Source organism: Spirosoma lituiforme (assembly GCF_054776635.1).
The window spans coordinates 1,629,618-1,860,303 of sequence record NZ_BAAHBO010000001.1; the positions used below are offsets into that span (position 1 = coordinate 1,629,618).

General features: G+C 50.4%; 189 protein-coding genes (1 of these 189 running past the window's edge). 89 read left to right on the forward strand and 100 right to left on the reverse strand.

What is annotated here, in order from left to right:
* Positions 1 to 235 precede the first annotated feature (235 nt).
* The 4 genes from ACYU87_RS06955 to ACYU87_RS06970 form a co-directional block, all read right to left on the reverse strand.
* A complete protein-coding gene (locus tag ACYU87_RS06955) occupies positions 236 to 565 on the reverse strand; it encodes an NHLP leader peptide family RiPP precursor (protein ID WP_461133298.1) in 330 nt (109 codons plus the stop codon).
* A 981-nt stretch (positions 566 to 1,546) separates the two neighbouring features.
* Positions 1,547 to 2,263 carry a DUF3667 domain-containing protein gene (locus tag ACYU87_RS06960; RefSeq protein ID WP_461133299.1) on the reverse strand — a complete coding sequence of 239 codons (717 nt, stop codon included), beginning with the start codon at positions 2,261 to 2,263 and terminating at the stop codon, positions 1,547 to 1,549.
* A 24-nt stretch (positions 2,264 to 2,287) separates the two neighbouring features.
* A complete protein-coding gene (locus ACYU87_RS06965) occupies positions 2,288 to 4,291 on the reverse strand; it encodes an adenylate/guanylate cyclase domain-containing protein (protein WP_461133300.1) in 2,004 nt (667 codons plus the stop codon).
* On the reverse strand, positions 4,291 to 4,581 hold the full coding sequence (locus ACYU87_RS06970; protein ID WP_461133301.1) for a TOMM propeptide domain-containing protein: 291 nt from the start codon (positions 4,579 to 4,581) through the stop codon (positions 4,291 to 4,293). The genes ACYU87_RS06965 and ACYU87_RS06970 overlap by 1 nt, the downstream gene beginning before the upstream one ends.
* A gap of 572 nt (positions 4,582 to 5,153) precedes the next feature.
* Between ACYU87_RS06970 and ACYU87_RS06975 the strand changes: the two genes are divergently transcribed.
* Positions 5,154 to 5,798 carry a helix-turn-helix transcriptional regulator gene (locus tag ACYU87_RS06975; protein ID WP_461133302.1) on the forward strand — a complete coding sequence of 215 codons (645 nt, stop codon included), beginning with the start codon at positions 5,154 to 5,156 and terminating at the stop codon, positions 5,796 to 5,798.
* A gap of 192 nt (positions 5,799 to 5,990) precedes the next feature.
* On the opposite strand, the gene ACYU87_RS06980 is transcribed toward ACYU87_RS06975, so the two are convergent.
* From ACYU87_RS06980 to ACYU87_RS07025, 10 genes are all read right to left on the reverse strand, one after another.
* Positions 5,991 to 9,116 (reverse strand): lantibiotic dehydratase, encoded by a 3,126-nt coding sequence (locus tag ACYU87_RS06980; RefSeq protein WP_461133303.1) that lies wholly within the window; start codon positions 9,114 to 9,116, stop codon positions 5,991 to 5,993.
* Positions 9,117 to 9,345: 229 nt separating this feature from the next.
* Positions 9,346 to 10,062, reverse strand: a complete 717-nt coding sequence (locus ACYU87_RS06985) for a LytR/AlgR family response regulator transcription factor (protein ID WP_461133304.1) — start codon at positions 10,060 to 10,062, stop codon at positions 9,346 to 9,348.
* Positions 10,059 to 11,549, reverse strand: a complete 1,491-nt coding sequence (locus ACYU87_RS06990) for a sensor histidine kinase (RefSeq protein ID WP_461133305.1) — start codon at positions 11,547 to 11,549, stop codon at positions 10,059 to 10,061. Before ACYU87_RS06990 ends, ACYU87_RS06985 begins: the two co-directional genes overlap by 4 nt.
* A gap of 12 nt (positions 11,550 to 11,561) precedes the next feature.
* On the reverse strand, positions 11,562 to 12,620 hold the full coding sequence (locus ACYU87_RS06995; protein ID WP_461133306.1) for a GNAT family N-acetyltransferase: 1,059 nt from the start codon (positions 12,618 to 12,620) through the stop codon (positions 11,562 to 11,564).
* Between the two features lie 106 nt (positions 12,621 to 12,726).
* Positions 12,727 to 13,056: a hypothetical protein gene (locus ACYU87_RS07000; RefSeq protein WP_461133307.1), complete on the reverse strand. Its 330-nt coding sequence runs from the start codon at positions 13,054 to 13,056 to the stop codon at positions 12,727 to 12,729.
* A gap of 344 nt (positions 13,057 to 13,400) precedes the next feature.
* Positions 13,401 to 14,360 (reverse strand): sensor histidine kinase, encoded by a 960-nt coding sequence (locus tag ACYU87_RS07005; protein WP_461133308.1) that lies wholly within the window; start codon positions 14,358 to 14,360, stop codon positions 13,401 to 13,403.
* Positions 14,361 to 14,877: 517 nt separating this feature from the next.
* The gene (locus tag ACYU87_RS07010; protein WP_461133309.1) at positions 14,878 to 15,651 is read right to left on the reverse strand and encodes a LytR/AlgR family response regulator transcription factor; all 774 of its coding nucleotides are present in this window, start codon (positions 15,649 to 15,651) and stop codon (positions 14,878 to 14,880) included.
* A gap of 230 nt (positions 15,652 to 15,881) precedes the next feature.
* Entirely contained in the window at positions 15,882 to 16,499 is a 618-nt protein-coding gene (locus tag ACYU87_RS07015) for a hypothetical protein (RefSeq protein ID WP_461133310.1), read from the reverse strand.
* A 56-nt stretch (positions 16,500 to 16,555) separates the two neighbouring features.
* A complete protein-coding gene (locus tag ACYU87_RS07020; RefSeq protein WP_461133311.1) occupies positions 16,556 to 18,466 on the reverse strand; it encodes a DUF3857 domain-containing transglutaminase family protein in 1,911 nt (636 codons plus the stop codon).
* Positions 18,467 to 18,473: 7 nt separating this feature from the next.
* Positions 18,474 to 20,507: a transglutaminase domain-containing protein gene (locus tag ACYU87_RS07025; RefSeq protein ID WP_461133312.1), complete on the reverse strand. Its 2,034-nt coding sequence runs from the start codon at positions 20,505 to 20,507 to the stop codon at positions 18,474 to 18,476.
* A gap of 201 nt (positions 20,508 to 20,708) precedes the next feature.
* On the opposite strand from ACYU87_RS07025, the gene aat reads away from it, so the two are divergent.
* The 5 genes from aat to ACYU87_RS07050 all read left to right on the forward strand — a co-directional run bounded on the left by aat (position 20,709) and on the right by ACYU87_RS07050 (position 30,572).
* Positions 20,709 to 21,332 (forward strand): leucyl/phenylalanyl-tRNA--protein transferase, encoded by a 624-nt coding sequence (aat, locus tag ACYU87_RS07030; protein WP_461133313.1) that lies wholly within the window; start codon positions 20,709 to 20,711, stop codon positions 21,330 to 21,332.
* Between the two features lie 40 nt (positions 21,333 to 21,372).
* Positions 21,373 to 22,407 carry a glutamate 5-kinase gene (gene proB, locus ACYU87_RS07035; RefSeq protein WP_461133314.1) on the forward strand — a complete coding sequence of 345 codons (1,035 nt, stop codon included), beginning with the start codon at positions 21,373 to 21,375 and terminating at the stop codon, positions 22,405 to 22,407.
* Positions 22,408 to 22,409: 2 nt separating this feature from the next.
* Positions 22,410 to 23,660, forward strand: a complete 1,251-nt coding sequence (locus tag ACYU87_RS07040; protein ID WP_461133315.1) for a glutamate-5-semialdehyde dehydrogenase — start codon at positions 22,410 to 22,412, stop codon at positions 23,658 to 23,660.
* 93 nt (positions 23,661 to 23,753) lie between these two features.
* Entirely contained in the window at positions 23,754 to 27,896 is a 4,143-nt protein-coding gene (locus tag ACYU87_RS07045; protein WP_461133316.1) for a hybrid sensor histidine kinase/response regulator transcription factor, read from the forward strand.
* A gap of 381 nt (positions 27,897 to 28,277) precedes the next feature.
* Positions 28,278 to 30,572 (forward strand): RICIN domain-containing protein, encoded by a 2,295-nt coding sequence (locus ACYU87_RS07050; protein ID WP_461133317.1) that lies wholly within the window; start codon positions 28,278 to 28,280, stop codon positions 30,570 to 30,572.
* A gap of 128 nt (positions 30,573 to 30,700) precedes the next feature.
* Here ACYU87_RS07050 and ACYU87_RS07055 read toward each other — a convergent pair whose 3' ends face one another.
* Both ACYU87_RS07055 and ACYU87_RS07060 read right to left on the reverse strand, forming a co-directional pair.
* Complete coding sequence (locus ACYU87_RS07055; protein WP_461133318.1) at positions 30,701 to 31,153, reverse strand: nuclear transport factor 2 family protein; 453 nt, start codon at positions 31,151 to 31,153, stop codon at positions 30,701 to 30,703.
* 73 nt (positions 31,154 to 31,226) lie between these two features.
* Complete coding sequence (locus ACYU87_RS07060) at positions 31,227 to 31,817, reverse strand: Crp/Fnr family transcriptional regulator (RefSeq protein WP_461133319.1); 591 nt, start codon at positions 31,815 to 31,817, stop codon at positions 31,227 to 31,229.
* 85 nt (positions 31,818 to 31,902) lie between these two features.
* Between ACYU87_RS07060 and ACYU87_RS07065 the strand changes: the two genes are divergently transcribed.
* Entirely contained in the window at positions 31,903 to 32,433 is a 531-nt protein-coding gene (locus ACYU87_RS07065; protein WP_461133320.1) for a hypothetical protein, read from the forward strand.
* 231 nt (positions 32,434 to 32,664) lie between these two features.
* Positions 32,665 to 33,456 (forward strand): hypothetical protein, encoded by a 792-nt coding sequence (locus tag ACYU87_RS07070; RefSeq protein WP_461133321.1) that lies wholly within the window; start codon positions 32,665 to 32,667, stop codon positions 33,454 to 33,456.
* Positions 33,457 to 33,468: 12 nt separating this feature from the next.
* On the opposite strand, the gene ACYU87_RS07075 is transcribed toward ACYU87_RS07070, so the two are convergent.
* The 4 genes from ACYU87_RS07075 to ACYU87_RS07090 form a co-directional block, all read right to left on the reverse strand.
* A complete protein-coding gene (locus tag ACYU87_RS07075) occupies positions 33,469 to 34,740 on the reverse strand; it encodes a replication-associated recombination protein A (RefSeq protein ID WP_461133322.1) in 1,272 nt (423 codons plus the stop codon).
* A gap of 190 nt (positions 34,741 to 34,930) precedes the next feature.
* Positions 34,931 to 35,530, reverse strand: coding sequence for an RNA polymerase sigma factor (locus ACYU87_RS07080; protein ID WP_461133323.1), 600 nt, complete (start codon positions 35,528 to 35,530; stop codon positions 34,931 to 34,933).
* Between the two features lie 96 nt (positions 35,531 to 35,626).
* On the reverse strand, positions 35,627 to 37,297 hold the full coding sequence (ade, locus tag ACYU87_RS07085; RefSeq protein ID WP_461133324.1) for an adenine deaminase: 1,671 nt from the start codon (positions 37,295 to 37,297) through the stop codon (positions 35,627 to 35,629).
* 4 nt (positions 37,298 to 37,301) lie between these two features.
* On the reverse strand, positions 37,302 to 38,450 hold the full coding sequence (locus ACYU87_RS07090; RefSeq protein ID WP_461133637.1) for an acyltransferase family protein: 1,149 nt from the start codon (positions 38,448 to 38,450) through the stop codon (positions 37,302 to 37,304).
* A gap of 222 nt (positions 38,451 to 38,672) precedes the next feature.
* On the opposite strand from ACYU87_RS07090, the gene ACYU87_RS07095 reads away from it, so the two are divergent.
* The 5 genes from ACYU87_RS07095 (at position 38,673) to ACYU87_RS07115 (ending at position 44,738) form a co-directional block, all read left to right on the forward strand.
* Positions 38,673 to 40,352, forward strand: coding sequence for a UxaA family hydrolase (locus ACYU87_RS07095; RefSeq protein ID WP_461133325.1), 1,680 nt, complete (start codon positions 38,673 to 38,675; stop codon positions 40,350 to 40,352).
* Positions 40,353 to 40,509: 157 nt separating this feature from the next.
* Positions 40,510 to 41,283 (forward strand): SDR family NAD(P)-dependent oxidoreductase, encoded by a 774-nt coding sequence (locus tag ACYU87_RS07100; protein WP_461133326.1) that lies wholly within the window; start codon positions 40,510 to 40,512, stop codon positions 41,281 to 41,283.
* Between the two features lie 176 nt (positions 41,284 to 41,459).
* Positions 41,460 to 42,314, forward strand: coding sequence for a fumarylacetoacetate hydrolase family protein (locus tag ACYU87_RS07105; RefSeq protein WP_461133327.1), 855 nt, complete (start codon positions 41,460 to 41,462; stop codon positions 42,312 to 42,314).
* An 8-nt stretch (positions 42,315 to 42,322) separates the two neighbouring features.
* The gene (locus ACYU87_RS07110) at positions 42,323 to 43,156 is read left to right on the forward strand and encodes an amidohydrolase family protein (protein ID WP_461133328.1); all 834 of its coding nucleotides are present in this window, start codon (positions 42,323 to 42,325) and stop codon (positions 43,154 to 43,156) included.
* A 118-nt stretch (positions 43,157 to 43,274) separates the two neighbouring features.
* Positions 43,275 to 44,738, forward strand: coding sequence for a gluconokinase (locus tag ACYU87_RS07115; RefSeq protein ID WP_461133329.1), 1,464 nt, complete (start codon positions 43,275 to 43,277; stop codon positions 44,736 to 44,738).
* Here the strand turns inward: ACYU87_RS07115 and ACYU87_RS07120 are convergent.
* The gene (locus ACYU87_RS07120; RefSeq protein ID WP_461133330.1) at positions 44,733 to 45,245 is read right to left on the reverse strand and encodes a GNAT family N-acetyltransferase; all 513 of its coding nucleotides are present in this window, start codon (positions 45,243 to 45,245) and stop codon (positions 44,733 to 44,735) included. The genes ACYU87_RS07115 and ACYU87_RS07120 overlap by 6 nt on opposite strands.
* 253 nt (positions 45,246 to 45,498) lie before the next feature.
* Here ACYU87_RS07120 and ACYU87_RS07125 point away from each other — a divergent pair, with 253 nt between their 5' ends.
* The 3 genes from ACYU87_RS07125 to ACYU87_RS07135 all read left to right on the forward strand — a co-directional run bounded on the left by ACYU87_RS07125 (position 45,499) and on the right by ACYU87_RS07135 (position 50,375).
* Positions 45,499 to 46,713, forward strand: coding sequence for a glycosyltransferase family 4 protein (locus tag ACYU87_RS07125; RefSeq protein WP_461133331.1), 1,215 nt, complete (start codon positions 45,499 to 45,501; stop codon positions 46,711 to 46,713).
* Between the two features lie 69 nt (positions 46,714 to 46,782).
* Positions 46,783 to 48,108 carry a thioredoxin family protein gene (locus tag ACYU87_RS07130; RefSeq protein ID WP_461133332.1) on the forward strand — a complete coding sequence of 442 codons (1,326 nt, stop codon included), beginning with the start codon at positions 46,783 to 46,785 and terminating at the stop codon, positions 48,106 to 48,108.
* 239 nt (positions 48,109 to 48,347) lie between these two features.
* Positions 48,348 to 50,375: a PAS domain-containing sensor histidine kinase gene (locus ACYU87_RS07135; protein ID WP_461133333.1), complete on the forward strand. Its 2,028-nt coding sequence runs from the start codon at positions 48,348 to 48,350 to the stop codon at positions 50,373 to 50,375.
* Positions 50,376 to 50,465: 90 nt separating this feature from the next.
* Here the strand turns inward: ACYU87_RS07135 and ACYU87_RS07140 are convergent, their stop codons facing one another.
* Genes ACYU87_RS07140 through ACYU87_RS07150 form a run of 3 tightly spaced genes read right to left on the reverse strand, consistent with a single transcriptional unit; the run spans position 50,466 to position 53,726 of the window.
* The gene (locus tag ACYU87_RS07140) at positions 50,466 to 51,050 is read right to left on the reverse strand and encodes a biliverdin-producing heme oxygenase (RefSeq protein WP_461133334.1); all 585 of its coding nucleotides are present in this window, start codon (positions 51,048 to 51,050) and stop codon (positions 50,466 to 50,468) included.
* Positions 51,047 to 51,478, reverse strand: a complete 432-nt coding sequence (locus tag ACYU87_RS07145) for a response regulator (RefSeq protein WP_461133335.1) — start codon at positions 51,476 to 51,478, stop codon at positions 51,047 to 51,049. Before ACYU87_RS07145 ends, ACYU87_RS07140 begins: the two co-directional genes overlap by 4 nt.
* Before the next feature lie 7 nt (positions 51,479 to 51,485).
* Positions 51,486 to 53,726 carry an ATP-binding protein gene (locus ACYU87_RS07150; protein ID WP_461133336.1) on the reverse strand — a complete coding sequence of 747 codons (2,241 nt, stop codon included), beginning with the start codon at positions 53,724 to 53,726 and terminating at the stop codon, positions 51,486 to 51,488.
* 212 nt (positions 53,727 to 53,938) lie between these two features.
* Here ACYU87_RS07150 and ACYU87_RS07155 point away from each other — a divergent pair, with 212 nt between their 5' ends.
* Positions 53,939 to 55,120 (forward strand): hypothetical protein, encoded by a 1,182-nt coding sequence (locus tag ACYU87_RS07155; RefSeq protein WP_461133337.1) that lies wholly within the window; start codon positions 53,939 to 53,941, stop codon positions 55,118 to 55,120.
* A gap of 175 nt (positions 55,121 to 55,295) precedes the next feature.
* On the opposite strand, the gene ACYU87_RS07160 is transcribed toward ACYU87_RS07155, so the two are convergent.
* Positions 55,296 to 55,970 carry an outer membrane beta-barrel protein gene (locus ACYU87_RS07160; protein ID WP_461133338.1) on the reverse strand — a complete coding sequence of 225 codons (675 nt, stop codon included), beginning with the start codon at positions 55,968 to 55,970 and terminating at the stop codon, positions 55,296 to 55,298.
* Positions 55,971 to 56,272: 302 nt separating this feature from the next.
* Here ACYU87_RS07160 and ACYU87_RS07165 point away from each other — a divergent pair, with 302 nt between their 5' ends.
* The 4 genes from ACYU87_RS07165 to argH all read left to right on the forward strand — a co-directional run bounded on the left by ACYU87_RS07165 (position 56,273) and on the right by argH (position 60,226).
* Complete coding sequence (locus tag ACYU87_RS07165; RefSeq protein WP_461133339.1) at positions 56,273 to 56,716, forward strand: DMT family transporter; 444 nt, start codon at positions 56,273 to 56,275, stop codon at positions 56,714 to 56,716.
* Between the two features lie 77 nt (positions 56,717 to 56,793).
* On the forward strand, positions 56,794 to 57,417 hold the full coding sequence (locus ACYU87_RS07170; RefSeq protein WP_461133340.1) for a hypothetical protein: 624 nt from the start codon (positions 56,794 to 56,796) through the stop codon (positions 57,415 to 57,417).
* 62 nt (positions 57,418 to 57,479) lie between these two features.
* On the forward strand, positions 57,480 to 58,751 hold the full coding sequence (locus ACYU87_RS07175; protein ID WP_461133341.1) for an MDR family MFS transporter: 1,272 nt from the start codon (positions 57,480 to 57,482) through the stop codon (positions 58,749 to 58,751).
* A gap of 140 nt (positions 58,752 to 58,891) precedes the next feature.
* Entirely contained in the window at positions 58,892 to 60,226 is a 1,335-nt protein-coding gene (argH, locus tag ACYU87_RS07180) for an argininosuccinate lyase (RefSeq protein ID WP_461133342.1), read from the forward strand.
* 116 nt (positions 60,227 to 60,342) lie between these two features.
* On the opposite strand, the gene ACYU87_RS07185 is transcribed toward argH, so the two are convergent.
* The gene (locus ACYU87_RS07185; protein WP_461133343.1) at positions 60,343 to 61,206 is read right to left on the reverse strand and encodes an SMP-30/gluconolactonase/LRE family protein; all 864 of its coding nucleotides are present in this window, start codon (positions 61,204 to 61,206) and stop codon (positions 60,343 to 60,345) included.
* A gap of 198 nt (positions 61,207 to 61,404) precedes the next feature.
* Between ACYU87_RS07185 and ACYU87_RS07190 the strand changes: the two genes are divergently transcribed.
* Positions 61,405 to 61,614, forward strand: a complete 210-nt coding sequence (locus ACYU87_RS07190; RefSeq protein WP_461133344.1) for a hypothetical protein — start codon at positions 61,405 to 61,407, stop codon at positions 61,612 to 61,614.
* A 72-nt stretch (positions 61,615 to 61,686) separates the two neighbouring features.
* Here the strand turns inward: ACYU87_RS07190 and ACYU87_RS07195 are convergent, their stop codons facing one another.
* A complete protein-coding gene (locus ACYU87_RS07195; protein ID WP_461133345.1) occupies positions 61,687 to 62,937 on the reverse strand; it encodes an MFS transporter in 1,251 nt (416 codons plus the stop codon).
* A 57-nt stretch (positions 62,938 to 62,994) separates the two neighbouring features.
* Between ACYU87_RS07195 and ACYU87_RS07200 the strand changes: the two genes are divergently transcribed.
* Positions 62,995 to 63,657 carry a phosphoribosylanthranilate isomerase gene (locus ACYU87_RS07200; protein WP_461133346.1) on the forward strand — a complete coding sequence of 221 codons (663 nt, stop codon included), beginning with the start codon at positions 62,995 to 62,997 and terminating at the stop codon, positions 63,655 to 63,657.
* A gap of 75 nt (positions 63,658 to 63,732) precedes the next feature.
* Here the strand turns inward: ACYU87_RS07200 and ACYU87_RS07205 are convergent, their stop codons facing one another.
* Positions 63,733 to 64,155, reverse strand: coding sequence for an Hsp20/alpha crystallin family protein (locus tag ACYU87_RS07205; RefSeq protein WP_461133347.1), 423 nt, complete (start codon positions 64,153 to 64,155; stop codon positions 63,733 to 63,735).
* Positions 64,156 to 64,435: 280 nt separating this feature from the next.
* Complete coding sequence (locus ACYU87_RS07210) at positions 64,436 to 65,206, reverse strand: AMP nucleosidase (RefSeq protein WP_461133348.1); 771 nt, start codon at positions 65,204 to 65,206, stop codon at positions 64,436 to 64,438.
* Between the two features lie 49 nt (positions 65,207 to 65,255).
* Here ACYU87_RS07210 and ACYU87_RS07215 point away from each other — a divergent pair, with 49 nt between their 5' ends.
* Positions 65,256 to 65,699 (forward strand): type I restriction enzyme HsdR N-terminal domain-containing protein, encoded by a 444-nt coding sequence (locus ACYU87_RS07215; RefSeq protein ID WP_461133349.1) that lies wholly within the window; start codon positions 65,256 to 65,258, stop codon positions 65,697 to 65,699.
* 101 nt (positions 65,700 to 65,800) lie between these two features.
* On the opposite strand, the gene ACYU87_RS07220 is transcribed toward ACYU87_RS07215, so the two are convergent.
* The 4 genes from ACYU87_RS07220 to ACYU87_RS07235 form a co-directional block, all read right to left on the reverse strand.
* Positions 65,801 to 66,370 carry a YceI family protein gene (locus ACYU87_RS07220; RefSeq protein ID WP_461133350.1) on the reverse strand — a complete coding sequence of 190 codons (570 nt, stop codon included), beginning with the start codon at positions 66,368 to 66,370 and terminating at the stop codon, positions 65,801 to 65,803.
* 60 nt (positions 66,371 to 66,430) lie between these two features.
* Positions 66,431 to 66,886, reverse strand: coding sequence for a MarR family winged helix-turn-helix transcriptional regulator (locus ACYU87_RS07225; RefSeq protein WP_461133351.1), 456 nt, complete (start codon positions 66,884 to 66,886; stop codon positions 66,431 to 66,433).
* A gap of 54 nt (positions 66,887 to 66,940) precedes the next feature.
* Entirely contained in the window at positions 66,941 to 68,965 is a 2,025-nt protein-coding gene (locus ACYU87_RS07230; RefSeq protein WP_461133352.1) for a hypothetical protein, read from the reverse strand.
* Between the two features lie 131 nt (positions 68,966 to 69,096).
* A complete protein-coding gene (locus ACYU87_RS07235) occupies positions 69,097 to 69,618 on the reverse strand; it encodes a GNAT family N-acetyltransferase (protein WP_461133353.1) in 522 nt (173 codons plus the stop codon).
* A 150-nt stretch (positions 69,619 to 69,768) separates the two neighbouring features.
* Here ACYU87_RS07235 and ACYU87_RS07240 point away from each other — a divergent pair, with 150 nt between their 5' ends.
* From ACYU87_RS07240 to ACYU87_RS07260, 5 genes are all read left to right on the forward strand, one after another.
* Positions 69,769 to 70,374 (forward strand): Maf family protein, encoded by a 606-nt coding sequence (locus ACYU87_RS07240; RefSeq protein ID WP_461133354.1) that lies wholly within the window; start codon positions 69,769 to 69,771, stop codon positions 70,372 to 70,374.
* Positions 70,375 to 70,479: 105 nt separating this feature from the next.
* Complete coding sequence (locus ACYU87_RS07245) at positions 70,480 to 72,081, forward strand: alpha-amylase family glycosyl hydrolase (protein ID WP_461133355.1); 1,602 nt, start codon at positions 70,480 to 70,482, stop codon at positions 72,079 to 72,081.
* Between the two features lie 163 nt (positions 72,082 to 72,244).
* A complete protein-coding gene (locus ACYU87_RS07250) occupies positions 72,245 to 72,856 on the forward strand; it encodes a hypothetical protein (RefSeq protein ID WP_461133356.1) in 612 nt (203 codons plus the stop codon).
* Positions 72,857 to 73,033: 177 nt separating this feature from the next.
* Complete coding sequence (locus ACYU87_RS07255) at positions 73,034 to 74,458, forward strand: arylsulfatase (RefSeq protein WP_461133357.1); 1,425 nt, start codon at positions 73,034 to 73,036, stop codon at positions 74,456 to 74,458.
* 177 nt (positions 74,459 to 74,635) lie between these two features.
* On the forward strand, positions 74,636 to 75,574 hold the full coding sequence (locus ACYU87_RS07260) for an aspartate carbamoyltransferase catalytic subunit (protein WP_461133358.1): 939 nt from the start codon (positions 74,636 to 74,638) through the stop codon (positions 75,572 to 75,574).
* A gap of 2 nt (positions 75,575 to 75,576) precedes the next feature.
* Here the strand turns inward: ACYU87_RS07260 and ACYU87_RS07265 are convergent, their stop codons facing one another.
* Complete coding sequence (locus ACYU87_RS07265; protein ID WP_461133359.1) at positions 75,577 to 76,128, reverse strand: DinB family protein; 552 nt, start codon at positions 76,126 to 76,128, stop codon at positions 75,577 to 75,579.
* Between the two features lie 131 nt (positions 76,129 to 76,259).
* Positions 76,260 to 76,709: a DUF2141 domain-containing protein gene (locus tag ACYU87_RS07270; protein ID WP_461133360.1), complete on the reverse strand. Its 450-nt coding sequence runs from the start codon at positions 76,707 to 76,709 to the stop codon at positions 76,260 to 76,262.
* A gap of 253 nt (positions 76,710 to 76,962) precedes the next feature.
* On the opposite strand from ACYU87_RS07270, the gene ACYU87_RS07275 reads away from it, so the two are divergent.
* The 3 genes from ACYU87_RS07275 to ACYU87_RS07285 all read left to right on the forward strand — a co-directional run bounded on the left by ACYU87_RS07275 (position 76,963) and on the right by ACYU87_RS07285 (position 79,460).
* Complete coding sequence (locus tag ACYU87_RS07275) at positions 76,963 to 77,541, forward strand: Uma2 family endonuclease (protein ID WP_461133361.1); 579 nt, start codon at positions 76,963 to 76,965, stop codon at positions 77,539 to 77,541.
* Positions 77,542 to 77,622: 81 nt separating this feature from the next.
* On the forward strand, positions 77,623 to 78,726 hold the full coding sequence (locus ACYU87_RS07280) for a vWA domain-containing protein (protein WP_461133362.1): 1,104 nt from the start codon (positions 77,623 to 77,625) through the stop codon (positions 78,724 to 78,726).
* A 20-nt stretch (positions 78,727 to 78,746) separates the two neighbouring features.
* Positions 78,747 to 79,460 (forward strand): uracil-DNA glycosylase family protein, encoded by a 714-nt coding sequence (locus ACYU87_RS07285; protein ID WP_461133363.1) that lies wholly within the window; start codon positions 78,747 to 78,749, stop codon positions 79,458 to 79,460.
* A gap of 52 nt (positions 79,461 to 79,512) precedes the next feature.
* Here ACYU87_RS07285 and ACYU87_RS07290 read toward each other — a convergent pair whose 3' ends face one another.
* Together ACYU87_RS07290 and ACYU87_RS07295 are read right to left on the reverse strand one after the other, a co-directional pair.
* On the reverse strand, positions 79,513 to 80,046 hold the full coding sequence (locus ACYU87_RS07290) for a lipocalin-like domain-containing protein (protein ID WP_461133364.1): 534 nt from the start codon (positions 80,044 to 80,046) through the stop codon (positions 79,513 to 79,515).
* 200 nt (positions 80,047 to 80,246) lie between these two features.
* On the reverse strand, positions 80,247 to 80,756 hold the full coding sequence (locus ACYU87_RS07295) for a lipocalin family protein (RefSeq protein WP_461133365.1): 510 nt from the start codon (positions 80,754 to 80,756) through the stop codon (positions 80,247 to 80,249).
* Between the two features lie 254 nt (positions 80,757 to 81,010).
* Between ACYU87_RS07295 and ACYU87_RS07300 the strand changes: the two genes are divergently transcribed.
* On the forward strand, positions 81,011 to 81,331 hold the full coding sequence (locus tag ACYU87_RS07300; protein ID WP_461133366.1) for a heavy metal-binding domain-containing protein: 321 nt from the start codon (positions 81,011 to 81,013) through the stop codon (positions 81,329 to 81,331).
* 65 nt (positions 81,332 to 81,396) lie between these two features.
* Here ACYU87_RS07300 and ACYU87_RS07305 read toward each other — a convergent pair whose 3' ends face one another.
* Complete coding sequence (locus ACYU87_RS07305; protein WP_461133367.1) at positions 81,397 to 82,218, reverse strand: metallophosphoesterase family protein; 822 nt, start codon at positions 82,216 to 82,218, stop codon at positions 81,397 to 81,399.
* A gap of 168 nt (positions 82,219 to 82,386) precedes the next feature.
* Entirely contained in the window at positions 82,387 to 83,925 is a 1,539-nt protein-coding gene (locus ACYU87_RS07310; protein WP_461133368.1) for a P-loop NTPase family protein, read from the reverse strand.
* A gap of 161 nt (positions 83,926 to 84,086) precedes the next feature.
* Between ACYU87_RS07310 and ACYU87_RS07315 the strand changes: the two genes are divergently transcribed.
* Positions 84,087 to 85,880: an IPT/TIG domain-containing protein gene (locus ACYU87_RS07315; protein ID WP_461133369.1), complete on the forward strand. Its 1,794-nt coding sequence runs from the start codon at positions 84,087 to 84,089 to the stop codon at positions 85,878 to 85,880.
* A gap of 192 nt (positions 85,881 to 86,072) precedes the next feature.
* Here the strand turns inward: ACYU87_RS07315 and ACYU87_RS07320 are convergent, their stop codons facing one another.
* Positions 86,073 to 87,011, reverse strand: a complete 939-nt coding sequence (locus ACYU87_RS07320; RefSeq protein WP_461133370.1) for a 2-hydroxyacid dehydrogenase — start codon at positions 87,009 to 87,011, stop codon at positions 86,073 to 86,075.
* Positions 87,012 to 87,168: 157 nt separating this feature from the next.
* Between ACYU87_RS07320 and pdxA the strand changes: the two genes are divergently transcribed.
* The 3 genes from pdxA to ACYU87_RS07335 all read left to right on the forward strand — a co-directional run bounded on the left by pdxA (position 87,169) and on the right by ACYU87_RS07335 (position 90,642).
* A complete protein-coding gene (pdxA, locus tag ACYU87_RS07325) occupies positions 87,169 to 89,022 on the forward strand; it encodes a 4-hydroxythreonine-4-phosphate dehydrogenase PdxA (protein WP_461133371.1) in 1,854 nt (617 codons plus the stop codon).
* Between the two features lie 94 nt (positions 89,023 to 89,116).
* Entirely contained in the window at positions 89,117 to 90,004 is an 888-nt protein-coding gene (locus tag ACYU87_RS07330; RefSeq protein WP_461133372.1) for a YicC/YloC family endoribonuclease, read from the forward strand.
* On the forward strand, positions 90,004 to 90,642 hold the full coding sequence (locus ACYU87_RS07335) for a DNA-3-methyladenine glycosylase (RefSeq protein ID WP_461133373.1): 639 nt from the start codon (positions 90,004 to 90,006) through the stop codon (positions 90,640 to 90,642). Before ACYU87_RS07330 ends, ACYU87_RS07335 begins: the two co-directional genes overlap by 1 nt.
* Here the strand turns inward: ACYU87_RS07335 and ACYU87_RS07340 are convergent, their stop codons facing one another.
* Both ACYU87_RS07340 and ACYU87_RS07345 read right to left on the reverse strand, forming a co-directional pair.
* Positions 90,643 to 91,206 carry a pentapeptide repeat-containing protein gene (locus ACYU87_RS07340; RefSeq protein WP_461133374.1) on the reverse strand — a complete coding sequence of 188 codons (564 nt, stop codon included), beginning with the start codon at positions 91,204 to 91,206 and terminating at the stop codon, positions 90,643 to 90,645.
* Between the two features lie 108 nt (positions 91,207 to 91,314).
* The gene (locus ACYU87_RS07345) at positions 91,315 to 92,187 is read right to left on the reverse strand and encodes a hypothetical protein (protein WP_461133375.1); all 873 of its coding nucleotides are present in this window, start codon (positions 92,185 to 92,187) and stop codon (positions 91,315 to 91,317) included.
* Positions 92,188 to 92,520: 333 nt separating this feature from the next.
* On the opposite strand from ACYU87_RS07345, the gene ACYU87_RS07350 reads away from it, so the two are divergent.
* The 24 genes from ACYU87_RS07350 to ACYU87_RS07465 all read left to right on the forward strand — a co-directional run bounded on the left by ACYU87_RS07350 (position 92,521) and on the right by ACYU87_RS07465 (position 123,931).
* A complete protein-coding gene (locus ACYU87_RS07350) occupies positions 92,521 to 92,895 on the forward strand; it encodes a LytR/AlgR family response regulator transcription factor (protein WP_461133376.1) in 375 nt (124 codons plus the stop codon).
* 701 nt (positions 92,896 to 93,596) lie between these two features.
* Positions 93,597 to 94,493, forward strand: a complete 897-nt coding sequence (locus tag ACYU87_RS07355) for a glycosyltransferase (RefSeq protein ID WP_461133377.1) — start codon at positions 93,597 to 93,599, stop codon at positions 94,491 to 94,493.
* 75 nt (positions 94,494 to 94,568) lie between these two features.
* Positions 94,569 to 96,035, forward strand: a complete 1,467-nt coding sequence (locus ACYU87_RS07360; protein WP_461133378.1) for a right-handed parallel beta-helix repeat-containing protein — start codon at positions 94,569 to 94,571, stop codon at positions 96,033 to 96,035.
* Between the two features lie 783 nt (positions 96,036 to 96,818).
* Positions 96,819 to 97,622 carry a polysaccharide biosynthesis/export family protein gene (locus ACYU87_RS07365; RefSeq protein ID WP_461133379.1) on the forward strand — a complete coding sequence of 268 codons (804 nt, stop codon included), beginning with the start codon at positions 96,819 to 96,821 and terminating at the stop codon, positions 97,620 to 97,622.
* Between the two features lie 41 nt (positions 97,623 to 97,663).
* Positions 97,664 to 99,961: a GumC family protein gene (locus ACYU87_RS07370; RefSeq protein WP_461133380.1), complete on the forward strand. Its 2,298-nt coding sequence runs from the start codon at positions 97,664 to 97,666 to the stop codon at positions 99,959 to 99,961.
* Positions 99,962 to 100,042: 81 nt separating this feature from the next.
* A complete protein-coding gene (locus tag ACYU87_RS07375) occupies positions 100,043 to 100,720 on the forward strand; it encodes a sugar transferase (RefSeq protein WP_461133381.1) in 678 nt (225 codons plus the stop codon).
* Positions 100,721 to 100,756: 36 nt separating this feature from the next.
* Positions 100,757 to 101,539 (forward strand): WecB/TagA/CpsF family glycosyltransferase, encoded by a 783-nt coding sequence (locus ACYU87_RS07380; protein ID WP_461133382.1) that lies wholly within the window; start codon positions 100,757 to 100,759, stop codon positions 101,537 to 101,539.
* Positions 101,536 to 102,519 carry an NAD-dependent epimerase/dehydratase family protein gene (locus tag ACYU87_RS07385; protein WP_461133383.1) on the forward strand — a complete coding sequence of 328 codons (984 nt, stop codon included), beginning with the start codon at positions 101,536 to 101,538 and terminating at the stop codon, positions 102,517 to 102,519. Before ACYU87_RS07380 ends, ACYU87_RS07385 begins: the two co-directional genes overlap by 4 nt.
* The gene (locus ACYU87_RS07390) at positions 102,519 to 102,863 is read left to right on the forward strand and encodes a cupin domain-containing protein (protein WP_461133384.1); all 345 of its coding nucleotides are present in this window, start codon (positions 102,519 to 102,521) and stop codon (positions 102,861 to 102,863) included. Before ACYU87_RS07385 ends, ACYU87_RS07390 begins: the two co-directional genes overlap by 1 nt.
* A 23-nt stretch (positions 102,864 to 102,886) precedes the next feature.
* Positions 102,887 to 104,335, forward strand: a complete 1,449-nt coding sequence (locus ACYU87_RS07395; protein WP_461133385.1) for a flippase — start codon at positions 102,887 to 102,889, stop codon at positions 104,333 to 104,335.
* 3 nt (positions 104,336 to 104,338) lie between these two features.
* Positions 104,339 to 105,247 (forward strand): glycosyltransferase family 2 protein, encoded by a 909-nt coding sequence (locus tag ACYU87_RS07400; protein WP_461133386.1) that lies wholly within the window; start codon positions 104,339 to 104,341, stop codon positions 105,245 to 105,247.
* Positions 105,248 to 105,255: 8 nt separating this feature from the next.
* The gene (locus ACYU87_RS07405; RefSeq protein WP_461133387.1) at positions 105,256 to 106,434 is read left to right on the forward strand and encodes a glycosyltransferase family 4 protein; all 1,179 of its coding nucleotides are present in this window, start codon (positions 105,256 to 105,258) and stop codon (positions 106,432 to 106,434) included.
* Entirely contained in the window at positions 106,431 to 107,702 is a 1,272-nt protein-coding gene (locus ACYU87_RS07410) for an O-antigen ligase family protein (protein ID WP_461133388.1), read from the forward strand. The genes ACYU87_RS07405 and ACYU87_RS07410 overlap by 4 nt, the downstream gene beginning before the upstream one ends.
* Positions 107,699 to 108,583: a glycosyltransferase family 2 protein gene (locus ACYU87_RS07415; protein WP_461133389.1), complete on the forward strand. Its 885-nt coding sequence runs from the start codon at positions 107,699 to 107,701 to the stop codon at positions 108,581 to 108,583. Before ACYU87_RS07410 ends, ACYU87_RS07415 begins: the two co-directional genes overlap by 4 nt.
* A 9-nt stretch (positions 108,584 to 108,592) precedes the next feature.
* Positions 108,593 to 109,861 carry a glycosyltransferase family 4 protein gene (locus ACYU87_RS07420; protein WP_461133390.1) on the forward strand — a complete coding sequence of 423 codons (1,269 nt, stop codon included), beginning with the start codon at positions 108,593 to 108,595 and terminating at the stop codon, positions 109,859 to 109,861.
* Positions 109,862 to 109,915: 54 nt separating this feature from the next.
* The gene (locus tag ACYU87_RS07425) at positions 109,916 to 110,803 is read left to right on the forward strand and encodes an aldo/keto reductase (protein WP_461133391.1); all 888 of its coding nucleotides are present in this window, start codon (positions 109,916 to 109,918) and stop codon (positions 110,801 to 110,803) included.
* Positions 110,800 to 112,464: a GMC oxidoreductase gene (locus ACYU87_RS07430; RefSeq protein WP_461133392.1), complete on the forward strand. Its 1,665-nt coding sequence runs from the start codon at positions 110,800 to 110,802 to the stop codon at positions 112,462 to 112,464. The genes ACYU87_RS07425 and ACYU87_RS07430 overlap by 4 nt, the downstream gene beginning before the upstream one ends.
* Before the next feature lie 89 nt (positions 112,465 to 112,553).
* Positions 112,554 to 113,822 carry a glycosyltransferase family 4 protein gene (locus ACYU87_RS07435; protein WP_461133393.1) on the forward strand — a complete coding sequence of 423 codons (1,269 nt, stop codon included), beginning with the start codon at positions 112,554 to 112,556 and terminating at the stop codon, positions 113,820 to 113,822.
* A 79-nt stretch (positions 113,823 to 113,901) separates the two neighbouring features.
* Complete coding sequence (locus tag ACYU87_RS07440; protein ID WP_461133394.1) at positions 113,902 to 115,152, forward strand: glycosyltransferase family 4 protein; 1,251 nt, start codon at positions 113,902 to 113,904, stop codon at positions 115,150 to 115,152.
* 45 nt (positions 115,153 to 115,197) lie between these two features.
* Positions 115,198 to 116,781: a hypothetical protein gene (locus ACYU87_RS07445; RefSeq protein WP_461133395.1), complete on the forward strand. Its 1,584-nt coding sequence runs from the start codon at positions 115,198 to 115,200 to the stop codon at positions 116,779 to 116,781.
* A 49-nt stretch (positions 116,782 to 116,830) separates the two neighbouring features.
* Positions 116,831 to 118,519, forward strand: a complete 1,689-nt coding sequence (locus ACYU87_RS07450) for an IPT/TIG domain-containing protein (RefSeq protein ID WP_461133396.1) — start codon at positions 116,831 to 116,833, stop codon at positions 118,517 to 118,519.
* A gap of 232 nt (positions 118,520 to 118,751) precedes the next feature.
* Entirely contained in the window at positions 118,752 to 119,591 is an 840-nt protein-coding gene (locus ACYU87_RS07455) for a LytTR family transcriptional regulator DNA-binding domain-containing protein (protein ID WP_461133397.1), read from the forward strand.
* A 307-nt stretch (positions 119,592 to 119,898) separates the two neighbouring features.
* Positions 119,899 to 120,366, forward strand: coding sequence for a response regulator (locus ACYU87_RS07460; protein WP_461133398.1), 468 nt, complete (start codon positions 119,899 to 119,901; stop codon positions 120,364 to 120,366).
* A gap of 445 nt (positions 120,367 to 120,811) precedes the next feature.
* Positions 120,812 to 123,931: a right-handed parallel beta-helix repeat-containing protein gene (locus ACYU87_RS07465; protein WP_461133399.1), complete on the forward strand. Its 3,120-nt coding sequence runs from the start codon at positions 120,812 to 120,814 to the stop codon at positions 123,929 to 123,931.
* Between the two features lie 132 nt (positions 123,932 to 124,063).
* Here the strand turns inward: ACYU87_RS07465 and ACYU87_RS07470 are convergent, their stop codons facing one another.
* The 6 genes from ACYU87_RS07470 to ACYU87_RS07495 form a co-directional block, all read right to left on the reverse strand.
* Positions 124,064 to 124,780, reverse strand: coding sequence for an outer membrane lipoprotein-sorting protein (locus ACYU87_RS07470; protein WP_461133400.1), 717 nt, complete (start codon positions 124,778 to 124,780; stop codon positions 124,064 to 124,066).
* A 103-nt stretch (positions 124,781 to 124,883) separates the two neighbouring features.
* Positions 124,884 to 127,454, reverse strand: a complete 2,571-nt coding sequence (locus ACYU87_RS07475; protein WP_461133401.1) for a TonB-dependent receptor — start codon at positions 127,452 to 127,454, stop codon at positions 124,884 to 124,886.
* A 301-nt stretch (positions 127,455 to 127,755) separates the two neighbouring features.
* The gene (locus tag ACYU87_RS07480) at positions 127,756 to 128,667 is read right to left on the reverse strand and encodes a tetratricopeptide repeat protein (RefSeq protein ID WP_461133402.1); all 912 of its coding nucleotides are present in this window, start codon (positions 128,665 to 128,667) and stop codon (positions 127,756 to 127,758) included.
* Positions 128,624 to 129,439, reverse strand: a complete 816-nt coding sequence (locus tag ACYU87_RS07485) for a hypothetical protein (protein ID WP_461133403.1) — start codon at positions 129,437 to 129,439, stop codon at positions 128,624 to 128,626. Before ACYU87_RS07485 ends, ACYU87_RS07480 begins: the two co-directional genes overlap by 44 nt.
* Positions 129,440 to 129,849: 410 nt before the next feature.
* A complete protein-coding gene (locus ACYU87_RS07490) occupies positions 129,850 to 131,286 on the reverse strand; it encodes a DUF1501 domain-containing protein (protein WP_461133404.1) in 1,437 nt (478 codons plus the stop codon).
* Positions 131,287 to 131,511: 225 nt separating this feature from the next.
* Entirely contained in the window at positions 131,512 to 133,875 is a 2,364-nt protein-coding gene (locus ACYU87_RS07495; RefSeq protein WP_461133405.1) for a DUF1549 domain-containing protein, read from the reverse strand.
* Positions 133,876 to 134,199: 324 nt separating this feature from the next.
* On the opposite strand from ACYU87_RS07495, the gene ACYU87_RS07500 reads away from it, so the two are divergent.
* Positions 134,200 to 135,462, forward strand: a complete 1,263-nt coding sequence (locus ACYU87_RS07500; protein WP_461133406.1) for a hypothetical protein — start codon at positions 134,200 to 134,202, stop codon at positions 135,460 to 135,462.
* A 106-nt stretch (positions 135,463 to 135,568) separates the two neighbouring features.
* Here the strand turns inward: ACYU87_RS07500 and ACYU87_RS07505 are convergent, their stop codons facing one another.
* Entirely contained in the window at positions 135,569 to 136,651 is a 1,083-nt protein-coding gene (locus ACYU87_RS07505) for an endonuclease/exonuclease/phosphatase family protein (RefSeq protein WP_461133407.1), read from the reverse strand.
* A gap of 243 nt (positions 136,652 to 136,894) precedes the next feature.
* Here ACYU87_RS07505 and ACYU87_RS07510 point away from each other — a divergent pair, with 243 nt between their 5' ends.
* A complete protein-coding gene (locus ACYU87_RS07510) occupies positions 136,895 to 138,817 on the forward strand; it encodes a hypothetical protein (RefSeq protein ID WP_461133408.1) in 1,923 nt (640 codons plus the stop codon).
* A gap of 24 nt (positions 138,818 to 138,841) precedes the next feature.
* Here the strand turns inward: ACYU87_RS07510 and ACYU87_RS07515 are convergent, their stop codons facing one another.
* The 4 genes from ACYU87_RS07515 to ACYU87_RS07530 all read right to left on the reverse strand — a co-directional run bounded on the left by ACYU87_RS07515 (position 138,842) and on the right by ACYU87_RS07530 (position 146,036).
* Positions 138,842 to 140,350 (reverse strand): DUF1593 domain-containing protein, encoded by a 1,509-nt coding sequence (locus ACYU87_RS07515; RefSeq protein ID WP_461133409.1) that lies wholly within the window; start codon positions 140,348 to 140,350, stop codon positions 138,842 to 138,844.
* A gap of 413 nt (positions 140,351 to 140,763) precedes the next feature.
* Positions 140,764 to 142,176 (reverse strand): SusD/RagB family nutrient-binding outer membrane lipoprotein, encoded by a 1,413-nt coding sequence (locus ACYU87_RS07520; RefSeq protein ID WP_461133410.1) that lies wholly within the window; start codon positions 142,174 to 142,176, stop codon positions 140,764 to 140,766.
* Between the two features lie 38 nt (positions 142,177 to 142,214).
* A complete protein-coding gene (locus ACYU87_RS07525; protein ID WP_461133411.1) occupies positions 142,215 to 145,382 on the reverse strand; it encodes a SusC/RagA family TonB-linked outer membrane protein in 3,168 nt (1,055 codons plus the stop codon).
* 51 nt (positions 145,383 to 145,433) lie between these two features.
* A complete protein-coding gene (locus ACYU87_RS07530) occupies positions 145,434 to 146,036 on the reverse strand; it encodes a peptidylprolyl isomerase (protein WP_461133412.1) in 603 nt (200 codons plus the stop codon).
* A gap of 579 nt (positions 146,037 to 146,615) precedes the next feature.
* On the opposite strand from ACYU87_RS07530, the gene ACYU87_RS07535 reads away from it, so the two are divergent.
* Together ACYU87_RS07535 and ACYU87_RS07540 are read left to right on the forward strand one after the other, a co-directional pair.
* Positions 146,616 to 147,062 (forward strand): YsnF/AvaK domain-containing protein, encoded by a 447-nt coding sequence (locus tag ACYU87_RS07535; RefSeq protein ID WP_461133413.1) that lies wholly within the window; start codon positions 146,616 to 146,618, stop codon positions 147,060 to 147,062.
* Between the two features lie 78 nt (positions 147,063 to 147,140).
* Positions 147,141 to 148,100: a DUF2382 domain-containing protein gene (locus ACYU87_RS07540; protein WP_461133414.1), complete on the forward strand. Its 960-nt coding sequence runs from the start codon at positions 147,141 to 147,143 to the stop codon at positions 148,098 to 148,100.
* Between the two features lie 105 nt (positions 148,101 to 148,205).
* Here ACYU87_RS07540 and ACYU87_RS07545 read toward each other — a convergent pair whose 3' ends face one another.
* From ACYU87_RS07545 to lysM, 18 genes are all read right to left on the reverse strand, one after another.
* Positions 148,206 to 149,078: an alpha/beta hydrolase gene (locus ACYU87_RS07545; RefSeq protein WP_461133638.1), complete on the reverse strand. Its 873-nt coding sequence runs from the start codon at positions 149,076 to 149,078 to the stop codon at positions 148,206 to 148,208.
* A 166-nt stretch (positions 149,079 to 149,244) separates the two neighbouring features.
* The gene (locus ACYU87_RS07550; protein ID WP_461133415.1) at positions 149,245 to 150,819 is read right to left on the reverse strand and encodes an ABC transporter permease/substrate-binding protein; all 1,575 of its coding nucleotides are present in this window, start codon (positions 150,817 to 150,819) and stop codon (positions 149,245 to 149,247) included.
* Positions 150,812 to 151,546 (reverse strand): ABC transporter ATP-binding protein, encoded by a 735-nt coding sequence (locus ACYU87_RS07555; RefSeq protein ID WP_461133416.1) that lies wholly within the window; start codon positions 151,544 to 151,546, stop codon positions 150,812 to 150,814. The genes ACYU87_RS07550 and ACYU87_RS07555 overlap by 8 nt, the downstream gene beginning before the upstream one ends.
* Positions 151,543 to 151,824, reverse strand: coding sequence for a DUF427 domain-containing protein (locus tag ACYU87_RS07560; protein WP_461133417.1), 282 nt, complete (start codon positions 151,822 to 151,824; stop codon positions 151,543 to 151,545). Before ACYU87_RS07560 ends, ACYU87_RS07555 begins: the two co-directional genes overlap by 4 nt.
* 59 nt (positions 151,825 to 151,883) lie before the next feature.
* On the reverse strand, positions 151,884 to 153,812 hold the full coding sequence (locus ACYU87_RS07565; protein WP_461133418.1) for a CocE/NonD family hydrolase: 1,929 nt from the start codon (positions 153,810 to 153,812) through the stop codon (positions 151,884 to 151,886).
* Between the two features lie 127 nt (positions 153,813 to 153,939).
* Positions 153,940 to 154,101 carry a hypothetical protein gene (locus ACYU87_RS07570; RefSeq protein WP_461133419.1) on the reverse strand — a complete coding sequence of 54 codons (162 nt, stop codon included), beginning with the start codon at positions 154,099 to 154,101 and terminating at the stop codon, positions 153,940 to 153,942.
* The gene (locus tag ACYU87_RS07575) at positions 154,067 to 154,579 is read right to left on the reverse strand and encodes a zeta toxin family protein (protein ID WP_461133639.1); all 513 of its coding nucleotides are present in this window, start codon (positions 154,577 to 154,579) and stop codon (positions 154,067 to 154,069) included. The genes ACYU87_RS07570 and ACYU87_RS07575 overlap by 35 nt, the downstream gene beginning before the upstream one ends.
* Positions 154,576 to 154,776, reverse strand: coding sequence for a helix-turn-helix transcriptional regulator (locus ACYU87_RS07580; protein ID WP_461133420.1), 201 nt, complete (start codon positions 154,774 to 154,776; stop codon positions 154,576 to 154,578). Before ACYU87_RS07580 ends, ACYU87_RS07575 begins: the two co-directional genes overlap by 4 nt.
* Positions 154,773 to 155,231, reverse strand: coding sequence for a hypothetical protein (locus ACYU87_RS07585; RefSeq protein ID WP_461133421.1), 459 nt, complete (start codon positions 155,229 to 155,231; stop codon positions 154,773 to 154,775). Before ACYU87_RS07585 ends, ACYU87_RS07580 begins: the two co-directional genes overlap by 4 nt.
* A 271-nt stretch (positions 155,232 to 155,502) precedes the next feature.
* Positions 155,503 to 155,829: an L-rhamnose mutarotase gene (locus ACYU87_RS07590; RefSeq protein ID WP_461133422.1), complete on the reverse strand. Its 327-nt coding sequence runs from the start codon at positions 155,827 to 155,829 to the stop codon at positions 155,503 to 155,505.
* A 4-nt stretch (positions 155,830 to 155,833) separates the two neighbouring features.
* A complete protein-coding gene (gene fucP, locus ACYU87_RS07595; RefSeq protein WP_461133423.1) occupies positions 155,834 to 157,225 on the reverse strand; it encodes an L-fucose:H+ symporter permease in 1,392 nt (463 codons plus the stop codon).
* 32 nt (positions 157,226 to 157,257) lie between these two features.
* Positions 157,258 to 158,043, reverse strand: coding sequence for an L-fucose dehydrogenase (locus ACYU87_RS07600; RefSeq protein WP_461133424.1), 786 nt, complete (start codon positions 158,041 to 158,043; stop codon positions 157,258 to 157,260).
* 100 nt (positions 158,044 to 158,143) lie between these two features.
* Complete coding sequence (locus tag ACYU87_RS07605) at positions 158,144 to 159,124, reverse strand: type I phosphomannose isomerase catalytic subunit (RefSeq protein WP_461133425.1); 981 nt, start codon at positions 159,122 to 159,124, stop codon at positions 158,144 to 158,146.
* A gap of 46 nt (positions 159,125 to 159,170) precedes the next feature.
* A complete protein-coding gene (locus ACYU87_RS07610) occupies positions 159,171 to 160,532 on the reverse strand; it encodes an alpha-L-fucosidase (RefSeq protein WP_461133426.1) in 1,362 nt (453 codons plus the stop codon).
* A gap of 56 nt (positions 160,533 to 160,588) precedes the next feature.
* The gene (locus ACYU87_RS07615; RefSeq protein ID WP_461133427.1) at positions 160,589 to 161,674 is read right to left on the reverse strand and encodes a M20 family metallo-hydrolase; all 1,086 of its coding nucleotides are present in this window, start codon (positions 161,672 to 161,674) and stop codon (positions 160,589 to 160,591) included.
* A 212-nt stretch (positions 161,675 to 161,886) separates the two neighbouring features.
* A complete protein-coding gene (locus ACYU87_RS07620) occupies positions 161,887 to 162,771 on the reverse strand; it encodes a S1 family peptidase (protein ID WP_461133428.1) in 885 nt (294 codons plus the stop codon).
* Positions 162,772 to 162,889: 118 nt separating this feature from the next.
* Positions 162,890 to 163,801: a DUF937 domain-containing protein gene (locus ACYU87_RS07625; RefSeq protein WP_461133429.1), complete on the reverse strand. Its 912-nt coding sequence runs from the start codon at positions 163,799 to 163,801 to the stop codon at positions 162,890 to 162,892.
* A 162-nt stretch (positions 163,802 to 163,963) separates the two neighbouring features.
* Complete coding sequence (gene lysM, locus ACYU87_RS07630) at positions 163,964 to 164,431, reverse strand: peptidoglycan-binding protein LysM (RefSeq protein WP_461133430.1); 468 nt, start codon at positions 164,429 to 164,431, stop codon at positions 163,964 to 163,966.
* A gap of 224 nt (positions 164,432 to 164,655) precedes the next feature.
* Here lysM and ACYU87_RS07635 point away from each other — a divergent pair, with 224 nt between their 5' ends.
* Complete coding sequence (locus tag ACYU87_RS07635) at positions 164,656 to 166,002, forward strand: SGNH/GDSL hydrolase family protein (protein ID WP_461133431.1); 1,347 nt, start codon at positions 164,656 to 164,658, stop codon at positions 166,000 to 166,002.
* Positions 166,003 to 166,012: 10 nt separating this feature from the next.
* Complete coding sequence (locus ACYU87_RS07640; protein ID WP_461133432.1) at positions 166,013 to 166,804, forward strand: outer membrane beta-barrel protein; 792 nt, start codon at positions 166,013 to 166,015, stop codon at positions 166,802 to 166,804.
* A 64-nt stretch (positions 166,805 to 166,868) separates the two neighbouring features.
* On the opposite strand, the gene ACYU87_RS07645 is transcribed toward ACYU87_RS07640, so the two are convergent.
* Positions 166,869 to 167,432, reverse strand: coding sequence for a hypothetical protein (locus ACYU87_RS07645; protein WP_461133433.1), 564 nt, complete (start codon positions 167,430 to 167,432; stop codon positions 166,869 to 166,871).
* A 94-nt stretch (positions 167,433 to 167,526) separates the two neighbouring features.
* Positions 167,527 to 167,865: a winged helix-turn-helix transcriptional regulator gene (locus ACYU87_RS07650; RefSeq protein ID WP_461133434.1), complete on the reverse strand. Its 339-nt coding sequence runs from the start codon at positions 167,863 to 167,865 to the stop codon at positions 167,527 to 167,529.
* Positions 167,866 to 168,270: 405 nt separating this feature from the next.
* Here ACYU87_RS07650 and miaA point away from each other — a divergent pair, with 405 nt between their 5' ends.
* Complete coding sequence (gene miaA, locus ACYU87_RS07655; RefSeq protein WP_461133435.1) at positions 168,271 to 169,158, forward strand: tRNA (adenosine(37)-N6)-dimethylallyltransferase MiaA; 888 nt, start codon at positions 168,271 to 168,273, stop codon at positions 169,156 to 169,158.
* A 54-nt stretch (positions 169,159 to 169,212) separates the two neighbouring features.
* Here the strand turns inward: miaA and ACYU87_RS07660 are convergent, their stop codons facing one another.
* The 8 genes from ACYU87_RS07660 to ACYU87_RS07695 form a co-directional block, all read right to left on the reverse strand.
* The gene (locus ACYU87_RS07660) at positions 169,213 to 169,506 is read right to left on the reverse strand and encodes a rhodanese-like domain-containing protein (protein ID WP_461133436.1); all 294 of its coding nucleotides are present in this window, start codon (positions 169,504 to 169,506) and stop codon (positions 169,213 to 169,215) included.
* Positions 169,507 to 169,566: 60 nt separating this feature from the next.
* Positions 169,567 to 171,432 carry a T9SS type A sorting domain-containing protein gene (locus tag ACYU87_RS07665; protein ID WP_461133437.1) on the reverse strand — a complete coding sequence of 622 codons (1,866 nt, stop codon included), beginning with the start codon at positions 171,430 to 171,432 and terminating at the stop codon, positions 169,567 to 169,569.
* A 24-nt stretch (positions 171,433 to 171,456) separates the two neighbouring features.
* Complete coding sequence (locus tag ACYU87_RS07670; RefSeq protein ID WP_461133438.1) at positions 171,457 to 172,233, reverse strand: PASTA domain-containing protein; 777 nt, start codon at positions 172,231 to 172,233, stop codon at positions 171,457 to 171,459.
* A gap of 88 nt (positions 172,234 to 172,321) precedes the next feature.
* A complete protein-coding gene (locus tag ACYU87_RS07675) occupies positions 172,322 to 172,924 on the reverse strand; it encodes a riboflavin synthase (RefSeq protein ID WP_461133439.1) in 603 nt (200 codons plus the stop codon).
* Positions 172,925 to 172,990: 66 nt separating this feature from the next.
* Entirely contained in the window at positions 172,991 to 173,755 is a 765-nt protein-coding gene (locus ACYU87_RS07680; RefSeq protein ID WP_461133440.1) for a class I SAM-dependent DNA methyltransferase, read from the reverse strand.
* A 138-nt stretch (positions 173,756 to 173,893) separates the two neighbouring features.
* On the reverse strand, positions 173,894 to 174,817 hold the full coding sequence (locus ACYU87_RS07685) for a glycosyltransferase family 2 protein (protein WP_461133441.1): 924 nt from the start codon (positions 174,815 to 174,817) through the stop codon (positions 173,894 to 173,896).
* A 60-nt stretch (positions 174,818 to 174,877) separates the two neighbouring features.
* Entirely contained in the window at positions 174,878 to 176,002 is a 1,125-nt protein-coding gene (locus tag ACYU87_RS07690; protein WP_461133442.1) for a DegT/DnrJ/EryC1/StrS family aminotransferase, read from the reverse strand.
* The gene (locus ACYU87_RS07695) at positions 175,999 to 176,406 is read right to left on the reverse strand and encodes a sugar 3,4-ketoisomerase (RefSeq protein ID WP_461133443.1); all 408 of its coding nucleotides are present in this window, start codon (positions 176,404 to 176,406) and stop codon (positions 175,999 to 176,001) included. Before ACYU87_RS07695 ends, ACYU87_RS07690 begins: the two co-directional genes overlap by 4 nt.
* Before the next feature lie 183 nt (positions 176,407 to 176,589).
* On the opposite strand from ACYU87_RS07695, the gene ACYU87_RS07700 reads away from it, so the two are divergent.
* The 8 genes from ACYU87_RS07700 to ACYU87_RS07735 all read left to right on the forward strand — a co-directional run bounded on the left by ACYU87_RS07700 (position 176,590) and on the right by ACYU87_RS07735 (position 186,581).
* Positions 176,590 to 177,234, forward strand: a complete 645-nt coding sequence (locus tag ACYU87_RS07700) for a DUF1684 domain-containing protein (protein ID WP_461133444.1) — start codon at positions 176,590 to 176,592, stop codon at positions 177,232 to 177,234.
* 98 nt (positions 177,235 to 177,332) lie between these two features.
* Positions 177,333 to 179,762, forward strand: coding sequence for a phenylalanine--tRNA ligase subunit beta (pheT, locus tag ACYU87_RS07705; protein WP_461133445.1), 2,430 nt, complete (start codon positions 177,333 to 177,335; stop codon positions 179,760 to 179,762).
* 113 nt (positions 179,763 to 179,875) lie between these two features.
* Positions 179,876 to 180,214 (forward strand): hypothetical protein, encoded by a 339-nt coding sequence (locus ACYU87_RS07710; RefSeq protein WP_461133446.1) that lies wholly within the window; start codon positions 179,876 to 179,878, stop codon positions 180,212 to 180,214.
* A 7-nt stretch (positions 180,215 to 180,221) separates the two neighbouring features.
* Positions 180,222 to 180,509, forward strand: coding sequence for a cell division protein ZapA (locus tag ACYU87_RS07715; protein WP_461133447.1), 288 nt, complete (start codon positions 180,222 to 180,224; stop codon positions 180,507 to 180,509).
* A gap of 103 nt (positions 180,510 to 180,612) precedes the next feature.
* Positions 180,613 to 182,223 (forward strand): ribonuclease Y, encoded by a 1,611-nt coding sequence (gene rny, locus ACYU87_RS07720; RefSeq protein WP_461133448.1) that lies wholly within the window; start codon positions 180,613 to 180,615, stop codon positions 182,221 to 182,223.
* Positions 182,224 to 182,345: 122 nt separating this feature from the next.
* The gene (locus ACYU87_RS07725) at positions 182,346 to 183,011 is read left to right on the forward strand and encodes a DUF4230 domain-containing protein (RefSeq protein WP_461133449.1); all 666 of its coding nucleotides are present in this window, start codon (positions 182,346 to 182,348) and stop codon (positions 183,009 to 183,011) included.
* Positions 183,012 to 183,167: 156 nt separating this feature from the next.
* A complete protein-coding gene (locus ACYU87_RS07730; protein ID WP_461133450.1) occupies positions 183,168 to 185,189 on the forward strand; it encodes a M1 family aminopeptidase in 2,022 nt (673 codons plus the stop codon).
* Between the two features lie 177 nt (positions 185,190 to 185,366).
* Positions 185,367 to 186,581 carry a glycosyltransferase family 1 protein gene (locus ACYU87_RS07735; RefSeq protein ID WP_461133451.1) on the forward strand — a complete coding sequence of 405 codons (1,215 nt, stop codon included), beginning with the start codon at positions 185,367 to 185,369 and terminating at the stop codon, positions 186,579 to 186,581.
* 65 nt (positions 186,582 to 186,646) lie between these two features.
* On the opposite strand, the gene ACYU87_RS07740 is transcribed toward ACYU87_RS07735, so the two are convergent.
* Positions 186,647 to 188,206, reverse strand: coding sequence for an NFACT RNA binding domain-containing protein (locus tag ACYU87_RS07740; RefSeq protein WP_461133452.1), 1,560 nt, complete (start codon positions 188,204 to 188,206; stop codon positions 186,647 to 186,649).
* A gap of 406 nt (positions 188,207 to 188,612) precedes the next feature.
* On the opposite strand from ACYU87_RS07740, the gene ACYU87_RS07745 reads away from it, so the two are divergent.
* From ACYU87_RS07745 to ACYU87_RS07770, 6 genes are all read left to right on the forward strand, one after another.
* Entirely contained in the window at positions 188,613 to 191,897 is a 3,285-nt protein-coding gene (locus ACYU87_RS07745) for a SusC/RagA family TonB-linked outer membrane protein (RefSeq protein ID WP_461133453.1), read from the forward strand.
* 96 nt (positions 191,898 to 191,993) lie between these two features.
* Positions 191,994 to 193,736: a RagB/SusD family nutrient uptake outer membrane protein gene (locus ACYU87_RS07750; protein ID WP_461133454.1), complete on the forward strand. Its 1,743-nt coding sequence runs from the start codon at positions 191,994 to 191,996 to the stop codon at positions 193,734 to 193,736.
* A gap of 286 nt (positions 193,737 to 194,022) precedes the next feature.
* A complete protein-coding gene (locus tag ACYU87_RS07755; RefSeq protein WP_461133455.1) occupies positions 194,023 to 196,440 on the forward strand; it encodes an endonuclease MutS2 in 2,418 nt (805 codons plus the stop codon).
* 72 nt (positions 196,441 to 196,512) lie between these two features.
* Positions 196,513 to 197,175, forward strand: coding sequence for an HAD family hydrolase (locus ACYU87_RS07760; protein WP_461133456.1), 663 nt, complete (start codon positions 196,513 to 196,515; stop codon positions 197,173 to 197,175).
* An 81-nt stretch (positions 197,176 to 197,256) separates the two neighbouring features.
* Positions 197,257 to 198,039, forward strand: coding sequence for a hypothetical protein (locus ACYU87_RS07765; RefSeq protein WP_461133457.1), 783 nt, complete (start codon positions 197,257 to 197,259; stop codon positions 198,037 to 198,039).
* 220 nt (positions 198,040 to 198,259) lie between these two features.
* Entirely contained in the window at positions 198,260 to 199,198 is a 939-nt protein-coding gene (locus tag ACYU87_RS07770) for a DUF535 family protein (protein ID WP_461133458.1), read from the forward strand.
* On the opposite strand, the gene ACYU87_RS07775 is transcribed toward ACYU87_RS07770, so the two are convergent.
* The 3 genes from ACYU87_RS07775 to ACYU87_RS07785 form a co-directional block, all read right to left on the reverse strand.
* Entirely contained in the window at positions 199,155 to 199,667 is a 513-nt protein-coding gene (locus tag ACYU87_RS07775; protein WP_461133459.1) for an MOSC domain-containing protein, read from the reverse strand. The two genes, ACYU87_RS07770 and ACYU87_RS07775, sit on opposite strands and share 44 nt — an antisense overlap.
* Positions 199,668 to 199,747: 80 nt before the next feature.
* Positions 199,748 to 200,668: a metallophosphoesterase family protein gene (locus ACYU87_RS07780; protein ID WP_461133460.1), complete on the reverse strand. Its 921-nt coding sequence runs from the start codon at positions 200,666 to 200,668 to the stop codon at positions 199,748 to 199,750.
* Between the two features lie 127 nt (positions 200,669 to 200,795).
* Positions 200,796 to 203,531 carry a DUF5686 and carboxypeptidase regulatory-like domain-containing protein gene (locus ACYU87_RS07785; RefSeq protein ID WP_461133461.1) on the reverse strand — a complete coding sequence of 912 codons (2,736 nt, stop codon included), beginning with the start codon at positions 203,529 to 203,531 and terminating at the stop codon, positions 200,796 to 200,798.
* 252 nt (positions 203,532 to 203,783) lie between these two features.
* Between ACYU87_RS07785 and ACYU87_RS07790 the strand changes: the two genes are divergently transcribed.
* Positions 203,784 to 205,145, forward strand: a complete 1,362-nt coding sequence (locus ACYU87_RS07790) for a M24 family metallopeptidase (RefSeq protein ID WP_461133462.1) — start codon at positions 203,784 to 203,786, stop codon at positions 205,143 to 205,145.
* Between the two features lie 126 nt (positions 205,146 to 205,271).
* Here the strand turns inward: ACYU87_RS07790 and ACYU87_RS07795 are convergent, their stop codons facing one another.
* Both ACYU87_RS07795 and ACYU87_RS07800 read right to left on the reverse strand, forming a co-directional pair.
* Positions 205,272 to 206,408 carry an efflux RND transporter periplasmic adaptor subunit gene (locus ACYU87_RS07795; protein WP_461133463.1) on the reverse strand — a complete coding sequence of 379 codons (1,137 nt, stop codon included), beginning with the start codon at positions 206,406 to 206,408 and terminating at the stop codon, positions 205,272 to 205,274.
* A complete protein-coding gene (locus ACYU87_RS07800; protein WP_461133464.1) occupies positions 206,392 to 209,703 on the reverse strand; it encodes an efflux RND transporter permease subunit in 3,312 nt (1,103 codons plus the stop codon). The genes ACYU87_RS07795 and ACYU87_RS07800 overlap by 17 nt, the downstream gene beginning before the upstream one ends.
* A gap of 591 nt (positions 209,704 to 210,294) precedes the next feature.
* Here ACYU87_RS07800 and ACYU87_RS07805 point away from each other — a divergent pair.
* Positions 210,295 to 210,864, forward strand: coding sequence for a hypothetical protein (locus tag ACYU87_RS07805; protein WP_461133465.1), 570 nt, complete (start codon positions 210,295 to 210,297; stop codon positions 210,862 to 210,864).
* 73 nt (positions 210,865 to 210,937) lie between these two features.
* On the opposite strand, the gene fbaA is transcribed toward ACYU87_RS07805, so the two are convergent.
* Positions 210,938 to 212,017, reverse strand: coding sequence for a class II fructose-bisphosphate aldolase (gene fbaA, locus ACYU87_RS07810; RefSeq protein ID WP_461133466.1), 1,080 nt, complete (start codon positions 212,015 to 212,017; stop codon positions 210,938 to 210,940).
* Positions 212,018 to 212,205: 188 nt separating this feature from the next.
* Here fbaA and ACYU87_RS07815 point away from each other — a divergent pair, with 188 nt between their 5' ends.
* Positions 212,206 to 213,771, forward strand: coding sequence for a hypothetical protein (locus ACYU87_RS07815; RefSeq protein WP_461133467.1), 1,566 nt, complete (start codon positions 212,206 to 212,208; stop codon positions 213,769 to 213,771).
* Here the strand turns inward: ACYU87_RS07815 and ACYU87_RS07820 are convergent.
* On the reverse strand, positions 213,737 to 213,970 hold the full coding sequence (locus ACYU87_RS07820; protein WP_461133468.1) for a DUF2905 domain-containing protein: 234 nt from the start codon (positions 213,968 to 213,970) through the stop codon (positions 213,737 to 213,739). The genes ACYU87_RS07815 and ACYU87_RS07820 overlap by 35 nt on opposite strands.
* Before the next feature lie 523 nt (positions 213,971 to 214,493).
* On the opposite strand from ACYU87_RS07820, the gene ACYU87_RS07825 reads away from it, so the two are divergent.
* The gene (locus tag ACYU87_RS07825; protein ID WP_461133469.1) at positions 214,494 to 216,662 is read left to right on the forward strand and encodes a DEAD/DEAH box helicase; all 2,169 of its coding nucleotides are present in this window, start codon (positions 214,494 to 214,496) and stop codon (positions 216,660 to 216,662) included.
* 179 nt (positions 216,663 to 216,841) lie between these two features.
* Here the strand turns inward: ACYU87_RS07825 and ACYU87_RS07830 are convergent, their stop codons facing one another.
* The 3 genes from ACYU87_RS07830 to apaG form a co-directional block, all read right to left on the reverse strand.
* Positions 216,842 to 218,206, reverse strand: coding sequence for a monooxygenase (locus ACYU87_RS07830; protein WP_461133470.1), 1,365 nt, complete (start codon positions 218,204 to 218,206; stop codon positions 216,842 to 216,844).
* Positions 218,207 to 218,268: 62 nt separating this feature from the next.
* Positions 218,269 to 219,078, reverse strand: a complete 810-nt coding sequence (locus ACYU87_RS07835; RefSeq protein ID WP_461133471.1) for an O-methyltransferase — start codon at positions 219,076 to 219,078, stop codon at positions 218,269 to 218,271.
* A gap of 7 nt (positions 219,079 to 219,085) precedes the next feature.
* Positions 219,086 to 219,472 carry a Co2+/Mg2+ efflux protein ApaG gene (gene apaG, locus ACYU87_RS07840; protein ID WP_461133472.1) on the reverse strand — a complete coding sequence of 129 codons (387 nt, stop codon included), beginning with the start codon at positions 219,470 to 219,472 and terminating at the stop codon, positions 219,086 to 219,088.
* A 142-nt stretch (positions 219,473 to 219,614) separates the two neighbouring features.
* Between apaG and ung the strand changes: the two genes are divergently transcribed.
* The gene (ung, locus tag ACYU87_RS07845; RefSeq protein ID WP_461133473.1) at positions 219,615 to 220,280 is read left to right on the forward strand and encodes a uracil-DNA glycosylase; all 666 of its coding nucleotides are present in this window, start codon (positions 219,615 to 219,617) and stop codon (positions 220,278 to 220,280) included.
* A 53-nt stretch (positions 220,281 to 220,333) separates the two neighbouring features.
* On the opposite strand, the gene lepB is transcribed toward ung, so the two are convergent.
* The 8 genes from lepB to ACYU87_RS07885 form a co-directional block, all read right to left on the reverse strand.
* Entirely contained in the window at positions 220,334 to 221,506 is a 1,173-nt protein-coding gene (gene lepB / locus ACYU87_RS07850; protein ID WP_461133474.1) for a signal peptidase I, read from the reverse strand.
* Between the two features lie 104 nt (positions 221,507 to 221,610).
* Positions 221,611 to 222,345, reverse strand: coding sequence for a 4-hydroxy-tetrahydrodipicolinate reductase (dapB, locus tag ACYU87_RS07855; protein ID WP_461133475.1), 735 nt, complete (start codon positions 222,343 to 222,345; stop codon positions 221,611 to 221,613).
* A 44-nt stretch (positions 222,346 to 222,389) separates the two neighbouring features.
* Entirely contained in the window at positions 222,390 to 223,256 is an 867-nt protein-coding gene (locus ACYU87_RS07860; protein WP_461133476.1) for a DUF5683 domain-containing protein, read from the reverse strand.
* A gap of 67 nt (positions 223,257 to 223,323) precedes the next feature.
* On the reverse strand, positions 223,324 to 224,238 hold the full coding sequence (locus ACYU87_RS07865; protein WP_461133477.1) for a ParB/RepB/Spo0J family partition protein: 915 nt from the start codon (positions 224,236 to 224,238) through the stop codon (positions 223,324 to 223,326).
* Between the two features lie 102 nt (positions 224,239 to 224,340).
* The gene (locus ACYU87_RS07870; RefSeq protein WP_041615784.1) at positions 224,341 to 225,123 is read right to left on the reverse strand and encodes a ParA family protein; all 783 of its coding nucleotides are present in this window, start codon (positions 225,121 to 225,123) and stop codon (positions 224,341 to 224,343) included.
* A 179-nt stretch (positions 225,124 to 225,302) separates the two neighbouring features.
* Positions 225,303 to 226,328, reverse strand: coding sequence for an SPASM domain-containing protein (locus tag ACYU87_RS07875; RefSeq protein WP_461133478.1), 1,026 nt, complete (start codon positions 226,326 to 226,328; stop codon positions 225,303 to 225,305).
* 81 nt (positions 226,329 to 226,409) lie between these two features.
* The gene (locus tag ACYU87_RS07880) at positions 226,410 to 228,398 is read right to left on the reverse strand and encodes an alpha-amylase family protein (RefSeq protein WP_461133479.1); all 1,989 of its coding nucleotides are present in this window, start codon (positions 228,396 to 228,398) and stop codon (positions 226,410 to 226,412) included.
* 176 nt (positions 228,399 to 228,574) lie between these two features.
* Complete coding sequence (locus tag ACYU87_RS07885; protein WP_461133480.1) at positions 228,575 to 229,156, reverse strand: hypothetical protein; 582 nt, start codon at positions 229,154 to 229,156, stop codon at positions 228,575 to 228,577.
* Positions 229,157 to 229,264: 108 nt separating this feature from the next.
* On the opposite strand from ACYU87_RS07885, the gene ACYU87_RS07890 reads away from it, so the two are divergent.
* Both ACYU87_RS07890 and ACYU87_RS07895 read left to right on the forward strand, forming a co-directional pair.
* Complete coding sequence (locus ACYU87_RS07890; protein WP_461133481.1) at positions 229,265 to 230,332, forward strand: Ldh family oxidoreductase; 1,068 nt, start codon at positions 229,265 to 229,267, stop codon at positions 230,330 to 230,332.
* Positions 230,333 to 230,440: 108 nt separating this feature from the next.
* Positions 230,441 to 230,686, forward strand: partial view of an aldo/keto reductase gene (locus ACYU87_RS07895; RefSeq protein WP_461133482.1) — the beginning only. 741 nt of this gene lie beyond the right edge of the window; the window shows 246 of its 987 coding nt (coding positions 1-246); the start codon lies at positions 230,441 to 230,443; the stop codon falls past the right edge of the window.

The window sequence follows — 230,686 nt, forward strand, 5'->3', positions numbered from 1 at the left end:
TCATCTTCGTAACATTTGTCGATGATCGTCTGTAGGTTTTTCTCGGCGTTTACTTGTGCTTGATTGAAATCCATTGCCTTATTAGTTTGACTGTTTGTTAGTTAGTTATAGTTATTATGTATGTTAATTCTACTGTCAATAACCGATATAGAGTCATATTCAGATAACACTATTCTTTTCATTTCTATACAGCTTATACACTGTATAATTTCTTTCTATTCGAAGCCTTATTTCATTAAACTATTAAATAATCATTTAACGTAGGAAATAAGCTAATAACTAAATAACCCCATATTTTTTGTCCACCACCAGCTACAGCCTCGAGTTGTTCCTCTGTCAACTCCATACTCTCTATCTCTGGTTCTGCTGGTATATTTACATATATTTTCGACTTATCTGTTTGATCATTAACAATCAAACTTTTCCCTTCCGGCAAAACTACTTTAACTCCGGTTAGTTTTTCTATCGCTTTTACTGGGTCTACTATTAGCTCTTTTCTAAAGTTAATATCTTCCCAGGCTTTAGATATAATTACTTCTATAACTTCCTGTTTTCTCTGTTCCATCTCCAATTACTATGCTACAAAGTTGAACTTATTTTTCTTTATAAATTTGCCAAACAAACTGTCAAAATTGCCACTTTTATTATATCTAATTTACTTCGTAACAAGAGCAAACTATTTTACCTAAGATATAATTTCTGACTTTTGATAAGATAAAGGTATAGGATTTATAACCTATAAAACTGCCAAATAATCCGATAAAGGAGCATTAGTAAATCAATATAAATATGGTATTCGCCTGACGAATGTTTACTCTATATTCAGCGAGCCGTTGCGCCGATGTTTCTGCTACAATTGTGAAAGAAGAAGGTGAAATTAATTTAGATCTTTAGAGAGCCGTAATGCTTGGCCAATGTTGTTGTGGACTCCGTGTTACAAAAGCGGGTTGCCTTTGCCGCTCTTTGAGCATGGCGTAGTTCATTATTCTCTAGGCTTTATACTCTATACAATCATAACGGTTTGAGCTTTGTACTTATACAATAAACCGGGCTATCAGATCAATCATTGAGAGATTTTCTGATAGCCCGGTTCAACTAGGCCAGATCAATATGAAACGGATGAACTTAGGGTGTTAAGGTAAGGAGTAATCGATTTGTCACTTATACTTAGCTACCCGTCGCTCAGGCAGTTTGCTTACCTGTTATATGGCAGCGATGTGGTGATAGTTAATGAACGATGTTCCGGCGGCCTATTTCAGCCTGAACACTCTTAAGCTTTTTTGAATACCTGGAACTGACCAGGTAAGCGAAAAACAACAATATGAAGGTAAATCCCCCCCCTTTGTGTGCAGCCGACCAGATAGCGATGCCAACTAATAAACCGACAATCAGAGCAGTGATCGTTTTTTGCGATTGCACAGTTTTCTCTTCCGTAACTAATTGGTCAAGTGTCATGTTAGAATAGTCCTTGTACAAAATCATAAACTAGCCGTTTTTGAAAAATTATACATTATAGATACTGTTGGGTAAGTAGTAACTAGTATTTTCAATGCTTTGTCATTAGTTCTATTAATGCTCCAAGCATAATTGCTACAGCGGTAAACGTAATCATTCCCAGCATATAAGCTGCAAGCGCTTTAATATAATTGACTATTCTTTTCTTGTCGAAAAATTGTCCTATGGCCCAACTGCAATAACCAATCCCCACAACACTTGCACTTTGCGTTAAGTCTACTTGAGTTAAGCCTTGAATAATGGCAGAAATAGCAAAAATTAGCATTGCTATACCCATTGCAAAACACAAAAGAATTAATATTTCAAAAAAATTATAGGCGTATTTTTTGAAAAAAACTTTTATCCACAAGGCAATGAATATACCCATAATTATATTACCATATCCATAATGATCTTGGACCCATTTAAAAATAAGACCTGTTGCCGACTCTTTCTTTTCATCATAATTTACATACCCCTGCTCTAAATGAAAAAAGTGGGTTATAAGTGAATAAACTAATGAAGTAATGATTATAAAGATGACTGGCTTTACAAGGCGGCTCCTATCTTCCAAAATAAAATATCTAACATTTTCTCCTGGTCTTACCAACAATTCTTTTATTGTGTATAAGATACCTCGCTCAAAGTGCAGAACATGCTCTATTTCATGCATAATATAGTGTCCGTCAATCCGCTTGACATTCACTTGCTGTCCACAATTAACGCAGCTATTTCCACCTACTTTTATTTCGTCAATTTTATACTCCATCACTATGCTGAAATTTAAGTTCCTCTAATTAACGGGTTCGTAAGTAACGGCTTCCGGAACGCTGTTCTTTTCTACGAAGTACATGGCTATTTCACCTTTCCCCTTCGCATGCACATGGCCCCTGTACTCGAATCGGAAGCAGTCCTCGTGCTTGACAAGCTGGTACAGTGTATCACTAATATTAACTTTCCCTACAAGGCTATTGCTCTCCATCCGACTGGCGGTGTTAACTGTATCGCCCCATACGTCGTACTGGAATTTCTTTACGCCCACTATTCCTGCAACAATTGGTCCAGCATGAATGCCCAACCGCATTTCGAAAGCCGGACGCCCTATATTTTGGTTTTCTGTGAATCGCCGAGCCATAAACGCCTGCATTTCCAATCCAGCCAACACTACATTTCTTAATGAATACTCGTCGGCATGAGGAATCCCTCCGGCGGCCATGTAAGCATCGCCTATCGTTTTTATTTTCTCAATCTGATATTTCTCCGTGATCAGGTCAAATGCTCTGAAACACACATTGATCTCCTCCACCAGGCTTTGCGGAGTCATTTTTTCAGCGGTTTGCGTAAAGGACTTGAAATCGGTGAACAGGATGGAAACCAGGTTGTAGTCACGGGCATTTACGCTTCCTTTTTGTTTTAGCTCCTCGGCGATTTCCTCAGGGAGAATATTTAGGAGCAGTGCTTCGGATCGATCTTTTTCGACTTTCAGGGCCGTTCTTGATTTTCTAGTGTAATTCAATCGGTTCCATAACCCAGCGGCAATCAGGAGAATGAAGCCTAACGTGATAATGATAATATTTCGTTGCTTTTCCTGCTGCCGAACTTCAGCCTGGTGCTTGAGTTGAGTAAGGTGTTCCTTGTTTACATGGTCCAGGCTATCGACCAATTGTCGTTTCTGAAACTCCATGCCCATGATCTTGTTGGACGTTTCAGTTAGATTCAGACTGTCGTTAAACTTGTTGGCTTGCTCATAGTAGTGTAGAGCCTGCTGGGTATTGCCTAGTGCTTTGTACGATTGATACAAGCAATCGCAACCACTTTTTTCGACAGATAAAGCACCCAGCTTTTGAGCCAATATGAATCCATTTCGACACTTGGTTAAAGCGATTTGAGGCTTTCCTAATCGATGCATGATATTACCAATGGCAATCATGGTTTCGCTTTGAAATTGCGAAAAATCCGTTTCGTTGGCGTACGTTAAGCAACGATTTAAATAAGGTAGTGCTCTCTTATAATCTGACTGTTTATAAAATAACTCGCCCAAGGCTGATAGTGCTTCCATTTGCAACTCCTTATTATTCAACGAATCAGATAGTTGCAACGATTGATTGAGATACTGAAATGCTTTTTTATAGTTCCCTTTTTCTTTGTATATTTTACCTATTGATTTTAAAATTTTAGAAATTGTTGTTTGCTGACTTAGCTTTTTATTAACGACATAGGATTGATGAAAGTAGTCCATAGCATTGGAATAATCTTTCCCCTGCATGTAAATTAATCCTATGTTGTAAGTGAATGCAGCTAAAGATTTTGTATCTCCTGTTTCTTTTATAACTAGGACAGCTTTTTTAAAATATTCAAGTGCTTTCAGGTAATTTCCCTGACTATTATATACACCTCCTAAGTTATTTAGTGCCGAAGCAAGCCCTTTTTTGTATCCTATCTCTTTAAAAGTTCCAATACCTTTCTTATAATAATCTATAGCTTTTGCATAAGCGCCTTGATAATAATAAGTTATTGCTATATAATTGAAACAATCCCCTACCTTCTGTTTATCGCCGATGAGACTGTAGATATGCAAGCTTGTTTCAAGCGAACTTAATGACTGTTGGTATTTATTACTATCTAGGTAAGTCGATGCTAGATTAAAAAGACTATCTGCAAACTTCTTGTTCTTTAACATAGTCACCTTCTTCAAAGTAGCCGTATTGGTTATAAAAGCGGTTTGACCATGCACTTTCTCTCTGATTTCACTGATCAGAAAGAAAAAGAGCACGAGCAATATTCGCCATGTATTCATTATCTAACTATTATAGATACGTCCGCTCCACCCGCTACAATATCCAGTTGCTCTTCATTTAATTCAACATCTTCTGTGTCACTCTCTGAAGGCAGGTTAATGAAAATAGTTGTGGGATCGGTCTGATCAACTATGGTTATTTTTTTACCCTGTGAAATAATGATACGGCATCCGGCAAAATGCTCAATCGTCTTGAGTGGATTGTCCAACAGATTTTTTTTAAACGTAGCGTCTTCCCGTACTTTTTTCGCAAGACTCTGCAAGAAATTTTGATCGGTCAATAAATCCATGATTTCTACTTGATTTTTGGTTACCTGTACAGCAAAGTTGATCAAACGCGATACGACGTAACTGACAAAAACACTGACAAAAGCTGTTTTCTCCGCCCTCCCTATACTTATATCTTTCTATAACGTCGCCACTTTTCGCTCCTCACGACAAGTGTTTGCATGTGCTGCAAGACTGTTTGGTTGTTCAACAGAGACCCATCAACTATGAATGCACATGCTATCAGCATAGTATATAAGAATGTAAACCATTAATTATCAATCAGTTATTCTAGAAGATTATCATTTTCCTTTCACATCCTTGTTTAATAACTGGTTTCTATCTGGTTATCCAGTATCCGTGTAGCGACCATTGGCCGTACCATGTCGTTATGGATTCGGGCTTATGTGACGTTGAACCCGGTTTTCATTCATCGATCGAATTCGGGCATTTGTCGAAGGCTGGGTATGCACTGGTCTAAGTTAGTTGTACCGACCAGCTCACAATAACTACTTTTAGTATGTCGACCCGCCCAACTCACTGGAGGAGCGTTCAATATACACACTAGCTCTTTTTATCTAATTCTAGTTTTAAAATGGACACTACAAAAAATGTATCGATCAACTGGTCTTCGACCGATGTTCTGGAAGAAATCATTCAAAACATCAAGAAACCATTAGAAAACATATTAGCTGTTAGCAAAGGTGAAGATTCGATTGGCCGAGATGAGATTGTCTTTTCCAGCAGCAAAGAAATAAGTGACATAGTGGAAGAAATGATGGTAAAAGCGAGAGAAAAATCATTAAAAATGACGTTTCACGAGCACCCGGAAATATTTAAAATATACGATTCAACGGCAAATGTCCGAAAAATGTGTTCCAACGAAATAAATCCTCAAAGGATAACGAAGCAGGATCAAAGCTGGCTGTTAAATCTTGAGAAGGAAGTGTATGGTTCTATAAACCAGGAGTACCTTGACCTGTATGAACTATCGTACAGAATGGCCATCAGCGAAAGACAGCTACACAGAAAAATATTAAGCCTAGTTTATCTGACACCTAACAAATACATACGGGTATTACGTCTTCATAAAGCAAAGCAGATTATCGATAATTACATCGACCGGTCTATTTCACAAATTGCCTACACAGTAGGCTACAGCGATGTACACTATTTCTCAAAGTTATTTGCGGATCAATATAATGTCTCCCCTAAAGAATTATTGAAAGCCTGCTGCTGAATTGATGCCTATTAATTGGTCAAATTCAACTTAAGTAATCAAGCAGAATTAGATTGAACTGTTTTCAACCGGCGGTTTGTCATTCCGACGCAGGAGGAATCTTCGGACATAGATAGAAAAGTCGAATTTATCCGAAGGTTACTCCTGCATCGGAATGACAAAAAATAGTATACTCTAGTTTTGCGTAACTACTTACGCACCGGTAGCGGTCCGCCGGGCTCGTATGGAGTCGTAATGCCGGGCCAGGCAGTGATAGAGTACCAGTTCATAAGCCCGCTGTTTGGACGGAAACAGGCGATTGACAAGCATGTGAATAACGCTGCTTAAAATGGCGTAAAGTCGTTGAGAATTTGCCAGTGACCTGACCAGTTTCTGCACCAGTTCGGTCTGACGATTCTCCCAGTCGGTCAGATCGACAGCAATCGAAAAATCGCTGGCCAGCGCCTGGTCCATCAATGGGCGATACGTCCGGTATTTTTCGTTCAGTTGATGACGTAATTCCGATGAACCGCCAAATTCCTGAAAAAAACGCTCCTTCAATTCGCCCGTTATTTTCAGACAGGCATCGGGCGCAAGTCCTGCACCAATCAGCAGTTGGTCAATTTTTCGAATGGCGATGGCAACCCGTAAGTTTTCGTCGAACTCATGGCCGGTATGCGCAATGAACGCTAGTGTAGACAGGCTATCATAATAAAATAAGGTTTCGCAAAGCGCCATGTGTTCTATTCCGTACCGTTCGAGTTCACGCTGGTACGTATCGACCTGTACGCTGTGCACAATGCCCGACTCGATCGCTTCGTGCAACGCCTTTTCCATAACCCGCACAACATGATGATAGAATTCGAGATGCGCATTACCCCGAAATCGAAGTCGTAAATGCGGATCGCTGTCTTTGTAGCGAATAAAGAAGAATTCGTCAATAATCTGTGTCTTTAACAGTTGTTTGACTACGGGGTAGATTGTCTCGATCAGGAGCGGGTCAGATGTTTTTTCGCCGGTATATACTTTCAGATAGAACCACTCGCTGCCAATGGAAAACTTTCGTTGTGGCAATACGCCAGTCGATTGACTCAAGCCGGGAAACGGTTTTGCCGCTGCATTTTGAAACGGAATAATTACTTCATGCGTAAAATGATCACGTTTACTGGCTAAAGGCGAGCGGTCGGGCGTTGACAGAAACTCCACTAACCTGATGTGGCCTGATGAGCCGGCATGGGATAGCCGACGAATTTCCTGTGCCAGTAGTGCCAGCGACGCAGGCGTGTGCATTGAAATAAACAGTTCGTTGTCACCCTGGGCAATGACAAACTGATCGGGCAGTCCGGCAGCCGTTAACTGGGCAACCAGCCGTAATGGATTGTCGGGGGTAAGGTCGGCGCAGGCAAGCTGCCAAGTGGCCCGGCTGATAATGATGTTCCGATAACGAACCCTGGGCAGATACGTTTGGGTACGGAGAACGCCCCAGTTCCAGGCAATATTCAGGTGGGAGTCCTGCGCCTGTAGGTCGCACAGAAACCGGTATATGGGTAATCCCTGCGAGAAATTATGGGCATTGCTCAGGCGGGGAATTATCCGTTTATTCAGTCGTTTGGAGCGCAAAATAATCTGGCCCTGAGTAGTTTGGTCATAATGAACCGATACTCGTAAGTCGGTCAGCGGAATTTGATAAGCTGGCTCTACCGACGATTGTCCCAAGTACGGAATTTCGTACTGGTGGGTAGTTGGTCGGATTAAAATATTACCGACCCGGTTTTCGGGCAGGTGAACGATTTCCGCAATGATCACATCCGGGTGGTAGTTCTCTTCCGTTACGGCACATTCTTTAATCTGCTGAGCCAGCGGTTCGTTGCCCTCTCCGAACCGGCTGAGCAGGTTTATGGCCGACGGTCCCTTGCAGGCCAGCAAATTAAACTGAAAGTCGCCCTCATCGATGGCTTTAGACGAACTGGCCAGCAACGTACCGAACGCATAAAAGCTATCAGGAACGGATGGCGTTTCGGCCTGGCTGTTGATATACGTTAACTCATCTTCGGTCAGGATAATTTCGTGTACGGCGCCAGCGGTTCGATTGGTGCGGAGCGCCTGGGTGTATTTGTCCATTACCAGCGTTTGCCACCAGTCCCAGGTCGTTGTTTGGGTAGCTGGACTGGTCACAAACGTTAAATCGTCGATCAGCGGTGCGTACCCTACCCCGAACGTTGAACCGGAGCCATACCCGATACCCGATTCGGCGTCGATAGCCAACGATAAGGGTACCTCCTCATCTTCGTAGCGATTGTAGAACCGACGTTTAAATTCATCGAGATCAGGCGAATTATTAGGCTGATTCAGGACCAGTAACTTCTCAAGATCCCGTTGAATGATGTGCAAGGCATGTTTACTGAGCTGCAGCGTCGGATTATCGAAAAAAGTATCTACCTGAACGATATCGGCAGAAGGCAACCGGATTCCCCGATCAACAAACCATGCCTGCACCTGACCGTACGCCAGCAGTCGATCCGGCTGTTGCAGCGAGTGTTGTAACTGACGCAGCTGATCCGTTATATCAGTGGTACCCGATAAGGCCGCCATTCGCTCCGTGAGTCGATCCAGGTAATGCAGCCCCGTTATGGTTGGTTCTATTTCGAAGGTTAACAACTGGCCTTCAATAAGTTGTTCGACAAAACTGACGGCTTCGTGAGGATCAATGTTATAGACTGTCAGCTGGTTTGCCAGTTCCTGAATAGTTGCTCCGTTGCGGGCTGCTTCCAGAACGACCGTCAGGTGTTGTTCCGCTTCAGCAACGCTGATAAAATAGTTACGCCGTTTATTATCGACCTGCTGTTCAATGTAGCGCAATGACGAGCCTATCGGGTAGAGTGATGAATTGGGAAACAAACGCAGCTGATCGCGGATAGTAGATTGACTGACAAGCCATTGACAAATGGCCAGCAGGCAATCCATATCGATGCGGGTATGCGTTCGAAGTGTTGCGGTTGTGCCTGCCCGAAACTGGGTTTGCTCATCGAAACACCCTACCGTACAACCAGCAAAGAGTCCGTAGGGCGTTGGGCGACTACATGTACGAATCAGGTATTTGTGAAGCGTTATCAGTAGTTTGTCCTGTTCAGGAATGGTTTCTCCCGATAGCCAACGTTGAAACCGTTCATAAAGAGAAGGCGATGCGATGAAAATAGCCTGCTGCGCGAGCGGGTCCTGATAGTGTTTGCGGAGTAGATCCGTTAATGAGTGGGTCGTAAGTTGCTGATAAAATCGAATCAACAGGTCGATAGCATACGTCGGTTGACGCAGTAAAAAAAAATCTTTTGGCTGAATCATGTAGTGGATACCCGATCATATTCGTGTTTTAATCGGTTAGTTAAGCGATAAAAAGGGAAAACATTATACTACAAAAAAGGCCATAACGGGACTTAAACGCTATGAATAGCGCATGTATGTGATAAAAATGTGACGAATGGTGGTTTTTTGGGCTGAAGTGACGAATGGTTTTCTCCACGCATGGTGTGCATGAATTTGCCTGTCGCTAAGCTTTTTAAGGCACAATTAATTATTGATTAAAGTACCAGCTTTTAACGGCGTCGCGGTAGGTGGCTCCTACCGAAAACAGCTCGCCCGCTACCGTCTCAATAGAATTCGATCGGTAATTGACAATGTAGTTTTTGGCCATAATAATGCTTCGGCTAATCCGGATAAAGTCTGCCTCCGGTAGTTCCGTTAGTATATCCGACATTGTTTTTCGGACAATGCTGGTTTTAGTCGATGTAACGATCCGCAAATAATTTTCTTCTGCCGTAATATACTGAATACCAGCCAATAAAATTTGTTCTTTTTCCAGTCGCCGGTCGGTGCTTTTCGTGATCAGATAGTTTTGCTGAGCGGTTTGTTGGGGACGTGTGGCTAAACGGGCTTCTACTTTGCTGATGGCCTCCGAAAATCGCTCAAATTTTATGGGCTTAAGTAAGTAATCAGCTACCGAAAATTTAAAGCTTTCAACGGCATATTCGAAGTGGGCAGACGTAATGATGATTTCCGGAAGTGGGGCGGGCAATTCCGCTAAAAAATCGAAACCCGATAGTCGGGGCATCTGAATGTCCAGCAATAACAGGTCGGGTTGCGCCTGTTGGTAATGTAGTAAGGCCTGCTGAACATTATAGGCTGTTCCAACCAATGTCAGACCCGGAATTTCACGGATATGTTTAATCAATATGGCTTGCGCATAGGGCTCATCCTCGACAATATAACAACGGATCGGTCGGTTCGTCATAGCACTCCTTGCTGAACAGTCAGGTCGTTTATGCGCAATGATACATGATAAGTTTCGGACGTTTCTGTGATTGTCAGGTCGTATTGAGAAGGTTCGTAGGCGATAGCTAACCGTTCCCGGATATTGGCCAGGCCAAATCCGCTCGCTTTACTGGGCGATGACTGAACCAACTGGCTTACGTGCACAGGACGGCTATTGCTGACATTAACCTCCAGTTGCTGTTTTGCTGAATCGATATTAATCGAAATGTTAACCCATTTGTTGTCGAAATCTGTAGTAAGGCCGTGTTTAAAGGCATTTTCTACCAGTGTAATCAACAGCAGTGGTAGAATGGCATAGCCTTTAACATCTCCCTGGATCGACAGTTGAATGATCGTCTGGTCGACATGGCGAATTCGCTCCATCGCCACGTAATCCCGAATAAATTGAATTTCCCGTTCCAGATACACCGTTTTTTCGTTAGCGTAATACAACGTATACCGGAGCATATCCGACAGGCTGGCTACGGTCAGACCAGCCCGATCGATGGCTTCGGGCGTTCCGACGCTGATCATCCCGTAAATGTTGTTAAGGGCATTGAAGAGAAAATGTGGATTCACCTGCTGCTGCAATAATTGTAATTGCCGCTCGACCAGATGCTTATTCTGCTCCTCCAGGCGCGCCTTTTCCCGCCCCTGATCGAGTTCGTGGTTTTTGGCCGCATCAATGGCATCTTTGATCTCTTCCGCTACCGTAGGAATCACCTTGAACATGTCGAGAGTAATCCCGGCAAAAAAATAAGCGCTCAGAAAGGCGATCAGAATAAAAACAAACCAGGTATTAAAATACCGCGACACGGTAGGCGGGTTCAGGCCATTCGCCCGTAAGGTACGTTGCCGGGAAACAGCCCACGGCTCCTTTTTTTGAAGTGCTTGTTGATACCGGCCCGATTCGGCGGGAGTCAGGAAGTTAAACTGATACTGGTACCCTTTATCGAGGGTTGTGTAAACAAGGACACCGAAAACAATGCATGACCAGATCAGCGCTGCCCATCGGCCAAGTAATATAGCAGCCAGTACGATGAGCGAGTGCCCCAAGGCAAAATCGGTCATCAGCGCATCATTGCTGGGGTTTCCCAGACCAGTCATGTGGCAAACGCTCATCGCCATAATCGATAGCAGGCTGGTCCACCGAATGATGGTATCTACCCGCGTATCCTTGCTGGTAGATGGGGCACGATTGTCTTTCCGGCGAAAAAGTCGGCTGTAATTATGACAGGCCGACACCAGATTAGCCACGCCCACCAATCCATAAATAAACCCCAGAGCAGGATGCGGAACAAAGTGACCGGTTGCCAATTTTTCAGAAATCAGAAAGATTGGTGTAAGTACTAAATAACTGATATTCAGAATAAACAAGAGCCGCCTTCTGGTTCTGGCAAACGGCTTAATCAGCTTTTTCCTCGATTGTTCCAGTAACTCTTTCAGGCTTACAGCAGTGCTCGACATCAGGCAGTGGCATCAGGCAAAATCGAAACAGGATATGTACTGCGGTAAATCGAGCGCCAGTTGACTCTCGTTGATGCCCACGGCCTTTACCAGAACATGCGTGCGAATAGCCTTCTGAAAACCGCTCAGTGGGCCTGACTCAGCCGTAGTCAGCAAGGCCAGGTGAGGGTCTTTCGAGTCGATTTGCCAAAGGGCCGAGTGTAAGCGAAAGTGTGCCAGTACACTTTCTAAAAGTGCATAAAGTCTGTCTTCAGCGCCTTTTTTCAAATAAAGGCCTTCCAGCACCACAAACTGATAATTAGCCGGATTGAAAAAACGCCTTGTCATCGACAAGGCTGGCAGCAGGTGCATCATAACCCAGCCACCCAGACCAGGCATGTCCAGAAATTGCCAGCGAACAGGATTCGCCTGGATACCGGCTATAATCTCACCATTCTCTTCCAGAACAAAGTAATTGTTCTGATAGCCAATATGCGCAAAGTTGGTAAACGTGTAAGCTGCATATGCTTTTTCAAGCAAGCTACGTATGGCATCGAGTTGATGGGAATCTACCTGCCGGAACCGGAAATCGATTTGGTGGGTATACCGTCGAAAGATATAGCTCTTCAGGGTAGCTACAGACTGGAAGCCCTCACCCAGCGATATGGACAGGGAGCGCGCATTTTTTTCTTCAATATACGCGTAGAAGATAGAGGGTGCGGTTGCGTACTGCTCGACATACCGGATGGCTTCCTGTTTCAACAAGCGACCATACCCCTTGCTTTTATGTCGATCATCGACCGCCAGATAGCGCCCGTAGAAGGCGGTTATGTACTCACTGCCTGCCTTAATACAACGTTCATCCAGACAATACAGGCCAATGAGTTCATTATCCTGCCTTAACTGAAAAAATAAAGGCTTGTGTAGCTGGCTAGCTTTCTGCTCCTGACCCGTATGCTGGTAGCGTACGCCATTGGTTCCGTAAATAGTACGTTTGAGCAAGGCAACACCAGCCAGGCCAGCCGTTTCGTCTACCCGGATGTCAAGGCTCCCATTCTGGTAAATCACTCCCTTCATTCCCTGTCTCTGCATCGAATCTACGTCACATATACATACTAAACGGCTATAGGTAAACTAAGTTTACCTATAGCCGCTCCGTGAAGACGTAAAAATAGAGCGAAATGAGTTCATAATCACCTTACTCGAAAAAGGAAACATAGCGATCAAGGCAACTGGCAAACCGCTCGAAAGAATACGGTTCAGTCAGGAAGTCGAGCGGGTTCAGGTTGAGATGGCTGAACAGATGCTGGGGATAAGGCGATGTAATAACCAACGCCGGATGATGGCGCAAGGCATCCAGAAACGGGCCGGGAACGTCGTCGTCCGGGTCGGCAAGCCGCAAAAAAACCAGGGCTTGTTTTGTGGTCTGAATGGCGGTCAGCATATCCTCCGTAAACGCCCCGGTCTGGCCAACGTTAAGCCAGCCGGTGCGCTGGAGATAATGAGCGAGTTGCCGCCGACTCGCCATTGATGAGTTTAGGAGAAGGTAAATAGGCAATAGGGTTAAAGTCCTGTAAAGACTATGGTAATATTGGTTCTGCCGGATGTTTTTGCTACTGGATTAGTTGATAAACAAACAATACGTTGTCTTTTGAAGGTCAAGCGTGCTGTAGTAGTAGTAGGTAGTGTTAGACTTTTCATAGTTATAGGGAGTAAAGAATTACGTAGTTTTTAGAGTTAAGCTTTACAGAATCAAGACTGCGTTTCGTTGACGATTTAAAAATAGCAGATTCCGGTAAAGAGCTTCAACTACTTTCGGCAAACGAGGGTACCTTTTCGACTAATGCCCAGATGGCTTCGACCAATGATTTATCAGGCCAAAGGTTCTACTTGAATCGTGAGTTTAACCGTATAGGTGGTTTCGGTCTTATCCGTAATTAATTCGTATTGGCCGTCGTAGAGAATGCCTAGTCGCCTGCGTACGTTACTCAACCCGATACCTCCCGATTTTTTTTCTGTCGTTTCTACAACGAGACGCTTTGCCGGTACACTGTTTTCTACTCGAAACACCAACTGGTCCGCTGTTATGTCTGCATTAATCTGTACATAAGCTGGTTCAGTGGCTCCTTTAACACCATGCTTGAAGGCGTTTTCCACAAACGTGATCAACAACAAAGGGGCAATCTGATACTGCTTCACTGGTCCACTCTGTTCATAGTCAATCACCAGATATTGATCAGCAAGACGATTGCGCTCCAGATCGAGATAGTTTTGAATATAGGCTAACTCCTTGTCAAGGGTTATTTTAGGCAAATCTGTTTCATAGAGGTTATAACGCATTAACTCAGATAGACGCAGAATCAAATCGGCTGCTTTTTCATTAGTATCAAAAACATCAGCATAAACACTATTGAGTGTATTAAATAAGAAATGAGGACTCACCTGCGCCTTCAAAAAAGTGAGTTCGAGGGCTAGCTTATCCTTTTCGAGCCGTAAAGACCGAAATCTGATTGTTATTATGTCTTTACAAATTTTAGGCAGTAAATACAACAAGGCTACATTAGTGCTATAAACAATATTCAACAGAAAAATTCTAAAGTTTGTAAAACAACCCAACAAGCCAGCTTCTCTAAATCGCTGCCAATTACGATTTACGTACTCATCAACTTCTGTTTTTATTTCACCAAGCTGATGCAAATAAAAAAAAATTAAATAGTTACTAAGATGAATAACAAAGAAGACAATGGCAGACCAAACTATTAATTTAACCGGCCGAAAGTGATACAGATAACGTGGCAGGATGACGTAACCCATAATATAATAATAGGCCATCGTCTGCAATATTGTTGTTACTATGAGTTTGTTTGTTGCGAACGTATACCCTTTCGTAGCTATTGGAATCGTATAGCTAGCTAGTACAATTGTAGTTAACCAGAGTATTGCATGAATAGCAGCACGAAATATAACTCGATATTTTTCGTAGAAAAAATATATATAGTTCCGGTCTGACGAATTATCTACTATACGATCAGCCATAGGTTTAACAAAAACAAAGCTTAGAATTATTGATTAGTTGGCAATAACTGCATTCTTATTTTACTAAGCATAGGTTAGTTGCAGGTTGAGCGTAACTTCATAGGTACTCTCAGTTGCCATTAAAACTAACTCGTATTTATCTTGATAAAGAGCCGCCAATCGCTTGCGGATATTTTCTAAACCAATGCCACCCGACTTTTTGTCCGAATTAGCAGTAACCGGCAATCTGTCTGGAACACTGTTCTCAACCCGGAACAAAAGCTGGTTCGTGTAAGTAGGGTTTGTTAGCCGCCTGGTTTGCCGTTCCGGCTTCTTAAATCATGTTTTTCTTCAACTCCTCCATGACCCGGTCACGGTAAGTAACGCCAATAGCTACTTTCTTTCCATCGAGGGTTGTAATCTGGTTACCGTCAATCTCTTTAATCGCTTGCCGCCGAATAATGTACGAGCGGTTGATTCGTAAAAACTGCGAGGGCGGAAGCATTTCTTCCAGCTTGCTCATCGTCATGTGCGTGACCAGCGCGCGCGTTGTCAGGTGCAATTTGAGGTAGTCTTTCATACCTTCAGCAAAGACGATATCCTCCGGTGCTACACGAATCAGTTTCTTATCTTCTTTGATCAGAAAGTAAGGAATCGTTTCGCGCGGGTCGATTGGGGGTTCGGTTTGTAAACGGGCGGTCGGACGCGTCGGTGCCGGTGCGTTCGGGTCTACAGCAAAGCCAAGCCGTTTGGTTACCCGATTGATGGCTTCCAGGAATTTATCGAACCCGGCCGGTTTGAGAAGATAATGGGTTACCGCTTCGAAGTTATAGGTTTCGGCCGCAAATTGAGGAGAAGCCGTTACCATAATGACCAGGGGGTGCGGTTGCGGCAGCGACTTTAAAAACTCAACACCCGTCATGTACGGCATTTCAACGTCCAGAAACAAGATGTCGGGCTTGAGCTGTTGCACCTGTTCCAATCCCTCGAACGGATCATACGTTTGGCCAAGCAAGGCCAGATAAGGCACGCGACTAATGTATTTTGACATGATGACATGGGCCGGGGATTCGTCATCGACGAGGTAACAAGTAAGTGTGTCTTTCATAACAGTAGCAATATATTCGATAAGCCTGATACAGCAGTGCGTTAATTGAAGGAAAGGCCACATTAGTCGAACGAACTCCCTTATCAGCCTGTAGTCTACCTGGATTGTGCAAAACGCCAGAAGTAACGTTGACTGATTACGTATACCGGTACAAAAAAAGCAGTCCCTGCCTGCGCAGAGACTGCCTGAAATGTGTAACAAACGGTCAGCCTATTTTAACCGTATGTGGCTCAATTTCCCATCAAAATTTTGTTCGTTACGTCCTGATCGATCGTGATATACCCCGGATAATTAACCTGCTTACCCAGCAGATCGAGTGTTGGTTTAATCCGGATCGTTAGTTTTGACGGTTGTGTACCACTGGCCCCCGACAGGTTCTGCACCAGTTGCGTGAAGGCATCACGCGTTTTGCTGTCCGTCAGTAATTGATATGCGTTGGTGTTCAGGCGTACCGGCACACGAGTCCGTCCGCCACCGGGCTGAACTTCAATCCGCTGATTCAAAAACCCATTGAACAACTCCTGTCCGGCGAGCAGAATCCGGTATTCCAACTGGTTGATACCCGCCAGCTTGTTGGTTGGGTTCGTAATGTCGATATTCAATCGGGCATCCAGTGGCACATTGCGCAGGAGCAGTCCGGTGGCTAGCCGTGGGTAACGGGCGGGATTGATGTCTTCCAGCTTCTTGAGCTGCCGGACGTCGATACCAGCCAGGTAGATACTATCGGCTGATGCAATCGTGTAGCGGCAATCGCCGAGGGTTTTTGCCTGTGAAATCTGTTTATTAACACCACACTGGCTGAATAACAACGGAAGCGCTACTACGAGTAAAGCAAGGCTTTTTTTCATGTCTGAGATATAAATCGTTTTCCTATAAACGTTCGACAACCGGCAAAGGGTTTGGTTTAATTTAGTTTGACGAACACCATCTGCGTTCGATCGGCTTTGGCAACCTTCTTCCGAAAGTCTACCCAGTCGGTATAAGCAGCCGGTAAAAAGCGCCCGCCGTGCATCGTTACCTGACGAATGTACGTCATCCGGTCGCCGTTTACCGTTAGTCGGGCCGTGTATCGACCGAACGTTGACTCGATCTCGACCGGTGGTACAATGTATTCAGGTACATACCCTTTCGGAATCTGGTACGTGATCGTATCGCTGTCCTCATAATTATAATTCGCTCCCAGCTCGACAGCCGCCCGGCGGGGTTGTAGCTGTGGGGTTACCGGCGACAGGGAGGACATTAAATTCAGGGGCAGAAAAAGCCTTGTTCCACTAACGGTTGCTAAACGACGCACGGATAGGCCCAGTGTTTCGACAACAGCGGGTACGGAGCCGGTTTGTTCCTGATACGCAAATGTGTTTAGCTCGAAAGCCGGAATACGAATCCGTTTGAGAAGCCAGGTGCGCTGATCATCACGACTCAACCGATGCAGTATGCTGGCGTAGTCGTCCTGCTGAAGCCCCGTGTAGCGCGTTCGCACAGCCGCGGTCGCATCGCCCTGTTCAGTCAATGTAATCGTGATTCGTCGCTGCTGCCGGTTGTTTTCCGGCCGGTAAGCCGTTGTTTTTATCAGTTTGCCGCCATCGGGCTGAACCAGCAGGGCGTGCCGGTCTCCGGTAAAATCGCCAACGTAACCCGCCGGATTGTGCCCGTCAGTACATTCTAGAAAAAGGGTATCGCGCTTGTCGGGAACGCACAGAATAACGTGATTGAACTGAAAACTCGGGAAATCGACCAGCAAATCAGGCTCTTTGTCGCCCGCCCGTACCAGCGCCGGATACGCCGTAATACCGATTGACTTCAGCAATGCCTGGGTATAGTTCGTGAGTGCTTTGCAATCGCCGTATTTACTGGCCGCTACCTTATCCGCTTCAATGGTTTGCCAGCCACCTATGCCAAGCTGAACGCTGACGTACCGTGTCTGATCCTGCACGTACTTATATACTTTTCGCACCTTCTCCAGGGTACTCGTTTCATTCGTTGTCAACGCCAGAACCTGCTGCCGCAGTTCGTCGGGAATACGGTCACGGTCGGTATTCAGGGTGTGGTAAAATTGACCAACGTCTTTCCAGGTCGTTATATGCCCCCTGTAATTCTGAACATCAAAATCGGCAGGAGCCGTGTACACAATCGGTAGCTGTTCTCTGGCCGGGGGCGATAGCGGTTCAAACTCCACAGCCGGCCGAGCGTTGACATTCCAGACATACGTTTTCGTTCCGTCAGCTGCCGAAGTCAACGACACCGGCGTCGATACGTTCATTTCCTTGTACCGCAGGGCCAGACCAGGTGGCACGACAACCGTAAACACGGCCTGCTCCAGGGCCAGATGCTGCTCGTCCTGCGGTATCCAGGTCGGGTAAAACATCAGGTTTCGCTCCGTCGTTTCCACCAGAAAATCAACCGTGTAGGGATACGACGGCTGTTTGGGAAACGACGCAACTTTCACGCGCTGATCATCGAAAAAGTTGTAGTCCGTATAGGTGCTCCTGTCGTCAATATCGGCTTTCCTGAGCTTCTTGATCAACTTACCGCCGGCGTCGTACAAAGCACCTTCCAGATTGGTCACTTTCGAGAGCTTATCATACCCGACTACTTTTCGGGCCTGGTCATCGCCCTGCTCATCCAGCACGGTCACTACGGTATGAATCCGCTGGGTGGCCTCCCCTATCGACTTTATAGTAAACGTTGTCTCATGCCTGCGCACAACCGCGTGGGCATTTTCTTTCAGTTCGGGCGATACCGATTCAGACTGGTATTCGGTCTGCGCCTGCGCAAACCGGGTTAGTATCAGAACGAGTAAACCTATTTTTCTCATCGTGTGGTTATTTTTTCTCCGACAGATCAGCCCGTTTCAACACCACCTGTTCGGCGTGTTTTGCCACAATCCGGCTGAACAATTCCCGTAGTGACCCATACTCATCAGCCGAAAACTGCGTTTTACGCAGTAAAATCCGACTGACCACCTGTACCTGATTATCTGCGTTGACGGCCAGTTGATACATAAAACGACCGCCGTTTTCGGGCAAAACCATAGAAATGGATTTCGGCATTTCTTCCACCTGATACCCTTTTGGCAGGGTATACGTAGCCGTAAAGGTCTCGTCAATCAAGACTCCAAAATCGACCGGGTAGAGCCGTTCCAGTTCTTTAAACGGGCTGTTGCCGTGGGCTTCCGTCAGCATCGGTCGGAAGTAAAGACGGTCGCCGGCTCTGCCACACGCTTCGGGTATCGTGATGGTATAGGCTTCATTGAATGAAGTACTCTTTTGATCAGTTCCCGTAAAGTCAGCTTTATCAATCTGCCAGGCCGTCCGTTTCTTCTGAACACCTTCCAGGTACTTCGTCTTTCCCTCAACCGTAAACGACTTGCGACTCCGCAATGCACTATAGCCACCGTGCGAAAGCACAAGCGTACCAGATATGTCGCCATTGCTGTCGATTGTGTATGAGCCGGTATGCACATCAATATCACGCTCTACCGGCATCAGCGATATAAACCGGGATTTAGTTGGATGCACGAGTCGACCGGTTCCGTTCAGGCAATGGACGGGCAGCATACCCGGGGTCAGATAAGCATCCGTAGCATCGAGCAACATGTCTTTTCCACCAACGTAAACGTGCGCGACAACGTAGTTGAATTTCCTCAGCAGGGCGTATGCTTCATTGATTCGCCCGTGCGAACGGGTACTGAGAATGACCGGGTTGGCCTCAATGTCCATCTCCCGCAGCAGGGCAATCAGCATCAGGTTAATATCGGCCGCATCACCTTTTTTTTCGTCAAATACCTTCTTGATGTTATCTGACCAGAGTGAGGCTACCTGATTCCATTTTATTGTCTGACGGATGAAATCATAAGCGGCTGTAATACGGCCCAGCGTGTCTGGATATTGACTGACCAAGGCTTTTGCCTTGTCGCGGAGGAAAGCTGCCCGTTTAAACTGGCCGCCAAAGCCCGACTCACTCAGTAAGGTTCTGTCCATCGATTCCCAGCCAACAGAAATATTAGTGGTCACGGCACCACTTACCCCCGGCAACTGATAGCTGGCGAGTTCAAACTCGATCTTGGCCAGGTAATCGTCGTCGGTGGTAATGTACGCTTCATCGCGAAAGGCCGGCAGGTTAGTCATCGCAAACCGGTAGGCGGATGCCGATACGGCTCCCTGGCCCGGCAGCAAATCCACCGAGGTCGTTTTACGGGTATTGACGGCCAGGGGTATATACCCATTCTGCAGAATTTTATAGTAGAAATAATCGGGTATGGTAATGCGGTATTCGCTCCATTTTACGGGTATATTTTGCTGAAACCGCCATGTTTTGGGGTTGTAGCTGATATTAAATGGCGTATGCACCGTGTATTGGTAGTCGATGATAGATCCCTCCCGCACATTGGGCAGGGTGTATTTTTCAATCCAGAACTGGTCGGATGCCCGTTCGGTAAAATGCCCCGTCTTACCCAGTTGATCAATCGAAACGTTTCCATCGACAAGATTGTACGTATAGCCCTCGAAGTCGCTGATTGACTCATGCTGACCCGTTTTACCACGACGAGTTGTCAGTTGAATGGTCGCTCGGTCGTAGGCCGACTTCTTTCGTATCTGTAGCCGGACATGATAGCGGGATTCCAGCCACAAACTACCGCTGCCATGGTTGAATGTGACTTCACCATAATCGTATAGCACCACGGCTTCGGCGGTGGAATCTGCCACGGAATACGAGAACTGGTCGTGGGTAATCTGGCCGAATTTAACGACCGGGGCGGGGTCTTTCACTTTTTGGGCGAACCCAGTGGACAGCCTTAACAAGGCAACGATAACCGTCAGCAACAGAATGCGTCGGTTAAGCCAGAACGTGAACATGATGGTGAGTAAATAAACTTTAATCGCGAAGCAATATATTAGTCAAATGACAAATTTTCGCTATTAGCCGAACGTATATACATTTTATGGTAACCAGATTGGCTGACTCAGGCTAATTCATGTGCTCGTTGGCGATCGTCTGCGGCTATCAAAATAGTCCCCGAATGTTTTATCTTTGCTCAGGATACATTCACCGGGTTAATGGATAAGCTAACCGCCGACGATCTCGTTTACGGCTACATCAATGGTATTTTTCCCATGGCCGATGCCGACGGTACGCTCTACTGGTACGCGCCAGATCCTCGTGCCGTTATTCCGCTGGCTACCTACAAACCGGCCAAATCCCTTCGCCCGATTCTTAACCGCAATCAGTTTGAGGTTCGTATCAATACCGCTTTCAACGACGTGATGCGTTGCTGCGCCATCCCCCGCTCCGACGATGATAGTGTCTGGATTTCGGAGGAAATTATCAGCGCCTATACCGAACTGCACCAGATGGGCCTTGCACACAGCGTGGAAACGTATATAGACGACAGGTTGGTGGGTGGCCTTTATGGCGTGTCGCTGGGAAGCGCTTTCTTTGGCGAATCCATGTTCAACCGGGTCAGCAATGCGTCTAAAGTGGCCTTTCATCACCTGATTCTGATTCTGCGCCAGCAACATTTTACGTTACTCGATACGCAGTTCATCAACGACAATGTCCGTCGGTATGGGGCCATTGAAATTCCCAAAGCTGATTACCTGAAGCAACTCAAGGCCGCCCTTCGCCAGAAAGCCCGTTTTGCGGAGCCCCTGACCGCGATTAAACAGAACCCGGCCAGGTAAGGTGCGCGGTGATGCGGCATTGGTCCGTATCTTTGCCGCCATGACTAAGCCCGTTCTTGTCCTTAAATTCGGCACGGCGTCCATCACCAAACCCAATGGCGAGCCGAACGAACCTGTAATGGTTGATATTGCCCGGCAGGTAGCCGCGTTGCACCCCCACTACCGAATCGTGCTGGTGTCATCGGGGGCCGTCGGGGCCGGAAAATCCCTGATTCGGGATTACCGGGGCGACATTACGCAGCGAAAAGCCGCTGCCGCCGTTGGCAACTTGTTGTTGCTCAACCAGTATTCCCGCTTTTTTTCCATCTACGGTATTTCCATTGCCCAAAGCCTGTGCGAACGCCATCACTTTGCCAATCGGGATCAGTTTCTGCAACTGAAACAGACGTATGAAGAACTCTGGGCCAACGATCTGATCCCGATCGCCAACGAAAACGACGTAGTCAGTAACCGGGAGCTCAAATTCTCGGACAACGACGAACTGGCTACCCTCATTGCGGTCGGTTTCGGGGCCGAAGCTTTGATGCTTTGCACATCCGTGGGTGGCCTGCTGGACGCTTCGGGCCACATCATCAGGCAGGTTACCGACTTCGATGAGCGGGTGTTCGGCGTGGTCCGAACGGAGAAATCAGCGCTGGGGCTGGGTGGTATGGCCTCGAAATTAACGTTTGCCAAACTGGCGACCCGGATGGGAATCCGGGTCGTTATTTTCGGCCTGAACGACCCGGATAGCATCAGTCGGGCATTACGCCGTGAAATCGGTACTGAGTTCACGCCCCAGGCCAATACGCTTTCGGCCCGCAACCGGTGGCTTGGTAGTGGCAGTCTGGCCGTAGGCCGTATCCAGATTGACGCGGGAGCCGTACGCGCCCTGCAGCAACGGCGGAGTCTGCTGGCCGTAGGTGTCAGCACCATCACCGGCGAATTTGCCATGGGCGAAATGATCGAAATCACGGACGACGATCAAACGACAGTGGCCGTGGCCCGCGCCCGAATTTCATCCGAACAGCTAATGCAACAGCTTAACCAGCAAAACGTTGAGGTTGCCAATGCCAATGATATTGTACTTTTGTGATCATGACACCCATTACGCCCCTTCTTCAGGCCACTCAACAGGCCTCAGCCATTGTTCGGCGACTTAGTCCGGCCCAGAAAACGGATCTGCTCAATCGGCTGGCGGATGTGCTGACCGAAAATACCGCCGAGATTTTAGCCGAAAACCAGAAAGACCTCGACCGGATGCCTGCATCGGACCCGAAGTATGATCGGTTAAAGCTTACCGCATCCCGCGTGGCCGATCTGTCGTCGAGCCTGCGTCAGGTAGCGGTGTTGCCCGACCCGGCGGGTGAGGTTGTGCTGAACCGGAGCATCGAGCAGGGGTTACAGCTCAAAAAAATTACGGTGCCGCTGGGCGTTGTTGGCGTCATTTATGAAGCGCGCCCGAACGTAACGGTCGATGTGGCATCGGTATGTTTGCGGTCGGGAAATGCCTGCGTCTTGAAAGGAGGCAAAGAGGCTGACTTTTCGAACCGGTATCTGGTCGGCCTCATCCAGGGGGTATTGGCTGAATTTAATGTACCCAAAGCCGCTGTTACGCTGCTCCCGCCCGACCGTGCCGTTGTCAACGAACTACTGACGGCGACCCGCTACGTAGACATTATCATTCCACGCGGTTCAGAGTCTCTGATTCAGTTCGTCCGCAAAAATTCACTGGTGCCAACCATCGAAACGGGGGCCGGTGTCTGCCACACCTACGTTGAAAAAAGCGCCGATCTGGCCAAAGCCGTTGCCATTGTTGTCAACGCCCGCGTGTCCCGGCCATCGGTCTGTAACTCGCTCGACTGTGTTCTGGTCGATGAAACCATAGCAGCCCGGTTTCTGCCCATGCTGACCGCCGATTTTGCCAACTGGAACGTCGAAGTCTTCGCCGACGAAACGGCCTATCCCATTTTTGAGCAGGCGGGGTACACAAACCTACAACACGCCCAACAGGAGGACTTTGGCCGCGAATTTTTAGATTACAAGTGTGCCGTGAAAGTCGTAGCCGGTCTGGACGAAGCGCTGTCTCACCTTCAGGCGTATTCGTCGCGCCATTCGGAAGCCATACTATCGCAGAACCAGGCGCTCATCGATCGGTTTTTATTCGAAGTTGATGCAGCCGCAGTTTACGCGAATGCCTCTACGCGCTTCACCGATGGCGGGGTTTTTGGTCTCGGTGCCGAAATTGGCATCTCAACCCAGAAACTCCACGCCCGCGGGCCGTTCGCCCTCGAAAAGCTGGTCACCGAAAAATGGATTGTTGTCGGCGACGGCCAGGTGCGGTGGTAAAGAGGCTGAGCAAGGAAGTAGCAGAGATTAATGGCTTCTGAAAAATCGAATACATATTCGTTTTCGTAGTTGGGTAGTACAGAAGTACTGGTGATGATACGCAGCCTTTTTTTCTTCATTCTCTTCCCCATTTCCCTACTGGCTCAGTCCAGCTTTCAGGCTGGTAAAGGCTGGCAGGAATTCACAATATCCGAAGGGTTGTCGCAAGGGATGATCTATGACCTTGAACAAGACCAGAAGGGCTTCATATGGGCCGCTACCAAAGATGGATTGAATCGCTACGACGGCTATAACTTCACCGTTTTCACGCAGGACGCCCGCAACGAGTACAGCCTGTCGTCTAACCTTTGTTCAGCCTTACTCGTTGATCATCATGGACGGTTATGGATCGGCACCGTAAACCGGGGGCTCAATGTATATGATGACAGAACCCAGCGATTTCACCATATAGAAATGAGCGATCCGGCTTCAGCCGGTGTCGGCAATACCGAGATTTTTATGTTGGCCGAAGATCCGGCAGGCAATATATGGGTAGGTACCAGCCAGAATAAACTCGTTAAAGTTACTTTACCGGATTCGCTCAAAACCGGTTTTCCCCGGCAGGCCGATGCCACGAACCAGGTTCGGTTCAGCCGGTTTTCATTTCCGCTAGATGGAACCAGCAGTAGCAGTGCACCATCACGCATTACATTTCACGGTAATGGTCAGGCAGTGGTCAGTGTTGCCAAAGACCTATATGCCTTGAACTGGCAGCGCCCGCAACCAGCTCGTTATTCGCCAATCAGGCGGTTTGGTGCTCTGGCCACCTTGTTTCAGGCAACCCCCGACGGCCAACAACCTGATTACTGGTTTGGCTTCAGTGCCGATACGCTCGTCGCCTGGCAGCAGACCAAGCGGAAGAAAATCAAGTTGCCACCCACTAAAAACTTCAATATCTATCTGGACGTACTTGGCCCGGATAAAGTAGCCGTGGCAACGCCCGACTTTATGTGGGTTATGTCGCCTGCGCAACTCTACGCGCAGGATCAACTCTCCGAACGCAATGCGTTTGCGGCTATGCCCCCGAATCTGTTTGGTATCACCAAACTGCTTGTCGATAAGACCGGTAATATCTGGGTAGGTACGGCGGGCTATGGACTGCGTAAATTCAGCCCACGCATCAAACAGTTCCAGTCTTACCTGCCAAATACGTCACTCTCCTATCTGATGCAGGATCGCCGGGGACAGACCTACGTGCGGAATCAGTTTGATTTTGGCAGGCTGGACCGATCAACGAATCGCTGGCTACCGCTCCTGGCCGGGCACCACAACCGGATAACTTACTTTATACAGGATCGGCAGGGATTTTTCTGGGCTTCCGAGGTCAATCCGACGGCTCATCAGTTCGTTAAGTTTTCGGAGAACTGGCAATTGCGCAAGGCCTATCCACTGCCCGCTGGTACAGCCTTTGGTTTTACAGGTAATCAAACTCGGGAAGACAACAGCGGGCACCTCTGGATCGGGGCCACGCGCGGAAAACTCCTCCAGTTCGACCCGATTTCCGAGACCTTTACTAGTTTTTCTTACCAAAATCTGTTGCCCAGGCAAGCGGCCGACGTTGAAACCTATTCGCTCTATTTTGACAAACGTGGTACAGGCTGGGTCGGTACGCAGCATGGCTTAATCAGAATCGATCATCCGCAGCGTACACCCGTTTTTTCGATCTATAAAAACGATACAGCGAAGCCCGGTAGCCTGAGTAACAATTTTGTATCAAGCACCATCGACGATCCGGATCGACCGGACAATTATCTCTGGGTAAGCACCAAAGGGGGCGGGCTGGATCGGCTCGATAAACAGACAGGGCAGTTCCGGCACTTTACCGAAGCGCAGCGATTACCCAACAAAGTAGTTTACGGACTGCTAGCCGATGAGCGTAAAAATCTCTGGATGAGTACCAATCGGGGCCTGGCTCAGCTTAACCCCCGAACGCTCACGTTTCGAAACTACACAAAGGCCGACGGGCTCCAGGACGACGAGTTCAACACAGGTTCGTTTTTTAAAACGGCATCGGGCGAGTTACTCTTTGGAGGGATCAATGGGTTAACGGCCTTCCGGCCCGAAAATATAGTTGCCACGAGCGCCGAACCGGCTCCTCCCGTTCAGCTCATCGGGCTCAAGATCAACAATGAAGCCGTTGCCGTGGGTGCCTCCAACGGCATCCTGCCTGAAAGCATAGAACAGATCCAACGACTCGATTTGTCGCATACGCAAAACCTGGTAACCCTGGAATTTGCCCTGATGGATTATACAAATCCGGCCAAAAATCAGTATCGCTACCGGATGACGGGTATCGACCGAGACTGGGTAGAGGCTGGCACCAATCGCTTTGCTAATTATAACCAGTTGGCTAGTGGCACATATACGTTTGAGCTGGAAGGTTCAGCCAATGGAGAAAGCTGGAGCAAGTCGGCTCCGCTGACTATTCTAATTCATCCGCCCTATTACCGTAGCTGGTGGGCTTATGTACTGTATTTCGTTATCCTGATAGTAGTTGGCTGGCAGTTATACCAGTTTCAGAAACAACGCTGGTTTTTGCAGCAACAGGTGGCTTTTGAGCAGAAAGAAGCCAGGCGACTAGCAGAACTGGATGCCCTGAAAACGCAATTTTTCGCGAATATTTCCCATGAGTTTCGCACCCCACTGACGCTGATTCTGGGGCCACTGACCGCGCTGAGGCAGCAACTTCGAACAAAGCAGGTAGTTACCTTGACAGCTCCGGTAGTGGATTTGATGGAGCAAAACAGTAACAGGCTGCTCAGCCTGATCAACCAGCTCCTGGACCTCAATAAACTGTCGGCGGGGCAACTCCGTCCAATTCTGGAAACCGGCGATATTGGTGCATTCTTCAGAACCTTAGCCAGTTCATTCAGTTCACTGGCCGAAAGTCGGCAGATACAGTTCTCGTTCACGCAGCCATATCCTCACCTGCAGGCTAATTTCGATGCTGACAAAATCGAAAAAATAATCACTAACCTACTCTCGAATGCCTTTAAGTTTACGCCCAGTGGCAAGCAGGTTCATCTGCGGGTCGACTATCCATCCCTACAGTCGACTGGCGAGTTGCTGATTACCGTTGAAGATAGTGGCATCGGCATTGCACCCGCGAATCTGGCCGTTATTTTCGAGCGGTTTTATCAGGTCAACAGTAAATCCAGTCGCCTGTACGAAGGCACGGGTATTGGGCTATCGCTGGTCAGTGAGCTGGTGAAAGTCCTTGGCGGTACGATCACCGTTTCCAGCACGGAAGGAGTAGGCAGCAGTTTCAAGGTTCGCTTACCACTGGTGAGTGCGGAGCGGCAACTGACGGAAACTAACCCCGACCTGCCTGAACCAGCCACCGGGCAGGCAACTCGCCCCGACGATCTGACCGAAACTCCCGCTCGAATTCCCTCTACCGATAACATGCTGCTCATCGTTGAGGACAATGCAGCAATTCGGGCTTATGTGCGAACGGTGTTCGAAGCCGACTACCAGATCATCGAAGCCGAAAATGGCCAGATCGGTCTGGAAAAAGCAACTGCCAGTTTGCCAAATGTGATCATCTGCGATGTGATGATGCCCCGGCTCAATGGATTCGACTTCTGTCGCTTGCTGAAGCAGCAGGAAGTCACCAGTCATATCCCCATTGTGATGCTCACGGCAAAAACAATGGTAGAAGACCGCATCGAAGGGTTTGAACTGGGGGCTGATGATTACCTGACCAAACCTTTCAATCCGGTTGAACTTGAGATTAGGGTACGTAATCTGGTTGAACAGCGCAAGCGTCTAAGTCAGCGATATACCGACGCAGGAACCGAATCGATGGTTGGCGTAGCCAAGGCCGAGCCGGCTAAAGCAAGCCTGCCAGCCGCTGAACAGAAATTCCTGGATCGCCTATCATCAGTAGTGACACAGCATATTGACGACCCGGAGTTTACCGTAGAAATGCTGGCCGAAGCAGTCAATATCAGCCGAACTCAGTTGTTCCGTAAATTGAAAGCACTGATCAACACAACAGCGACGAATTACATTCTGGATATCCGCATGGCGAAAGCTGCCCAGTTGCTGACGGATCGGGAAGAGAGCGTGACGCAGGTTGCGTATGCGGTCGGCTTCAACAGCCCGTCTTACTTTACCAAGCTGTTCAAAGAACGCTACGGTGTATTGCCCTCCCAGTATGGCAAACCTTCTGTTCGCTCAGCGAATCCAGACTAGTTCCGCGCCATCTTTCATGATCACTCAAGATGCCCTTTACAGGGCATTTTTATTGGTAGATACCCTGCTTTAGGGCAACCCGTTTCATATCAGTAATCCTCATCGGGGCTTGCAGGATACCGGTTGCGCCCCCCGTTTCCGTTCCAATCCTGCACAGGCGGGCAGCCTTGTTATGGGTGTAGTTTCCCTCATCAACCCGATGATTTTATCGCAGAAAAAAGCTGATTCTTCATAAAACAGCCGCATTTCAGGCCTTTAATCGGCGAAATGAAACGAGAATGATAAAGTCTGCAACAGAATTGGCGGTAGTTGAGCGCGAAGATCCGGTACTTGCCGCCGTACCGGTTTACCACAATAATCTAACCCATATTTGTTCTATCAATGCATTCAATCTCTACATTCGTTTCGAATCTGTACACCATTGGTTACAGACTCTTTCTCGGCCTTCTCTGCCTGTTGGGGAGCCAAATTACCGTATCAGGAGCAATAGCCAACCCATCGTCGCCGGGTTCGGTCTCAGCGGTAGAAGCCAACAAGTGCTACCGGCTCGTTTCCCGGCTCAGCGGTAAAGTGCTCGCCGTCGGTCCCTCCGCCCAGAACGACGCCGACCCCATCCTCCAGCTAACCGACGCCAATAAGCTCAGCCAGGGTTGGCGAATGACCCCCACCGACGGCGGCTTCGTCAGCATCACCACCCTGGCCACCCAGAAGGCCATCCAGGTGGCGGGTGGCTCGAGTGCCGATGACGCGTTGCTGGAACAGTGGACCTACTGGGGCGGCTCGCATCAGCAGTGGCGGCTGGTACGCAACGGGGAGGGCTACGTCAGCCTGCTCAACCGTAACTCGGGCAAGGCGCTCTCGGTTCGCAACGCCAGTCTGGCGGAGGGGGCCTCCATGAGTCAGATGCCGCTGGGCACCGGATTCCAACAGCAATGGAGCATTGAGGAACGCAGTTGCACTGACACACCTGCTGCGAATCAGGCACCTGTAGCCGTAGCTACGTCGACCTCCTTAACGGGCAGTTCGCCCTTGAGCGTGACCTTTACAGCCAGCAAATCGTACGACCCTGACGGGGATCCGATTACCTACGAATGGAACTTTGGGGATGGCAGTAGCTACTCCAGCGAAGCCAACCCGGTGAAAGTGTTTACCGCCAGGGCTGGTAGTCAGGGCGTCGGGCTAATTCTCAATTATACGGTGCAACTGACGATCATCGACAGCAAGGGACTGCGCAGTCCGGTTCAGACGTTTTACGTCAAACTCAGCAACGGCGGTCCGACGGTCAAAATTATCAATCCGGTCAATAACGCCAAATACCCGCTCGACAAGGCCACCAGTTATACTCTGGGGGCTACGGTCTCCGGTAACACCATCAGCTCCCAGATCTGGCAGGTAAAGCTGCGTCGCAACAACCGCGAACAGCTTATCAAAACTACATCCGGCACCAATCCGGTTGTCGACATTTCGCCCGTGGGCTGCGATGGGGATGACTATTATTATGTAATAACAGTGAAGGTGACCGACTACAACAATCTGTCGGCTCAGGATTCGGTTAAGATTTACCCGGACTGCAGTTCGCCCAGGTTAAATATCGCCAACCTGACGGCTACAGTGCTCAGTAGCAGCAGTGTGCGGCTCAACTGGACCAACCCCACACTCAGTTTCGACAAGGTGCTGGTGGTAGGCAAAGCTGGCTCTGCTCTAACGGACCTGCCTCTGGAGACCAGCTACACCGCCAACGCCAGTTTCACAGGAAATGGCTCTGGTTTGCCCGGGGGCGGCAAGGTACTCTTTCAGGGAACCTCGGCGTCAGTGGTCGTAACAGACCTGACAGCGGGGCAGCCCTATTATTTCCGGGTTTATACGCGTGCAGGTAACGGCTGGTCGGGGGGAGTAGAAGTTAGCACGACGCCGACATCAACCACGTCCTCGTCGCCGGGTTCGGTCTCGGCGGTAGAAGCCAACAAGTGCTACCGGCTCGTTTCCCGGCTCAGCGGTAAAGTGCTCGCCGTCGGTCCCTCCGCCCAGAACGACGCCGACCCCATCCTCCAGCTAACCGACGCCAATAAGCTCAGCCAGGGTTGGCGAATGACCCCCACCGACGGCGGCTTCGTCAGCATCACCACCCTGGCCACCCAGAAGGCCATCCAGGTGGCGGGTGGCTCGAGTGCCGATGACGCGTTGCTGGAACAGTGGACCTACTGGGGCGGCTCGCATCAGCAGTGGCGGCTGGTACGCAACGGGGAGGGCTACGTCAGCCTGCTCAACCGTAACTCGGGCAAGGCGCTCTCGGTTCGCAACGCCAGTCTGGCGGAGGGGGCCTCCATGAGTCAGATGCCGCTGGGCACCGGATTCCAACAGCAATGGAGCATTATCGAGAGGACTTGTTCGAACGGAGCCAGATCAGGTGCTCCGGAAGCGAGTGTCTCTTTCAGGCTATGGCCCAACCCGGCCCGAGACCATGTGTTGATTGACCTCAGCTCCGCCCCTCAACAATCGGTGGATATGTACCTGAACGATCTGCAGGGCCATACGATCTGGCAAACAAAACTGGATGTTGCTCCCCCAGAGCCATATCGTCTTAACACTAGTCAGTTACCTGACGGCCTGTATCTGATTCGGCTTGTGCCGGTCGGGCAATCACCAACTACACTGCGCCTGTTAATTCAGCGGTAGATTCTGTTCAGCGGTAGCTTATGGCGCTGTCTTCTGGTCCAGCCGGAAGACGGCGCTAATCTATTGTGTTAGAAGTCCGGCTCATGGAATAAGTGGCTTGTTGTTATAGCTGATGGCGAATAATGTCATTAGCTAATGATCTGAGGAGCTTTAGCTTCCAGTATCCCGGCTTTATACTGTTTCTCCAACCCGTTAAAAACCGCCAGCGTATCTTCGTACACATCCAGCTCGATAACTTTACCCCATTTTAAAGTAATGAAGTGAACGCCTTTATTCAGGTACGGGTCTCCATTTTCGAGAGTGGCCGTAGCCGTCCAGCGAACGATCGCTAACGTACGGTGCGGCCATCCCTCAACATTGATGTGATTGATGGTGATGTGCAGGTTGGGTGTTACTCGACCCAGCCGTTCCAGCCACGCTTTAACAGCAGCCTGATCGTTGCGGACACCACCCAGGGCGTGGTCACCGGCAAAGCTGTGGCGTACATTGAGTGCCATATCGTTGACCAGTTCCGTAAAGCGCCTTTGATTGACCAACTCAAACGATTTTCTTACTTTTTGTTTAACAATGAAGTGATACATAGCCGTTGCGTTTTAGTGATACACAAAGGTATTCTGGCGACCAGACCCCACGTGTAACCTAGGTTACAAAGCGTCAGAGACCCACTAATTTTCGGCGAATGCGGCTGAGTGAAGGGCGCTCGATACCCAGATAGGAGGACAGGTGCGTGAGAGAAATCCGGTTGAATAAGCTTGGATTCTCCCGAATAAAATCAAGGTAACGCTGCTCTGCCGAATCGAACTGAAAACTTTCGATTCGTTGCTGCTGCTGTTTCAGAATTTCTTCGGCTATCAGGCGCCCATTTCGTTCGAAACCCACAAACTGGGCGTAGCCGCTTTGTATGTGCCCATAAGAAACCCGAACCAATGTTGTTGGCTCAAGGCATTGAAAATTATAACGGCTGGGCTTCCGCATCAGTAAGGACGGATAATCGGTAACCCAGCTATTTTCAGTAACAAAGAAGGTGGTAATTTCTTCGCCAGCCTCATTCACGTAATAGCCCCGAATGAGTCCGCTGGTCACGAAACCCAGCCATTGGTTCGGCTTGTCGGCTTCGATAAAAAAGTCTTTCGCAGCCAGACTATGCCACGTTAATCCTTGTTGAAAGTAGGCCCACTCCTGGTCGGTAACGCCTGGATTAAGATGAAGAATAGCCTGATGAAACGCGTCAAAGTTGTCCGTCATAAAAACTGTTCAGATACACCTATCCATTCTATCTGTTCTCTGTTTACTTTGCAACTGACACCCCGTTCACCTAACAAGAGCATCATTGACTATTAACCATATAGCCGCCAATTCGATTAGTAGGCTTCTCTTTTTTGTTGCGCTTGCTGGCTTCCTCAGTTGTCAGTCCGACGATAAGCTTACGGGTGTAGCTGCCGGAGCCGTGGGCCGGTATGTTGTTACGGCGTACATAGCATCGGGCGATACGCTGTTCTCTGTGCTACCGGGTCCGGCGGGGTACAGGCCCGGCATCAACAAAATCGGGGTGACTAATTTCACGATAACCCTGGAGGCAACGGGTTCGGATCAGCTAACGATAAAAACAGATTACTGGCGTAAGGGCTCACGGTTTACCCTTAGTAAAGAAGTATTTGTCAGACTGACCAACGCTGACTACCAGTTTTCTCTTTTAAAAAATAGGGCCTCTTCTGACTATGAGGGAAGTGTGGGCCGGTTTACCGGATTTTTCTACGAGCGGACAACTGGTAGTATAGCCATACCCCTGGCCGACTCCCCGATCAACCCCAACCCATCGCCCTTGCAGGACGTTGTTATCATCGCTCAACCGGGCCGTTGAACGTCAAATCGCTTACAATTCAGTGAAGCTTTTTAAACTTTCTCTTGAGTAGCGTTTTTAATTTTCGAAGCGTTAAACAGGCTCAACAGAAAAGCGAATGAATGCTAGCTCAATCAAAGAATATATAGCACTTTTTAACGCACTTAAGATTAGTTTATTCTTGGCTTTCTGTAGATTGGGGGTAATAAAACAGCGGCTCTGTTCGTCAGTTACACAGTTAATAAAAATGGTATGCGTTCTATTACCGTCCAGATTCCAAGTCCCTGTCCTGAACGCTGGGACGACATGCAACCCAACCAACAGGGCCGATTTTGTGCTCAATGCCAGAAAACAGTCGTCGATTACACGGCTCTTTCTGATCAGGAATTAGTAAGGCGTCTCAGCAAGACGACCGAAGCAAGCTGCGGACGTTTTCGCGACGAACAGCTAAATCGTCCATTAGCTACGTCAACTGAACAGACGGTTCAGATCTGGCGTCGATGGATCGGAGTACTGACGATGAGTTTAGTAGGCTGGCAAACGGCCAAAGCGCAACCTGGACAAAGCGACCAGTCCGTACAAACAGCTTCGACTCGTCCGACTACCATTCGAACTGACACCAACGCGATATCAGAGCCTGATCAATACGCGTCCGGTTTAGACAAAAAGTGGACGATTAGCGGGCGTGTTATGAGCTTGGATTCGAGCGGAAATCTTGTGCCGGTGCAGAGTGCTGACGTTAGTATTGGACGACTCGCCGATTACGTGAGAACGCAAACCGACAGTGCCGGTCATTTTAAACTAGAGGTTTCCTGTCAACCGTTCACTTCTGATATGACGGCCTACGTTTATAGCCAGGGTTATATTCCAAAAACAAGTTCATTCAGCGCTTCCCCGTCGATCATGACCTATGTTCTCAATGATATTGTTGTGCGTGAACTAATTGAGATGCAAGGAAAAGTCGTCACAATTAGTACAGGAGGTATCTGTACTATCAAGTCACCTTCCCGCTGGCAGAAACTCAAGCGTAAATTATTTCGCTAGTCTCACTCCCGTTTAGTACCCATACCAGTCGCCCCACCATTTCTGCAAACTCCGCCGAATTTCGGCTTCTCTGGCATTACGGCCGGGATCGTACAATTTGCGCCCTTTCAATTCATCGGGCAGGAAGTTCTGGAGGGCAAAATTGCCTTCGTAACCGTGAGCATACTGGTACTCTTTTCCGTAGCCAATCTCTTTCATCAGTTTTGTAGGAGCATTTCGCAGGTGGAGGGGTACGGGCAAATGAGCGGTCTGTTCAGCCAGCGCAATAGCTTCGTCAATAGCCACATAACTGGCGTTGCTCTTGGGCGATGTGGACAGGTATACCGCCACCTGCGATAAAATAATCCGGCCTTCCGGCATCCCGATCGCCCGAATGGCCTGCACGGCTTCGGAAGCCATGATCAGAGCCGTTGGGTTGGCATTGCCAATGTCTTCGGAGGCCATGATCAGCATCCGGCGAGCAATGAAAACCGGGTCTTCACCCGCCACAATCATACGCGCCATCCAGTACAAAGACGCGTTGGGATCGGAGCCCCGCAGGGATTTGATAAAGGCCGAAATAATATCGTAATGCTGTTCGCCAGACTTATCATAGCGGGCGATGTTCTGCTGGGCAACGGAGGTTACGCCCTCGTCGGTGATGGTCAGGGGGTCCGCAGAAACGTGCGCCGAAGCGACCAGTTCCAGCAAATTGAGCAGTTTACGCCCATCCCCGCCCGATAACCGCAGCAAGGCGTCGTACGATTCGACAGTAATCTTTTTTGTTCGGAGGAACGAGTCCTGCGCAATGGCCCGGTCAATCAGCTGGATCAGTTCCTCCCGGTTGAGCCCTTCCAGTACATAAACCTGACAACGCGATAACAAGGCGCTGTTAACTTCGAAAGAAGGATTTTCCGTAGTAGCACCGATCAGGGTAATCTGCCCTTTCTCAACCGCTCCGAGCAGGGCATCCTGCTGGCTTTTATTGAATCGATGAATTTCATCAATGAATACCACCGGGGAGAACAACCCGCTCGGCCGACCCAGTACATCCCGGATTTCCTTGACGCCCGAATTGATGGCGCTTAGGGCAATGAAGGGGCGTTTAACAGCCTCGGCCAGCAGCAACGCCAGTGTTGTTTTACCAACGCCCGGCGGACCCCATAAAATCATGGAAGGCAAACGGCCTGATTCGACGGCCCGGCGCAGTGCACCCGATGGGCCAATGAGTTTGCGCTGGCCAATTACATCATCGAGAACGCGTGGGCGAACCCGCTCAGGCAGGGGCGTTGAGTCTGTATTCATTCAGCGAAGTTACCCGAACAATGGAGTCTTTACAAAATCGAATTGGGTTCTGCACGGGTTAAACCGACCCGATACAGACGAACGCGGATTTCGTAATTGACAGAGAAGCCAAACCCCGGTCAGCGAAACTAAAAATCCCGATAACGGGCGGGCCATTATCGGGACTAGAAAAGTTTAGGGGTATACGACCTCAGAGCGACACAGTCTCGAGCGTAACATACCGCTTGAGGTTACTCATGGCACCAAAGATCAGGTTGTAAACGGATTGGATATTGATTTCCATGAGCGAAGAAATTTCTTCGTTGCTCATGTTTTGGAAATACCGCAGGTGAACGGCTTCACGCTGACGGCGGGGAAGTTTATCGAGAGCCTGGTGCAGGCAATCTGTCATGAACGAATCTTCTTCGTGGGCAATCAACAGGTTTTCGTGGGATGGATCAGCGCCGGGTAACGTGTCGCCAACGCGACGGCCATTGATCATATCGTCCTGACTGACCAGTTTCTGTTCAGCCGTTAAGTGTCGAACCAGTTTGCGTTTGATGGAAGCCATCAGGTAAAAACGCACAGAGGTTGTTGGTCCAATGGTGGTGCGATGTTTCCACAACTCAACAAACAGGTCGTGGATGCAATCTTTAATCAACGCGCGATCAGTAGCAAAGTGAGCGCAGTAGTGGTAGAGGGTTTGAACATAATTTTGGTACAATCGGGCAAACGCATTTTCATCGCCACCGCGAAACTGATTCCAGAGTGTTTCGTCGTCGGGGCCTGTTTGGGAGCGTGAGCGGGCCATAGTCGGTATGTGAGAGGTTAAGGTTAGGAATAGCCTTGAGGAGTGTAAACGTACCCATAAAAAATAGAATTTAAAACAGTCAGCGAATAAAATTTTTTAAAGTGGCTGTTTAACTATTTGAAGAGGGGTAAAACGGAACCTTTGCCCATCAAATAATCCTTTATCGCTTAGCTTCAGCGAAGGAATCACAAGTAAGGCCATGAAGGATAGGGTCATAAAGGGAGCCGCCAGTGTACTGCCTAACACGTGTTTGGCGAACTGATCCAGCGCTGCATACTGACTGGCTACCTCGTAGCCATCCGAATCGGTCATTAAGCCCGCTACCGGTAAAGGCAATTGCATAAACCGGAGTGCTCCATGTCCGTCACTTCCTCCCACGACCGACAAACCACCTTTTGCCTCAATAACCAGATTAATGGCCCGGCATATACTTTCGTCGTCACAGCCAACGGCCGTAATGTTATGCGAATCGTGCCCGACCGACGACGCAATGGCGCCCTGCTTCAACCCCACATTTTTAATAAAGGCTATGGCCGGGGGCGCATCCTGATACCGGTTTACAACTACCAGTTTCAGTATATCCCGACTCGTGTCAGCTACGACCCGGCCATCGTCGACCCTGGCTTCCTGATGAATTTCGTTGGTAATGAGCTGCCCATCGAGCGCTTCGATGACACGGATGAGCGGCACACCGTTCGAAAGATCAGCGTTTACGGCAAAGTCGGTCGGGGTTTTGGGGGAGCAGCCGAACTGGTTGACGTGTTCACTCCGTAAATCCGGAATCATCGACTGACCATTCTGAGCGACAATCTCGCCATTGATCACAGTCTGCTCGACACGCAGTTCGCTCAAATCCGCGACGACAATATAATCGGCGGGGTCGCCCTCGCGCAACAGCCCAACGGGTAATCGGTAATGAAGCACCGGATTCAGGCAAGCTGCCTGTAAGGTCTGCCAAAGCGAATGGCCTTTTTGCAATGCCCGCACGACCAATTGGTTGATGTGCCCTTCCACTAGCGTATCGGGGTGCTTATCGTCCGAACAGAACATGATCTGCGCTGGAAATTCGGCCAGCAGAGGAATCAGGGCATCGAAGTTACGGGCCGCGCTCCCCTCCCGAATCAGAATGTTCATACCGCGCCGGGCTTTGTCCAGTCCTTCTTCATACGTAAAACATTCGTGGTCGGTGCTGATACCAGCATCCATGTACCGTTGTGCCTCGTCGCCAGTCAAACCGGGCGCATGGCCATCGACAGGTTTGTCAAACGCTTTGGCGAGCGCAATTTTAGCCAGCATGTCGGGGTCATTGTGCAACACCCCCGGAAAGTTCATCACCTCGGCTAGGTAGCCAATTTCATCCTGGGCCAGCAAAGCACTGACATCCTGGGCGCTGATGGTTGCCCCGGCGGTTTCGAAGGGGGTAGCGGGAACGCAGGATGGTGCCCCGAACATAAACTTGAACGGTACCCGGCGGGCCTCTTCGACCATGTAGTTGACGCCCGCAACGCCTAACACATTCCCGATCTCGTGCGGGTCCGATACAGTAGCTACGGTGCCATGAACTACCGCCAGACGTGCAAACTGCGGGGGCGTCAGCAATGAGCTTTCAATGTGAACGTGTGCATCCACGAAGCCCGGTAACACATACGGCTCACCGGGGCGTTCGGGACCCAGCCGGTCAATCCGGGCAATGCGGCCCTTATCAACCGAGATAGTACCATACGAAATGGTCTGATCGAACAGATTCAGAATATTGGCTGTAATCATGTACTTAGATGCGAATGAAAAGTTTCCGGCGATACATCCACCAGAGGATAAGGTAAAAAATGCCTAACGTAACAAACCCGACCAGGAACTCTTCGTAAGCGGACCCGAGCCACAAGAACGGCCCTTTCCCCAGGTGCGTATACAGTGACGTAACGATGAACCGATCAATCAAATGAACCAGGCAGTAAATAGCAATGGAGTTCATACCAACAACGATGAGGGGAAAGGCCCAGTCTCGTTTGTTAGCCATATCAATAACACCATAGAAAAAGGCGAGCAGCCAGAAACACCAGCCTCCGCTGAACAACACCCAGGCAGGGGTCCATATGCGCTTCACGATCGGGCAGATTCCCAGTACGTGCAGGAACACACCAGCGGCCAGACCAACGGCTCCGGCGAACAGTAATCGCTTCAGTATTTCCTGTTGGGTTAGTCCCGACCGGAGCCAACGCCCGGCCTGTAAACCCAGCAGCATGGTACCCAGCGTTGGAATAAAGCTGAGCGTGGCATACCCGCCCCCGTTGAACAAAAACGGTTTCTCGCGCGGAAACAGATTGAGAAACCACGTGTCGAAGGCCCAGGCCAGGTTACTGTTTTTGTTAAAGTGAGCCATCAGGCCGCGGTAATGCTCGGGCCAGTTTGCCGGAACGCCAACTGCGGTATAGGAAAAGTCGGTGCCGGGGGCCGGATAAAGTACAAAGGCCAGCCAATACCCAGCCAGAACAACGATCAGGGCCACCCAGACGGCGCGCGTGTTTATTTTACCCAGCAAAAACAGGAACGGATAGCCCAGGCCAATCTGCGTCAGCGTATCTTCAAACGTAAAATTTGTCCGGTCAGCGTGGATCGATCGCAAAAAGATACCCAGCAAAATCAGAATCAGCGACCGGCGCAACGCCCGCCCGAATTGAGCAGTGGCCGATTGCTGCAACTCCGCCCGGCTGGCCATTGAATACGGCAGCGCCACCCCGACCAGAAACGAGAACGACGGTTGAATAAGGTCGTGCAGGGAGCAACCTGCCCACGCTACATGACTCTGGTGATGAGCCAGAAAGGCCCAGAACGCACTACCAGGAAACGCTTCATGCAGATGCTCGAATTGCAGCATTTCGGCGGCCATCAAGATCATCACAAAGCCCCGGTAGGCATCCATGGACATCAGACGACCCGGCCACGCCAGGCCGGGCCTTGCCGGGCTGGCGGCAAGGCCAGTTTGAGAAACAGACAACGGAGAAGGCATGAGTAAGGGAGGAATTCAATTGTCAAAACTTGGCAATGGCGGTCACATTCGCAACAGAGTTGAGCAAAGTTTTTGCCGGAGGTGGTATATTTATGTCCATTTCTACTTACCGATCTATAACTTATTAATTCTCAGATGCCTGCCCGTGTATTAAAAGTTCACCCTGCCGATAACGTCATTGTTGCGTTGCGTAATCTGGCCGCCGGCGAACAAATAGAATTCGATAACACGACGTACGATTTACCCTATGCCGTTGAGGCCAAGCACAAATTTGTGACTGAAGATCGGCAACCCGGCGACCCCATTACTATGTACGGCGTATTGGTTGGCAAAGCCACCCGGCCCATTCGTCGGGGGGAACCCATCACGACGTTTAATCTGAAGCATGATGCCGACCGCTACGGGCTCGACAAAAAACAGCCCTTCACCTGGCAGCCACCCAGCATTTCGGACTGGGCCGATCGGACGTTTATGGGGTACCACCGGGCCGATGGCAGCGTTGGCACCCGCAACTACTGGCTGGTTGTACCATTGGTTTTCTGCGAAAATCGGAACGTTCTCATTCTCAAAGACGCTTTTGAGCGCGAGTTGGGCTATGCACAGCCCGACACCTACCGGACACAGGTACATGAATTACTGAGCCTCTACAGAGCAGGGGAAATGAATATTGCCAGAAAGATGCAGCCGTTCGTTGATGAGCCGGTCCGACGCTCGGCGCAGCAGCAAGCTACTCACTACCAACAAAATCGGCCTTTCAAACACGTTGATGGCATCAAATTTCTGACCCACGAGATGGGTTGCGGGGGCACCCGGCAGGACTCAAATTACCTGTGCTCGCTATTGGCCGGGTTCATCAACAATCCTAATGTAGCCGGGGCAACGGTACTTAGTTTGGGCTGTCAGCATTTGCAGGCCGATATGATTTCGGCAGAAATCAAACGGCAGAACCCGAAATTCAACAAACCGCTGCTGTTGTTTGAGCAACAGGCCGGTACAGAATACGCCCTGATGTCGCAGGCTGTTAAAGAAACGTTTCTGGGGCTGGTAGAGATCGACAAACTCGAACGGAAGCCTGCCCCACTCAGTGCGTTAACGGTTGGCCTTAAATGCGGAGGCTCCGACGGGTTTTCCGGCATTTCGGCGAACCCGGCCCTGGGGCAAATGTCAGATATTCTGGTGGCTCTGGGTGGCAAAACGGTGCTGGCCGAATTCCCCGAACTCAACGGTGTCGAGCAGGAATTGATCAACCGGACCGACGATATTATCAAAGCACAGAAGTTTATTACGCTGATGGGTGATTACTCGGCGCAGGCGCAGGCCGCCGGGTCAGGCTTCGACATGAATCCCTCGCCGGGCAACATTAAGGACGGCCTGATTACGGATGCAATCAAATCGGCGGGGGCAGCCAAAAAAGGTGGCACGGCACCCGTTGCCGATGTACTGGACTACGCCGAACCCGCCAGAACCCCCGGCCTCAACTTGCTCTGTACGCCGGGCAACGATGTTGAAGCCACCACGGGTATGGCCGGATCGGGCACCAACGTCATTGTCTTTACCACGGGACTCGGCACGCCAACCGGTAATCCTGTCTGCCCCGTCGTGAAAGTATCGACCAATACAACCCTCAAGAACCGGATGCCCGATGTGATCGATTTCGACAGCGGCCCCGTTATTGACGGCGAGCAAAGCATCGAGCAAAACGCACATGCTATGCTGGAATACATTATCCGGCTGGCCTCGGGCGACGAGATTACCCAGGCCGAACGATTGGGTCAGGATGATTTCATTCCCTGGAAACGGGGCGTTTCACTATAAATTGACGAAAGAAAGCGTCAAGAGCGAAAGAACGAATGAGTGAATGAGCGGGCTGGCGCATTAGTAAACAACCAGTATCAGGTTTTCTCTGTTGCGCCAGCCCGCTCATTCGCTCATTCGCTCTTTCATTCTTTCGCTCTTTCACTCTTTTCTCTCTATGTTCTCTCTCAAAAACAAAACGGCGCTTGTTACAGGCGGGGCCAGCGGTATTGGGCTGGCTATTTCTCAGGCGTTTGCCCAGGCGGGGGCCAGCGTACACATCCTGGAAATCAATGGTGATCTGGCGCAGCAGGTCGTCAGCGATATTACGTCGGCCGGCGGTCAGGCACAGGCACATACCATTGATGTATCGAACCAGGCGCAGGTAGTCGAACTGATCGGGACGATTGCCCAACAATCACCCATCCATATTCTGGTCAACAATGCGGGTGTTGCCCACATTGGCAAAGCCGACACAACGGAAGAAGCCGATTTCGACCGGATTTTCCGCATCAACATCAAAGGCGTTTACAACTGCCTGTATGCCACGATTCCTCATTTGAAGGCAAACGGTGGTGGTGTAATTCTGAACATGGCATCGGTGGCGGCATCGGTCGGTATTCCCGATCGGTTTGCGTATTCCATGAGTAAGGGGGCTGTACTGACCATGACATTGTCGGTGGCCAAAGATTACCTGCGCGATAACATTCGCTGTAACTGCATCTCGCCCGCGCGGGTTCACACGCCCTTCGTCGATGGATTTCTGGCCAAAACCTATCCTGGTCAGGAAGCTGAAATGTTCGAAAAATTATCAAAAACGCAGCCCATTGGCCGCATGGCCGAACCTAGCGAAGTAGGTGCCCTGGCGCTGTATCTGTGCTCCGACGAAGCGGGCTTCGTTACCGGTTGCGATTACCCGCTGGATGGCGGATTCATTCGGCTTAACAACTGATGTATACATTTACAGAAGCCTGTGCCACGGTTCCTAATAACGCTTACCTAAACCGAACACAGGTTTCTGCGTGTAGTGCTAGCCTCGTTTACTTTTCCTTGCATAGGCCGGGTTTTAGCCAGAATGGTTAAACTTGCGGCTTAATTTGCTTTCCGTTCAACGAATCTCTTTCCTGCATGAAACTCTTCCGCTTCGGCTCGCCCGATCACGAACACCCTGGTGTGGTGCTACCCACCGGCCAGCATATCGACGTAACCCATTTTGGCGAAGATTACGACGAATCGTTTTTTGCGACCAATGGCCCCGAACGACTCACTCACTGGCTGTCGGCCCATGCCCATACGTGTCCTGAAATAGGACCTGAAGAGCGTTTCGGCCCTTGCGTAAAGCGTCCGTCAAAGATCGTTTGCGTTGGTCTGAACTACGCCAAACATGCCGCCGAAACCAATGCCCCTACCCCGGCGGAACCGATTTTGTTCTTCAAGTCGACAACGGCCCTTTGCGGACCTAATGACAATGTTGTGATTCCGAAGCGGTCCGAAAAAACGGACTGGGAAGTCGAGTTGGCCATTATCATCGGCAAGCGCGCCAGCTACGTTGAACTGGATCAGGCTATGGATTACATTGCGGGCTATGCCCTGCACAATGACTATAGCGAACGGGCCTGGCAACTGGAGCGGGGCGGTCAATGGGTGAAGGGCAAAAGCGCCGACACCTTTGCGCCACTGGGACCATACCTGGTTACGAAAGAGGACGTCCCGAACCCAAATGGGCTGAATCTGTGGCTGAAAGTCAACGGAGAAGAGTTGCAGAATTCTAACACCGACGACATGATTTTCGACGTACCAACGCTGGTCAGCTACATCAGTCAGTTTATGACGCTGCTGCCGGGCGATGTTATTTCGACGGGAACACCGGCTGGCGTTGGTTTAGGGCTGAAGCCCCCACGTTACCTCAAACCCGGTGATGTTGTCGAACTAGGCATCGAAGGGCTGGGCGAGCAGAAACAAACTGCCGTGGCATTTACCTAGGGAGTATCATGACAATTGATGCTCACCAACATTTCTGGCATTTCGATCCGGTACGGGACAGTTGGATTACGGATGACATGGCGACCATTCGGCGGGATTTTCTGCCCGCCGATCTGGAACCGGTTCTGAAACAAAACGGCATCGATGGCTGTGTGGCCGTTCAGGCATCGCAGTCGGAAGAAGAAACGATCTTTCTGGTTCGTATGGCGCAAACCTACGACATCATCAAAGGCGTAGTCGGCTGGGTCGATTTGCAGTCAGCGCAGTTACCCGAACGCTTGCAGGATTTGTCGCAGCATAAGGTGATCAAAGGGTATCGTCATGTAGCCCAGGGTGAGCCGGACGACTTTCTGACGCGGCCAGCCGTGGTGGAAGGCATTCGCCGGCTAGCCGATTTTGGCCTGACCTACGACATTCTGATCTATCCGACGCAGTTGAAAGCGGCCCTGCATCTGGTACGCGCCGTTCCCGACGTATCATTCGTGATCGACCACTTGGCGAAACCGTACATCAAGAAGAAAGAGATCAGCCGCTGGTCGAATTTTATGGTCGAGATTGCCAAAAACAAAAACGTTTTCTGCAAACTCTCGGGCATGGTTACCGAAGGCGACTGGCAGGACTGGAGCAAGAAAGATTTCTTTCCGTACATGGATGTCATCTTCGAGAGCTTTGGCCCCGACCGAATCATGTTCGGCTCTGACTGGCCGGTATGCCTGGTAGCCGCCAATTATACGCAGGTAAAAACGCTGGTTGAAGACTACGTCAGCGACTGGGGCGAAGAGACTCGGGCAAAAGTTTTCGGCGCGAATGCCGTATCTTTTTACAATTTGGCTAAATACTAGTTACTACATAGAGATTCGCTGAGAAGGGAATAAATTCACGGGGGCTTTCAACAAACCGGCGTGCGTTTTTCTTCTTCTCAGCGAATCTTTCGTATCTGACTTTTTGATTCCCTACCTTATGAACTGTTTCGTTGGCGTTGATGTCGGCACCACCAATATCAAAGCACTGGCCATGCCATCAGACCTGAGCCAGATTCTGGCCCATGCGTCTACCCCGCTTACGACCATTACTCCCGAGCATGGTTACGCCGAACAGGACCCGGCCGAAATCTGGTCGGCCTTCGTTCAGGTCCTTACCGAAGTAAACAAAGAATTGGCGGAGGGTGGCCACGCCATTACACATATCGCTTTTTGCACGGCCATGCACAGCTTGCTCCCCATGGACGTCGACGGCTCACCACTGGGCAATGCCATCCTGTGGTCCGATAACCGGGCCGAAGAGCAAGCCAACACATTACGAAGCACCGAGGCCGATCTGGGTAAAGCGATTTATGCCGAAACGGGCACGCCCCTTCACCCCATGATTCCGCTTTGCAAACTAGCCTGGATACGCGAAAACGACCCGCGTCTGCTGCGCCGGACATCCCATTTCGGATCGATCAAGGAGTTCCTGTGGCACAAGCTGACGGGTGAATTCGAAATTGACTACTCCATCGCCACCGCCACGGGGCTCTTCAACGAGAGCAAACGTGAGTGGAGTGAACGGGCAATGAAGTTTGCCGGCGTCCGGGCCGATCAGTTATCAACCCCAGTTTCGACAACCCTCCAGCGCCCGTTTCAGCCCCGGCCGGAAACAGCCGATACAGGCTTGAAAGAAGGTGTTTCGCTGATCATTGGCGCGTCAGACGGGTGTCTGGCCAATCTGGGTGCGGGTGCGATCAAGAAAGGAACGGCTACCCTCACCATCGGTACCAGCGGAGCCATTCGCCAGACCGTTCGGAAACCGCTCCGCGACGCCGAAGCCCGTTTGTTTTGCTACTACCTCGATGAAGGCTATTACGTGGTTGGCGGCCCGACCAACAACGGTGGCAACGTACTGGAGTGGGTAACCGAAAAGCTTACCGGGCAGGATACTGACGCTGTTCTGGCCGAAGCGGCCACCATTGCACCCGGCGCTGATGGGCTGTTGTTCCTCCCCTACCTCCAGGGCGAACGGGCACCGCTGTGGGATGCTTCAGTTCGGGGGGCGTACCTACACGTAGACTGGCTGCATACGCGGGCTCATTTCATTCGGGCGTCGCTGGAAGGTGTACTGTTCAATTTACTCAGTATAAATGAGTTGCTAACGAATCATACCGGCCCGGCCCGGGTTATTCACGCCAACGGCGGCTTTGCTCAGTCGGACTTGTGGGTGCAAATGCTGGCTGACATGGCGGGAGTACCTGTTCGGCTCAATGCCAGTAATGAAAGTGGCTCAATGGGCGCTATTCTGCTCACCATGAAAGCGACGGGTGTCGTCAAAACACTGGACGAGGCCGCCGAGCGAGTGGCTTTTGGAAATACGTTTCAACCCGATCTGGACCGGCATACGATCTACCGAAAAGCCTTTACCCAATGGGAGGAAGCCCGGAAAAAGTTATAGTTTACTCACTGGAGAACCAAACAGCCAACTTTCTTTGCCATCGGCCCTGAAACGGACGTTGCCCTCAAAACGAAGGCCTATTTTTTCGAGCAGACGAATCGAATCGTGATTGGTCGGCAACGTAACGCCAATAATGCGCGTCAGCCCCAATGTCTCCCGCGCGTAATTCAGCACAGCCATGGCCGACTCGAATCCGTACCCTTTACCGGCGTAATCAGGGAGAAAAGCAAACCCAATATCCGGATCGTTCAGGGAGTCCCGCTTAAACAAACCACAGAGACCAATGGGCTGCCCGTTGGTCTTTAGTTTGACCAGGTATGGCCCAAAACCATGCTGTTCGTAGCTTCTTAGAGCCCCGGTCAAAATGTACGCTTGTGCATCGGTTAACGTTCGTACACTCCTATCCCCAATAAATTGAATCCAGGAAGGGGTATTGAGCAACGTCAGCATAAATGCGGCATCGTCAACAGAAAATTTATCGATTCGTAATCGTTCTGTTTCGAGCATAGTAACTAAAAATCTACCGTAACTAATAAATATGACACCTATTACAGCATTCAACTACTTTCTATATCCAACAAAAACTATAAAGTAAACAGACCGGATAAAGGGAGAGAAATAAAGCCGCAAGATCAGTAAACAAAAACTGACTAAAGCGAAAGTATACAGTCTAATAGCTAAAACCATCCCGTGTATCAGTTGATTAGCAAACGAACCAGTCTGGTTTTGACATCGGCCTAGTACACAGCTACCCATACGTATGACCACCAAAATAAAAGTTCTTCTCGCCATTCGCCAGGGGCAAATTGGCGGAGGAGAAAGTCACATACTCAATCTGGTACACTTTTTAAACAAGCAACAATTTGAACCGGTCGTCCTGTCTTTCACGCCCGGCCCGATGGTCGACAAACTTAGGGAAAATGGAATAGCCACGTATGTTATTGACGGAAAAAGTCCGGTTAATTTTCGCATGTGGAACCAGGTGAAAGTCTTATTGCAGGAAGAGAAAATTGATCTGGTACACGCCCATGGTACGCGGGCAAACATGAACATTATCTGGGCGGCCAAACAGTGTAACATCCCCGTTATTTATACCGTGCACGGATGGTCATTTCATTCGGATCAGTCGTTTCTGGTCCAAACGGCCCGGATCATAGCCGAGCGAAAATTAACCCGCTGGTCTCAGTTAACCATCACCGTATCGGATTCCAACCACCACACGGGCCAGCAACTGATCAGAGGCTTTCAATCCAGGGTAATTTTTAACGGAATCGACATGACCCGGTTCCGTCGGGATCAATCGTTCAGCGATATTCGGGCGTCCTACAATATACCGGCCAGCCATGTAGTCGTTCTTTTCATGGCACGCATGACCATTCAGAAAGATCCGATCACGATGATTCGGGCGTTTAAACACGTAGCCGATCAACACCAGGATATTACGCTGCTCATGATTGGCCAGGGGGACCTCGACCAGGAAGTGCTGAATACGATTGAGCAGACCGGCCTTCAGAAACGCATCATCCGCGATGGCTTCCGGCTGGATGTTGCCGACATTTTGCACGCCAGCAATATTTATTGTTTACCCTCTCACTGGGAAGGACAGCCTATTGGCCTGATCGAAGCGATGGCGATGGGGAAGGCGGTCATTGCTACGCACGTAGATGGCTCGAAGGAACTGGTGCAGGACGGCGTCAACGGACTTTTGATCGATCCCCAGCAAACAAAACAACTCGCCAATGCCATCGAACGACTCTACAGCGATCATGAGCTGCGGAAGAAAGTAGCTGAGGAGGCTTACCACCTTAGCCGGGAGCGCTACGATGCCGCCTTCATGGCCGATTATGTTGAAGAGGCCTACAGAACGGTACTGACCGAAACCAAACCCGGCTACGCACAGCCTTCATCTTACCCGAATAGCCTGCCTGAAAAAGACGGCATTGTCAATTTGGAAACCAACGAGACCACCGTCTAGCCGGTAAGCATCCACCGGCATTTTGTTCGAAAGGGTTATTTTTCCACCTTCGGGAGATAACTTGCTGGAATGAAATTATCAGGTCCAAGGCTGTTACTGGCCTACATTGTCTTCATCGGTTTGAGCCGGTTTGCTTTAGCGAACCCGACCGATGGGCCAGCCGGTGTCACGTTTTTTAAAGGCTCCTGGAAAGATGCGCTGGCGGAAGCCAAACGCCAGAACAAGCCCATTTTTCTGGATGTATTTACGAGTTGGTGCCCTCCCTGCAAACGAATGGCGAAAGAAGCCTTTCCTGATGCCCGGTTAGGCACCAAATTCAATACCCACTTTATTAATTATCAGGCAGATGCCGAAAAAGGCGAAGGTATCGCCCTGGCCAAGCACTATGCAGTTGCCAGTTACCCGACGGCGCTGTACATAGCACCCGAGGGCGGTCTCGTTCATCGATCGGTGGGTTACGGCGGGGTCAGCGCCATGATTAATCAGGCTGATCTTGTGCTGGCTATTCCTCCGCTGAAAGCAACCCTCGCCAAAGGAGACAAAGAGTATGCGAACGGCAAACGGAATCCGGATTTTCTTAAACGATACCTGAAAACCCGGCAAACACTCAATCGGCCGACGAGTGATGTGCTGGATGCCTACCTCGGTGCTTTGCCCGAGTCGGAACGCACAACGCCGGAAATCATATTGCTTGTGTGCGACGCCATTCAGGCATCGAATACCAGCGCGTTTACATACTTAATCAAAAATCAACCTTCTCCGTCGACATCCGATCTTACAGAGCAGCGTCTGTCGCGGTCTATTTCCGGGGCACTACACCGCGTGCTGAATAACGAGTTCCGGCAAGCCTGCGCCACAAAGGATGAGGCATTGCTGGAAACCGTCATTACCAATAATGAGCGCAGCACGGTTTTAACTAACCCATCTACCAGACAGCAGGAGGATCAGCAACAGGAAACAGCTATTGATTACCGACTCCGGTTTTACAAGGCAACTAAAAACTTTGCCAAATACCGGACCATCGCTAGTTCTGTCGCCGATAACCAGCTAATGAGTCAGACAACCGGTGAGTTGCAGAAAGAGGATTCTGTACGTATTGCCTGGACTAAACGACGTTCGGCTTCATTCCCTGACTCACTCAAAAGAATTGTACCCAAATCAGCAGACGACCACTCATTTACTGGTGCGCTTACGTCCTGGGAAGTAGCGAACTCGCTTCACGAATTTGCCAGTACCTATTCGGACTTGAGCGCATCACCGGCCGATTGGGATCTGGCCCTGACGTGGGTTAAACGGGCCATCGTGCTGTATCGTAGGCCAGAATACCTAATCACAGAAGCGAATCTGCTCAAAAAACTCGGCCGGTCTGCAGATACCATTGAGACAAAAAAATGAAACTGCTTGACGATACGATTGCATCGCCCGCGCTTTTACAAAACATTTTTAGCCCATTCAAGTTTATTCTGGTTGACTAAATAGGCCATCGCAGAGCCCCCTACTTGTTGTATAAAGGCCAGAATCCGGCCATCTGCATCATTCCGGAGAGCGTTATAATTGATCTTATACGACATACAAGCCTCCGCTATTGTGTCGTTAACAGGGCTCTGGCCACCCCTTTTCGCTTGTTTTAACGCATGAACCAGCCCTTAGCTGCTCAATCAAATCCGTTAGTACCCACCGAAGAAACGTTACTCCGACGTTCATACGACCAGTTGCAGACTGCCCTGAGCATTGGTATGATTGCGACCTGGTTCTGGGATATTGGCGCGGATAAAGTAACAGGCGACCGAAACCTCCTGCGCTTTTTCGGCGTCGACGAACAGGACGGCATTGATGGCCTTCCACTGAGTGCGTTTACCGATTCAATTCACCCGGAAGATCAACAGCGGGTAGTGAGCCTTATCAATGAATCCATCCGTTCGGGCAACACCTACGAAGCCGAATACCGGATTAGCCTCCGGGGCCAGACAAAGTGGGTACTCGCCCGGGGCATGGGGGTCTACAACAGCGACAATCAGCCCCTTACGCTATCGGGCGTGCTGGTTGATGTTACAGACCGCAAGCAGATAGAGCTGCATTCGCAAATTGTTGAGGCCAGTTTCCGATTATCCCTCGAAGCCGCCCGGATGGGCACCTGGGAGTATCGCCTACTGACCGATGAATTGATTTGGTCTGACCGGACTAAAGAACTTTTCGGTTTCCCAACGACGGCGTTTGTCACCTACCCTCTTTTTTTGCAGGCGCTGCATCCGGATGATCGGGAAGCCGCCAGCCAGGCCATTGATGCCGTTATCCAGTCGAAGGGGGCAGAGCGTTTTGATTATGAATACCGGGTGACAGGGCCTAATAACGATCAGTTGCGCTGGATCCGGGCCAGCGGACAGGTATTCCTGAATGACCAGGGCGTCGTGCATCAGTTTGTTGGCACCGTTATTGACATCACAGCCGACAAAGAAAATGAAACCTTTCTGCAACAGCGTGTCAATGAGCAAACGCATACGCTGGAGCAAAAGGCTCATCAGCTACGCACCACGCTGGATGCCTCGATCAACAGCATCATTGCCATGACCGCCCTGCGCGATTCGAGCCACAAAATTGTTGATTTCATGATGAACACCGCCAACACAGCGGTCATCAGAAGTAATTTTATGACACCCGACGAGATCATTGGCCGAACCCTGCTGACGGTTTTCCCCGGCAATAAGGAAAACGGCTTCTTTGATTTGTACACGCGCGTGGTCGAGACGGGCGAACCGGAACAAAGCAGCCAGTATTACCGCGATGAGTTTGGCCTCGAAGGCTGGTTTGAAGTGTCAGCGGTTAAGCAGGACCTCAACGGCGTGGTCGTAACCTTCAACAACATTACCGACCGGAAAAAGGTCGAGCTGGCGGCCAAACAGCAGGAAAAGGAGCTTAAAGAAGCCAACGTTGAGCTGCAACGCTCTAACGAAAGTCTTCAGCAGTTTGCCCATATTGCCTCGCATGATTTACAGGAGCCTCTTCGGCGTATTCAGGCGTTCAGCGATATTCTGCGAAACCAGTTTTTAGACAGCCTGTCGGATGGCGAGCGCGACATGGTTCGACGAATTCAGAAATCAGCCCAGCGGATGCAACTGCTGATCAAAGACTTGCTGGAGTATTCGCAGATTAGTACCCAGCGCGATACGTTTGCGGTTATTGCGCTCAACAGCGTGGTACAGGACGTTACCGCCGATCTGGAAATGACCATTGCTGAGAAGAACGCCACAGTCGATGTCTCGGCCCTCCCAGACATTCAGGGCAATGCTTCGCGGTTACGCCAACTCTTTCAGAACCTGATTACCAACGCGCTCAAGTTTGGCCGGTCAGACACACAACCACTGATTCAGATTCGCTCCCGTCCGGCGCGCGTCGACGAGCTTCCCCCACGTCTGGCCGACAAAGCTGAACATCCGTTCTGGCTGATTACGGTCGCCGACAACGGGATTGGCTTCGATGAACGCTACAAAGACCGTATTTTCAGCCCATTCCAGCGACTACACAATCCAGCCACTTATAGTGGTACCGGCATTGGTCTGGCCATTTGCCAGCGGGTAGTCGAAAGCCACGGGGGGGCCATTGACGTGAGCAGCCAGGACGGGCTGGGCTCCACGTTTAAAGTCTTTTTACCAGCTATCATTTAACTGAGTTGCCGGGCTATTTACGTAACGTGGAGCCGGTTACGTATAACCAACTCCACGTTACGTAAACCCTTATCTATTCAACTAGGATTCTCAGCTAAATACCGCTGGCCTGTTAGCCAGAAAAACAGATTGATAGATTATAAACGTTTCGTCAGCCGCAGCCACCACCTCATCGGCGTGGGGTGTACCCTGTTGGGTCAGGAAAGCACCGAACTTCTTCCAGTTGGAGCCCAGTGCTGCACCGTAACCCTGGTAAAATCGACCATGAGCCAGCAAAGGCCGGATAGCGTCATTTTGCTGCAACATGCGCCCGATCACCGTTCCACCCAGCATAGAGCCTTCGCCCACGTAAGCAGCGCCCAACAACGAAACGGGCGACCAGTCGGCGAAAAGATCAGACCGAAACATTGGTAAGGTTTCCCGCAAATACGTCAGATCAGCGGATAGCCAGGGTGTTTTCCGGCGAGCTGCCGGTTCGTATTCGCGGAAGAAATCGCTATTGCGGTCAATTGCGTTTTCCAGCGCCTGATGGAAAACCAGATGGGTTCGTAATAAGTGGCCGTATTCAACAGCCGTGAGCGTCCCGTTTCGCAGCGCTTCTGTGTAAAAAAGGTGCTCGGTCTGCTCATGTTGAGACCGGGTTTCCTGCTTCAGGCGCTCCAGTAGATTCGTCATTTGTGATTTGTTCGAGTCGTGTCGCCCAGCCAGAAATCGCACAGTTTTTTGAGCACTTCGCCCGTTTCCTGGTAGCTTCCCGGCTTGACAACGTACGCATTGATGCCCGCGTCGTAGGCTAGTTTAATATCGGTCGGGTTATCGGATGTGCTGAACGCAATGATAGGAATGTGCCGCGTCCGGGCAAAGGCCCGTGTCTGCTCAATGACTTCAAATCCGCTCATGCCATCCAAATTCAGATCCATCAACACCAGTTTAGGCAAAACAACTTTCTGCTGCTCATGCCGTCCTGTTCCCGTCAGGTATTCAATGGCTTCTGATCCGCTATTGACAACGGCGTAAGTAATCGGGCGATTCAGTTTCCGGATCAGGCGGGCAAATATGTCCGCGTCATTCGAATTATCCTCAACGTACAGTACATCCACCATGAGCTTGTCATTCAGTTGCGTTGACCGGGAAAGAAACAAAAAATGTAGTTCCCTGGTTTGGCTCGCTGTGAAACCAGATTTTTCCCTGATGCCGGTTGATGATTCGCTTCACAATCGCCAGCCCTACACCCGAGCCTTCGAAGGCACGAGCATTTTCCAGGCGTTTGAACAGGTCAAATATTTTGCCGGCATGCTTCATGTCGAACCCGATTCCGTTGTCTTCGATGGAATAAATGACTTCGGTACTGGTTTGCGTACCTTTTATCTGCACCAGTCCTTCGATGGTCTCCTGTGTGTATTTGGCCGCGTTACTGATCAGGTTGGTAAACAGCTGGAGCGCCATTGTCGGGTCGGCCGTAATCGACGGCGTATCAGCAATTTCGATCCGTAACGAACGGTCTTTCGACGTTATCAGTGTCTCCTCCCGGATTCCTTCCAGCAACTGACGCATGTCGATCCGCTGCGTGTCCAGTTCAGAACGCCCCATCCGGGAATAAAACAGAATGTGGCGAATCAGTCGGCGCATTCGGTCGGTAGAGTCGATGACTTTCTGAAATAACGCCTGCGCATCGGGCGAAAAATCATCGCCGTACTCTTCGAGCAGAATTTCGGCATAACACCGGATAGACGATAAAGGCGTCCGTAAATCGTGCGATACGGTGTAGCTGAACGCATCCAGTTCTTCGTAAGCCAGTTGCAGCCGTTGATTGAGCAGGCGAATCTCATTGGCCTGCTTCGTAACGATCTGCAAAATATCTTCCCGCAACTTCACGACAACCGACAGTTCCGCTTCGCTCCAGGGTTCAGATGTATTGCGTACAATTTCCGTCCAGGCGGCAAAACTCTTGCGGGGACTAAGCCGACGGGAACCCGCATCGTCGACCGTGATGGGTTTATCGGGATTTCCAGCCCAGGTAACCTGCTCGATGCGCTCGGGTTTAAACCAGAATACGTACTCGTTCATTTCCCGCGACAGCACAATGGCCAATACCCCAGACCCTACAGCCGCGAAATCCTGGGCGGGCGGATAGAGCGCTGGCAGCTGGCTGGTCTGAAAGAACGACTCGGTACCGGTGGTACCCATCCACTCGGCCAGGGCCTGAATTTGCTTGCTCTCCGGCGTTTTGCCGAGCGGGTGTATCTTATTGTTAAAAATGAGCGCGGCTCCGGCGGCCCCCGTAATATCCAGAGCCGTTATGGGCAGTTTCGTCAGTGCCCGTACAACATCATCGTTGAGAAGCAACTGCTGGTGCAGTTCTCGACCCATTGACTGGTATTGTTGCAGATTCGTCAGGTCCTCTTTATCTTTCCGAAACTCCAGTGCCGCTGATAGCAGTTGACTCACAAACTTGGCGGCCTGCCGTGCCTGATAGTCCACAAAATGAGGAGTGTTGTTGTGGCAGGAGATAAGCCCCCATAATTCGCCCCGGTAAATCAGTGAAATGCTCATGGATGCCTGTACACCCATATTGTTGAGGTATTCAATGTGCACCGGCGATACCGCCCGGAGTACCGAATGAGTTAAGTCGAGCGGCTGATCTTCGGGCCAGCCAGGTCTGGATAGAATAGGCGACGGCGCACTGCCGACATCGGCAATGAGTCGTACCAGGTTGGTTTTGTACAACTCTCTGGCCTGCTTCGGAATGTCCGATGCCGGATAATGCAGCCCCAGAAATGGCTCCAGATGATCTTCTTTTTCTTCAGCCACCACCTGCCCGTGCCAGTCCTCACCGAAGCGATAGACCATTACCCGATCGAAGCCGATAATCGTTTTGACCCGACGGGCCGTATTTTGCAGCAATTCACTAAGCGTACGGCTCGACTGTACCTCGGTCAGCGCCTGCGAAATCAACTGCTGGTTCATGAGCTGGTTCTGGTCGTCACCTCTTGGCTCCCATTCCAGCAACACTACCCCGTTGTGCTGGTGAATGATCAGATTCCAGTCTCTGCCGTTCAGGGTCATACGGTACGGATTCATGTTCTCCCACGAATCGTTCCGCTGGCCTACATTCAGAAGTTCAGTTAATGCCGTAACGGGTAGATTAGTACCAACCAGTACCTTGTCTATTGACTGGCCCAGCAGTCTGGAAACGTCTGTGCCGACGAGATCAGCAATATTGCTGCTGGCGTGGATAATCGAATATGTATCGGGCTCAACAGCGATCAGGTAGCCGTAGGATTGAATAGTACCAAGAATATGGATTGGCTCCTGTTCGCAATTTATAAGATCAATCGTTGATGGAGTCATTGACGTGTAGCCCACTGCTGAAAACGTAATCGATGGGGCAGTCAAACGAAAACGTGGAGATGGTGAGACTAAATTACGACATAATTATACGTGCAATAAGATTTAATTGAATTATAAATCGTATGGGCCGCCAAATCCGCTAATCTACGGTTTCACTACATTTCGTATTCGATCTTTGTCTCCACCAGACGGTACGGTAAACACACAAACGCATGCCGGTTAACATTGCGCTGTTTCTACTGCTGAGTTTACCGGCTTTCGGACAGAAGCTCGTACCGCCCAGCCTGCACACGAACCCAACGGGTGAGTTGAACACCTATCGTCAGCAGCTGGCGTTGCTCAGGCAGGAACACGCTCCCCATCGCGAACTTCCCGACCTGAACTTCTTCCTATTCGGCATGGGCAACCGGCGCAAACTGATTTACCGCCACGGACGACTGTTGAACGCTCTGACCGGCAACATTGAGGAGCAGTGGAATGTGAAACAGGAAGTTATTGTGCCACCCGCGTATCTGGTTCACCTGGTTCTGACCGACGGACAAATAATTCAGATTCAGGAAGATGAAACAGGGGTGTGGGTTCTTCAATCCGACAAGCGACCCAGACTACTACCAGGTACGCGCAGTCGGCTAAGTTTACCGGGCTTTGCCAGTAACCGGTTCGGTTTCGTACTTCGGGTGCTGCATCAGGAAATTCTCCTAAACGTTATTCATGGTCGACCGGTACCCAATTTTCTCGTCTACCCAAAACCCCGGTACCGCGAGGCCGCCCTGATGGCGATGGTACTACGCCAAACGGGTAACCTTCCGTTGATTCACGACTGGGTCATGGCTATTCGAGACCCATTCGACCGAAGCAAACCCGGCGTTACCGAAGCCGACAACTTGGGCGAAGTGCTGTTTCTGGTTTCACTCGTGTCAGATAAGACACACCCAGTTGTACAAACGGCACTGGATTCGCTAAAACGCTTTGAGAAAGAAGACTATGTAGTGGGCGAGTCCGATAAGGCCGAACATCCTGTCTATCAGACAAAATGGCTTAAATATGGGCTCAAGTCACTCAGCTTACCCGATCCGTATCACATTCCCCGGCAATACGACAGCTATTCGTCACTTATCTGGTGGACCTATACCCACGACCACGTACCGGGCAGGAAATTCAACGAAAATTCAGCTGAAAACTACCCATACTTGGCCTGGGCGGAAGATCATTTTTATAACGAGAAACGAGGCCCTGTCAGCAATCTCGATTACCCATTAAGCTGGGAACAGCAGGCCAGCGATGCGCATTATCCGGGACTAACCGTACTGGACAAAGACCTGGTCAAACAGAAGCTGGCACTTCCTCATGCCTGGCACGCGGCCGAACAGTTTTTGCTTCTGGCAGATCAGTAAACTTGCTGCCAGAAACGGCTATGAGTAGTGACAAAATTTTAACCACAGGAGCTTTGCGTTCTCCGGGCCTCTGTGGTTAAAAACTTCACTCGGTTCTTCAGCAGAATGAGGTTCAAAGAAACCTCTCAAGTCCTTTATAAGTAACTGACTCAATACGTCGGCAACACACTGGTCATTAGCGGGAGCCGCCGATGGTGAGGCCTGCTTTAACGCTGAAGTATGAGTTATTGGCCGTTAACGTAAGTCGACTGGCTGCGTTGGTGACGCTTGTATTGCTGATCAGGTTATAGTTCGCTTCTACGTGTACGATGCCGTACTTAACGCCTACTCTGCCCAGACCACCAAAGGCCGCTGTTGTGGGTAAGGGATATGAAACAACGGAACTGGTGCCCGACAGCTGGTAGGTTTGCTGGCTGGATTCAGCATAGTAAAAACCAGCACCGACCCCTACGTAAGGCTTCACGCCTATGCTGGTGTTGATCACATAATTTGCCGTTAGCGACGCAGACAAAATGGATTTTGCTTTAGTAGCCAACGAGATGTTATTGTCAAGAATTTCCGGACGTTGAATAAACGCCTGTTCCAGCCGAACACCGACTTCCAGATTTCGGGTTAGTTCATACTGGGGTTCCAGGCTGTACACAAAGCCAGCCTTGCTAAGATCTTTATCTATATTGGCCGGAACATCGGCCGGTGCCGCGAGTCCTCCGGCAATGCTTACTTTAAAGGGTTTAGCGGGTCTGCTTGACTTAACGGGGGGCTTAATTCTGATCAGTGAATCGGATTGGGTGGTTTGAGCGTTTGTGGCAAACGAGGCCAGTACGAATAGAAGAGCGAATAACGTACGCATAAGGAGTTGAAAAATGGATACTAATTAATTGGTTTTACTACGAGCTGATTTCTTGTGGCGCAAAGATGGCCATTTTATTCATGAGCTGTTCTTTGTGTCAACAGTTGCCTGGGCGGAGGTCTTTTTTCCCGGACAAACATGCTTACCGCTCTGGTCACGCAAGCCAACCCCTACTCTGCCTATACAAGACTTGCCCTGATTCCGTTGCAGCCGATCAGCATTCATCCGGAAAGATGTGCTACAGCATTACGATTTCCGGATCAACAATCGCCAGTACTTCAGTCGTTGGCTACCTTTACCGTATGAATTACATCTACATTCTTTTTGCGTTTCTGATTGGTCTGGCTATTACCGTGCAGGCCGGGGTCAATGCAAACCTGCGGCAGGCAATGGCCAGCCCGATCCTGGCAGCCGCTATTTCATTCGGTTCTGGTTTTATCGTTTTGCTTGTTCTTTTTTTCGCATCTGGCTCGCCAACACCCTCCCTCGACACCGTTAAGCAGGTAAGCTGGTGGAAGTGGCTGGGCGGTGTGATGGGAGCCATCTACATGATCACTGTTATTGTCAGTGTGCAAAAAATTGGCACTGCCAACCTGGTTAGTCTAAGCGTAGCCGGGCAGTTGGTAGCCGCTATCGTCCTCGATCATTATGGTCTGCTTGGTTTCGCTCTGCACCCGGCCAATGGCTGGCGTCTGTTCGGGGTTATGCTGATTATAGCGGGCGTATTGCTGGTGGTGAAAAACTAAGCACCCGATTCACGGTTAATGGCTTGGGGTGGTCCGTCGCTACGGTGGACCCACCACAAACGACAACTCGGCCATCCATGATCAATTACCGGTTTTACCCTTCCCTGCTGAATACATTTGCGCGCTACGTACGTGGTGGAAATCTTTCCGCTCAGGAGTTGATTGACTCAATCAATCGGGTACCTACCCCCACTACCGCAGCACAGGCACGGGGTGTCTCGTTTGAAGATGCCGTTATCAAGGGCACCCACGAAGACCAGTTTGACCCGGAAGTCATCAAGAAAGTTCGTAAGCTGCTTCCCCGCCCCATCGTAGACACGCAGGTGTACTGCCAGTGGGAAATTGACGATGTGCTCTTCTACGGATACGTTGACCTGATTGGCAAGTTCAAGGCGGTCGATATAAAAACGACCGCGTCGTACCAGGCTGGCCGTTTTCTGCACAATCACCAGAACCTGTATCTGCACGCCCTGAAGCGCAAAGGCATCAAACTGATGGAATACGTAATTACAGAATTTAAACCCGGTGGCCCGACAGAAGTGCATGTGGAAAGTTATGCGCTGACCCATCCCATTGACAAGCAGCTGGAAGAGATTCGCCTGCTCAAGGCATTTCTGGAGGAACATCGCCCCCTGATAACGGATAAAAAAATCTTTGTGCTACCCGGCGAAGATACCGATGCCCGCCGAAAATTGCGGTAACGCTCACGGGTTTCGGATCAGCCTATCGCCATTCCGGAGCTTGTTTCGTGTACCTTCGCGCCATGCTTCAGCGCACACTCCACCTGTACCGACGTGCTTACAAGGGCCTTTCGCCCTCCGTCTGGCTATTGGCGGGCGTCATGCTCATCAACCGTTGCGGCACCATGGTGCTGCCATTCATGACACTCTACCTGACGCAGCACTTGCATTATTCGGTTCAGGATGCGGGTATTGTGATGGCCATTTACGGACTGGGAGCTTTCGTGGGTACTTTCCTCGGCGGTCGGCTTACGGATCGGTTTGGCTTCTATTACGTTCAGTTGTTCAGCCTGCTATTTGGTGGTATGGCGTTACTCGGCCTGCAGTTCGTTACTGATTTTACCGCTCTTTGTGCCAGCGTATTTGTCTTTACCCTTTTCGGCGATGCGTTCCGGCCTGCCAACCAGGCAGCCATTGCCCACTACTCAGAGACCGAAACCCGCACGCGTGCTTTCTCCCTCAATCGGTTGGCCATTAATCTGGGGTGGTCTGTGGGGGGTGGTTTGGGTGGCTGGATAGCCGGTGTCAGCTATAACCTTCTTTTCTGGACCGACGGTCTGACCTGCTTACTGGCCGGTATTGTCCTGTGGCTCTGCTTGCCGGCTCCGGCCCGCGTTCCGGTACATATCAATGACCAGCCTGAAACCACCGCCGATCCGATAAAAAGTCAATCCCCCTATCGGGATACCTGGTTTATTGCCTTCGTGAGTTGCTCCTGCCTGTACCTGATGGCCTTTATGCAGTTGTTTTCTATCGTACCCTTGTTTTTTAAGGAAGTCATGCACATGACCGAATCGACGATTGGCAGCCTGATGGCCCTGAACGGTCTGGTAATCGTATGTGTCGAAATGGCGCTGGTGTATAGTCTCGAACAGCGGCAACGCTCAAAAATAAGCCTGATCGTGACGGGGGTCAGTCTGCTCATTCTTGCCTACGGCCTGCTCTCCCTGCACCCGTGGTTACCGGCATCACACATGGCTATCGCGTTGGTTTTCATCCTGATTAGCACATTAAGCGAGATGCTGGCGATTCCATTTATTCAATCATTTACGGTTGGGCGATCCAGTCCCGCTACGCGCGGGCAATACCTGGCGCTGGCCTCCATGAGCGGGGCGTTGGCGCAAACACTGTCACCCGCGCTGGGATCGCAACTTGTGGCTCATTTCGGTTTTTCAGTACACTGGCTGGTCATGGCCGGTATCAGTCTGGCATCGGCCGGTGGATTCTGGTGGTTAGGCGCAGCCGCCCGGAATAATGCCCAAGTGACCATCCCCGCTGCTAATTCAGTACAGTAAGGCGTTGTCTGCCCAACTTTCTTTGCGACCTTTGCCGATGAATTATAAAGAGTGAACGAGCGAATGAATGAAAGAGCGAAACGAGCGCACTCATCCATCTACTCATTCGCTCTTCCACTCTTTTACCTATTTCGTAAGCCTTGAAACTCTGGCAAAAAGAAGGCGTCAGTACCGCCGAACAGATTGAACGCTTCACCGTCGGCCGCGACCGTGAAATGGATTTGTACCTCGCCCCTTTTGATGTTCTGGGCAACCTTGCTCACGCGCAAATGCTCGAAACGATTGGCCTTATTTCCGAAGATGAATTGGGGCTACTGACGGATCAGTTAAGGGCCATATACCAAAAAATTCAGTCCGGACAGTTCATAATTGAAGACGGCGTGGAGGATGTCCACTCGCAGGTTGAGCTACTACTGACACGGGCGCTGGGCGATGTTGGCAAGAAAATCCATTCGGGCCGGTCACGCAATGATCAGGTTCTGGTCGATTTAAAACTCTTCACCCGCGATCGACTCTGGCGCGTTGCGGAAGCCGTTCAGAACGTATTCAATCGCCTGATCAGTCGGTCGGAGCAACACAAGAACGATCTCTTACCCGGTTATACGCACCTGCAAATTGCCATGCCTTCTTCGTTTGGGTTGTGGTTTGGTGCGTACGCCGAAGCGCTGGCCGATGATATGCTGACGCTGCAAACGGCCTACCGGCTGGCTAACCGCAATCCGCTCGGGTCAGGAGCCGGGTACGGATCCTCATTTCCCCTCAACCGTACGCTTACCACCGAGTTACTGGGCTTTGAAGGCATGCACGTCAATGTCGTGTATGCGCAGATGAGTCGCGGAAAAACGGAACAGACAGCCCTCACGGCACTGGCTGCTCTTGCCGCCACCATTTCGCGGATGGCGATGGATATCTGCTTGTATAACAGCCAGAATTTTGGCTTTCTGGTTCTGCCGGACGCGCTCACAACGGGTAGCAGCATTATGCCCCACAAGAAAAACCCGGACGTGGCCGAGCTGTTGCGGGCTAAAACCAACCGGATGAAAGCGCTGCCTATGGAGGTAACGCTGGTTATGAGCAACCTGCCTTCCGGGTATCACCGCGACATGCAATTGCTGAAAGAAATCCTGATGCCTGCGTTCGACGAAATCCTTGATTGTTTGGAAATTACCGACTTTATGCTTGAACATCTTCAGGTAAAACCCAACCTGCTGGACGACCCTGAATACGATTTACTGTTCAGCGTTGAGCGGGTAAACGAGCTAGTCTTACAGGGCGTTCCTTTCCGGGAGGCTTACCGGACTGTCGGCAAAGAAATCGCGGAACATACGTACGAACCACCCCGAGCTCTGAACCACACCCACGAAGGGAGCCTTGGTAATTTGGGTAACGATCTGATTCAAAACGCCATGAAACAGGCGATAGCGGGTTTTGGCGCCGATAAAGCCCAGGCTGCCATCAGGCAATTGGTAGCGTAGAGCCGCAACCCTTTGCGGCTATCACGTGCGTCAGCAATTTGCGCATACGTTAATCCAGCCAGAAATTGCTGACGCACGTGATAGCCGCAAAGGGTTGCGGCTCTACAATACATACATTACTCGACCCGGTAAGCTACCAGCGAATTCTTGTAAAATGTTGGTACGATCAACAGCTTTTTGTTCGCTACGTAATCAATATCGGCGGAGTTAATTTTTTGCTCACGCGTGTCGAGTAACTGCACTTTGGTACCATCGGCACTAACGTGGAATATCTGGCCGCTCCAGTCCGAAACAAAAAAATTTCCTTTTCCCTCGGCAACAATGCCATCTGTGGCGGCCATACCGTCGGCTAGGGTTGTTATCTTTTTCGTTTCGACATCCACGGATTGTAAGGCACCGATTTTGGTACTGCCAATCATCAGCTTGTCTTTTCCAACGGCGAGTACTCCATTGGGTTTATTAAGTTGTTCGCCTTCCAGCCAGACTTCCCATTTCTCATCTTTCAAGCGATAAATTTTGTCGTTCTGGTTATCGGAGACATATACCGTACCATCTTTGGCAATGGTCACGTCGTTCAGAAAACCACCTTTCCCAACGGCATCCCAGGTCTTCTCGGCCTGTCCATTTTCCGTATTGATACACACCAACCGGTAAACGTCGGTCACATAAAGACGTTTTTTGTAGAGCCCCATACCCTTAGGGGCGTTCAGGCCGGATGTCCAGCGCAGGTTTTCAATCTTGCCGTCGAGCGTAACTTTAGAAATAAAGCCGCTCCCATCAAGATCACCGGGCTTCCCGTCAATATTCGCCACATACAAGGTGTTGTCACCATCGTACAGAACTGATTCGGGCGTTCGTAATGTTGTATCCGTTTCCCAGACTTTTACCAATTTCGCTGGCTTTGGTTTGACCGGTGGCGTCAGCGCAATCAAACTGATAGGAACGACTGCCAGTAACATAAACAGGTTGACATGTTTCATCTTGTTATTGATTATCAACTAATTAAAAAAGTTTCGAAAAACAGAGTTGTACCGTGCCGGGTCAAGAACAGCTATCCAGCGTCTTACTAAAAGGAAAAATATAATTATTCTAACCGGTTCGGAAAAGAGACCTTTCCAGTTGAAAACAATCAGATGGGGAGGGTGTTTACAAAACTTGCACATGACGAACACAAGACTATGGGAACTACTCAATTCCGCTCTTATGCCGTGCAGACGCCGGTTGACCAACTCAAGGAGAGCACCCAGGACATGATTCGATTACAACGAGATTATCAACTCCCGGATGAATTATTCTGGGAAGTCTTCAACGCCCGCGTTCTGCTCAATGAGCCGATTGACATTGACGCTTTTATTACAGATTCTAAGCAATCGCCCGCCTACGCCTAATTCCCCCCTGCCGACATTGATATCCGCCCGGTTGCCCATTAACCGATGCCAGTCGGGCGGATACAGAATCGGTCAACTCAGTCGAACGCTGAACAGAGCTTTCGATTTAGCATATACGTAAGTCACCACGATCAGCGTGACCACTCCGCCGAGCATAACCGAAGGCACCGTGCCTAGTAGCCGGGCCAGTAAGCCCGATTCGAAGGCGCCAATTTCATTGGATGAGCTGACAAAGATACCATTCACGGCGGCCACCCGTCCGCGCATGTGATCGGGTGGAAAAATCTGTAGAATCGTCTGGCGAATGATCACGCTGACACTATCAAAAGCCCCTGTCAGGGCAAGCATGATCAGCGACAGGTAAAAATTAGTTGATAGCGAAAAAATAATAGTCGCTATCCCAAACCCCGCCACCGAAAGAAGCATGTTACGCCAGGCGTTGTGGGTTGGTGGATGCTTCGCCATATAGGCCATGGTCAGCAGAGCACCGATTGACGGTGCAGCCCGCAAAAATCCCAGGCCTTCCGCCCCAACTTTAAGAATATCCTCTGCAAAAACGGGCAAGATGGCTACGACACCCCCAAACAGTACCGAAAACAAATCGAGTGAGATCGCGTACAGGACAATCTGGGTCTTGAACACGAACCGAAAACCTTCCTTCAAACTCTCCCGCAGACTCAATACGGGCGTGTTGGAAACGGGAGTAGGCTTCCGTTCAATGAGCGTGATCAACAAAAAACAGACAACCAGAAGGCCAATGACCACAATCAGGCTATTATCGAATCCAACCCAACTGTACAGAAATCCGGCCAGGCCAGGTCCTACAATAGCGCCCGCCTGCCAGAATGAGCTACTCCATGTGGCCGAGTTCGCGTAGAGCTCGCGAGGTACTAAAAATGGCTTTATGGACGAGCTGGCGGGTGAGTAGAATCCTTTCGCCGTACCGATCAGCATTAATACACCGTAAATAGTGGCTAATCGGGCGGTCTGCGTTAACCCGGCGGCAACCGATGGCTGAAAGACCAGATACAGAATAACCGACCCAAGCAAAATGACCAGCAGGCTCCAGAGCAGGATCTGTTTCTTATCGCGTCGGTCGGCGAGGTGTCCACCAAACAACGACAACGCAATAAACGGTATCGCTTCGGCCAGGCCAACCAGACCCAGCATCAAGGGATCATGGGTTATTTTGTACAATTCGTACCCGAGAATGACTTCCTGAATCAGTAAAGTAGCCGTAATTAAAAAGCTATTCATCACGAAATACCGAAATTCAGGAATACGGAGTGATGCGAACGTGTCTACTGGGGGCGGTTGAGTCATTCTCTTGTCGGCGTCTGCTATATTTATCGCCAAAGTTTGATTAATCAACCCAAAACGATGCAATCTCCGTTCCGAACGAGAGTTAAAATTTGCTGCATCAGCAGCCTGGAGGAAGCCCGGCTAGCTACCCGGCTAGGTGCTGATGCGCTGGGTCTGGTAGGTAAAATGCCAAGCGGACCCGGTGTTATCGGCGACGAACAGGCCGCCGACATTGTAGCCAATACGCCCCCACCGCTGGCCACGTTTATGCTGACCAGTGAAACCACGGTCGATGCCATTATCGCCCACCAGCTTCGAGTCGGTGCCAACACGATCCAACTGGTCGATGCGGTTCCTCCCGACACGTATGTTCAGCTTCATGCCGCCTTACCCGCCGTCAAGCTGGTGCAGGTCATTCACGTACTCGACGAACAATCCATCGATGAAGCGTTGCAGGCGGTTCAACTGGGTGCCGATGCGCTCCTGCTCGACTCGGGAAACCCAACGCTGGCTGTCAAAGAACTAGGTGGTACGGGACGAGTACACAACTGGCGGGTGAGCCGTCAGATTGTTGAGCAATCGCCGGTGCCCGTCTTTCTGGCGGGGGGATTACAGGCCGGAAATGTTCGCCAGGCCATCGATACGGTCCATCCCTTTGGCCTCGACATTTGCAGTGGCGTTCGGACCAATGGTCATCTGGATGAGCAAAAACTGGCATCGTTCATGAACCTGGTGCGGTAAGCAGGCGCTAACAACGATCTTAAACAAAAACGCCCGCACCAAATGGTGCGGGCGTTTCAAGGGTGCCGTGTGCCATTACGCAACGACAATTTCTTTCACCAGTTTCTCTTCTTTCAGCTCGACTTTTGGCAATTCAACCGTAAGAATGCCATCGGTATAAGCAGCTTTGATCGCGTCGGCGTTTATCGTTTTCGACAAGCGGAAGCTGCGTTCAAACGAAGTGAAACCAAACTCCTGCCGGGTAAATTTCTCGGCGTTTTCTTCGGCTTTCGCTTCTGGTTGATAGCTGATCGTCAATTTGTTGTTTTCAACATTGATCTTCAACTCCTCTTTTTTCAGACCGGGAGCGGCCAGTTCAAGCAAAAAGGCGGCTTCAGTTTCTTTAACATTCACGGCTGGAACGTTGGGCGTCGTGTTCTGATACCGATTGATAACGGGACGGTTATAAAAAGAATTGAAGAACGTAGGAAAGTTGTTGTATCGAACTAAGGTTGCCATTGTTTTATGAGTTTTAGTAGGTTGTTTTCTGTCAAACACAAACATCCTTACTCAAATGCTGTACCAATTCGATATTTGCTGATTTAAATGACATTATGGCCGATTTCCACAAAACTCAGTTATTTTTTTATGACAAAATGGCAGCAATGGCGACTGATAGGCTGAAATGATGGCTAAATTGTCTGGTGCTTTTAGTCATCACGTTCTGCACAATCCAGTATGTTGACCGATTAAAGCGCAGTATCATCGCAACAATACGCGTATGATTCACCCGGCTTATCTACTCAAATCGCAAATGCTTGACCGAGTCGCCGGAGGATTCGAGTTCGAGTAGAGCATCAATCCCAATATCGAGGTGGACATTAACGAACTGACCCGTTACGCGTTTGTCGCTTTCCTCAGTCTTTACGCCCTCGGGCACCAGCGGATTGTCGGATACCAGCAACAGAGCGCCGTGGGGAATGGAGTTAACAAAGCCAACGGTGAAAATGGTGGCCGTTTCCATGTCGATGGCCATTGTCCGGATTTCGCGCAGGTAATCTTTAAACTGTTCGTCGTGCTCCCAGATACGCCGATTGGTGGTGTATACCGTGCCGGTCCAGTAATCCAGTTCGTACCGTTTGATGGTCGATGATACGGCCCGTTGCAAGCGGAACGAGGGCAACGCCGGAATTTCGGGCCGCATGTAATCGTTGCTGGTTCCTTCACCCCGAATAGCCGCAATCGGAAGAACCAGATCGCCGATCTGTGTCTTCTTCAAACCGCCACATTTTCCCAGAAACAGTACCGCCTTGGGGTTAACCGCCGAGAGCAGATCCATAACCGTAGCAGCCATCGCGCTACCCATCCCGAAATTAATGATCGTGATGTTGTTGGCGGTAGCTGTTTGCATGGCCCGCCCTATACCGAAAATCTCAACGTCGAACTTTTTGGCGAAGAGTTCAACGTAATTGATGAAGTTGGTAAGCAGAATGTATTCGCCAAATTGCTCAATAGGGGTGCCTGTATAGCGAGGCAGCCAGTTCAAAACGATTTCTTCTTTTGTCTTCATTCGTTAGTTTTTCATTCGTTCACCCTTCCACACTTTGTATCTTTACGGTATGGTTGCACTGAACCTCCCTCCTTTCGATTGTAAAATTAAGCAAGTCGAAGGGAAACCCTATATTTTCGATTCATTACGCCGGAAGTACGTTCGGTTATCGCCCGAAGAGTGGGTTCGGCAGCACATTGTTAATCTATTAGTAACACACTACGCTTACCCAAAAGCGCTCATTCGTGCCGAAGGCGGTCTGGTTCTCAACCTAACCCAGAAGCGAACAGATGTGGTTGTTTTTGACCGGCAAGGGTTGCCCTTTCTGGTCGTTGAGTGCAAGGCCCCCCACATTCCCCTGACCCAGTCGGTGTTCGATCAGATTGCCCGCTACAACCACGTACACAAAGCGCCCTACCTGGTCGTTTCTAACGGCATGACCCATTACTGCTGTGGTATTGATCACCTGACGGCAAGTGTCCGGTTTCTGGACGATTTTCCGGCCTTTACCTGATGTAGCGTGGTGGTGCAGCATTCCGATCGCCGGTTCGCTCAGCTCATAAAAAAAATCCCTGCCACCGTTGGGTAGCAGGGATTCGTATAGTTGATAGTAAACTAGTTGGCTTTAACCAGCTCGCCACTAGCCCGGATAGCAATCTCGTCGCTAACAACGGCACCTGGAACGGATCCTAGTGTAAAGTCAGCCCGTTTTACTTCACCCGTTACTTTAAAACCAGCCAGGGTTTTCTTGTTCTGTGGGTTGGTAACCGGACCCGTGATTACGGCATCAAGCGTTACCGGTTTCGTTACACCGTGCATCGTCAGATCGCCCATCAGTTTGTATTTATTGCCTGATACTTTGCTGATCGACTTGCTTTTGAACGCCAGCGTTGGGTATTTGGCCGCATCGAAGAAGTCAGCCCCTTTCAGGTGACCGTCACGTTTCTCCTGGTTCGTGTTGATGCTATTCACATCGGCAGTCAGGTCAATTTGAGCATCGGTGAAATCAGGCTTCGACGAGGTCATCTTAACATCGAAATCCTGGAATTTACCGTCCACTTCCGACAACATCATGTGCGTTACCGAGAAGCCCAGGCTAGAGTGAGCTTTGTCGAGCGTCCAGTTTTGAGCAAAAGCGCCTACCGAAGCAAACAGCAAGGCAGCGATCATTGTAACTTTTTTCATTGGTTTGTAGTAAATAAGTAAGTAGTAAATACAAGTAAAGAAAGAATTCTATTCGATAAGTTAAGCGCGAAGTCGATCCAGCAAGTAGCTAAGTGTGTCAGCTTCATCAACCGTCAGCTTGTCCTGCAACAGCGTGTCCCGATCGCCCTGGCTAACATCCAACTGCTTTAGCAAATCCAGGCCCTTCTCGGTAATCACAACATCTACAGCCCGACGGTCACTCGGGCATTCCGTACGCAGTACCAACTTTTTGGCCACCAGTTTGTCAACCAATCTCGACGCGTTCGACATTTTGTCGAGCATGCGCTCCGTAATGTCGGACACTTTTATCGGGTTAGGGAACTGGCCCCGCAAAATCCGCAGCACGTTGTATTGCTGCAGGGTTATTTTAGATGGCTTCAGCAGTTGCGTCTGGTTACCCGTAAGCCAGTTGGCCGTGTAGATCAGATTCACAATCACCCGATGATGAGATGATTTGAATGGTGCGCTCTGTTTAATGTCTGTTTCTATTGACATGTCACAAAGATACTGTAAATGTATTTAATGTTAATACATTATATGCATTTATTTTTATCGGTAGGGTACAATCTGGGGGGCCGACAGATCAAAGTCGCGCAACCGCAGGGCGGGTACTCCCTCAAACGCCTGCCGGAACGGTATCGTGTTGCCCGGAATGTTGGGGTAATACGTCAGCCTGATTTGAAAGCTATTGAACGTCAGGTTTTCATTCCGCAGCCGAAACCCGATACCATATCCCTGATAGACCGGGCTACTGAATAGGGGCCGCTCGGGGAAACTGGTCAGGCCAAGGTTGACAAACGTGATAAAGGCAATTCGGAAACCAACCAGATTCAGGCGCGAAAACAGGATATTCTCGTAATTAATCAACCACCGTTTCGTTCCCCGCAACGCGTCGCTGTTGATACCGATCCCGTCTGTGTTGATGCCGCTCCCACTGCTTCCCAGCGTTATGTATTCGTTCGTGAACCGATTGATGCCTGTGGTAAAACGGGTGTTGAAAAAATGACGCATGTTACCCCATTTGGTTTTCAGCAACGGGCTGAAATAGTTCGACTCGAACGAAAATATACCCTGCTCGATGTGGCTGTTCCGGATGTAGCCACCCACGTTGACCAGCCCATACAGGTACCCCAGGTGGCGGACGTATTTGCCCTGCGAAAAATTCAACCCCGTATACATTCGTCGGCCCAGTTCGGCATTATCATAGCCAACAATGCCCGCAATGGTTTCTCCAACGGGAACGTCTTCTGTCCGGCCGAAACCATAGATCAGAACGTCGCGCACGTACTTCCGCCGGGAATAACCCACACTCAGCAGATTCGTGCGGCTGTCCTGGTAGATCTGGTTGGTATCAGCGGTTACGTCGGGGCGACGGCTGTAGGTGTAGCGCGTATTCCGCAGGGCCACAATCAGCCGCGAACGGCCCTTTTCTTCCGTTTGGCGTTGTTTGTAAAACAGGCGGAACGAACGGCCTATCCAGACGTCGGAATAATCATAACCGAGCGGCACCAGTATAACGCTGTCATTTCGGGTAACCAGACGATTATTGATCTGGGTACGGTTTATTTCGATGGCTCCGGCATACTTCATGTCGGGCGTCAGAAAAGGGCGGTACAGTTTCACGGCAACCTGTTTCAGATCACGCAGGTACAGTAAACTGGCTTCGGCGGTCAGGAAGGTTTTACCGATGAAAGGAACCGTGTACCGGGACTGGTATTCTAGTTTTTGCCGGGGGTCGGTGCCCGAATACGCTACCTGCGCAAAGAGATGGTGCCCCAACCCCCGGAAGTTCAGTTGATCGAAGCCCACACTAAAATTAGTCAGTCCACCAAAGCCGCCATTGGGCAGCAGTGACCAGACATCCTGCGTAATCACAACCACGTCCACAAACTGTTTGCTGCCCGTACGCGGCAACACCAGAATACGTGCATCGTGGAAGATCGAGGTAGTCCGCAACAGTCGCTCGTTGTCCTTTAGCACAACCGGGTCGAGCACATCGCCCTGTTGAAAAAGCAGATACGAATTACGGATAAGGTGCTCACGGGTGTTGATGTGTACGCGATTTCCCGTTCGCTCAACCCAGTTGGCGGGTCGGCGCAGGGTATCGTAAACGGTCTGCCCGAACACGCCGAGTCGCCGGATGTAAATATCGCCAATAATCTTGCCCTCGAAGACCTTGAACGGGTTGACTTCAATCTGATTTACTTCGCCCGTGGACGCCCGGCTGTTGTAAACATCCTGAAATATAGCGTCGTACAGCTGCCGGGTCAACCGGTGCTTGTACATCTTGGTCTTCAGTCGGCTATAGAAAACGCTGTCACGCAGCATCAGTACACTATCTGCCGTTGCCGAGCGAATGATGGCCAGTGAATCCGGGTAGGCCTGTTGGCGAATCGGTTTACTCTGCAGCGTGTCTACGTTGATCTGACTCGTCGGTACCTGTTTTGACGGCTGGCTGCGCTGACTGCTATCAGGCTGGGCAACAACGCTTATGGAGTAACCGGCCATGCACAGCAGCCACACCAAAGAATGGCGCAGGAGCGATACGTACATAGTCAGATACTGCTTATTCATTGCTCCAGGCTGTTACCAGTAAACCGTTGCCAGCTAATAATGTCGATAAAGTTAATGACTGAACGTATGCTTTATACTTAGAGCCAGGTCGGGATAAATAGTTTAATCAGCCTTGGTGTCGGGTTAATCCGCTACGTATCTAACTGCTTTTGAAGCCATAAGTCCCGTTGCCGCTCGGAGCCAAACTGAAAATAGTGAAAGCCAATCGGTTCGAAGCCCATTTTCTCGTAGAACACTCTCGCCCGACTGTTTCGCTCCCATACTCCCAGCCACACAGCCTTGTACCCCTGCGCTTTCGCCCAGTCAGTACAATACTGCAGCAACATCCGGCCCTGCCCCTGCCCGATCTGCGTCTGTAACAGGTAAATCCGCTGGATCTCTATAGCCTTACGTTGTTTCATGCGTCTTGGTGGCGCATGCTTCCTTAATTTTGCGTAGCCAACCAGTGTTCCATCGGGCGAAACCATGACAAAGAAGGCAGACCTGGCGTCCAGCAATTCTACTTCCAGAATCGGTTCCGTAATGGACGAAGCAATGTATTCGTCCACCAGCTCGTCCGGGTTGTGGGGCGGCCCAAAGGCTTCACGCATGGTTGTGGCCGACAGGTCGGCAAGCCGTGCAGCATCAGAAACGGTAGCAGGTCGAATAATCAAGCGCGCGGGGGTTGATAGTAAAAGACAAATGATGAGTTTTTGACGGAATAGTGTTGATGTACGAATATAGCGTGAAATTTGCCCGGTCCGTTACCGTACCTGGCAACAGGTCAGCCAGTCATTCCTTTCTTAACTAAGCTTTTTTCACTCGTGTTAACATTACGTTATCCTTTAGTATTGGCCTCGGGATCGCCCCGCAGAAAGCAGCTTATGACCGATGCGGGCTTTTCATTTACGGTTGAGACGCGCCCAACCGACGAACTATTTTCCGCCACCATGCCCGTCGATGACGTGGCCGAATACCTGGCCCGGCAAAAAGCGGACCAGTTTCTGCCTGACACAACAGACGAGCAGCTTCCGGTCCGAATCGTCCTCTGCGCCGACACGATCGTTATTCTGGGTGATCGGATTCTGAACAAGCCACAGGATGAGACCGACGCCCGCCAGATGCTGCGCGCCCTGTCGGGAAATACTCACCGCGTCCGTACAGGGGTTGCCATTCTGGCGCCTGACAGCCACGGCCAGCCGCAATTATACTCATTTACGGACGAAACTGTCGTAAAGTTTTCTCCACTCACGGACGAGGAGATCACGTACTACATTCAAACGTGTAAACCCTTCGATAAAGCCGGCTCGTATGGCGCTCAGGACTTCGTTGGCCTGGTGGGTATTGAGCGGCTCGATGGATCTTTTTATACCGTGATGGGTCTGCCAACCCATCGTGTATACCAGGCGCTGAAAGCGTACGCCGTATAACCATCGAGGCTATACGCTCCGATCACCCCGTTTGGAACGCAGGTACGCTTGGCAAACTCATCCGTCCCTTTATCCGTTTGCTAGTGACCAGCAATCTTTCATCGAATGCAACCTGATTTTTCTGACGTACCAACCTCGCCGACCAGCGCATTGGTTAATCCCTCAACCACTAACCAGCCTCATACAGGCCATTCGGGTGTTCATTACGAGATATTTGTTCGCTCTTTTGCCGACTCTAACGGTGATGGGATCGGTGATCTGAACGGCGTTACCAGCAAACTTGACTACCTGAAAGAACTAGGCATCTCGGCCATTTGGCTCATGCCCATAAGTCCATCGCCGACATACCATAAATACGACGTTACGGACTATTGCGGCATCGACCCGGAATACGGCACCATGGATGATTTCAGACGGCTGATTGCCGAAGCCCACCAGCGGGGAATAGCCGTAATCATCGACCTGGTGCTGCACCACACCAGTACACAGCACCCCTGGTTTAAGGAAGCCTCCAAAGGACCCGACAATCCGTACTGGCACTATTACAAGTGGTTACGGCCCGACGAAATCAAACGGCGGAAGCTGGCCACCCGAGATATTACGGCCGATTCGGGCGAGAAAAACCCGTGGCACTCGGTAAAAGGAGCTACCTACCCGGAGCAGTATTACGGCATGTTCTGGAGCGGTATGCCCGATCTTAATTTCGATCATCGTCCATTGCGGGAAGACGTTTTTTCCATTGCCCGTTTCTGGCTCACCGACGTGGGCGTTGATGGTTTCCGGCTCGATGCTGCCCGTCACCTCTACCGGGAATCGGAAGAACCCAAAAACCATGAGTTCTGGCAGGAGTTCGGGCGTGTGGTTGACGAAGCAACCCGTAACGACGGACCGCGTGACAACGGACTGTCTGGTGCCTATACAGTAGGTGAAGTCTGGACCCGCCCCGAACGCATCGCGCCGTATTTTCGGGGATTGAAAGCCAACTTCAATTTTGATCTCCAGCTGATGATCGCTGAAGTCGTTCGGCGGGAAGATGACACGGAAGACCTGGTCGAGTACCTGACATACGTTCACAAGACGTTTAGCAAGGTCAACCCGGCGTTTATTGACGCACTGCTGCTATCGAACCACGATCAGAACCGAATTGGCAGTATGCTGCGAGGCAACATCGCCCACCTGAGCGTGGCGGCCAATCTGCTGCTTACCCTTCCAGGCCTGCCTTATCTTTACTATGGCGAAGAAATTGGTATGCTGGGTATGAAGCCCGACGAAAGCATCCGGGAACCGTTTCTCTGGGACATTCGCGCGAATGACCCGCAACGAACCCGCTGGCGCCGGGGCAAATACAGCACCAGCCAAACCGTGCGACCACTGGCGCAGCAGCAAGCCGACCCCAATTCCCTCTTCTCACACTATAAACGCCTGATTCACTACCGAAATAGCCATCCGGTTTTGACTGATAACCTGAGTCGGCTTCTGCCAACGGGTATTCGCCAGAAGGGTATTGTAGCCTTCATAAGGCAGTCATCCAAAGAGAATGGCCCGCTTGTGCTGGTCGTTCATAACCTGACAAAGAAGCCCATTGAGGTCGTTTTTTCACCAGACGAAGTATGGTGTCAGCAGATCATTTTTGCCACCACACCGGGGAGTTCATTCTCGGGCGATCGGGTGACGGTCCCGGAATACGGGTGCGTAATCCTTGACTAAATCAGGATCATTCCTGGCATACTCAGCGACCAAAACAGCCGATTCACCAGCCCAAATTCGGGCTTCTTCCTGGTTTTCTTTCTCCTTATCTGTCTGCAACGACTTTTGTACCGGAAGCGTAAGCACAGTACAATCGATCAATTCAGCGTAAAAAAACAGGAATATGAAACGGACAAGACTAAGCAACGCCCTGAAAAACTCACTGATCATTCTCGGGTTACTGGCGGGTTCGGGGCTGTACCGAATGGGGTATGCCCAGGTCAGCGTCAATATCAACATCGGCAGCCAACCCATCTGGGGGCCAACCGGTTACGACTATGTGAATTATTATTACCTGCCCGATCTGGACATTTATTATAATGTACCTCAACAGCAGTGGATTTACTTCGACGGTGGTCGCTGGATTACGACGACGGTACTGCCCGCCCGGTATAACAGGTACGACTTGTATAGCCTGCACAAAGTCGTCATAAACGATAACCAGCCGTATTTGCGCAATGCGGTTTACAAAAAGCAGTACGCATCGTTCAGGGGCCGGCACGACCAGCAACCCATCCGCGACAGCCGGGATACCCGGTATTACGTGATTAACAACCACCCGATGCACAATCAGGTAGCTAACCAGGGTGGCAATAACCGTCAGAATGCAAAACCCAATGGCATGAATGGCGCTCAGGTGGGTCGAAACGGTGGGCGTCAGGGTCAGCCGCAACCGAACCCGCGCGGTAACGACCGGGATCGTGCCCGGCAGCCGGAAGGACGCGGGCCACGTTAAGTATTCATACCGATCAGCACGTCTGATTTTTCAGATTTGGCCCTATGGATCAGATGTGTTGGCTTTCAAACATGTATTAATTCATAAAAAGGGATATTACAGACCGTATAACTTCTCCTTTATGAACTTTAGTGTTCAGGAAATGGCGCATTGCGTTTCCGATGCTTCCTCATCAATATGACTAGACTTATTGTATGCTTGCTTTTAATCACTTCTTATCCGTTACGGGCGCAGTCTCCCAAAGCTACCCGTCCCAACATCGTCTTTATCCTGGCCGATGATCTGGGTTTTGGCGATGTGGGTATCAATGGGCAGAATCTGATCAAAACGCCCACCCTGGACCGAATGGCGGCCGAAGGCATGCAGTTCAGGCAGTTCTACGCGGGTACGTCGGTTTGCGCGCCCTCCCGATCATCGCTCATGACTGGTCAGCACACAGGCCACACCTATATTCGAGGCAACAAAAGCGTGCTCCCCGAAGGCCAGCAACCTATAGCCGACTCGGTGGTGACGTTGGCGGAGCTGCTGAAAAAGGCCGGCTACGCAACAGCTGCATTTGGCAAATGGGGGTTGGGCCCTGTCTCTTCGGAAGGTGATCCAACGAAACAGGGTTTCGACCGGTTTTATGGCTACAACTGCCAGTCTCTGGCACACCGCTACTACCCTGATCACCTGTGGGATAATGACAAAAAAGTCGTGCTGGCTGCCAACAAAAACCTGACGCAAACCACTGAGTTTGCGCCTGATATTATCCAGAAAAAAGCCCTGCAATATCTGGATAGTCGAAAAAGCCAGCAACCGTTCTTTCTGTTTTTGCCGTACGTATTGCCCCATGCGGAGCTGGTTCCGCCCACCGATAGCCTGTTTGCCTATTACAAAGGAAAATTTGCCGAAACACCCTACACGGGTGCCAATTACGGCCCGAACGCAAAATCGGGAGGCTATGCTTCGCAGGCCCATCCGCACGCGGCTTATGCGGCTCTGGTTACCCGGCTGGATAGATACGTAGGACAGATTCTGGCCAAACTAAAAGCGAAAGGACTCGACAAGAATACGCTCGTTATCTTTACAAGCGATAACGGCCCGCACAGAGAAGGGGGTGGTGATCCTGCCTTTTTCAACAGCAGTGGGGGCTTTCGTGGAGTCAAGCGCGATCTGTACGAGGGAGGCATCCGGGAGCCTTTTATTGCCCGCTGGCCTGGCGTTATCAAGCCCGCTGCGCAAAGCGATTTTGTCGGTGCTTTCTGGGATTTGCTGCCCACATTTACCGAGTTAGCCGGTGCCAGAACACCCGCCCGCATTGACGGTGTCTCGCTTGTGCCTGCTCTGACAGGTAAAGGCCAGCAGAAAAAGCACGATTATCTCTACTGGGAATTCCACGAGGAAGGCGGTAAACAGGCTGTCCGGCAGGGCAACTGGAAAGCCGTTCGGCTACATGCATTCAGCGATCCCAACGGCCCCATTGAACTGTACGATCTCTCGAAAGACCCCGCCGAAACACACGACATTGCGGGCAAATACCCCGACAAGGTAAGGTACCTGAGCAAACTTATGGCGCAATCGCACACAGAGTCGTCCCTTTTTCCCTTTGCCAAGCGGTAGTCCGGCGCCTTGCCGATCAGCAGAGCTAGTTATCCACTAATTACCAGGTGGTTAGTGGATAACTAGGCTTCTTTTACCCAGCGAGCCATTCAAGAAAGACTATAAAATCTAACGGTATCGGCAACTGACTAGTGCCTATCTTCCTATCTTTGCCCAATTTATAGTTATACTGCTCTCATGGCCCAATCGACCCATCGAACTGCCCTCAGTGTCCGCCATTTGGTGGGTATCAAAGACCTGACCGAGTCTGACATTCAATTAATTCTGGACACAGCCGCGCAATTCAAAGAAGTTATCAACCGCCCCATCAAGAAGGTTCCGTCGCTGCGCGATGTGACCATTGCCAACGTTTTTTTTGAGAACTCGACCCGCACCCGGCTTTCATTCGAGCTGGCGGAAAAGCGCCTGTCGGCCGATGTTGTCAATTTTTCGGCGTCGGGCAGTTCCGTCAAAAAAGGCGAAACGCTGCTGGATACGGTCAATAATATTCTGGCCATGAAGGTCGATATGGTAGTAATGCGCCACAGCAGCCCTGGCGCTCCTCACTACCTCACCAAACACATCAAGGCTAATGTCGTCAATGCGGGCGACGGCACGCATGAGCACCCCACCCAGGCGCTGCTGGACTCGTTTTCCATTCGCGAAAAACTGGGTGATGTGGCCGGCAAGCGGGTAGCCATCATCGGCGATATTACCCACTCCCGCGTAGCGCTATCGAACATTTTCTGCCTGCAAAAGCAGGGAGCGGAGGTAATGGTGTGCGGCCCCAAAACGCTGATTCCTAAATACATCGAAGCCCTAGGTGTCAAAGTAGGACACGACGTGCGTCAGGCACTGGCCTGGTGCGACGTGGCCAACGTTTTGCGGATTCAGCTGGAGCGACAGCAGATCAAATATTTTCCGTCGCTGCGCGAATACTCGCTTTACTTTGGCATCTCCAAGCAGATGCTCGACGATCTCGATCGCCCGATCGTTCTGATGCACCCCGGCCCGATCAATCGGGGCGTTGAATTAACGTCGGATGCCGCTGATTCATCCCATTCCATCATTCTCGATCAGGTCGAGAACGGCGTAGCCGTACGCATGGCGGTGTTGTATCTACTGGCGCAGCAGTAGCACTACCAGCCCAGGTACCCTTCGGGTGTAACGCCTTTCATTCGCAGGTAGACCATGCACTGCCCGCGGTGGTGAATAATATGATTTTCCATCGCGTAGAGATACCGCCAGTTCGGGATTTTTCCACCGATAAAATCCTCCTGCTCAAAAAGCTTCGCGTCTGGTATCGTTGTTATGGTTTGCCGCATGAAGGCGTACAATGCTTTTACTTCGTCCAGCACCTGCTGTTTGGTCACCGCCTTCGACAGGTCACGGCCTGTTTTGTAGGGATTGGCTATCTTCAACCGGTCTGATAAGAGTGTTGTTGTAAACTCACAGCAATGCCGCCACTGTTCGGCGAAGTTCATGGCTTCGGGTGTGTATTTGAATTCGAACCCGTCGGCGGGCATCTGGCTAGCGGTGATGAGGGTCATCTTCTCCGACACAGCCCATGCCTCAAGCAACTCCCGACGCACACGCTGAGCTTCTGTTGCGAGGTCAATGGATCCGGCGAAGGATGCCTCTGGCAACAGACTGGTACCAAGCAGTTTTCTAAGGAAAGTGAGTCGGTTCATTGGATGAATAGTAGATTTTGTAATGAATACTACAGAATGAACGATGAGTAACGAATAATGAAAAGCGCGGTATCAATAAAGCATACTGAGCATTGTCCGTTACTCACTATTTATACTGCATTTCTCATTGATCATTGCCCCAGTAAGCGAATAACAATGGTCTTTGGGCCATTAAGATCGAAGGCTGTCTCCTCGAACGAGGGAGGACCCATCAGCATAGTTACGTTTGAGAAACCGAAAGGCTCCGTTGGCATCTGTCCCGACCTGTCCATTTTCTGATTTCCGTTCAAATCCTGAAATACTTTAACCGCGTATTGCCCGGCGGGTAACTGATCAAACGTGACCTGAAAAGTACCCGTAGCGGGGACCTCTACCTGGGTCTTGCGGTATGAGTCTCCATCAAAACTAGCGGCATTATTGACCAGGCCAACGTAGAGCGTACCGGTACGATTGATGACGTTCGTAAAGTCGATAGTCAGTTTGTGCGTCGCCGAATCGCCGGGCGCGGCAAGCCGCGACGAAGCAATTGCATGGATGAATGAACCAGTAAGCAGGGCGAGCGAAAGCAGTAGCGTTTTCATGGTGTTTCTGTCTTTGGTTTGTGAAGCCGGTCTTTGTTGTCCGACGGGGCAAACCTACACGCTCGCCAGCAGCCTTTGCAATTCGAAGGGACGGACCGCCTTGTTCTGGGGCAAGTGGTAACGTTGGGACGAATGGTGGGGCCAGTGGAACGTTTTGAGATGATCAACCGGAGCGTTCAGGTATCATTTCCGGAATCAGTTGGCCGCGCCAGTACCTATTTTCGTTATATTTGATAAACCAGATTTGCCGCTGATGGAACAGGTACTTCGCACGATACACCCACCCCGCTACCGGGAATTCGACGACGATTTTTTCTTCGCTCTTTGTCAGGCCAACGAAACCATGACACTGGAGCGCGATGCCAATGGAAATATTATTCTTATACCACCCACCGGATCAGAAACAGGACGTTACAATGCCGACATTTCTGGCGAAATCTGGAGTTGGAACCGTCGAACGAAACTCGGTTACGTATTCGACTCATCTACTGGATTTAAGCTACCCAACTCAGCCGTTCGCTCAACCGATGTCGCCTGGATTAGCCGCGAGCGATGGGATACCATCCCGGAAACAGACCGCCAGGGCTTTGCTCCCCTTTGCCCGGATTTTGTCATTGAGATTCGCTCGGATAGTGATGATTTGAAAGAAATGAAAGAGAAGATGGAAGAATACAGGGACAATGGATGTCGACTCGGCTGGCTCATTGACCGGGCTGGCAAGCAGGTTTTCATCTATCGGGAAAACGGCTCGATCGACCTAAAAAAAGAGACAGGCGTTTATTTATCCGGCGAAGAAACGTTGCCGGAACTGAGCATTCAGCTTGCATGGTAAGCGAGCCTGAGCAGACCGAACAAATCCGCGAAACACACTGTTCTGATGGTACGCTGGTGACCCAGGCAAACAACTTTACTTATGAAAGGCTTTCAATTCTCCGATTACGTACCACCCGAACAAAAAGAAGGGAGCAAGTTTGACCAGTTGCTGAATATTTTCCAGCAATTGTTGCTCCTGACTTCCGGCGATGTGGAGCAGGCCATGTCTTGGATGAGCCAGCTCGACCGGCAGTATGGCCTCACCGATGATAAATATGGAATTGGCAATTTCTTCGATGATCTGAAGGAAAAAGGATACCTGACCGAAGATAATCAGGAAGGCAAGATCGTGATGACGCCGAAAAGCGAACAGACGATTCGCCGGAGTGCGCTCGAAGAAATTTTCGGCAAACTGGAGCGGTCCAAGTCAGGGGGCAATCACCAGACGCCTTATACCGGTACCGGTGATGAATTGAGCAGCGACGTGCGGACGTACCAGTTCGGCGACTCACTGGAACAGATTTCCATGACCGAATCCATTCGCAACGCGCAGATCAACAGCGGTGTGGAGGATTTTACGCTGATGGAACGCGACCTGGAAGTAACCCAGAAAGAGCAGAAAACACAGACGTCTACGGTGCTCATGATCGACATCAGCCACTCCATGATTCTGTACGGTGAAGACCGCATTACACCCGCCAAAAAAGTAGCGCTCGCCCTGGTTGAGCTGATCAAAATCAAATACCCGAAAGACACGCTCGATATTGTGGTCTTTGGCAACGATGCCTGGCAGATTCAGGCGAAAGACCTGCCTTATCTCGAAGTTGGCCCCTACCACACAAACACGGTGGCGGGTCTGGAACTGGCGATGGATTTGCTGCGTCGGCGCAAGAACAAGAATAAGCAGATCTTCATGATCACCGACGGGAAACCAACCTGCCTGAAAGAAGGCATCAAATACTACAAGAACTCATTTGGGCTGGATCGGAAGGTTGTCAGTAAAACGTTGACCCTGGCGGCACAGGCCCGTCGGCTGGAGATTCCAATCACGACGTTCATGATTGCCTCGGACCCTTACCTGAAACAGTTTGTGCAGGAGTTCACAAAGGTGAACAACGGAAGGGCCTATTACAGTGGTTTACAGGGCCTGGGCAATATGATGTTCGAAGATTTTCAGCGGAACCGCCGTAAGAATATCAAGTAGCTTCGCCAGCGAAAAAAAACATGACCACCTTCGCCAGCAAAGCTATTGCTTATTATAATGCCCTGACCGAACCTAATAATCTACCGCCAGACATTGGCGTGCTGAATCCGCACCCCCAGCCGGAAGTCCGGGCTATTGTCAGCGAGTTTTACACCAAATTCTATAACGACACTGCCCCACGGGTTTTTGTGTTGGGTATAAATCCAGGCCGGTTCGGGGCGGGCGTGACGGGAATATCGTTCACGACGCCCCAGAACCTGCGCCGGTATTGCGGCATTGCTAACGATCTGCGCGATACGCCGGAATTGTCGAGCCGATTTATTTACCAGGTTGTCGAAGCATTTGGTGGGGCAAAGGCGTTCTACAGCCAGTTTTTTCTAACCTCACTGTTTCCACTGGCCCTGACTAAACATGGTCCTGCTCATAACGGTAAACCAGGTGGCCCCAAAAACTACAACTTCTACGACGACCGCGTAACCACCGAAGTCCTGTGGCCCGCCATCACCGAAACCGTTCGCAAACAGACTAGTTTTGGCTGTAACAGAACCGTAGCCGTATGCCTGGGCCGCAAAAACGAAACGTACCTGCGTCGACTCAACGACCAGCAGGGTTTCTTCGACCGCATTCTCACACTCGATCACCCACGGTACATCCTGCAATACAGGTCGAAGGACATGCCCCTGTATCTTGATCGCTACATTACGGCTCTGCACGAGTGCGTAGAGGGTGCGTAAGCAATGACCAACTATTTGTCGGACTTGCCTACGCGCCCTCTCACTTGTTTTGTTAAACCTTCGTCATTTCCAGGGTAGCGGTATAGGCTTCGTCTTTACCATCGCCATCGAAGTCCTCCATTTCCTGTCCGGACAGTTTCAAGGTATTACCACTGATGGTTGCGTCATAAACGGTCACATCACTCCCGCTGGTGATTGTCAGTTTGTTACCGTCCAGTTTCCAGCTTGCATTATCTTCAATTGGATTATACTCTGCTGAGGACGCACATTTGGAGCCATTCGTTCCGGTAACTTTACCGTTGGCATTAAAGGTGATGGTTGATGTGGTCAGACATTCTACGGCGTCATTGCCCAGCCCGTTAGGTAATGACCGTAAAGCAGCTAGTAAATCAGTACTTTTCTGGCCAGACCCCAGAAAGTCAACACCCGGATTAATGGTGTAACCTGATATTTTCCAACTCCCCTGTACTGATGCAGTTGTTGGGGTTACAGCATCGTCACTACCTTTTTTACAACTCCCAAACCACAGGGGCATGGCTACTACCAGTGCCCAGGCCATAATCCGGGCGATGTTCATCGTTTTCATAAATCTGTCAAATTGGTTTTTTTACGTTGAGACAAATCTATTGGCATCGTTAAGCTGGTTCAGTAAGATACTGTGCGAACGGTCGTACTAGTTATTGAACTGTATCGATTCCGATGAACGGATGCTCAGCGGGGTATAGTCAGCCCACAAAAAAACCGCCCCTGTTAAGAGCGGTTTTCCAAAAGCATCCAGGTAAGCGGCTATTGTTTTTTCAAGTCCATGGTGTACGTATAAACCGTTGAACTGGGCACTGGATAGTTCAAGCTACCCTGCCACTGCAACTTCAGTGTAGAGCCTGTACCCAAAACAGTGTAAACTGTTTTAGTGCCATCCCCTTTTGTCACCGTCAACTGATTGCCATTAAGAATCCATTTACTGCTGGCGTCAATACCGGTAAAAGTGCTCACAGGAACGGGAATGCTGCTGCAAGAAGAAGGATTATCTGTAGTCGCATCACCACCCGTTTTAAAGGTTATTGTAAGATCATTCAAACAGGTCGTATTGCTGAAGAACAATTTAGAACCCGCCAACAAGTCAGTAATGTTCAGTACGGCAGGACTAATCGTTAACGCACTGATTTTATAACTTCCCTCTACCGTTGGGGTATCAACAACAGTCGGGTTATCATCTTTTTTACAACTGCCGAACCAGAGTGGAAGGGCGAGTAATAATGTCCAGGCGATTAAGCGGGATGAATGAAGATGTTTCATTGGTTCTGGCTGTAAACATTAATTAATGGGTTGTGCCACCTATTAGCTTACAAATAAAGATAGTTCTTCGATACAATGGTACGCAATCTATTCAGCGGTGGTCGAGGGTACTCACTAAACCAGTTAACGGCTCAAGCCAGGCGCTAAAAAATAAGTCTCGATGCGAAACCGGTGCTCGGTGTATGTTAAAACGAACAAGTGCCTAACTTTACGTCGCTAACACACAACAGCCTGTTCCTTTCTAGCTTCTTTTTATGCTTATAACGACTACCTCTACCATTGAAGGCAAACGAATCACTAAATACGTGGGTCTGGTAAACGGCGAGGCCATTATTGGGGCCAATCTCGTTAAAGATTTCTTCACCACGATCAAGGATGTAGTCGGTGGTCACTCGGGGGCGTATGTCCAGGCCCTGCGCGAAGCAAAAAGTATAGCTTTGAAAGAAATGATCGAACAGGCCACACGCCTGGGCGCTACGGCCATTATCGGTGTCGATCTGGACTACCAGACCATTGGCGGTAACGGTGCTATGCTGATGGTTAGCGCCAACGGCACGGCGGTCATTTTCGAATAAATTACGGAGCCTCTTTCCGGGGCAACGAGAGACGTTATTCACTCGTACAGCGAGGCCGCAACCGTTCAGAATACCAGACTGTTTATCTGCTTCTGATTGACAAAGTCATACTGGTAGGTACTTAATTGTTTCCCAGCCGATTCAACGATTCGATAACCCCGATAGGGCGTGCCCCAGCTACTGCCAAAATGAGCATCGAACAGCAATGCAGCCCCCTGATAGACAATACTCTGATCTTTCGTATGATCGTGTCCATGAAACACCGCCCGGACGGACGGGAAGTCAGCTAAAACAGCAACAAGGGCATTGCATACATCCGTTCCTGCCAGGTTGTGAATGAAGGGAATGTGCATGAACAGAAAGACAGGCACATCGGTACGGGCCGTTTTTAACGCTTGCCGAAGCCATATATCGTCTCCGCATAACGTGTCGCCCGCTTCGTTGGATGTATCGAGCAACACAAGGGTTGCATTGTCGCGCTCCACAACGTGGTTGGTTCCGTAGCCCCACAGTTGCTGCCAGACGGCAACGCTTACCCGGTCGTGGTTACCCCGCGTTACATAGTAGGGAACCGGTAATGTATCGAGATACGCTTTGGCCTTGGGTAGTAATCCGTCGTTTCCCTGATGAATCAGGTCGCCGTTGATCACGACGAACTGTAACGTATTTTGTTTATGCGCACGGGTGAGGGCCGCCAGCAGGTCGGCATAAAACTGATCCGAATCAGTGGAAGGCTCACCCAGGTGCCCGTCAGACGCCACAGCAAACCGCAGGGGCAACGGCGTTGGCGCTACCGCAGGAGTAGATTCGCTGCACGAGGTCAGCAGCGCCAACGAAACACTACCGAGGGTAGCCTGTAAAAATAACCGCCGATTAAGAGCACTCATTGTCGTAAATGAGTCTGTACAGACCCGTTCATTAAGTCCGATCAAAGGACGCTCTTTCGCTCCCAAATGACATTAACGCCTTGTTAAACTTTTCTTGGCGGTCCGAACGGGCATAAAAAAAGGTGTTCCCTGAACACCTTTTTTACCCTCTCTATTATTGTCTCAGACCTAGAACCGGTCGTTGTCATCGTCGTCCTCTTCTTCCTCTTCACCAAAGCTGGTGCCGGGGTTAAACATTGACCCAAGTAGATCCTTGAACGACAGACCGGTATCCAGCGCTTTTTTACCCACCAAGGAATGTTCGGCTAGTCCGTGCAACGCAAACTCCATCATGAAGAGCTTTTCTGATTTGCTCAGGCGTGGATGGAACTGGTCAACCAAATCATCGAGACCATCAATCGTACGGAGCCGGGCTTCATAATCGCGGTTGGTCATCTCGTTGAGAAACTCCATGACATTGCCATCACCAAACCAATCCGTAATTTTCTTGTACGGGTTACCGCGCTTGTCTTTCTTCGCTTTTTCGGGATTCGGGAAATAACCCAGAAACTGGTTCCGGATGGCTTTGCCGATCAGATTCTGCGCCACAATGACGGGTCCTTCTACCTCCCCTTCATAAACCAATTCGACCTTGCCGCAAATGGCGGGAACAACGCCGTACAGATCAGCAATGCGAACGTACGTTTCTTTCTCGCTATTGATCAGCGCCCGCCGTTCGGCGGAGGAAAGCAGATTCTCGTAAGCCGAAATAGTCATCCGGGCCGATACGCCACTTTTCGAATCGACGTATTCGCTTTCGCGGGCTTCCAGAGCGACCTGCTCGATTAAATCAGCCGTCAGTTCGTTGGTTTTCACCATGCTCTTCTGCTCATCTTTCACGACAGCTTCCTGCATAGTAATCTTCTTCCCGATCTCGATTGATTTCGGATAGTGAGTTACGATCTGGGAATCGATACGGTCTTTGAGGGGCGTTACGATGCTGCCACGGTTGGTGTAATCTTCCGGATTGGCCGTAAAAACGAACTGAATATCGAGCGGCAACCGAAGCTTGAATCCACGAATCTGAATGTCGCCTTCCTGCAAAATGTTAAACAACGATACCTGAATGCGGGCCTGCAAATCGGGTAACTCATTGATTACAAAGATACACCGGTGCGACCGCGGAATCAGACCGTAGTGAATAGTCCGTTCGTCGGAATAAGGCAGTTTGAGCGTGGCGGCCTTGATCGGATCGACATCCCCGATCAAATCGGCTACCGACACATCGGGCGTGGCAAGTTTTTCGGTATACCGATCATTGCGATGCAACCATGTGATGGGCGTCTGATCACCTTTCTCAGCAATCAGATCGACCGCGAAACGAGAAAGGGGCATAAGCGGATCATCGTTCAGCTCCGATCCGGCCACTACCGGGATGTACTCGTCCAGTAAATTAACCATCAAACGGGCAATACGGGTCTTGGCCTGACCACGTAATCCCAGTAAGTTGATGTGGTGCATGGAGAGAATGGCTCGTTCCACGTCCGGAATAACCGTATCTTCATACCCCCATATACCCGGAAAGACCACTTCCTTCGCTTTGATTCGGTCGATTAAGTTATCCCGCAGTTCCTGTTTGATTGAGCGGGTTTCGTACCCAGCGGCTTTAAGTTCGCCAAGCGTAGAGATTGCCAGTACTTTTGATGCTTTTAGGCTGCGGTAGCTCATTTGTTTACTAAAGAATGATATTGATAAATAACGAGTTGTTCTTAATCTGACGCTATTCATCGTACACTATTCTAACAGGCTTTCAAAGGAAATGGTTTTTGGACAGCCAAATTGACTAATTTTACTATTTATGCTCAGGAGTTTACCCTCCCTTGCCGTTTATGAAATCAACTGTCATACTTTTTTTTCTACTCAACACGCTTCTTGGCGTAACCAGTTGTCGAGTCCAGCGCAGTCCGCCAGAGCTAATTAAGTTGTCGGCCACACAAGCTTACGTAGACCAAAATCTTATTCTGACGGGCTACCAATTTGGTAGTGAACCAACGGTTATATTCGGTACGGGAGGGGGTGCCCTGCCGGCTCCCATCAAGAGCAGCGACGAAACATCCATTCAGGTAACAGTACCTCGTGTTGCACCCGGAAAAACGCAGGTTCGGGTGCAAACGCAGGAAGGTACGTCCGATCCATTGCCCTTTTCCGTACTGCAACCAGCCCCCATTGTAACCGCGATTACGCCAGCCAACGGGCTGCAGGGCCAGCTTGTTACCGTAACCGGCGACTACCTTAATCAGCTCAGGCGGGTCCGGTTCAACGACATTGACGCCGTGGTGCAGGACAGTTCCTCCCAAAAAATCACCTTTCTGGTACCCGCTACCGTGCCGCGCGGTCCTCAGCCGCTGGCTATCCAGACCGTTGGGGGCGAAGTTGTGAATCGCTTTATTGTGGCTGGAACACCTCAGATTACCAGCGTAAGTCCTTTGAACACGAAACCCGGTGCTGAACTGATCATTCTGGGAAAAAACTTTACCGATGGCATTGTGAGCATCAATGGCCTGACGACCGACAAAACCCTGACAACGGTCAAGGATACCGAAATTCGCACCATCATTCCGGCAACGGCAACATCGGGGCGGGTAACGGTGCAGGTTTTTGAAACGCTGATGGCCACCAGTACCGATACGGTGAAGATTTTTCAGCCACCGTTCATCACCCACTTGGTAGCGCAGGACGGCATTGCGGGCGATAAGCTTCTGATTGAAGGCCGTAACATGAGCCAGCTGACATCCGTCTCAATCGGAAACGTACCCACGACATTTCGTATCATCAGCGATGTCCAGATCGAGGCCGTTGTTCCGGCCTTACCGGCGTCGGCCCAGGTGGCGGTAACAGCAAGTGGTATTGGTGGAAGTACAACCGCCACCGATCCGTTCTTTTTTTACCTGGCTCCCTCTAGCCTCGTTCTGAACCCGGCGCGGCAGTTCCGGGGGAAAACGCTCACCATTTCGGGTAAAAACCTGTATCGCATCACCGCCGTCAGTATCAGTGGTATTTCCGTACCAATAACCAGCCGAAACGAAGGCTTCGATCTATTGGTTGGCGTACCAACAACGGCGGTCAGTGGTCCGGTTACCGTGACCAGCCGCGCAGGTACAGCGTCGGCTCCCCTGGTCATTATCCAGAAAGCGATTGTTTCGGATATTACCCCGCTTAGTGCCATACCCGGTGAGCGCGTGGTCTTACGGGGTGATTTTTTAAAGGACGCCCAGATCTTTTTCACCGGTGCGGCCACAGCTGCGGCAGATGGTGGCAAAAATGAAGATTCCGAACGCTCGGTACTTGTTCCTGCCGATGCACAAACGGGCCCCTTACGCGTAATCAACCTCACCAATGAAACAACGACTACCCCGGCGTTCACGGTAATTCGGTTGATTGCGAACGGCGATTTCACCCCAAAATCCGGGAAGATTGGCGACGAAATTATCTTCACTGGACAAAATATAACCACCGTTCAGGAAGTTCGGTTTAGCAACAGTGCCTCGGCGGCAGCCAAGTTTGTTGTAGAAGGCTCAACAATTCGGGTTACAGTACCAACCGGAGCAACATCAGGCCAAATCTGCCTGACGAATGCTGCCGGCACCACCTGCACCAGCGCCAGCTTCACCGTAACAAAGTAGAGCCGCAACCCTTTGCGGCTCAGACGCGTCAGCAACGAATTCGCGTCAGCCATTCATGGAGCGGCAAATATGGATCATACGTTAACACCGCACCATGTTAATCATCCCCATCCGGACAGGAGCCGCATTATCACCATTCGGACAGGAGCCGCATTATCACCATCCGGACAGGAGCCGCAAAGGGTTGCGGCTCTACATGTGTTGAATCTGCCTGACCAGCACTTCGTTGATGCGAACGTAACTTTCGTGCGTCCAGCCAGCGATGTGTGGGGTCAGGACAACCCGGTCTGACTGACGCAGGTAGTCAAACGCCTGTTGCTGTTCGGAGGTGAGCTTTGCCAGTTTTTCGTTCTCCAGTACATCTAAGCAGGCCCCCCGAATTTTGCCGTTTTCCAGGCCACGTACCACCGCCGGGAGGGACGCAATTTCTCCCCGCGCAACATTAACCAGGTAGAAGGGTCTGCCAAACTGCTTGACAAATGAATCGTCGATTAGCATCCGGGTTTCGTCGGTGAGCGGAATGTGGAGACTCAGTACATCGGCTTCGGCGCATAAATGTGCCAGCGTCGACTCCTGAGCGAAGGCATCGCCATAATCAGTCCGGTATTTATCGTAGGCCAGCACCCGGCAACCGAAACCACTCAATCGGCGCGCTGTGGCCTGGCCATTGTTTCCATACCCAACAAGACCTACGGTTAGACCACCAAGCTCGTAGCCCCGGTTCCCTTCCCGATCCCAGATACCCTGACGTACCTCCCGGTCGGCTTTCAGAATGTTGGCCAGTAAACCCAGCAACATGCCAACCATATGTTCGGCAACGGCATCGCGGTTTCCTTCGCCCGCGTGAAAAACCCGAATACCCCGGCGTTCGACAGCCGCCAGATCAATTAAATCCAGTCCAGCACCCGCCCGTCCGATAAACTGAAGGCTGGGTGCCTGAGCCAGTACGGCTTCGTCAATAATGGTTTTGCTCCGAATAATAAGCCCTTGGTAGGGTGCAAGCGTGGTTAGCAGGCCGGCCCGCGTAATTTTGGGCTGGTAATCGTATCGAAAGCCAGCCTGATCGAGCATGGCAAAAAGCGACGGGTGCATTTCGTCGGCAATGAGAATAGACAGTTGATTCTGGGACATCCGTGGGGTTTTCGTAACTTGCAGGCAATACTTTACAGAATGTAGTCTGAAGAACGAAGAATAGCCGATTATCCGTTGGACTTCTTCGTTTCATTAGTACCTCTTCATCGCACATTCTTCACTATTTATTAACTCTTGGCGAAACTACAAAAAGTGCATGGAACAACGCCAATCCGAAGAATCGACCTCACCCCGTACGAACGTGTCTGACGAACCTGCTCCAGATAACCGGCCAGTTGCTGACCAAGCGAGTGAGACTAGCCCGGCAAGTCCGCAGCAGGCAGTTACTCCACTAGACAACCGACAGGAAACCCCTCAACGCGAACCACGAACTAGTGAGCAGCGCAGTGGTGAACCACGAAATAAAGAGCAACGAACCAACGAACCGCGGTCTGGCGAGCAACGGAACGGAGGCCAGCGACAGGAACGGAACCGCGATGGCGGACCACGCGATGGCGGACCACGTAACAGTGAGCAGCGCGACGGTGGACAGCGTGAACCACGAAACAGCGAACAACGGGATGGTGGCCAGCGAACAAATGAACCGCGCGACAGCGATTCACGGAACGGTGCCCAAAATCAGCGGGACAATCGCCATGGCGAACCACGCAATGGCGAACCACGAAATGGCGAACCACGAACTAGTGAGCAACGCAACGGCGAGCAGCGTAACCAGAACAACCGCCAAAATCGCGATGCTCAATCAGCTGATTCGGGGGCAGCATCGGCTGATAGCCCGGCACCAACTGACCGGACAGACCGGGGGCAACGGCAAAACAATCAGCGGCCTAAACAGCAGCGCGAGGGTCAGCCAAACACGAGCCCTCGATCTGCCGAGAACCGGCAACGCGATGAGTCTTCGTCCAATCGGAACCGGTCGGCAGCTGATAATCGGAGCGGCCAGCGCGATACAGACCCAACAAACGCTGAACCCCTTGAGAATACGGACCAACCAGGGCAGTTGACCGACAATGCAGGGCGCGATGATCGGTTAGTGATTGGTATCTCGCTCGGCGACTTCAATGGCATTGGTCCGGAAGTGATTTTGAAGGCCTTGCAATACAATCGTTTACAGAAGATCTGCACACCGGTCATTTATGGATCCATGCGGATACTGAACCGGTACCGCAACCTGTTGAACCTGAAAGACTGGAACCTGAATGGTGCCCAGACGATAGGCCAGATCAGCCATAAACTCACGAACGTAATAACCTGTTGGCCCGATCAAAATCAGGAGATTCAGCCCGGTCAGGTGACACCCGAAGCTGGGCAAGCGGCCCTGGCCTGTCTGCAGCGTGCCGTCGATGATCTGAAGGCGGGTAAACTGGATGCACTGGTAACAGCCCCCATCAACAAAAATAATATTCAGTCAGAGGAGTTTAAGTTTCCGGGGCATACCGAATACCTGGCCGAAGAGTTTGGTGTCACTGACAACCTGATGTTTCTGGTAAGCCAGACCCTGCGCGTAGGCGTCGTGACGGGACACGTACCCTTGGGCCGCGTACGGCAAAACGTTACCCGTGAACGGATTAACCAGAAGCTAACCCTGATGATGCAGTCGCTGAAGCAGGATTTTGGCATCGAAAAACCCAAGATTGCCGTATTGGGCTTAAACCCCCACGCGGGCGAAGAAGGACTACTGGGTACGGAAGAAAATGAGATCATCAAACCTCTCATTACCGAGTGGCGCAACAAAGGCCAGTTGGTATTCGGTCCCTACCCCGCTGATGGTTTTTTCGGTACACGGGCTTACTCAAAATTCGACGCGGTACTGGCCATGTACCACGATCAGGGCCTGATTCCTTTCAAAGCCATTGCCTTCGAGGAAGGCGTCAATTTTACGGCCGGAATGCCCGCCGTTCGTACATCGCCCGACCATGGTACCGCCTATGACATTGCAGGAAAAGATCTGGCCGATGAAACCTCTATGTTACAAGCTATTTATACTGCCATTGACGTTGCCCGGAATCGAAAAGAGTTTTTGGAACTGCAAGCCGGGGCATTGAAATAAGCGATTGCGATTGAGGTGGTGCCAATGGCTGACAGCCCCCCAACGGTACAACCTCAATCGCTACCAGTCAACTACATTATAACCATAGCAACGAATGTTAAAATCAATGACCGGCTTCGGCAACGCAACGGTGGAGGCTGGTGGCCTGTCTGTAACAGCGGAAGTTAAAACGCTGAATTCCAAGTTTCTGGACATTTATTGCCGGATGCCCCGCCAGTTTTCCGACAAGGAGATTGAGCTTCGTGCTTTACTGACGCAGCAGCTGGAGCGGGGTAAAGTTGAGCTTTCGCTTAACCTGGCGCGCACCAACGCCGTTCGGCCCGGCGTTACCATTAACCGACCATTGGTGCTGGCTTATGTTTCTGACCTTAAGGAAACCGCCAACACCATGCTGATGAGCATTCCAGACAGCGATGTTCTGCAACTGGCTCTGCAACAACCCAACGCCTACCTCACGGAGTCGAATGATACAACAGCCGACTCATCAGACTGGGAGGCTGTCCTGGCCGCCGTGCAGGAAGCAATCCGTCGATGCGACGGTTTTCGCAAGCAGGACGGGGCCATTCTGGAAAGCAAGTTTCAGGAGTACATTCAGATCATTACCGATCGGCTGGCCGATGTTGAAGAACACGACGTTCGGCGAATTCCGGCGGTGCGCGACCGGATGCGAAACTCGGTACGGGAGTTACTGGACAGTGAATCGTTCGATCAGAACCGCTTTGAGCAGGAACTGGTCTATTACGTAGAGAAATTCGACATTTCAGAAGAGAAAGTGCGGTTAAAAAATCACTTGAGTTACTTTCTGGAAGTGCTGGCAACGGAAGAAGCCAATGGCAAAAAACTTAACTTCATCTCGCAGGAAATCGGCCGTGAAATCAACACCATCGGGTCTAAAGCCAATGACTCTACCATTCAGCGCTTTGTGGTGCAAATGAAAGACGAGCTGGAGAAAATCAAGGAGCAGACCATGAATGTAATCTAATGCCCAAACTTCCAATTGATTTTTACCAAAACCACGATACGATGACTATGGCCCAGCTTTTGCTGGGCTGTGAACTGGTCCATGAATCGACGGAGGAAGGTACCACCGCGGGAATTATCGTTGAAACGGAGGCTTACATAACGGGTGATCCGGCCTGCCATGCTTACCGCCGGCAGACGACCCGCAATGCGGCCATGTTTGGTCCGGCGGGAACGCTCTATGTGTATCAGATCTACAATCATTACAACTGCATCAATATTGTAGCGGGGCCGGAAGGTGTGGGTGAAGCGGTCCTGATTCGCGCGCTCCAGCCAACCGAAGGCATTGAGTTGATGGGTACCCGGCGCAACGAAGCGTTTAAAACGGGGTTTGCCCGTTACCGCAACAACACCATTGACCACACAACGGCCGATGGCGAACGTAACCTCGCCAATGGGCCAGGCAAACTTACCATCGCGCTGGGTATCAGCCGAAGCGAGCATAACTTTTCGTCGCTAACTACCGGAGCGATCTCGATTCGTGGTCCTGTTCTGCATGACTTCGATATGGTGACGACCACCCGTATTGGCCTGACGTATGGTGCCGACCTACCCTATCGCTTTTACGTGAAAGGCAACCGGTATATCAGCAAAAAGTAGTTAACCCAAAACGATATCGTATTTGGTCAGCAAACCCGGCAGGCTGTGAAGCGAAAACTTGGTCTTCTTCAACTTGTTTCCGTCGGGGTCCAGCGTGAGGTTGTATGAAGTCGAGAAATCGACTTGTGTCAACGTATTTCCGGCAAACAGGGTAAGTTCAAGATTGCAGTTTTTGAACAGGGCGCCACCCAGGTCACACTGCATGAAGCGGGCTTCCTTCAGCGAACAATCCACAAACCGGGTCTTTTTAAGATTACGGTTCAGGAAACTGGTGTAGTCCAGCTGGCACTCCTGAAAATCGACGCGGAAGCCAAAACTACTACAGTGCCCGAAATGGAGCGAATTCAGGATGCAGTTACTGAATACAACATCATCGAGTTTGGTCCCTTCCAGCACAGCCATTCCCAGGTTGCACTGGTCGAACCGGCAGTTCGTGAAACTGGCGTTGGCCAATACGGCTTTCGATAAATCGAGATTTTTGAACGTGCACTGTTCAAACTCATGACGGGACCACTGATCCACAATCTCCGAATTTGGGTCAAAAAGCTGCTGGTGAAAATCCATGTATACTCGTTTACAAATCCTTCCTGCACTGGCGACGCTTACGGGCCGAAACGGCACCGTATCAGGTAAGGTACAAAGTTAGCCGTTTGTGCACCTGCCAGCTTATTCCTAAAGCGGTTTATTAAGTGCTTTCTCCAGTTCACTTTCCTCGTTTGTCAGGGCAGGCTTTGTCCGGGTGCGCCCCTCCGACCGATCGGTCGTTCTTTTGACGGTGCCCCGACGACGCCCAGTCGCACGAGTGGTTGCAGGTTGCTCTTCCGACGTACCAGTTGCCTGCTCTGTACCAGACTTATCAGCCGGAAGCGGCTGCCGCAACTGCGTCAACGAGTCGATCACCTGAGTTAAATGTTCCTGCGCTTTTTCCGGACGCCGTTTCACTTTGGATTTCTTTTTCGGTGACGTTGAAGGAATTACTGATTGGTCCGGCAGGGGTGTTGGCGAAACTTTGGTCAGCGTTGGCTTTGGTATTTCGTCCTGACACAAACCAGGAAAGAGCTGGCACTTGTGTGTATACCCAACATACCCCAACCCACTTATACCGGCTAGTATCGCTATGACCAGCCAACCCTTCGATTGGCTGGCCGATTTAGGGGATTCCAGTCTGGGCTGGTTCATATTCGCACTGGCTCCGATTCGGGCGGGCAACCACCCTTTCCGTCTTCCTTCCAGAGAAACCGTTTTGCTTTCGTAAGGGGTCTGGACTGTCAATTGCCCCGTATGCAGGCCTCGCTTATCGGCGGCAAAGCGAACGTGTACATGAAATTTTTGGGCCGGTGAAATCACCGTTAATGTAGGCCCATAGTAGGGCCGGCTATCGCTGGCCAGCTGAAAATACGCGGAGTCGTCATCCATCGTAAACGTAACGGGTGTATCGACAAGTTGCTGCGTAATCGTCAGTAGCAAATAGGCCGGCTTGTCGCTTGCTGTCTGGATAAAGGAGAGCGTCGAGTGACTGATCGTAAGCCCGGATTTTTGTATCATTTTATGGGGTGCCTCAATGGATAAAACCGTCATTTCTGCCGCCAAACGCTAAATCATCCGTACACTACTATCATACCTGAATTGATATGAGTGCTGTGCAGCTATGTCTTTTCAGACCTTTACGTCGATCTAAGTCGGCTGGCGTCGACGCTCTTTTGCTGGGCGCCGAATAGTAAATTAGTTAATAAGGGGCTAAATAAAGTGACTCAAATTGAGTAAAATTCCATCTTGAAATCAGATGAGTGGGGGGCTGCGGTCCGGGTGACTGCTGCGGTTTATTTAAAAACCGAATGTAGGGCCAGCACGTATGTAAACCAACTCAACAAACACTTTATGAAAACTATTCAATTGGTCGGGCACTCACCTGCGGTTTCAGTTCAATCAATTATGTGGCTGGAAGGAGACGCCAATTATACCCGAGTTCATTTTCAGGATGGTTCCGTTAAATTGATTACCCAGTCTCTTCATTGGTTTGAGAAAAATCTAGACTTTATTCGGGTTCACCGCTCGGCAATTATAAACCCCGTTTACGTTCAGGAATTCAGTCAGAAAAAAGGCCGGTCTGGCTGGATACAATTAGCCGACACGACCCGTATACCTGTTTCACGAGATCGGCTTGAGTATACGGCTTTCCGGCTTTCGCGAACAAGTGATCCTCAATCATCCTCCGAGGATTACAAACAAAATGGCATCAACCCCAACAATTAGCAGTTGTTTCGGCGATCGATGTTGTTTTGTTTTACGGGCGTTTAACGAAAAAACATTTATTTGACTTTCATAATGATGGCTTCTTATGGCTACACGAATTTACCCACTCAATTCAGAAAAGATACCGTTTATCTGGACAAATATGAGTTAATTTCTAAGTTGGTATAACTTTGAAAAGTCCTATTTTTAATCGAATCAATTTCACATATATGTTACCTTATTTAAGTAATAGTAAATAAAATATTTACCTTATAAATAAATATTATCTGTTCTCAGTTTTTTTATTTAATTTCTACATCGCCTATCTATCCTTTTGCTCTTTGTTTAAGAAAACTCACTCTTTAGTTTTATAGTAGATACGTACACAAGCGACCTGATAAAGTGTGTCGTTTCCTGACTATCGCTCCTAATACTGGGCAAGCTACCAGTTCCTAACTCAAGTAACTTCTAATCGTTGATATCAACACTCCGTAACGAGAATGATGTCAATGAACCTAATACCTAACCATCAGCGGATTGCCTTTGAAAGTATCCCGAACGGCAATTACCTGGGCCGATATAAGTCCATACACTTGTACACTGTCCGGCTTTTCTGTTCGCAGAGATACCGACGTACGAACAAGCCTTAATTCAATCAGCACTATAAGCCAGTACTGGCCTTATCATATAACTAAAATCTATATACTCAATCGTTTCATTTTATGACTGCACCGGTAATTCTTTTTGCCTACAAGCGCCCCAATGAATTGAAGGCAACCATTCAGGCTCTCGAAGCCAACTACTTAGCTTTGGAAAGTGACCTGTATATCTTTGCCGACGCACCCAAACGCCCTGCCGATGCGCCCAAAGTAGCCGAGGTTCGTCAGCTATTGGATGCCATCTCGGGCTTCAAAAGCATTCATCGGGACTATGCAGAAACCAACATCGGGTGTGCCGATTCGGTCATAAGAGGTATCTCGCAGGTGCTGGCCAAACACCCTACCGCTATTATTGTCGAAGATGATCTGGTGACGTCGCCCAACTTTCTGGATTTCATGAACCAGGGCCTGGAGCAGTACGCACCAAACAAGCGGGTCTACTCGGTAGCGGGCTATACTTTTCCGTTCCAGAAACCAGCAAATCACGGGTCAGATGCTTACTTTATTCCTCGTCATAGCCCCTGGGGTTGGGCTACCTGGTCTGACCGCTGGCAGTCAATCGACTGGGATATGGCCGATTACCCGGCTTTTATTCAGGACAAGGCTGAGCAGCGTTCCTTTATGCAGGGCGGCTCCGACCTGCTGAATATGCTCCGCGATCAGATGGAAGGGCGGGCCGATGCCTGGGATATTCGTTTTTGCTTCAATCGATTCAAGAACAACGGCTTAACGGTTTATCCAACCGTCTCGAAAGTCGAAAACATCGGTTTTGGTGAAGAAGCTACGCACACCAATATTTACAACCGCTACAAAACTCAGCTGGACGACGGCACACAACGCGTGTTTAACCTGCCGAGAATTGTTCAGACGACGGAGTACTACCACAAAGAAACGCTTCGTCGGTACAGCGTTCCGATTCGGATTTTCAACCGATTGAAAACGCTTGCTGGCATGCGTTAAGCCCATTTCACCCGCCCCGTTACGAATAGTCGGGGCGTTTTTTTTATCGTATTTACTTCTTGATCACTCATCGTAATGACATACTCAGGTTTTTTTAAATCCATGATGCTGGTAGCCTCATTTACCGTGCTGGCCTATTGCAAGCCACGTGATCCGGCACCGGATGTATTCGTTGAACGGGAAGATGCCCTGACCATTGCCCAGCTCAGAGCCTTTACAGACAGCTCGGTGCCTACGCGCATCCGAATCACCGACGCCGGGCGGGAAGGCGTATTCAAGCTTGACCAGGCCGACCGAACCACGGACGATAACCTGGGCATAACCCTGGTCACGGTAAAAGGCTACCGCTACAAACGGGAGTTTACGGGGTCGGCAAACGGGTATTGGTTTGGCATCTCAGAATCCGATGATGACATAGGCCCTGAACTGATAACGGCCATCAGAGTAACGAACGATATCACCATCCCGGATGGCACGTATACGCAACTGACGCCGGCTAACCTGAGAAGTAATCTGACGCTGCGGGCGAATCCGGGGAAAGCCATTATTCGCCTGCCTAAATCACACGTCTCGTTGGGCGCTCTTGTGAGTGCAACAGACCTCAATGCCGCGATCAATAATGTTATGATTGACGGATTGACCTGGATCGTATCGTCGTCGGAGCCGGGTAACTACGGCACCATCGCTATCGACGGCCCTTCTGTGGCAGACCTCACCATTCAGAACTGTACTGGCGATGACGCAGCTGCCAAGGATAGTACGAACTGGCTCACGCTGAAAATTCAGGCTGGCCGCACGGCCTCGAACATTATTGTCCGTAATAACAACGTACAGGCCAAGCGCATGGGCTGCGAAATTTTCAACCACGACAACTACAATATATACGCCGGGAAAAACATTGTTGTGAGTGGCAATACATTCTATAACTGCCACTTCGGCATCTCGTTATCCGGGCCGCTTGACCAGCTAACAGTCGACAATAATTACATAAAAAACTGTAGTCTGTTCGGTATCGAGATAGCGGGGGCCGCTCAGAACGTGAGCATTACCAACAACAAATTTGAGGGCGTATTTGATAAATTTCTCGAAGGCTCCAACGATGGGGGCGGCAATGGCTCTATCGTCGGGGGGATGATTATTAGTGGCAACTCAACGGTTGGCCTGTGTACGGGTGGCATGCAACTGTACAACGGAGGCACCGTTAAGTTCACCAAAAACGTGTTCAGAATGACGGGAACCATTGAACTGTTTACGTCGACGGCGGGCGGTACGTTCACGGACAATGTGATCGAGAGCTCGGCCACCAAAGCGATTATTTGCGACAATTCGCCCAACAATACATTTTCCAATAATACCATTTCAAACAAAACGAACGCGGTCAATCAGGCCACATTTTTGGCGTATGGCAGTAAAGCCACCAACAATGTGCTGAGGGGGAATAAACTGATTCAAGGGGTTGGTGGCAAGCCCTACGACGCTGTACTGGGGGCGAGCTGCCAGGCATCTATGAACTACGATGAAGCCGGTAATCTGATCCCTTAATCGTGGTTGTAGGATCGCTGCTATCGGCGTAATCTACCCGATTTTCTTGGTCAGAAATCACTATATACTTATTTACTGCCAACCGCCCGTCAGCCTCAATGCCGCCGGGCGGTTGATCTTTACCAGCCGTCAGCGCACCGAATTTCGGCCAAAATGGACCCTAATGGTGTATCTACATCAAACAGGTCTTAGGTCTGCAAAAAGCGGCTAACACCTTTTCTGATAATAATACAAAAACGTATCCCTAAAGCGCTAAATAAATTTTTGGCTAATTCCCTACGATGATATAACTATTCCGATAAACGGGCCAAATCGTTAGTTAATTTCTTAACAGGTATTACCTTTAATGTTTATACAATAAATATTATTAATACCACACTACTATTACTTTTGGCCTATATATGCCCACTATGTTGTTACTAATAATTACAAAACAATAACAAAATAGACTTTTTTGTTTATAAGGCATTATACAGCATAAATTCCCCAATCCTTTGTCTTCAGAAATCAACATTATACTTTCGAGTTATAATAGTGCAAAGACTAAACGTGATGTTGGTGTCTTTTGCACTCCACCGTGCTCCCATCTTCTTTGTACTCCACCGGTACGCATTTAATGCTCTTCTGAACGAGAGCTGTAGATCAATAACAAGCTGAACGTCAATCAGATTGATTTACCGAAAGTATAGTATGACAGCAGGACATACGAACACGCACCAATTACCAAGTTAGTTTCAGTCCATTTGTTACCCCAGTAGTAGGATTACCAAGCCATACGCAAGAATGAGTAAAAAGAACACAATTCCACACATAGCCCATTGGATAAGCATATTAGCCATCGTTCTTTCAATCGTATCGCTGGAAGGATGCACATCAGCCAAGAAACTGGCTTACTTTCAAGATATCACTAGTAAGGGAGACACCGTAAGCATAGCCGAACCGTTTATACCCACCATTCGGAAAGGAGACGTTTTATCCGTTCAGGTGAGCAGCCTCAACGCGGAAGCATCGGCTTATTTCAACCCTGTTTCCATGGCCGATGCGACCGTAGCCGCTGCGACCGCCAATCCGCTGGCCCGCACGGTTGGTTACGCCGTGGCTGACGACGGAACGATTAAACTACCGCTTATTGGCCAGTTGAGTGTAGTGGGCCTAACGAATACCAAGGCAAGTGAACTCATCACGACCAAGCTTAAAAGTTATCTGAAAGAACCAACCGTTAATGTCAGAAATATGAACTTCCGGATTTCGGTACTTGGCGAAGTATCCCGTCCGTCGCTGTTCACCATTCCAAACGAGCAGATAACCCTGCCGGAGGCTTTGGGACTGGCTGGTGATCTGACTATCTACGGTCGTCGTGACAATGTCCTGGTTATCCGGGAGGAAGGAACGAAACGCGTTTTCGCCCGTCTGGACCTGACTAAGCGGGATGCTTTTCGCTCACCTTACTACTCCCTTCATCCAAACGATGTGATCTACATTGAGCCTGGCAAAGCCCGCGCCACCAGTGTTGACCGAGCTTACCAGCTCACCCCCGTCATCACCGGCATTCTGTCGTTGATCGCCATCATTGCTACCCGACGTTAACCCAAACCAACTCATACTCCTCAACGTACTATTTTTTTATTATGGCTTCACGATCATCTCAATCCTATGTACCTTACCAGGTTGTCGATTCCGGCAGTTCGGTGCTCAGGACGCATATAATGCCCTACCTTCGCTATTGGCCCTGGTTTGTCTTATCGCTGGGTCTGGCGTTTGCTGGCGCTTATGTGTACTTACTGTACAAACAGCCCATCTACAAGATTCAGGCCAGCCTTTTGCTTCAGGATGAGAAAAGAGGCAGCAGCCAGGAAGCCCCGCTGAAAGAGCTGGAGGTGTACTCACCGAAGAAGATGGTCGAGAATGAACTGGAAGTTCTGCATTCGTCTACTCTGATGGACCGGGTCGTTACAAACCTTCACCTGGACAGCCAGTATTTCCGGAAAACTAAGTACGGCAAACGGGAAATTTACGCTGACTCACCGGTTTGGCTGCTTGTTGAAGAAGCGGACCCAAGTTTGTACAAGACTCCTCTGGCGCTATCGTTCGTGAATGCGGAAACGGTACGCATCAATGACAAGACGTATCCGCTCAACCAGCGCCTAAAGACGCCCTACGGCCGGCTTCGGGTTCTGACCCGGAAAGACGTTAGCAGCAAGAATGAACCCATAACCGTTCAGGTAATGCCACAGGCAGCTGCCGTTGGTATGTATCTGGATAAGCTGAAAACCGAACCAACCAGTAAAACCTCGACGGTTATTCACCTGACCCTCGAAGATGCCGTTCCCGAAAAGGGAGAAGCCGTCCTGAACAGCCTGATCAACGAATACAATCTGGCCGCCATTGCCGATAAAAACAAGGTAGCATCCAGCACCCTCAAATTCGTTGAAAACCGGCTGAATATGGTATCGGGTGAGTTGTCTTCGGTTGAGCGAAATGTAGAGCAGTACAAGTCGACGATGGGTATTACCGACCTGGGAGCTCAGGCGCAGTCGTTTCTGCAAACAACGCAACAGAATGATGCCCAGCTCAATCAGGTAAACATCCAGCTGGCGGTGCTCAATGATCTGGAAAACTTCATCAGCACGCAGTCGGACAAACGCGGCAGCACACCCGCCACGGTAGGCATCAGCGATCCGGTTCTGCTGGGTCAGATCGATAAACTCTCACAGCTCGAACTGCAACGCGACGAAATCCGGCAGACCAGCGGAGACGAGAACCCACGGCTGCAATCGCTGGACAACCAGATCAAGAACACAAAGCACAACATTGACCAGAACATTCGGAGCATGAAGTCCATGCTGACCAGTTCGAAAGAACAGTATGTGGCGAAAAACGAGAAGCTGGAAAATGTGATCAAAACCGTTCCCAAACAGGAACGTGCGCTGATGGACATTACCCGCCAGCAAACGATCAAGAACAACCTGTATACATACCTGCTTCAGAAGCGTGAAGAAATGGCCGTGACGTTTGCCGCTGCCATTGCCGACAGTCGGACTATCGACGCAGCCAAAAGCAGCCTGGGTCCAGTAAAACCAGTGGGTATTGTTATCTACGCACTCTTCGGGCTGGTGGGCCTGTTGCTGCCAACAGCCGCCATTGCCGGCAAGGGCGCCCTGAACACCAAAGTGTCCCGCCGGGGTGATGTTGAAGACGTGACGCAGGTGCCTATTCTGGGTGAGATCATGAGCAAACGTCAGCGCGATGTGCTGATCGTTGGGCCAAACAACCGCACCGTTATTGCGGAACAGATTCGGACTATCCGGACCAACCTGTACATTGGCAAAGGCGACGAGGACGAAAGCCAGGTGCTGTTGTTTACCTCCAGCATCAGTGGCGAGGGCAAGTCGTTTATTTCCATGAACCTGGGAGCGAGTATGGCACTGCTCAAACAGCCAACCGTTATTCTGGAGATGGACATGCGTTTGCCACGCCTGCACCAGTTGTTCGACATTGACAATTCTGTCGGTATCAGCACCTACCTGAACGGCGAAGCAACGGTAGCCGACATTCTGAAACCCGTTCCGGGCTATCCGAACTACTTTATCATTCCAAGCGGTCCTCTCCCCCCTGATCCGTCAGAGTTGTTGAGTGGTCCCAGGTTAAAACAGCTGATTGGCGAGTTGCGGGAGAAGTTCCGGTATGTAATCATCGACGCGCCCCCAATTGGTATCGTCACCGACGCGCAGGCGATTGCTCCTTATTCCGACGCTACCCTGTTTGTGGTTCGGCATGGGGTAACGCCCAAAGACAGCCTGAAAATTCTGGACATGCTCCACCGCGAACAGCGCTTCCAGAACATGCGTATCATACTCAACGCCGTAGGAAGTGGTGATGGTTACCATTTCAACAACGGTTACAAGAACAGTTACTCGTACCGGTAAGACCATAGACGCCATGAAGGCGGTTTTACCCAGGATGATACACAAACAATACTTCATCCATACCTGTAAACAGGCACGATCATGCAGGCTTCTACCAACGGAAAAACATTTCATTTATATCTAAGCTACGATGATGAGGCCAGGCCTTATACAACGAAGCGCGTACTAAGGGTTATCAAAAAACGGGGATTTGACCTGTTGATTGCCACTTTGGTCATAGCCTCCATTCTCATTTGGCTGATACCTATCGTTGCCCTATTGATCAAATTGACTTCGCCGGGGCCCGCCATTTTTGTGCAGTCCCGCACGGGGCGGAACGGTCGGGTATTTCCCTGCCTGAAATTCCGGACCATGACTTACGACCGGAACGCGGAATTTCATCAGGCCTCCCGGCACGACATGCGGGTTACGCGCATCGGACGGTTTCTGCGGAAAACGAATCTGGACGAAATGCCCCAGTTTCTGAACGTACTGGCGGGCCACATGAGCATTGTCGGGCCACGGCCTCACCCGATTCCGCTCGATGCCCAGCACTGGCATACGCTACCCGGTTATAAGGAGCGTTACGCCGTTCGGCCAGGCATTACCGGACTCGCCCAGTCCAGGGGTGCCCGTGGCGAAACCGCCGAAGTGTACAAGATGAAAATCAGAGTGCGCTACGACCATCTGTACATCCGTCGCCAGTCGACCCGGCTGGATGCTAAAATTTGCTGGTGGACCGTACAGGCCGCCATCAAAGGCAATAAAAACGCCTGGTAAATCCTATCTTTTTTTACGCGTAAATAGTCCATCACCATGACAAAAGTCCTACAAGTGCAGCTCTATGATGCCGGTCTGCCCTCGGCGGTTCAGGACATCGTTGAGCAGTGCCAGCCTACGGCTACCCGGCAGAACAAGTGCATCAGCGCCACCGGGGCCCACGGTCTGGTAACGGCGTTCAAAGAGCCTGAATTTAAGTCGGTACTCGATTCTTTTTACTGGAATCTGCCCGATGGCATGCCGGGAGTTTGGGTTGGCAAACTCAAAGGAGCCAAACAAATGACCCGCTGCTACGGCCCCGATTTTTTCAAATATGTGTTTGAAAGCAGCGCTGACAAGTCAATCAAGCATTTTCTGTGTGGCGGTCAGGAAGGTGTTGCCGAAGAACTGAAACAGGCCGTTGGCAAAAAGTTCGGCAACTACCAGGTGGCCGGTACCTTTTGCCCCCCTTTCCGGGACATGTCGGATCAGGAATTTCAGGCATTGGGCGAACAGATCAATCAGTCGGGTGCCAACATCGTCTGGATCGGTCTAAGTACCCCCAAGCAGGAACGCTTCGCCCGTCGATTGGCCCAGTGGGTCGATGTCAACTTCATCGTTACGGTTGGGGCGGCTTTCGACTTCCACACGGATCGGGTAAAGCAGGCCCCCAGCTGGATGCAGCGCCTATCGCTGGAGTGGCTTTTCCGGCTTATGTCGGAGCCCAAACGACTCTATAAGAGGTATTTAGAAATAGTTCCTCTTTTTATCATCCTTAATGTAAAAGAATTTTTCTCACCCGTTAAACAATCAACCGCTTCGGCGAATCAACAAGTATGAAAAAAGCTCTCGTCTGTGGTGCTGGTGGCTTCATTGGTGGTCACCTTGTAAATCGACTCAAATCTGAAGGATACTGGGTTCGTGGTGTCGATGTAAAAGAAAACGAATACGGCAACACCAACGCCGATGAGTTCGTTATCGGCGATTTAAGAAATCCGGAAGTAGCCGACGAGGTAATCACGTCAGATCTGGACGAAATTTACCAGTTGGCAGCGGATATGGGCGGTGCAGGTTTTGTCTTTACGGGAACAAACGATGCCGCTATCATGCACAACTCGGTACTTTGTAACCTGAACGTTCTTGAGGCAGCCAAAAACAAAGGCGTGAAACGGATTTTCTATTCGTCGTCGGCCTGTATGTATCCTGAGCACAACCAAATGGATCCCAACAACCCGAAATGTTCGGAAGAGTCGGCTTATCCGGCTAATCCAGACAGCGAATACGGTTGGGAAAAACTCTTCTCGGAGCGGCTGTTCCTGGCCTACCAGAAGAACCACGGTATCGAAGCGCGCATTGCTCGTTTTCACAACATCTTCGGACCAATGGGTACCTGGGATGGTGGTCGCGAAAAAGCACCCGCTGCCGTTTGCCGCAAAGTGGCTATGGCCGAAGACGGTGGCTCGATCGAGATTTGGGGGGATGGCAAACAAACCCGCTCGTTCCTGATCGTTGACGAGTGCGTTGAAGGCATCCGCCGGTTAATGGCGTCTGATTTTTCGGGTCCGGTAAATATCGGTTCGGAAGAGATGATCTCGCTTAATGATTTCGCCAAAATGGTAATCGATATTTCGGGCAAAAATTTGTCGATCAACAACATTCCTGGTCCGTTGGGCGTGCGTGGTCGTAACTCCGACAACCACCTGATCACCGAAAAACTGGGCTGGGCTCCATCGACCCCCCTGCGGAAAGGTGTTGAGAAAACCTTCGACTGGATTTCGGAACAGATCCAGAAAAAAGAACTCGAACCAGTAGAAGCCTAATGGAACGGATTACAGCCTCCCTTATGCACCTTGAGCGCGAGCTTACCGCTCATGCCCAGGGTGCAAAGCAGGTTTTCCTCCGGAACAGCGATACACCGACGAATGTAACCCAGGTAGCGTATGGCACCTTTACAAAGTCGGATTACTGCGACCTGCACGCGCACGCAACCATGGAAGAGTGCTTTTTTTTCCTGAAAGGACAGGGCGTTTATACAGTTGCTGATCAGCAGATTCCGTTAGAACACGGTGTTTTTGTCAGAATCCCGGCGGGTGTACTCCACCGCCTGGAAGCGACCAGCGAGGAACCCCTGGAATACGTTTATTTTGGAATAGCTACGAATTGAGTTCTTTAGCCGACAAAAAGAGTATGGTAAGTAAGCAGGCTGCAACGGCTGACATGAACGCAATGGACTCGCTGGCCGTGGACACGGCCGTGGCCGCTGAAACCGTCCCTAATCCGGTGGATACAGAGGCCGATGGCAAGAAGCCAAAGGCACTGTCGAAGTCTGTTATGAAACGGTTTGCGATCAATGTCGCATCGCTGTTCAGCGTTCATGCGGCCAACATGCTGTTGCCTCTGCTGACGGTACCTTACGTCGTACGAATTATTGGGCCGGAGCGCCTGGGATTACTTAACTTCTCGCAGGCCTACGTTGCTTATTTTACCCTGTTGATCAATTATGGTTTCGATACGGCGGCTGTGCGATCTATTGCTGCCGACCGGACCAACAAGGCATTGATCAACCGTATTTTTAGTGAAGTAATCGTCGGAAAGGCGTTACTGTGGGTACTTTCTACCCTGATTTTCAGTGTCGTTTCGTTCTCGGTGCCCGAGTTCAGAGAGCACCTGGTTCTGCACATCTGTACGTATTTGAGTTGTGTCGGGGTGGTATTGTTTCCGGTATGGCTATACCAGGCCATGGAAGATCTGGGCCGGGTGGCCGTATTCAACCTGGTTGTAAAGATTCTGTTTACGCTGACCGTGTTTGTGATCATCAAACAACCCAACGATTATGTGTATCAGAATTTGTCGCTGAGTCTGGCGCAGGTACTGATCAGTGTTGTTGCCTTCCGGACAGCTATCCGCCGGTTCGACCTTACGCTTAGCTGGCCTGCCTTCAGCGCCCTGGTCGAGCGGTTTCGCGATAACCGGATTCTGTTTTTTACGTCGGTGGTGGCAACGATCTACGCCGGATCAAACATCTTTTTGCTTGGCCTGTTTTCCACTCCTTTCAGCGTTGGTATTTTTTCGGCGGGTACCCGCATTGTCGGTATCGTGCAGGCCTTCGTTTCATTAGCCTTGAATCAGGCCTTTTTTCCCATTGTTGCCAGTGCGTTTGGGCAGGGTCGCGAGAAGGGATTGCGGGTGGTACAAACCGTTTTCTTCCCGGTTACGCTGCTTATGCTGCTGCTGTCGGCCGCTATTTGGCTGATTGCCCCCTACTTTATCCAGTTGTTCTACGGCGACAAGTTTCAGGAGGCCATCCTAGTTCTCCGGATCGTTGCCTTGCTGCCCATTACGCTGGGACTCAACAATTTGCTGGGTGTTCACACCATGCTCAGCCTGAAAATGGACAAACCATTCTTCAGAATAACGGCGGCTGGTTCTGTCATTAGTCTCAGCCTGAATGCCTTGCTTATACAACGCTATAGTCATGTGGGTGTGGCCTGTTCATGGGTCATTACCGAAGCATTCGTAACGCTTGGATTCTACTTCTATCTACGCTATAAAGGAGTTCAGATTATCCAACTAAAGTACATACAGGAAGCTGTTTCGTTCACCAAAAACCGAATGGCAACGCTGTTTAAACGCTAAAGAATGCAAACAGTAGCCGCCGTTGTAGTAACCTACAACCGACTCAACGACTTAAAATTGTGCCTTGACAGCCTGCGTAACCAAACTCGCCCGCTCGACGCCATCATTGTGATCAACAATGGCAGCACCGACGGAACTAACGAGTGGCTGGCTGAACAAACCGGACTAAGCGTAACGACGCAGTCCAACCTGGGCGGTGCTGGTGGTTTTGCCACGGGCATTGAAACCGCCTACCAGACCGGCTTCGACTGGCTATGGTGCATGGATGATGATTGCCTGGCCGCGCCTGATGCCCTTGAGGTACTGCTGAACTCGCCCAACATTGGTCCCTGTATTAAAAACTGCATGTCAGTTAGTAATCAGGACAGCAACGAACTGGCTTTTTTCGTAGAGCGGCCGAATCAGACTTATCGGAAAGTTACCGATATGACCTCTTTTGATATGATTTATGGCGTGGCGTCACTTTTCAACGGCACGCTCATCAGTTCAGATGTGATCAAAGCCATTGGCATTCCCGATCAGAAATTATTTATCTGGGGTGATGAAGTTGAATACATGACCCGGGCTCAGAAAATGGGCTTTCCGGTCGTAACGGTGCCGAACTCCGTGTTCTATCATCCACCAGCCGTAGACCGGGGCGGTATTCCCTGGCCTGGTGCCTGGAAACAGTACTACGCCGTTCGGAATCAGCGTCGGGTTTTTCAAAACATCCACGGCAATAAATACGGCATGTTCGTGTATATCTCCTGGTCGATGCGGGTAACGATGGATCAGATTAAGGCGAAACACGGAAACCGGATTTACAATTTTCTGCTCTTCTGCGAAGCGGCCACAGATAGCATGCTGAACAATTTCAAGAAGCGCCCGAATACTATCCATACCGTGCGCCTGTACCAGTACCTTAACAAATAGCTGTCCTTATGAACGTGCTGATTGCCACCTACCTGGCTCCTACTTCACCTTCGGGCGTCGTTACCTCTACCCATGCACTCGTCAATGATTTGACCCGTGCCGGTGTCGATGTACATATGGTCGATGCAACGTCTACTCCCGTTATCTGGCGGAAGTGTCTGGGGGTGTTGAAACGGCTTATGCGGCCCCTGGGTGGTGCGTTCTATGTAGCTTATGATGAGTTCGCTTATTTCACGGGGGTCTATCTGTCTGTCCGCAACGTACGCCATCTCCACTACGACCTCATCCATGCCCAAGATGTCCGCTCGGGCGCAGCAGCCTGGCTGGCGCTGGGCAAACGGACACCAGTTGTGCTGACCTGTCATTTCAACGACGACCCCGTTTGTGAACTGGTTGGTACGCATGCCCTCAAACCAGGATTTACGAAGCAGCTCACCAGTTGGTACCGGTTTTTGTTCTCGTACGTAAAGAACTACCTGTTTGGGTCTGAGTACGCGTATATCAAATCGAAACACCTGCTGCCCGCCGACATCAATAAGCAGATTTTGCGGAACACGGTCCGGCTGGATTTACCAAGTAAATTAACTCAACCGCAACCCGACAAACCGGCTTCCGATAAGCTGATTATCTGCAACGTAGGGTATATTGACGAACGCAAGAATCAGCAACTTCTGCTGCACATTGGCTCTGAACTTCTACAGCGAGGCATCACCAATTTTGCGATCTGGCTGGTTGGTGACGGACCGAAACGAGCCGACTATACCCAGCTTAGTCAACAGCTGGGACTCACAGAGTATGTTACCTTTTACGGTCAGCAGAAAGCACCCTGGCAGTTGGTAGCCCAGAGCGATCTGTACATTCACACATCCCTGAATGACAATTGCCCCTACTCCCTCATTGAAGCGTTTGCGGTGGGTACCCCGGTGCTAGCGTTACCTGTCGGCGGTATACCGGAAATGGTTCCCGAGGGGGCGGGTCTGCTTCAGGAAACGAAAGTACCTGAATTGACCACCGAAATTCTTCGCTATTTCGATCCGGAGCAACGGCAGAAACTTGCCCATGTGCAGGCTGCCTATGCCGCCGTTGCCTTTAACCCACAGGCAAATCTGGAAAAATTGCTTTCTTTTTATCGGCACTTGATTGAGGAGCCAGCTCCTGCCGCTACACAACTAGCCCCCGTATCATGAAAATCTGGATCTATCGGATTGCCCTGTTCATGCTACTCTTCGGGCTGAGCGCACTGATCTACGGAGGTAATTCACTCAACCCTCTGTTCGACAAGGCAATTAGTGGCATTACCATGCTGAGTATCCTTTCGCTGCCCATTTTTTACTTCCGGCAACCACCTGTTTTTAAACTGGCGGCCTGGCTGGTGGGGCTCGGCGTTATTGGCCTGGTGCTGGAATCAAAATACGAATACGGGCAGTTTGTGTACTCTTATTTTGTTATTAAACGCTTTGCGTATTGTGGTCTGGCCCTGCTGGCCTATGCCGTAGCCGTGCAGGCAGGCCCACTGAAAATCCAGTGGCTTGTCTACATAATTTTCGTGTTCTACATCATCAACCAATTGGTGCTGGGGCAGATCTTCAGTTACAACCTCACCTCCGAAAGCCGCACGGTAATGTCGAACGAAGCGTTGTACCTGGTCATTCCATGCCTGTATTATTTGATGACGTTCATGAAGGGTCACCGGACTGTTTATCTGATACTCGTTTTGTTCACCTTCGCGCTCATCGTTTTCCTGCTGCACCGGTCCGTCATTTCAGCCGCTATCATAGGCATTGGCGCTGTGGCGGGGCTGTCAATGGTGGGAAAACTACCCGCGAGCAGTTTCCCTATGGGCCGCACAATGGGTACGTTTGCGATTCTGCTCATTCTACTGGCCCCGGCGCTGGCCATGATGCCGGGTAATAAAGTCAACGCGTTTCTGGAAAACATCGGGGGTATTCTCGATCCCAAAGAAGACAATACCGGAAGCTGGCGCCTTGAGCAGTCGGAATATTACCTGGGCCAGATTCCAGACAAACCAATGCTGGGCTGGCGCTACGAAGGCTACGACCGGGGCGAAATTATGGTAAATGAAGATTTCCCCGAGAAAGGCACCATCATTCACTCGCAGTACATCGACATGTTGTACAACTACGGCGCGGTTGGCCTGGCCATCAACCTGCTGATTATCCTCGGCACATTAACAGCAATGTACGTCCGAAACAGGACCTTCACGCTGGAGCAGACTGTTTTGTTCGGTTTCCTCTTCAGTGGATTGGTTTATGCCGTTTCGTATCAGTTGCCCGTATTCTTCTGGGGTTTTGTTGGACTGGGTATGTATTACGCCCGCAAACTTCCGGATGAAGATGAAGAAGAGCCCGATGAGTATACAACCCTAGACATCACCGAATCATCAGACACATCGCTGCACCCTTTCGTATCGATTAAAACTCAGAAAATAATATGATCAGCATCGTTATCCCTGTCCACAACCGCTTAGAATTTACCCGGCAATGCCTGGCGTGCCTGTCTGTACAGACGTACAAAAACTTTCAGATCATCGTGGTCGATGATGGCTCGACCGACGGAACCGACGTCATGATCAACCAGGAGTTTCCGGAGGTCATTGTGTTGAAAGGAGATGGTAACCTGTGGTGGACAGAAGCGACCAACTGGGGCATTCGGTACGCTCAGCGAAATCAGGACAAACGGCAGGATGATTTCGTCCTGACCCTAAACGACGATACCCGAGTGGCACCCGATTACCTGCAAACCATGCTGGATGCCTACCGGAAACACAAGCCCTGCCTGATTGGCTCGGTTAGTGTTGATAGCGATAACCCCGAAAAACTGGAATACGCCGGCGCTTCGTTTGAACTGTACACGGCTGGTGGCCGACACTTATCGGAAGACTACAACAGCAGCTACCGCGAGTTATCATCACGGACCTCGTACGTAGAGTCGCACTCGTTACCGGGCCGGGGAACGCTGATTCCAATGGAAGTTTTTGACAAGATCGGGCTGTTTGATTCGAAGAAATACATCCACTACATGTCTGACATCGAGTTTTCGGTGCGGGCACGGAAAGCGGGCTATCGACTCATTGTCAACGTACCCAGCGTAGTCTATGAATTTGTAAAAGCAACGGGTATTCAGGTTGAGCGTAAAGTGACGCTGAAGGAGTTCATCAACGGCTTCACATCAATCAAATCACCCACCAACCTGCGCGTTCGTTACAACTTCGCCATTGATCATTCCAAGACGAAAGCACTCTATTTCTGTTTCGACGTTGGTCGGATCTGCACGGGCTTTTTACTACGTAAAGTTCGGATTATGAAATCATTATAAGCTAAGGTTATGAAAAAAGTGCTGCTATCTGCCTACGCCTGTCTGCCCAACCACGGCTCCGAAGAGGGGACGGGATGGACGTATGCAACGACACTGAGCAGGAATGACCTGGCAGTGCATTGCCTGACCAAAAAGGATGGCGAAGCCGCAATCGATGCAATCCTAGACGACGGACAATTCCCGAATCTGACGGTGCACTACGTGCGGCTACCGGCCTGGGTCGATAAGTTCTGCGACTCCAACCTGATCGGTATGTATTTCCATTATATCCACTGGCAGTGGAGCGCCATGAAACTGGCGCGCAAACTAGATCGGCAGCACAACTTCGATATTGTACACCACGTTACCTACGGCAGCATTCAGTTGGGTAGTTTTCTGTACAAACTTCGCAAACCGTTCATTTTTGGGCCGGTTGGTGGCGGGCAGCGGGCACCCGAAAATATGAAACGGTATTTCGGCGCCTACTGGACGCGGGAATGGCTACGCGACTGGGTCGGCACGGTACTTCAGTATACCAACCCCGGCTTTTTTAAATCCGTACAAACGGCCGATCGGTTGGTGGTAACGAATCTGGATACGCACACACTGGCCAAAAAACTACGGCCTCATTTACCCATCGACCGGATATGGGATGCAGGTCTGAACTCAACGTTTTTGCCGGAGCAAGCCATTGACCATTATCCCGATGGTACCCTGAAGCTACTGTGGACCGGCCGGTTGCTACCCCGCAAAGCCCTCGAATTAACCATCCAGGCGCTGGGCCAGGTAGATCCCACTATCCCGGTTTCGCTGACTGTTGTTGGCGGAAAAGGCGAAATGGCTGAATTTGTGCCGCAGTATATTAAGCAATACGGCGTTAGCGACCGGGTCAACTGGGTGGGCCACGTGTCCTTTCAGGAAGTGAAGAATTACTACGAGCAGTCGGATGTCTTTTTCTTCACGAGCCTGCGCGATTCCTGTCCGCACCAATTGCTGGAAGCCATGGCGTACTCGCTACCCGTGGTTACGCTGGATCTGCACGGACAGGCCGAACTCGTTAACGACAGTACTGGCCTGCGTGTGCCCGTCATCAACGAAGAACAGGTTGTATCGGACCTAGCCCGCGCCATCGAATGGATGCACGCGCACCCCACCGAACGGATGGCGATGGGACAGGCCGGTTATTCGTTTGCTCAGTCGCAGTTATGGGAAACGAAGATTCGTACGTTCATTGATGAACTGTATCCGGCCGTACTGGCGAAGCCGGTTGTCGATTCGCCCGCTCTCAAAAGAGGGTAGCGAACACTATTGCGCCTTAGTTACTCAACGATTAATCTGTAAAAACTTCTCAACATGATTACCCTGGATAAACTGTCATCCTTCGGGATTGGAACAAGTCGGGCAGCATCGCTGGGAAGTCGGCTTACCCCAGACTTTTTTGCCAGTCTCCTTCGTCTGGCCTCCGAACAAGACGTCAATCTGATTGACACGGCTGATTTTTACGGATCGGGCGATTCGGAACGGCTGATTTCTAAAACACTACGCACCACGGGGCTTCCTTTCTTCGTTATGACAAAGGCCGGTCTTCCGCGGGTACACGCTCCCGGCTGGCTCTCTCCGCTTAACCAGATCGGCAAAAAGATCATCCAGCGGGCGGGTGCCAAAAACAACTACACTGCAGCGTATCTGATTGACAGTGTTCAGAAAAGCAACAGGCGTTTGCAGGTCGAGGCCGCCGACGCTTTGTTGCTCCACGAACCCAACTGGAGCGACATTGCCGATGCCGACTCCTGGGATGGTCTGGCCAAAATAAGACAGCAGGGGTTGGCCCGATACACCGGCGTATCCTCGAATGACTACAAAGTTGTCGAAGAAGGCATTCGCAGCGGGCAGGTTCAACTGGTGCAAACGGCTACGGCCTGGCAGGCCGATGGCACGTACTCCATTTCCGATCTCTGCCGAAGACACAATATTCCGGTGGTGGGCAACCAGGCGTTAAGTCCGTTAAAAACGCTCAGGGAAAAGTTTGCGCAGCACACAGCGGCTATTCATCAACTGGATGGGCTGGCCGATATGTCTTTGCCTCAATTCTTGCTGGCCTCTTTACTGGCCGACAAGAAAGCCAATTCCGTGCTGTTCGGCACCAGCGACCTAACGCACCTGGCGCACAATATTGCGTCGCAACGCTATGTTGCTGCGTTGCCACCCTCCTTACCGAGGCTAACCCAACTCCTGTCATGATCGTCACTAAAAACACGTTTCAGCCAGGGCAAATACTCGACGCTGACCTTTGCATAATCGGTAGTGGCCCGGCCGCCATATCCATGGCCCTGAGCCTGGATGGCCTGCCTCTTTCCGTCATGTTACTGACGGGCGGCAGCTGGACCGAAACCATTGCCAATCAGGATTTATACCGGGGCGGTGTTTTTCCGGCGGGCTCACACGAGCCATTGGAAGAAAACCGTCGTCGCCAGTTTGGGGGCACTTCGTCGGCCTGGGGCGGACGCTGCATTCCTTTCGAACCTATTGATTTCAAAACCCGCTCGTGGGTGCCCGATAGCGGCTGGCCCATTACCTACGACGACCTGCTGCCTTATTACGAGAAAGCTGCCGAACTGTGTGAAATCGGTCGGTTTGAATACAATGCCCAGAAAGCGTTTCCCGAAAACAGGCAGGAAATTCTGGAAGGTATGGATTCCGAAGAGCTTGTTTCGTATGCGCTGGAGCGGTGGAGTCCGCCCGTTCATTTTGGCAAAACCTACCAGGCAACCCTGGAAAACAGCACTAACATTCAGGTGTTGATGGATGCCCACGTGCTGAGTCTGCAAACCCAGGATAGTACCGATCAGGTTAGCCATGCCGATGTATCGATAAATGGCATGCGCCTGTCCGTTCGGGCCCGGCGCTTTGTGCTGGCGGCTGGCGGTATCGAAAACGCCCGGCTGTTGCTGAACTCAACGAGCGAGCAGGCACCGACGGGTCTGGGCAATCAGAACGACAATGTCGGCCGTTACTACATGGTTCACCTGAGTGGCGTCTTCGCCGAGGTGAAACTCCACGACAAACAGAAGCTGATGGCCGATTTCGAGCGGGATGCCGGTGGCGTTTACTGCCGTCGGCGCTGGTGGTTTCCGGAACCCGTTCAGAAGGCCAGCAAGCTGCTGAACAGCATTTTCTTTCTGTATCATCCCAACACCACAAATGGGCACCGGGATGTACTGTTTTCGTCCCGGTTTGTAGCGAGATCGGTTATGTCGATCCTGAGTGAAAAATCGGTAGGCGGCTCCATGCGGAAGGCGAAACAACTCATGCCGGCTTTGCGGGAACATACGACGAACATCGCAAAAAATGGCTTGTCAGAAGTACCCGATCTGATTCAACTCAGCATCAAGCGGATGGCTAAACGTCGGCTACCATACCTGTTGCCCTCAAAGCGTAACGACTACTGGGGGCTATACTTCCAGGCGGAGCAGGCGCCGAACCGGGAAAGCCGGGTGTCTTTATCCAGCACCCAACTCGACGCCTTTGGCGTGCCCCGGGCAGAGGTAAGGCTGGCTTTTCTGGACGCGGACATCGACTCGATTGTTAACGCACATACGTTGTTCATTAACCGGTTTAAAAGCCAAGATCTGGGCGAAGTGCGCTACAGTGAACTGGGCCTGCGGAATTACCTGCGCGACTTAGCCAAAACGTTCAATTCTGCATCGCACCAGATCGGAACCACCCGCATGTCGGACGATCCGAAAACTGGTGTTGTGGATAGAAACGCCAAAGTGTATGGGCTGGACAACCTGTATGTAGCGGGCTCCTCGGTATTTCCGACGGGCGGCCATGCTAACCCAACCCTAACCATTATTGCCCACGCACTTTTATTAGCCAACTACTTAAAAAACAACCCTTGATTATACTACACCGGTAACCTGAGCTGGTCATTCAGCATATGCCCGGACTGATGGTGCCGATTGTCTTTCTTATCCCTTTTGACCCAGTTATGAAAAAAGTATTGGTTTCCGCTTATGCCTGTATTCCGGACCTCGGTTCTGAAGAGGGGAATGGGTGGTTTTATTCATCCTTAATCAGCCAACAGGGCTACCAAGTTCTGTGCCTGACCCGCGATGTTGGCAAACGCCAGATCGAACAGAAACTAGCCCAAAACCAATACCCGAACCTGACCTTTGCGTACGTCACCTTACCCCGCTGGATTGACAAACCCTATTCGTTCGGCCTTCTGGGCATGTATTTTCATTACATCCTGTGGCAATGGGCGGCCATGCGGATGGCGCAGAAATTACACAAGGAGAACCCGTTCGATTTGGTACACCACGTCAGCTATACGAGTCTTCAGTTGGGGAGTTTTATGTATAAACTCAAGATTCCATTTATATACGGACCCGTTGGTGGCGGGCAGGAAGCGCCCAAATCAATGCGCCATTATTTCAAGGATAACTGGGTGAAAGAACGGATGCGATCGTGGGTTAGTAATGGTATGCTTCGCTTCAATCCCGGTTGTTACCAGTCGGTCCGGTATGCCGATTATGTACTGGCCTGGAATGAGGATACCCGGCGAATGATTCAGTCATTGGGACGAACTAAACAGGTTGAAAAGGAATTCGGCGGGGTTGGCAAGCATTTTATTCCCTCGGAGCCCATTCACCGACCTGCGCACGATTCGCTGGAACTGGTCTGGGTAGGTCGCCTGATGCCGCGCAAAGCGCTCGAACTGTCTTTGCACGGATTCAGCCAGGTAGACGCGCAGCTGCCTATTCGATTAACGATTGTGGGTGATGGCGAAATGGGTCAATACGTACCCGAATACATTGCCAAGTACAAGCTGGAAAACCGGGTGAACTGGGTTGGTAAAGTAAACTACGAGCAGGTGAAGGAGTATTACCGAAAAGCAGATGTTTTTCTGTTCACCAGCCTGCGCGACACGGGGCCCGCTCAGTTGATGGAAGCCATGGGCTACTCGCTCCCGGTGGTTACCCTCGACTTACACGGGCAAGCCGAGTTAGTAAGCGATCACACGGGTATCCGGGTGCCCGTTACGGAGCCGGAAGCCGTTGCCGCTGGCCTGGGAAAAGCCATTACCTGGATGTACCACAATGAATCAAAACGAATCGAGATGGGCCTGAACGCCTTCCGGTTCGCGCAGCAGCAGCGGTGGGAACTGAAGATTGATCACATAACCCAAAAATACTACAGTCCGCTCCTCGAACAGGGTGTCGGGCTGGCAGTTGCGATGAGCAACTTTATTGATTGATTACCTCAAGCTCGGATAACTCATGGCATTCGGGTGATCGAATACGGATCTATCGACCCAACTAAACGAAATTAATCCAATGTATATCAGCATTTTAGGCTCCATTGCCACCGACGATCTGCTGTCAGAAAGTGCCCGACAAAAACTGGGTGTCTATCCTAAAGGGCAGGCTGGCGCTCCCCTGATCAGTAATCTCATCAAGGAATACTTGGTACGCGATCATAAAGTACTGGCCGTTACGCAGGACGATAAACTGGCTGACGATGAACCGCCTTTCGTGTACGAAGATCAGCAACTGACGTACGTCATTGTTCCCCGAAGGAAACACACGTTTCGGCCCAATGGCAAACGGCCCGGTCGGACCGCCGATTTTTTTAGCTTTGAGCGGGCTCAGTTACTGGCCGTTCTTCGGCAATACAAACCAGACGTGGTGCATGCCCACTGGACCTATGAATACGCTATGGCGGCCCTGTCGTATACGCCCGATGCGGTGATTACGGTACATGACAACGCCCGCATTATTTTCAACTATGTCCGTACCCTGAATCGTTTTTTCCACCTGCTGCTGGCCCGCTATGTTTTCCAGAAAGGCCGGCGGTTTACAGCTGTGTCGCCCTACATGGCGGCAACGGTGCAAAAGTGGACATCTGCCCCGGTTGCGGTAGTACCCAACCCCGTGCCAATGCCCGCCAAACAGACTACGTCTTCCAGGCCGAAAACACCGATCATCAGCATGGTGGTCAACGGGTGGGATGACCGGAAAAACAGTAAAAATGCGTTGCTGGCGTTCAAGGGTATCCAGCAGGTGCACCGGAACGCTGTGCTCTGGGCTTTTGGAACAGCCTTCGAACCGGGAGCCGAAGCCGAGGCTTTTTGCCGGGAGCATCAGATTCCGAACGTGGTACTTCACGGCATGACACCTTACGTCGACGTGCTGAAAAAAGTATCGCAAAGCTCGTTGCTGCTGCATGCTTCCCTCGAAGAATCCTTTGGCATGGTACTCGCCGAAGCCATGAGTTATGGGGTGCCGGTCGTAGCCGGAAAAGATAGTGGAGCGGTTGCCTGGGTAGTGGAAGATGGCGGCTTGCTGGTAGACGTGACTAAGGTAGAAGAGATGGTTGGCGCCGTCGATACCCTCTTGTCTGACTCCACTCTTTACGAACAATGTTCAGCGAATGCCATTCGGGTGGTTGAAACCCGCTTTCCCGTTGAGCGCATTGCCGAACAGTTTCTGGTGCTATACCCGGCTCAACAGGCCAACCCGGCAACTACCGAACACGCCAAGTCGGCGCCCAATCAGTTGAGTCTCGATTCAGCTTACAAAAATTAGGTTATAGCGAAAAAGCAAGTTGGTTATCGTTTACCCGTAACGCCTATGAATCAGCAAAAACAAAACACCCGATTACTAAGCGTTGCTTTGCTGCTTATTCTTTCAGTCAGTCTGATCACCTCGTTATTTTTCAAGGACAAGTGGCTGTGGATGGATGAAGTATTAAGCTACTTATTGGTTTCTGATCCATCGATTGTTCACATGAACGATGCGGTAGTGAGTGGTATGGATGCCAATCCGCCCCTCTTCGCAAACGTTTACTGGCTCATCGGGCACACGATCAGTTTAGATCCGCAATTTTTACGGGCGGTGTCGGTTGTTCTTTTTGCCCTTACCTGTGCGCTGTTTTACCGGTACATGACCACCCTGATTGGTACAGCCATCACGAACTTCGTTCTCATCACGTTGATTCTCAGCCTGACCTATCTAAACTTCACGCTGGCCACTCAAATCCGTACCTACTCGCTTTTCCTGCTTATTGGCTTCGGGTATTTTGTGGTACTTCAACGGTTGGTCAGTTCACCGAATCAGCTCAGGCTGTTAGTACCCTTCTGTCTGCTGGGCCTGCTACTGCTGTTCACGCACAGTTTTGGTCTGTTCTACGCAACGGCGTCGGGCGCTTTCTTCGCGGGCCTGTTTCTCTGGTCGAAAGACCGGCGTTACCTGCTTGTACTGGGTGCGCACGCCCTGGTTCTGGCCGTCTGGCTGTTGATCTGGTACCCTAGTTTTGCCATTCAGAGCGAAGCCGGGAAGCCTCACTCCTGGATTCCCTTACCAACGTTTTCTTCGTTTTTCACCATTGTTGGTGAGTTGGTTCCAACGGTATCCTCCAGTCTGGAGCGTCGTTCGTTTTTCCAATGGTTGCCCATTTTTCGGTTCCTGCTCATTGCCGGGCTGTGGCTTTACATTGCCCTGCCCCGCCTGCGAAACAATCGCTTTCAGGAGCTTGTCCGCGACCAGGCGTTTATGTTTTACCTGATGGCTGGCTTTGTGTATCTGGCAACCATAGGCATTACGGTAGTGATATCGCTCAGCTTCCGTTCAGTGTTTATCAGTCGCTATTTGTGGCCGAGCCACCTGTTGTTGATTTACCAACTCGTATACGCCTTCTATTTCTTCCGCAGTCGGTGGTCGATTCGGTTAAGCGGCATGGCCCTATCAGTAAGGCTTTTACCGGTTTACATGGGGTTGGTAGCCGCGTTTATTTTTTACCAGAACCGCAAAGTAGTCCTTTTTCCCAGCGGAGTTATGAGCTACCTGCCCCAGTTGGATAAGCACTATCCGGTTTTCGTAGAAACCGCCGATTACTTCCTGCCTATCTGGTTCCACGACAAAACGACCAAAGTTCGCTACTTGCTGGACTGGGACACCGCTGCTCGGGAAACGAACATACTAAGCGCAACGGTAGAGCATAACATCCTGAAATCAGTACGGGAGAAATACCACGTCAACGATATCCTGACGAAGCAGGATTTTAACCTGGCCAACGTGCCTCACTTCTACGTCGTTGACGAAAGCAGCATTTATCAGATCGAAGATTTTATCAAAAATGGTAAAGTTCAGGTCATTCGTGAATTACCCATTGATATTGCCGGGCATCGTCTTTTAGAGTGTAAACTCCGCTCCTGACCGCTGTTCTTTTCTCAGTAACTACAGTTTAACCAAATGACAACGTGCTATGAAATATGTAAAACAATTCTCGACCGGCCTGCTCTTACTGGTTGCGCTGATGGTGATTATCGCTTCCTGTAAAAAAGCGCCTGTCGATGATCCAACACCGCAGCCCGCTACCACGGCAATAACCACCATTAGCCCGGCCACGGCGCCCGTGGGCAGTACCATCGTTATTACGGGGACAAATTTCAGCACAGACCCGGCCAGCAACACGGTTACCATCGGGGGTGTAACAGCCACTGTCGTATCGGCATCATCGACCCAACTCGTGGTTGTCGTACCAACGGGTGCGGCCAGTGGTCCGGTTTCGGTAACGGCCGGTGGACAAACGGCGCAGAGTCAGGCAACATTCACGGTGGCGATTCCATCGCTCAAGCCGGTAAAAGAAGTACAGGGAACCATCTTCGCGAATGTGACCTGGAGTAAAGACACCGTTTATCAGCTCCGGGGAATGGTTTATATCCCGCAAAACTATACCCTGACCATTGGCGCGGGCACTGTCATTAAAGGCTCAGGCCCCGAACTGGATCCGCAGGGTACCAGCATGGCGGGTACGCTTGTCATTGAACGTCGCGGAGCCATCCGGGCACAGGGCACAGCCGCAGCTCCTATCGTATTTACATCGGCAAAAGCCGCTGGTCAACGGGCACCCGGCGACTGGGGAGGATTGGTTCTGGTCGGTAAATCACCAATTAATAAAGCAGGAACGACGGCTAATCCAAATGGCGTTCGCGGCACGGTAGAAACGTATGGCGAGCCCGCCGACAACTCCGGTACGCTGCAGTACGTGCGTATCGAGTACGCCGGGGCCGTTCAGCCAACTTCTCCGGCTACCCGGCTGGCTGGCCTGACGCTCATTGGCGTTGGTACAGGTACCACCATCGATCATATTCAGGTTTCGTATAGTGGCAGCGATGCGTTCTCGTGGTTTGGCGGCACGGCCAGAGCCAAAAACCTGTTCGCCTACCGCACTACCGACGATGACTGGAGTATCGACTGGGGGTTTGTCGGTAATACTCAGTTCGGTGTATCGCTACGCGATCCGGCGGTGGGTAGCTCAACGGGCTCGAACGGGTTTGAAGTTGAAAGCTACCAGGCGGCCGAGACAGCAGACATTACGCCTGTCGTTGCCATCAACGGGTATACCCAGACCGCGCCAACGTTTGCCAACATAAGCAACTTTGCCTTTAATACCACGCCAACCACAGGGCTCTATCAGGCTGGTATGTACTTGCAGCGTAACACCGCGATCAACATTTACAACTCCCTGTTCTATGGCTACCCGGAAGGTTTGCATCTCGCCGGATCAACGGTGGGCTCAACGGCTAACCTAACCAGCGGTACACTGGATCTAAAAGGTATCGTACTGGCCAACGTACTGACGCCGATAGTAGGCGCGGGAGCTATTACAACCGATCTGGCTACGGCGTACTTCACGACCAGTACGCGGTCTAACCAGATTGTTCAGTCATCGGATCTGGCATCGCTGTTGCTGCGGGGCGAAACCTTTAGCCTGAGTGCTCCTAACTTCCTGCCACAAACGGGTTCTCCCCTACTATCCGGTGCGGTAAAAACGGATAAAGTGGCGCACTCTTTCTTCACCGCAGTAGACTACCGGGGTGCTTTCGGTACGGATAACTGGACGAATGGCTGGACAGATACCAACCCACAGGCTAAGGACTACGACCGTTAGCTCACTAAATAACACGCAATAAATCCTGGCCGGTTGTCTTCAGAGGCACCGTGCCGTATGAATAGGAAGAACAAAATTCCTCCTATTCATACGGAGCCAGGGTTCGCTGAATGCCAGATACCATACAGTGAGCATGAGCAATAAAGAATTTATTGTCTAGTAAACCTATATGATTACATATTCATATTAAAAGCACCTTGAAGCGACTACCTATCTCAACGTATTTATTGTTATGAGCGTCATTAAACCTGCCTTACAGTACCCGGAACTGATAACCCATCTGTCGGGGGCGAACAATTATTGTTGGCTTCACTTTCGGAATGGCGAAAAAAAATTGCTGGCCAAACCGATCAGTTACCTGGAGTGCGAACTACCCGGCTTTATCCGGGCTCACAAAACTGTCCTTATCAATCCGGAGTATGTAAAAAGTTTACATCAGCCGCCCCGCCAGAAAATGGCCGGCGAAATTCAGTTGAACAACGGGCTCTCTTTTCCTGTTAGCCGCCGACGCTGGAATCAGGTAGTGGATGCACTGGCGTATCGCATCTCGCCGATTTCCAGTAAAAATGTTGCTGACTTTCCGGGCAGCGCTGGCTCATCCACAACTCCAGGCCCGGATGCAGCCATGCCGGAGAAATCTATTTTGCTCGTTACCGACGACGAAGCCAGCGCGTTGTCGGTGGGGCAGACTATTGAAAAAAAATGGCCGATTTACCGATTCCATAGTACCAGTCAGGCCAATCACCTGCCTGATTTGCTAATGGGTGTTTCGGAAGAAGAGTACCCGGCTCTGTTGATTCTGGATGCCCGCACCACCACGCTTGAGCGTCTGCATACCTTACAGAAGCTCAAGCAACATCCTCAATTATGCCGGTTACCTATCATTCTACTGGTTTCCCCAACGGATAGTCTGGTCACGGATGGCTATCGTCGGCAGGCAAACTCCGTCATTTCGCTCCAGGATGGATACATTACGTTTGCGCAAACGATTGAGCGGGTTTGCCAGTTCTGGCTATTGACGGCCGCTTTGCCGGGCGTTACTAAACCGGCGGCCACTGATGAAGTGAAGTAAGTTCGTTCTGCCCGAAGATGGCGCACCTCACCTGAACCAAAAGGGCATGGAAAGGAGCACATTCCACCGGCGTTACTAAAAATTCCAGTATTTACAGATTCGCCTTACAGCGGCCTAAAAAACGGACTATTGTTTGCTGACCGTGCCGCTATAGACAATGTCGGTAATTTGTCGCTCGGAGAAACGAATTCGTACGATAAGTATCTGGTGAATAGGATACGAAATCATTCCGGGTACGTAGGTAGGCGCTCTCTTTGTGAGTATATTTGATAAAAGTAAACTAGTTGAGTTTTTTATTTTGGCCTGTATGACAAAGTTACCCGCTACGAAACGTCGAAAATTACCCAGAATTCCGATTCTAGTCGTTGAGGATAACGCTGATCAGTGGCTTATTATCCGTTCTGCCCTCGCCCAGTGTTTTCCGGAGGTAGAACCTATATGGATGAATAACAATACGCAGGTAGTACATTATCTGGAAAGCTGTTTATCCGACGATAAACAATTACCCCGATTGGTAATCAGTGATTTGTATTTACCGCGTAGGGAAGACGGTTTTTCTCTACTGGAATTCATTAAAGGACACGACGTTTTCCGGCAATTACCCGTTGTGATATTGAGTAATTCGGAAGATCACAAGGACATTGAAAAATCGTACGCGCTTAGTATTGCCTCCTATATTGTTAAGCCGGTTACGTATCATCAATGGCTTAATTGTTTTTATACATTCAGACGTTACTGGCTGGAAGCCGTTAGTTTACCGGCCTACGTGGCTTGAGTTTTTCTGTGCGTTTCAGGTATTATTTTCGGTGAAAAGAGCGTAGATAAAAACGTGAGTGACCAACCTGAACGGCTCAGTTTTTCACGGATAAATGAATAAAAAAATAGGCACCAATACCCGGTTTGCACCGGCTGTTGGTGCCTATTTTTCACATACGACTACTTTGACTGTAAAGCCGCTAAATTTTAATCTATTAAACGGCAAAGTATTTATAATAAAAGAAACAATAAATAGAACATCTACGTACATTTATTTCTTCTCACAAGTTAATCAACCAACAGACTAACGGTTGATTTTGTGAAACGGGCCAGACCGTAATAGTCGCACACATCTACCTTCCTGCTAATTCCGGGGCATTAATCCATATTCCTTTAAGCGAATGGGATAAAGTCAATTATTCTATTCATAAGTCAATACCATGTACTCAACAATAAAGAAACTTTTGTCCTATTGTTTAACCCTTGCTGCCTTTTCCAATCCATTCGTTGACAGCCTAGCGCAGACCACTTATTATGTAGCTAATTTGGGTAACGATACCAACAGTGGTCGCTCGAATGCGGCTCCGTTGCGGAGTTTGGCACGGGTCAGCCAGTTAACTTTGCAGGCAGGCGATTCCGTTCTGTTTCGGCGGGGCGATACGTTCAGCGGTACGTTATCAATTCGTCAATCAGGAACGGCAGCCAAGCCTATTTTTATTGGCGCTTATGGCTACGGAACCAAACCAACGCTTACGGGGGGCGTGCCGGTTAAAAAATGGTCCAATGTGGGTAATAATCGGTGGCAGGCTTCCTGTCCCGACTGCGGAGACCGGATAACGGGCGTTTACAAAAATGGTCTTTCCCTGCCGCTGGGCCGGTATCCGAATCCAGACGCGCCAAACCGAGGTTTTCTCACCGTTCAGACCCATACGGGAGCAACTCAATTGACCAGCCAGCAAACCTTAACAACGGACTGGACCGGCGCTGAAGTCGTACTTTTTCCAACCTACTGGATCATTGATCGGGCTACCATAACGAAGCAGACTGGCAATACGCTAACGGTCAACAATGCATCGACCTATACCCTTACCGACAATTGGGGCTTTCTGATCCAGAACCATCCGGCTACACTCGATCAACCCGGCGAGTGGTATTATAATCCGGCTAATCAGACCATACTGCTCTATTCGGATAACGGTAACCCAAACAGTCAGGCGATTACCGCAACGGCTTACGACCGCAGCATTGATATTGCCAATTCGGCGTTCATAACCATCAAAAACCTGGCTATTGCCGAAGCCAAACACGAGAACTTATTGGCCAATAACGTCTCCAATCTAGTCTTGACAGATAACACGTTTACCCGAGCGGGCGAGAACGGGATCGTCCTCAATGGGTCTGGTACTAATATTCTGGTTGAGAACAACAGCCTTTCACACATCAACAATAACGGGGTGTACGTTGGCAGTTACCAGAACGTTACCTTCCGGAAAAATACCATTCGGGATGTTGGTGTTCTGCCCAATCGCGGAAAAAGCGGGGATGGGCAGTTTACCGCTTTTCAATCCTTTGCCACCCAGAACACCCTCATTGAGAACAATGTGATTGATAGCGTCGGTTACATTGGTCTGTCGGTGTTCAGCAACAGCACAATCCGGCAAAATCTGATCAGTAATTTTTGCATGGCAAAGAGTGATGGCGGTGGTATTTACCTCTGGAACGGCGCCCAGTTACCGTTACGCAACATTCAGATTCAGTCGAATATCATCCAGAAAGGCATTGGTACGCTAGGGCCGCTATCGGCCACAGACTACAGTGGTGCGCATGGGGTCTTCCTGGACGATTGCGTTGAGTCAGTCACGATGACCGACAATACTATTACCGATTGTCATGGGCTGGGCATTTACCTGCACGCGGTCAACCACGTGAACCTGACCCGAAATACGTCCTTCAACAATGTGGTTGGTCAACTTATTCTGTATAATTACGATGCTCCCTGCCTGCCGCGCAACAACATCCTGAAGCAGAATAGCCTGGTTGCCAAAACGGCGAACCAGGCGGTAGTGGGCTACATATCTGGTGCAAACGATTTAAGTAGCTTTGGCCAGATGACGCAGAATTACTACGCCCGCCCGTTTAATGACGCCTTCACAATACGGGCCGTTTATAACCGGAACGTTGTCGGCGATTTGAATCTAAAGCAGTGGCAAGCGCAGGTTGGTCAGGATATCACCTCAAAAAGTAGCCCGATAACCTATAAAGATTACCGGGTGAAGAGCTTGACAAACATAAATCTCCTGGCCAACTCGTTTACCACAACGAACGAAGGCTGGACAACCTGGAGCCCATACAACAACGGGCAGGCTAAATGGACGAGCACAGGCGCTCTCGAAGGGGGTAGCCTGCAATTGGGCTTTTCTGCCTCCTCCGGTCATGCCGACTCGTATGTGCTGGCCTACAGGAATATCAAAGCCATCACCAAATCAAAAACGTATCTGCTCCGATTTGAGGCCAGGTCACCGGCCCTGAAGAAAATCGTCGTTTTTATCCGGCAGCAGAACAGTCCCTATCAGGATTTGAGCCGTCGGTATGAGTTGCTGGTGGAACCAACCAGGAAGAGTTACGAATTTGCGTTGACGGCACTCGCCAATGAACCCAACGCGCTGCTGACGGTTCAGCTACAGGAAGACAATCAGTCGGTTTGGCTGGATAATGTTTCGCTACAGGAGGCAAGCATTGAGTCGGTTGATCCCAATGAGTTAATCAAACTTGTTTATAATCCAACGCTAAGAGACAGCGTAGTTACAGTCAGCAGCCCCTACCGGGATGTCAAAAATCGCTATTACGCCAGACAGATTCTCTTAAAACCCTTCTCGTCGGCGGTTTTACTACGCGACTCCTTACCACCGGTTGACGTCAGTCTGACGCTGAAGGCAGACCGTACATCGGTTAAACCAGGCGATGTAGTATCGTTCTCGCTTTCCCTGCACAATGAATCCACATCGCGCGGCAAAACACCCAGTCAGGTGCAGTGGTCCTGCCAACTACCGACCTCGTTGACAATGGTAAACCCGCTCGCGTTGGCTCCTGGTGACAGTCTGCTGCGAGGAACCGTCCAGCAATTACTGACGGACACTACCATCGTATTTCGTATGAGAGCAACCGCTACCGGCAGCTTTACTCTGAGGGCCCAGGTAACGGCCTCAACCTATGCCGATCCTGATAGTACGCCGGACTCTGGCACCGACGACGGCGAAGACGACAGAGCCACCGTTAGTCTGGTAGTTCGCCAACTGACCGATACGAACGTGGTTACGGCTGTTGACTCCCCACCCGACGGAGTGAAGCACCTGGTTTATCCTAACCCAAGCAATCATGAGTTTTCGTTCGTTGCGGAAGCGGATATAACCTCCGTTCGGTTATCAGATATGCTGGGCCGCGAATGTTTTCGTTTGGACGCCATCCGACGGGACCAGCTCATTCAGTTTGGGCAAAACGTATCCGCTGGTTATTACCTGCTGTCTATTCAGTACAGAACGGGTGAACAACGAACGGTCAAACTGGTGAAGCTGGCTAGCCTATAACTCCAGCTATTTCCGTGGCCCGTGAGGACACGGGCCACGGAAACGGCACAAACCATAAGAGTAAGCCTGAAAAGCCGAAAGCCACCCTGCTCGGAGTGGCTTTCGGCTATGAACTACCATACAGATAATTCCTTATTTCGCGGGCTTTTTAAAGATCGACTCGTCCACTTTAGGATTGACCGTAATCTTGGTCGTAACCATCGTCAGTGTACCCATTTGTGGGTTAACGATTTCCATCGTGTTGGGAAACTTGATACCATCTACAGCCTTATAATCGGAAAAGCCCATTTCACCCTCCTGCCCGTTCATAACCATTTTCATTTTGCTGACCAGGTACGTGTTGGCATCAATATACTCATCAACCGCCTGGCCATCCTTCGTCGTTACTTTCAGGTGGTAGGCCTCTTTACCGTCTACTTTCTCTTTCCCCACCAGATCAATTTTGTTTCCTTTCTCTTTGTAGTTGACCAATGGGCCGAAGGGATCAAGCTGGCCGAGCTGCTGCTTGATCTGATCGGCGGGCATATCTTCAGGCTCACCTGTTCCCTGCATCATCGTTGGACGCAGCATCCAGCCGGTTGTTCCATTCACTACCTGAATCATGGAATTGCCCATTACCGACGATTCGGACCGCAAGGACTTGCCCACCACAATTGTTGTTTTACTAGGTATCTCCATGCCCTGAACCGAAAGTGACCGTTCGGTAATCAGCGTCGAAACACCTTTCAGTTTGTCCATGCCCCCCAGGGCCGCAACGTGTTTGTCAACAATTTCGTCGACTGTTTGGGCGTAAGCGCCAGCGGATACAAAAGCGGCCATAGCAACGGCCAGGAATCGGGAAGTTTTCATTCGATAAATTGAACTATGTGTTCGTTTGCTTTTCGGAAATGTAGTTACTTAACGGCTGATTCGGTATGTCAATCAGAAAAAAGTAGCTGATTTAATCGGCTCATTACTGCCGGGGCGTACCACTGCCCGAGGATGTTCCACCAGCCGGAGCCTGCCCGCCACCGTCACTTTTCACGTCGTCGTTGTTGACCGATTTGGCTTTTTTACGGGGCGCATCCATCGTCATCTTGCCAATTTTGTAAGTAAACGTCAGGCGAATTCCGCGGTTGTACAGATAGACGTCGTTTACCTGATTGAACTGCGCTGAATTCAGGACCGTATGGATATTGAACCGATTGGAAAGGAAGTTCTCAGCCGCGATACCCACGCTGCCCTTTTTACTTTTGAACTCTTTCTTCACACCAAGCGTGTAGAATCCGAAACCACCCTGCGTACCCTGCAACTGTACCTGTGAGCCCTGCAGAAATCCAAAAGCCTGAGCCCCCCAGCCATTGCCGAACTGCGCCGAAGCAAACGTGCCACCACCTACGTTGAATCCCGTATTGGTCAGACTTTCCGAAACCCCATCGGCGTTGGTTGCCTGCCCGGTTAAGCTGGTGTAAAAGGCGTTCAGAAATATGCCGACGTTAATTTTCGAGGTCACAGCCACATTGGCAAACGTATTGGTGCCATACGTATACTGACGGCCGATGTTCTGATAAGTCGTCACAATGGCTCCGGCCAGCGTATCGGACGGTTGCCGAACCTGCGTAATCGCGTTGTTGGTGGCACGCCCAAAGAAGGTTGCATTGATGAACGTCTTCTTGATCGTTTTGCTCACGCCCAATTCAAAGTTGTTGGTTAATTCAGGACGCAAAGACGGGTTACCAATCGTGATGTTCTGGGGATTGGCCGCGTTGAAGTTAGGGTTCAGCTGTTGCAGGCCCGGCCGTTGGATCCGGCGGTTGTAGCCCAGTTTCAGGGTAGTCCCTTTAAACGTTTTCGATGCGTTGACGCTGGGCACTAATACCCCGTAGTTACCAATGCCAAGCGTTCCATCTTCTTCGGTGCTGGCATCAATAAAAGTGTGCTCATAGCGTAACCCTCCTTTCAGCGTGTACCGGCTTTTGGTCGTGTACGTATAGGAACTGTAGGCAGCCGCAATGTTCTGGTGATACAGCAAGGCGCCCTGAGTACCATTCTTTTCGGTCGTAAACTCACCCGTTGGGCCGGCCAGCAAATAGCGGTAATCGCTGTTGACTTCCCGGAGAATACCTTTCGCACCAAACTCGATGAGCTGATTCTTTTTGATAGGCGTCTGGTAATCGGTTTGCAGCGTAAATTCCTGGTTGACGTTCTTGTTCAGGTTGCGCTGGCGACCGGTTAGTGTGCCCGTACTATTCAGCAGATCGGCATCGAAGTTGTTTGTCAGGTCGTTCCGGCTGTAGAGCGTCGAGATGCTCCACTCCTGCTGGGGCTTGAACGTGTGGAGATAGTCGACATTGGCATCGACCGTTCCCGAAAGATTTTTGCTATCTACGTTGCGGTTCGAGCTTGATCCTGGTGTGCCGTTTGTAAATAGTTGGGTAACCAGATCCTGCTGGCTGAGCATGTTCCGGACACCGTATCGCACACCAGCCGTTAAGCTCTGGTTCTTGGCCAGATCGTAATCAAAGCCCAGGTTATACTGCCCGAATAGTCCATTGCTCGTGCCATCGCCCGATTGGCGGGTCAAGGTTTCTACGCCGTTTACTCTACTAGTCTGATCGAGGTTGGTTTTCGTGATCGTGTTATACATCGCCCGGCCGAAACCACCGAGGGTAAAACCGGCCTTTCCTTTCCGGTAGCCGCCATTCAGCGACAGCATCGAACCCCGGTTCCCTACGCCCGAATCTATGTTCAGGTTCAGCCCCTGCAGGCTGTTCTTTTTCGTGATAATGTTGATGATCCCCCCCGACCCTTCGGCGTCGTACTTGGCGGATGGGCTGGTAATCACCTCAACCGTTTTGATCTGATCGGCGGGAATCTGCTTTAGCGCGTCGGCAACGCTACTAGCCACAATGGTACTGGGCTTGTTGTTGATCAGCACCCGAATATTGGAACTACCCCGCAGCGAAACATTCCCGTCAAGATCCACCGTCAGCAGCGGCACTTTACGCAGAATGTCGGTGGCGTCTCCGCCCTTCGCCGTAATGTCTTTATCGGCATTATAGACCAGGCGATCCACTTTTTCTTCAATCAGGGCGGCCTGTCCGGTTACGGTTACTTCCTCCAGCGTTTTCACCCCCGAGCTAAGTTTGATTACCCCCAAATCCAGCGTTTGCCCGTTGGCCAGCACTACATTGTCAATCGTTTTATTCCGGAAACCAACGAACGTGATGAGCATCCGGTATTCACCCGCTACCAGTTTCGACAGAACGAACTTGCCTTTTTCGTCGGCCACTGTTCCATCGACCGTTTTTCCTGTGGCTTTGTTATACAGGGCAACACTGGCAAATTCAACGGCCTTGGCCTGCGTGGAGTCAATGATAGATCCCGTTAGTTTGGCATTTCCTTTCGGACTTTGGTCTCCTGCGGTGCCGGGTAACGCTTTTGGTTGCGGGGTGCCCCCCATGCCGGGAAATTGAGCAAAGGCGGGGGTTAGCAAACTGGCAGCAAGTAGAGTTGTAGCAATAAGTAGCGTGTTCGGTTTCATGAGGTTGCTTGGACTGGGACAAAGGTGTATACACCAAGGGGAACCCGAAACCAAAAGCGGACAAAGGGCGGAATAAACTGGATGGACATCGGTTTATTCCTGACGAATGAATTGTACTGAATGGTGATTATCTGAGCAACGAAGCCGAAGAAGCCGTTAACGGTTTATTTTTGCTGCCAGTCGACCGGCTTTCATGCCTATCTGGTGGAACACCACCTTTGCCTCCTTACGAGACTAATTACGCTAATGAACACGCATCTACAGGCTATAACTACGCTATGGCAGCGTTCCAGGTACTTTTTTAATCGTCGAATTTTCTAATTTTCAGCGTCATGTAAGCCGTAGAGTTTCCGTTTTCGGCGGCTTTTGTATAGTATTGAAACGCTTTCTGTTTATCGATAGAACGGCTCAGTAAGCCAAAATAGTAGACTTCCGCCAGCTCATACATAGCCGATACATTATTCTGAGCCGCAGCACGGGTCAGGTAATTGTATCCGTTTGCGGAGTCGGACAGATCATAATAGTAAATCCGAAAGGCACGATAGGAAGCTTCTGAAAGGCCCTGATCGGCCGCGGCCCTGTACCATTTTAAAGCCTCTCTCGGGTTCTTTTCAACGCCATTGCCTGTCTCATATAAACCACCCAGGTAATACATAGCATCTACACAGCCTTTTTCGGCGGCTAGCTGGTAATAGCCGCACGCTTTAACGCTGTTTTGGGGCACCCCTAACCCAAATTGATACAGGTAGCCTACGGAGGTGAGCGCGGTTATGTTGCCCGCTTTAGCAGCTAGCTGGTACCAATTTTCAGCACTGGCATAATTTTTTTCAACCCCTAATCCGTACTGGTACATCATGCCCAGGGTCGTTTGAGCTTCCTGATTTCCCTGGGCTGCGGCCAGCCGCATCAGCCTGGCGGCTTCCGTTAAATTTTTCGGAACACCCCTGCCGTGAAAATAGCAGAGTGCAAGGTTGTGCTGACCCCAGCTATACTGGTGGTGAGCGGCATTTTTAAAGCACTTTACGGCATTGGCGTAATCGCCCTCTTTCCAATAGGTTAAGCCAGCTTCGTTCTGGGCACGCGGGTAGGATACAGCTACCGAATCTACCGCCAGGGCGCGTTTATGTCGATAGGCAACTACGTCCGTTGATGTAGCAAAACTGATCAATTCAATCGTTAACAGTATGACCAGAAACTTTAGCGTGTAAGTCATTTGAGTAGATTGATTTATCCATAAAGTTGAGAAGCCGAGTTTCAGCCTGTGCCTTTTCGTCTGAGGTATTATCGTTACGCCCTGCTTTACCATCCTTCCGTTCAACGGTACCCGAAACATCAACAAGGGTTTTTCCTTCGTCGAATGGATGCGGACGGAGGGTAATTTTATACAACCCTTGCATCTGAACAGTCGATTTAAAGAAGAGAAACGCCGGACGTTTCACGTCGAAAGTCTCACTGATTATGACTTCCTGGCTGGTACTATTTTTAGGCTCGTAAGGCGATTTTTCCTGCCTGAAATTTCTGGTCAGTACATCTGAAACTTTTGAAGCCGGCAGCGAGTATTCCCGTTTGGCCAGTGGAGCGGCATCGAAATAATGCTTAATCAGATCGAGATCGCGTCTCACCGTTTTCAGATCGGCTAATGAATCATGCAGCGCGTGCAGTTCACCCGCCATACCCTGAATACGGGTTTCGTAGGATTTGACGAGTTGCTGGTTCGTTTGTTGCGCATCCTGTATCATCTTGTATAACTGAAGACTGTCGCGCCGTAACTCTTCCACTTTAAAGACCAGCATCTTATTTTTTCCATCCAGCTTTGACAACCTTCTCGATAACGATTTGGACTGTTTGGTCAAGTAAGCGGACTTCTTTTGATAATACGTTAACTCCTTCGTAAGCGACTGAACTATAGGATCTTCGTTATCTTGTGCCCAAGCGGAATGGGTCATTACAACTAAAAGAGCGATACTCAGTACAATTTTTTTCATGAGATAGATTGACTAAAATGAATTATCAAAAGGGAGTACATAAACCGAAAGACACGTTCCTGCGAAGCATCGGTTTTATGTAAATCACTGTCATAAACGAATGTCAGATGGGTTGATCCGTAAGAATAGGGAGTAGCTAACGAACCCCTAACCTATTGTTACGGTTTTGCAAAACTATAAGTTTTAAGTTAAAATTGTTAATAAAATATACTTTTAGGTACACTAATAGATAGTATAAGTAATTACAATAGGTTAATTACATGATGTTTTTAGGCAAATAGAATACTATACCTGGTTTCAGGGCCAGCTAGAATAGCGATAACAGACTGAGCCAGCGACTCATAGCTGGTATAAGTCGCTCGCATCAGAACCGTATGAAAGATGCTCGATTAGAAAAGGGCGTGCTTTTCTTACGCCAGTAAGGCCAGTACGGGTTTGCCCGTGCCGTCGGGGGTTGAATAAAACGGGCGTTTTTCCACGTCGTAGTGCGTGTCGGGTGCAATGCCGAGCGCGTGGTAAATCGTTTGGTGGATTCCCTCGATATGCACTGGATTCTCGATGGTTTTGCAGGGGCGTTCGTCGGCGGTTTTGCCATACACAAAACCTTTCTTGATGCCCCCGCCGAACATCAGGATCGAGCAGCCATCGGTAAAGTGGCGGTGCATACCGTAGAACTTGAGATCAGAAAGCTTTTCCGGCTGTTCAACCTGCTCCTGTACTTTAGCATCCGGCCGCCCTTCAACCATCATATCCCGGCTGAATTCGCTGGCCAGAATAACGATTGTACGCGCTAGATGGCCCGATTTATCCAGATCTTTGATCAGTTGCGCCACCGGACCATCAACCTGTTTTTTCATATCCTCCAGACGCGTATGGCCGTTTTCGTGCGTGTCCCAGCCCTTGAACGGCTCGTACTCGGTTGTGACGCTGATAAAGCGGGCACCCTGTTCGGTTAACCGGCGAGCCAGTAAGCAGCCAAGACCAAATTTGCCCGTATTGTAGATATCATAACTGGCTTTCGGTTCTTTACTCAGGTCAAATGCCTTGGCTTCCGGTGAGTTGAGCAATCGGTAAGCCTGCTCCATCGACCGTTTGAGCGACTCTTTCTGGTAATCGCTACCATATTCACCCATCGGCCCCTTGCTGATTAGGTCGTTGTAAAGCTGGTTTCGCCGTTCAAATCGCCGGGCATCCATGCCAACGGGTGGTCGAACACTGTCCAACCCCTGACTCGGGTCAGGAATGAAGAACGGTCCGTACTCATTCCCCAGGAAACCAGCCGTGTGAAACGCCTTCAGCTCTTCGGCTTCACCCACGGTGAATCGCTGGCCAATATCGACGAAAGCAGGAATGACCGGATTTTTGGGACCTAACTCTTTGGCGATCCAGGAACCCAGGTGCGGAGCGGCCACCGTCTGGGGCGGTTCGTAGCACGTATGCCAGTGATACTGATGGCGCGAATGCAGGATATGCCCCATATCGGCGGCTACATACGACCGAATGAGCGTTCCTTTATCCATCACGCTACCAATGGATTGAAGCCCTTCCGAAAAGTTAATTCCGTCCAGTACCGTGGGCACTGGCTTGAACGTGCTCAGCACACGGTTACCATCCATCCCCTTCTCGAAAGGTGTATAGCGCTTGGGATCAAACGTTTCGGTATGCGCCATCCCTCCCGCCATCCAGAGCAGAATAACGGTATCGGCGGTGCTGGTCAGCTGGCCCGATTTCAGCGGCCGGTTACAGCCCGACAGCAAACTCGACATGGGAGCCCCTGACGCAAAAGCGGCCATAGTAGCCGCACTTGTTTTCCGCAAAAACTCCCGCCTGTTCCAGTTAGCTCCCATATTGTTATAGCCCGAATACACCTAAAGGTAATCATGTGTATCAGGTAGTTATAAGATACCAGGTGTCGTTTCTTACTGTACTTTCGTGAGCCTTCCGGCTCTGTAGTGTCGGTTATGAGTAGCTGACACCATAATGATTTCTTGCAACCTTTTGCATTTGTTTGGTTTCGAGAAACCTCCCCGCGTCAGATTATAGCATCTGACACCACTCCTACGGTGACTTTTCTAATAAATCAATTGAAATTCGGGATGCAGGCTAATGGCCCATACCAGATCCTGAATGCCTTCTGTGCTAGGGTTGTTACCCACAATTTTTCGGGCTATGGCCAGTTCCTTTGGTTCAGGATTACGCCCCAGGGCTCGCCAGTAGAGATTTTTCACCAATATATCCGACGTTGGGTACATGACTTTCCATTGCTGGGCTCCCCGTTTGAGGGCGTCGTTAAATTGCTCGCCATTGGTCAGCTCCAATGCCTGCAACAGATTCGCCTGCGATGACCGGCTAGTGCTGACCGTTTCGCGGTTTGGGCGTCCCAGAGCCGTCAGGAATGGATCGTTCTTAACCAACGATGCCCGCGCGAAGGGCACCTCTTTCTTGATTTTTTTGGGAAACAGCTTCTCCACGATGGAAGTGTCGATGTATACGGGACTAAAGGCCAGACTGACCGCATCGGCAAACTGTTCGGCCGTGAGTCGACGGCGAACCATACCCTGAAAGACAAACTTGGGCGACGTAATCAGGTCAGCATCTTTTAGTCCAACAGACGGAAGCTGATACGTTCTGGAAGTCAGAATAGTAGCCATCAGCTTCTTTATGTCATACCCATTGGCGACAAAATCCGAGGCCAGCCAGTCCAGTAAATCCTGACTCCAGGGGTCGTTATCCATCACATCAACGGGTTCGATAATGCCCCGCCCCATCACCTGCGCCCAAATCCGGTTGACAACCGTGCGGTACAAGCGACCGTCTTTGGGTTGCACCATAAAATCGGCCAGTTCCCGCAGCCGTTCTTCGGTCGTCGCTTTGCCGTTGATCGTTCCCAGTTGTTCGAAGATAATCCGGGTCCCGGCCATTTTGCCCGTCGGCTTATCACAACGATTAATTTCCAGGGTTGTGTCGGCAAACACATTAGCAAATGCATAGGCATCGGCCAGTTTCCAGTCGCTGATAAAGCTATCGTGGCACGACGCACATTTCAGATTCAGGCCCAAGAGCACCTGCGATACGTTTTGTGCGGCCTGCATCTCCGTTCGCTGGCTTGAGTTGATGGTGCCCCGCCACTTAATGCCTTTGATGAACCCCGCCGATTCTTTGGTTGGACTGACAAGTTCCCGGACAAACTGATTGTAGGGTTTATTGGCTTTCAGCGAAGTGTACAGCCAACGCGTAATGTCGTAACGGCCACCCGTTATGTACCCGGTTCCGGTGTAGTCATTCCGAAGCACATCGTTCCAGAACGTTAGCCAGTGCTGGGCGTAGTCAGCGTTCCGACTGAGCAACTCATTAACCAGCTTCTCGCGTTTATTCGGCCGGGTGTCGGCTTCGGAGGTTTGAATCTGCCGGGGCGTCGGCAGCAGGCCTACCACATCCAGGTACACCCGGCGCAGGTACGTCCGATCGTCGACTCGGTTTTTCCAGGCAAGTTTATGCTGTTGGAAATAAACGTTAACGAAACGGTCAATAGGATTTGTCAGACCATTGGTCGATTCGGGTAAGACGGGCAGTCGGGGTTCCAGAGCCGCTATCTGATAAATACTTTTTTCGGCTCCGCTCGGCCAGGGGGCGCCTTGCTGAATCCAGTATTCGAGCAGGGCCACATCGTGTTCCGTCAGGCGCTTGCCTTTGGTGGGCATGGCGTCTTCGTGACCGGCGGGTAGTTTGACACGCCGAATCAGGTCACTTTTTTCGGGATGACCAGCGACCAGAACAGGCCCATTTTCTCCTCCCTTCAGCACAAACTCTTTCTGGTCCAGCCGTAACCCACCCTTGATTTTGGTGGCACTATGGCAACTGTAACAGTTATGCGCCAGAATGGAGCGGACTTCCAGATTCAGTTCACCGATCTGCTTTTCGTCCAGAGGCTTACCCCTAGTGGCTGTAGCGAAGGTTACCTTCAACTCTTCGGTAGCTGGTATAGTCGGTTTCGGGCTGGAAGGCAACACGCTGCTCAGGTAGTCGTCGCCATGGGTAAGCATGGCCCCGTAGTGCCCCGCCAGACTAACCCCAAGAACCGTAACGGCTAATAAACTTCGGTAGAGTGCCATCCGCCCGGCCCGAAGGGCAACAACGGTCGCGATGGCCAGAAACATGGTTGCCAGCCCCGACCATTGGTGAATGGCGACGGTATCTCCGCCGTAGTCGTCCTGGTTCACGAGAAGCAGGCCCAACGAAGCCGCCACCATTGAACTAATGGCCCCAATCCAGACCATTGCCCTGATGCCCGGCTGCCATTCCGTTGACATTCGAAGCCAACCGATGACTTCGAGTAGCAAGGCGATGCACAACAAGCTCACCGGAAAGTGAACCATCAGTGGGTGCAGCCTACCCAGAAACTGCCAAAGCCAAAATGATTCTGCTACTACAGTCATTACACGGGGGAATGAATTAACGGAATTTACGAATCGATCGGGATAAGAACCTGACCATTTTAAAAGTCTGGAGTACAGGCTTTTTTACTGCTTATTCACATCCATACTGTCGACGCAATTTGTTGTTGAACTCCGATTAAACAGGTTTTGAAAATAGATTTTGGCGTGGAAACTTCTCACCTACGAATCCGCGTTGTTTTAATATACAGCAGCGTTTTGGCAACCTCCCGAAAAACCGTTAATTTAGCCTGTGGATAATAAGTTTATCGAGCGGCTGGGTTACCAAAGCGCCATTTTACCACTCTTTATACCGTACCGTAATCAATGAATAAAACCGCTGGGGCATTCTTTGATCCCATCACCAAGTTAAGAGTTCATCAGACAAACTACACCATTGATCAGGCCGAAGCGGCCAATCATGGTTTCGATCTGGCCGTTAAGCAATTTCTGCGCGACTGGATCGAACACGGTACGGTATCGACCAAGAGCCTGGAGGGCGAAGGAGATGTCGAAGAATTTGTGGAGCAGGGTGCCCTGCGCAGTTTCTTTAAACACCGGGAAGATGCTTTCGAGCGCCTGCTTGAACAAGAGCATATAGCCCGCCACCTGCTTCGACCCATCGACGAGGTTTACTTTCAAAATGACGCTTATGAGCCGCTACTGGCTCAGTTTGAAAAGCGTATCTATAATATAGCCGCCCAGCGCGAGCACCTGGAGGTGCCGTTTCGCTACAGCCCGCTTAGCCGGCAGGGTACTTATGGCGACACCATTCAGTTGACCGAAACGAACGGTGAGCCACCCCGGGAAGATATTGGTGTTTATTTCGGCACCCGCCGTACCGATAGCACAGCCCTGACCATTCTGGCGCATCAGCTTCGCTGGGAAGCGATGGTGCCTTCTGACTTTGAACTACCCGTTCATGTCATTACGGAAGGCTACATGGACGATTCGCTACGGTACGTTAAAGCCATGACCGAGCAGTTGAATGACGAAGGGGTTACGCAACCCCATTGCTTCGTTATTCAGCGACGTCACGCGGCCGACGACCGCCATTTGGGGGCTGCTCTACTGGTTATGGACCCTGCGTTGCCTACACTGCCCCAGCGAATTATCTTCTGCGACACCCTCAATCCGGGTCAGCGCCCCCCCTGGTGGGATAAATTCAAGCAGAAGATCGATGCTGTTTTTCCGCAACCCGCCGACGAGGCCCCTGCTTCAGACAGGCTCGAAGATGGTGGCGTCAAACTTCAGCGTTTGCACGATGGCGTACCGGTTCGGCATCAGGACATCGACTGTGCGTTCTATACCGCATCCATGTGCCGTGCCCTGATTCAACTGGTAAAAGCCGATGCCGATCTGATCCTGAATGGCTCTATTGAAGCCATTGTCAGCCACATGACAGCCCGGATGCCCGAGTACTACGAACAGCCTAACCAACCGAAAGAACCGGAGGAAGTACGAAAGGTGAATGTAATTCGTCGGTGGAACACGGGCTGGCAGGCGCTGAAAAACATGATGCAAAACCGGATCACGGACCTGGCGGTCCAGTTGTCGGTTTCCAGCGAACAGCCCCTTGGCTTCTCCTGATAAATTGATTAGTTCAGTTGATTAATTGCTTCGGCCAGCGCTATCCGGTGTTGGCCGAATCCATATACGCACGAACTTACGTATATGGAACATCGTTCAAATCTGACTACTCTTCCTTAGCTTCGGCTATTTTTTCGTGGGCTTCTTCCAGATCGTCTTTTTCGGGCTGCGGCACTTCCTCAACCACCCGCTCTGGCTCAGATACATACGTTAGCGCGATAAACATCGGGAAGTGGTCAGATCCGCCATTGGGCAGCCGGAGAATTTTCTGTAACTGAAAGTGAGTCGAAACAAATACGTGATCCAGCGGCCAGCGCAGGAAGAAATACCACGCATGAAATGTATTGTACATCCCTCGTCCAATACGTGGATCGAGCAAACCACTTACCCGCTGAAATAAACGGGTTGTGTGCGACCACGCTACGTCATTCAGATCACCGGCAACAATGGTAGCCCCCCCCCGCTCACGAGCCTCTTTCCCTACAATTAACAGTTCGGCATCCCGCTCCGTTGAGCGATAATGCTCTGTAGGACTGGGCGGCATAGGATGGACCCCATAAAAGTTTATGATTTGGGAGGAAGGCAATTCCAACTGCGCATAGACTGACGGAATATCATCCTGAATCAGAAATCGTAATTCGTGGTGGCGAATTGGCAAGCGCGAGTAGAGCAGCATACCATACGTATTCTCCAGTGGATGCAGTACTTGGTGGGGATAGTTGGCCTCTATCGGTGCCATGGCATCCTGCCACCTTTTATTGGTCTCCAGCAACAGAATTACGTCGGGCTCGTGCTTATCAACCAGGTTCCGGACGTGATCCATTTGGGTATTATCCATCAGCACGTTGGCTACCAGCAGCCGAATCGTGTTATCAGTTGACTCATCGTTGCCGGTTTGGTTGGCTAATCGGGCAACCTGTTTCGGGTGCAGGGGCGTAAACGGGTAAATTAGCCATCCCTGGTAGCCAAGCGTCGCCAGCAGACCAAGGGGCACAAGGCTGTAATACCCCGTAAAGCTGTGATTAATAACAACCCAGCAGACGAGCCCAATAGCTGCCAGCACAGTAAGCTGTAGATGTGGAAAATCCCAGATCCGAATCCACCAGTAATCCAGGCGAATAAAATTGAGAAACGAAGCTACTGTTACGACAATGGCATAGACAATCAGAATATACTCGGCAGTGTGCATGATGGTATTCAGAATGGCAGTTGATACCTACAACCTGAAATACCTGGCATCGGTTTTTAAGTAAAAGATAAATTACTCATTATCAACTATTTGAATCATTAAAAAAGCATTAATCAGTGATAAGACGAAAGAGTACATACTTGAGGAAAGTTCCGTTGACTGCGGCTAAAACGATATGCATTCGATTGTCCCTTAATTGATATATTAAGTTATATTCGTTGCCACAACCTATCGTTTAACTTGATGCAAAAATTCTACGCTACGCTTACTATACCCAGTCAGTCTCCTCCGTTACTAGCCAGCCGTAAAGTTGGCATCGGTCTTTTTGCCCTGCTTACACTACTGTACGGCGTCTTTTTCATCCGTAATTTTTCGGGACCTCTGACTGAGGTGCTACCCGGCGATACAGATCAGTGGGAGTATATGGGTTATTACCTGATTGAGAACCTTTCGTTCACTCCTCTGCCCCATCTTAATCTGGTCAGCGATCAAACCTTCTTCCCGTATGGTACCAACCACGCTTTTCAGGGCTGGGCTTTTGAGTCTAACAGCTGGTATGCCCTAGGCTACCTTCTTTTCGGTATGGGTCCCTGGCTCAATGTGTATTACCTGCTAAGTCTGTTGATAACCAGCGCAGGAACGTATCTTCTGTTGCGAACGGATTATGGAGATACCCGCGCGTGGCTGGCGGGTTTTATCGTCACGTTCCTTAATTTTTACGCACTCAACAAATACCCTGGCCATTTTGCCTATAGCCTTATTCACTGGGCGGTTTTAAGTCTACTTACGGATTTTCTCCTGGTTCGGCGGGTCGTTCTTGAGGAGCAAATCCCGTTGAAGCTGGTGCTGCTAAAATTACTGCTGCTCACCTTGTGCCTAGGTCTTGACCTGGGCTATGTGATGGGGTACGCGTTGAGTTCGTTTACCCTCAGTGCCTTGTTTATAGCCGGCATACTACTTTACAGAGCTTTTCGACAGCCAGACAAAGTATCGGACTTATTGCATCGAACCCTGGCAGACTGGCGGACCAGCTGGCATCCCGTATCATCAACCGCCCTGTTACTGGCCTCCTGCTGCCTAGCTCTTTTTTATATTCCTCTGCTGTTGGATGTGCTGCGCCAGGCATCCGTATTTACTTTTTCCGACCCGTTTGGGGGTGATCATGGCTGGATGCACCCCCTGCGCCTGCTTCAACCTTACTTCCCCGGTATCCATCTGGCCGACTACGCCATCCATAATCCCTATCATGACATGCCGGAAGGCTACGGGGCCGGAAGTCCGGGCTGGCTGCTGCTGGGGCTGGCCTGCCTTGGCTTCTGGTACACACCGCGAGCCGTTCGATGGGCGTATCTGCCCCTGGCTGTTTTCTTCATTCTGCACTTCATTTACCATCCTATTCGCATCCCATCGTTACAGATTTTTCCCTGGTGCCGGTTCAACCGTCATCCCTCACGCGTTACGCTCCTCTATCCGGTCATCGTCGCCCTTCTGGCGCTGTACCTGCCAACCCGATTGCCTGCTTCTCTCTGGATTCCACTGCTGCTCATTGGTCTGGTTGAACTAGGTACGGTGTTCCAGTATCGATACAGCTGGGAGCCCTACTATTTTCCGGCGTCATTCGGTCCCTACATGAAGCGTATCCAGCAACAACCGGGCGAAGCTATTTTAGACTGGCCATTTTGTGTGGTCGGGGGTAATGGCGTGGGGGGAGCGAATGGCTTGTGCCCGCTGTACAGCACAACGACGATGCTCTATTCCTACAAACGGTTTCATGGCAAAAAGACAATCGGGCAATACTTTGGGCGCCTTCACGATGTGCAGATTCAACCGTTTCTGCAGGCTGGCTGGCCGCAGTTACTGAGCCATACCAATGTTCCTGATTTCATGTACGCCAATCACCTTACCACCTGCTTCACCGAAGCGCAGTGGCAATTTTTCGATCGCTTTTACACGTTGAATGATTTTGCGGGTATAAACTTGTGCGTCGATCGGTTGCCGAAAACATGTGTACAAGCCTTCTACGCCCGATACGGGCAACCGGTTGCAACAACAACAATACCATCAACAGGAACGATCGCGTTCATTCCCAAATCGGCCGGTGCCAGGGCCAGGGTGAACAAGCCGCTGGGCAAGCTTGTCCGTTTTCCCTGCCATTGCGACAAGTAGTGCTGCGAGCGTGGCCTGGCAAGTTTATTTAGCTCTTACGGTAACAATAACCCGCTGGTATCGGGTAAGCGCGGGCGTTCCATTATCCGTTGCTTCGAGAACGAGATGAATGGTCTGCCCGCCCACGGCATCGCTGGGAATGAGCATCTCGGCCTGTGGGGAATTAGCCTTTAAAATAGTTACCTTATTAGGGTAAGTACCCACCTGAAACGGCCACCAGCGGATGCTAACCGCATTTCCGTCCGGATCCGAAACGGCCCCGTTGAGTCGAATTTTCTCGCCGGCAAACGCCAGTACCGTTAACGGTCCTTCAATCTTTACAACCGGTTCGTGATTGGCATTGGCGTATTGGGGAGTTACTGACCATTTGAGCCGAGCGGCAAAATCGCGCTGTGCCTGCGGGAAGAAATCAGGGTAGGCCATCGCCTGTGCCCCTTTAGCCAGTTGGTCTGTTAATGTGCTCAGGGAACTGGCCATGGCACTGGCACTGGTATCCTGAGCGGCCGCCAGAGAAAACATAGTCGCTGCGTCCTTTTTACCTACCTCGCGCCCGCCCCAGCCCCCATACGAACCTGCTTCGTGGGCGCGCAATCCATTTCCCAGCATATTCATGAAGGTATGGTCGTCACCTTCCCCCAGCCAGGACCCTTTCGGCTGGACAGGCATCCATACGGCATAGCCCTTCTTTTTGAGTTCATCACTGGTATAGCCGGAGAGGCCAAAATAATCCATAATGTCGCCTTTTACCATCTGTTTACCATCACCCCAAACCCGGTACAGGGCTCCCAACGGTCCGCGATCCGTTACATTTTCCTTCATCCAGGCGGCAGTCAGGTAAACAGAATTCTCGGGCTTGGCGCCCAGTTGCGCCCCGTACCCGTAATTAGGGCCACCCTTGAACTGACGGTACTCAATATCGGGCCAGTTCGGTCTGATGTAGGTTGCGTACGTATCGTCCTGATCGCCGGAAGGCAACAGCACTACTTTCCGGGCTATTTTCTTCCGGATGGCCTCCCACTCCATGGTGTATTCATACTGTTCCTGAATGGATTTGAGCGCCCGGGCAATTGTACTCTGACCTCCCCAGGCGGTAATGAATAGCAGACCAGGCTTCTCATCCAGCATCAGGGCTTTAATCAGGTCCGAGCCTGGCGTATTCTTCGATATATCCCCGTCGAAGTCAATATTTCCATACCTGATTTTTAGCTGAAGCTCACGCGGATCGGGGTAGTCAGGGTTGTGGACTTTCAGGTTCGGGTATACGTTCGCGTAGGCTTCGACAGCGTCATGAATGAATCGTTCATCGTTGGCCCACCGCCACGACTCACACGGACACAGGTTCAACCCGAAGCGGTTATACTCCCTTCCGGGAACGAACCATTTTGTTCCTTTGCCATCCCCCGCCCAGTGGTACCCACTGCTCGCATAGATGAGCCCTTCGATCTGTAGATCGCTACTGTACAGCAAAAAACGGATCAGGGAGTTATTGTCATCGAGTTCCGGATCAGCCGTAATAACGATGCGGGGTCGCACCGGTTCAGGTGACTGTGCCCCCGCCCCAGTAGTAAAAAGACATATCATCAACAGACCAATAGCATACAGGCGCGCATACGGCAGGCGCATCAGGCAAGGGAGTGTACTGGTTTTGCCCATTGGTCGGCAGGTTGGGGTTCTTTATTCGACTTAGTCGTGCCAGGGTCAGCCCATCGGTCCTTCCCGTGTCTCTATAAAAGGTTACCGGGCTGTTGGTATACTTATTCGTTGATTGCGAGCAGGGTAGTTATGGCGTGTGTTTGTGAAGAAACCAGCGCCAGTCTATACGCTCCCCCAAACAACAAAGCGGTACCGGAAACCCCGGTACCGCTTTACTGAATCTGACTGATTTCTGCCCATGTACTGCCGGAAGTCTTCTCAACAAGGCCTTTCGGGGAACAGTGTTTTGGTCGTTATTTATCAAACCACAGAGGGGAGTCAATAGCTAAACCCGTGGGCGTGTTCGGATTGGAATTTATCTCTTCGCTGCGGTAGAGCAGTCGCCGGACCAGACCCGCCACGGGGGCACCTGCCGGAGTGGTCATCGCCGGAATTTCCTGACCCATTACACCCGACCGGCGATTTTGTATCCAGCCTTCCACGGGCCGCATAAACAAATCGAGGTATTGCTGTTGCGCCAGTACAACCCGATAGTTAGCCGACGTCAAGGCAGGCAGCTGGTTTGCATACGTATCCGCCTGGGCAGTTGATACGCCAAACGACACCAGCGACGCGCGGACACCCGCCCGCATCCGTTGCGTCGCCAGATCGAACCCACCAGTGGCGAATCCGCGCGCAAGGGCTTCGGCCTCCAGCAGCAGTTGTTCCGAGTATGAAAAAGATACTTCCGGCAGATCGGCCCGGAGCAGGTTCATATTCACCAGCGACGACTTGGGCGTATAATTCTCAACCGTGTTGAGGGCTACGTATTCATTGGCTGCCGCTCCGGGTCCGGGCTGAAAAAAATACGGGATACGGGGATCATTGAGCGATGTCAGCAGGTTGTATACGACGTTCGAGCAGTACCAGTCCGATTGGACCCCGCCCCGGAAAATAGCCGTGAACGAGTAACGTGGATTCTGCCGACCAGGCTGGTTGTAATACTGAAACTGCATGGCATCGGTCGTTGCGCCAATCATGTTGCCCGCTGCGACCAACTGCCCAATCGAGGTTCCTTTTGTTGGATCGGCATCAACCATCGAAAACAGAATACGTAGTTTGAGCGAGTTGGCAAATTTGCGCCACTTCGTCATGTCGCCCCCGTAATACAGATCATTGGGGGCAATGATCCCCTTGCTGGACGGGTCAATCTGCGCAATAGCCTCATCGAGTAACGCTACAGTGCCATTCAGTACGTCAGCCTGCTTATCAAATCTGGGTAGATCGACTGTGCCGGTAGCGGCATCGGTAAACGGGATGTCCCCCCAGAGCAGTGACGTCTGCGAATAGGCATACGCTTTCATGATCTTGCATTGCGCCACGGCATTTTGGTTGACCGGCTGCCTGCTTTGAGCGACTTTAATCGCTACCTCAAGGTTTTTCAGTACATCCGTGTATGTACGTCCCCAGGCCGATCGGATACGGGTCTGGTCGTACTTTGCCTGCTCCAGTCCCCAGCGGCCACCAGATGCCCACATCTGGCTCATCAGCGCTACGGGCCAGGTAAGTTCGGCCACGCGCAACAGTGAAAACTGGGTGCTGGCCCCCGAAAACAGCAGTGAAGGGTCGACGGTCGTCGAGCGATTGGGGTCGATATTGAGGTTACTGTTTTTAAAACAGCCGGTGGCCGTCAGTGCCAATAGCCCGATGTACAGTATTTTTTTCATGATGATATAAGACGGTGTATGCGTTAACGGATGGCTGATCAAAACGTAAAACGAAGGTTGGCGCCAATGCTCCGGCTGCTGGGAATACTGCCCCGTTCCAGCCCTTCGCCAATCAGGCCGGTGCCGAGTACGTTGGCTTCGGGGTCGATGTGCGGTACGTTCGATTTGATAATCCAGAGATTACGCCCTTCCACGCCGAAGGCAATGCTGCCGAATGGTGTCCGGCTAACCAGCGTACGGGGCAAATTGTAGGCAATCCGTACTTCGCGCAGTTTGGTATATGACCCATCAAACGTATTGGTTTCCGGACTAACCGAGTTGTCCAGCTGATTCCAGTACTGCTGCACGCTGGCCACTGGTACGTCGTTTGGCCGGTAGGTTCCGTCGGCGTTACGAAGGACACCGGGATCGATAAACGGTGTCCGGTCGTTCACTGCCGTCTCGACGGCCATGCCGCCACTTCGCACAATACCGACTGTTTGGGAATTGATGACGCCCCCTTTGCGCATATCGATCAGGAAATTGACGTCGAATCCCTTGAACGAGAAGCTGTTATTAATACCCAGTGTCCAGTCGGGATAAATGTTACCAAGCAGTCGACGTGGTCCTGGGGTACGAAGGCCGGTAGTTGGGTTGATTACAAGGTTGCCCTGCGGATCGCGTAGCCAGCCAACCCCCTGAATATTAAAGGTTTCGCCGGGGCGGGCTACGACGAAGATACCAAAACCATCGCCCGATGTTGTCACAAATTCGGTCAGACCGTCGGCCAGCGATTCGACCCGATTGCGGTTGCGGTTAAAGTTAAAAGCGGCATCCCAGCGAAAGCCCGAGTGGGTTTTCAACGGCGTTACGGTCAGCATGGCTTCAACGCCCGTGTTGGAGATTTCACCCACGTTGAGCCGCCGGGCCGAGTAACCGGTCGATTGCGGCACGGCGATCGAGATGATCTGGTCGTAGTTCAGGTTGCGGTAGTAGGTCAGGTCCAGACCCAAGCGTCCGCCAAAGAATTTCAGCTCCGTACCCACCTCATACGAGGTCTGTTGCTGGGGTCGCAGGTTCGTTGGCGGCAGCACGTTGGTGGCCCCGAAGGCCGATGCCCCCCCGATTGGGTACAGGATGTTGAACGTATAAATGTCGTTGGCCTGGGTAAGCGGATTATAGGTAAAGGCCAGTTGGTACGGGTCTTCGTCGGAGCCCACGTTGGCGTAGTTGGCGCGCAGTTTGGCGTAGCTCAGCACGTTGTTCTTCACGATGCCCAGATTTGGAAACGCTTCCGTAAGGATGAACGATGCACTGACCGACGGGTAGAAATAGGAGTTGTTGTTGACGGGCAACGTACTGGACCAGTCATTACGACCCGTTACGTTCAGAAACAGGAAATTACGGTAGTCGAAACTAAAATCCCCGTAGGCGCCAAAAATTTCCCGACGGCTATAGAAATTGGAGGCCACGTTCGATTGCGCATTGGCAAAGGTGTACAGTTGGTCAATGTTCAGCCCATCTGACAACACCCGTGACCGGCGAACGGTCCGTTGGTTGAACTGATGCCCCACAATTCCCTTGAACGTCCAGTCGGTCGACAGTTTCCGGGTAATGGTTCCGATCAGGTCACTTTGTAGTTCACGCTCGTAGATTTCGTTGGTATCGAATTGCCCGTTCAGGCGTCCGCGGGTACCCCGACGCGTGGTCGACCGGCGGGTTTCGGAGAAGAAATCCGTACCTACGCGACCCGTTACGTTAAACCAGGGCGTTACGTCGTAACCCAGGCTAGTCCCGCCGTAGACCCGGTCAACAGAGTTGGAAAACTTGTTGAACGCCGTAATAAAATAGGGGTTGTTCTGAATACCGTCGAGGTCAATGGCCCGCGCCAGATCCCCTGTCCAACCCGTTGGGACAGTCTGCGTTGATGGCGCAAACAGGTTGTTTCGTAACTCATTGATGTCGATCGTCGGATTAATGCCCCCCAGAATCGTCGCCAGAATATTGGTCGTGTTCGATCCCTGCTGCGGACGACCGTCGCTAGTCGTCCGAACGTAGTTGAGCCACACCCGCGATGTCAGCTTGTCCGTAATCTTACGACCCGCGTTGATGGCAAACGTATTACGGCCCAGTTTCGAACCGGGTACGGTACCCGTCTGATTCAGGTTGGTAAAGCCAATCCGGTAGTCACCCTGGTCACTGGCCCCATCCAGCGACACGCTGTTGATGACCGTATGCCCCGTTACAAAGAAGTTTTTCCAGTTATCGGGGTGGGCCGTTAGTCCCTGCACGGTAGCACCCGTGTAGTCGAGAACCGGTCCGGTGATACTCGATATGGCGGGGCCCCAGCCATTTCCCAGCCGCGGGTTATATACGCCAAGGTTACCCTGCGCATACAGCGTCTGCGTGTCGGGAACGCGCAGCACATTATCGGTGCGATAGGAAGAGTTAACCGATATGTTCATTTTCTTCGACCCCACTTTGCCCCGCTTGGTGGTAATGACAATCACACCGTTTCGGGCGCGCGACCCGTACAGTGCCGATGCAGCCGCCCCTTTCAGCACGTTCATCGATTCGATATCGTCGGGATTTAGGTCGCCAGCGCGGTTTCCCACATCGACGCCCCCCGTTACGATGTCGGTTTCGGACCCATTGAAAGACGAGTTAGAGATCGGTACACCATCCACAACGAACAGAGGTTCGCTGGAGCTTGACAGGGAATTCGCCCCACGAATCATCACCTTCGTTGAGCCCCCGACCGCCCCCGACTGTTGCGAGATACGTACCCCAGCCACACGACCCGCCATCGAGTTGAGTACGTTAGGGTCACGGGCTTTAAGGAGTTCGGAACCACCCACCGTCGAAACGGCGTAGCCCAGCTCCTTTTTTTCCCGGACAATGGCATTAGCCGTCACGACGACTTCATCGAGGTTGGTCAGATCGGCCACCAGTTTTACGTCGATCGTCGTTTGATCGCCGGGCGTAATTTCCGCGTTTTTATAGCCGATAAACGAAAAAACCAACGTGCTTTTGGGGGGAACCGCCAGTTTATAGGTGCCATCAGCGGCCGTAACGGTACCGGTAGTCGTGCCTTTTATAACCACACTAACACCGGGCAGCGCTTCATTTTCGGGCGACGACACCAGGCCCGTTATTGTTCGATTCTGGGCCTGTACACGGAGCATCAGGCCAATAAGCAGCAGAAAAATCAGTACTGTTTTTTTCATATATGAAGTTGGTTTGGTCAACAAAAAGGAAGAGATGATGAACTGATTCAGTTAGGGAAGTTGCCTGACGGTACGAATGAGGACTGGTTTGCGCAGGAGTTGCATTGGGTTGGCATACGCGTTGGTCGGACCGGGCTGGCCGGTTTCGCCCGCCTGAATTTTGCGAACCACGTCCATGCCGGAGATGACTTTTCCGAAGGCAGCAAAGCCCTGCCCGTCAGGATTGCGTTTACCGCCAAAATCCAGTTCAGGCTGGGGATTTATGCAGATGAAAAATTCGGAAGCTCCGCTGTTGGGTAGCCCCCGCGCCATCGACAACGTGCCATCGAGGTGTTTGAGACCCGTTTTCTGGGTCGTTTCCTGCGCAATGGGTGGAAACATGCGCGTCGAGTCGGTACCCAGCCCACCCTGTATCACCTCAATTTTGACGGGGCTGGTCGCCTGATTATCCAGCCGGACAACCCGGTAGAACTTGGCGCCATCGTAGCGTTTATCAGAAACGTAGCGTAAGAAATTGGCGACCGTTCCAGGGGCCTTATCGGGATATAATTCGACGACAATAGGCCCGGCCTCTGTTTCGATTTTGACCTGTTGAGCCATAGCCAACGACCCTAATTTGACGAATAGGATGGCCCATACTACAAGGTATCTCATGTGATTGATTGGTAAATGATGAACGGTAATAACAGATAGCCTATGGCTACAGGAAGAGTAGTTATATATACTCAGCTGTCAACCGGCGCAATATGGCCAATAATCTTTTTATCAAATAATTTTAATATCTATTTTTTATAATTTCTCGGAATATAAACTACTTTTTATCAGAAAAATTAGAATTATATTATGCATTTTTCGTAATTAATTCAATTTCCTATTCAGATGTAACTAATTGCTAACTTAACTAATTATACTTAATAGACACGGTTGCGATCTTTCGCTTTTACTTTTATTAAACAGTAGTAGCCTGCCTGCCGTGAGTTGAGTTGTCTTTAGCTGGTAGTTACAGACCTATAGATAACCTTGTTATGATCCATACGCCCCCATTCACAAGCTAACCGAATTATATAAGTCATTCTTTCATATAAACTCACAACGCCAATAAATCACAATCCTCTTATTATCAGATAATTAAAGCTACTACAAAAAGAAATTCTATTGGTAAATAATAAATTCCATAAAACATATAGGGTAAATATTTTAAACATAATTCGCCTTTCCGGTCTTTAGAAATGCATGAACCACGAAGCGGATCCCAATTCATTACCAACCCCACCTCTGCCTGCATCGACAGCGATATGGTCTGAGCAAACTCATCGGTTCGACGTTATCCACGAGCAGGTGCAGATCGACAAGAAGGTGGTCGAAACGAGCGTGGTTCAACTAACAAAAAAGGTAAGCGAAGACCGTCAGGTTATTGATCTGCCGAGCAGTCGGGAAGAGATTACGGTTGAACGGGTTGCGCGGAATCAGTACGTAGACACGCCCCCGAGTGTTCGTTACGAAGGCGATACGATGATTATTCCGGTCTTGCAGGAAGTGATTGTTACGCAGAAGAAAATTTTGTTGGTCGAGGAAGTGTACGTGACAAAACACCGGGTACATGAGCATCGATCGGAGGAAGTTGTTTTACGAAAAGAAACCGTTGTCGTCGAACGAAAATCAATTACGCCGGATGAATAACCGGACAAACAGCAGTACCTAGTCTTGCATTACCCTTACTTACAATACATACATTAAACTCAACAAAATCACAGAAAAATGGCACAACAAACAGTAATCGGCGTATTCGACAATGCATCAGATGCGCAGGACGCCGTAGACAAATTGATCAGCAACGGTTTTTCCCGTGACAGCATTGACCTGTCGACTCAGGCAGCATCGGACTTTACCGATACTGACACAACTCGTGCTGATCGCGACGATGCGCATGACAGCGGAATTGGTGGCTTTTTTAGCTCCCTGTTTGGTAGTGATTCGGACGATTCAAAAAAATACTCGCACGCTGCCAGCCGTAGCTCAATTGTAACGGTGCACGCTCAGTCATCGGACGAAGCTGAACAAGCAGCCGATCTGCTCGATGAATACGGCGCCGTTGATGTTGACGAGCGGGCAGCCGAATATGGCTATACCAATCAGAACCTGACCAGCGATGCACCAAACAGCGTAGACCAATATAATGCCGCCAGTGTGGGTGTACCAGCTACCGGTGTAGGCGCTACCGGCACCGGCTATGGCGTAACAGACGACCTGACCAATACAACCGATCGCCTATCGTCAACGGAACCTGATCAGACGATCAAGGTTATCGAAGAAAATCTGGAGGTAGGCAAACGGGAAGTGGAACGCGGTGGTGTACGGGTTCGTAGCCGCATTATCGAACGTCCGGTGGAGGAAAGTGTTCGTCTGCGCGAAGAGCGTGTGCACGTACAACGTACGCCCGTTAACCGCCCGGCTACAGCCGCTGACCTGAACGCGTTTCAGGAGGGCAGCATTGAGCTGGTCGAGCATGCCGAAGTACCCGTTGTTTCAAAAACGGCCAACGTTGTTGAAGAAATTTCGGTTGGCAAAGAAGTCAACGAACGCGTTGAAACCGTACGGGATACGGTTCGCAGTACGGATGTCGAGGTGGAAAACCTGACACCTGCCGATCAGGCGACACAAACGAACCGCTCTATTGATCTGGACGACGACGCTAACACGGCCTACACCAATCGGTAGTCCTTCGTATACTAATAAAAGAGCCCGGTCATACACATATGACTGGGCTCTTTTATGGGTGATAAGGGCAACAGTTGCTTTTTAATCCAACCCGGGTCAACCACTTTATTTGTTAAGTAAAGACCCGTTTGCCTGAAGAATCCTGCTAAAAAACAGTACTTGATAAGGCAGCGCGTTGCTCCAGTAATCCCAGGTGTGAGCGCCAGGGCGCTCTGTGTAGTCGTGTGGGGTTTTGTTCTCCGTTAGTTGGCGATGTAAATCGCGGTTGGTTTCAATCAGGAAATCATCTACCCCAATGTCCAAGATCAGTGGCAGGTTATTAGCCTTGAGTTTGTCGGCCAGGGTTACCATCGTATAACCCGGATAAGGCGCATCACCTTCTTTCGGTGGACCAATCAGTTTTGCGAAATTCTCGGCACGCGACCTGGCGAAATCGGCGGGTACTTTCCAGGTGGCCGTGTTGATGTTCATAACACCACTCATACTACCAGCAGCAGCATACAGTTCGGGATGACGGCTTGCGATAAACATAGCCCCGTGTCCGCCCATCGACAGGCCCGCAATCAGTCGCCCTTTTTTATCCCGGATGGTACGGTATGTGTTATCAATTTTATCGATCAACTCGTTCGAGATAAACGTTTCGAACTGACTCGTTTTGACCAATGGGCTGTCGAAGTAGTAGCTGGTTGGATCACCGTCCGGCGTTACAATGATCAAATTATATTGATCCGCCAATCGCTGGATCAGTGTTTTGTCCGGTGTTTTTGTGAGCCAGTCCCGAAAGCTGCCTCCTCCGCCATGAAGCAGGTAAAGCACCGGTAGTGGCTGCTTGATTTTCTTGTAGCGTTGGGGCAATACAACGGCCGCCCGAAGCGTTCGGCTCATGGCTGCACTGGGTACATCGAGGGTATCAACTTTAGCGTAGAGAGCCGATACGGGCATTGTCAACAGAATACTGCAAACCAACAAACGGAACATGGTCATAAATAAGGAGGGAATTTAAGGACGAGAACGAAGCGGGAGAGTGCTTTTCTGGCGCGTCCTGACGAACTAGAACGAACAACAGCTTCGATGGAGAGTAAGGCGCAGAACGCAAAGTTCTACCGCTCAATTACTACTCAACGAACTACGGTCACGTATCCCGTTACTTGGCTCCCAGGTACCTAACCAGATCATCGATCGATTGAATGCCATCCAGACGAGCCTGATTTCGACGCATCATCAGGCAATAACTGTTGCTGAATCCCAGCGGCTTCAACCAGTCAAGCTGGTACTTCGCCCGAAATTGCTGTTGGCAGAACTGATAGACCGAATCCGACTGCATCGTCAGTTTGGTCAGCGCTGCTGCCGGGGGCTGCAGCACAACCAGCAAACCCGTACCCGTGTATTCCGGATAGAAATCAATGGCCCCCGTCCGTAAGGCATCAAAACAGATTTGCGTACCACCCAGGCCCGTTTTGGTGATAACCCGCAAGTTCGTCTGGCCCTCAATAAGCTGCCGATAAATTTCGGCCAGAATATATTGCTCCGTAAATACCTTCGACCCCAGCACTACCGTTTCCGTGCGGCTGTCGGGCGAGTCAGCAACGGGTTTAGGGTCTTTGTACAGACCCGTTCGTTTCAGAAAAGCACGAGCTACCAATTCCGGCGATTCTTTTTTGTAATCGACCTGGTAATTCAGGGCTGTCATGGCCGAATCCGTCAGTTTTCCCGCCAGTAAATTCAGTACTGGGCCAAGCTCGGGATGCCGTTTGAGCGTTACCTGACGGACAACCGGCGCGGCTTCGTAGGGCGGAAAAGCATGCCGGTTATCGGCCAGAACCAGCAAATCAAACGCTTTGATACGGCCATCAGTCGAGTACCCACTAATGATATCGACTTGTTCCCGCCGAATGGCTTCGTACATCAGGTTCTGGTCGATGAGCCGGGGCCGCAGGTGCAGACCATACGTTTTCTGCAAGCCCGGATAGCCATCGGCACGACCGTAAAATTCATGCGCAAAGCCCGCAATCAGCTTATCCTGCCGACCCGGCAACAGATAGAATGCCGACAGAAACGGCACCAGAAACACAAACGCCAGCGCCCCAACGCGAAGTTTTTTGGCAGACAGGTGTTGCAGGCGAGCCAGCCCAAAATCGAAACCAACGGCCAGCAGAGCAGCCGGAATAGCGCCCGCCAGCATCATGTTAACATTACTGAGCGCTATGCCACTGAAAATAAACTCGCCTAGTCCGCCCGCTGCCACATAGGCGGCCAGGGTTGCTACCCCCACATTAATGACCGTTGCCGTTCGTACGCCGGCAAAAATAACGGGCAGTGCCAGCGGCAGTTCTACTTTGGTCAGTATCTGGTTTCGGGTCATGCCTACTCCCGTGGCGGCTTCTTTTATTAACGGACTCACTTCCGTGATACCAACGTAGGTATTTCGAATGATCGGCAGCAACGCATAAAGAAACAGCGCCACCAGTGCCGGGCCAACCCCAATACCCAACACAGGAATAAGAAACCCCAGCAGGGCTACACTCGGTACCGTTTGCAACACCCCCGCCACGCCCAGCACACCGCTTGCCAGCCGGGTTTGGCGGGCAATAAGAATACCCAACGGCACTCCGATCAGCAAGGCAACCAGCAATGACACAAACGTTAAGCCGATGTGCGTCAGCGTCTGTTCCAGTAACTTATCGGCATGATCCCGAACAAAAGCGAAGAAGTCAGTCATTCAGCCGATGGGGTTTGTCATCCAGGAAATCACGAACAAAATCAGTTGCCGGGTTGGTCAGTAATTCATCGGGTGGGCCTATCTGTACAAGACGTCCCTTGTCCATAAGCGCAATGCGATCGGCCAGTTCGAGGGCTTCGCTCACGTCGTGCGTAACTAACACGACCGTTGTTTCGCGCAGTTCGTGCAGGCCGAATAACTCCCGCCGAACGTGTTTCCGGGTGAACGGATCCAAAGCACCAAACGGCTCATCCATCAGCACCACGGGTGGACTGACCGCCAGCGCTCGGGCCAGTCCGACGCGTTGCCGTTGCCCACCACTTAGCTCAGCCGGGTAGCGCCCGAGCAGGGTTTCGGGCAATTGAAGCGTGTCCATCAATTCGCGGATTCGTTCCTGAATCCGGGCGGGTTCCCAGCCGAGTAGCTTTGGAACAGTCGCGACGGCATCGGCAACCGTGTAGTGCGGAAATAGACCACCATCCTGAATTACGTAACCGATGCGTCGGCGCAGTTCGGGGCCGGGCTGCTGACGCACATCCAGACCATCGACCTGAATTGAGCCCGCGGTGGGCTCAATCAGTCGATTGATCATTTTAAGCGTCGTGGTTTTGCCGCACCCACTCGTGCCCAGCAATACCAGCGTTTCACCCCGCCCAACCGTAAAGGATACCTCATCAACGGCCGTATGGGAATCAAAGCGTTTTGTCAGATTGCGAACCTCGATCATTCGACGACCTGTACGCCCTTCCAGAAGGCTACCCGATTTTTGATTTCGCTGGCGGCTGGTTTCGGTTCGGGGTAGTACCAGGCAGCGTCGGTGTTGGTTTTGCCATCGACCGTTATGGAATAATAAGAAGCCAGACCTTTCCAGGGGCAGGTCGAATGCGTTGCGCTATCGGCCAAAAATTTCGCCTTAACCGAGTCTTTCGGGAAGTAATGATTATTTTCGACAACAACTGTGTCGTTACTTTCGGCGATGGTTTCGCCGTTCCAGATAGCTTTCATGATTATAGTTCATTAAGAGTTTGTCAGTCTCAATACAACCGTATGTTTAGATAACTGGTTTAGTTTACTACCTGAATCTCGATAACGGAATTATCGTACACCCGATGCGTTGCTTTCTGAAAATCAGCGGCATCGGCTTTATAGATGTTCTCTACGTATTTCTGCGGATTCCGGTCAATCAACGGAAACCACGTACTCTGCACCTGAATCATGACCCGGTGCCCTTTTTTGAACGTGTGCAGGATATCCTGCAACCGAAAATTCACATCCGTAATTTCTCCCGCTTTGAAGGGTTCCGGCTTCTCGAATGAGTTACGGAACCGCCCCCGCATCGCTTCCGAACGCACCATCTGCTGATAGTTACCCAACGTGATGTTTTTGTTGGGCATGTACGGGTGGTTTGGTTCGTTGGGCGGATACACGTCGATGAGCTTGACGATCCAGTCGGCATCGGTACCGGTTGTGCTTACTTTCAGCCTGGCCATTATTTCGCCACCCAGCGTCATGTCTTCGGTCAGAACGTCGGTCTGAAACGTAAGCACATCGGGGCGACGTCCGGCAAAGCGCTGATCTTCCGACATGTAATTAAACGGCGTAAAGCCCTGTGTCGTCGTAATGTCTTCGGTATACGGTACGGGCTTCATGGGGTCGCTAATGAACTCCGAAAACAGGGTACTCGTGGTATTCATTGTCCGGTTGCTGGCCAGCGTTCCATCCGACATCAGGAAAAACTGCTTTTTGGGCGAATCAGCAACCGGCCACTTATCGAACGTTTTCCATTCGTTACGACCCGTATTGAACAGGTAAGCCTCAGGTAAACCCGTTTTCCCATCGCCAGCCCCCTTCAGAAAATGAGTAAAGAATTTAGCTTCGATATTCTGTTGGTAAAACGTAGCGATGCTATCGCCAAAATAAAGGTTACTATGCAGCGTATGACCCGTTTCGCGCGACCAGCGACCGTGCCCGAACGGCCCCATTACCAGCGTATTGTAGGTACCAGGGTTGTTCTTCTCAACCGTCTTGTAAATGTTCAGCGGGCCATATAGGTCCTCAGCATCAAACCAGCCACCTACCGTCATCACAGCGGGCCGGACATTTTTGAGATGCGGAATGATGCTCCGCTTCTGCCAGAACTCATCGTAATTGGGGTGATTGACCGTTTCCTGCCAGTAAAAATTATCCTTATAGTATTTGTCGGCATTCTTGAGCGGACCCAGATCATACTGCCATTGAAAGCCATCTTTCGAGCCTGTGTTGATCATCTGATCGTTGTACCAGGGCTTTGTCGTCGGCTCGGGATGCTGCACACCAAACACCGGAAACGTGAACAGGTAAGCCTGAATGAAAGCGCCGTTGTGGTGAAAATCATCGAAGAAAAAATCGGATACCGGTGCCTGTGGCGAAGCGGCTTTCAGAGCCGGATGCGCGTTAGGCAACGACGCGGCCGTGTAAAAACCCGGATAACTGATCCCCCACTGCCCTACCCGACCATTGTTGTTGGGTACATTTTTCAGCAGCCACTCAATGGTATCATAGGTATCCGAACGTTCATCAACTGCCGTAGTATTCACCGGCTTCGTTACCTTCTTTTTTCCCTTCGCTGCTGTTATGGGTTCCTGATCCGTTACGGTTGGCGTCATGTTGGTCCACGTCCCTTCCGACGCCCAACGGCCCCGTACATCCTGATACACGAAGATAAACTTGTCGCGCATGAGCGTTCCCGACGGGCCAACCTGCGCCGGATATGCATCCGCTCCGTACGGGGCGACGCTGTAGCAGGTACGCTGCATCATGAACGGATATTTGATCGTTGCCGACGCATCTTTCGGAACGTAGACAGCCGTGTGCAGCTTTGTCCCATCGCGCATGGGAATCTTGTATTCGAATTTCTGGTAATTATCGCGAACGAAATTGCTGGGTGAAGTCTGTTGAGCTTGCGCGGTGAAGGTCGACGCAACGATGAGCAAAGCGTAAAGCCAGTGGTGCATACAGGAAGGATTGACGACGTTGTTTGCCGTAAATATAGCGATATGCGCAACACAGGTTACCAACAAAAAACGCCTGACCGAATCAGGCGTTTAACATCACTTTGGGTTGACTGCGTAAGCCGGATACTTACAAATCACGGGCTCTGACACGAACAGGTTTTCCATCGCGAGCAATAACCAGTTCCTGATCGTTATGCTTGGCCTGTTCAACAACTTTCTGCACAGCCCGACGTACGCCTGCCAGTACGTCTTCACTACTCGGTATCGGCTTCGATGTGCTTGCTTTCATAACTCACAATAATTTTCCAAATATCTTCCTTAAACACTGTAAACTCACTATCAATTCCGCCAGCAACTACCAGTTCCGGAACAATTCCGGCGTTATTAAAGATGGTAACGTATTCACAAACAAGCATATATAGATTTACTAGATTACTTATAATTCGCTTGTACCGTCGCTCTATAACATCAGGTGGAATGTTATGCCCTCCCCGAGATACACGAACAGCAACCCGTTCCTTTGATACTTCAGCTGACGGTATCCAGAAATGATATAGACTTACGGCATAACCCATTTTTTGTGCCCGACGAATTGTCTGTACATAGGAACGGGTTGAGAGCGTTGTTTCTATAGCAAAATCGACACCTTGTGTCATAAGATGTTCAATACGCTGCAACATAATCCGTCCGGCAGCAATGTATAAGCAGCGGTAGTTTTCCCGGCCCCGTTTGGACCAGCCATGATATATAAATTCAGCATTTCTCAGTCGGTCTCTTCGAGCATAAAGATATGCTCTACTGCCTTACCAAAAACCTGCGCCAGTTTCAGGGCCAGAATCGTCGAGGGAACATAACGTCCCGTTTCAATTGAGTTAATCGTCTGCCGGCTGACACCGATGCGGTCGGCCAGCTCAGCCTGCGACAGGTTGTATTCCGCCCGCTCTACTTTCAGTCGGTTTTTCATAGAGCCAGCAAGGTGTTGTTATTTCGGTGAATGAGCCATCGAAACCGGATGATGAAGACTAGCAATACCGTGAACATGTTGTAGATCATGACGTTGAGAAAAGCACTATCGTAGATTGTTAGAATAGCAATGGCCAGGATAAGGTAGTTTGCGTAAACGCTCCATTGCAGGGCTTCCAGTCGCAACTGACCAATCATTTCATCTTCCACTTTTTCTCGTGAGAAGGCAATCAAGAGCAAGCCGGCAATAGCGCAAATAGCCGCTACTTCGTCAGTCAATGCGTTGCTGTAAAGATCATCTATTACCTGACTGTTGCGCACGAGCATCTGCCGGAGAGCTTGACCGTCAATCATAAAAGCTATGGTTGTATAGGGAAGCCCGATGATGGCGGAGGGTATAAATAATAACCAGCCAAAGAACCGGAAGCGATTCGGAAAAAGCCATTTCGTTTTCATGTGAATGTAAAGTTTATTTGACACGTCAAACGTAAAGCAAATTTATTAATATGTCAAGTTAACTTTACAAAATTAACTTAAAAAAATAGCAGGCTTCAGATCAAGCCTGCTATTTTTCTATTGAACGTAAAAATTCCGTGTGGAGTCCGTTTCTTAAAACCTGACACGTGCAACTGATTCGCCGGGGCGGGCGAACCAGTTGCGATTCTCAAAACCGCGTGCTGCTGATTGACCGGCAGGTTCTAAGAAACGGACTCCACATCCTAAGATGTCACAACTTGAAGAACCGCTCCATCAGCACCCACTTCTCACCCGGTTTTGCGGTGGGGAGGGCTTGCTGGTAACTCCACATAAGGGCTTCCCATTTCTGCACAATCGGGCTGGCGGCATCGGCGGCCGATTTGGCCTCGAATGAAAAGCTTTCGTCGGTTTCCATGATCATGAATAGCCGGTTACCCGTGCGAAAAAGCTGCATATCGGTAATACCGGATTCGCGGATACTGGTCTCAATTTCGGGCCAGATGCGCAGGTGGTGACGCTCGTATTCGGCAATGGATGCCGGGTCGTCTTTGAGGTCGAGGGCGAAACAGTAACGCATTGACTTAAGGAGTAATTTCGGGGGGAATGGTTGGTGAATGCAGGTCGTCGGCGGTGATCTGATACCCCTGGGTTGCGTAGTATAAGATGTAAGCGAAGCAAACCAGCGGCACCAGTAAGGCATACACAGCCCCTTTGGCGAATAGTGCCCCGGCAACAAGTGGCAACAAAGCGCCACCCACAATGCTCATAATAACCAGCGACGACGCAATTTTCGATTCTATGCCCAACCCTTTGGTTGCCAGCGCAAAAATGGTCGGAAACTGAATCGACTGAAAGAAATACGTAAAGCTTAAGGCAATAACAGCCGTTAACCCACCCGTCATCATCGCCAGAATAACCATCGCGACAGCACCCGCGGCATAAATGGCTAGTACGGTGTTAGGCCGGATACGGGTCATCAGCGAGGTACCGACGAAACGGCCAAGCATGAACAGCACCAGCGCAAACGAAGCATGGAAACCCGCAATCTGCGTCGGCGACATGTCTGTTGACGAACCCGTTACCGAATTGATAAAATTCATATATACTTCAGCTAATGCCCAGTGACCCTCGCGGGAAAAATCAAGTTTAAGGTCAACGAAATACCCCCACAAGGTAGCCTGCGCGCCAACGTTCACAAACTGGGCAATAATGCCCAGCGTCAGGTGCCGGTGCCGGAACAGACTCGTGATGGGAATATTTCCGGCTGACTGTTCTTCTTCTTCGCCTACTTCCGGCATTTTGGTAACGAAGAACAAGACCGTCATCAGAGCAATAATGGTCCCGATAACCAGATATGGTCCCTGCACCGAGAGGGCTTCCTGCACCCGAATGGCCTGCGCCTGTACGGGAGCCATCGCCTTCAGCATATCGGGGGTGTATTCGGTTTTGGAGAAGATAAACAAGGCGCCAATGATGGGACCCAGAATGGTACTGATGCCGTTGAATGACTGAGAGAAGTTAAGCCGCCACTCGGCTTTTTTCGGATCGCCAAGCACTGTCACGTAGAGGTTAGCGGCCGTTTCCAGAAAGGCAATGCCGCACGCCATCGTGAACAGCGCGAGCAGGAAGAAACTATATACCCGTACTTCAGCCGCCGGATAAAACAGGAAAGCTCCCCCACCATACAGCAGAAGGCCAAACAAAATACCGCGCTTGTAGCCATACTTCCGCATGACATAACCGGCGGGTAGGGCCATAAAAAAGTAACCGAGGTAGAACGCAAAATCAACGATGCCTGCCTGAAAGCGGTTGAGATCCAGCGCGATCTGAAATTGTTTGATCAGCGACCCGTTCAGGCTGTTGGCCAGGCCCCACAGAAAAAATAAACTTGTAACAAGCGCAAAGGCGATCCCGTAATTTCCGGTCGAGCCGGGTTTAAGTTTGGGCGACGTTGTCGAAGTAGGTAAGGGCATTCTGATGATCAGGTTTAGGAGAGGGAGGGAACTTACTCGGTAATTGAACGATCCAGATGCGTGTAACCGCCGTCTACGTGGATCAATTGGCCAGTGGTGTGGCTCGATTTATCGGACAATAGAAACGCAACCGCATTGGCTAGTTCCTCGGGGGTGGTCATGCGGTGTTCGAGCGGGATTTTCGAGACAATCTGTTTCAACTTTTCATCTGGATTCGGCAACGTTTTAATCCAGTTGGCGTACAGGGGCGTCCAGCTCTCGGCCACCACCACGCAGTTAACACGAATGCCGTAGGGCAGCAATTCGACGGCCCATTCGCGGGTCAGAGCATTCCGACCACCGTTGGCCGCTGCGTAGGCGGAGGTGTTCCCCTGCCCCGTTTCGGCTACTTTCGAGCCAATGTTGACAATAGCACCTTTAGCGGCTTTCAGGGCGGGCAACGCATGGTGCGCCATCAGGTAATAGTGTACCAGATTTTTGTGCAATGATGCGATGAATCCTTCATACGACCCGTTTTCGAGTCCTACCCCGTCATTGACGCCGGCATTGTTGACCAGACCGTCGATGCGCCCAAACTGAGCCAATGTCTGTTCCACGGCCCGCCTGCAATCGTCGGGTTCGGTTAATTCGGCAACGAACTGATGCGCTTGGCCACCGGTAGCCCGAATGGCGTCAACTGTTTTCAGATTATCAGCCTCACTACGGCCAATAATAACAGGAATGGCTCCTTCGGCTGCCAGCACCGTTGAGATGCCTTCGCCAATACCTTTTGCACCACCCGTAACGATGATGACTTTACCGTCTAAATTCAGGTTCATAAACAAACAATCATTGACTGTCATTAAGTAGTTAACGCACCGAAACTACTTAATGACGGCCTAATGACCATTCTGAGAGCCGCAAAGAGGCTGATTAATTTTAAGGGACGTACGTTTCCAGTACCGTCATATCGCCATCGGGAACGAGCGTTACGTTGTCGACCGATGCCGGGATCAGCGCGCACTGCCCCATTTTGAGCGGTACACTGTAACCACCCGGCGCTTCGATCGTGAGCGCTCCGGCAACGCAGATCAGGATCACAAACGAATCAATATGAGTGTAATCATGTTCAACTTCTTCGTTGAAATTGAGCACGTTAGTCACGAAATAATCGCTCGTTACGGCATTAACACTCTCGTTCAGTTTCTTCTCGTACTGGGTTTTATAGTCGTCGTAGTGGTGGTAGTTGATGGCATCGACGGCCAGCTCGGTATGCAGTTCACGCTTCTGGCCCGTCGTGGCATCAACCCGGTCGAAATCATAAATCCGGTACGTGGTGTCCGACGTCTGCTGAATTTCGGCGAGCAGTAGTCCTTTACCAATGTAATGGACCCGACCAGCGGGCAGGAAAAATACATCGCCGGGCTGGGCCGTCTCCATATTCAGCAAGTCCTGAATTGTGTTGTCAGCAACGGCTTTCACGTACTCGTCCTTGGTCACCTCCCGATTAAAACCGGAATTAAGCTTGGCGTCTTTATCGGCCTGCATGATGTACCACATCTCGGTTTTGCCAAAGCCGCTTTTGCGTTCCGCAGCCAGCTTATCGTCGGGGTGAACCTGAATCGAAAGGTCGTCGTTAGCGTCGATAAATTTCACCAGCAACGGAAAGCGGTTGCCGTATTTTTCGTAGACGTGGTTGCCAACCAGTTCGCCTTTGTACTGCTCCACCAACTCGTGCAATGACTTTCCTTTAAGACTGCCTTCGTCAACGACCGAAAGATTCCCGTCTACATCAGACACTTCCCAGGTTTCACCACAGTTGGGTAAAGGCGAAAAATCTTTTCCCAGAATGGTATTGATTTTCTGGCCACCCCAGATTTTATCTTTAAAAATGGTCTCGAATGTAAGCGGGTACAGCATAAGTTGATTGACAGTAAATGATTGAGTTAACGATTAATTCTGATTACTATTCGCGGGCAGATGCCTTGAACACACCAATCTCGGCGAGTTGCACGGACCCGTTGGCATTGGTAATAAACAGGCGCAGCTTGGAAGATGTTACAGCCGGGAAGCGCAGCAGTCGCTTGTACCCTACGGTTGTGAAGGATTGAAGCGACTTCCAGTTGCTGCCGTCCCAATAGTCTACCCGGCCGCTGGCCACCCGTTGTCCATTGGCAATGTTTTCCTGAATGGCAATCCGGTCAAACGATTGATCGCCACCCAGCTCGATCGTTAGGGGTTGATGAGCCGATAACGTCGTGAATGTATTTAATTTCTTATCCGTCAGAAGTGGCTGCTTGACCACCAGATTTTGCCGGAATGTTTCGTTCAGAATGCTCCGAAACTCGTTCAGGCTGGCGATATCCGGTTCCGAAAACAGGCCATCCCGATTCGGGGGTACATTGAGCAACAGCAAACTATTTCGCCCAACGGATTGATAATACAGATCTACCAGATTCTTTCCCGACCGCACTTTCGAATCTTCGGCAGCGTGATAAAACCAGCCCGGACGAATGGACACATCCGTCTCGGCGGGCACCCATTGTTTGCCCGTCGGGTCACCGCGATTCAGGTATTTAGAGTCAGCTTTGCCGGGAGCCAAGCCCTCGGTATTAATCGTCGACCAGCAGGTTTCGCCCGCATTGCCCGACTCATTACCAACCCAGCGAACATCAGGACCCGCATCCGAGAACATAACCGCATTGGGTTGCAATTCACGAACCAATGCCCAGTAGCCTGCGAAATCATAGGTCATGTCTTTGGCATTATCCCCCTTGGCACCATCGAACCAGACTTCAGAAACCGGGCCGTAATTGGTGAGCAACTCCCGAAGCTGGCTTTTGTAATAGTCATTGTACGAAGCCGTTCCGTACCGGGGTTCGTGGCGATCCCAGGGAGATAAGTATACCCCGAATTTTAACCCGAATTCGCGGCAGGCATCGGCCACTTCTTTCACCACATCACCCTTGCCGTTCTTCCACGGACTACTCTTGACGGAATGGTCGGTCATTTTGGACGGCCACAAACAAAACCCGTCGTGGTGTTTGGCGGTAATGATCGCCATCTTGAAACCGGCTTCTTTCAACGCTTTGATCCACTGTCGGGCGTCGAGTTTGGTGGGGTTGAAGATCGCGGGGCTTTCCGTGCCGTCACCCCATTCCTTGTCGGTATACGTGTTGACCGTGAAGTGCAGAAAAGCAGTGGTCTCCAGGGGTTGCCAGGCCAGCTGGCGGGGGGTTGGTTTTGGCAAAGTACCCGACTGGGCGTATCCCAGCAGCGAACTCAGCAAACCGATAATGACCAGGCTCTTATGGCGAAAATACTTCATAGCTGTGCGATGGATGTCATGTTGGGTACAGTTTACAACGATTTAGTCAGGATCAACTACACAATTTGTTCCAGCATCTGGATATACCCCTGTATGCCCTCCCCGATTTCGTGCAGGTAGATGAACTCATCGGCCGAATGAGATCGACCGGAGTGGCCAGGCCCGCACTTGAGCGACGAACAGTTCAATACTGCCTGGTCGGATGTAGTGGGCGATCCATAGGTGTGGCGACCCAGGGCGATACCCGCCTGTACAATCGGGTGTTCGGCCGGAATCGACGACGGCTTGAGCCGGATCGAGCGGGGCTTTACCTCCGACTGAATGTTTGCCCGGATCGTTTCTATTACCTCTTCGAGCGTGTACTGCTCCGTTACGCGCACATCAATTGTAAAGGTGCACGTGTCCGGTACGACATTGTGCTGGGTACCGGCGTTGATGATCGTAACCGACAGCTTGATGGGGCCCAGCGTTGGCGAGACCTTCGGAAACTGATAGGTCGTAAGCCAGTTAATGTCCTGAATCGCTTTATAAATGGCGTTATCCCCTTCGTTGCGGGCAGCGTGACCACTGATGCCTTTGGACGTACAGTCGAGTACCAGCAACCCTTTTTCGGCGATGGCCAATTGCATGTCGGTCGGTTCACCTACAATAGCAAAGCTGAAATCGGGGAGTTCGGGCAGCAGCAGCTCAAGCCCGTCGCGTCCCGAAACCTCCTCTTCGGCCGTAGCCGCCATCACGATGTTATAGGCCATATCGGGCCGGGCATAAAAATGGGCGAAAGTAGCCAGCAGCGACACCAGGCACCCCCCGGCATCGTTACTGCCCAGCCCAAACAACTTACCATCACGCTCCAGCGGCTCAAACGGGTCGAGCGTCCATGATTTATTTGGTTTGACCGTATCATGGTGCGAGTTAAGTAGCAAGGTGGGTTTGGCCGGATCGAAGTAGCGGTTCTGCGCCCATACATTATTCTTCAGTCGCTGACATGGAATCTGCTTCTGCTGGAAAAATGCGTCAATTACCGCAGCCGTCTGCTCTTCCTCCCGACTAAATGACTGAATGACAATCAGGCGTTTAAGTAAAGCAAGTGCTTCTTCGACGAGCTTCCTTTGCGCCAGGTATGTATCTGTAGATTGGGTCATAAAATAAAGCGTTGGCGGCTCAAAGATACAGCCAACGCCCATAAAGTTGGCTTGGAGTCAGTTTCTTAACACTGGCACATTAAGACGGTTTTAAGAAACCGGTCTTGTTCGTTTTAAGAATCGCACTGGCAGCCCGGCTGACAAGATCGAAAACACTGACTCCACGCTGACAACCCCACGGGCCGCTCATCCGGATGGTTTTGCTGACGCTCCTACCCTTCGTAAAACTTCACTTTCTTTTCCCGCAAAAAGGCCTTGATCACATCGACATGGACGCACTGACCGACGTTAAGAAAGGGATAATTCGATACCCGGCTTTTGCGTCCATTGACGAGTACTTCCTGATCTTCTATGTCGAAACCCAAATGCAGATGGCGCGTTGCCGACTGCATGCCGTAGATCAGGCCGTTGGTATCGAACAAAGGTCCGCCACTCTGGCCCCGCAGGCCGGGCGTGCTCAGTTCAATTCCGGTAGCTACGTTGTTATCGCCCGACAGTCGGGTAACAATTCCATCAATCGGAAAGCTGGGCGAAACAATGCGTCCCGTGGTGGTCCACTCAATATCATCGACGGCCGGATTATACCGAAAATTAGTAAATTCAGGAAAGGGGTAGCCTAACCGGCACAGACTCCGACCTGGCTTTATACGGCTGGTATCGCCCAGGAAAACAGCGTGAGATCGATACAGGGGTCGACTGTATCCGTCGAATCGTAACAGCGCCAGATCTTGGGTAGGATGATGGTCGATGTTAAGCTTTTCGAACTGGTCAACACAGTTAATGAAGTTGTTGCGCACCCGAATAATGGTATCGGCGCTAAGCTTGAACTTGGTTTCCAGCTGGCTAATTAACTGAGCGGCATTCTTTTCCCGAAGGGCCTCCCGGCGGGCACCCTGAAACTCCCGGTAATTGTGATAGATGGAGTCGCTCTTCCTGATCAGTTCGGCAACGTGCTTGCAGGTAATGGCACACCCGTCTTCGTTAATAAAAAACAGCGTGGCCGTTCCGGGTACAATCTCATTGTGGCCGTACAGCCGAACAATGGAGTGCATGGGTTGGGTAAATAAATTAACGCGTTCAATGGCGTCAACAAACATAAACGAGTAGCAGTAAGTAAACCGCCGGGCGGTAAGTGAGCATGCAAGTTAACACATCGCAGCTCACTTACCGTGCCAGACAAACGGCGCTACAGGTTACTTTTAACGAAAGACTACTTTATTTCTTGATGTCAGATGAATCGCGGATGCCCAGTGGACCGGACGCTGTCGAGTCGCTTACCTGACCATGGGCGTCCTGCACACTTTGTTTCGTAGCCGCCGACGTATCTTCGACTGCGTTGGGTTCAGCCCGAGCGGTAGAGTCGGTACTGATGCCATCCGTACTGTTCTGGTTTTCACTACACTTTTGAATAAGCAATGCCAAAACTAGTACCGCAATGGCGATGAATGCCCAACGGAGCCAGCGCACATTTTCTTTTTGCCGGTCCCCGTCCGTACTTTTCGGAATGTTAGGATTGACCGGTGTACCACTGAAGTTATCAGTACCCTGCACTTCGGTTTGCGGACCGGCAGGCGTCACTAACTCATCAAACCCAAGTAAGCTACTAACTCCATCCAGGCCCTTCGGCAATGCCTGCCGAAACTCGCTTGCCTGGCCCAGCAACAATGTTTTAAGACTGTCGGCAGTGAGTCCTTTTTCCTGCTCCTGCCGTCCAAGAATACCCATTAGTATTGACCCGGCTAAACTCAGTATCGTCTGGGCCGACTGTGGCTTTGCGCCACTGTATACGCTAAGCAGTTCGATTGTACGGGTCAGTTTGTCACCAAGCACGTGATCCATAAATCCGGCATCGGCCGTAGTGGTCTCCGTAATCGACTGCGTTGAGTCGAGCACCTGGCTCACATCAAAAGGCGTCTTTGCGTAGTCTCCTTTGTCCAGAAAATTAACAATCGATGATCCACCACCAGAACCCTGTACCCGGCGGGTCAATCCACCCAGCAGGATCGGTATCGATCCGTTGATGGCTTTTAGTGTAGTAGCCGATGATTCACTCAGTACGCCACTCAGCTGATCAACTACAGCGGGCGTGAACTGGTCTTTTATATACGGTAATAAGCGAACGGCCATGCGTTTTTCGTTGAGTTCAAGGTAGTAAAACCGGCCATTCGCCCGAATGTTCGGTTTTGCGTACAGGAGTTATAAAAAGACCGGGTTACAAGGTTGTGAGATACCTTAACGGCGTTGCTCAACAACTCTGTAACCCGGTTTGAATGGGATTATCTACAGCCTCTACAACTGCGGAATACGCAGCACCTGATCCGGATAGATCAGATCCGGATCTTTCAGCATTGGTTTGTTTGCTTCGAAGATAACGCCGTATTTCATTGGATCACCATATACTTCTTTTGCAATTTTCGACAGCGAGTCACCTGACTTTACCGTATAAAATTTACCTTCTGGAGTTGGTTGATCAACATCGAGTTGGTTGTCTACTGCCGACACACCTTCTACGTTACCTACTGCCAGAGCGATTTTCTCGGCATCTTCCTGCGATTTTACCGAGCCCGTGATGGTAACCGTATCTCCTTTCGTTTTTATCGTCAAGCTGTTGTAAGCCAAACCCAGTTGCTTAACGTGGTCGAGCAATGCCTGAGCGCGTACTGGCTCAACGGCCTCCGCTTGTGCTGGCGCTGGTGTTGTTTCGTCTTTGTGAAAGATTTTCTCACCTACCCCTTTGAAGAATGATAAAAGACCCATCTGTTTAATATAGTTTTAATGGAACATGTAATGAATGGTCAGCCATTACGCCAACTCGTTCGTGACAAACAACTGCCGAACATCCGCCTTTGTTTAAAAATTAAATGTGCTTAATCTCAATCATTTCAGGCGAAAAGGGGTCTTTGTGTATGCAGAAACTAATTATTTTTGCGTTACTTTTTTACAAGTTTATCTCATTTTTTTACAATCAACAACGTATTCGGATGCACTTAAAGAACAGGTTTCGGTGGGGGCTGATGCTGTCGGTATTCGTCGGCATAAATGCCTGCACAAATAACGACATTGACCCCAACGCTGGCAGCAGCACAACACCAACCAAGGGGAGCGCGGACTTCACCAAGTATGTAGCCGTGGGTAACTCGCTAACGGCTGGCTATGCCGATGGCGGCCTTTACCGGAACAGTCAGCTCAACTCCTACCCCAGCATTTTGGCGACTCAGTTTGCCACGGTGGGTGGCGGCAGCTTCGTACAACCGTTGTTTACGGAAGCGCAGGCAAATGGTTCGGGCTATTTAAAACTTATTAAAGTACCTAATGCCGCCAACCCACTTTCGCTCATCACATCTATTGCTACAGTAGCACCCGGAGCGGCACGAGGTGGCACTACAGCCAGCGGGGCCCCTTTGTTAACCAAATTTACCGATGCTAATCAGAATTTGGGTGTTCCAGGCATTCGCATTTCTGATATTCTGACAGCAGGGTATGGCTCTACTCAAGGAAATCAATATTTTGAACGGTTGGTAGCTAATCCTACCACGACGTATCTCCAGTACATGAGCGATAACCTAAACGGCGCTACGTTTTTCTCCTGCTGGCTGGGGAATAATGATGCTCTTGGTTATGCACTCACGGGGGGAGCAACACCCTTAACGTCTACAACCTTATTTACGACAAATTTCACGGCTGCCATGAATAAGCTAACCGAAGGTAATCGTAAAGGAGTTGTAATTGGTATTCCTAATATCACAACGTCACCTTTTTATACAACCATCACGGTACCGCTTGTTCTAGTAAACATTAACGCTCTCCTAAATCCATCTACACCAGTAACAGCCTTGTTTATCCAAACAGCCAATGGTGTTCGAGCGACGCAGTCAGGAGATCTCTTAATGCTTGACAACGCAACCGATTACGCCAATATTGGTAGCTTGACGGTCGGTACTAAAGCAGGACCTTATGGGTTAAGCCAGGCTAATCCTCTAACCGATAGGGTTGTACTGGATGCTACAGAAGTGACTACGCTAAATACCAGCATCAGTGCTTACAATGGCATTATGAAAGCGCAGGCCGATGCTAAAGGAATTGCCTACGTTGATCCGAACGCTGTTTTAAGTCAGGTTGCTGCTACCGGTGGGCTTACCCAGAATGGTATCAACTACACGGCCAGCTTTATTCAGGGTGGCGTGTTCAGCCTGGATGGTATTCACCTGACGCCAGCCGGTTATGCCCTGATGGCCAATGAGATCATTAAACAAATCAATGCAAAGTATACGGCAACCATACCAACGGTTAACCCGGCAAACTATCGTCGCGTATTACTGCAACAATAATCATTCATTCATGAAAATAAGTCAACTATCACTTGCTGCGCTGCTTCTACTAAGCCTATCGACAGCCATAGCCCAGACTCGCCCGTTTGAGTTCGGCATTAAAGGCGGAGCCACGTTCACGCATGGTTTCACCAAGGTTCCCGCCCAGACGATCGGGAGCGTGCAGGTGCCTTCCCTGGAGAACCAGAACAACGGGATCGGGTACGGCTACTCGGGTGGATTATGGGCGCGGAAAAACTTCCATACTTTTTTCATTCAGGCCGAAGTAACCTACAACCGGTTTGTCCTGAAACAGAAAACCGCCGTTACTCTCGACGTGAACGCGAACGCAACCCTGGCCAATGCGCTACCCATTAGCATACAACCCGGTTTGCTCAACGCCAGTCTGAACGCAACCTCAGAGTCGATTCTGGAAGCCATCGACGTACCTGTTTTGTTTGGTAAGCGCTGGATGGGCGGAAAACTGCGTGGCTACGCTGGCCCTAATTTCATTTTTGTGCAGAAAGCAACCCTTGATCGAACAACAGCCGGGGTTATCAACGCCAATTCAACCGTAAATTTCCCGCAAACAACCATTCCGTCTTCGAGTGCTAGCACGAATCTGCTTAATAAATACGAAGCGCAGAACCTGGAGGTCAAAGATTTTACGTACGCGCTCGAACTCGGGGTCGGTTATTCACCCATTCCCCTGTTGGATGTCGATCTCCGCTACGCAGTTCCCGTTGGCGGTGTGTACAAAGACTCCAACATTACGGGCTTTCTGGGAATCGCTACGGTAACCCTGGGATTCAGGGTATTTTAAACATCATCCATCGGCACAAAGTAGCTGACGTCAGTATATAGACGTTAGACACTTTGTGCTTCTTTTAGTCTATCGTTAAGGCAAACGCGGCACCTGCCGGACGTAACTTGTAGCGTATTAGTTGATAGCCGCCAGAGGGCTCAACGTTGGCATCGCCGGGCTGATATATCGGAAACCTGCGGCAGAGACGATTCCGATATACCCATAAACTGTCATGCCCCATGTAGCCCTGGGGCCTTATTTCGCGCCAGTTGGCCGATACAATATCCGCTTTACGTTCCGGAAAAAACTGCCAGCCATAGACACGGCCAAACGAACCGCTCCCATCACTAGTGGTGTATATGTACAATTCGGGAAAGCGGTTTGTATCCAGATCAGCTACCTCCGCCCCCGTTACTGCCCCATCAACACGAACCTGGAAATTAGTCAACAGAAGTGCACCACGGTAAGCCCTGACTTGTACATCGCGCACACGTCCGGTATCCGCAGCGGTTACCACGAATCGGTACACATTGAACCGTAACTCTCTGTTAAACTGACTTTTGAGGGGCACTAACTGCTGATTGACGGGTGGCGTTGTGCAAATACATTGTCGGTTGCCTTGCGCCATTTCGACAAGCCATATCATGCCTACAAACAGACAACATACCTTCCCAACCATTGACTCCGTTTACTTGGTACACGACCAATTAACGACCCGAAGTCAAAAATAGTTGAACGGTCTACGGTTCCAGAAATAATTCTCCGATGGACGTCAGATTCAGCAAAGTGGGCAGCACCTGTATCCCCCTGGTCGTCAGTTTGTATTCTACACGGGGTGGCACTTCGCGGTATGATCTTTTCTCGATAACTCCCAGATTCACCAAGACCTTAAGTTCCTGAATTAAAACCTTCTCACTTATTTCAGGAATCATTCGTCGCAACTCACCATAACGTCGGGTTTCTGCACCTACCTGATAAATTATGTACAGCCTCCATTTTCCGCATATGATATCCAGTGTTTTCTGAAGAGCTATGTGACTTGGGTAAATAGGTTTTCGATTTTCAATAGGGTCGCTCATGGGAAGACAGCTACTAACCTTTTGGTTCGTAACCCACTGACTGAAAGAGAGTTATATCAATAATGACAAATATATAAATTTGTCATAGATCTAGCACATAACCTTTTTTTTGTGTTTTGTTTTAAAAAAAATATTTACGTTAACTCGCTATTAATCAACAAAAAATATTTTCCAAAAACTTAATTAATAAGGCAGATTTTTATCTTCCAAAATTCACTAATAGCCAAAAACAGATTTAACTTGGTATAAGGTGAATTTCTACCCTCCACTTTGCAGTAAAAACTCATACAAATGATGATTGATCGTTTTCACGCAAGCCATTGTTAGGAAACGGCCAAATAGTTGTTACCCTGAGAGAAGGTCATCATTTGGCTTCTTTATCTTTACTGCCTCATTGATCTAGTCTTGAAAACGTTACTTGTTATAGCCGGACCAACAGCGGTGGGTAAAACTGCCCTGTGCGTTCAACTGGCCAAAGCCCTGGAAACCGATGTAGTCTCTGCTGACTCCCGGCAGCTTTACCGTGAATTGAGTATTGGTACGGCTAAGCCAACGCCGGAGGAAATGGACGGGGTTCGGCATCACTTCATTAATTCGCATTCAATCATGGACCCGGTAAACGCCGGACGCTATGAGCGCGAATGCCTCGCTGTATTGAATAACCTGTTTGAAACCAGAGAAATCGTGATTTTATCTGGCGGAACGGGGCTTTATATCAATGCGGTATGTTTCGGTCTGGACGATATGCCCGCCGTTGACCCTTCGTTACGGGAACGATTGCTTACCCGGCTTCAGCAGGAAGGATTGGAAAAACTACAGCAGGAACTGCGCTTGCTGGACCCGATCTATGCCCAAACGGCCGATCTACAGAATCCGGTTCGCGTAACCCGGGCTTTGGAAGTGTGTCTGTCTACGGGAGAACCTTACTCGTCGTTTCGTCGGCGGCATACGATCGAGCGGTCATTTCAGTCAGTAATGATCGCCCTCGAACGGCCACGCGAAGAGTTGTATGCGCGCATCGACATGCGCATGGATGCCATGCTACAGGCAGGCTTGCTCGACGAAGTTCGTTCGTTGCTGCCCCACCGTCAACTAGCAGCTTTACAAACGGTTGGCTATCAGGAGATTTTCCCCTATCTGGATGGCGTATATGGATACGAGGAGATGGTCCGGTTACTGAAGCGTAACTCCAGACGATATGCCAAGCGGCAACTCACCTGGTTCAGAAACCAGGGCAACTATACGTGGGTGGGCCCGGAAGACAAGGAAGCTGTGTTACGATGTATGGTGTAGGATGTATGCTATATTAACGAGGTAACGCAACATAGTATACATCCTATATCCCTCTTACTGCGCCCGATAGGCCAACATGCCCCCAACAACGTTCCGTACGTTATTAAAACCGTTTTCTTCCAGAATTTGCTGTGCCATGCCACTGCGTTTGCCTGACCGGCAGTGAACAATGACTTCCTCATCCTGCAATCCGTCGAGTTCGTCCAGACGATACGATAGATCGCCAAGAGGAATCAGCGTAGCGCCAATGTTATCGGCCTCATATTCATCGGGTTCGCGCACATCGACTAGGTTCAGTTTTTCGCCCTTGTCGAGTCGCTCTTTCAATTCCTGTACGGTAATATCCATGGTTATTGTGTGATTGTCGTGAAGCAACAGGTAGCTACAGCTAGCTGATCCATTCCTCCGTTAATGTTGAATAATTAGTTTTTGTACGGCCGATCGCTTGTCGGCGAAAAGGCGAATTAAATATAAGCCATCAGGCAGATAACTCAAATCTAACGTTTGCTGCCCGCGACTTGGTTCAAGGGTGAGGAGCACCCGGCCGGCATTGTTCATAACGTCCAGGCGGGTGAGACCGGGTTCATCCCACCGGACTAAACCCGTTGTTGGGTTCGGGTAGGTACGTAACGGAGCCAGCGGTTCGGGCTCCGGAACAGCCGTCACAATGGTATCGGGTTTGGCCCCCATTACGGGCCGAAGCATGAAGGCTCCCTGTACATTCAGCGAAGCCGAGGCTAAATTCTGATCCCAGTTGCTGCCTGCATTGTAAAAAATCTGTGAGCCAAACGGGCTGTTTTTGTCAAACCCTAATCGCAGGTATGTCGTATCGCTGCTACTAATTTGCTGATAGCCAATATAAAACGTATCCCTTACCGAAACACTCTTTGAAAATTTAAACTCAACAAATCCGTTCCGATAGGTTGGGTATTGGGTTGTAAATGCCTGCTGATAAATTGCGGTCCCCGGCCGACCAGACCGGTTACTGTATACGTTGATGACAAAAGACTGGCCCGTCTGGTTGGTCGTGAAAGGCACGATACACGCCCGGACGCCCCCAATGGCATCGGGCTTGTTGAGAATAAACCGGACCGCAATTTGCTCCCGCTGCCGGATTTGCTGCGCGTACTCCCAGGTACCATCATCGTACGCATAATAGTCATCGAGAGCGGCTACGGCCGAAATAGTGTCGTTTCGCCGGAGGTTTACACCGGGGATGGACGGGTTCTGATCGTCGGTGGTGAGCAGGTCAATTTTGTACCGCAGCAAGGCTCTGGTAGCCGAGTCCAGACCAGAGACCGGGGCCGGCTTAGCGGCTTTCCGTTGCGAACTAAGCGAGGCTATCAACATCGAGCTGGTCTGCGGATCATCCTGAACAACACGCCCTGACACCTCATCCCGTATGGTAAAGTCGAAGGTCGTAAAGTTGAAATTGTTGAATAGGTTGTTGATATCCGTTCTGACCGAGTCAGCCATTTCGTTGGCCGGATTGACCAGGTATTGGGCGAGCGGCATGGCTGTGTAGCGTTTTAACAGCGGACTAAGCGCCTGCCTAACAGCCACATCTTTTACAAACCGATCGTTAACCGAACGCCCCCGGTTCAGGTAAATATAATCGACATGCCAGGTATCGAACGGACCGGACTCGTTTCCAAACGAACGGAACCGGAAAGTGAATCCCGCATGGAAATAGGCCGCACTGCGGATCGGAACAAAGACCTGAAAAAAGTTATTGTTGACAACACCTCCCACTTTAGCCCATACCGTTTGCCAGGCACCATTGCGATCCAGAAACTGAACCGTGAGAGAATCCCCGGCCTGCCGACTCAATGAATCGCCCCGATCGGGCAGTTCGCCCAGGCCTTTAGCCTGCCAGTAAAAACTAAGGTAGACGGAGTCCGCAGCCGATAAACCCGCCAGATTGATGGGTAAAGATGTTAACGTATCGGTATAACCCTGGAGTGACGTTGAATTTTGAACATAAGGACGTCCGTTGGCCGCCAATCCATCGAAAGAAGCAACATTGACTGTGGGCTGACCAATGGCCATGGTATTGTTGATGTACACCCCGCTGCCTGACTGCCAGAGAGCCGGATCAGGCTTGTCGAGGCCGGGGCGACCGCTGGCCGTCGAGAAATCCTCGAAAAACGGGAGCGCCAGAGGGGTCTGGGCGCTCACGATGGAATACGATAAGCTAACTAATATCAGCAACAAGCCACGCAAACAACGTCCGAAGAACGGATTGACTGGCTGACAGATTAAAGCTGTTCTCATCGGGTATGTGGGCCGAAAACGGGTTTATTGGTCGGGTTCAATGGGTCCCACGATCCACAAATCCATTGTTTCGCCAACGCGGATGCGTTCGCCAGACCGGGCTTCGGGTCGCTGCCGGACCACTGTGCCGACTTCCTTTTCAGGATCTTCAACGGAAATTTTCGTGCCAACTTTCAGGTTCGATCCACGGATGGCGGCTTCGGCTTCATCGAGGGGTAATCCTACAACGTTGGGAATCTCAAACATCGTACTTCCCAGGCCATCCCCCACTTCAAGATCGATCTGAGCCCCTTTCGGAATAGGTGTTCCGGCGGCAATTTCCTTGCCGTTGTACAACTGCCGAAGCACCGAATTTTTCGCAACGTCCGGAACATAAATGGGCGGTCCACTCACTAGATCCAGTGATTTCAGGTTAAGTTGCGCACTCCGCAGCGTCAGGCTGACCAGGTTGGGCATCTGCACCATCGGAGCCACCCGTTTCGTAATGGTCAGGTAGATCTTGCGCCCTTCTTTCACTTTCGCATTAGCCCTTGGATACTGCTGAATAACCGTCAGCGGCTGAGCACCAGAGACAAACGTACAGTCACTTACTTCGTAACGCAGATCGCGGTCGTCCAGCAGATTCTGCATTTCATCCAGGCTCAGACGCGTCACGTCGGGCACCGTAATGGTTTGCCCGTGGTTTGTTGTGTAGGGCAGGTAAACAAAGAAAAACGCCAGAAAGAAGGCCGCCAGCAGGGCTGTGATAATGCCAATATGGATCAGCAGGTCAAAAAAGGAGCGGGTGCTGATTTTAGCCATTCGGGAGTGGTGATTGGTGGTGTTTTTCGGAGGCCACCCGGTTCAGTTAGTTTACACGTTTCACAAAAGTAGCAGAATCCGCAACGGGCTACCGATAGCCCGCGAACATTTTTTTCAGGTATTTCCCCACAATATCAAACTCAAGATTGACAATATCGCCAGCCTTCAGGTTTCGAAAATTGGTGTGTTCGTAGGTGTATGGTATAATGGCCACCCGAAAACGGTCTACTTCTGAGTTGAAAACGGTTAAACTAACTCCATTGATACAAATAGACCCTTTTTCGACCGTAACGTTCTGACTGGCTGGTTCAGAACCTGGTTCGTACTGAAAATCAAATAACCAGCTGCCGTCTACGTCCTGAACACTGGTACAAATACCCGTCTGGTCGACGTGCCCCTGTACGATATGTCCATCGAAACGGCCATTGGCGGGCATACAGCGCTCCAGGTTGACCCAGCTACCCGTGGTCAGCTTTCCCAGATTCGTTTTTTTCAGGGTTTCATCAATGGCCGTCACGGTATAGCTTCCGTCGGCAATGCTGGTAACGGTCAGGCAAACACCGTTATGGCTGACGCTCTGGTCAATTTTGAGTTCAGGAGCCAGTGCCGACTCAATACGAAAGGTTAAATTAGTGCCCTCTGCTTCAATGTCCGATACAACACCGGCGGATTCAACAATACCTGTAAACATAAAACGTATAAATCGTGAGTTAATGAGCCGCAAGCATCGGACCGGCAAACGCTGCGGAGTCGATGCTTACAACTTCCTGCTTATGATGAACAGCGAACTGCCAAAGGGGGTTCGGCGCAGGAGTACCTGTTCGGTCCGGGCAATACGATAAAGTGTTTCATTGATCCAGCGACTCGGCAAATACACATCCGATTGAGCCGCGTCGGGTGAGCGCCAGCCCATGGCAAACTGCAACCGTTGCCACTGCCGAATGGCCAGAATCAGGGGTGATAGAGCGAAACTCCAGTAAGTAGCCGCTTGGATGGACAGGCCGTGTTGAGGTAACCATTGATCAAAATCAGCCTGAACGAACCGCCGAATGATGCCAACGGCCACATCGTGCTCTCCGCGAAAGAGGTCGAACGCGTTGTTGTTGGTCACCAGAACGCCACCGGGTTTCAGCCGGTCGGAGAGTGCGCCTAGCAAAGGGTGCAGGTCAACGTCCATAAAATAGCAGAACACATCATTGCAGATAATCGCATCGTATGTTTCCAATGGCTCCGTATGAGCGAGGTCGTTTAGGTTGACCAGCCTGACGGAGAGTTCGCGCTGCTGACAGAAAGCCACGGCATCCGCCGACCCGTCAATACCGTGCAGATTCGTGTACCCCTGCCGACGTAAAAAATCCAGCAAACCACCCGTACCGCATCCGGCATCCAGAATAGCTACCTCCCGACGCTGACCAAACCTCTGTTGCAGGCTCCTGGCCACACGCTCGTGCAAACTACGGTACCACCACAGTTGCCCCTCCAGCCGAAACATCTTTTCGTATTCTTCCGTACGACCGATCATAAAAGCGAAAGAGTGAAGGAGTGAAAGAGCGAAGGAGTGAGAGGGTACATGATGGAAGGAATGGAAAAGAATAAATGAGGAAAGAACAAGTAAGAAAATAGGCAAGAGAGTGAGAAGGTGTCCCGCTGAGCCACTCTTTCACTCTTTCACTCTTTCACTCTTTTTTACTACATACGCCGGCAACCCGCTGTGTGCCATGAATAACTTGCCCAGATACTCACCCAGTACACCCAGAAAAAGCAGTTGAAGACCCAACCCCGTTAAAACAACCCAGACAACAATGCCCCAGCCCACCAGGTGTACGCCGTTGAGTAGCCAGCTGATGCCGAAAAGCAGACCGCTCAGCAAGCCGAGTCCAAATAAAGTCGCACCCAGTACCGTAAACACCCGAATAGGCCACAGCGAGTAACCGATAAACACGTTCAGGAACAGGGAAACCAGCTTGCGAACCGTGTAATTCGAACGGCCATCCAGACGAGGATTGTGTGGTACTTCCACGCTACCCACATTACGCGTCGACCGAAAAATCAATCCATCAATGTACGGATAAGGCCCCTGATACCGGACAATTTCCTGCACAACCTCCCGCCGAATCAGCTTGAAACTCGATAGGTAAAGGTCACGCGGTTTGTCTAGTGAGTAAGTCGTTAAGGTATTGACCAGCCAACTGCCCAGGTTCCGAAACCAGTGATGCTGCTTCTGGGCGTAACAACTATAGACAACATCATACTGCCCCGCTTCGGCCGTTTCGACAAGTGTCAGGATAGACTCGGGCGGATTCTGGAAATCATCGTCGATAATGACCACATACCTTCCTTCCGAATGAGCAAGCCCGCACAGGACCGCATTAAATTCACCAAAATTCCGGCGTAGCGAGATAAACTGAACGTTACCAAAACGATCGTCAAGTAACTGACAGATAGCCTCCGAACGATCCTTACTACCATCGTTAATGAGTATAATTTCCGCGCGTCTCCCGGCCAAACAATCCTGCAATCGGTCGACCAACGGCGCTATTGTACGTTCGCTGTTATAAACGGGAATAACTACAGACAGATACATTGTTGATAAGTGAATGGCGAAGGAGCGAAAGAAGGAATAAGTGAATAACAGGACACTCGTTCACTCATTTACGCTTCCGTTCAGGCTATTGATTGTGCTGATAATGTAATCTACTTCATCGTCTGTCATGGCCGGATTGAGCGGCAAACTGACTACTTCCCGATGTAATTGTTCAGCCATCGGAAACGACAACTGCGCATAAGCCGGGTAGGCCCGTTGCTGATGAGGTGGAACCGGATAATGTATATCGGTGACGATTCCCCGCTCGCGGAGACAGGTGCGAAAATCATCGCGGTTCGGATGCCGAACAACAAACAAGTGCCAGACATCCTGCGCTGCCTGATTGGCCGGGGGGAGCCCTACATCGGGATTATGGATACCGGTCAGATACCGGTTAGCAATCGTACGTCGGCGGGCATTGGCCTGGTCGAGCAACGGTAATTTCGCCGATAAAATGGCGGCCTGGAGTTCATCCAACCGGCTGTTCAGCCCTGCGTAGTCGTTGATGTACTTCTGGCTGGAGCCGTAGTTCCGCAGGGCTCGTACCCGTTTCGCCAGTGCATCGTCATTGGTTGTGATAGCCCCCGCATCGCCCAGCGCACCCAGATTTTTACTGGGATAAAAGCTCCAGCCTGCCGCATCGCCCAAATTACCCGCCCGACGGGTGGTTTCGGCCAACTCTCCAGCGGAACACGTGGCACCATGCGCCTGAGCGGCATCTTCCAGTACCTTCAGGCCATATTGCTTCGCCAGCGCATTGATAGATACCATGTCGCAGCAACGGCCGTATAAATGAACGGGTAAAATCGCTTTTGTCCCGGGAGTAATGGCGGCCTCAATTTTAGTCGGGTCAAGCAGATATGTCTGCGGATCGGGCTCAACGAAAACAGGAGTCAGGCCAGCGTGTGTGATGCTCAGTACCGATGCAATGTAAGCGTTTGCGGCAACGATCACATCGCTGTTGGCCGGAAAATCCCAGGCCTTCAGCACTAACGTCAGGGCATCCAGGCCGTTAGCCACACCAATACAGTGGCGCGTTTGGCAATAAGCCGCAAACTGCTGCTCAAACGCTTCGACCTCCCTTCCCAGAATGTACCAGCCAGACGCTGTAACCCGCTCAATAGCCTCCGCGATGACGGCCTGGTAGGGCTCGTTGATCCGCCTTAAATCCAGAAATGGAATCATTCCGAATCAGCCATGAGTAGCTGAACTACACCTTTTCCATTCGGGTAAGGCTCGTATATGTAGTCATCTTTGTCGTACAATTCATTCGCAATAACCAGCAGAATAGCATCGTCAGAGAATGAGTCCATGGTATGCCAGTCTTCAGGCTTTAGGATTAAGCACTGGCGGGGAGTCGTCAACAGAAAAGTATCTTCCTGCGTTCCGTTATTCGTGTATACGCGGCAACGGCCACTCAAGCAAACGAGCGCTTGCCAGGTGCGGTGGTGTCGATGACCCGCACGAGTGATGTGGCCAGCCTCATAAATATAATAGACCCTCTGAATGACCCCCGGAATAATTCCTTCAAAAACCGTTAGATTTCCCCTATCAGATTCAACTGTTTTCAACTCGCAGAGTTTGGCCATTACACGGGTAAATTTTAGTTTTGATGAGTGAATGATGGAAAAGGCCTTAAATATATTAAAAACTACTTAAAGCTCGTGTAGCTAAAAATCAGCATTTGAGTAAAAATGCCCAACGCGGTTGCACAACAGTTCCGTAAGTAGTTAGGCTCGTCTTTTTACAAGAATATATAGGATCATTTGGTTATGTTACGAAATAAATTTTTTCTTACTGGTTTATTTGTAGTGGCTTTAGCGGTATTGTATTTCACGTTTTTCGATGGCGGTAACATGACATCTGGCAGTGGCTTGGAGGCCGTCGTTAAGCCCGAAACGTACCGCCAGGAGTTAGCCACAAAGCGCACGGAGAAAGACCAGTTCATGCGAACAAACGGCGAGTCACCAATTCAGGACAAGGCATCCTTTAATGGCTTACGTTATTTCTCGCCCGACCCCGCTTATCGCGTTGTTGCCCGGCTCGAACCTTTTGCGGATAAGACGCAGAAACTGGTTGTTCGGATGAGCGACGGTGGTGAAGAGGTCTACGAAAAATTTGCCCACGCCGTCTTTAGCCTGGATGGGGAAGCGCATCGGCTGTTAATTGTCAAACTCGCAAACACGTACTCCATTCTGTTTCGCGATGCAACGTCGGGCAACGAAACGTACGGCGGTGGTCGCTACCTTGAACTCGACCCGGCACAACTTTCAGAAAGCCAGGCAGTCATTGACTTCAATACGGCCTATAATCCCTACTGCGCCTACAACCCCAAATATGCCTGCCCGCTACCGCCTGCCGAAAATAAGCTACCCATTGCGGTAAAGGCTGGGGAGAAATATACCGCTCATGAATAGCTGATTTGATTGTTCATATAGTTTTTTTGCCATCAATTAACTGCGTGCACAACCAAGCAATTGGCTAACTTTGCGGTAATAATTTGCTTTGCCGCTGTATGGAAGTCTCCTATAAATGGTTACAAGAGTTCATTGAATTGCCCGAATCACCCGAAGAAGTTGGTAAACTACTGACCGCAACGGGCCTGGAAGTTGAAGGAATTGAGAAAATAGACGCGGTGCCGGGTGGGCTGGAAGGCGTCGTTATTGGTCAGGTACTTACGTGTACCAAACACCCCGATGCGGATAAATTAAGCCTGACCACGGTTGACGTTGGTACGGATCAACCGCTGCCCATTGTTTGTGGTGCTCCTAACGTGGCGGCTGGCCAAAAGGTCGTGGTAGCGCTCGTTGGCGCAACCCTCCACCCCGCTTCGGGCGAGCCGTTTCAAATCAAGAAAGCCAAAATTCGTGGATCAGCATCCGAAGGAATGATCTGCGCAGAAGATGAGATAGGCTTAGGAACATCGCACGCGGGCATACTGGTACTAACTACGGATCTGCCAAACGGTACCCCGGCCGCCCGCTACTTCAAGCTTGAAGCCGACTACCAGATCGCCATTGGCCTGACTCCTAACCGCATTGACGCGGCCTCTCATCTGGGCACCGCCCGCGACCTGAAAGCCGTGCTAAACCGGCCGCTTCGGTTGCCTTCCGTTGAGGCCTTTACGGTTACTACTACCGACCTGACGCTCGATGTAGCAGTTGATGACACGGCAGCCTGTCCCCGGTACGCTGGTCTTACCCTAGAGGGACTGACGGTTAGCGAATCGCCGGACTGGCTGAAGCAACGGTTGCTGAGTATTGGTCTGAACCCGATCAACAACATCGTGGATGTAACGAATTTCGTTTGCCACGATCTGGGCCAGCCATTACACGCCTTCGATGCGGCCAAGATTTCGGGGAATAAAGTCATTGTTAAAACACTGCCCGAAGGCACGCCGTTTGTCACCCTCGATGGCGTAGAGCGTAAGCTTACCGCTACTGACCTGATGATCTGTGATGCGGAGAAACCAATGTGCATTGCGGGGGTGTTCGGGGGACAAAACTCGGGGGTATCGGCGCAGACGACCCGCATTTTTCTGGAATCGGCCTATTTCTCGCCAACGTCAATCCGCAAAACCGCGCAACAGCACAGCCTGAAAACAGATGCATCGTTTCGTTTCGAGCGGGGTATCGATCCCAACATTACCATCTTTGCGCTCAAACGGGCAGCCCTGCTTATTCAGAAGGTGGCCGGGGGCACGGTCAGTTCAGCAATAACAGACATTTACCCTACACCTATTGATGCGTTCCGGGTACCTGTCCGCTACCGCAACATTGACCGGTTGATCGGGGTTGCCATTGACCACGCTGAAATTCACCGCATTCTGGAAGCCCTGGATATTCAGGCAGAATCGGTGCAGGAAGATGGCTTCATCGCCATTGTGCCTCCCTACCGCGTTGACGTGACGCGGGAAGCCGATGTGATCGAAGAAATTCTCCGCATTTACGGCCTGGACAATATTCCGCTCTCGGCCAACCTTGCCGCCGATTCGCTTTCTGAGTTTCCCAAAACGGACCCCGATCAATGGCAAAGCCGAGTTGGTCAATTGATGGCGGCCAATGGCTTTTACGAGATTCTGACGCTCTCATTGACCCGCCCCGCCTACAACGATGCCATCCGCTCGTCGTTGACCGGCGACGATGTTACGCTCCTCAATCCGCTGAGCGACGAGTTGTCTGTTATGCGGCAAACGCTGTTGTTTTCGGCGCTGGAAACGCTGGTTTACAACCTGAATCGGCGGCAGAAAGATGTGAAAACGTTTGAGTTTGGCAAGGTTTATCATAAAGTAAAACTTGAGGACGGCACTACGAAGTACGTTGAGCGTATGCGAATGAGTCTGGCGATCATTGGAAATCAGAATTCCGAAAGTTGGCTTCAGAAAGGTCAGCCCGTGGCTTATCACGATCTGGCCACGGCTGTTCAACGGATTTTAAATTTGTTCCGCATCAAGTCGTTCGAAACACAACCCGCCGATCCAGCTCTTTTTCAGTATGGCCTGACGTACATTGTCAATAAAAAACCAGTAGTTAGCCTGGGATTGGTTAATCCCAAGTTAACGAAACTAGTTGATCTAAAACAGCCGGTATTCTACGCTGATTTCGATTGGCAAACGTTGCTTAAACTAGCATCCGGTAAAATTCGTTACGAAGAAGTAGCCAAATTCCCTGAAGTTCGGCGCGATCTGTCGCTTGTCATAGACAAAGCTGTTTCGTTCGAACAAATTAGTAAACTGGCTCGTCAAACGGAACGTAAATTATTGCGTGCGATTAATGTATTTGATGTGTACGAAGGCGAAAATATCGGTGAAGGAAAAAAAGCCTATTCGGTCAACTTCATGTTGCAGGATGCCACTCAAACCCTCACCGATGTAGCTATTGATAAAACGATGCAGCGACTCATGACAGCTTTCGAGCAGGAACTGGGCGCAGTGATCAGGAAATAAAATGAGCGAATGAGTACAAGAGCGAAAAAACGAAATACCAGATCAACTTATTGATAAGGAGGTATTCCGTTGAGGTCGCTCTTCACTCGTTCACTCTTTCACTCGGTAAAACTGTGGTAAGCGAACATCAAATTATTGCCCTCGTTGAGCGCTTTGAGCACAAACTCAAACAGCTTACGAGAGTATATACGGATGCGCAGAAACAGGTTGAACAACTGGAACTGGAAAACGCTGCCCTGCAGGAGAATTTGAGGAAAGAGCAGGAGTTGGTTAGACAACTACGGAAAAAACCAGTTATTCCAGAAAAAAACACACCAAAGTCGAAAGATGTTGGTATAATTGTAAAAGACAATCTGTCTGAGACAGATACGAATGCTGAATTAAAACAACAACTCGACGAGTATATCCGGGAATTGGAACGGTGCATTGCTCACTTGAGTAGTTTGTCATAAGCCCAAAATGGAAGAATTGCCAATTCGCGTCAAAATTGCCGACCGGGTCTACAAATTAGCTGTGGAGCCGGAATCAGAGGCTATTGTGCGCGAAGCTGCCAAATTGATTCAGGATGAACTGAAGCAATACCGGGAAAGGGGAATGTCTGATACACAGGAGGCCCTGGCAATGATAGCCTTCGACTGCTTGGTTACCAAGCTCAGAGGAGAACGACAGATGCAACGATTACAACAGATGGTGTTTGACAAAATAACTCAATTAGATCAGGTCGTCACGCCGGTCATTTCGACATAAAAACGGCGAATTTCTACCCTCAAAATACTCAGAGTTGACGTTCGGAGCACTCGTATTGCAGCAGGTTGATGATTTATTTTTTCAACCCTAACGATATAGTCCGATGGACATTCCAGTTTGGTTAACGATTCTTGCTGCCCTGGTTGGGGGTGGTATTGGCATATTAATTGGCCGTCAGACCATGGCGGGCGTTCGCGCAAAGCACGAGAAAGAAGCCGAAGACAAAGCAGCGGCCATTTTAAAAAACGCTGAATTACAGGCAGAGACGATTAAAAAAGACCGGATATTAGAAGCGAAAGAAAAGTATCTGAAACTGAAAACCGAATTTGAAGAAACGACGAATCAGAAACGAAACATACTTCTTCAGAACGAAACGAAACTCAAGCAACGCGAACAACAGCTAGCCCAGCAGGCCGACCAGCAACGAAACCGCGAAAATGAGCTGAATCAGCAACGGAACGACCTGGGTCAGCAAAAAAATAGCCTGTCGCAGCAGATCGACGCCCTCAACAAGCGTCGGGACGATGTGGATAAACGGCAACAGGAAGCCGATCGCATGCTGGCCGACCAGGTAGCCCAACTCGAAAAAATTGCGGGTCTTTCAGCCGATCAGGCACGGGAGCAGCTTGTCGAAAACCTCAAGGCCGAAGCTGAAACGCGGGCCTCTTCGTACATCAAGAACATTGTTGAAGAAGCTAAACTAACGGCGACCAAAGAAGCTAAAAAGGTGGTTATCGAAACCATTCAGCGGACGGCTACCGAACACGCCATTGAGAACTGTGTATCGGTTTTCAACATCGAGTCGGATGACGTTAAGGGTAAGGTGATTGGGCGGGAAGGTCGTAATATCCGGGCACTCGAAGCCGCCACGGGTGTTGAAATTATCGTTGATGATACCCCCGAAGCAATCATCATTTCAGGTTTTGACCCGGTTCGTCGGGAAATTGCCCGCCTGTCGTTGCACCGCCTGGTTCAGGATGGTCGTATTCACCCCGCCCGTATTGAAGAGATTGTTGCCAAGACCCGCAAAAATATTGAAGACGAAATCGTCGAGATTGGTGAGCGTACAGTTATCGACCTGGGCATTCACGGTCTTCACCCCGAACTGATCAAGATGGTAGGCCGGATGCGTTTCCGCTCCAGTTACGGTCAGAATCTCCTGCAACACTCCCGCGAAGTAGCCAAACTGTGTGCTACCATGGCGGCCGAGTTAGGCTTGAATGCCAAGCTGGCTAAACGGGCTGGTTTGCTGCACGACATCGGCAAGGTCTGGCCTGAGGAAGCAGAACTACCCCACGCCATTCTGGGTATGGAGCTGGCGAAAAAGTACAAAGAGAATCCTGAAGTTATCAACGCCATTGGTGCTCACCACGATGAAATCGAGATGACAAGCATGATCTCGCCAATCGTTCAGGTGTGCGATGCGGTGTCTGGTTCCCGGCCGGGTGCCCGTCGCGAAATGATGGAGTCATACATTAAACGGCTCAAAGAGCTGGAAGAACTGGCGGGCAACTTCCCCGGTGTAACCAAATGTTACGCCATTCAGGCCGGTCGTGAGTTACGCATCATGGTCGACGCTGACCACGTTTCGGATGAACGGGCAGGGGTTTTATCGTACGAGATTTCGCAAAAAATAGAAAAAGAAATGCAGTATCCCGGCCAGATAAAAGTGACGGTTATTCGGGAGATGCGCGCAGTAGCTTACGCTAAATAAACGATCAAACAGAGCGCGGAGAAGGCGGGTCGGATGAGTTGAAACGGATAACTAATTGGTAAAAAATCTGTTTCAGTTCGTCCGTTCCGCCTTCTCCGCGTTTCGGCTAAATGCTGACTGATATGGATTTTTTTACCACTCTTTTACTTTTACTCGTCGGCGCAGGCGGGGGCGTGGCACTGGCGGGTACCCTACGAAAACGAGCGGGTGTTTCGAACGTCCGGCGAGATTCGGTTCTGCTGCTGGAGCGTATCGAGAAGGTATTTAAGGTGGTCATGGCAGAAGGCTACTTTTCGGAAATCTACAACTATCAGGATCAGAAGAAAATCCTGTATGTGCTCAATGACCCCAAAAAGGCGATGGTCATTGCCAAGTCAAAGGTATTGGTGGGCTTTGACTTCGCTAAAGTACAGTTCAGAACATCGGACAATGGCGACAAGAAACTGATCATTGAGTCGTTTCCGGCACCCGAGGTTTTATCCATTGATACAGATTATACGTTCTACGATATTCAGGCCGGTATTCTCAATCACTTCAGTGGAGACGACTACACTCAGATCCTGGACGAGGCCAAACGGGCCATGAATGAGCGGGCCATGCAGAGCGATCTGCCCAAAATTGCCAATAATCAAATCCAGTACATGATGTATCAATTGGCTAGTTCGATGGGCTGGCAACTCCAGTTGCCGGAGGCTGAACAACAAAAATTAGAAGCACTAAAAGCGCAGGCAGAAACCCGGACGCAAGGGGCCAAGCGACTGAACGCTGGCCATGCTGAAGCGAACTGAACGGTATATCAGCTCAGCAACTGATCTTTAGGCTAATAGCCGGTGAACACGATAGCCGTGCCGTCTTAACAGCGCATTGTGGTTTAGTTGCTATACAGGAGCTTTCATTCGGCTTATTATTTTGCTAAAGTTTCGGTCAATAAAAACCCGTCAGATATGCGGATTCGCTATTTTCTTCTGCTTCTCTTCCCCCTGTTCACCAACGCTCAGGCAATTGTCGACGGCGGGCAATTTTGCCAGATGGGTAAAATACGTCACGCAGAACAGTTGGCCTCAAATCCCAAAGCGCGGCTGGCTTACCCCGGTGATGCGAACATTGACGTCACCTACTACGGACTCGACCTCCGCCTGACCACTACACCAGCCAACCTGGTCGGCGCTACGACGATTACTCTGAAAAGTACCGTGTCTGGGTTGAGTGGTTTCTTTCTGGATTTTAATTCATCCACTACAACGACGGGGCTGGGCTTGCGGGTCGATTCAGTAAAAGCGGGTAATCAGGCGCTGCCTTTTCAGCACGCCCAGAACAAACTAACCATTACGCCCGGACAACCCTTGGCGAGTGGACAGGTTCTAACGCTGACTGTCTTTTATAGAGGGGTACCCAATGGTACGGCTAATGGTAGCTTCCTGTTCGGTAGTCACGAATCGACCACCGATCCAGTTATCTGGAGTTTAAGCGAGCCCTATGGGGCGTCAGACTGGTTTCCCTGTCGGGATACGCCTGCCGATAAAGCCGACTCGTCATCAGTTCGCATAACGGCTCCGGCTCCACTCGTATCGGTTTCTAATGGAAAATTGATCAGCACAACCACCAATACCGACGGTACTCGAACGTATTTGTGGCATAACAGCTATCCGATTGCTCAGTATCTGATTTCGATAGCCGTATCGAATTATGCGCAATACGACACGCCGTTCACGTCGGGAAATCAGACGATGCCGGTTACCCACTACATTTATCCGGAAAACCTGGCTCAGGTTCAGAACAGCCTTGCCCTGACGCCCGGTATGCTCCAGCTATTCACCAACCGATTCGGCCTTTATCCGTTTTTGCGGGAGAAATACGGCCATGCCCAGTTTGCCAGAAACAATGGCGGGATGGAACATCAGACAATTTCTTCTATGGGGCTTAGCTCACTGACGCCGAATGTCATTGCGCATGAGTTGGCTCACCAGTGGTTTGGCGATAAAATTACGTGCCGCGACTGGCAAAATATCTGGCTCAACGAAGGTTTTGCCTCCTATGCCGAAGCCGTTTACGCGGAATCGGCCAATGGCCAAACGGGGTACTCATCCACAATGACAAACTTTATGAGTAGTGCTCGAAACGCCCTTGGGTCAATTTATGTACAGAATATTACCAACGTTAATACGATCTTCAACAGTGCCCGTACGTATGCCAAGGGAGCAACCGTTTTACACATGCTTCGCGGTATCGTGGGCGACGATCTGTTTTTTCAGACACTGCGTACCTACACGGCTACCCCAGCGCTGGCCTACAACACAGCCGTGACGGAAGATTTTCAGGCGGTAGCGCAGCAAGTAACCAACCGCTCACTGGACTACTTCTTCAAAGAATGGATTTACGGGGAAGGCTACCCGACTTACAAAGCCACCGTGACGGCGGGTCATACGGCCAATACAATAACAGTCCGGCTTGAGCAACGCAACACCACGGCCAGCAACCCGACCTCTTTTACGATGCCCATTCAGATGAAAGTTCAGTCGGCAATGGGCGATACAACCGTGACAGTGCTTAACGACCAGACCGATCAGACGTTTACGCTACCGGTTCGGGGTACTGTTTCGGGCCTCGTGATTGACCCGAACAACTGGATTCTTAAAACTGTCGAATCAGTTAGTCTGCCCACATCGGCAACAACCACGCCAGTTATCGTAACGGCTGCTGATGAGCCGTCATCAGGCACATTCCGCGTCTACCCCAACCCGACAAGCGAATACGTAGTCATTGATTTCTGGCTATCGACCACAGGGGCAGCTACTATTTCGCTGGTGAACCAACTAGGCCAGCGTATTCAAACGATCCAGGAACCATCTCTCCGACCCGGCAGCTATACCCGGACAATGCGCCTGCGAAACCTCTCTTCGGGACGCTATACAGTAACCGTTGAAACACCTGCGGGTCCACAAAGCCGGGTAATTCTGGTACGCTAATCGCACGGGTAGTAACTGAGTCGTTAGTTTGGTAACACGCTATCGGATGTGGGGCCATTTCCTCATTTAAATGAGACATAAATCAACATTTTTCTTGTGGTTTGGGTTATAAGATGAGAGTAAGTAGTCTGTTCGGCCCATGAACTGTACATACTTATATAATCCCCTCCTATATTTATGAAAGTGCCAGAGACAACGAACGTTACCGGTGATCATGCCGCCCTTACCGCCCAATCTATCGTATCCACATATACTACTAAATCATCCTTCGATGCGAAGGAAACCGAGATTTCTGATCTGATCTGTTTCTCGCATCTACGTTGGAATTTCGTTTACCAGCGCCCTCAACATTTGCTTAGCCGGGCGGCCAAGAACTACAGAATCTGGTTTATTGAAGAACCGATCTGGAGTGATACGCTGCATATGAGTATCAGTCAGCAAACAGACCGTTTGACGGTACTCGTTCCACACCTTCCACACGGCACCAAACCCGACGAAGCCATTCGACTTCAGCGGCAGTTGCTGGATAAATTTATGGCTGATGAGCGCATCAATTCGTTCGTTGCCTGGTATTACACGCCGATGGCCATGCTGTTCAGTGACCACCTGAAGCCTGCCCTGACGGTATACGACTGCATGGACGAATTGTCGGCTTTCTGGGGAGCACCGGTTCAATTACTGGAAAAAGAAAAGCAACTTATTCAACAAGCCGACATCATGTTTACAGGTGGTTATAGCTTGTATGAAGCAAAGCGGAGCCGACATCCGCATGTATTTGCTTTTCCAAGCAGCATCGACTTTGCTCATTTCTCGTCAGCCCGTAAATCGCAACCCGATCCAGCCGACCAGCGTGACATAGCGCACCCACGAATTGGCTTTAGCGGGGTTATCGACGAGCGCTTTGATTACAAATTGTTGACTGAGCTGGCAGAGCGTCGTCCGGAGTGGCAATTCGTTTTACTCGGCCCAATTGTAAAAATTGACCGCGCTTTATTACCTACCAAGCCGAATGTGCATTATCTGGGCATGAAGTCCTACAAAGCACTACCTACCTACTTTAGCAACTGGGATGTAGCGATACTGCCATTCGCCCTGAACGAGTCAACCAAGTTTATCAGCCCGACGAAAACCCCGGAATACCTATCAGCTGGCCTGCCCGTCGTATCAACGCCCATTCGCGATGTGATTCGTATGTACGGGTCGAAGGAGTTCGTTCAGATCGCCGACACGGCGCAGGCTTTTGAGACCGCCATCGCCCAAGCGCTTGCCAACCAGAATTCCGGTGACTGGACGGCTATCGATGCTTTCCTGAACGAAAATTCATGGGATCATACCTGGAACGAAATGAACCGACTATTGATGGCCCAGCGAACCGTTGTTGTCGATCAGTAAGTAATAGATTATCAACGATGAGCGGCCGGTACGAAAACAATGCTTTTGTACCGGCCGCTCATCGTTTATTCCCCTTTCGGAACAACAAGCACAACATCTTCCTTTTCGACCAGCACCTGACCTTCGGCCAATCCTTTTGGCTTGCGAACGTACTTTTTAGGCGTAACAATAACGGGGCACAGGCTATCCGTGCGACGTTTGGAATACCAGGCGGCCAATTCGGCAGCGCGTTCGATTACACTCCTGGGAAATGGTTTACCGGCTTTGTACTTCACCACCACGTGCGAACCCGTGACATCGCGGGCGTGTAGCCACAGGTCATCTTTGTAGGTGTAGCGTTGGGTAAGCAGATCATTGTTCTTCGCATTTCGCCCGATCATAATTCGGAACCCTTCATACATCACCTCCTTGAATAAGGCCGCCACTTCGCCCGTACTGGCCAGTATTGCTTCACTCAACAGACTATGCTGCTTGATGTATTTACGTAACTCTTTCAGATTCTGAAGGGTATCAATAGCTGCTTTTTGCTGATCAATGCGAACCAGTTCGGCTTCCCGAGCCGCTATCTGATCACTTAGATGCTGCTCTTCTATCTTCTCATTTTTGGCCTTTCGATAGAAGTTCTCAGCGTTTTTCTGCGGACTCAGATCAGGCTTGAGTTTAATGTCGATTGGCTGGTCACGATAAAAATCGTATAGGGTCAACCGTTCAGGCGACTTAACACTTGCCGTGGAGGGTATCTCGTGCAGGTTAGCCATCAGAATGTGCCCGATCTCTTCATGGCTGGCCCCTTCGTCCTTGAGCATCAACCGCTGCATGGATATATCAATTTGAGACTTGGCCCGCTTCAGACGCTTGTCAAGCAACCGGAGCATAGCTGCCTTTTCAAATTCAAACGTGGTTAAGCCATTCAGCGCGATAAAAAATCGGTTCGCGGCTTCTAATGGATCGTGAAACTCACGCTGCGGAGGGTCTTCAGCCTGTGCGTCAAAAGGCAGTAAACTAAGCGTTGGTTTGTGATCCAGACGCAGTAAGTAATAATTGGGATGCTCCAGTTGCCGCAAGGCATCCTGAATGACTGGCCACACCCCTTTGCTTCCCGGTTCGATTTCCGCCTGCCTGACTCTATTATCAATCCATTTGTTCACGACTTTCCCGAACGTTGGGAATAGTTTACGATGGTCGAAATGGGCCTGCTCAAAAGCGGCATATGACTGATCAATGGGCCGATCGAACGCATCAAGCAGCAGGTGTTCGTCGGTTGCCAACTGTCGGTTGAACAGATCGATCACCTGGTTACCCTGAAAGGCCAGTAAGTTGGGCCGGTTGCCGAAAAACTTGAAAACTAAGGTAAAGTTATCTTCCAGCAAAATGGCTAGGCAGCGCTCATTCACGAAGGAGCGCACTTCCAGTACGGCTCGTTCCTTGCCTGGCTCACCCGTCACCGAATCAAACAGATCGACGCTGTTTGTACGCGCCCTCTGAACCGTATCGGGAAAAAACAAACCCGAGAAGTCGGGTCGTAAGGTTGCCTTAATATGGAAAGGTTTGTAGTAGTTCGTTTTCCCTTTTGCCTGCGCAAATACCAGGACAACTTCATCCCGATCCTGGCTGAAACACTCCATAAAACGGAGTCCTGTTGCGTGTATAGGTACGTCCGAAACAGCTGTAGTAGAATTACTCAATAAGTGCAATTCGATCGCTGGCGCAAGTTGTTTCAGAAAGTAATAGTTTGTGTGCATAATGTACCAAAAATACGGCTGAAACGGTTTAATGCCCTTTTTTAATCACTTATAAATTAAAGCTAACTATATCTAACTAAAATATAATGCCACCTAGTTTTCAGGCCACAAAAGACAATTAAAACACTGATTATCAATTTACTAATCAATTCACAATGTGACATTATTCTTATTTAATACGATTTTAATAATGTCCTTTTGACATATTTATTACAATTTCTCTTTGAAATATGATTTAATCAGCATAATATTGGTTCGTTTAACTCAATATAAAACCAACCTAATCTTCATGAAAGCATCGCTCTACAGATTTCTGCAGACCGCTTTTCTGGGTACAGTCCTATTACTGTGGAGCCTATCGGCTTCTGCCCAGGACCGTCGCCTGACGGGTAAAATTACTGGCGCCGACGGAGCCGTTCCCGGCGCCAACGTTGTGCTAAAAGGTACACAAACAGGTACGTCAAGTGACGCGGATGGCAATTTTTCCATCAACGTTCGGGGTGCCAATCCAGTGCTGGTCATATCGGCCATTGGTTTCAAAACGCAGGAGTACACAGTTGGCAACCGAACAAACGCTGATGTCACGCTTGAAGACGACGCTACTGCACTAAGTGAAGTCGTAGTAACGGGGTACTCAACCGAGAACCGCCGGGACGTAACCGGAGCTGTATCGACGGTAAAACCCGCTCAGTTGAAAGTTGTTCCTTCAGCGAACGTAGAACAGCAATTACAAGGTCGGGTATCTGGGGTAACTGTCATTACGAACGGTCAACCGGGTACCAGTAGCCAAGTTCGCGTTCGTGGATTCGGATCACTGAATGGCAACCAGCCCCTTTATATAGTTGATGGTGTGCCAACGCAGAATACACAGTGGCTGGCTCCCGACGACATCGAAAGTACAACCGTACTAAAAGATGCGGCATCGGCATCTATTTATGGAGCAAGGGCTGCTTCAGGGGTAATCGTTTACACCACAAAAAAAGGGCAGCGCCGGGCACAGAAACTAAGTGTAAGTTATGATGGCTTATATGGCGTTACAGATCCAGGCAAAAGCTTACCCATTTTGAGTCCACAAGAACAGGCCGACTGGACTTGGCAGGCCCGCAAGAACGACATCTATCAGGGCACTTACCCTACCAATGACTTCAACGGCCTGGCCGGAGGTCAGTATGGTTCAGGGGCAACACCTGTATTGCCAGATTATCTGTTGGTAGGGAGCCGTTCCGGTTTGTCAGCTTCTCAGGTCGACTTGACTTCCGAAGCCGCTAAATACAATGTCAATCCAGCCAATGGAGCAATCTACAACGTAATTCCTGCCAACAAAGAAGGCACGAACTGGTATCAGCAAATTACCCGCACGGCTCCCCTGATGCGTCATCAATTTGGTTTCTCAGGCGGTAGCGAGTCTAGCCGTTTTTATATCGGTTTGGGTATGCAGAAACAATCGGGTATCATCACTTACAATGAATACGCCCGTTACAACTTGCGCATCAATACCGAATTTGATATTACCAAAAAGCTTCGTTTTGGCGAAAACTTTCAGCTCGCTTACATTAAGAACACGGGCGTTCTGGGCGGAGTAGGTAACCAATTTGGTAATGCCGCTAACAATAACTCAAGTTCATCGTCAGACGAAAATGAAGTGTTGTCAGCGTTCCGTATGCCCCCAATTATTCCGGTTTATAACTCGTTTGGCGGTTATGCTGGTACGTCGGCCCCTGGGTTCAACAATCCGCAGAACCCCGTTGCTACCCGTACAGCAAATGCGAACAACGGTAACTTCAACATCATTGGCTTCGGAAACGCTTATCTGGAATACGACATTCTTCCATCCTTGACGGTGAGAAGTAGCCTGGGTGGTAACTACTTCACCAACTATTACAATAGCTACGGGCGGGTGCAGTACGAGAACTCAGAAAACAATACCACTTACACGTACAGTGAAGGGTCGGGCTATGGCCTAGCTTGGACGTTTACTAACACGGCTACATTCAAGCAGAAGTATGGCCGTCATGACGTATTTGCACTGGGCGGTATTGAAGCGTTGAATACAGGAGCAGGCCGTAACATTAATGGCTCGGGTCAGAATCCTTTCACAACGGATCCAAACTACGTTACCATTAGCACAACTACGCCAGGAGCAACCCGGCAGGTAGGTAGCGGATACAGCTTAGGTACCAAATTCTTCTCGCTGTTCGCTCAGGCTCGTTATACGTTCAACGATAAGTACATCTTATCCGGGGTAATTCGTCGGGATGGTTCGTCTGCATTTGCTGCGGCCAATCGTTACGGGGTTTTCCCTGCCGTGTCGGCTGCCTGGCGTATTTCGGGAGAGGAGTTCATGAAAAATTTACCTTGGGTATCTGATCTGAAAATTCGTGGCGGATACGGTATTCTGGGTAACTCGAACGGCCTGAACCCTACCAACCAGTATAACCTCTATGGTGGTAACGCTGGAGTGGGCTATGACATCAATGGTACCAATAACTCCATTGCTTCTGGTTTTTACCGCAGCCAGATCGGTAACGCCGGTGCAAAATGGGAAAGCAGTGTTACAACTAACCTGGGTATAGATGGGGCGTTCTTCAACAATAAATTGGAGGTAGGTCTTGATTTTTACCTCAGAGACACAAAAGACCTGCTTTATCAATTAGCGCTGCCAGGTGTCGTGGGTGTTCGTTCCAATGCTCCGTTCAGTAACGTTGCCAGTATGCGGAACAAGGGGATTGACATTACGGTGACAACCCGTGGAGCCATTGCCGGTGGCCTGACTTATGAAGTTACCGGAATTGGTAGCTTCCTGGATAACAAAATCTTGGCGTTGGCTCCGGGAGTTCCTTACTTCTATGCGGGTGGTACTCGTCTGAATGGTAACGTTGTCCGGAACGAACCGAACCATGATCTATCGTCATTCTATGGCTATAAAGTGATTGGCCTGTTCAACAGCAAGGAAGAAGTAGCATCGGCTCCATCACAGCTTGGAGCAGGTCCTGGGCGTTTCCGCTACCAGGATACCAATGGCGACGGCAAAATTGATGACACTGACCGGACCTATTTGGGTAGCCCAATTCCGAAGTTTACGGGTAGTATCACGCTCACGTTGAAGTACAAAGGTTTTGACCTGAACACAAACCTGTATGCCTCGCTGGGTAACAAAATCTTCAATAACCAACGCTGGTTCACGGACTTCTACCCATCGTTTACGGGAGCTGCCGTTAGCGCTCGGGTGAAAGATTCCTGGTTGCCAACGCACACAAATACGACTGTTCCCATTTTTGAAAGTGCTTCTAACCCAAGCACCAACACGTTGCCAAACTCCTATTACGTAGAGAATGGCTCGTATGGTCGTCTGCAATACCTGAACCTGGGTTATACATTCCCAGCGGTCGTGTTAAGCCGGATTAACCTGAGTCGTCTGCGGGTATCAGTTTCAGCAACGAACCTGTTCACCATTACCAAATACAGTGGCCTGGATCCATCTGTTGGTGGCTCTGCCGATACGAACTTCGGTATTGACGTAGGTAACTACCCAATTACGCGCGCTTACAACGTTGGCTTGAGCTTTGGCTTCTAAATCGCTTTGACTATACGACAGGATATGCATGATAAACGAACATTGTATCCTGTCGCTAAAACTCATATTCACCTCATTTCTTAGGCAAATTGCACTATGAAAAATCTGATTACCAAGGGAACTGTAGCAACCGCGATGATGGTCATGGTTACGTTCGCCTGCCAGGATAAATTTCTTGAAGTACCCGCTACCGGTCAGTTAGCCGGTAACCAATTAACGTCAAAAGCTGGGCTTGACGGTCTCCTGATCGGGACGTACGCACAGCTGAACGCCCGTGGCTTCTCCCAGTCAGCCAGCTCTTTTAACTGGGTGCGGGGCAGTATCTCAGGTGGTGAAGCCAACAAAGGCTCCAACTCTGGTGACTTCAACGCGCTTACACCTTACGAAACATACCAGCTGCAGGCAAGTAGTGGAGAGGTCAATGCTAAGTGGCAAGCAATGTATGAGGGCATAAGCCGGGCTAACTCGGTGATTCGTCTACTGGCTTCAGCAGGGTCCGACGTGACAGCGGCCGGAAAAACGCAACTCACAGCAGAAGCGCGTTTTTTACGGGGTCATTACTACTTCGAATTGAAGCGCGCTTTCAACATGATTCCTTATGTTGATGAAACGGTTGATTACGGTACGGGCATTGATAAGGTGCCAAATAATGTGGATATCTGGTCTAAGATTGAAGCCGACTTCAAGTACGCACAGGACAATCTTCCAGCTACACAGTCGTCGGTTGGGCGCGCTAACAAATGGGCGGCTGCCGCTTATCTGGCAAAAACTTACCTCTATGAGAAAAAGTACAGTGATGCAAAAACACTGTTCGATCAGATAATCTCCAGCGGTGTTACCAGCGGTGGTACTAAATATGCGCTGTTATCCAGCTATTCGGATGTATTCAACGCGGCTAAAGATAACGGTTCAGAAACAGTTTTTGCCATTCAGGCAGCCGCCAACACCGGTAGCTCGGATAATGCTAACCCTGACTTGGTCCTTAACTTTCCTTACAACACCGGTTCGAATGGTCCGGCTGGTTGCTGCGGTTTCTTTGCGCCAAGCTTTGAACTGGCTAACTCATTTCGGGTGAACGCCAACGGTTTGCCTTTGCTGGATGGTTCTTACAATTCGAGCACCAATCAACTGAAGAACGACCAGGGTATTGCATCCAGCGCTTCGTTTACACCCGATGCCGGCCCAGTTGATCCTCGTTTGGACTGGTCGGTAGGTCGCCGGGGTATTCCATATCTTGATTGGCAGAATCACCCAGGTCTGGACTGGATTCGTGACCAGAGTTTTGCCGGTCCTTACTCGCCGAAGAAGTTCGTTTTCTACAAATCGCAGGACAAAACGTTAACGGATGGTAGTTCCTGGACAGATGGGTACTCGGCCATTAACTACAACATTATCCGTTTTGCTGATGTACTGCTGATGGCTGCTGAATGCGAAATTGAAGTTGGTAGCCTCGAAACAGCCCGGTCGTACGTCAATTTGGTTCGGGCACGGGCAGCAAACGCAGCTGGTTTTGTGAAAACCTCCAGTGGCGCCAATGCAGCTAACTATGCCATCAGCTCCTATTCGACAGCTTGGTCCGACAAGGCTACGGCCCGTACGGCGGTACAGTTTGAGCGTAAGCTGGAGCTGTCAGGCGAAGGACACCGGTTCTATGACCTCGTTCGTTGGGGTATTGCCGCTAACACGCTGAATTCATTCGTTGCTTACGAAAGTAAACTACTACCCACTGCCTACAGTGGTGCGAAGTTCACCTCCGGCAGAGATGAATACATGCCAATTCCGCAAACGCAAATTGACTATCAGAGCAGCAGTGTTCTTACCCAGAATCCTGGATACTAAGTCAACGATTAGTCATAAAAAATGCCCTCTCTGATATTCAGGGAGGGCATTTTTTATGACTAACTAATCGCTTGGCAGGTCATTATCTTCCAAATCAGAAAAAGCCATACGAGTGCTGGGCAGAATTGTAACAACACCGTACTTACGCCGTATCTACTTCCGTTCAGCGAACCCACGCCCCTTCCTTGCTGTTATTTATAAAGAGCTATCCCTCTGGTGTAGTTTTACGTATTGTTTACAGACTATTCTTTCCCACAGGCCACTCGGTTTAGAGTAGCCCCGCATAATGCTTTATCCGAACACATTAGAGAGTAAATTAGGGTTCAACACCATCCGCGAACGACTAAAAGAGGCCTGTGTCAGTCCACTGGGGCAGGATTACGTCGAAAAAATTCGCTTTACCGATAATGTACAGCTCATCGACAAACTGCTTCGGCAGACAACGGAATTTGTGCAGATTGTACAATACGAAACGGAGTTTCCCACGAGCAACTACATTGATGTCAGACCCCATCTGGGCCGGGCTCGTGTAGAGGGCATTGCCCTCACAGAAGATGAATTTTTCGACCTTAAACTGGCCCTGCGCACCATTCAGGACTGCCTTCGTTTCCTGTCCAAGCGGGAAGAAACAAACAGTTTTCCTTTTTTGCGTGAGTTGGCCGGTCCCGTAGGGATTGATAAAAAACTGACGGACTCGCTGGAGCGGGTCATCGACGATAGAGGGCATATTCGCGATTCGGCTTCTCCCGAACTAGCCAGTATCCGTCGTCGGATCATTGGCGAACAGGCTAACCTGCGTAAGCGACTCGATAGTATTCTGCGCCAGGCCCGGCAGAATGGCTGGATTCCGGATGATCTTTCGTTGACTGTTCGCGGAGGACGGCTGGTGATTCCGATTGCGGCTGAACATAAACGCAAGATCAAGGGCTTCGTTCACGATGAGTCCCAAACAGGCCAGACGGTTTATCTGGAACCAGCCGAAGTGTTCGATGCCAACAATGAAATTCGGGAACTGGAATATGAAGAACGACGTGAGATTTACCGGATTCTGCTGGCCCTGACCGACCAGATTCGTCCTCACCTGGAGGAGTTGAAACGTGCCGTCAATTTTTTAGCCCAGATCGACTTCATCCGGGCCAAGGCCAAGCTTGCGATTCAGCTGGACGCCATCATGCCAAAACTGCATGAGCGCCCGTTTATAAACTGGACCAACGCCCGGCATCCGCTACTGCATTTGTCTTTCGCCAAGCAGGGAAAAAAGGTCGTTCCGTTGAGCGTAAGGCTTGACGAAAAAGCCCGTATTCTCATTATTTCAGGTCCCAACGCGGGTGGTAAGTCCGTCGCCTTGAAAACCATTGGCCTTATTCAGTACATGATGCAGTGTGGCCTACTGGTACCCATGGCTGACTTTGCAGAGATGGGCGTTTTTCAAAATCTGTTTATCGACATCGGGGACGAACAATCGCTGGAGAACGACCTGAGTACGTATTCGTCGCATTTAACGGCGATGAAGCAATTTTTGGTTGGTGCCAACAAACGGACGCTCTTTCTGATTGATGAATTTGGAACGGGCACAGAGCCAGGGTTGGGGGGCGCCATTGCGGAATCTATTCTGGAAGACCTTAACAAAGCCGGGGCTTACGGCGTCGTGAACACACATTATACAAACCTGAAGGTGGTTGCCGACAAAACGCCAGGCCTGATCAACGGCGCAATGCGGTTTGACGGTGAGCATCTGGAGCCACTTTATCAACTGGAGATTGGTCGGCCGGGCTCTTCGTTTGCGTTCGAGATTGCCCAAAAAATCGGGTTACCCAAAGGCGTTATTGACCGGGCTAAAGAGAAACTTGGCAACCAGCAGGTAAACTTCGAGAAGTTACTGAAAGAGCTGGATATCGAGAAGCGTGTATTTTCGGAGAAGAACATCGAAATCGGTATCAATCAGCGTAAACTTGCCCAACAGCTTGCCGAGTATACTGCGCTGAAAAATCGCCTGGATAACGAACAGAAACAACTCATCAACGACGCGAAACACAAGGCAAAAACGCTGGTTCAGGAAGCCAACCAGCGAATTGAAAACACGATTCGGGAGATTAAGGAAAATAAAGCCGAGCGGGAAGCGACCAAGCAGGTTCGGCAGGAACTGGAGCGCTTTGAGAAAAAAGAGCTTAAACCCGAACCGGTGGTCGTTGAAACGCCCAAACAACCAGAAGAAGAGTTTGAGAACGATAACGGTGCCATTTCGATAGGCAGCTATGTACGCATTTCGGGCCAGAATGCCATCGGCCAAGTGCTGACGCTCCGTGGTAAGGATGCCGAAATTCGCATTGGCGATCTGAAGTCAACGGTAAAGCTTAACCGACTCGAAAAGGTCAGTAAGAAGACGTTCACAGCCGCCACTGAAGTGCGGGACGATCGCCCGCGCAGCCAAGGTGTCGACATGAACGAGAAGATGCAGAATTTTAGCTTCAACCTCGACATTCGTGGAAAACGGGGCGAAGAGGCCATCGGTGAAGTTGATCGCTTCCTCGATGACGCCCTGATGCTTGGCTACCCTGAACTACGCATTGTGCATGGCAAAGGTGACGGAATTCTGCGAACGCTCGTACGCAACCACCTGCGTGGCTACAAACAGGTAGGCAAGATGGAAGACGAACACGCCGACCGGGGCGGGGCGGGTGTAACGATCGTGAAGATGAAGTGATGATTTACGGTTTGTGGTTGACGTGACAGCCAACCACAACTCGCAAACCAACTACCATAAACCTACAAAAACATGAAAGCTGTAATTTTTGACATGGATGGGGTTATTGTTGATACAAACCCGCATCACCGCACCGCCTGGCGTGAATATTACCAACGGTATGGCAAAACACTAAGTGACGCCGACTTCGTGGAGTACGTTTCGGGGAAGCATAACAACGATATTCTTCGTCATCTTTTTGCGGGAAAGACCCTTACCGCCGACGAGTCGAGGCAGTTGGCCCACGAGAAAGAAGCATTGTTTCGGGAGTTATACAGCAAGGATATTACGCCCGTTGTTGGTCTGATTCCGTTTTTGCAATCGCTGAAAAAAGCCGGTATTCTCACGGCGGTGGCAACATCAGCCCCCGTCGAGAATCTGGATTTTGTTATGGATGCGCTTAGCCTGCGCCCTTATTTTGACGTTTTGCTCAATGAGAGCCTGGTTACCCACCCTAAACCTGATCCCGAAATTTATCAGAAAGCAATGGATATGCTGGGTGTTGATCCGGCGGAGAGCGTTATTTTCGAAGATTCAATGACGGGAATCCAGGCGGGCAAAGCATCGGGGGCTTCGGTTGTGGGCTTGGCGACGACACAATCACTCGATGAACTCTATCCCTTTGTGGACGACGCAATTCTTGACTTTAGCCAGATGACACTTGATCGGTTAGAGAAGCTGGTTAAGATTTTTTAACAGGATTAAATGCCATCAACCCGTATTTTTGTAAAACCAGTATCATAAACTGGTTTTACAGTCTGGCTAACTCTCTTTTCTATGCCCATTAAACGCCTTGTCTTTGTTTGCCTAGCCGGTCTCCTCAGCTGGTCGGGTAGCGCGTGGGCACAGGGTAAATATGTGATCGGAACGGTCATTGATCAGTCTACCAGGCAGGGCGTTGACCGGGCCACGGTCATTAATAAACGTAGTCGCCAGCGAGCGCGGACGAATACCACCGGGCGTTTTTTCATGACGCTGTTGCCCGGCGATTCATTGATTTTAACCAGCCAGTTGTACGATCGCATCGGCATTCTGTACGATGGTTCCGATAACCCAATCATTGTTGCTCATGCCCTCCCCCCTATGCCCTACCGGGTCGTTGACCTCGCCGAGGTAACCGTAACAGGTAAACGGTACGAGGAAGTAAAACGAGAAATCCAGCAGGTGCTCGATGAGCCGACGGCCTCCAAAAAAGTAACGGGTGAGCAGGCTTTCGACCGGCTGGCCGATGGCGCAGGCGTTACCCTGTTGTATGAACTCTTTGCCAAACGGCCCAAAACCGACAGGAAAGCTTACTACATCATGCAGCAGGATCGTCGGCACGCGCTTGCGCTGGAGCGTTTCCGGCTTCTGGTGGAACAGTCAACAACGTTGAAACCCGACGAGATCGACCGTTTTTTCGACTTCTGCGATTTAGACGATGATTACCTGCTCAAAGCTGAAGATTACGACCTCATTAATACCCTTCAGCAGTTGCGTAACCGGTACCGGGATGGCTTTAACCGGCCCAGCCGCATTTCGCCTGACCCAGGCCAGTCTACAGTTCCCAAGCAGCCTTAGTTTGGACGTTAGCCGCAAAGCCATTGTTCGCGTGGCGTCAGTTTTAAGAATCGCACTGGCGACCCGGCTGACACCACAGACACAAACTGAGGTGGTAAGAAGGCCCCATTGAACTACCGTTTAGTAAAGTAGATCAGGCAGTTAGCCGCTTATTCGGCTTTAGTGGATAAGTTGTTGTCAAAAGCAATACGCTTCCGACCTCTCCAACTGCAACCACTCAATGAAACTATTTAGCGGGCCCGGTAATCTATCGGCTCATTTGGTAACCTATGCCCATTTTATCAGGTCTACAGCCCTCTATCGGGTAACCAATCAGGTAGTACGCCGGGGAATGATTTATACGTTGGTGACAGGGTTTCGATTCAGACGCATTATTTGGAACGCGCACAAGCATCGTTACCTGACTCAATTGCTCAAAACCAGCCCACAAGTGGCGGCTCTCGCTCAGGCAAATCCACGCCTGATTTACAAATACCTGGGTCAATATCTAGCGCTCGATTTACCCACTAACGATAAGCTGGGTATGCTAACCAGTCATTACAGTTACTTTACCAGGCGCGTACGACCCCAGTTTTTTGAGGATGTCCTTCGCAAGACGTATATCTGGCAGGATGAACAGGGCGATGACTCATTCAGCATTGGCTTGTCTTTTCCCGTTGGTTTAGACTGGGAAGGCGAATTGGCCGTCGTAATGGAGTGCAACACCATTCCTGTCTATACCATCCGATTTACGATTGTTGCCGATCAATTAACAAACTCGTTGTTTAGTGAAAGCATTTTTGTGGGGGGGATACAAGGCGTCAGAAACCCTGACCTTGTCAGGCAAGCCACCAAAACGCTGTTCGACATTACCCCGGCGGCTTTACTAATGGCTGCTCTGCAGGGAATCGCTTTAGCCTGCGGTCTAAAGTACATCTGGGGTGCGGGCAACGAACGGCAACTCGCCAGCGGAGCAGCCTCCTTCAATTATGATGCTTTTTGGGATGCGCTAGGGGGGCAAAAACAACCAAATCAGTTGTACAATTTACCGATTCCTTTCCCGGAAAAGCCAATCACCGACATCAAAGCGAACCACCGCACCCGTACGTTGCGGAAACGAGATTATAAGCACAGACTTACCCAGCAAGTCCGGGATCACCTTGAGTCGCAGCTTGCCTGACAATAACCGTATCACCTACGCTGATCTGCCCACCCTGTATCACTTTGGCCGTCATACCGCCGTGTCCGCGCATGGCGTTATAGCCACCCGGACCAAGTATCGTCTCCATTTTGGAACACGGATGGCATTGCCCGGTAATGGCCAGAATCACGTCGCCAATTTGAACCTGCTTATCTTTTAACGCCAGTAAATTCAACCCCGACACCACAATATTTCGGCGAACCAGGGCCGGGTCAAGCGTATCCCGACCGAGTAAAGCTGCCACAACGGGCAGATGTTCGGCCTGGATCAGGGTTACGTGTCGGTTGCCACTCTGTCCTCTGTAATGGTCGCCAACAAGACCTCCCTTTTCCGATACAGCTACCGAATGAACTTGCTCAACGGCAGTGTTGCGTTCGGGCCGGATACCTATCCACGCCACCCGACCAGACTGGGGAAATACGTCGAACAAATCTTTTATGTTATCCACCCGAATTCGTGTGATTTAGCTAGCCCATGTTTTCTGACCGAAAACAGTTGCAGCCATCAATTAATTCACAACAATACGGACTAATAGTTCACATATGTATTCACGATGGACCCATCGCTGAACAGATCGACCAGGGCGTACCCGGCGGCCGTGTGTTTGTACTTTCCAAACCACCAGGCCCCGCTCACGGCTCCGTTGCAGAAATAGGACACGCTGTTGTAATCGACCCGATCAGTCAGGTGAATGTGTCCACTGAGAGCGGCCTTTACGTTAGGATAACGATGGAATAGATCCGTAATGCGAACGGTATCACTGTGCATCCAGCGCGACGGAACGCTCCAGTTTTCGCCCGCAAAACGCTGTCCGTCAAAAAATACACAAGCCGCCAGAATCGGCACGTGCGACACAACCAGAATGGGCGTTTCAACGGGCGTTCGCTTTAAATCGGCCTCAAGCCAGTTAAACTGCTCGTCATCCAGATGAGCCGTGTACCAGCTTCCATCGGGCTTAGGCTGCACACTATCCAGCACCACAATATGCCAGCCGTTTTGGTCCAGACTATAATACCGGTTGGTTAGTTGAAACTCGTCCATGGCCCATTGCCGGCCAGCCTCAAAGCAGGCTTTGGTTTCCTTAGGGCACCAGATGTCGTGATTGCCGATGCAACTCAGAACGGGCAGGGCATTTTCGCTACGGAGAACGTCTCCATAAAGCCGCCATTGCCGGCTAACACTGTCTTTCTGACGACCGTGGGCTTCCATAATGGCATCACCCCCGTTCACGATCAGATCTGGCTTATCGGTCAGCCCCTGAACATGATGCAGGCACCGTTCAAACCCTTTGGCAGCTCCGATCAGCGGCTGCATGTGGGTATCGGTGAGGTGTGCAATGCGCAACACCCGCTGTCTGGGAAGTGATGCCGCCTGAGCAGATACCAGGTTATTTGCCGAAAGAGCAGCCAGGCCCGCTCCCACCCGTTTAACAAGATCCCGACGGTTCATGCAGCTCTACGTTGGTTTACGCAAAGTAACGTACCGCCCGTGATGTGTTGATTAAATGAAGTTTATGCTTTCATTAGGTAATTAGCTCGAACAGAGGGGATTTATTCATACAACATACGGTTCAGACTTACCGCCCGAACTTGATCGTCGTCCCAATTCTGAATCCAAGGCCCTGGTATCTGGCATCCTGCCACTGCGAAATGATTTCCACCCGGAAGAAGGGTAACACCTGCGGAATCAAACCATCCAGCCCATACCCGACCTCCGTGTAGTTTCTGGACGTAGGTGTGTAGAGGTAATGGACGAAAAGATTCTCTTTCAGGCCCAGTAGCCGAACAACTGTTAACTGCGTGACGAAAAACTTACGAAATTCTGCCAGCACGTGGGCTTCAGCGAAACGCCTGGCGGTGCTGTACTGGTAATACGGCAACAGCCTGTAGGTCGAAACGACATCACCCTGCTGAAAGAAAAACTGATTCCCTTCAAAGTGCTTGAAATCAGGAAAATACACCCGGCTATCGTTCAGAAAAGAGCCCGCACTAAGTTTATAATTTAACCGGCTTCGGATACCCGTCTCGAACGAATGACTGATACTCGCCTGGAGGAAATCGTAATCAACATCGGCCATTCCTTTACGGTAATTCACCGTCAGCAACGGACTTTCATTATCGCGTCGGGCAATGCGTCGGCCGTTGCGAATGGTATACTGGGTGGCCCCTAACCGCGCCGACGCGGTTAAATTGAACAAAAGCGCATTATGGGTTGGAAAGGCGGTTGAGCCAACTTCGGCATTTTCAGGCCGATTGGGCGTAAACGTTCGGTTACCCCAGTTGATCCAGGGTTTCAGGTCTTCCCGGTAATTGGTCAATTCAGTACGTTGGGCGTACTCCAGGCTACCCGTCAATAATACACGCTCGCTGAACGGCGACGCCGTAAGGGTAAGATTCAGGAAATCTTTCTGGTACAGTTTCGCAAAATTCTGCTCAAAGAAAAGCGTTGTCAGCGAGTTCAGAAACGGGCTGATCGGGTTATCAGGATTGTACTGGTACAGATACCGCCCCCCCGACAGCGCTACGCGTGTACTTTTGTGCTGGTAACTCGCCAGCCCATAGCCTACCACCTGTTTTCGCCCGAACTGGTAACGACCTACGCCACCTACATTCCACTCGCCCAGTTGAATTTGCCGGAACCGATTAATCGAATCCACTTTTGCCCGGTACCGGTAATTAAGCGCGCCTTCCGCAGAGTAGCCCTCAACGGTATTGTACTCAATGCGAGCCAGCGGGCTGGTATAAATCAGGGCGCTTCGCTTGGTCAGACCCCAGGTGTGGCCACTCAGCAGTTGGCCAAACGAAAACTTGTTCGCGGCTTTTTTCTTCTTTTGGTCGGCCAGCGCCAGACTGTCACGCTTAAGCGAATCGGCTTTACTGAGCACCTTTATTTCGCGAACCAGACCCAGGCTATCCGCCTTCCGGTAGCTTTTCATTTCGGCATTGGTAAGCGGTACCGAGCGCAACGAATCCCAATACACATTGGACCGTTTACGAGCCAGCGAATCGACCTCCAGCGAGTCATCGCGCACAACGGCCACATCTTCCTTTCGGTTTTTACGCGCCTGCTTCTCCTGCTTTTCGTATTCTTTAACCATCTGACGCAGGTTTTTGGTCGAAAATTCCTTTTGCTTCCTGACCAGTTCATCGAAGTTCTTACCCTTAATCTCACCTTTCGAGAGGGTTTGTGCCGGGGGGCCTTTCTTCTCATCGGCCACCTCAATGTCTTCGACGAAGGCCGGGTTTACGACAAATTCACTGAACGTCAGGTTTCGGATGTAGTAGCCGCTGGCTTTCACACCCAGGTACGTGCCCTTCCCTTCGTACCGCTGGTTACTCGGCATCCAGACACCCTGTATAGGGCTGCATATATGGCGGACCGAAATAGATACACCGATGTTGTTGATGGTTTCCAGTTGCAGGCTATGAATAGCCCAGGTATTTTCGACGATGTAAATCGTTCCCCGAAAAACGCCTTCGCCATACTGCCGGGGTATGACCTGAATTTTACTGATCTCGACCGGTGTACCGCCGGGACCCGCTTCCCGGAACGTGCCTTTGTACTCAAATTTATAGTAAGCAAACGCTTTGGGCGACAAAGGCGACACCGCACTGGCAACGGTGGGACTGTAGAAACTGGCATTATAGAATTGGCTGGGACTCAGAAAGTCGCCCTGCGAGTTGCGGTTGGCAATGATCCGTTGTCGAAACGTATTGGGTTGACTAAACGACACTTCGGCTACAGTTTCGTTCAGCATAGGCACACCTACCTTAAAATTAGCTTCCTTCTCGGCTTCTTTGAGCTGTTTTCGAAACGCCATTTCGGCCAGATTGGGCAAGTCAATAACCGTAAAGGACGACTTGGTATAAACCCGCGCCTTAAATCGCTGCACCTGCAACTGGTGGAACCGGCTTTTGGCAATCGCCCGGCGCATAATCGTGTAGGCAGGATCTTCGTTTCCGGCCTTCGTCTGCACTTCGGCCAGCCGCAGGGCCTGCTCTTCGAGGATAGCATCCAGCGTAACAAAGTCGGTGCCAATCTCAGCCGATTTTTGACTGGACTGAAACCCCAGGTATTGAAAGGTGACATCGTATTTACCGGGTGCCAGCACGATTTCATACCGGCCTTCGGCGTTCGTGATGGTGCCTTTTGTCCGGACATCAGCGGCTGTTCCTTTCACAATAACAGCCGCAAAGGGTAACACGTCTCCCTGCTTATTTTTAACCGTACCCCGCAGGCCGCTACTACCAGTCTGTGCAAAGGCTATTGTTAATGAAGTAAGAGATAGTAAGATCAGTAGTGTAAATTTCATGCAATCAGGTGAATTATCAGTCTGCGAATGTACTGGTAAAACGACGTACAGCGATCATCTTTTCGATAAACGGAAAGTTACAGGTAGGCTTTCACAAACGTGAATACGGATCCCTGTTTCCATCAGCCAGCGAAATGAATTCATTCGTAAAAGCAAGATGCCTCCCGGAATACAAACGTTGCGTGCGGGTATTGTTAAAAATCTATAACGTCTTTACGTATCTTGCTACAAACTGCTCATAACCTGAACGCTATGCACAAACCAGTACAGTTCTTCATTCAATTGTTTATATTTTTAAGCTGTGTATCAACGGCTAGTGCCCAGCTCTCCTCACCGTCTGCGGTGTTAACTGAACGGGATCGGGCGCGGGTTGTCGATGAAATTCTGGACGATCGTTTTACAAATTTTCTTCCTCAACTGATGCGTCGGGAGGGGCTGGATATGTGGGTTATCATTTCCCGCGAATACAATGAAGACCCCGTTTTGCGGACGATGCTGCCGAGTACGTGGCTTTCAGCCCGCCGACGAACCATCATTGTCTTCTTCGATAACGGAAAAGAAGTGGAGAAATTAGCCATCGCGCGCTACGATGTGGGTAACTTGTTGAAAGGTGCCTGGGATATCGACGTTCGGCCGAACCAGTGGGAGGCCTTGGCGAAGATTATCGAAGACCGGAAGCCGAAGAAAATCGGACTCAACATGTCGACCAATTACGGTCACGCCGATGGACTTTCCTTTTCTGAACACGAAGAATTCATCAAAAAACTTCCCGCCGATTACCGGAAACGAATTGTTTCGGCGGAGAAGGTCGCCGTGGGCTGGCTTGAAACCCGTACAGAAAAGGAAATGGCGATCTACCCGCTCATTTGTCGCTTATCGCACCAGATCATTCAGGAAGGGTTCTCGGAACAGGTTATTCAGCCGGGCGTTACCACCACCGATGATGTGGTCTGGTGGTTTCGCCAGCGCATCACCAACCTTGGACTCAGCACCTGGTTTCACCCGACTGTTGATGTGCAACGCGCCGACCAGGAAGATTTCAACCACCTGCGTACATTTTCAAAACGGCCCGACAAACAGGTTATTCAACCCGGCGATTTGCTGCACGTCGATTTTGGCATCACCTATTTGCGCCTGAACACCGATCAGCAGCAACACGCCTACGTATTGCGCCCCGGCGAAGCCGACGTCCCGGAGGCCATTAAAGCTGCCTTTAAGCAGGGTAATCGGTTGCAGGATATTCTGACGGAGCAGTTCAGCGCGGGCAAAACGGGAAACCAGCTATTGCTGGCGGCTCTGGAACAAGCTAAGAAAGAAAGTATTAACGGCACTATTTATTCGCACCCCATCGGCGTACACGGCCATGCGGCTGGCCCAACCATTGGCCTATGGGATCAGCAGAAGGGCGTTCCCGGCCCCGGCGATTATCCGTTGCTGGCCAATACCGCTTATTCCATTGAACTGAACGCAGCCGTCGAAATTCCGGAATGGAAAAAAGTGGTCCGCATCATGCTCGAAGAAGACGGCTTTTTCGATGGTAAGAGCTTCCGTTACATTGACGGTCGCCAAACGGAAATTTATACAATTCCGAGGAAATTGGGGTATGTGAAGTAGAGACGCAACCCTTTGCGTCTCCTCCCCTCCTATGCGCCAGCAACATGGTTCATCAGGTGTTCTGCTCGTCAGGGTGCTACTTGCTGACGCCAGTGTGAGAGACGCAAAGGGTTGCGTCCCTACGCATTATTTTACATTGATCGGCGAACCGTCCCGGATTTCTTCGTTGGCGGCTTTGATCAGTTGATCGCCTTCGTGCAACGGACCAAACAACTCTACTTTATCGTCCGCTTCGAGGCCTCTTTTTATGGGTACCCATTCGGCTTTTCCGTTAACGACCTTAACCACAAAAACACCGGTTGTTGCATTAACGATGGCCGATTTCGGAACAATGAAGGTACTGTTCTTCGTCGGCAACGGAACGGTTACTTCGGCCACCATACCGGGCAACAGTTTTTTGTCATTGTTGATCACATCGACCTCTACCCGCTCCGAGCGGAGTCGTTTGTCCAGTGCCCCCGCCTGGCGCTTCACCTGACCGGTAAATTTCTGGTCCGGAAACGCTTTGACGTTAAACGTAACCTGGTCATTCAGGTCAACATAACCCGTATAGGCTTCAGGAATTGAAATAACCAGACGCAACCTCTTCTGCTCCGTCAAAACAAAAAGCGGGAACTCGGAACCCTTGCCCGATGGTCCGATGTAAGCACCGGTGCTGGCATTTCTGGCGCTGATGATGCCGTTGAACGGAGCCCGTATTTCCAGGTATCTTTTCTGATCGGCTACTTCCCGGTAAGCTGATTTTGCGGCCTCCAGCTGAGCCATGTCGGCATTACGTTTGGCCAATGCCTGATCAACATCGTTTTTCGATACAGCCCCGGAAAATTTACTGGCTTCCAGGATCCGCTCGTAGTTGGCCTTGCTGGCGATAGAGAGGGCTTCCTGCGCTTTGAGTCTTGACTCAGCCGAGGATAGCTGCGCACTTAATTCGGGCGCTTCGGCTAGGGCAAGCAGCTGGCCCTGCTTTACCTCGGTGCCAACGTCGGCATTCAGGGTTTTGATGTAGCCGCTTACTTTGGCATAAATATCGACATCCCGAAAGGCAACCAGTTCGCCCGGTACTTGCAGCGAAGACGATAATTTGCCTCGTTGTAACGGGAATACCTCAACTGTGGCGGGTGCGTCAGCTTTCGTTGCCTCTTCTTTTTCCTTACGCTCCTCTTTGCCTTCCGACGAATGACAACCGACTAGCGAACCGATAAGAAGGACACTACTGAACGCAACGAGCAAGCTATGGATTGACTGATTAATTGGCCGTTTCATACGGGGAGGGAATATAAAATTTACTTTCTTTATCTTCAGGATCAAGCGATACCGACTCCGTGGAGGTGTTACCCTGCACCCAGGCGAATACCAAAGGCAGAATAAATAAAGCCGCGAAGGTCGACGCAATCAGACCACCAATGACGGCGCGTCCCAGCGGAGCCGTTTGCGATCCACCTTCGCCCAGCCCCGAGGCCATCGGAATCATACCGACTACCATGGCTACGCTGGTCATCAGAATGGGGCGCATCCGCAACGAAGCTGCTTCACGGGCCGCCTGCAACGCATTGCCGCTCCGCATCCGCAGCTCTTCTGCGTTGGTTACCATGAGCACCGCATTAGAAATAGACACCCCTACCGACATAATCATACCCATGTAGGATTGCAGGTTAAGCGTTGACCGGGTAAGCATCAGCAACGCCAGTGAACCAACCAGCACGGCGGGTACTGTACACAAAACTACCAGCGAAACCTTGAACGACTGGAAGTTGGCCGACAGCATCAGGAAGATAACAACGATGGCGACCAGCAGGCCATTTTGAAGGCTATCGAGCGTACTAATCAACACTTCGGTTAACCCCTGCATTTTTACCGTTAACCCACGGGGCAGTTCGCCCAGCGAGTTGATGGCTTTCTGAACATCGGTGGCGGCTGTGCCTAAATCCATGTCATTCAGGTTAGCGGTTACCGATAGGACCGGTATGGCACCCACGTTGTCGTTCTCTCCGTAGGTTGTTCCCTTTTGCAGGGAAGCCACATCGCTTAAGACTGGCCGACTGGCGTTGGGTGTAATGGGTATCTCGCCCAAATCACTAACGGTGGTCATCTGGTTCTCAGGCACCTGAATCTGTACACTGTAACTCTGGCTTGATTTCGGATCAATCCAGACGCTCTTCTCCGTGTAGCGCGATGAGGAGGTCGCGGCCACGAGTGAGCGCGAAATGGCTGAAATATCCGTTCCCAACTGAGCCGCCCTCGTCCGGTCAATCGTTACATTGATGGACGGGTACTTGGTAGCCTGCCCGATTTGTACGTCACGCAGATACGGTATCTCGTTTAATTTAGCAATAACTTTGTTCGCATACTCTTCGTTCTGCTTCTTGTTTTTGCCCATAAGCCGGACTTCAATCGGAGTTGGAGATCCCTGGCTCAGGATCTTATCCGTTAACTCAATGGGTTCGAAGGAGAGCTTGACACCGGGCAGCGCTTTTTTCATACTGGCCCGGAAGTCATCCTTCAGCACATCCAGATTTACGTCGTAATCGTCTTTCAGGCTCACCTGCAAAACACCCTCCTGCGGACCCGCCATAAACAGATAGATCGGACTCGTCGAGAATTGCGCCCCGTGCATACCAACCATGGCAGAGGTTATCTCAACATTCTCTTTGCCAACCAGTTTGTTGAGCACATCGATGGTTTTCAGCATCGTGGCTTCCGTTTTTTCGAGTCGGGTTCCGTCGGGATTCCGCAACCGGACCTGGAACTGACCGGCACTCCCCCGCGGCAGAACATCCCGTCCAATAAACGTAATGAGTAGAGCCGCCAGCCCCAAGGCGCCAACCACATAGATCAGCACGATTGGCTTACGGTAGGGTAACGTCCGATCAATGAAGCGCACAAACCGAACACGAATCCGCTCAAAAAAGCTGAGCTTACCGTCATGGTCAAGGTCCTTCTGATGGGCCAGTTTCTGCTTTTCGCCAAGCAAGTCTTCGGTCGATGCTTTACCATTACCCGTACCATTGCTTGAAGCAACCCCGTTCATGGTCGTGGCTTTCCCATTTACAGGATGCGTAGCCTGACCATTATTTACGTGGGTATGCTCTTTCATCATCCAGTTAGCCAGCACCGGCACCAGCGTTTGCGCCATCAGGTACGACGTAATCATGGAAAAACCAATGGCTAAGGCAAGTGGTAAAAATAGAGCACCCGGTATGCCACTCATCGTAAAAGCGGGAGCAAATACGGCTAGAATACAGAACAGAATCAGCAGCTTGGAGAAGGCAATTTCCTTACAGGCATCCCAGATAGCCAGTGCTTTGGGTTTCCCCATATCCATGTGCTGGTGGATGTTTTCAATTGTTACCGTGCTCTCATCAACCAGAATACCAATGGCGAGCGACAGGCCGCTCAGGGTCATGATGTTAATAGTTTGCCCAAACAGCGACAAAAAGAGCACCCCGGAAATGATACAGGTTGGAATGGTGATAATGACAATCAGCGCCCCCCGAACGTCGCCCAGAAACAGAAGTACCATCAGGCCCGTCAGAATGGCACCAATGGCCCCTTCGGTCATCAGACTTTCAACGGCATTGATGACATACACGGATTGGTCGAATGTGTACGTCAGCGTCACATCTTCGGGCAGCAGCGCCTGAAAACGGGGTAAGGCGGCTTTCAGATTTTGGACAACCTCCCAGGTCGATGCGTCAGACGACTTGGTGATGGGCAGATACACCGATCGCTTCCCGTTAACCAGTACGTATCCCTGCGTAATATCGGCTCCGTCTTCAATCGTGGCTACATCTTTGAGATACAGGTTCTGAACCGTTCCGGTAAACAGAGGAATATTACCAAAATCCTTGATGTTCAGAACGGTCGTATTGGCAGGCGTAAAGTAGTTTAGGTCGCCTACCCGTACGTTACCGGCGGGGGTTGCCTGGTTATTGATCCTGAGGGCGGCCACCAGCTGGTCGGGCGTCAGGTTGTGCGAGCGGAGCAAGTCCGGGTCGGCCTTGATCACAATGGAACGCGAATTACCCCCAAATGGAGCGGGCGACACCAGACCGGGAATAGAGGTGAAACCCGACCGGATATAAACGTTGGCTAAATCCTGAAGTTCGTTGTTGCTGCGAATGGGGCTGCTCAGGACCAATTGACCCACCGGCAACGTAGAGGCATCGAAACGTAGAATAAAAGGCGGTTGCGATCCCGGCGGGAACTGCGCCTGTGCCCGGTTTGAGTAGGCCGACACTTCGGCAGCGGCCTGCGCCATGTTGGTGCCCTCGTAGAACGATAGTTTCAGCAGCGTTATCCCCTGAATGTTCTTCGTCTCGATACTTTTTACCCCCGACACGTAGAGTAGCAGGTTTACGTACTGCTTACCAAAGAATGCCTCCATCTGGTTGGGCGTATAACCGCCAAATGGCTGGGAAATATAAATAACGGGTAAATTAAGATTTGGGAATATGTCAATCTTGATGGTACGGACGGCGCTGATTCCGAAAAAAAACAAGCTTGCTACTAACACCAGAACGGTTATGGGCTTGCGTAACGCAGATCGTATTAAATTCATATTCAGTTAAAGTACTGTTAAATTGGCCTGTCAACGTTGAAATTAAATGGGCTATCTGCTGAATGCTTACTCTACTAGAAAATCAATTCAGACAAAACCCAATTTTTTCCACAATACATCATATTGATGGATATATCTACCTGAAAGTTAACGAATTTGACTGGCAATCAGAAGCAGTTACTGGCCTAACGGCCAAAGGCTTCATAACTGATCGGTAATCAAAAACGTCATATGTCTTCTGGTCAGAAAATTGATGATAAGTAGAAATGCTTACCAAAAGATCAGGAACTACATTACCTATAAGTCCTTACTTATTAACTGGTTACAATACATATAGAATCTCTATAATTAATGAAACTATCCAGGATGCGCTTGTCTGACATGACACAACTACCTAAATTAATCAAGCGATCTGAAAACGGCTAGCCAAGCCTAAACACCATTCATTGAAGGATCTCTTAACATCAGAAAAAAGAGATGATTAGGGTAGGCGCCTGCTCGTAATTGTCTCGTACGCAAGAGCAACATTATGAACACTAAAAAGTATAAACTATATTTAAAAGTTTATATAAACCATCCTACTAAAACAACATGAAGCATAAGTACTATCTAGTTTTTGCGGCTCTGTTTACAATGACGCTAGCGGGCTGTTCCAAATCTGGGGACGATGTAACTCCGACAACCAGTACCACCGACTTACTGACGCGTAAATGGGCGTTCTCTGAAATAAACGTTAATACGGATACGAAAACCTACCCAATCCAGAAAAACACAGAAGGCCTGATTAGCGACGACAATACCGTTACGATAAACAAAGGCGGTACTTACACTTATCTAGATAATGGCAAGACTGTAACAGGTCAGTGGAACCAACCAACGGATAAAACGCTGGTGCTAACGGAGGCCCAGGGTGAAAAATCTACCTGGACAATTAATGCACTGACGAGCACAAGTCTTGAATTAGGCAGTGTAAATGTCAACTTAACAAAAGGAAAAGACTTAACTGACAGCAAAGTATACACATCGGAGGAACAGAATGCGGGTGTTGCAGCCCTTTTACTGCTATCATCACTTGACAAACAGAATGGCGGTACTGTTGATTTTACCAAAGAAGCAGCACCCAAAAGTGTTCAGTTAGTACTGAAAGCAAAAGCGATGTAAACGCTGCTATTGCACAAATAAAAGCGCCCACGATGAGTTCATCTTGGGCGCTTTTATTTGTCTACAATACTGACTAAGCCAGGCGGTTGATGCAATTCAAATCTTCGAATGCGATTTTCAACCGTTGAACCATGCTTTCTTCCCCTTTACGAAGCCATACGCGTGGATCGTAGTATTTCTTGTTAGGCGAATCAGCTCCTTCCGGATTACCCAACTGCGATTGCAGGTATCCTTCTTTGGCCTTGTAATAGTTCAGAATCCCTTCCCACATAGCCCATTGCATATCCGTGTCGAGGTTCATTTTAACGGCACCATAGCGGATGGCTTCGCGAATTTCTTCCCGGCTCGAACCCGATCCACCGTGAAATACAAAGTTCACGGGCAATGGACCCGTTGCGTATTGTTCCTGAATGTACTTCTGGGAGTTGTCCAGGATAATCGGCGACAGCTTTACGTTACCGGGTTTGTACACGCCATGTACGTTTCCGAAAGCAGCGGCAATCGTGAAGTTTGGCGAGATTTTGCTCAACTCTTCATACGCGTAGGCTACTTCAGAAGGCTGGGTATAGAGTTTTGAATCGTCAACATCTGTATTGTCGACGCCATCTTCTTCACCACCCGTTACGCCTAATTCAATTTCAAGCGTCATGCCGATTTTGGCCATGCGCTCAAAGTATTTTGCACAGATCTCGATGTTCTCTTCGATTGGCTCCTCCGACAGGTCGAGCATGTGCGACGAGTATAAAGGCTTGCCTGTTTGGTCGAAATGCTTTTCGCCAGCGGCCAGCAGACCATCGATCCAGGGCAGGAGTTTCTTGGCGCAGTGATCGGTATGCAGAATGACCGGAACGCCATACAGTTCAGCAACGTGGTGAACGTGCAGGGCACCCGAAATCGATCCGGCAATGGCCGCTTGCTGTTTGTCGTTCGGCAGGGCCTTACCCGCGTAGAAGATTCCGCCCCCGTTCGAAAACTGAACGATTACCGGTGAGTTAACAGCTTTGGCCGTTTCCAGTACGGCATTAACAGAGTCCGTTCCAACGACATTTACGGCAGGAAGGGCGTAATCATTTTCGTTAGCGTGACGGAAAATTTCGGTGACGCCTTCGCCGGTCACAACGCCGGGGGCAAAACGGGTGGCTACTTCACTCATAGTTAAGACAAATTTTGGATTTGTTCAAGAAATAGTTTACCGAAAAGAAGGACGGTTAATCTATTTAGCTTTGGAAGGTAAAGTTGGGAATATTGTAAAAAAAATACTAATCTTACTGAAATGCTTGTTTAGAAAACGGGTGATTGGCCTTTGTTTATAAGGCATCGCTCCGTCATACATGCCTCTTCATGCTCCGTATTTTTTACATAGTCTGCTTGTCGTTTTTGACCACCGTGTTTTGGCCGGCCTGTGCCCAGCTGGCCCAGTCGTTACGTCTTGAAATTCCATCAGACCCCAACGAAGCCGAAGCATTTGACGTAACTCCGCTGGGTGAACGGGGCGTTCTGATGACCATTCGTACCGGCAGTTTTGTCGACAATACGCCCGTTAAACTGGCCTTCCGAAAATACGACGTTAACCTCAACCTGCTCTGGCAAGCGGAATTTAAGCAGGATGTCAAATACAGACAGGTAGCTACGTACGATTCCGACCAGTACGTGTATCACCTCTTCCGTGAATACGATACGGATGAGTACCAGTTTGTGCGGCTGCACCTCGACGACGGCGTGGTTGACACATTCGAAGGCAGTTTGATCGACCAACTAGATGTTCAGCAATTTAAGGTGCTGGGTAGCCAGGCCTTTGTGAGTGGGTATCATCACGGGCGCCCGGTTGTCATGTCGTTTTCCTTCTTCGATCGCACAGTGAAGGTACTGCCCGGCATGTATGTTAACCGCATGGAAATCAGTAGCCTCGAAATTGATGAGGCCCGGCAGGAAGTGCATGTACTGGTTCATTCGCTCCGGCGTCACTGTAATTTTTCGATACGCACCTACAATTACGACAGTAAACTCCTGCGAACGCTTGATTTTGACGGAGCGTCTAATAGCCTGATTTCGGGAAAGTTAATCCCGGTCAACCAGCAGGAGTCGCTACTGGTAGGAAACTATTCTACAGATTGTACTCCCTATTCGCAGGGAATCTATGTAACCCGCCTTCGCCACGGCGATACGGGTACTGAACCGGCCAGCACCATCCAGTACATTGAGTTTTCGCAGCTTCAAAACTTCTTCAACTACCTGAAACCGCAACGACAACAAAAATTACTGGCCAAAGCACAGAAGAAAAAAGACGAAGGCAAGGACTATAAATTCCGCTACCGGTTGCTGGTACATGACCTGAAACCCACTGCCGATGGCCTAACGCTGGTTGCCGAAGTGTACTACCCCCAATACCGGGGCAATACCCTGGCCTATGGCGGCTATCTACGCGGGAATGATCGATATGAGGGCTTTCGCTACACCCACGCCTTTATTTGCGGGTTCGATAAACAGGGCAAACTGCTGTGGGATAATTGCTTTCCCATTAAGGAGTTGCTCAGCACGGATCTTACGGAGATGGTTCAGGTATCTCAGCAGAAGGATCGGTTCGTGCTCGCTTACCCGAGTGACGGCGAGATTATCACCCAGGTAATTCAGGAAAACAAAATCTTGAAAGAAACCGAAAAATTTAAGTTACAGACTAACGCGGAGAACGAAAAAGTAACGTTTTCGGCACAGGATAACCTGATGGCGTGGTATGGCCAGCATTTTCTGGCTTGCGGCTTCCAGAAGATCGCCCCTTCCAGAACAGCGCAGCGGGATGTGCCACAGCGGGAGGTATTTTACCTGAACAAGCTTACCTACAGCGAAGACAATCCGGTGAAGGATGCGGGCAAATCTACGACCCGAAAAAACGCCGGATCAGAACGATAACCAGGTTTAGAACAAGGCTGACGACGAGACACGTTACGATAGGGAAATAAAATCCACCGCCCCCTTTGCCTTCCACCCGAATATCGCCGGGTAGCCGGCCAAGCCAGCTGAACTTATCCCCAAAAAAGTAGATTGCCATACCAATCAGCACAATGGCGGCTCCGATCAGGATTATGGCTTTGCCGAATGAAGGTGTCATGCGATTACGTCTGCTTGTCTGAAAGCTTAAACAGTACCGGTCTTATAACTAACTTTCAGACACTAAAATTCAAGCGAAAATCCTACCAGGCTGCGCGAGAATGCCCAGCAGCGGGATTGTCTCCCCATTAAATACAATATCTTCAAAGCTACATTTGCTTTTCATTTAATTAATCCGTACTTTTGCACCAGATTTTACAAGCGACATCCGTTCGCGTCTCTGTTTCTCTCCTTTTTTACGCGTTGAGTTAGGTCTGACAGAGCTTATGTACGGATGTACAGGATGGGTTTCTGTGTGGACGTCCCGCCGTGAGCGGGACCTTAGCGCGTGGGCTAATCGTCAATCAGTCGACCGGTAGATCCGGTTCGTTGTCTTTAATTCCCCTTGAAGAGGTTCGGGGAGGTGGTCCTGTTGGGTCGTTGGGCAGCTTGGTTCGTTGGGCAATTCTCGCATTATCGCGCCGTTCACTGGCATATACTCGTCTTCGCTTGGATGATTTACGTATTTAATCATTTCCAAGTTAATGAAAACGAAAACAAACAAATCCGAAGAGCAGGATGCATTCCTGGACATTGAAAAAATAGCCACGGAAATGGCGGCAAGCGCCGTTGCTCCAATCGATGCGGCACCGTCCGAAACTAAAACCGCCAAAGTCCCTAAAAAGAAAGTCGCGAAACCAGCCGCTGAATCGGCTACGGATGTATCATTTGATGATACGGCAACTGAACTGATTGCGGAAGGCGTTGCCGAAAAAGTAGTGATCGTGGCGGATGAGCCGCTGCTAACGGCCGACGAAGCAGCGCCAGCCGTTGCCGACGCAACAGCGCCCAAAGCTGATCCGAATCAACTGTTGTTTGCTGACCTGGATATTTCAGCCGAATTGTTATCAGCTGTTACCGACATGGGCTTTACGAGCCCGTCGCCTATTCAGGCAGAAGCCATTCCCCCCATTCTGGCAGGTCGTGACGTCATTGGACAGGCCCAAACCGGCACCGGTAAAACGGCCGCGTTTGGTATTCCTGCTCTCGATCTGATCGATATTCAGGACCGTTCGGTGCAGACCCTTGTTCTTTGCCCAACCCGTGAACTGGCTTTACAGGTAGCTGAAGAAATCAAGAAGCTTGCCAAATACAAGCGGGGCATCCGGATTGAAGCTATCTACGGTGGCGACTCCATTGAGCGGCAGATTCGGTCCCTCAAAAGTGGTGTGCACATTGTTATTGGTACCCCCGGTCGTGTTATGGACCATATGGAACGGAACACGCTCAAACTCAACAACGTTAAGATGATGATTCTTGACGAGGCTGATGAGATGCTGGACATGGGCTTCCGTGAAGATATTGAGAGCATTCTGGAAGAAATGCCCGAAGAGCGGCAAACGATCCTGTTCTCGGCAACGATGTCGAAACCGATCATGCAGATCACCCAGAAGTTCCAGAAAGATCCTGTTCTGGTGAAAGTCGTCAAGAAAGAATTGACGAACGTAAACATCGAACAGGTTTACTTCGAAGTAAAAGCGAAAGCGAAAGTTGAGGTAATGTGCCGTCTGATCGACATGTACGATCTCAAACTGATGCTGGTATTCTGTAATACGAAACGGAAGGTCGACGAAATCGTTGAAGACCTGCAAATCCGGGGCTATCAGGCTGAAGGATTACACGGTGACCTGCGCCAGGCGCAACGGAATAATGTAATGAGCAAGTTCCGGGCGGGCACAACCAATATTCTGGTTGCTACCGACGTAGCCGCTCGTGGTATTGACGTTGACGACGTTGATGCCGTTATCAACTTTGATATTCCTCTCGATGAAGAGTATTACGTGCACCGTATCGGCCGGACGGGCCGCGCCGGTAAGTCGGGTCGTGCTTTCTCGTTTGTTGGTCGTGATGAGAAATATCGTTTCCGCGAAATCCAGACGTACACGAAAGTTAAGGTAGAGAAAGGAGTAATTCCCTCCTTCGAAGATATCGTTGGCGTTCGTAAGGCTCGTTTCATTGAGCAACTGCAACAAACGATTCAGGATAGTAAAGACCTGAACCTGTACGACGATTTGCTGGTCCAGTTGAACCACGCTGGTTTCTCAACCGAGCAGGTTGTAGCCGCCCTGGTGAAACGCAGCATGGGTCTGGAAAAGAACGAGTTTGCCGACCAGAATCTTAACCTGGAAGATGACCGCCGGAATGGCCGCGACAAGTACGCGGACCGGGGCCGGGGTGACGGTCGTTCGGAAGATCGCCGGGGTGGAGCGTCCCGTTTTGGCGACCGTGATGGCGGATCATCCCGTTTTGGTGATCGCCGGAGCGACGACCGGGGTGGTCGTAACGACGGAGCGTCCCGTTTCGGTGACCGCCGGAGTGCTGGTGGTGATCGTCCCCGTTTCAACGATCGCGCCGAAGGCGGTGAGCGTAAGCCTTATTTCGAACGTGATGACCAACGCGCCCCTCGTGAGCGTGATGCCAACATGACTCGGTTGATGGTGAGCATTGGTCGCAAAGATTTCGTTCGTCCGGGCGACATCGTTGGCGCCATTGCGGGTGAAGCCAACATTCCAGGCAGCAGCATTGGTAGCATCGATATCTTCGATAAGTTCACCTACGTTGACGTACCGAAAGATGTAGCGAACCGCGTTGTCGACGCGATGGAAGGAAATACCATTAAAGGTCGCCGGGTTAATATTGAACTCGCCCGGTAGTCTGATTTAATAGTAAACAATAAAGTGGCTGGCGCGGGAGAATTTCTCTTACGCCAGCCACTTTATTGTTTCTTTGATATGGATGGAGTCAGTTTCTCAAAACCGCACGAGCCAGTTTCAAGAAGCTGGCTCCACCCATATCAGAGAATCTTCGATGGATTGATTTAAACAGATTCACTTTAATTCTCGTAGTAATAGCCGAAGATTATTCCCATTTCGTCTTCGCTGGTTAACCCAAATCCGACCGCTTTGCCAGTGGTATTGTTGTACGTAATCTCCGAAGTAAGCCCCTCCCCTTTCTGCAGGTCAATAGGCGTTTTGAACGTAATAATGTCAGGATGCTCCCAGTCGGTGGAGGTGTAAACAACTTCGCCATTTCGAGCGCCCCCGAGTAGTTTAATTACGAATTTCTCACCCAGCTTATGCATGTGCGAGGTGAGCGTAAGCACCTTACGAGGCTTGTTAAAGGCAAACGACTTTGTTAATGTTACACGACCGTTGGCAGGAATAGTCAGGTTGGTGTTGCTCAGATCCAATGTCTGTACAAGTTGTGTCACCTTCGACTTATCAACGGTGTACAAATTAATCTGGGCTTCTCCCGTCATAACCGCCGTCGTTTTATTGACGAAATGCGAGTTGAGATCCAGTGAAGCACCCGCCGGGATGAGCAATGCAGCTCCTTCCGGAAAAACGTAATCCTGATACTGCGCCTGCGATCCTGCCAGATAGACATGGTTGGACATGGTCAGGGCGGTTAATATATTGAGCGAGTTGTCGGCATTACGCAGATCACGAACATCGTTCAGATTCGGCAAAATCGTTTTGTTACGAAAATCATAGGCAACGAAATGATGGCTTCCACTCCGCATTTTCGTTTCATACCGGTTTACGTAAATGTCCTGTGTGTTACCGACCATCCGCCGGGTAAACAGTTCCCGCTCGAAATTCGGCTGAATATCAAATGCAGGAATAGCCATCTGAAAACCCGTTCCGGTAGCGGGTACAGTCAGTGGCACGTAGGCGGCTGGCGTCACGGTTTTGTCGTCCAGCAACGTAGCATCGGCTATAGTACCGGTTTTTGGCGCTCCGGCATCAATCCATCGTCTTATGTACTCGATTTGTCCATCCGGCAGTAAAGCGCTTCCCAATGGCATCGGATTACCATACTGTTTTCCCGAATGATGGCTGGCCGTTGTTGTCAGTTTGTGATAAAGCAGACTTTCCAGGGAGGCAAATGCTTTTACCCGCTTCAATCCGTCGGCTTTCGCATCGCTGTTTTTCGGATCAATGCCAACCAGATTCTGATACGCGACTCCCTCTGCCAGCACGAGTTCGTGCTGCGAGAAGGTAGCATCTTTTCCCGACAAATGGCAACCTGATGTAGCGCAGGTAGGCGTCAGTATCTTCTGCTGAATCAAATCGAACGATGACGTTGCGGTCGGCACATCCGGTTCAGTACTGCTTTTGGTGCAGGAGGTTATGTTCAGCAGCAGAAACAATGCACTACTAGCTAATACCAATCGCCTGCAAGTCAGGAAGTTCATATGGCTGAATGGGTAAACATCCTTGAAAGATACTGAAATTCACCCTTGTTTCACTGTTTCACTCAGAAGCGGAGGATAAAATCCTGCTTTGGCTGCTCCTGCCGAAAGAACACCAGGCCAACCCAAAACAGATCGACCGTCAGGCTGACAGAGGGATGTTTTTTTATATAAGCCCAGGCCTGTTCCATTCCATCCGACCAGTGAATGTCGTCGAAGACAAATACCGTATCGTTGTGAATATTGGTCAGGCAAGTTTCGAAATAGCGGACTGTGGGCTCATAGCGATGGTTGGCGTCAAAGAAGACGAAATCAACAGGCTTGAGCAAGGCAATCTGAGGGGCCAGCGTTTCGTCCAGGTTACCCACCACGATTTCCACATTCTGAATACCCAGCTGGTCAAAATTCTGACGCGCCACGGCCGCCGTTTCGGGGCATCCTTCAAAAGTCAGCACACGACCGCCATAGGATTTGGTAGCTTCTGCCATGCAGGCCGTTGTCATACCCAGGGAGGTACCCAAATCCACTATTATCCTGGCCTCAAATCGCTGAATGAGTCGAAACAGTAATCGGCCAAAGCGGGCTGGTTTTTGTGAGTTACGCGCAATGTCCCCCACCGTGCGTTGCCGGGACTCGTTTACTTTGGATCCAGCCTGGCGTGGCCCGGCCTGGCGTGGCCCGGCCCCATAGTCAGCAATGGTAATGACTTGTCGACTTTTGCGAAGTTGTTTACGTAGAACTCGTATGGGAATAAACCAGGCTTTGGCACCCGTTTTTACCCGAATGACCCGGGTATATAACGCAAACAGAAATGGAGAATGAAGTGCGTGTTCGTCGCGGGCGCGACTCAGATACCGAAAATAAGCAAGCAGCAAGAATGAATCAATTTAACTTGTAAGGCACAACCATCGTAAATTCAGGAATGCTGACCCGAAGTTGTTTGCCATCAATAATACGCTCGACGAGGTAAGTACCCGCCATTTTTCCGATGCTCGAACGCAGATTACAGCCCGATACATACTCATGCACTTCGCCCGGTTCCAGTACAGGCTGGAGCCCAACAACGCCCTCCCCTTCGACTTCCCGAACGGTGCCATTGGAGTCGAAAATCAACCAGTGACGACGCAGCAACTGAATGGTATGGTCGCTCGCGTTTTCGATTGTTATTCGGTAAGTAAAAACATAGTGCGCCTGGAGTGGACTAGAGTAATCAGCCTGATACTCTGTCTTCACGCTAACTTTCACGCCTTCTGTGACTGACGAAACCATAAATTAGTGTCGTTTTGCAACCTTACAACGAAAATTAGGTTTATTAGTTTTGTTACGCAAGAACCGCTCTCACTTTTTTTTTCGGGAGCCACTTCCGCCGTTCGTAGGCCTATAATGCCTAAACACTTTTATCAGTTCCTTCATGAATGTATCTATTGCCGAATCCTGGCGAAATCGACTCCAATCCGAATTCGACAAACCTTATTTTGGCGAATTAGCCCAATTCCTGCGACACGAGTACAGTACACAACGGGTCTTCCCACCCGGCGCGCTAATGTTCAATGCCTTCAATAAATGTAGCTTCGACGATACCCGTGTTGTCATTCTTGGTCAGGATCCCTATCATGGCGAAGGACAGGCGAATGGGCTGGCCTTTTCGGTGGCCGATGGCATTACAAAGCCACCCTCTCTGGTTAATATTTTCAAGGAGATTCAGGACGACCTGGGCAAGCCCATTCCTAAATCGGGTAACCTCGAACGCTGGGCCAGCCAGGGGGTTATGCTGCTGAACGCCACCCTGACCGTACGAGCCGGTCAGGCGGGTTCGCATCAGGGGAAGGGTTGGGAAACGTTTACGGACGCGGTTATCAAACTCATCTCAGACGAGAAACAACACGTCGTTTTTATGCTTTGGGGGGCTTATGCCCAGAAGAAAGGAGCCATTATAGACGGCAAAAAACACCTGGTTCTGAAAGCAAAACATCCTTCGCCCATGGCGGCCAATTACGGCGGCTGGTTCGGTAACAAACATTTCAGCCAGGCAAATACCTATCTGGAAAGCAAGGGACTGCCACCCGTGGAGTGGTAACGCAGTAAAATAAGACAGGCGGGCCAATCGGCCCGCCTGTCTTATTTCGATCATTAGTCAATTGTTCTGAACAATCGGTTCCAGCGGATTTTATTCCAGGCATTGGCCGGATTCGGGTCCAGCGACATCCAGACAAACACGGCTTTACCCACGATGTGATCCTCGGGGACGAAGCCCCAGAAACGCGAATCGAGGGAGTTGTCACGATTGTCGCCCATCATGAAGTAGTAATCTTGTTTAAAGGTGTACGACGTGATCGGCTGTCCACCAATTTTTATGGCTTCCGGTGCCACCTCTACCTTGTCGTTGCCTTCATATAATTGAATGACCGGACCATACAGGGCAATGGTTTGCGCATTGATCTGTATGGTGGCGCCTTTTTTCGGAATCGTAATCGGTCCGAAATTGTCATGATTCCACTTGAACGTTGGCGTACCATAAATCATCGGCGACATCTCGCCTGGTTTATCAGACATGGGTTCAATGCCTTTCACGAAGTCAAAGGTTTTGAATTTAGCAATCACGTCCTGCGTCGTATTAACGCTATACCCCACCATGGCCGAGGTTTTGGTCGAGTCGTTATACTGCTCCAGCGGTTTCCAATTCTCGGTTGGCTGACTTGGATCACGGTAATCATTTATGATATCGTACTTACGGAAGAATGCCGCGTCGAGCACTTCGGTTGTTTTGATAAAGTATTTCTGCTCTGAACGCGGTGGCGCCGGAAATGGCTTCCCATTGATGAACACCTCACGTTGCCGAACTTCAAGCACGTCGCCGGGAATACCAATACACCGCTTGATGTAGTTTGTTTTTAGATCAACGGGGTAGTCGATGTTGTCGTTGAGGTATTTGGGCGGTACATTAAACACGACCACATCCCCGTTTTTTACGTGGGTGAAGCCCGGTAGCCGGTACGAAGGCAATTGAATGGCCGTGCTGTACGACGGAATATTCGTTCCCCATATTTTCTGATGAGTCAGCGGCACCTGCAACGGCGTACGGGGGGTACGCGTGCCGTAGTGCAGTTTGCTCACAAACAGAAAATCACCCACCATAAGGCTATTTTCCATCGAAGGCGTTGGAATCGTGAAGGCTTCCATAAACAGCCAACGAATAAGCGTGGCCGCTACAACGGCGAACAGAACGGAATCGAACCATTCCCGAATGGGCGATTTCCTAGCTTTAGCCGGTCTGGTTTCGGCCTTCGTTTGAGTTACTGACACGTTTACTGAATTATAAATGATAAATTATGAATGGGTTGTCAGACGGTGCCTGGCTGGCTACGAAATTACGAAGATGAACTGGTTTTTAGCTAACCGCTCATCACTCAATTCCCCAGCAGGTCGTCCATCCCGAATATGCCTTCCCGACCCACGAGCCATTCAGCCGCCACAACAGCACCCAGAGCAAAGCCCTGCCGGCTATGAGCCACGTGCTTGATCTCGATCTGATCAACGTCGGAGTCATAACGAACTTCGTGCGTACCTGGCACGGTTCCTTCCCGCAGCGACTGAATTTCAATAGCATCGTCGCCTACAGGCTGCGGCTCGTGACCCGCTTCGTTACTAACCCAACGACGTTTGCTTTCCAACTGCGCCATAACGCCTTCCGCCAGCGTAATGGCGGTTCCGCTGGGTGCGTCCTTCTTTTCGGTATGATGAATTTCGGTCATCGACACATGATAAGACGGATAATTTCGCATGAACTGCGCCAGTACTTTGTTTAACCGGAAAAACAGATTGACCCCAATACTGTAATTGGATGCGTAAAAGAACGCGCCTTTCCTGGTTTTACAGAGTTCTTCAATAGCAGCCCGGCGGCTTAACCACCCCGTTGTACCACTAACCACTGGCCAGCCGCGCTCAAGACAGCTGGTAATGTTTTCGGCCGCCGACTCAGGCGAACTGAATTCAATGACGACGTCTACAGCGTCGGCGGCAAGATTCGTTAACTCGGCGTGGTTGTGTGCATCAATTCGGCCTGCAATCTGGTGTCCCCGTTCGAGTACAATCTGCTCAATCGTTTTGCCCATTTTGCCGTAGCCCAGCAGAAGAATATTCACTTGGTATTGAGGTTTTTGGTTTACAGCTTGTGGTTGCGGTTCCCCTATTTAAATGTAAAGGCCACCCGGACAGCGGGAACGAAGCCCATTCCGGGGGCAGGTAACACATTGGGTTCGACGGTCATCGAAATGTCGTCAGTTAAATCAAAGGTTTTCAGGTGAGCCGCTACATTGGCTTCGACAATATTAACCGCCCATAAAACACCTGACAAAAGCAGGTTTAGATCCCGGTAGCGCCTGAATGTGTCATACGCGTTTTTGGCATTAGCCGTGGTTCGAAAAACAACCTTGTTATCAGTAAATGGGCTTACCCCAATCAATACCTCATCTACTTTGGTGTACAGGGCTGTACTGGTAACCGCGGCTCCTCTTATATTTTGATATGCGTCAGGAAAACTTGCCGTGAATCCATCGCCGTAGTTAAACAGTGCGTCCGTTACCGGGTCGCCGTAGAGCAGTCGCCGATAGCCTGTTTCGGCCTCTTTGGCCAGGCCCCTATACTTGACGAACAGATAGCCCATCACGCCAAAGCCAACGTAAATAAACGGTATTTTGTAATACTGTCGGTTGTAAGCCTGCCCCAGACCGGGCAGCATCAGCGACCGCAATGTTGCCTTTTTTGGGATGATTTTATGAATTTTGGCTTCCTGTCTGGCCGATACCTGCACGGTATCCGGGTTGTCGAGCGAGGTGGAATCGTCATCGGTCAGCACCGATTTGCCAACCTGAATCTGCACACCGTTACGGCGTATCGTTGATGGGATAGTGTCCGTAGCTGATTCCCCCCGTCGGGTCGAATCAACGGCAGCTGGCGTTGGAGCCGGCCGAATAGCCGGTTGTTGCGCAAACGCAGTAGCGATGGGCAAGCAGAACAGCAGGAGAGTTATCAGTAAAAAAAAAGACTGCTTCATGCCCAAACAACGGCCCGTGACCTCTTTTTCGGGCCGTCAATTCACCGTTTAAGGTAATTTAACAGAGTTACGCTTGTGAGTTCAGCACTTCCAGGATCTTGGTCAATTCTTCCTGGGAGGTAAACGGAATTTTTATTTCGCCCTTATGCTTTTCATCCGCTTTGATGGATACCCGGGTACCGAACATCGACGACAGCTTGAACTGTAGACTACGCATCTCCTGCTTGGGCAATGTAACACTCCGGGTAGGCACTAGCTCATTCGCATCGTCGGACAGGTTACGAACCGCTTCTTCCACCTTTCGCACCGACCACTCTTCATCAACAGCTCGGGTAAAGAGTCGTATCTGCGTTTCCGGGTTTTCGATGTTGATGATGGCGCGGGCATGGCCCATCGAAATACGGTTGTCGCGCAACGACGCCTGGATGACGGGCGGAAGCTTCAGCAACCGGATGTAGTTATTAACGGTTGTCCGGTTTTTACCAACCCGCTCGCCCAGCTCTTCCTGCTTCAGGCTACATTCGGTAATGAGCCGTTGGTAGCTAAGCGCTATTTCTATCGCGTTAAGGTTTTCCCGCTGGATGTTCTCGATCAGCGCCATTTCCAGCATTTGCTGGTCATTCGCCGTTCGAACATACGCCGGGATATGGCTCAGGCCGACAATTTTAGATGCCTGCAAACGTCGTTCACCCGCAATAAGCTGATACCGTTCTTTCCCTAACTGCCGGACTGTTATGGGCTGAATGATTCCTTGGGTCCGGATGGAGTCAGCCAGCTCCAGCAGCGCTTCTTCGTCGAAACGGGTTCGCGGCTGAAACGGGTTTGTTTCGATCAGCGACAAACTGATTTCAGTCATCGTACCGATCGACTCAAACGGCGACGGTTTCGATTGTCGACTGACCGATTCACTGTCGTGCAACAAGGCACCCAAGCCGCGGCCCAATCCTATCATCTTCTTATTCGGTGCTTTGGTGTTGTCCATGAAACAAGTACGTATGATGTATGGTATATGATGTATGATATACAACGAAAGCTCAGAATCAGATCATTCTATATCATACATCATACACCATACATACTTGATTTAAGCTTCCTGCGGCATCATGCCATTCTTGATCAGAATTTCGCGGGCCAGGTTCAGGTAACTGACGGCTCCTTTGCTGTCGGCATCCTGCGCCAGGGCAGGTACGCCAAAGCTGGGCGATTCGCTCAGCCGTATGTTGCGCGGAATGATGGTACTGAAAACCATTTGCTGGAAATGGCTCGTTACCTCACCAACGACCTGGTTAGATAGCCGAACACGCAGGTCGTACATCGTTAGCAGGATACCCTCAATAGCCAGATGCGTATTGAGTCTCGACTGAATGATCTTGATGGTATTCAGCAGTTTCCCCAACCCTTCCAGGGCGAAATATTCACACTGAACCGGAATGATAACCGAATCGGCCGCGGTCAGGCTGTTGATCGTAATCAGACCAAGCGATGGCGAACAGTCGATGATAATGAAATCGTAGTCGTCGCGAATGCTGTCGAGCGTCGTTTTCATTTTATCCTCCCGGTTCTGGAGGTTAATCATCTCTATTTCGGCCCCCACCAGGTCTATATGCGATGGCAGCAAATCCAGATTCGGAAAATCGGTCTGAATAATAGCATCCTGAGGACGCACGCCCTCAACCATACATTCGTAAATACTGTTCTCGATTTCTTTCGGATTGTAGCCGAGCCCTGACGTGGAATTCGCCTGGGGGTCAGCGTCGACAATGAGCGTCTGAAATTCGAGGGCGGCCAAACTGGCGGCCAAGTTGATAGTTGTTGTTGTTTTACCGACGCCCCCTTTCTGGTTGGCGATAGCAATGACTTTACCCATGAGGTCTGTGCGATGCAGGTTCAAAGATGCCGGTTAGTTTCCACGAAAGCAAGCACTGTTTCACGGAATGTTTCACAAAAGATAAAGAGCGGAAGAGCGAATGAGTGAAAGAGCGAAGCCATCCGGTAGTTTTCACCGCATCAGCAACTCACTCTTTCACTCATTCGCTCTTCCGCTCTTTAATCAGCCCACACTTTTGTGCCTTCCGTACAGTTTCGGCACATCTCAATCTCGGAGCGGGACCGGAGTAGCGTTTGGCGAAAATTGGTGTAGGCTGCGCCTTGCCAGAGGTCAGCGAAGGATTCGGTCTGGAGATTACCGAGTCGATGATGGGCATCTTTATCGAAACAACAGGGCACCACCAGACCATCCCAGGTGATGACGCAGGAGTGCCACATTTTCCAGCAATGATCCCCAAAGCCATTTTTGATCCGGTAAGTTCCATCCGCCTGGGGGGCATACCGACTGTATTCATCCAGCGTCGGAATGAGGTCGGAGCCGTGTTCGTACTCGTAAATCTGGGCTGTTTTCAGCCCCACCTCGTCAACCCCTAATTCGCGGGCCAGCTTCCTGACTTCGGCGATCTGGTGTTCATTGGGTTTCACAACCAGGAACTGGAAGACTACATGGGGAGTGCGGGACTTGAGCTCTTTTTTCCAGCGAATGATATTCTTCGTTCCCTCAAGTACTTTCTCCAGCTTTCCGCCTACCCGATACTGCTCATACACCTCCTGCGTAGTGCCATCAATGGAAATGATAAGTCGATCCAGCCCCGACTCCACTGTTTTGCGGGCATTAGCGTCGTTCAGGTAGTGAGCGTTGGTGCTGGTCGCGGTGTAGATGTTCCGATCCGTGGCATACCGTACCAGTTCCAGAAACTGGGGGTGTAGATAGGGTTCGCCCTGAAAGTAAAAAATTAAGTAAAGGAGTGTTTCGTGCAACTCGTCGATGGTGCGTCTGTACAGTTCTTCGCCAAGCATGCCGGTGGGCCGGGTAAATGACCGAAGTCCGCTGGGACATTCCGGGCAACGTAGATTGCAGGAGGTTGTTGGTTCAAACGAGACCGACATGGGCAGACCACGCTGCATGGCCTTACCCGTTCGCCGGGACTCATAGTAACTATAAACTACCTTCAGCGCATTGGCGATGCGTTTGGGGGTTAGCTTGGACGCAAAGTTAAGGCCGTCGAGCAGGTTGCGATTCATTCAGTAAAGGTAACGATCAATAAACTGAATCTATCGCGAAGGCAGGTTCTTAAATCTGCCCCCGCGTAAGTCAACTGTTTATTAAGGTTCCTTATAAATCTGACAACCGGCTTCGTCAAAAACCACCTCTCCAGCCACAAGACCCGATCCTGTTGTTGGCAGATCACCCGTCATGCTGGCCACGAAGATATACCCGGTTGGCTCGGTGTGCGTCCAGGCGATGTAGCTTTTGCCGTCAGCTGGGCCAACCAGCCAGTGCGTTTCTTTCCCGACTATAGCCGACCAGATGCTTTCGGCAAAGGCCCGCATTCGTCCGATAGCGGCAAACTGTTCCGCATTTTGTCCCCAGATAAACGGGCCGTGTGTCACCTTATCGGGCTGGCGATCGTCTTCAATGTGAAAGACATATAACTTCGTGTATTCTTCATTGAGACCCCGTTTTTCGTGCAGATTTCGGACCTCAAAACCCAGCCCAACGTAACTGGGCATATCAGTCAAAAATAACGCGGTGAAGTAACGAAATAGATTACCGGTGCGGTAAAATTCATCGAAACGCGGGTCGTCTTTGTCGGCGGTCATCACCGTAAAGTTGGGGGCAAACCGGCGCGTTTTGAGGTGATCGCTGTAAGTCGCAAACTGACGTCTGAACTCCGTCGAACCAACCACCAGCGATTGCAAATCGCCCAGCGTCGAATCAGCGTCGATGGCTTCCAGATGGTCGAGTTCATCGCCATATCCCATTGTATCGGGTGGCGCCAGAAAGGTTTCGGCGAAGAAAGCGTAATGAGGTACGCCACTAGCCTGTATGTATTTTTTTATGGCCTCCAAAGGGTCATAGAATGCATCAGGATGGGCGGGCACACCCGTTGGGCGAAGCTGTACGTGAGCCATATCGCCCCGCATGAAATCGAAGTTATATTTCTGCTGGCAATCCTTCACATTCCGGCAAATGTAGCTCCAGGCTGGCAGGTTAGGCCGATCGAAGTCAAGTTCCCAGTTCTGATTGTTGTCCTTCGACTCGTAGAAACGGTACCTCGCTAGCGGGCCAAACACCCGCGACATCTGTTGTGGTTTATCGAATGCGTACTGATACCATATTTGTCCGAAATCATCCGTTGTGAAGTCGTCTGCGTCGATGTGTAGACCACGGTATGGAGGAGCCATGGTCATGGGCAATGTTTCCAGCCCCTGCGCAGTGAGGTGACGAATCAGGCCCAGCCGTCGGGTTAGTCGGCCATTATAATCGTTCGGGTAACCAAACAGGATCCGCTGACGCTGGTCATCGGTCAGACCGGGTACGCCAACGGCAGGACTCGTGGCAAAGAAAGCATCTTTCGTGAAAGTCAGGGGGGTTCCGTCGGCGGCTCCCCTGAATTTGAGAAACTGCCAGATCGCTTCTTCAACATAGCGATATACCAGGCTGGAGTGGTCCAGTAATGTAGCCGGGTTACCTCCCTTTTCGTCGCGCTGCACCCACTCAAATAACGATGGCGAGGACAGCACCATTTCCGAAAAGCGATCGGTATGCGGAATTACATCCATGCCAACGGTTCGGCCCATCGCGTGCAGCAGATTGGTCACGACCTTTAATTGTTTTTCAACGGAGTCGAGACCAGGAACGAAACGGGCCAGCTCTACATCAAAAAACTCCGGATTGATCTGCCAACTCACCATCCCGTACAGACTTCCGACTACACCCGGCTCCCAGATGGGTAGCAAATGAATGCTGTCGTGACTGGCGGGCAGCGTCAGCACATACGTAATGACTTTCCAGAAAGAACCCAGGGTACGGACATTTATCCCGACCATGTTGCTTTTTTTCAGCCACGACCCATCGGTGTAAACCGTAGCAGGACTATCCAGCGTTTCGGCGGGGTCCAGTGCCCGGCGAAGCGTTTCATGTCCAAGTCGTTTGTGTAGAATGTCCAGCGTCTGGTACACAGAAAACTGCACGGCAGCCTGCGGTAACAGGTTGGCGATAAACGACTGACGGCCCGACTGATAATCATCGGTATACATGGCATAATGCTGATACCAGTCGGCTTGAAGCGCTTCGATGGAGGTTGACATGCGACAAATTTAAAACGGTTTCGGTAAAACCAAACATGCTCTTTTTCGTGTCAAAATGACACAGAGCAGGCTGTTGCCACTGGTACTCCCAACGGCAGAACAATCTGTAAATACCGCATCACTCTCCGTAGTAGAAAACCAGTAGAAAGGTAATTATTCGTTCAGCCACCAACGCATTAATAGGTGCGTAACACTTTCAACTTGTGGTTTTTATTGATTTTAATGTGGGGGTTACTGATAATGTGAAACAGGGCCCCACTCAGGACCAGCGTTCCTACAACAGGCAATGTATTGCTGTAAAAGCCCCGGTTATTGACAACGTCGGCCAGCAGATACACGCCACCCGCAATAGGAAAAAGGGTCCCGGCTGCCGTAATAAATGGGATCCGACGGTGCAGATACACTTTTTGAACATCATCGAACCGGAAGGTTACCGGCTCATCCCGGTTCATTACCTGATTGGCCATCAGCACACTGAACGTGCTGTCCGTTACATCGTAGAGTTCTTCCCGGTATTTCTCGCCCCCGGATTTAAAATGCAGTTCATCACCTACAAAAAATCGGTATCGCCGGAATCCGCCTATCAAATGGTTTACGTCGAGGGCCAGGTATCGGGATGGCCGCAGTAAGGCTGCGTAGGCTGTTCCCTTGCGCTGTAGCAACTGTTCGGTCGTGAGGGTATCCTGGGGTTGCGCGATGGCGTACTGACCAACGAGAACAAAAGCTAAAACAAGCAGACGTCGTACGAATGACTTCATGGTAAGTGTAAATAAATGGATGTATAGTCAATAACTGTATATTTTAAGGAGTGTGCTCATTTTTCAGAAAAATTTAACCCATTCCCCAATGTTGGCTAATTTGCGACCATGATTACCGCGAACCAACTCCGAACGTTTACCGAACAAATTTTCCTGTCCATTGGCTGCTCCGAAACGGATGCCCGACTGGCCGCGGATGTCCTCGTTAGTGCCGACCTCCGGGGTGTCGACTCGCACGGCGTAGCGCGTCTGCCCGGCTACATACGGCTATACGACAATGGCCGGATCAATCCACAACCCCACATCCGTATCGTTCACGAAACACCCTCAACGGCAGTGGTCGATGGCGATCGTGGCCTGGGTCTTGTCGTAGGTCCCTGGGCTATGCAGGTAGCCATCGAAAAAGCCCGTATAGCCGGAACCGGCTGGGTTGCCGTCCGCAACTCAAACCACTTTGGCATTGCCGGTTATCATGCGCTGCTGGCGGCCGAACACGACATGATCGGACAGGCCATGACCCATGCGGCCCCACTCGTGGCTCCCACCTTTTCGTTAGACAAACTTCTGGGTACTAATCCGATAGCCGTAGCCATTCCGGCGGCTACCGAACCGACTTTTCTGGCCGATTTCGCGTCTACAGCGGTGGCGTATGGCAAACTCGAAATTCTACAGCGCAAGGGGCAGGATGTGCCGCTGGGCTGGGCGCAGGACGCCGAAGGCCAGCCGACAACGGATGCCAATGCGATCCGGAACGGTGGGGCGCTGCTTCCCCTCGGCACCGACCGCGAACATGGTTCTCACAAGGGCTATGGACTGGGCGCCATTGTCGATATTTTTTCGGGCGTGCTGTCGGGCGCCAATTATGGCCCCTGGGTTCCTCCGTTTGCTACAGCCGGTTTTATGCAGGCCAATGAAGGTGTCGGTGCCGGAACCGGGCATTTTTTCGGCGCTATGCGAATTGATGCGTTCCGACCCGCCAATGAGTTTAAAACGCACATGGATACCTGGATTCAACGATTCCGGCAAGCCAAAGCGATTGACGGCAAACGCGTACTGATTCCTGGCGACCCCGAACGCGACATGGAAGCGGAACGGCTTAAAAACGGTATTCCTGTTGTCGAGCCAGTTGTCAAAAGTCTGGAGGAACTCGGCGAACGCTTTGGCATTGCGCTTTAATTCACAGAGAACAGAATGTCGTACCGCGGTTTTTGCCTGATATGGCACGGCATTCTGTTCCTTTTGCCAATGTCCTAATTTAATCAACTCTTCTCTAAACTCAGCGACATGAATTATCGAAAACTCGGCAAAACCGGCTTTACCATCTCCGAAATAAGCCTTGGTACCTGGCAGGTAGGGGGCAAATGGGGCGATTCGTTTAGCCACGACAACGCCGATCAGATTCTCAACGCGGCCGTCGATGCTGGCATTAACTTTATTGATACCGCCGATGTATATGGCGATGGGGAAAGCGAGAAAGCCGTTGGCCGACTCGTCCGGTCACGGTCCGAACGGATTTATGTAGCGACCAAA

Coding starts and splice junctions, on each gene's coding strand:
- ACYU87_RS06955 (WP_461133298.1), bottom strand. CDS start 565: ATGGAACAGAGAAAACAGGAAGTTATAGAAGTAATTATATCTAAAGCC.
- ACYU87_RS06960 (WP_461133299.1), bottom strand. CDS start 2,263: ATGGAGTATAAAATTGACGAAATAAAAGTAGGTGGAAATAGCTGCGTT.
- ACYU87_RS06965 (WP_461133300.1), bottom strand. CDS start 4,291: ATGAATACATGGCGAATATTGCTCGTGCTCTTTTTCTTTCTGATCAGT.
- ACYU87_RS06970 (WP_461133301.1), bottom strand. CDS start 4,581: ATGGATTTATTGACCGATCAAAATTTCTTGCAGAGTCTTGCGAAAAAA.
- ACYU87_RS06975 (WP_461133302.1), top strand. CDS start 5,154: ATGGACACTACAAAAAATGTATCGATCAACTGGTCTTCGACCGATGTT.
- ACYU87_RS06980 (WP_461133303.1), bottom strand. CDS start 9,116: ATGATTCAGCCAAAAGATTTTTTTTTACTGCGTCAACCGACGTATGCT.
- ACYU87_RS06985 (WP_461133304.1), bottom strand. CDS start 10,062: ATGACGAACCGACCGATCCGTTGTTATATTGTCGAGGATGAGCCCTAT.
- ACYU87_RS06990 (WP_461133305.1), bottom strand. CDS start 11,549: ATGTCGAGCACTGCTGTAAGCCTGAAAGAGTTACTGGAACAATCGAGG.
- ACYU87_RS06995 (WP_461133306.1), bottom strand. CDS start 12,620: ATGCAGAGACAGGGAATGAAGGGAGTGATTTACCAGAATGGGAGCCTT.
- ACYU87_RS07000 (WP_461133307.1), bottom strand. CDS start 13,056: ATGGCGAGTCGGCGGCAACTCGCTCATTATCTCCAGCGCACCGGCTGG.
- ACYU87_RS07005 (WP_461133308.1), bottom strand. CDS start 14,360: ATGGCCTATTATTATATTATGGGTTACGTCATCCTGCCACGTTATCTG.
- ACYU87_RS07010 (WP_461133309.1), bottom strand. CDS start 15,651: ATGAAAGACACACTTACTTGTTACCTCGTCGATGACGAATCCCCGGCC.
- ACYU87_RS07015 (WP_461133310.1), bottom strand. CDS start 16,499: ATGAAAAAAAGCCTTGCTTTACTCGTAGTAGCGCTTCCGTTGTTATTC.
- ACYU87_RS07020 (WP_461133311.1), bottom strand. CDS start 18,466: ATGAGAAAAATAGGTTTACTCGTTCTGATACTAACCCGGTTTGCGCAG.
- ACYU87_RS07025 (WP_461133312.1), bottom strand. CDS start 20,507: ATGTTCACGTTCTGGCTTAACCGACGCATTCTGTTGCTGACGGTTATC.
- aat (WP_461133313.1), top strand. CDS start 20,709: ATGGATAAGCTAACCGCCGACGATCTCGTTTACGGCTACATCAATGGT.
- proB (WP_461133314.1), top strand. CDS start 21,373: ATGACTAAGCCCGTTCTTGTCCTTAAATTCGGCACGGCGTCCATCACC.
- ACYU87_RS07040 (WP_461133315.1), top strand. CDS start 22,410: ATGACACCCATTACGCCCCTTCTTCAGGCCACTCAACAGGCCTCAGCC.
- ACYU87_RS07045 (WP_461133316.1), top strand. CDS start 23,754: ATGATACGCAGCCTTTTTTTCTTCATTCTCTTCCCCATTTCCCTACTG.
- ACYU87_RS07050 (WP_461133317.1), top strand. CDS start 28,278: ATGCATTCAATCTCTACATTCGTTTCGAATCTGTACACCATTGGTTAC.
- ACYU87_RS07055 (WP_461133318.1), bottom strand. CDS start 31,153: ATGTATCACTTCATTGTTAAACAAAAAGTAAGAAAATCGTTTGAGTTG.
- ACYU87_RS07060 (WP_461133319.1), bottom strand. CDS start 31,817: ATGACGGACAACTTTGACGCGTTTCATCAGGCTATTCTTCATCTTAAT.
- ACYU87_RS07070 (WP_461133321.1), top strand. CDS start 32,665: ATGCGTTCTATTACCGTCCAGATTCCAAGTCCCTGTCCTGAACGCTGG.
- ACYU87_RS07075 (WP_461133322.1), bottom strand. CDS start 34,740: ATGAATACAGACTCAACGCCCCTGCCTGAGCGGGTTCGCCCACGCGTT.
- ACYU87_RS07080 (WP_461133323.1), bottom strand. CDS start 35,530: ATGGCCCGCTCACGCTCCCAAACAGGCCCCGACGACGAAACACTCTGG.
- ade (WP_461133324.1), bottom strand. CDS start 37,297: ATGATTACAGCCAATATTCTGAATCTGTTCGATCAGACCATTTCGTAT.
- ACYU87_RS07090 (WP_461133637.1), bottom strand. CDS start 38,450: ATGGATGCCTACCGGGGCTTTGTGATGATCTTGATGGCCGCCGAAATG.
- ACYU87_RS07095 (WP_461133325.1), top strand. CDS start 38,673: ATGCCTGCCCGTGTATTAAAAGTTCACCCTGCCGATAACGTCATTGTT.
- ACYU87_RS07100 (WP_461133326.1), top strand. CDS start 40,510: ATGTTCTCTCTCAAAAACAAAACGGCGCTTGTTACAGGCGGGGCCAGC.
- ACYU87_RS07105 (WP_461133327.1), top strand. CDS start 41,460: ATGAAACTCTTCCGCTTCGGCTCGCCCGATCACGAACACCCTGGTGTG.
- ACYU87_RS07110 (WP_461133328.1), top strand. CDS start 42,323: ATGACAATTGATGCTCACCAACATTTCTGGCATTTCGATCCGGTACGG.
- ACYU87_RS07115 (WP_461133329.1), top strand. CDS start 43,275: ATGAACTGTTTCGTTGGCGTTGATGTCGGCACCACCAATATCAAAGCA.
- ACYU87_RS07120 (WP_461133330.1), bottom strand. CDS start 45,245: ATGCTCGAAACAGAACGATTACGAATCGATAAATTTTCTGTTGACGAT.
- ACYU87_RS07125 (WP_461133331.1), top strand. CDS start 45,499: ATGACCACCAAAATAAAAGTTCTTCTCGCCATTCGCCAGGGGCAAATT.
- ACYU87_RS07130 (WP_461133332.1), top strand. CDS start 46,783: ATGAAATTATCAGGTCCAAGGCTGTTACTGGCCTACATTGTCTTCATC.
- ACYU87_RS07135 (WP_461133333.1), top strand. CDS start 48,348: ATGAACCAGCCCTTAGCTGCTCAATCAAATCCGTTAGTACCCACCGAA.
- ACYU87_RS07140 (WP_461133334.1), bottom strand. CDS start 51,050: ATGACGAATCTACTGGAGCGCCTGAAGCAGGAAACCCGGTCTCAACAT.
- ACYU87_RS07145 (WP_461133335.1), bottom strand. CDS start 51,478: ATGGTGGATGTACTGTACGTTGAGGATAATTCGAATGACGCGGACATA.
- ACYU87_RS07150 (WP_461133336.1), bottom strand. CDS start 53,726: ATGACTCCATCAACGATTGATCTTATAAATTGCGAACAGGAGCCAATC.
- ACYU87_RS07155 (WP_461133337.1), top strand. CDS start 53,939: ATGCCGGTTAACATTGCGCTGTTTCTACTGCTGAGTTTACCGGCTTTC.
- ACYU87_RS07160 (WP_461133338.1), bottom strand. CDS start 55,970: ATGCGTACGTTATTCGCTCTTCTATTCGTACTGGCCTCGTTTGCCACA.
- ACYU87_RS07165 (WP_461133339.1), top strand. CDS start 56,273: ATGAATTACATCTACATTCTTTTTGCGTTTCTGATTGGTCTGGCTATT.
- ACYU87_RS07170 (WP_461133340.1), top strand. CDS start 56,794: ATGATCAATTACCGGTTTTACCCTTCCCTGCTGAATACATTTGCGCGC.
- ACYU87_RS07175 (WP_461133341.1), top strand. CDS start 57,480: ATGCTTCAGCGCACACTCCACCTGTACCGACGTGCTTACAAGGGCCTT.
- ACYU87_RS07185 (WP_461133343.1), bottom strand. CDS start 61,206: ATGAAACATGTCAACCTGTTTATGTTACTGGCAGTCGTTCCTATCAGT.
- ACYU87_RS07190 (WP_461133344.1), top strand. CDS start 61,405: ATGGGAACTACTCAATTCCGCTCTTATGCCGTGCAGACGCCGGTTGAC.
- ACYU87_RS07195 (WP_461133345.1), bottom strand. CDS start 62,937: ATGACTCAACCGCCCCCAGTAGACACGTTCGCATCACTCCGTATTCCT.
- ACYU87_RS07200 (WP_461133346.1), top strand. CDS start 62,995: ATGCAATCTCCGTTCCGAACGAGAGTTAAAATTTGCTGCATCAGCAGC.
- ACYU87_RS07205 (WP_461133347.1), bottom strand. CDS start 64,155: ATGGCAACCTTAGTTCGATACAACAACTTTCCTACGTTCTTCAATTCT.
- ACYU87_RS07210 (WP_461133348.1), bottom strand. CDS start 65,206: ATGAAGACAAAAGAAGAAATCGTTTTGAACTGGCTGCCTCGCTATACA.
- ACYU87_RS07215 (WP_461133349.1), top strand. CDS start 65,256: ATGGTTGCACTGAACCTCCCTCCTTTCGATTGTAAAATTAAGCAAGTC.
- ACYU87_RS07220 (WP_461133350.1), bottom strand. CDS start 66,370: ATGAAAAAAGTTACAATGATCGCTGCCTTGCTGTTTGCTTCGGTAGGC.
- ACYU87_RS07225 (WP_461133351.1), bottom strand. CDS start 66,886: ATGTCAATAGAAACAGACATTAAACAGAGCGCACCATTCAAATCATCT.
- ACYU87_RS07230 (WP_461133352.1), bottom strand. CDS start 68,965: ATGAATAAGCAGTATCTGACTATGTACGTATCGCTCCTGCGCCATTCT.
- ACYU87_RS07245 (WP_461133355.1), top strand. CDS start 70,480: ATGCAACCTGATTTTTCTGACGTACCAACCTCGCCGACCAGCGCATTG.
- ACYU87_RS07250 (WP_461133356.1), top strand. CDS start 72,245: ATGAAACGGACAAGACTAAGCAACGCCCTGAAAAACTCACTGATCATT.
- ACYU87_RS07255 (WP_461133357.1), top strand. CDS start 73,034: ATGACTAGACTTATTGTATGCTTGCTTTTAATCACTTCTTATCCGTTA.
- ACYU87_RS07260 (WP_461133358.1), top strand. CDS start 74,636: ATGGCCCAATCGACCCATCGAACTGCCCTCAGTGTCCGCCATTTGGTG.
- ACYU87_RS07265 (WP_461133359.1), bottom strand. CDS start 76,128: ATGAACCGACTCACTTTCCTTAGAAAACTGCTTGGTACCAGTCTGTTG.
- ACYU87_RS07270 (WP_461133360.1), bottom strand. CDS start 76,709: ATGAAAACGCTACTGCTTTCGCTCGCCCTGCTTACTGGTTCATTCATC.
- ACYU87_RS07275 (WP_461133361.1), top strand. CDS start 76,963: ATGGAACAGGTACTTCGCACGATACACCCACCCCGCTACCGGGAATTC.
- ACYU87_RS07280 (WP_461133362.1), top strand. CDS start 77,623: ATGAAAGGCTTTCAATTCTCCGATTACGTACCACCCGAACAAAAAGAA.
- ACYU87_RS07285 (WP_461133363.1), top strand. CDS start 78,747: ATGACCACCTTCGCCAGCAAAGCTATTGCTTATTATAATGCCCTGACC.
- ACYU87_RS07290 (WP_461133364.1), bottom strand. CDS start 80,046: ATGAAAACGATGAACATCGCCCGGATTATGGCCTGGGCACTGGTAGTA.
- ACYU87_RS07295 (WP_461133365.1), bottom strand. CDS start 80,756: ATGAAACATCTTCATTCATCCCGCTTAATCGCCTGGACATTATTACTC.
- ACYU87_RS07300 (WP_461133366.1), top strand. CDS start 81,011: ATGCTTATAACGACTACCTCTACCATTGAAGGCAAACGAATCACTAAA.
- ACYU87_RS07305 (WP_461133367.1), bottom strand. CDS start 82,218: ATGAGTGCTCTTAATCGGCGGTTATTTTTACAGGCTACCCTCGGTAGT.
- ACYU87_RS07310 (WP_461133368.1), bottom strand. CDS start 83,925: ATGAGCTACCGCAGCCTAAAAGCATCAAAAGTACTGGCAATCTCTACG.
- ACYU87_RS07315 (WP_461133369.1), top strand. CDS start 84,087: ATGAAATCAACTGTCATACTTTTTTTTCTACTCAACACGCTTCTTGGC.
- ACYU87_RS07320 (WP_461133370.1), bottom strand. CDS start 87,011: ATGTCCCAGAATCAACTGTCTATTCTCATTGCCGACGAAATGCACCCG.
- pdxA (WP_461133371.1), top strand. CDS start 87,169: ATGGAACAACGCCAATCCGAAGAATCGACCTCACCCCGTACGAACGTG.
- ACYU87_RS07330 (WP_461133372.1), top strand. CDS start 89,117: ATGTTAAAATCAATGACCGGCTTCGGCAACGCAACGGTGGAGGCTGGT.
- ACYU87_RS07335 (WP_461133373.1), top strand. CDS start 90,004: ATGCCCAAACTTCCAATTGATTTTTACCAAAACCACGATACGATGACT.
- ACYU87_RS07340 (WP_461133374.1), bottom strand. CDS start 91,206: ATGGATTTTCACCAGCAGCTTTTTGACCCAAATTCGGAGATTGTGGAT.
- ACYU87_RS07345 (WP_461133375.1), bottom strand. CDS start 92,187: ATGATACAAAAATCCGGGCTTACGATCAGTCACTCGACGCTCTCCTTT.
- ACYU87_RS07350 (WP_461133376.1), top strand. CDS start 92,521: ATGAAAACTATTCAATTGGTCGGGCACTCACCTGCGGTTTCAGTTCAA.
- ACYU87_RS07355 (WP_461133377.1), top strand. CDS start 93,597: ATGACTGCACCGGTAATTCTTTTTGCCTACAAGCGCCCCAATGAATTG.
- ACYU87_RS07360 (WP_461133378.1), top strand. CDS start 94,569: ATGACATACTCAGGTTTTTTTAAATCCATGATGCTGGTAGCCTCATTT.
- ACYU87_RS07365 (WP_461133379.1), top strand. CDS start 96,819: ATGAGTAAAAAGAACACAATTCCACACATAGCCCATTGGATAAGCATA.
- ACYU87_RS07370 (WP_461133380.1), top strand. CDS start 97,664: ATGGCTTCACGATCATCTCAATCCTATGTACCTTACCAGGTTGTCGAT.
- ACYU87_RS07375 (WP_461133381.1), top strand. CDS start 100,043: ATGCAGGCTTCTACCAACGGAAAAACATTTCATTTATATCTAAGCTAC.
- ACYU87_RS07380 (WP_461133382.1), top strand. CDS start 100,757: ATGACAAAAGTCCTACAAGTGCAGCTCTATGATGCCGGTCTGCCCTCG.
- ACYU87_RS07385 (WP_461133383.1), top strand. CDS start 101,536: ATGAAAAAAGCTCTCGTCTGTGGTGCTGGTGGCTTCATTGGTGGTCAC.
- ACYU87_RS07390 (WP_461133384.1), top strand. CDS start 102,519: ATGGAACGGATTACAGCCTCCCTTATGCACCTTGAGCGCGAGCTTACC.
- ACYU87_RS07395 (WP_461133385.1), top strand. CDS start 102,887: ATGGTAAGTAAGCAGGCTGCAACGGCTGACATGAACGCAATGGACTCG.
- ACYU87_RS07400 (WP_461133386.1), top strand. CDS start 104,339: ATGCAAACAGTAGCCGCCGTTGTAGTAACCTACAACCGACTCAACGAC.
- ACYU87_RS07405 (WP_461133387.1), top strand. CDS start 105,256: ATGAACGTGCTGATTGCCACCTACCTGGCTCCTACTTCACCTTCGGGC.
- ACYU87_RS07410 (WP_461133388.1), top strand. CDS start 106,431: ATGAAAATCTGGATCTATCGGATTGCCCTGTTCATGCTACTCTTCGGG.
- ACYU87_RS07415 (WP_461133389.1), top strand. CDS start 107,699: ATGATCAGCATCGTTATCCCTGTCCACAACCGCTTAGAATTTACCCGG.
- ACYU87_RS07420 (WP_461133390.1), top strand. CDS start 108,593: ATGAAAAAAGTGCTGCTATCTGCCTACGCCTGTCTGCCCAACCACGGC.
- ACYU87_RS07425 (WP_461133391.1), top strand. CDS start 109,916: ATGATTACCCTGGATAAACTGTCATCCTTCGGGATTGGAACAAGTCGG.
- ACYU87_RS07430 (WP_461133392.1), top strand. CDS start 110,800: ATGATCGTCACTAAAAACACGTTTCAGCCAGGGCAAATACTCGACGCT.
- ACYU87_RS07435 (WP_461133393.1), top strand. CDS start 112,554: ATGAAAAAAGTATTGGTTTCCGCTTATGCCTGTATTCCGGACCTCGGT.
- ACYU87_RS07440 (WP_461133394.1), top strand. CDS start 113,902: ATGTATATCAGCATTTTAGGCTCCATTGCCACCGACGATCTGCTGTCA.
- ACYU87_RS07445 (WP_461133395.1), top strand. CDS start 115,198: ATGAATCAGCAAAAACAAAACACCCGATTACTAAGCGTTGCTTTGCTG.
- ACYU87_RS07450 (WP_461133396.1), top strand. CDS start 116,831: ATGAAATATGTAAAACAATTCTCGACCGGCCTGCTCTTACTGGTTGCG.
- ACYU87_RS07455 (WP_461133397.1), top strand. CDS start 118,752: ATGAGCGTCATTAAACCTGCCTTACAGTACCCGGAACTGATAACCCAT.
- ACYU87_RS07460 (WP_461133398.1), top strand. CDS start 119,899: ATGACAAAGTTACCCGCTACGAAACGTCGAAAATTACCCAGAATTCCG.
- ACYU87_RS07470 (WP_461133400.1), bottom strand. CDS start 124,780: ATGAAAACTTCCCGATTCCTGGCCGTTGCTATGGCCGCTTTTGTATCC.
- ACYU87_RS07475 (WP_461133401.1), bottom strand. CDS start 127,454: ATGAAACCGAACACGCTACTTATTGCTACAACTCTACTTGCTGCCAGT.
- ACYU87_RS07480 (WP_461133402.1), bottom strand. CDS start 128,667: ATGACTTACACGCTAAAGTTTCTGGTCATACTGTTAACGATTGAATTG.
- ACYU87_RS07485 (WP_461133403.1), bottom strand. CDS start 129,439: ATGAAAAAAATTGTACTGAGTATCGCTCTTTTAGTTGTAATGACCCAT.
- ACYU87_RS07490 (WP_461133404.1), bottom strand. CDS start 131,286: ATGGGAGCTAACTGGAACAGGCGGGAGTTTTTGCGGAAAACAAGTGCG.
- ACYU87_RS07495 (WP_461133405.1), bottom strand. CDS start 133,875: ATGACTGTAGTAGCAGAATCATTTTGGCTTTGGCAGTTTCTGGGTAGG.
- ACYU87_RS07500 (WP_461133406.1), top strand. CDS start 134,200: ATGAATAAAACCGCTGGGGCATTCTTTGATCCCATCACCAAGTTAAGA.
- ACYU87_RS07505 (WP_461133407.1), bottom strand. CDS start 136,651: ATGCACACTGCCGAGTATATTCTGATTGTCTATGCCATTGTCGTAACA.
- ACYU87_RS07510 (WP_461133408.1), top strand. CDS start 136,895: ATGCAAAAATTCTACGCTACGCTTACTATACCCAGTCAGTCTCCTCCG.
- ACYU87_RS07520 (WP_461133410.1), bottom strand. CDS start 142,176: ATGAAAAAAATACTGTACATCGGGCTATTGGCACTGACGGCCACCGGC.
- ACYU87_RS07525 (WP_461133411.1), bottom strand. CDS start 145,382: ATGAAAAAAACAGTACTGATTTTTCTGCTGCTTATTGGCCTGATGCTC.
- ACYU87_RS07530 (WP_461133412.1), bottom strand. CDS start 146,036: ATGAGATACCTTGTAGTATGGGCCATCCTATTCGTCAAATTAGGGTCG.
- ACYU87_RS07535 (WP_461133413.1), top strand. CDS start 146,616: ATGAACCACGAAGCGGATCCCAATTCATTACCAACCCCACCTCTGCCT.
- ACYU87_RS07540 (WP_461133414.1), top strand. CDS start 147,141: ATGGCACAACAAACAGTAATCGGCGTATTCGACAATGCATCAGATGCG.
- ACYU87_RS07545 (WP_461133638.1), bottom strand. CDS start 149,078: ATGTTCCGTTTGTTGGTTTGCAGTATTCTGTTGACAATGCCCGTATCG.
- ACYU87_RS07550 (WP_461133415.1), bottom strand. CDS start 150,819: ATGACTGACTTCTTCGCTTTTGTTCGGGATCATGCCGATAAGTTACTG.
- ACYU87_RS07555 (WP_461133416.1), bottom strand. CDS start 151,546: ATGATCGAGGTTCGCAATCTGACAAAACGCTTTGATTCCCATACGGCC.
- ACYU87_RS07560 (WP_461133417.1), bottom strand. CDS start 151,824: ATGAAAGCTATCTGGAACGGCGAAACCATCGCCGAAAGTAACGACACA.
- ACYU87_RS07565 (WP_461133418.1), bottom strand. CDS start 153,812: ATGCACCACTGGCTTTACGCTTTGCTCATCGTTGCGTCGACCTTCACC.
- ACYU87_RS07570 (WP_461133419.1), bottom strand. CDS start 154,101: ATGAAAGCAAGCACATCGAAGCCGATACCGAGTAGTGAAGACGTACTG.
- ACYU87_RS07580 (WP_461133420.1), bottom strand. CDS start 154,776: ATGAAAAACCGACTGAAAGTAGAGCGGGCGGAATACAACCTGTCGCAG.
- ACYU87_RS07585 (WP_461133421.1), bottom strand. CDS start 155,231: ATGAAAACGAAATGGCTTTTTCCGAATCGCTTCCGGTTCTTTGGCTGG.
- ACYU87_RS07590 (WP_461133422.1), bottom strand. CDS start 155,829: ATGCGTTACTGTTTCGCCCTCGACCTCAAAGACGACCCGGCATCCATT.
- fucP (WP_461133423.1), bottom strand. CDS start 157,225: ATGCCCTTACCTACTTCGACAACGTCGCCCAAACTTAAACCCGGCTCG.
- ACYU87_RS07600 (WP_461133424.1), bottom strand. CDS start 158,043: ATGAACCTGAATTTAGACGGTAAAGTCATCATCGTTACGGGTGGTGCA.
- ACYU87_RS07605 (WP_461133425.1), bottom strand. CDS start 159,124: ATGCTGTACCCGCTTACATTCGAGACCATTTTTAAAGATAAAATCTGG.
- ACYU87_RS07610 (WP_461133426.1), bottom strand. CDS start 160,532: ATGAAGTATTTTCGCCATAAGAGCCTGGTCATTATCGGTTTGCTGAGT.
- ACYU87_RS07615 (WP_461133427.1), bottom strand. CDS start 161,674: ATGACCCAATCTACAGATACATACCTGGCGCAAAGGAAGCTCGTCGAA.
- ACYU87_RS07620 (WP_461133428.1), bottom strand. CDS start 162,771: ATGTTTGTTGACGCCATTGAACGCGTTAATTTATTTACCCAACCCATG.
- ACYU87_RS07625 (WP_461133429.1), bottom strand. CDS start 163,801: ATGGCCGTTCGCTTATTACCGTATATAAAAGACCAGTTCACGCCCGCT.
- lysM (WP_461133430.1), bottom strand. CDS start 164,431: ATGGGTCTTTTATCATTCTTCAAAGGGGTAGGTGAGAAAATCTTTCAC.
- ACYU87_RS07635 (WP_461133431.1), top strand. CDS start 164,656: ATGCACTTAAAGAACAGGTTTCGGTGGGGGCTGATGCTGTCGGTATTC.
- ACYU87_RS07640 (WP_461133432.1), top strand. CDS start 166,013: ATGAAAATAAGTCAACTATCACTTGCTGCGCTGCTTCTACTAAGCCTA.
- ACYU87_RS07645 (WP_461133433.1), bottom strand. CDS start 167,432: ATGATATGGCTTGTCGAAATGGCGCAAGGCAACCGACAATGTATTTGC.
- ACYU87_RS07650 (WP_461133434.1), bottom strand. CDS start 167,865: ATGAGCGACCCTATTGAAAATCGAAAACCTATTTACCCAAGTCACATA.
- ACYU87_RS07660 (WP_461133436.1), bottom strand. CDS start 169,506: ATGGATATTACCGTACAGGAATTGAAAGAGCGACTCGACAAGGGCGAA.
- ACYU87_RS07665 (WP_461133437.1), bottom strand. CDS start 171,432: ATGAGAACAGCTTTAATCTGTCAGCCAGTCAATCCGTTCTTCGGACGT.
- ACYU87_RS07670 (WP_461133438.1), bottom strand. CDS start 172,233: ATGGCTAAAATCAGCACCCGCTCCTTTTTTGACCTGCTGATCCATATT.
- ACYU87_RS07675 (WP_461133439.1), bottom strand. CDS start 172,924: ATGTTTACAGGTATTGTTGAATCCGCCGGTGTTGTATCGGACATTGAA.
- ACYU87_RS07680 (WP_461133440.1), bottom strand. CDS start 173,755: ATGATCGGTCGTACGGAAGAATACGAAAAGATGTTTCGGCTGGAGGGG.
- ACYU87_RS07685 (WP_461133441.1), bottom strand. CDS start 174,817: ATGTATCTGTCTGTAGTTATTCCCGTTTATAACAGCGAACGTACAATA.
- ACYU87_RS07690 (WP_461133442.1), bottom strand. CDS start 176,002: ATGATTCCATTTCTGGATTTAAGGCGGATCAACGAGCCCTACCAGGCC.
- ACYU87_RS07695 (WP_461133443.1), bottom strand. CDS start 176,406: ATGGCCAAACTCTGCGAGTTGAAAACAGTTGAATCTGATAGGGGAAAT.
- ACYU87_RS07700 (WP_461133444.1), top strand. CDS start 176,590: ATGTTACGAAATAAATTTTTTCTTACTGGTTTATTTGTAGTGGCTTTA.
- pheT (WP_461133445.1), top strand. CDS start 177,333: ATGGAAGTCTCCTATAAATGGTTACAAGAGTTCATTGAATTGCCCGAA.
- ACYU87_RS07715 (WP_461133447.1), top strand. CDS start 180,222: ATGGAAGAATTGCCAATTCGCGTCAAAATTGCCGACCGGGTCTACAAA.
- rny (WP_461133448.1), top strand. CDS start 180,613: ATGGACATTCCAGTTTGGTTAACGATTCTTGCTGCCCTGGTTGGGGGT.
- ACYU87_RS07725 (WP_461133449.1), top strand. CDS start 182,346: ATGGATTTTTTTACCACTCTTTTACTTTTACTCGTCGGCGCAGGCGGG.
- ACYU87_RS07730 (WP_461133450.1), top strand. CDS start 183,168: ATGCGGATTCGCTATTTTCTTCTGCTTCTCTTCCCCCTGTTCACCAAC.
- ACYU87_RS07735 (WP_461133451.1), top strand. CDS start 185,367: ATGAAAGTGCCAGAGACAACGAACGTTACCGGTGATCATGCCGCCCTT.
- ACYU87_RS07740 (WP_461133452.1), bottom strand. CDS start 188,206: ATGGAGTGTTTCAGCCAGGATCGGGATGAAGTTGTCCTGGTATTTGCG.
- ACYU87_RS07745 (WP_461133453.1), top strand. CDS start 188,613: ATGAAAGCATCGCTCTACAGATTTCTGCAGACCGCTTTTCTGGGTACA.
- ACYU87_RS07750 (WP_461133454.1), top strand. CDS start 191,994: ATGAAAAATCTGATTACCAAGGGAACTGTAGCAACCGCGATGATGGTC.
- ACYU87_RS07755 (WP_461133455.1), top strand. CDS start 194,023: ATGCTTTATCCGAACACATTAGAGAGTAAATTAGGGTTCAACACCATC.
- ACYU87_RS07760 (WP_461133456.1), top strand. CDS start 196,513: ATGAAAGCTGTAATTTTTGACATGGATGGGGTTATTGTTGATACAAAC.
- ACYU87_RS07765 (WP_461133457.1), top strand. CDS start 197,257: ATGCCCATTAAACGCCTTGTCTTTGTTTGCCTAGCCGGTCTCCTCAGC.
- ACYU87_RS07770 (WP_461133458.1), top strand. CDS start 198,260: ATGAAACTATTTAGCGGGCCCGGTAATCTATCGGCTCATTTGGTAACC.
- ACYU87_RS07780 (WP_461133460.1), bottom strand. CDS start 200,668: ATGAACCGTCGGGATCTTGTTAAACGGGTGGGAGCGGGCCTGGCTGCT.
- ACYU87_RS07785 (WP_461133461.1), bottom strand. CDS start 203,531: ATGAAATTTACACTACTGATCTTACTATCTCTTACTTCATTAACAATA.
- ACYU87_RS07790 (WP_461133462.1), top strand. CDS start 203,784: ATGCACAAACCAGTACAGTTCTTCATTCAATTGTTTATATTTTTAAGC.
- ACYU87_RS07795 (WP_461133463.1), bottom strand. CDS start 206,408: ATGAAACGGCCAATTAATCAGTCAATCCATAGCTTGCTCGTTGCGTTC.
- ACYU87_RS07800 (WP_461133464.1), bottom strand. CDS start 209,703: ATGAATTTAATACGATCTGCGTTACGCAAGCCCATAACCGTTCTGGTG.
- ACYU87_RS07805 (WP_461133465.1), top strand. CDS start 210,295: ATGAAGCATAAGTACTATCTAGTTTTTGCGGCTCTGTTTACAATGACG.
- fbaA (WP_461133466.1), bottom strand. CDS start 212,017: ATGAGTGAAGTAGCCACCCGTTTTGCCCCCGGCGTTGTGACCGGCGAA.
- ACYU87_RS07815 (WP_461133467.1), top strand. CDS start 212,206: ATGCTCCGTATTTTTTACATAGTCTGCTTGTCGTTTTTGACCACCGTG.
- ACYU87_RS07820 (WP_461133468.1), bottom strand. CDS start 213,970: ATGACACCTTCATTCGGCAAAGCCATAATCCTGATCGGAGCCGCCATT.
- ACYU87_RS07825 (WP_461133469.1), top strand. CDS start 214,494: ATGAAAACGAAAACAAACAAATCCGAAGAGCAGGATGCATTCCTGGAC.
- ACYU87_RS07830 (WP_461133470.1), bottom strand. CDS start 218,206: ATGAACTTCCTGACTTGCAGGCGATTGGTATTAGCTAGTAGTGCATTG.
- apaG (WP_461133472.1), bottom strand. CDS start 219,472: ATGGTTTCGTCAGTCACAGAAGGCGTGAAAGTTAGCGTGAAGACAGAG.
- ung (WP_461133473.1), top strand. CDS start 219,615: ATGAATGTATCTATTGCCGAATCCTGGCGAAATCGACTCCAATCCGAA.
- ACYU87_RS07860 (WP_461133476.1), bottom strand. CDS start 223,256: ATGAAGCAGTCTTTTTTTTTACTGATAACTCTCCTGCTGTTCTGCTTG.
- ACYU87_RS07865 (WP_461133477.1), bottom strand. CDS start 224,238: ATGGACAACACCAAAGCACCGAATAAGAAGATGATAGGATTGGGCCGC.
- ACYU87_RS07870 (WP_041615784.1), bottom strand. CDS start 225,123: ATGGGTAAAGTCATTGCTATCGCCAACCAGAAAGGGGGCGTCGGTAAA.
- ACYU87_RS07875 (WP_461133478.1), bottom strand. CDS start 226,328: ATGAATCGCAACCTGCTCGACGGCCTTAACTTTGCGTCCAAGCTAACC.
- ACYU87_RS07880 (WP_461133479.1), bottom strand. CDS start 228,398: ATGTCAACCTCCATCGAAGCGCTTCAAGCCGACTGGTATCAGCATTAT.
- ACYU87_RS07885 (WP_461133480.1), bottom strand. CDS start 229,156: ATGAAGTCATTCGTACGACGTCTGCTTGTTTTAGCTTTTGTTCTCGTT.
- ACYU87_RS07890 (WP_461133481.1), top strand. CDS start 229,265: ATGATTACCGCGAACCAACTCCGAACGTTTACCGAACAAATTTTCCTG.